Origin of the sequence: Filifactor villosus, assembly GCF_042652965.1 — a bacterium.
Lineage (GTDB): Bacteria > Bacillota > Clostridia > Peptostreptococcales > Filifactoraceae > Filifactor > Filifactor villosus.
The window spans coordinates 56,085-286,770 of sequence record NZ_JBHSHL010000014.1 but is presented as its reverse complement, the minus strand read 5'-3'; the positions used below and the strand labels follow the sequence as shown (position 1 = coordinate 286,770).

The window sequence follows — 230,686 nt, the reverse complement described above, 5'->3', positions numbered from 1 at the left end:
AGATAGGGGTATATCTTTGTAGAGAACCCATCGTTTGAGATGTATCGAGATAAGAGAATGTGATAGGAAGCGGGGATAAGATCCCGATCTTCGTTCACACATTCTTTGTATGGTTGTGATACTATTCTTCTTTTGAGTTGTGGAGATAAAGAGTCTGTGACCATAGACGATAAACCCATTTTTCGTAGGTTGAAAAACGGATATGTCCATACTTCTATTGGAAAATAGTATGAACTGTGTACTTGCATAAAAAACAGGAAAAAAACCGTCTAAATTTTTGCTTTTCTGTTTTTTATATGTTACTATGAAATAGCTACAAAGAAGACGGAATTAAGCAAAGAACGAAAATCGATATTGTTCATACTATTCTCTGTTTGAAATGCGGGATCTAAAGTATATAGGTGTCGGAAAACGATCCGGTCGCTTATATACTCCGAAAGGATTCAAACAGTACATTGAACATAGATGACAGTATCATTATATATGAGGAGGAGTAAGAACTATGGCATATGTACCGATTGTTGTAGAGCAGAGCGGTCGAGGAGAGAGAAGTTACGATATCTATTCCAGGCTGCTGAAAGACCGTATCGTGTTCCTGTCGGAAGAAGTAAATGATGTAACGGCATCTTTGGTCGTTGCACAGATGTTGTTTTTGGAAGCGGAGGATCCGGATAAGGACATTATGTTCTATATCAATTCTCCGGGGGGTTCCATCACATCGGGAATGGCAATCTACGATACCATGCAGTATATCAAATGTGATGTATCCACCATATGTATTGGGATGGCGGCATCGATGGGAGCCTTTTTGCTTGCAGCGGGAGAGAAGGGAAAGCGGTATGCACTTCCCAACTCGGAGATCATGATCCATCAACCCTTGGGAGGAGCGAAGGGTCAGGCAACGGATATTCAGATCCAGGCGGAAAGGATTTTAAAAATGAAGGAAAAGCTCAACGAGATCTTGGCAGAGAGAACGGGTCAACCGATCGAAAAAATCAAAGCGGATACAGAGAGAGATCACTTTATGAGCGCCGAAGAAGCTTTGGAGTACGGGCTTGTAGATAAGGTTATCGAAAAGAGCATATAAGTTGGAATTACAAGGAGGTATTTGGTAAATGTCCAGAAGTGATGAAAAACGACAATATAGGTGTTCCTTTTGCGGAAAAACGCAAGAGCAGGTAAAAAGGCTAATCGCCGGACCGGACATCTATATCTGCGATGAATGCGTAAAACTATGTCAAGACATCATAGATGAAGAGTTCGGACAGGTGGCTGCCAACGAAATGACGGGACTTCCAAAACCGAACGAGATAAAAGAGATTCTTGATGCCTATGTAATCGGACAGGATCGGGCAAAGAAAGCTTTGGCGGTTGCTGTTTATAACCATTACAAACGCATCAACTCCCCGGTTCAAAACCGAAAGAATGAAAGTGAAGTTGAACTCCAAAAATCAAATGTATTGATGCTTGGCCCCACCGGTTCGGGAAAAACTCTTTTGGCACAGACCTTGGCAAAGATCCTGAATGTACCCTTTGCCATAGCCGATGCTACCGCACTGACTGAGGCGGGCTATGTGGGAGAAGATGTGGAGAACATCCTTCTCAAACTGATCCAGGCGGCAAATTTTGATATTTCAAGGGCGGAAAAAGGGATTATTTATATTGACGAAATCGATAAGATCGCACGAAAATCGGACAATCCTTCGATTACGCGAGATGTTTCGGGAGAAGGAGTCCAGCAGGCCTTGCTCAAAATCATTGAAGCTACTAAGGCAAATGTACCTCCACAGGGAGGTAGAAAACATCCCCATCAGGATTTTCTCCAGATTGATACAACCAATATCCTTTTTATCTTGGGAGGAGCCTTCGACGGAATTGAAGATATCATAAAAAAACGTCAGGGAAAACAGACGATGGGCTTTGGAGCAACAAAGAAAGATAGGAATTTTGAGGACGGCAGTTCTTTTTACAGCAAGGCGGAACCTCAAGACCTTTTGAAATACGGGCTGATCCCGGAGTTTGTGAGCAGGGTCCCTCTCATCGTTTCTTTGGATAACTTGGATAAGGCTGCGTTGATCCGTATCTTGAAAGAGCCTAGGAACGCACTTCTTAAACAATATCAGAAACTCTTCCATATCGACGATGTCGAGTTGGAGATTCAGCAGGATGCTCTTGAAGCAATTGCACAAAAGGCTCTGGAACGAAAAACGGGAGCAAGGGGTCTTAGAAGTATTTTGGAAGAAGTTATGCTTGATATCATGTATGAGATCCCTTCACGCCAAGATATTGAAAAAGTAATCCTTACCAAAGAATGTATTACAGACGGGGCGGAGCCTCTTGTTGTGATACGAAAAAACAGTAAGAGAAAAAAACCCGAGGAAACGGCATAGGAGAAAAACAACATCAGAATAGAAGCAAGCATTATAAAACTTGGAGGCGCAATACCTACGTTTTGCCTTCAAGTTTTTTTGTATTCTGTTTATGTTTCTCTTTGGAAAAACGGTTCCAATACTATTCTTCTCTTGAAATTCCGGATATGCACAAATATCATTGCCAAAAAACAATTCGGAAGAAGATATGCTTCAAGATATTCAGCCTGTCAATTGCACCGGAAAATAGTGTAAAGCAAAGAATATGAAAAAATTTTAAAAAAGATTAAAAGCTATACCCTTTGAAAATTCAAGTACACGCAATGGGAGTAGACAAAAGTAATCCTTTTGGGTAATATACGAAACACCTCTTTTCTGCTAAGATAAAAATACATAATTGCGCGAAAATTTCATCAAAAGAAAACGCAATTCGTACTATTCTCCGTTTGAAATGCCGGATATACCAAGTATATCGTCGCTAAAAAACAAGTTGAAGGATGCTATGCTTCAAAGTATGTAACCGGTCACTTTTGGATTGGACATAGTACAAACAGGAACAGAAAGAGGAAGGAGGCGGTTGTACACAAGGGGTAGTCAGGCGAAATTCGTATTCGCCGAAACAAATGTAGAGAAAGGATAATAGCTATGAAAACAACAAGCAGTACAGGTTCAAGAAGGCTCCTGGCTCTGATGCTCAGCCTTCTGATGACCTTCGGTCTGTGGACGGCGGACCTCCGGGGAGCAGTCGCCCATGCGGAGGTCACACCGATCGAGACGATTAACGACTTCGAACTGAACGCGGGAGGGACGGTCAAGGCTACTTGGGACCAGACAGCTCAAACTCTTACCGTCCACGGTTCGGGCAAGATCGAAAACGGAAAGTGGAAGGAACTTGCACGAAAGTTCAGTGAAGAGAATTTTAAAGGACGTGACGCTTGGGATAACAACAGCGACTTTACCCTTCGCTTTGAAAGCAACGCCATCCTTCTGCCCGACGATACGCGTATCGAAGACGATGGAAAGTTTTTCGGATTTTTTTCGGAGTTTGACGGAGAGATCGAACTGCCTGCAGACTTTAATGTCTCCAATGTGACCAATATGTATTGTATGTTCTTTTCGGCCGACAATACGAATCCCGATGTAAGTACTTGGGATGTCTCCAAGGTGACGGATATGAGCGGTATGTTCCGCTTTACCTACAAGGCAAATCCCGACGTAAGTGCTTGGGATGTCTCCAAGGTAGAGAATATGAAAGGTATGTTCAGTTCGAGCGGCAAGGCGAATCCCGATATAAGTGCTTGGGATGTCTCGAAGGTAACGAATATGGACGAAATGTTTTATTCGGCAGAATCGTTTAAAGGGGATGTAAGCGGATGGAGACCCGAAAAGCTAGAAACGATGCAATCTATGTTTGAAGATTCTTCGATTGAGGAACTGGATCTAAGCACTTGGAATGTCAGTGATGTCGATGCTACAGAAGCATTTGATGGAATGAAGGACTTGAAATTCCTAAAGTTTAAGGGGCTGCGTAATGTCAAACTCACTTGTTTTAACGACTCCTACTCCTATACCAAGGAGGGAGGAAGTCCTTTCGATGTGGTTGATCCGAATGAGGAACAAGAGCTTGAGGACAATGCGACCTATACGGTAACTCTTCAACCGGGAGCAGGAAAGAAGAGGGTCACAGTTAAGTTTCTGAGACCGGATGGAACGGATATGGATGATAGTATACCTTTCATACTCCATGCACGTAAGGGGGAATCCTTTACCGATGAGGACCTGTTTGACGAGTTTAGCGATTCCGGATTTATGCAAACAGCTCCCAATACCCCTGATAAGGTAAATACTGTCGGAGAGGGAGATAATATCGTCTTTAAGGTCCAATTGAAACTTGTCTCATATAACGACCAAGAATTTGTTGTCAGTTTTCACGTGGGGGACGGTACGGCTTTTTATGAGTATATCCCAAAAAACACACCGGTACCAAAGCCGGAGGATCCCCAAAGACAGGGCCATATCTTCAGGGGCTGGTATAAGGAAGACACCTTCGATAATGAGTGGTCCTTCACTCAACCTGTAAATGACGATATGCTTCTCTTTGCCAAGTGGGAACGCGATACGGGTGCGGTGTTCCATACGGTCACAGTAATAGGAGGAACCTCCGATCTTGTAACGACAAGTGCGGGAGAGACAGTTACGGTAACGGCAAACCCTGCACCGAGCGGACAACGCTTTATCGGTTGGAGCAGTGATGTGGAGGTAAGGTTTCTGGATGCATCATCGGAATCCACCGACTTTACTATGCCCGACAGCGATGTAACGATCAAGGCGAACTTTGCTTCGACAGGCGACCTGCTCGTCATTTTTGATTCGCAGGGAGGAAGTGCGGTCGCACCTGCATATGTCGCACCGGGTACTCCGGCAGCACCTCCTGTACTTCCTACCAGAGAGGGCTACAGCTTTGAGGGGTGGTATACCGATACGGCTTATACGACTCCTTGGAACTTCTCCGATCCCGTAACGGCGGATATGATCCTCTATGCGAAGTGGAGTACAGGCACAAGCACCTATACGGTAAGGGTCACAGGAGGGACCTCCGACCTTGCAACGGCAGCTGCGGGAGCAAGGGTCACCGTCACGGCAGACCCTGCACCGATCGGACAACGCTTTGTCAATTGGACCAGTGATGTAGGAGTAGCTTTTGCCAATGTTACAACGCCGTCTACCACCTTTGTAATGCCGTCAAGCAATGTAGAGGTCACAGCGAACTTTGCACCGATCGGACACTTAGCTGTCAGTTTTGACTCGCAGGGAGGAAGTGCGGTCGCACCTGCATATGTCGCACCGGGGACTCCGGCAGCACCTCCTGTACCGCCTACCAGAGCGGGCTACACCTTCGATGGGTGGTATACCGATACGGCTTATACGACCCCATGGAACTTCTCCGATCCCGTAACGGCGGATATGATCCTCTATGCGAAGTGGAACAGCAGTACGAGCACGGGAACAGGCTCCGGCGGAGGCGACAAGGACAAACCGGAGAAACCGGAGATGCCGAAGGCACCGAAGGAAGACCTGATCCAAAAACCTGATATCGTCGAAGTCTTCGACGAGAGTTCGCCCAAACACGAAACCAAGGCTCCAAGTGCGATGAAGACCGCGGGAGTGCTTAAGATCGGATCTTTGGATTACCAAGCTCTGGAGAAAGGAGTTCTCGTCAAGAAGAAACTCGACACACCTCCAATCATCGAAAAAGGCAAGACCATGTTGCCGGCAAGAGCGGTCGGCGAACTTCTGGGAGTAAGCGTGAGTTACAACTCCAAGAGCAAAACGGCAGTCTTTGTCTATGAAGGAAAGAAGGTCGAATTGACCATAGGCAAAAAGACGATGAAGGTAAACGGAGTGGAGAAGGCAATGAGTGCTCCGATGATGATGAGAAACGGAAGAGTCCTGCTTCCGCTCAGAGATGTTCAGCAAGCCCTCAAGGAATTGGGCTTGGAGGCAAGTGTTAATTGGGAACACAAAACCAAGATGATCACCATCCAAGCGAAGAGATAGGACTTGAGGAACAAACTCGATATAAAAAGATATTTTGATAAATAATGATAGGCAAATATTAAAATAAGAGGAAGATTCGACCCTTTGTTGAACTTCCTCTTATTTTTTGCTTTTATACGGCTGTTCGATCGAAGAAGGACGGTCTTTCTCTTGAGGGGAAAAATATGGTATACTTATAATCAGGTTCTGTTGTGGAAAATGTGTCGAGAGCATATCGAGGCGAGCTCTGTTCGGAGATCGCAGACCGCTGTAGAGGTCGCAGTGTGTCGGTACGTTGATATTCGCAGTAAGTTCAACTATGCTATTGACCCATCCTCATTATGATGGGGAGATGATGTAGGAGGATCTATCCATCTGCGACTACAACAGAAATGTTGCGACGATCTGTCTTGAGAAAAAACCTCGGTTTTTTTATGAGAGAACAGTTGTTTTTTCTCTCGGGCACGAGTCAGGGACTTCAAAGTCGGTTTTTGAGGATCGGCTCTTGAAGTATTGTGAATGAACAAGGAGGTATGTATGCAGACAATACAAAGTTATCCGGTTATGGAAATCAACCTGAAGCATCTCAAGGAGAATGCTGAAAATATTGTGAGCAGGTGTAAGGAGTGCGACATAAAGGTTACGGGAGTCGTCAAGGCGGTGGATACCTATAAGCACGGTTACAATGAGATCGCCAAGTTGCTTTTGGACAGCGGGTGTGTTTCCATCGGGGATTCCAGGATGAACACGATTCGAAAGATGAGAGAAGATGGGTTTGAGGGCGAATTGATGTTGATACGTATCCCGATGAAGTCTGAGCTTGAGGAGGTCGTGAGATATGCGGATATCTCTTTGCAATCGGAGATGGAAGTCATCAAGCTGACGAATGAGGCGGCAGAAGAGCAGAAGGTCATGCACGGAGTCCTTCTGATGATGGATTTGGGAGATTTGAGAGAGGGTTTCTTCGATGAGGAAGAGCTGATTGAGGCGGCTCTGTATATTGAACATGAGTGTTCTTCTCTACGTCTGAAGGGAATCGGAACGAACCTGGGCTGTTATGGTGCGATTTCTCCGGATAACACAAATTTGGGACGTTTGGTCGGCATTGCTCGCAAAATCGAGGAGAAGATCGATCGCAAGCTGGACTATGTGTCCGGAGGCGCGACTTCTACCCTGCCCCTTGTGCTCAAGAAGCAGGTGCCGGAGGGGATCAATCATCTGAGGATCGGAGAAGGGATTGTAGTTTCCAGAGATCTGATCGATGATTGGAAGTGTGAAATGCCCTTTATGAACCAAGATATTTACAGGATCAAGGCGGAAGTCATCGAAGTAAAGACCAAGGCCTCTCATCCGATCGGCAAGATCTTCATTGATGCCTTCGGAAATACTCCGCAGTTTGAGGACAAGGGGATGAGAAAGAGGGCGTTGCTCGCTTTGGGAAAACGAGATGTGGGCAGCTTCGATTATCTCAAGGTAAGGTTGGAGGGTGCGGAGATTCTCGGGGGTTCCAGCGACCATCTGATCTTGGATGTCGAGGAAGTACCCGGCGGAGTAAAGGTCGGAGATATCATCGGCTTCGATTGTACTTACGGGGCGATGGTATTTGCCAACCATTCCGAGTCGGTTTCCAAGGTCTATTTGCGTTAAGAGGGATCATATCCTGCTATCGGACGGTTACGGCTCGAAGAAGGTCCTTATTTTAATGGTCCGAGGTTGTTGTTTTGGAGGAAGGAGAGGTAAGGATGGAAGGTCAGGTAAATCACAAAAAGATATTGGGAGGCAGGGTCTTGGCGGTCCTACCCGCCTTGGTCGTTCAGAGTGTATGGATTTATGTGCTTTTGACGTGGTTGTCCGCGTATTCGGCACTGATACAGATGGGGCTGTCTTTGTTGGCGTTTCTGTTTGTTCTCTACATTGTTTCGAACAGGGAAGAAAGTGCTTACAAGATGTTATGGCTTCTTGTCATTCTGGTCCTTCCGTTTTTGGGTACGGTGTTGTACCTGTTGTTCGGGAACAGAAGGACGGGGAAGAAGTTGCAACTGAGGCTGGAGGAGTCTAGGAAGGACTGGGGGAGGTATCTCGATCAGGATGAGGAGGTCATGGCTGAGCTTGCGAGAGACGACCTGAGGATTGGGCAGATTTTCGGCTATATCTCGAAGATGTCCGGGTTTCCTCTGCTCAGAAACAAGACGGCGATCTATCATTCCACCGGAGAGGCTCTGTTTGCCGATATGCTTGAGGAGATGAACAAGGCGGAGAAGTTTATCTTTGTCGAGTATTTTATCGTGGAGGACGGTTCTCTGTGGAGGAGTATGGTCGAAATCATGGAGAGGAAGGTAAGAGAAGGTCTCGATGTTCGCGTCATCTATGACGATGTGGGAAGTATCAGCACGTTTTCAGGAAGGAACGCCCGCGAACTTAGGAGCAAGGGGATTAAGATCGTTGCGTTTAATCCCCTGAAGTGGTTGAGCGGTGCTCTCAACAACAGGGATCACAGGAAAATCCTCGTTATTGACAATAGAGTTGCTTTTAGTGGAGGGATGAATCTTGCAGACGAGTATATCAATGAGATAGAGAGGTTCGGATACTGGAAGGATGTGGGGTTCAAGATCACGGGCGCGGCGGTCCAAAGCTATACTTTTATGTTCTGTGAGTTTTGGTCAGCGTTTTCAGAGGAGAAGATTGAGTTTGATATCGAGAGGAACATGCAGGCGGATGGCGAAGACGGTTACATTCTTCCCTATTATGATTCTCCGGCGAACAAGCTTCCTCACAGTTACAACCTCTATATCGAGATGCTTGAGGCGGCGACAGAGTATATATGGTTCTATACCCCTTATCTTATGCTGGGAGAGCAACTCTTTGATGTGATGATCAGGACGGCGAGGAGGGGGATTGATGTGAGGATCTATATGCCGGGGATTCCCGACAAAAAGTCCGTCTATGAGTTGTCGCGCAGTTATTACAAGCCTCTGCTTGAGGCGGGTGTCAACATCTACGAGTATACTCCGGGTTTTCTTCATGCGAAGGCGTGTATCATGGACGATGTGATGGGGACGGTCGGCACGGTCAATCTGGATTATAGAAGTTTGTTCCTGCACTTTGAGTGCAATTCCATCTTCTACAAGGCTTCTTTGTTGAAGGATCTCAAGAAGGATATGCAGGATCTTCAAAAGGAGTGTCGTCAGAGGAGACTTGAGGATATGAGATCGGGATTGTTCAAGCTTGTATGGGACGGAGTCAAGAGGTTGTTTGCACCTCTGTGTTAGAATGATATGGTGTTGTTCATACTCTTCTCCATTTGAAATGCCGGATATGAAACAGATATCCTTATCGAACAACGAATTGGAGGAGGATATCTTTCAAAGTGTTCAACCTGTCAATTCCAATAGATAAGGGTATCATACTCTTCTCCAATAGAAGTGTGGATATATCTGTTTTTCGATGACGAAAAACCATGTTGTCTTCTATGGGTCACAGATTGTTTATATCCACTATTCAAAAGAATAGTAGTATCAAAAGATAATGCGGTAGCAGTTTTGTAGATCAAAATTCTGTTTTATTCAAAAAAATAATGTTTTGTGAGAGGAACGAAAGTTTGAAACGACCTGTTTAGGATTCTAAGCGGGTCGTTTTTTTGAGGCTGGAGTTATTTTTGTTTGAACGATGATATCGAAGGCAAGTAGTATGCAGGTGTTGAAATAGGTTGTACTACTGTTCTTCGTTTGAAATGTCAGGCGATGATACCGGTATTCTTTTGAGTTATGGGACATAACCTACCAAATTTATCAGAAATAACAGCTTTTTCCATAGACAGAAAATACAAACTTTATTATAATAGAAATGGAAACAAAAATTTGAATACATCGAATACATATCCCGTGGAAAGGGGGTATCGCTTCGATGGGAGATAAAGGAGAGTGAAACAAATTATGGCAAAAAAAACACCTCTCTATGAGGAGCATCTCAAGGCAGGCGGGAAGGTGGTGGACTATGCAGGTTGGTTTCTGCCTGTGGAGTACAAGGGTCTCGTTTCAGAACACGAGGCGGTGCGAAACCGTGTCGGAATGTTCGATGTTTCACACATGGGAGAGATTACTCTTCTTGGCAAAGACGCAAGACGTTTTGCAGACTATCTGACAACGAACAACATTCTTACCTTGGGAGAAGGTCGTGTCATCTACGGCTTTTTGTGCGATGAGCAAGGCGGTGTGGTGGACGATCTGCTCACCTATAAGGCATCGGAGGAGGACATTTATTTGGTGGTCAATGCCGCGAACGTGGACAAGGACTATCAATGGATTTTGGATCACAAGGATGGATTCGATGTCGAGGTGACCAATGTTTCGGATGAGACCGGCGAGGTTGCGGTGCAGGGACCGGATGCTGAAAAAACGTTACAAAAGCTGACCGACTATGATCTGTCTTCGATTCCTTTCTTTGCATTCAGGCGAAATGTCAAGATCGCGGGAGTCGATTGTATGATCTCCAGAACGGGATATACGGGAGAGGACGGATTTGAGGTCTATTCGACTCGTGAAGGGATTGTGAAGGTTTGGACTGCAGTTTTGGAAGCGGGTAAGGAGTTTGATTTGGAGCCTTGCGGTCTCGGTTGTCGCGATACGCTTCGTTTTGAAGCGGCTCTTCCTCTTTACGGTCATGAGATCTCATCAGAGATCACGCCGTTGGAGGCAGGCTTTAAGTTTTTTGTTGACTTGGACAAGGAAGATTTTATCGGGAAGAAGGCTCTCGGCGAACAATATGCGGCGGGAGTGAAGCGTAAGTTGATCGGGCTTGAGCTTGTGGGCAAGGGAATTGCACGCGAGGGGATGAAGGTTGCAAAGGACGGACGTGAGATCGGCCATGTGACGACGGGATATTTGAGCCCCACTCTCAAAAAAGCGATTGCCAATGTGTTGGTCGAAACCGACGAAGCGGTGCTTGGCAACGAGGTCAAGGTGCTTATAAGAAACCGTGAGGTCGAAGCGAAGTTGATATCGAAGAGATTTTTGAACAAAAATACAAAAAGTAAATAACTCCGGGGAGGAAAAACAATGAAAATAGAAAAAGGCTTACTTTATACACAGGATCATGAATGGATCAAGGTGGAGGGAGATTCCGCACTGATCGGTATTACGGATTTCGCTCAGAGTCATCTGGGAGATATCGTCTATGTGGAGCTTCCCGGAGAGGGAGAAGAGTTCGGAAAGGGAGAGGCCTTTGCATCGGTAGAGTCGGTCAAGACAGCTGCAGATGTAAATATGCCGGCAGGAGGAACGGTCGAAGAGGTCAATGAGGCACTGAGCGACGATCCGGCTCTTGTCAACAGCGATTGCTATGCGAACTGGATGATCAAGATCGCCCTTTCCGATGCGGGAGATCTGGACGGTTTGATGAGCCCCGAAGCTTATGAAGAGTTTGCATCAAAGGAGGAGTAGAATGTATCCATATATACCGACGACGGAAGCGGACAAGAAGGAGATGCTTGCAAAGATCGGGCTGTCCTCAACCGATGAGCTGTTCAACGACATCCCTGCTGCATTTCGCTTAACGAAGGATTTGAATCTTCCCAAACACAAGAATGAGTTGGAAGTGGTCAAGTGGATGAAGGAGTGTGCGTCACAGAACAAAGGGGTACACGATCTGACCTGCTTCCTCGGTGGAGGAGCTTACGATCACTATATTCCTTCTATCGTAGATGCTCTAATCTCACGTTCGGAATACTATACGGCATATACGCCCTATCAGCCGGAGATCAGTCAGGGAACACTTCAATATGTGTTTGAGTTCCAGACGTTGATTACAAGGTTGACGGGGATGGATGTGGCAAATGCCTCCCTCTATGACGGGGGAACCTCTTATGCGGAGGCGGCGATTATGGCTTGCAACTATGCTCGAAGAAAAGAGATTGTGGTTTCCAAGAGCATCAATCCGCAGGCTATGGAGATTCTCAAGACCTACTGCCACGGACAGGCGATCACTTTGATCGAGGTTGATATTACAGACGGGGTGACCGACCTGAATGATCTGGAAAAGAAAATTACTGCCAATACAGCGGGGGTCATTCTTCAAAGCCCCAACTTCTTCGGATGCCTGGAAGATGTCGAGAAGGCGACCGAGATTGCTCACGGCGTGAAGAAGTGTGCGATGATCTTGGCTACGGATCCGTTTGCTCTCGGTTTGTTGAAGCCTCCGGCGGAATACGGAGTGGATGTGGTGGTCGGAGAGGCACAGGGACTCGGTCTTGCACTGAACTACGGAGGACCTTACCTCGGAATTATTGCCTCCAAGGAAGCCTATATGAGAAAGTTGCCCGGACGTCTTGTCGGACAGACCGTGGATCTGGATCAGAAGCGTGCGTTCGTGTTGACGTTGGCGGCGAGAGAACAGCATATCCGCCGTGAGAAGGCGACCTCCAATATTTGTACCAATCAAGGTCTGATGACATTGGCGGCGACGATTTATATGTGTACCATGGGTAAACGGGGAATGCGTGAAGTCGGGCTTCAGGCGACGTCCAAAGCGCATTATGCGTTTGAGAAGCTGACCGCAAGCGGAAAGTTCAACCCCCTGTTCCACCATCCGTTCTTTATGGAATTTGCTCTTACAAGCGACATTGAGCCTGCTAAGATCAACAAGGCTCTGTTGGATGCGGGGATCATGGGTGGATATCCCCTTGGAAGAAGCTTCCCGGAGTATGAAAATGCGATTCTTTATGCGGTAACGGAAAAGCGTACCAAGGAAGAAATCGACCGTCTATGTGAAGTATTGGAGGGGATCTAATGAAAAATTACGATAAATTGATTTTTGACCTTTCCGTAGAAGGTCGTAAGGCATATTCTCTGCCGGAGTTGGATGTACCGGAGACAAAGGCGATTCCGCAGGAGTTTTTGCGAGAGGAAGAGCTTGATTTTCCCGAACTGTTCGAGTTGGATATCATCCGCCACTATACGAATCTGTCGCATAAGAACTTCGGGATCGACACGGGTTTCTATCCTTTGGGTTCCTGTACGATGAAGTACAATCCCAAGATTAACGAGCAGATGGCAAGGCTGGAAGGGTTTGTGAACCTGCATCCTCTTCAGGAAGAAGAGACCGTTCAAGGAGCTCTTCGTCTGATGTATGAGTTGGATCGTTCTCTTTGTGAGATTACGGGGATGGACAAGATGACTCTTAATCCGGCAGCGGGAGCACACGGAGAGTTTACCGGTGTCAATATCATCAAGGCGTATCATGAGCATCGTGGGGATGTGAAGAGGGATAAGGTCATTGTGCCGGACAGTGCCCACGGAACCAACCCGGCTACCGCCGTTATGGCAGGTTGCAGCGTTATTGAGGTCAAGTCCGATGAGAACGGTTTGGTCGATATCGAATCTCTCAAGGCGGTGGTAGGAGAGGATACCTGTGCGTTGATGCTTACCAATCCCAACACGGTGGGGATTTTTGAGACACATATTGAAGAGATTACGGATATCATCCATCAGGCAGGAGGACTTGTGTACTACGACGGAGCGAATGCAAATGCCATCATGGGCCATGCAAGGCCCGGAGATATGGGATTTGATGTCGTCCATCTCAATATCCACAAGACTTTTACGACACCTCACGGCGGTGGAGGTCCCGGATGCGGTCCGGTGGGGGTAAAGGAGTTGCTTGTGCCCTTCCTTCCCAAGCCGACGGTGGAGAAAAAAGATGACAAGTACTATCTTGAATATGATATGCCGAACTCCATGGGACGAGTAAAAGACTTTCAAGGACATTTTGCAATGATGGTGCGTGCATACACCTATATTTTGATGATGGGTTGTGACGGACTTAAGGAAGCATCTACGATTGCCGTTCTGAATGCCAACTATATCAAGGAGAGTTTGAAGGAGGACTACAAGATCTCGTTTGACCGAGTTTGCAAGCATGAGTGTGTGTTTGCAGGACTTAAAGACAATGCGGACGGTCAGGTATCTACTCTCGATGTTGCAAAACGCTTGATGGATAAGGGCTTCCATCCCCCGACGATCTACTTCCCGTTGATTGTACACGAAGCGTTGATGGTAGAGCCGACGGAGACCGAGAGCAAAGAGACCCTCGATGCTTTTATTGCAGCGATGAAGGAGATTGCAAAAGAAGCGAAGGAAAATCCGGAGGAGCTTAAAAAAGCGCCTCACAGCACCTTGGTAAGAAGACCGGACGAGACTTTGGCGGCGCGTAACCCGATTTTGAAGTATATAAAAGAATAACGATATTCGGAGAGGGGTTGAGGCTCCTCTCCGTTTTTGGATACAGGAGGAACTAATGTCAAAAACAATTACAGTGATCGGAGGAGGTCCCGGAGGTTATGTCGCTGCGATTCGAGCAGCTCAGTTGGGAGCCGAGGTCATTTTGGTCGAGAAGGATCGACTGGGAGGAACTTGTTTAAATAGGGGATGTATTCCGACCAAGACGCTTTACAAAACGGCGGAGTTGATGCATCAGCTCAAGAAGGGCAAGGAGTTTGCCATCTTTGGTATCGGAGAAGCCGAAGTCGACGGAGAACGTTTGTACGAGAGAAGGGCAAAAATCGTCGATACCTTGGTAGGAGGGATCAATCAGCTGATCGGAAGTTATCCCAATATTCGTCTTGTTTGCGGAGAGGCGAATATCGTAAGTAAGGATCGGGTGGATATCCTGACTGCGGACGGACAGAAGGAGAGCGTTGAGACCGATGCCGTTGTCATTGCGACCGGAAGCCGTCCAGAGATGACCGAAACACAGGGAGTGGACTTGGAAGGGGTCATCACCTCCGATGAACTGCTGGCACTGAGGGAGGTACCCAAGACCCTTATCGTCGTGGGAGGCGGTGTGATAGGTCTTGAGTTTGCAAGTATTTATCAGGAGCTTGGAAGCCATGTCATCCTTCTTGCATCGAGGATCTTGAAGAATGCGGACAAGGAGATCGGAAGAAGGCTGTTTCCGCTGTTGAAAAAGCAGGGGATTGAAGCGTATAACGATATCCGTGCAAAGGAGATCAAAAAAGAAGGGGATGCTCTTCGCGTAGTCGCTCAATACAAGAGTAAGGACGAGACAGTGGAAGTCGTAGGCGACTATGTCCTGATCGCAAGCGGAAGAGGGCCGGTGTACGACGGTTTGAATCTTGAGACCTTGGGAGTGGAGCACGATGAGAAGGGGATCTTTATCAACGAGAACTTCGAGACGAATGTGGAAGGCATCTATGCAATCGGCGATGTGGTCAAGGACAATCCTCAACTTGCACATGTGGCAAGTGCACAGGGAGAGGCGGTTGCGGAGTACCTTATGGGGCATGAGCCGGATATTGATATGAAGGCGTATCCCAACTGTGTTTTCACCCTCAACGAGGTTGCTCACGTCGGTTTTACCGAAGAAGAACTCAAGGAATCGGGGATGGAGTACAAGGCATCCAAGTTCAACTTTGCGGCCAACGGTAAGGCGCTTTCTCTGGGTGAGGGCGATGGACTTGTAAAGATCTTGTCAACACCGGAGGGGAAATTGCTTGGAGCACACATCCTGGGTCCTCATGCCAATGATCTGATATCGGAATGTACTTTGGCAATTGCAAACAACATGGGAGTCAAGGATGTCTTGAGAGCCATCCATGCACATCCTACACTTTCAGAGACTGTTGCGGAAGCTACAGCAGGAATTTTTGGAAAGGCGATCCATATTGCGCCGGCAAGGAGACGAAAATAATGTTATATGTAGAATCTCATTCTTTTGATCCGGAATACAATCTTTCATTTGAAGAATATCTGTTTAAGTATCTTCCTTTGGAAGAAGAGGAGTATGTAACGCTTTGGCAGAACGGACCTGCCGTTATTATAGGAAAGAACCAGAACGCATGGGCGGAAATCAATCGGGACTACATCGAAGCCAACGAGGTCAAGGTGGTTCGCAGGATCACCGGGGGTGGCGCGGTGTATCATGATTTGGGGAATTTGAATTTCTCGTTTGTTACGAAAGACCAGGCAAAGGGGAAGATCGATTTTTCGATTTACTACAAGCCGATTGTGGCAGCTCTTCGTGCGATGGGAGTTGAGGCGGAACTATCGGGACGAAACGATATTACGGTCGACGGCAAAAAGGTGATCGGAGCCTCTCAGTCGATATGGAAGGGACGCGTCCTCTCCAACGGTTGTATTTTGTTCGATGTGAAGATGGAATCCCTCGCATCCGCCCTCAATGTTCGTCCGGAGAAGCTTGTGACCAAGGGGATCGCCTCGGTCAAAGCGCGTGTCACCAATATCAAACCCTATCTTGGAATGGAGAAGGATGTCGATGATTTCAAGGCGTTGTTGCTCAAGGAGATCTTCAGGCAATTCGGCGAGGAGCCTAGGGAGTACAAGCTGATGGAGAAAGACCGTCAGGAGATCTTAAAGATCAAGGAGAGCCGTTTCGGACGTAAGGAGTGGAACTGGGGACAGTCGCCGAAGGGAAGTTTTTCCAACGGGGCGAAGTTTCCCTTCGGTTGGGTCGAGATCTCGACGAATATCGTAGGAGGCAAGCTCAAGGATGTCGTAATCCTCGGCGACTTCTTCGGAACCGAGGATGTTGCGGAGATATCCAAGGCTCTGGAAGGTGCGGATTACGACAAAAAGTCGATCGAGGCTGTTCTTGGAGACTTTGAGCTTGTGAAGTATTTCGGGCAGACTGAAGCAAAGGATCTGGCAGAGCTGTTCTTTGAATAGGAGAATACAAAAAAGACAAGGACCGGTGTCATCGGCTCTTGTCTTTTTATCATGAGGGTTGTAATAATGGCTGTTATCTATCTTCTGTTTTTCCGCCCTATTTATCCAGTCCGAATTGTTCGGTATCGACCCATTCCATGGAAAGAATGGACCAGAAGTCCTCTGCCAGTCCGTCCAATACATAGTCATAGGGAATCCAGCCATAGCCGTCCTGTCCCCAGGATCTTCCCCAAGAGTTGCGGATCATCAGAGCGCCCTTGGTTTTTTTCTTGCAACGGGTGTTGACGATGACTTTGTTGTCGTCATAGCCCACCGCCATTACGGCATGACCCCATTCCGCCTGTTCGTTTTTGCAGGGGTAGGGGATGGAGCCGGGAGCGTCCGAGTCCTCGAAGGAAGGGAAACCGAAGAAGCCGAACATGGAGGGAATGCCCGCAGCCAAGTAGGTCTTTACGGTTTTGAGAACATCTTTTTTTGTCGTTTTTTTACCTAAAGGGTCATGACAGAAGTAGTTGACGGCGGAGTAGTGGTTGGCGAGAGAATACAGGAAGCTGTCGGGTTCACAGTCCCAATCGGGATTTACATTTTTTCCGTCAAGGGTATAAGGAAAGTATTTTTCGTCAGGAACTCCGAACAGTACGAGGGCACCCATGGTCGAGCGAAGCCATGCACCCGAGTCTCCTTCGGAGAGCATGAGTTTTCTTGTCGCCTTATATACAAAGAGTCTTGAACCTTCGATATGGATTCCGTAAGCTCTTTTTTGGAAGTATTCAACCATACCGACGGCGGCATTTGCCGTGCAGGAACCAAGAGTAAGCTGGTCTTCTACGGGGGAGCACCATTCTCTAAGGTCGACGCTGCGAGGCAGGTCCCCCTTGGTTTGGGTTCCGTCGATACCCAGCTTCATAGCGAGTTCGGAGATGACAGGGTGTTCATCCGAGTAATCTCTCATATCGGGGAGGGGAGGAAGCCAACCTGTGGAAAGAGGTTCGCCGGCCTTCTCGCCCTTTAAAAATCTTCGTTTTCTATACGTATCATACACGTTACAAGACGGATATACCTTCATAATTCAACCTTTCTTTTACAATTTGATATGTTCGGGAGCATTGATGAGCAAACCTGCTGCTTCGATGTTTGCAATGGGGTCGTGCTCGGAGAGTGTTCCGAAGTCCAAACCGGTAATTTCCTCTACACGAGCAACGGGGATTTGGTAGGTCTTGTATTCTCCGTAAGCGAATTCGAGGTTTTCGATCATATTTTTCTGGGTTTGGAGGTAGGCGGTCGCCGACAGTTCTCCGTTGTCTTTGACCATGACCGCAACCTTCCAAAATTCAGCGGGAATCTTGAATTTTCCGCGATAGACCATATCATCGCTGCGGAAGACCGGACCTGTAAAGACGGAAACCTTGAGATTGTGGTTGACTGCATTTTGCAGAAGGTAGTTTTCCAATTCAAGCCAGATCTTTTGATTCAGGTTCTTGTGTTGGGGTGAGCTGTTCGTGAAATGGAAGGTATCGTCATTTGCCTGCTTGGCCTTATCTCCCCAGACGGGATCGAGTCTTCTTACGAGGTGACCGCGATCCAAGTCGTTCTTTGCATAGAGGTCGTTTCCATACTGTACGTTCTTGGGTATCCTGGGATCGAAGTTCCAACTATCTCCTCCCCTCTTGATGTTGACGGCCTGTTTTCCGTCAATGTTTACTGCCGTGAAGTAGGCAAGGCAACGCGAACGGCACATAACGATCGAAAAGTGGGTATAGTCCAAAACATAGCTTCCATTGTCCATACGGGAGACGTCTTTTTCCATCTCGGTAGAGAGTTTTGGAAGGTCTACTTTGTATTTCGAACCCAGAAACGCGCTGTCGTATCCACTGTCACTTGAAGAAGGAGAGGGTTCGACAGGCTCGGGTTTTTCGTTGTGAACATTAAGTTTTGGGAACACCTCATCCAGAAGCCTTTTTTCTCCTTCAGAGAGGGAGTTGTACTTCTCTGCGATAAAGTTTGAGATGGCACTGATACGTATGCCTTCGTTTCCGATCCATGCGTTTTTCTTGTTGGGATCAGGTACTCCTGAGTGATGCAGAGCTACGACGATCCACTGGTCATTGAATACAGGAGAGCCTGAGGAGCCGGGTTCGGTGTCCGTGAGGTAGTGGACGAAGTCGTCAAAGATCGAACTGACTTTGTTTTCTCTTATTGTTACGGACTTGGGTCCTCCGTTGGGGTGTTGGATGATGGATACATATTCTCCCTCAAGGATCTTACCTGCTTCGGGGATCAGTTTGAGATGACCGAAGTCTTCAGGATGTTTTTCGCACGAGGGATTATCTTTGAGTGCGACCAAAGTAAAGTCGAGATGCTCATCCGTAATAAAGAGTTGATCGGGATCCAAACGATAGGTGTAGGTGGGGCAGGGCATAAAGTTTTCGTCGTCCTGATAGTTGAACTCGGCAAGGGAGTTCAGGGCGGTCTGGACGCAGTCAATGACGTGGTTGTTGGTCATCAGCACGTTTTGCGATACTAAAAATCCGGTTCCCGAACCGATCAAACTTCCTTTGAGATCACGTATTTGGATGCGACAGATGGAGTTTCCCGAGTTGGTTCCGATCTGGAGGTAGGAGATAGGAAAGAGGTCGCTTTTTCCTATGAGCCGTTCAATGGCAATGGAGTCGTAATCATTGAGGATTTTTTTTCTCAAATGCAAAGAACCGCTCTTAAGATCTTTTGTTTCGAGGGAAGAGTCTTTTTTGGAAGAGCTTTCAAGGAAACGTTTAAGAGCTTGTTCTTGAATCCGGGCCTGTTTTGCTTCCAGCTTTTCTTTTGAGACTCCCTCCTGTTCCACAATACCGCGTAACATAAGAATCACTCCTTTTTTTATAGATTTCGAACTTACAATTATTATAGTATTAAGATAATAAAATTACAAGTTTTCTGAAAATAAAATTTGATTTTTGTTTCAAGGATGTTTCTTATCGACGGTTGTGTTGATCTTCCCTTCTTACTTTGAACGAGGAAATCTTATGGTTATGGTTGTTCCTTTATTTAATACTATTCTTCCTTTGAGTTATGGATATAAACAATCTGTGACCATAGAAGATAAAGAGATTTTTCGCAGGTTGAAAAAAACGGATATATCCATACTTCTATTGGAGAATAGTATAAAAAGGGCTCCTAAGGTCACATATACGGAACCTACGATCATAGGGAAAATCCCGTAGATATCGTTGGAAGGCTTCCATTGTCTCCCTGAAAGAAAATCCGCAAGTCCAATTTTGAAGATTGCAGGCAGACCGTTTGCAAACAGGAAAATGCAGATTAACGACAGAGAAAAAATACAAGTGCAGGCACAGATCAAAAAAACGATATGCATTCGTTTTTCTTTTGAATATCTCATAAGAATCATCCTCCGAATATGAATCTTCATCATGATTACTGCAAAAACTCGCTCCATGCAGAGGATTCTCCCGTGAAGATGGATTTCACCTGTTCACGGGAAAGGGTAGTCACAGGGTTGTCATTGTTTACAATTACAACGATTCCGTCCATAGCAATGACCGTGGGGGTCACGTTCGAATCGAGTTCGGATTGCTTGAGTTCACGAGAAGACATCCCTATATCGCAGGTTCCGTCAATTGTATCTGCTATTCCGGTTGAAGAGTCGCTTTGTTGAACTTCGATGCTGACAGAGGGATTTTTTTCATATAGGCCTCTTTAAGTTTTTCCATTACAGGAGTAACCGAACTTGAACCGGATACCACGATTTTTCCTTCTGAAACCGTACCTTGATAAGGTCCGTTGTCGACAGGTGAGATATATCCGCTTTCTTCAATGACTGTTTGTCCGTCGGAACTCAAAATAAAATTGATGAAGTCTTGAGCAGGTTCGCCGACGTTTTGTCCCGTGATGATATTGAATGGTCTTTTTATAACATAGCCTCCATCTTTGATATGTTCAATCGTGGGTACAACATGGTCAATGGGCACTGCTTTTACAGTCTCGTCAAGCGAACCCATGGAAATATATCCTATGGAATACAAATCTCCTGCAACCGTAGTCATCATAACGGAAGTGGAATTGGTTACCGCTGCCGTTTCAGACATGCGATCGATGTTTTCTCCGTTTTTGTTTTTTTCTTCGACCCCGAACAGTTCGATAAAAGCTCCTCGGGTTCCCGAACCTTCTTCTTGAGTGATTACTCCAATTTCTTTCGAAGGTTCGAAGGTTTTTTCGGAATCGCTTGAGGTACAGGCGGAAAAAAATGAAAATGAAGTTGCGACAAGTAAGACAGCTGTGGCTAATTTTTTAAAACGGTTCATAGATCATTCTCCTTTTTGATGTTTTGAGGCAAGCTAGCTTTTGTCTTCATCTTAAAGGCCCGACATCAAATCCGTTACCTTAAAAATGTAAAATCCATGTAAAGTTTAATTTTTTCAAAGGAAGCTCGATGAGAGAAGCTCACATTTTTATATAAAGAAGCAACCAATATGGAGTAAACCTTCAAAGCCTTTTTTGAACGCTACGCATAGATCCTACATCAAGCGGCAGAAGAAACCAACCGAGATGAGAACAAATACTACAGCAAACAGGAGAAGAACCTGATCAAGCGTCTGGTAACCTATAAAGACAACTACTTTGGATGGGTAGCGGGCTTTCGAATCCCGTTTTTCAACAACCTCAGTGAAAGAAGTCTGAAAGGAGTCAAAAGCAAACGGAAAGTAAGCGGACAATTCACGAACATACAGAGAGCCAAAGATTATGCGAGGATTCGAAGTTGTATTCCCAGCTTTGACAGTTTTAGAAATGAAAAAACCACCAAACACATTGCAACTAAATGTATTGGTAGGTTTTGTTTTTTTGAATTTTTTCGCGTACTTTTTTCTTTGTTTTTGTGAGTGTTAAAGTTTTTTCATGTTTCTCTTTCCAACACGATTTCATAGTCAGTAGGAAACCCGAATGTTTCATGTAAGGTGTCGGTTAAATCAGATGAATATCATTTGTGCTTATTTTTTAAATAAAAACACATTACTAAAAATTACCCAATAACAAATTATAAAATTTGACAAAAAATAAAGCGTTTAGAATGCTTATAGCGATTTTTTTCCTTTTAAATTCCCGTTTCGGCAATGTTGGAAGGATCCTTTTTAAAAGAAGATCTTGACAATTCAGTCCTATTGCAATACAATGAAACAAATAACCTCTACTGATCATTCGGTGTCGGTGCTTTGATAAAAATGAACATGGAACTACAAGGGAGTAGTCTGTCCATGTGTATTTCTATCAGGGCACCGGCTTTTTTGTGCCGAAAATTTGCACCTTGAAAACTGAAACCGTAAATACTCTCTATCGATCAGCCCGGGGAAGCAGTGCCATGAAGCGCATAAGCGATGAGCGTGCCAAGGGAAGAGTTAGACTTGTTTGTAAAATTGTAATCTTAGGCTGCTATTTTCCGATCAATGCTATTTGCCAATAGAAGTATGGATATATCCGTTTTTTTGACCGCGAAAAACTGTTTTTACTATATTTAAAGTAGCTACTTGGCTACTTTGAAGTATACGATCATCCGAATTTTTTCCGGTAATAGTATATTCTATAACCTGACATTTCAAACGGAAAATAGTACTATCTTCATATGAATCACAGAACGTTTATATCCACAACTCAAAGGGATGATAGTATGAAGTGTAGTTCGAATACAAAAAAGGTTTTGTCACTCGCAGAGTAAAGGGGAATATTTTCAACAGTTTGAATGTATAATGATGCAAGAAAACAGTATTTTTATATAATGTAGAAAGCGAGGCGGATTATGTCAAACTACAATGTAAATGCAAAATATGTATTTTCGGCTTCCAATGTTGCCGCTCTAACTGTTAAGAAGCGTATATCGAGTTATGAGAGTGCTACTGAGGCAAGTCAGAGGTTTTTGAAATCATCACAGTTACTTTCCGATAATGAGATGCTTGGATACCAATTGAATATGCATAAGGAAGGGAGTACGGAACTGTTTGTTTTTTCCGGCGAAGGTACAAGGGTAACACTTGAAGATTTCAGATGGATGTTTGCGAGTTATGCGATCTTGGAAGAGGCATCACAAGGATCGGAGGATGCGTTTTTTTCTTCGGATCGTTTCCTATATGCTCTTCAGTATACAGGGTCATATTTTACAGAAAGAGTTTGTTCGTATCATCGGGATGGATATTTTAACGATTATCTTGAGAATCATACTATATCGGGAGAAAAGATAAAGAGGATCTTTGATGTTTTGAAAAATCAAGAAGCTATTATCAGAATAATCTCGGGAAATGAGTTTAACGGTAATATGATCCTCATCAGCACTCCCGGCCCAATCCCTCTTAGGCTACGGGCGATGATTTCTTTGACACTTTCAGATGCCGTGTTGGCAGAACTCGATATTTCCGATGATATGGCGAAAGAGGTTGACGGACTTGCTTTAAAATATATGTCTGATATGTTTAGAGATATTGTGGAAGTTCTTATTATGGAAGCTTGTGAAAAAGAACAGGAGATCAATGCCCGGTTTGATAAGGCGGATGTGTATAAAGGGCTTGATTTTGAGAATGAGATGGAGTCGAAGGTTTTAAAATTACCATGTACTCCCATCGAAAGGTTGGATCTTAGCCCGCGTGCCTATCACTGTTTACGTCGGGCCGGTATAAGTAGGATTGAACAATTGTTCGCTATGGATGACGAAGATTATCTGAAAGTCAGAAATCTTGGAAAAAAAAGTACAGAAGAAATAAAACAAAAGCTTATGAAAATGTTGCCGGGAAAAATATAAGAGGATGGCAAGAGGGGAAGGTTTGAGTGGAACGAAATTCATCCTCTTCGAGCCACTTGATTTCCGCTCTGCAATAGGGTATCATGTGATTAAAGTATAGAGAACTCATTGGAATACAAAGGAGTATCGAGAGATGGATGGAGAAAGAAGAACACAGGTACTGGAGATCTTGGATTATTGGAGATTGATTGAGTTTTTGGGGCAGATAGATATTCCCCGGCAAAAGAATGAGAATAAGAAGCTGCGAAAAAAACTCGAAAAAGGAGAGGCTGTTACCGAAACGAAGCTGGAAGTGTTCCACGAATTCTCGGATACCTGTATTCAGTTGGATAAAATGATCGAAGATGACGACAAGAAGTTTGCCTCCTTTGTCTCCAAGGGGAAAGAGGTCTATTTCTGTATGGGTGCAGTGGAGAGAAATGCGTTTGTGGAATACCTGTCGAAGTATTTGCCGGATGAGGAGGAAGTGCCTGAACTCGCCTATTCCAATAAGAGTTTTATCGCATGGTTTTCCTTCAAGACGGATAATGAGGGAAGGTATCTCGATTACAGTTTTCAACTCTCTCCCTTGCTCTGGGCTGCCTCTGTCTGGGAAGACAGTAGGGAGTCGGGGATCTTTTATCCTTCCAAGGGAGCATATGATTCCATCATACGAAACTTTAATGAGAGACTGGAGGGAAGGTTGGCGGAGGAGTTTCTTCCGTCCCTGTTTGAAGATATCCAAACGAACTATGTAAACAAATCCTTCCCCAACCTATCTCCACAAACAAAGGGATTCTTGGAATATAATCGCTATTCAAAGGAAGAACATAAGCAGAGGGATGAAGATCCCACAGATTATTCTGATTTAGGCAAGAGCTATTTTTTGAATGACATTAACCTTTTGTATGAGCGTGTTCAAGAAGGAAGTTTCGGAGATAAGAACGAGTATGAAAAAGGAGTGATCGATTATATCCTCTCCGCCCACAATAAGTCAAGAGGCAGTGAGGTCTTCGGAAGGATTATAATCTCTCCGAAAGAAGACCGGACCTTAATGAAGTGCTTTTTCGAGGATGTACTGGATGTCGATCGAGCTCCGATCGGCAAATGGCCGGCAAAGTTTATGCCTGCTCTGATGCAGCAGGTCGCAATAAACCTTTCCATAGATCCGAAAGGACAGACTCCTGTTTTTTCGGTAAACGGACCTCCCGGAACGGGCAAGACGACTCTTTTGAAGGAGATCGTTGCTCACAATATCGTAGAGCGTGCAAAACTCTTGGCAGAGGCAGGAGATGACCCGGATGTGATCTTCGAGCAGAGATTTTTTTCTCACGGACCTTTGGACAATCAGGCCTACTATCAGTATGCTCCTTCATACTATGCTGTCAAGAATGATAAGATCAATGACTATGCAATGTTGATCGCTTCCTGTAACAATGCTGCGGTAGAAAATATCACCGTCGATCTTCCGAAGTCGAAAGACATTCTGGAGAGTTTGAAAGATTCTGAAGAAGAACAAGATTCTATCCGCGAGGGTTTGAGGGAAGTCTATTCTCTGTTTGATCTCGAGCAGTCCGATGATATCGAAACCGTTACGACCTACGGCAAAAGCCGTCAGGAAAAAGATATCTACTTTACTCGTTATGCAAAGAAACTCCTCAGTATGGACGATTGCTGGGGACTGATCTCCGCACCCTTCGGGAAAAAAGCGAATATTCGAAGGTATTGTACGGCGGTACTCGAACCCTTTCTCGAGGAATACAAATCTCTTGAGAGCAGAAAATCACACAGGAAGAATTATTCTCTTCAGAGAGCCTTGTTTTTGGAACAGCTTGAAAAGGTAAGGGAAATGCAAAAGGAACTCTCTCTTTTATGCAAGCTGGCAAGGAAGGTCGAGGGAAAGGCGGGTGAACTCGACCGAGAAGAACTTTTGGAGAAGAGGAAAGGTTTGATGGGGGAGATCGCCGGTTTAAACAGAGAGATCAAAGAGGCGGAAAAAGAGGTGCTGGAACTTGAGGAAGGCTATCCGAAGAACTGGTTCGGAAAAAGGAAAAAATCTTCGACGCGAGATGCACTTATTCGCAAATATAAAAATAAGATTGATTCTCTTATGCTTAAAAAAGATAAGATCAATCTTGAAACGGATCAGATCAATCGCATCTTAAAGTATAAGCAACTTCTTGAAGGTTACTCGGAAGGAAGTAAGAGAATGATCCCTTTAGACCCTTCCTTCATGGAGGATTATATGAGTTTGGACGAAAGAAGATCTTCCCGTGCTCAAGTGAGCGATCCCTGGTTTACGCCGGAGTACAATAGAGAGCGTGAAAAACTCTTTCTCTATGCTTGCAAATTGCACAAAGAGTTTGTGGCCTCATCAAAGGCTCTGCGCCATAATATCATCAACCTGTTGATCGCATGGAACATGAGTGATGATTGCACTCAAAGGATGACGGAGGAAGATCGTCAGGAAGCGATGCCGGTCCTTCTTCAGAGTATTTTTTTGATGACACCGGTCATATCGACGACTTTTGCGTCAGCACAAACTTTCTTGAACGATGTGGGGCAGAGCGGAGTTTTTGGCACTCTCATCATTGATGAGGCGGGTCAAGCCCAACCTCAGATGGCGATCGGAAGTATGTTCAGGTGTCGAAAAGCCGTCATCGTGGGTGATCCCAAGCAGATCGAACCGGTGGTGACGGAGGAGACCGATATGATAAAACAATTGCTGTCCTCGGATCTACTCTCAAGTTATAAGGATAAGAAGATATCGGTCCAGGGTTTTGCCGATTATATCAATCCCTACGGGACCTTCTTGGGAGAGGAAGAAGAAAAAGAGTGGGTCGGATGTCCCTTGGTTGTTCATCGAAGGTGTATCGATCCGATGTATTCAATATCGAACATATTGTCGTATGATTTGACGATGAAGCAACAGACAACGAATCCCAAAGAGGAGCGTTGCAAGACTTTTATTGCGGATAAGAGTTATTGGATCGATGTGGAAGGAGACGAGAACTCCGGAGCAAAAGATCATTTTGTAAAAGCGCAGGGAGAGATCGTGATAAGACTTTTGGAAGAAAAATTCAAAAAAGATTCGAGTGATATCCCGAGGTTATTTATCATCACCCCTTTTACATCGGTCAAGAAGGGGATCAGGGATATGATATCGGGATCTCAGCTCTACAAAAAAGAACCTCGGGTCAAAAAATGGATGGCGGACAATAACATTGGAACAGTCCATACCTTCCAAGGGAAGGGGACGGATGAGGTCATCTTTCTTCTCGGATGTGATAAAACTTCAATATCGGCGGCAAACTGGGTCAACAAAAATATCGTAAATGTGGCTACTACCAGAGCGAAGTTTCGATTTTATATCGTTGGAGATCATAAGGTTTGGACCTGCAAACCGGTAAAGATCGCAAGAGAGTATATGGGAGGGTTCATCCGGGGATCGGACTTGGATAAGCTGTTATCAGAGGATACAAGGGTCGATGAGAATAAAAAAATTGTAGAAGAGCAAGGAACTGTAAAGTATACGAATGACAAAGATACAGTCACTACGGCGTCCTCCTGTCCCAAATGTGGTAAGGCGCTGGTGAAAAGAAAGGGAAAGTTCGGAGAGTTTATAGGATGCAGCGGTTTTCCAAAGTGCAAATTTACGAGATCCTTGGAGGATCCTACAAAGGATAAAGATGATGAGAACGAGAATGGAAGGTAGGCAGTTTCTATGATATTCATCAAATCCGTCTTCTTTAAGGATGGTATTTCTGTGGAAGGGGACTATGAATGGGAGATCCCTTCGATCAGGAATATGATAACGAAGAAGCAGGTACTCGAATTTCATACGCCCGTGACCTTTTTCACGGGAGATAACGGCACGGGTAAGTCCACACTTCTGGAGTGCATTGCCGCATCGTACGGATTTAATCCGGAAGGCGGAACAAGGAATTTTTGCTTCAGTACAAGAGAGTCCCATTCGAATATCTTTGAACACCTTGTGATCTCCAAAACGCCTAAAAGGGCAAAGGACGGTTTTTTCTACAGGGCGGAGAGTTTTTATAATGTGTCGACGGAGGTCGATCGCTTGGATAAGATAGGAAGGATACCTCTGTCGGATTCTTATGGTGGGGTCTCTTTGCATGAAAGATCCCATGGAGAAGCTCTGCTTTCCTTGATGAAGTATCGATTGGGCGGGAGAGGGCTGTATATTTTGGATGAGCCGGAGTCGGCTCTGTCTCCCATGAGTTTGATGAAACTGATCTGTATTATAGATGATCTGGTAAAGGCGGATTCACAGTTCATTATTGCAACGCACTCTCCAATCCTGATGTTCTATCCGAATTCGGAGATCTATTTGTTCGGGGAGGATGAGCTGAGATCGGTCAAGTTGGAAGATACGGATCACTTCATCTTGACCAAGGCCTTTATTGAAAAACCTCAAAAAATGATCTCGAACTTACTTGATTGATCCGACTGTGAGTGGAGGAAACTGATATCCTTATTTGATTAAAAGTGAAGAACTGTCTGTGTTACAAATCACAAAAAATTATTTTAGCACACATAAATTCAATTGTTCGATATATAGAAACAGATAGTGGTATAACTTGAGATCCGAATAGGGAAAAGAAGATGTTACTTTTGTCATTGTTGAAAAAAGGATTTCAGTTATTTTGTAAACTGTTTTCTTTACAAAACTTATAAAAAAAGTAAAATATAACTGATTAGATATGTATTTCGAGTGGTAAGTATAAGTTCGAGAAATAACGAAACAACATTTTATATAAGGACAGCTGTAAGATACGGGTTTAATAGATAACGAAGGTTGCTTGTTTTTTAGTGTGGAAAAATAAGGAAAACGCTTTAATATACTCCGGTATACAGACTAAGTAGGGGGATACAGTACCCGTGTAATAGTATGGGATGAGCATTACATTTTATTTACAACACTTGAAAAATCAAGAATATATTGATATTCTAACTTCAAATACGATTGTTTGTTAGAAAGGAAGGAATGACATGATGAGGAACTGTGGAAGGTGGATTTTTTGTACCGGATTGTTTTTTTGTCTATCAATGAATTCCGTTTTTGCGGAACCGTACACATTGAACGGGAAAAAGGTCGATTTGTCAAAAAACAATCTTTATATGAACGATAGAAAAATAACGAGCAACTATATCAGTCCGCTTAATATAGATAACAGGGTCTACATAGCTGTTCAGGATTTGGAGCAGTTAAATAACAGCGAAGTGAAATGGGACAAGAAGAATCAGACGATCAATATCAAGAAGGACGGAAAACACATCAAGATGAAAAAAGGAAACTCCTTCTATCATTTGAACGGAAAGAAGGTAAATCTTGCGAAGGGAACTAAGGTCCAGATTGTAAACAGTCGTTCTATGATCCCGTTGAGCTTTGCAATTTCCGAATTTAAGATGGAATATAGGTATGATTCCTCTTCTAAGACGCTCTATCTCAAGGATGATCGGGAATTGCCCGATTACGAGAGCAAAACGATTGTGGAAAATCCCGGAGAGGTGATTCAACCCCATGATAATTCCATCGATACGGGGAAAGAAAGCGCAGAAACTGCTACAATGCCCGAGAGTGAAGGAGAAGCGTCTTCTTCGCTTGACACAAGAGAAGTCATGCAGTCGTCGGTTGTAGAAAATTCGAGCGACAATGTTGTGTCCGCAAAAGACAATAGTATGATCGACACCAGAGAGGTTGGCAAAGAACCTACAGTCGAATTTTCTCCCATAGAAAACGTTTCCAAAACGGTTTCCGAAACTCCTCAAGCGGTAGGACAGGTGGTTCCGGTTTTGAACACAAGAGCCGTGATGGTAAAGTCGTGGAAGGATGGAACTAGAGAAACCGTGCAACTGGACCTTTCCGAGAGTTTTAGATACGAGGTTGCAATCAACCCCGATCACATCATTGTGGTTCTTCCGAAAGTGGAGACTTCTTATAACCTACAGGAACTAAGAACGATTTCTTTCTTTCAAGATATGGTTGTAAGAGATGTAGAGACTGCAAACCAAACCGTATTTACGATTTACTTGAATCCTTCTGTACCCAAGAATCTTTTGAAGGTGGACAAAAGCAACAGAACGATTTCGTTTGTCTATGAAAAGACGGCGATTACACAGTCCTCGATCTCTTACAAAAAAGATCGATCTCACAGCGTTGTAAAAATACCTTTGATGCAGAGCAGCTCGCAGGTTAGAGTGCTTGACCGCGGTAGAGGCATTGATGTTACCATCCCCAAAGAACTGGCGGTGCTAAATGAAGGCCGCGTTTCGGCAGATTCTTCCGATCGTATGTTGGAATATTATGAAGTGACCTCTTCCGACACCGGTTATCATCTGACGTTTTCATTCAAGGATAGAGTGAACTACCGGGTTTTGGATGACGGTACGGGAGGAAGTCTTGAACTACGTTTTGATAAGAAAAATCATTCTCCCGGAAAGGTCGTTATTGATCCCGGACATGGTGGAAAAGATAGCGGAGCGGTTAAAAACGGTTACAAAGAAAAGGAACTGAATATGGATATCTCAAGATATCTTATTGCCGACCTGCAAGCTTACGGTTACGAAGTCATCACCACTCGAACCGATGACAGTTATCCGACGCTCGACGACAGGGCAATTCTCGCCAACAATGTCGATGCTGATCTATTTATCAGTGTTCATAACAATTCGGCGGAGAAAAAAACCGAGATTAAGGGGATCGAGACTTACTACAGTCCGGGTGCTGAGGATAGCAAGAAATTTGCCGATCTTGTACACAGAAACTTGATTCAAAGCACGGGAGCGACCGATCGCAAGGTTAAAAGTCGAAAGTTTCTTGTTATCAGAAAGACGAATATGCCTGCCGTTCTGTTGGAACTTGGTTTTATGACAAATAAGGAGGAAGTAGCTCAGCTTGCAGACCCAAATTATCAAAAAATCTTATCACAGGCGATTGCACGTTCGGTAGATGAGTACTTTAAGAACTGAGGAGTTTCAAAAATACACTTGCGAAGGGATTAAGAAGCATGAATAAGAGCGATATTCAACTGAGAGATTTGAAAATAGAAACGAATGTGAACAAGTATGCGGAAGGGAGTGTGTTGATCTCGCTGGGGGATACGAAGGTATTTTGTACCGCTTCCGTGGAAGAGAAGGTCCCTGCTTTCTTAAAGGGAACAGGCACCGGATGGGTCAGTGCAGAGTATTCAATGTTGCCTCGAGCGACCAATTTCCGAAAGCAGAGAGATTCCTCCAAGGGAAGGATCGACGGACGATCCCAAGAGATACAAAGGCTTATAGGACGCTCTTTAAGAAGTGCAATTGATCTGACAAAACTGGGAGAGAGGACTATATGGATCGACTGTGATGTTATTCAAGCTGATGGAGGGACAAGGACTGCCTCAATCTCCGGAGCCTTCGTGGCAATGGTGCTTGCGTGTAAAAAACTGTATTGTGAGGGGGTATTGGAAGAATACCCCGTTCACAATTTTGTCGGGGCGGTCAGTGTAGGGATATTTAAGGAAAGGTACATTCTCGATCTCTGCTATGAACTCGATTCCAAGGCGGATGTGGATATGAATATCGTCTGTAACGACCGGTATCAAATCGTTGAGATCCAAGGAACTTCCGAACATGACACTTTCTCAAGAGAGGATCTGAACAAACTTTTGACATTGGCCGAAGCAGGTTGTAAGCAGATTTTTGACAAACAGAGAGAAGTTTTGGGGGAAGAAGCGGTATCTCTGATAGAAAAGGGGGTTCTTCCTCTTGCAAATGAAGTTGGAGTTAACTCTGTCAAGGAAGATCTCATCTCTTATCTCAAAACTTACTCCGAGAATGAGAAGATCGATATTGTCGTTGCTACATCGAACCTGCACAAACTTGACGAAATAAAAAAAATCCTTTGTTTTGAGAAAGTACGCTTACTCTCACTCAAGGATGTAGATTTGGAAGGAGTGGAAATTGTAGAAGACGGATCCACCTTCCAAGAAAATGCATTGATCAAAGCGAGAGAAATCTGTAGAAGAACAGGAAAACCTTCCATTGCGGACGATTCCGGACTGATGGTCGACATTCTCAAAGGAGAACCGGGAATATATTCCGCAAGATATGCGGGAAGTCCCTGTGATGACACTGCCAACAACAACTTGTTGTTGGAGAATATGAAACCTTATGCGGAAGAATTGAGATTGGCAAAGTTTGTAAGTGCTATTGCTATCGTCTTTCCCAATGGATTTGAACATACGTTTTTGGGTCTGACGAACGGAAAGATCGGCTTTGAACCGAAGGGGGACAACGGATTTGGCTATGATCCCCTGTTTATCGTACAAGGGCATGGAAAAACCTATGCGGAGATGACGGAAGAAGAAAAAAATAAGGTGAGCCATAGATATCGTGCGTTGAAGAACTTTAATAAATACTTTCACGATATGTTTCAGTCATAGGCAGAGTATCCCTTTCGTGTAGCGGAGTCTTGCAATTATGTGAACCGCATCTTCGAACGTTTGTTTTTCAAGGGGAAACAAGCTCTATATGATGGACACAAAATAAGATTTGAAGTATAATGAAGGGAATAAGATAAATTCGTTTAGATTAGTATAGGAGTTGAGCCATGAAATACAAAAGACTATTAGCGATGCTTTCTGTTATTCTTCTTTCTCCTACGGTTGCATTTGCAGATCTTCAGGCGATTGTGAATAAGGACTCCTTGATCATCAGACAGGAAATGAATGACACTTCTCCTATTGTTGCAATTGTTCCCGTAAATGCGAGGATGGACGTCGAATCAATTGATGGTAAGTGGTGTAAATGTTCGTATATGGATTATTTCGGTTATGTATACAAGGACTATGTAGATGTATATAGTGTGATGCCGGGATCAGCAGGGAGGTTAAAGAAGGATTTTTATATAAGAAACCTGCCTGTAACCTTTGCTAAAGGAGAGCAGGTTATTATCTTCGATGAGTTTAATAAGTATTATCTTGTCAAGAAGAGCAACGGTTATTTCTATATCCATTCCTCTTACTTGGAAATCGATTCCCCTGAATCGATCAAAGATCCTATTATGATCAATTCAGGAATTGAAACTCCGGAAAAATACAGCAGGGTACAAAATGAAACCTTCTATGAGGTAACGGGAGATCTTCCTACTGAGGAACATAAGTCCCTGTTCTTCCATGATGAGAACGGTTCTTTTCGAGTTGAAGAAAAAAATCATAACCTAAGTCCAAAGCCCGTTCCTCCGATTACACATCCCGTCCCTCCGACTACACAACCTCTCCCTCAAATCAAACCTCCTAATGCTCAGACACAAAAGGAAATAGAAGAACAGAAGAGGCTTGAAGAACAAAAGAGGCTCGAAGAACAAAAGAGGCTCGAAGAACAAAAGAGGCTCGAAGAACAAAAGAGGCTCGAAGAACAAAAGAGGCTCGAAGAACAAAAGAGGCTCGAAGAACAAAAGAGGCTCGAAGAACAAAAGAGGCTTGAAGAACAAAAGAGACTCGAAGAACAAAAGAGGCTTGAAGAACAAAAGAGGCTCGAAGAACAAAACCGGAAACAACAGAATAAGCCTCAGCCCAAGAGTGGAATTCAAGATGAGAAGAGTACGGAGAGGTTTGACTTGTTTGAGGGCGGAGAAAAAGATATAGAAAATGTCGTTGTTGAAGCGGACGAATCTATAAATATTACCGGCTCCGATAAGAATAAGAAGCCTGATAAGGGATCAAAGGATAAAAAAGAAGGCGGAGAAAAGAATACCGATTCGAGCAAAAACAATTCTTCTTCTAAAAACTCTTCAGGAGAGAGGGATAGTGAGAGCCTTTCAAACAGAAATTCTGACACGAGTCGTCAGCCGAAAAGGGATAACAGAGAACAGGTAAATGCTGCTAAAAACAGTGAGTACGGTCACTTGATCCGTTCCTCCCGTTTAATTTCAACGGCAATTGAAGAATATGATAAGCCGTATCTCTACGGTGCTACGGGACCGGATCGTTTTGACTGCTCGGGCTTTACTTCGCATGTATTCAGAAAAAACGGGATCAAAATACCGAGAACCTCAGCTAACCAAGCGGAACAAGGAGAGTTTATCGAAAGAAGAAACTTGAGATCCGGAGATCTTATCTTCTTCGACACAAGAGCGGAAAGTAAGGTCAAAGTCGGAACAGGAGATTCTGCCTATATTCGGCCTTCCAAGGTTACTCATGTCGGCATTTATATGGGCGAGGGTAAGTTTATCCATGCCTCTTCAGGTGCTGCAAGAGTTGTTGTTACAGACTTAAGTGTTCCATACTACTCTCAGCGTTACTATGGAGCAAGAAGATACAGTAGATAAGGATGGATCATGAACTCAATATTATTAGCAGCTTTCAATTCCAAGTATATTCATTCTTCTCTTGCGGTAAGATATCTCAAGTCTATGATAGAGCAGGATATTAAGGTGGGAGTTGTTGAATACACGATCAATGAAAATATACAGGATATCATTGAGGATATTATTTCTAGAGGCTACAGGGTTGTAGCCTTTTCGTGTTATATTTGGAATATCGAGATGATAGTCAAGGTTTCAGAAACGATCAAAAAAATTGTTCCGGAGCTCAAGGTTCTTTTTGGTGGTCCGGAAGTTTCCTATGATGCAAGAGAAGTAATGGAAAAACACCCTTGGCTTGATTTTGTTGTAAGGGGCGAAGGGGAGATTGCTTTAAAACAGTTTGCAGAGTATCTTTTGGGAAGAAGGGAGATCGAGCAGGTATGTAACCTTACCTATCGTTCACAAGATGGTATTGAGGAAAATCCTCTACATCCTTTGATCGAGGATTTTTCTCTTATTCCGGAGTTCTATATGCAGAGTGAGCAGCATGATTTTGAAAATAAAATCGTCTATTACGAGGCCTCAAGAGGTTGCACCTATCGATGTGCATATTGTTTGTCGTCGATCTCCAAGAGGGTTCGTTTCTTTCCGCTCGATAGGGTAAAAAGAGAGTTGAAACATTTGGTCGAACTGGGAGTCAAGCAGATCAAGTTTGTTGACAGGACTTTCAACTATAACAAAGAATATATGATGGAGATGTTGGAATATCTAATTTCCATCGATGATGGCAACATCAATTTCCACTTTGAAATCACAGCCTCTCTTTTGGACAAGGAAGTCTTATCAGTGTTGAAGCAAGTAAGGAAGGGCTTGTTTCAGTTTGAGATCGGAGTACAGTCGACAAACGACTTGACCTTAAAATCTGTCTATCGCCCCAATCAATTTAATAAGATAAGGGAGATCGTACAAGAGATAAAAGAAGGAGGAAACATACATCAACACTTGGATTTGATTGCAGGACTACCTTTTGAAACACTCGAGGTGTTTCGAACATCGTTTAACGATGTGTTTGATCTGCAACCCGAGATGCTTCAGTTGGGATTTTTGAAACTTTTAAAGGGGACACCCATGTGCGAACTTGTGCAGGCTCACGGGATTGTTTATACTTCTTACCCGCCCTATGAGGTCTTAAAGACCAACTATTTGTCTTATGCGGATGTTATGCTCTTAAAGCAGGTGGACCATTTGGTCGACAGATACTACAATACTCGAAAATACACGGCGATGATGTCATTTTTATACAGAAGGTTTTATCTTAACAAAGGCTTTGATTTATTCTGTGAATTTCAGAAGTTTGCGGTTTCTTCACGTCGACAGGTGGGGGCGTCAGAAGAATTTTACCTCCTGTATGAATTCCTTCGTTGGAAAACGGCAGGAGAAGAAGAGGGTTTTCTTCGAGATATTGTTTGTTTTGATGCGATCATGACAGGAAGGAAGAAAAAGCTTCCCGCTCTGATCTCTTCTTGGTTGGAGGCAAAAGAGGAAGATAAAAATTTTTTGTTTCAGTGTCTTCAAAGACGAGATATCCTAGAAGAACTGGGGTTTGATAACCCTTCTTCAAAAAACCTGTTTAAAAAGACAGGGTATATTTTTCTTCGTTATGATATAATAAAATATTTGAAAGAAGGAAAATGCGAGGAGAGATCCTGTCTGATGATAGTGAACTATGAAAAAGAACGTGATTTTTCCGGCTATTTTCCATATGTTGTAATAGATGGGAGGGAGAGAGGTGTTTAAGGAAATAGAGAAATTTCTGTTGCAAAACACCGATAAACTTGCTTTTTTAGATGTGGAGAAACGTTTTTTTGCAAAACTCTACCGTGATAGCGACCTGCTCACGATCCCGCTTTTTGTTGAGGATGTCAAGCCTGTTGTTTTGGAAAAAAAAGAAGGCATTGAGTTGATGAGGGTCTTGAAGGCGATGGTCTATATGGTGGGGCTGGATAGCAACTTTCGCTTTAATAAGGATTATATAGAGATCATACAGTCCTATCTTCACCCCTTGGATCGCTTTCTTTCCGATTATGCGGGAGGTCTTTATCATCAGGGGAGGCTAAAGGATGCCTTCATCGTCCTGTCGTGTGCCCTGCAATTTTTTCCGAGCGACAGCGACCTCCGTTATAACCGTTCCATGCTTGCAAAGGAACTGTTGGATCATGCTCTTTCGACTCCTTTGAAGAAGGAACTCTATCGTTTTTGTAAGAGGGAGCTTGAGATCATCCTTGAGAAGGATAAAGATCATTCTTTGAGTCTTTATCAATCCGCCTATTTTGATATGAATGATTCGAATTTAGGTCGGGCGCTTGAAAAATTTTCACGGGCAAAGGAGTTTCTTTTCTCGGACAGTGAGTTGAGCAAAGACATCGAAGAGCGGCTTGCGTACCTCAATGCCGCTACAAGCCTAAAAAAGGTCGAGGAACTCATTGAGGCGGATAGGGTGCAGGAGGCTCTGGAACGTCTTGAGGATACAAAGACTGATAACAAGGTGCAGGCTTATAAAAGGCACTTGTTGACAGGTTACTGTTTTAGGCTTCTTGAACGTTATGAGGAAGCCATAGAGGAGTTTGAAAAGGCCTTTCTCCTTCATAGTGAGGACAGCAGGTTGCTCTCGGAGCTGGGTCTGTGCTTTATGATGGTAGGAGATATCGATCAGTCCGAACAACTCTACTTGTCGGCTTTGGAACTGGATCCTCACTCTGTCGAGATCCTGTGTAATCTTTCTATGGTGAATCGCTACAAAGGGGATCAAAGTACAGCACGCAGGTTTGTCCTGGAGGCTTTGGCTTTGGATGACAAGGATGAGATCGCTATCTCGATATGGGAAGCTTTGAAGAAATCTGAGGAAGATCGGAGTGATGGTGTATAGTTTGAAGGCAACTTAAAATCTTTTTGAGATATATGTATTCTCAACAACATTCGTTTGCCATCATTCCTGTATCTTGAGAAATTGAGGAAAGGATATTTTGTATCTTTGTTCGACGGTTTCTTAAACAAAAGAAACAGAGCTATAAAAAAATATTTTTAAGAATGTAAAATAAGCAATATGGTCGTCGTTTTGTATCGTATTCTGTGAGCAATCAAACGCTTTAGGCGAATACATCATTTCGGTAGATGGTAGTTTGAACAGAAAGCAAGATAAACAGAAAGGAAGTTAGAGTATGAGTATTCTTATTACAGGTGGAGCAGGGTATATAGGCTCTCACCTTGCAAAAGCGATGTCTGAAAAAGGCGAAGACATCGTTATTTATGACAATCTTTCCACAGGTCATGCAGAGGTTTCACAAAAATTGAATCTTCCCTTGGTTGAGGGTGATATCAGGGATAAGAAGTTGTTGCTTGAGACCTTCCGCAAGTATAACGTGGAGGGAATCATCCACTTTGCAGCCAGTTCCCTTGTTGCGGAAAGTTGTGAAAACCCATATAAGTATTATGACAACAATCTTTATGGGACCATGATCCTATTGGATGCGATGAGGGAGGCCGGGGTGAAGTACATCGTCTTTTCGTCCACCGCTGCAACTTACGGAGAACCGGCTTCGATTCCCATTGTGGAGACCAACACAACGGTCCCGACCAACCCTTACGGAAATACGAAGCTTTCTATGGAACAGATGATGAAGTGGTTTGACGAGGCATATGGAACAAAATATGTTTCTTTGAGGTATTTCAATGCAGCAGGTGCAGATCCCGAGGGATTGATCGGAGAGGAACATGATCCGGAAACGCACTTGATACCCATTGTATTGCAGGCGGCAATTGGAAAGAGGAAATTCGTTTCGATTTTCGGAGAGGACTATGATACGAGAGATGGTTCTTGCGTAAGGGATTATATCCATGTTAACGATTTGGCACAGGCTCATATCTTGGCCTTGGAATATCTTTTCAAGGGAGGAAACAGCGATATTTTCAACCTTGGAAGCGGAAAAGGGTTCACGGTGAAAGAAATCATTGAAACTGCAAGAAAAGTCACCAAGAAGGAGATCAAGGCTGTGAGTGCTCCGAGAAGAAACGGAGATCCTGCGGTATTGATTGCATCTTCGGAAAAGATAAAGAATAAACTGGGATGGATCCCGCAGAAGGACGATGTCAGTATGATCATAGCGGATGCATGGAATTATATGACAAGGAATTCACGTTGATCGAGATAGGAGCGAAGCAATGCATATATGCTTTGAGTTGTTTTCAGTATTTTTTAAGATCGGCTCTTTTACGATAGGTGGCGGTTACGCGATGATCCCTCTTATTCAGGATGAAGTGGTTTATAGGAAGAAGTGGATGGAAGTTGAAGAGTTTGTCGATATGCTCTCTATCGCCCAGTCTTCTCCGGGGCCTATTGCAGTCAATACTTCAGTTTTCGTAGGTTATAAAATAGCAGGTTTAAGAGGTGCGATATCATCAACTCTCGGATGCATCCTCCCTTCCTTCTTCATCATACTTACAATAGGAATGGCTTTTAGAGGTATGCAGGACAACCTTATTTTGAAGCGTACAATGAAGACGCTGCGTCCCTTGGTCGCTGCACTTATCCTATCTTCCGTTATTTCGATTGCAAAAAATATGAAGATGGGTCTTCGACATCTCTGGATCCCTCTGGCGGTGGTCATATCTTCTATGTACTTTCATCTTTCTCCCATCTTGTTCATCTTACTAGGAGGGGTGGGGGGAGTTCTTTATTTTTCGGGGAAGGAGAGGATTGATCGTGCAGGCTGATCTCTTTCTCACTTTTTTTAAAATAGGCATTTTCAGCTTTGGAGGAGGCTATGCGATGCTTCCTATGATCTTCCATGAGGTGGTTGAAAAGAATATGTGGATTTCATCGGAAGCTTTTGCCGATATGCTTGCCATCTCACAGGTTACACCGGGCCCGATTGCGATCAACAGCGCAACCTATATCGGGTTTTTGAGAACGGGCTCTGTATTAGGCTCATTTTTAACTACGCTGGGAGTATCCCTACCTTCCTTTATTATTATGATTCTGCTGTCCAAGTTCGTTTCTCTTAATAAAAATAAGTATATGACTTATGCACTGAGGGGTTTGAGGTATGTAACCGTAGGCTTGATTTTGATGGCAGGGGTACAACTGCTGAACGGAGAGAACTTCTCTGATGTTTTTTCATTTGTCGTTTTCGTGTCCTCCCTCCTATTATTGATATACAAAAAGATCGATCCTATTGTTTTAATCCTACTATTTGCCGTCATCGGAAATTTTGTATACGCCATCTTTGATATCTGAGCACAAGCCGATATATCAGATTGTACTTTAGGATCGTTATTAAAATGTCAGGCGTATGGGAATAGAGATAAATCGGAATTTGTAGTAAATGAAAGTGAAAACGGAACTAATACTACGTTTTCGGAACCGAAAGCCAAGTCGTGAAACATAGCATCAGAACTCACTAACGCTCAAACAACTGATTTATATGTTTCACTCATTTGGATCGGTTTGGCAAACTTCGTAACTCACTGCGTTCGCCCTTCGGGTCTATGCGATGCTCCGCTGTCGGCTTTTTCATCTGATCGCAAGTCACGATTGCTCTTGGGAGCAGAGTTATCGTTCTTTGTTTTTCACTTTCATACCCAAGTCCCGGATTGAAAAACGCTCATACAGATAACTAATACTATTCTCCAATAGAAGTATGGATGTGTCTGTTTTTCAACCCGCGAAAAATCGGTTTATTTTCTATGGGGCACAGATTGTTTATATCCGCAACTCAAAAGGATAATAGTATAAGAAATTTAAACAGGTAATAGTATGACAGGTCGTTTATTACTCAAAGTTCAATTGGATAACTCTATAAATAGAAAATCCCTCTATGTCATAATATTGTTTACATGTAGTGACACAGGGGGATCTTTCTAATCAATTTTCAATTCAGTTGTAATAAAATACCGGGTGTATTTACTTTAAAACGGTAAGAGAAAGTTCGTGGATCTTTGATCTTATAAATTCGTCTGAAATGGAATTTTCATATCTACCGATGGCAAAGGTTTTCCACATCGACAGTATAAAGAAGACAACATCATCTTCATTTGAGAATATGGATTTCAACTCCAAGATTAACTTATCTTCAAATGTGTTGATTGCGGATATAACACGAAATCCCTTATTCTCAAGTGAAGAAATGACTTTTGTCAGTTCAAGCAGGTTGGAGTGCTTATTTTGGGGCAAGTCAAAAACAAAGGAAAACAATTCGCACAGTTTCTCTTCTTTTGAAAGGCCATTGTTGTCCTTAACCTGTTCCAATCGTTCCTCAATCTCTAAAAAGAAACAACGAACCACTTCGAAAAAAATCGCCTCTTTATTATCAAAGTATTGATAAAGAGTACTTCTTCCCATTTTCGAGGATAGAGCGATCGATTGGATCGTTGTCTTTTGGTATCCTCGCTCCAAAAAGTTTGCGAGTGCAACTTTTGCAATTTCCCTCTTTTTCTCATCTGTGTTTACAATTTTTGGCATAAAATCCCTACTTCCTTTTACAACTACATCTAATGTTTATGCTATAATCCCCGTATAACAATATTTTAATTTCATTTAGGGTTATTGTCAATTGATAATGCAAAAACTATTTATTTTTGTTGTAAATTTTGACAGCTAATAATACAATAGAGTAGAGAAATCAGATCTACGGTATCATAATTTCCATTAAGACACCGAACTATAACGATGGGAGAGTAGGAGAAAAACGTGGCCAGACAAAGCAAATTAAATAAAAGAAATGTGAAAAAAAGTGAAGTAAAGTGTACGGAAGAAATTCGTGAGGATGCTTTGGATGTATCCGAGGCATCTTCCGAAGTGTATAAGGGAGAGGATGCTGAGAGTGTTGATCAGAAGGAGTCTTTTTTTATAGGAGATACCTTCCTGGACAACAGCAGTATCAGCAAAGAGATCAAGGAGGAACTGAAGAAGCATGAGGAGAAGGCAAAAGAAGAGGTAGAAAGCGATTACCGTAGAGATGAAAGAGAAGTGAAAAAGATAGAGAAGAAGGAAGTGAAGAGCGAAGAGGAAAAAATCGCCCCGATACCTCCTGTTCATGAAGAGCTTCCTTCCTTGAATAATACTGCTTTGCAAAAAAAAGAGGTTTCGGCACAAGAAAAAACGATAAAAAGATCTCATGGAAAATCACAACCAAAAGAAAAACCTATACAACAACCAAAAGTTCCTCGACCGAGGCATATTCCTTCAGCGAGACCTACACCTTTGTTGAAAACACTTTTGTTTGTGTTACCCGTTCTGTTGATGATGGTAATAGGAGGATATTACATCCATAAGCTTTCCAACGCGCCTGCCCTGAGTGAACAGAATATTGAAACGGGTAACAATTCACAAGAGGGTCTTGTCTACCAGTATGGTCCCTTGCATCCGTTTGAGATGTGCTCGATGCGCAAGCCCGATTTGATTGCACAATTGGGTGAGCCCATGGGAGAAGGAGAAGGTGTGGATGAAGAGACCAAGTACCTTAGATACGAGTACGAGTGGTTTGGACTTCCTACGAAGTCGAAAATCTACTATGCCAGAGAACAGCGAATTTATAAGGCGGTCATCAATTTCCACAACATTGAATTTGATGAACTTCAAGCTCTGATTACCAAGGGGATCGGAGAACCTTTATCGATAGAAGAAGGGCAGGAGTACAAGGATATCATCTGGATAAAAGATTCGATGAAGTACTGGCTCACTCAAACGGATGAGGGAGTGAATCAGCTGGAGGTCAGATTGGCCTACTATCCCAATCCGAATGACTATGATATGGGGTATCGTCCTACGACCATTCAGGAAGTTAATACCGTCGATGTTACGGGAGACGGAAAGCCCGATGAAGTTTCTTTAATCGGAAGCAGAAACTCCTATACAGAAACCGCTTATGCAAAGCTGTTTATGCTTGTCACTTCCAACGGAAAAACGTACTTGGAGAAGTTTCCTGAAGACTTGGATGGAGGTCTGTATCCGCAGATGGAAATTTCGGGAACGGGTGTAGATGCGAAGATCACGGTTACTACCGATAACACCTATGTGGTCAACAAAAACGTGTTTGCCTTTGCAGATAATGAGATCAAAAATATAGAAAGTACGAATGCTCCCTTAAAAAAATAAGGTTTCTTAATGGAGAGGAGGAAGTATCGTTTGAATATTTGCATCGATATAGACGGAACAATGACAACTTGTGACTATTATATTCCGTTTTTCAATGACTTCTTCAAAAAAGACATTATATTTGAAGAAATCAAAGACTATGATCTCAAAAAGGTCTACGGGATATCGGAGGTTGAGATGAGCAGGTTTTATGATCTGGTAGGTAACAATATGCATTCTTCCGCTACAATCCAGCCACACGCTTCCGCTACAATTTTGAAATGGAACAAGCAACACAAGGTATATATTGTCACAGCAAGATTAAAAGAGAATGAGTTTATTACTTTGGAGTGGCTGAAGAAACACAATCTGGAGGACATCAGCCTCCACTCTCTGGGAAGTCCTGCGAAATTGGAGTTTTCAAAATCGATAGGTTGCGATGTTTTTATTGAAGACCATCCGCAGGAATCCGTAAGGATCGCGGAGACAGGGATCAAGGTTCTGCTTATGGATAATCCCTACAATGCGGATGTAACGCATCAAAATATTACCAGGGTTAAGAATTGGTACGAGATTGACAATCTTCTTGAAGTTTTTGCAAACGGGAGGATCTAAGATCTGATTTTTGACGATGCTGCAATTAATTGAGAGAAGAAGATTTGTAAATTTAAAATGAATATTATTGTAGAGGATAACTGAAACAGCTTTTTTCGAAGGGGAAATTTGGAGGAAAGCTGTTCAGAGCCTTTTCTTCATACAGAGAAACGGTATACAGGGACGAAGTCGTGTATGTTGCACTTACTCCTTGCGATATGAGAGGAGAAATTCTAATAAAACAACAAGTATTTAAGAGGCGAATATTTTTTTGTTGTTTAGAAGGGTGACTTCTCAGAACCAAAGAAGGAATTAAATCTTCTTAGCATACATAACACAGTGGGAATTTCCTCTTCACCTTATTATTCGTTTAATTCTTTTATATTGACGGTTTGTACTCTTTGGAAGGTCGAAGTGATTTTTGTCTTTTTTGGAGATTATATTTTTCTTCAATCAGGTTTCAGAACTGCACAATATTTTAAGAAAGCGGTTTGAAGGTCTCCTGATTTTATGCTGTTCTCCGTTTGAAATGCGGGGTATGAAACATCTATCATTGCCAAAAAAATTTAAGGATCATATGCTTCAAAGTGTTCAATCTGTCAATCTTAATCGATCATAGTATTACAGGTGTATTTTTGAAGAAGATGAAATTGATTTTTTTCGAAAGGTACTTTCCAATCAGTCTGTCAGAAAAAATAAAAGGAAGGATCGTTTGGATCAGGAATGGATGTTGCTATGAAAAAAGATTTGATAAAAAATATTTTAAAAAGCTGTATTTATTTTTATATCGTTTCTGTTCTGACTAAGGGAATGGTTTCCGGAGTCTTTATTGCCAGAGCATTTCCCGAAATGGTGTACTTATTCTGGTTTCTCTTTATCTCCTTGGGCTTTACTTTGAAGTGGACGCGGAAGCGATGGGAGAGGATTCTATCTGTAAGTGCTCCTTTTTTTATAAATCTCACACTTTTCGTATATGGTTATCTGTGCTCGGGAGGCTTCCCGAATTTGATATCCGAAGATAAGATTCACTTTTGGGATGCCTTGCACTATCTGAACCTCAACATCCTCCTAGCACCTATTATGATGCATCCTCAAACTTATTACCTGAGGTATCTTGCGATGATCTTCCTGCCCTCTACCCTCTTTTATATCGGGATGTATCTTTCGAGACAGTCGAAACTGAGGTTTGAAGATAGGATCAATGAGATGGATGTAAGTGTCAGGGGATTATTTAAGGGGGGAGATTCAAATAGAGAAAGAGATTCTTAGGATAAATAAACAAAGAGGAATGTTCTTTGATCAAAAGAGCTTGTTGAAGCTTACGCAGAAAATGCAGCGTATATCTCCGACACGGTGGATTATGTTCAGTTTCGTTTTAATCATCTTGTTGGGCACCTTGATCTTAAGTCTGCCGGTTTCTTCTGCTCAAGGGAAGTATACAGGATTTTCAAATGCACTTTTTACTGCAACTTCGGCAGTGTGTGTGACGGGTTTGTCTGTGCTCGATACCGGAATGTACTGGAGTACTTTCGGAAAACTTGTTCTTCTGTTTCTTATTCAAATTGGAGGCCTGGGTTTTCTCACTTTGACTACCTTGGCTTTGATCTTGTCGGGAAATCGTATTGATCTGAAAACAAGGATATTGATGAAAGAGTCTCTGGGGCAAAATAAGTTGCAAGGTATTCTTAAGTTTACAAAGTCGATTGCGTTGTTGACCTTTGGAATTGAAGCGGCGGGAGCTTTGGTCCTGTCCTTTGTTTTTATTCCGCAGTATGGCTTTGTCAAAGGGGTCTTCTTCTCTATCTTTCATTCGGTTTCGGCTTATTGTAATGCGGGTTTCGACTTGAACGGAAACTTCAACTCCTTTACTTCTTACATCTCCCATCCTGTTGTCAATCTTGCTCTTATGACTCTGATCCTTTTAGGAGGGATTGGATTTACTGTACCCTTCGATGTTATCAAAAATAGAAGATTTCACAGATTGAGTTTGAACAGTAAGATCATTTTGGTGACCAATGCGATCTTACTCTTTGGAGGATGGTTTTTGTTTTTTGTCTTTGAGCATGGAAACCCTCTTACGATTGGAGGATATGACACCTTTACAAAGCTGATTGCTTCCGTCTTTCAGTCCGTTACTTGCAGAACGGCGGGTTTCAACACGATGGATCTTGAGGCGATGAGCAACAGTTCCAAATTGTTGTCGATTTTTTTGATGTTCATAGGAGGCTCTCCCGCTTCTACAGCAGGGGGAGTAAAGGTAACGACGGTTGCTATTTTGTTTTTGATATCCAGATCCGTAGTTCAAAACAAAAGGGAGATCGAGGTTTTTCATAAAAGGATCTCATTTAAATCGGTAAACAAAGCGATTGCAATTTCCGTGATCATGAGCTGCATTGCTTTCTTTGGTTTGATGGTCCTGTCGACGGCGGAGAAGGGAGCGCCTTTTATGAGTGTTTGTTTCGAAGTGATCTCTGCGATTGCCACCGTCGGTTTGACCTTGAATTTAACGACGAGTTTGAGCCTTCTGTCTAAGCTTGTGCTTATCTGTATTATGTTTATAGGACGGGTCGGGATCCTGACGATCCTTCTCGCGTTTTCGGAAGCGAAGACAAAGCGGTACAAGTATCCGGAGGAAAAAATCATCATTTAAAATGAAAAGGGTGGAATTATGAAGAGAAGTTTTATTGTAGTAGGTTGCGGACGTTTCGGATATTCTGTGGCAACAAGGCTGTTTGAGATGGGTTATGATGTAATGGCCATCGATAACGATGAAGAGACGGTGCAGGATCTTTCCGATAAGGTCACCTACTCCGTTCAAGCCGATGCAACAGACGCGACAGCGCTCAGTGAGTTGGGAGTTCAAAATTTCGATGTCGCTGTGATCAGTATTGCCTCCGATGTGCAGTCATCGATATTGGCGACGATCCTGGTCAAGGAAATGGGTGTCAACTACGTTGTTTGTAAAGCAAAGGACAACTTGCAGGCAAAGGTGCTGTACAAGATCGGCGCGGACAAGGTGGTGTTTCCGGAGAAAGATATGGGAATCAAAGTTGCAAACAGCCTTATATCTAAGAATGTCGTGGATTATTTCGATATTGACTCGGACTACGCCATTGCGGAGATCAAACTCCCCTCTTCCTACTTTGATAAGAAGATCAAGGATATCCCTCTTAGACAAACCTACGATCTGAACATCGTAGGGATCAAGGACGAAGAGGGCATCCGTTTTAATCCGGATGCGAAGAAGGTCTTGAAAGAAGGAGAGGTTTTGATCGTAATAGGAACGAGGGATATGATACAGAAGTTTGAGGAAATCGAATGATGAAGGACTATGAGAAGATACGATCCAAAGAAAATTTAAAATACAAAACTGCGATGTCTTTGTTTCAACAAAAGTATAGAAAGAAAACGAAACTTTTTCCGGTAGAAGGCTTGAGGACAATCTTGCAGGCTTTGGACAATGAGGTTGAAATCGAATATCTCTTTGTTGAAGATGAGTGTATACAAAAACATTCCTCTATTTTGGCAGAAAAATCTCTTGTAGAAAAAACTCTGCTTTTAGACAAACAATTGTTTCGAAATCTCACCGATACAGTTCATTCTCAAGGGATTGTTGCAATATGTCATATCAAAGAACAAAACTTCAACGAGGCTCTACAGAAAGGGCAAAGACTTCTGGTGATCGATAGGGTACAGGACCCCGGTAATTTGGGTACTTTACTTAGGACGGCTCTTGCTTATAAGATGGATGCGGTGCTTCTTACAAAAGGGAGTGTTGACATCTATTCTCCCAAGGTAACGCGTTCGTCAATGGGAGCAAACATATCGATGAACATTATTCAAAATGCACAGACATCAGAGGTGCTTTCGCTAAAAAAAAGCGGTTATGCTCTATATGCCGCATCTTTGGACGCGCAGGCAGTGGAGTATAGAGAGGTAAGGTTTGAAAAAAAGAGTGCATTGATTCTGGGAAATGAGGCTAATGGAATAAGCAAAGAAATCTTGGAATCCTGTGACTACAAAATTATCATCCCCATCGGAAACGAGATGGAATCTTTGAATGTGGGGATCGCAGGAGCGATTCTGATGAACGAGATTTTTGCGCAGCAGAGACAAAGCCTTAGCCAATCGGGCTAATATCTTCCTTGACAATTGACACGATATCAACTGTATTGTATGATAAAGGTTAATACTTATACTATTCCCGTTTAAACTGTCATCATATATACTTATTCTATAAACGGATCAAATCGTTTGAGAAAGCCGTTTTCTGCAGGTGGCATTTTTAATAGGATAACAGTACTAATAATACTATGATCAGAGGGGGTTTTTTTATTGAATGAAAAACGATTTTATATAACGACACCGATTTATTATCCGAGTGGAAAACTGCACATCGGACACACCTATACGACGGTGGCGGCGGATGCGATCTCAAGATACAAACGCTTTGCAGGTTATGATGTGCGATTTTTGACAGGCACGGATGAGCATGGTGAAAAAATACAGAAAAAAGCGAAAGAAATGGGTTTGGAGCCCATCAAATATTTGGATGAAATGATTGAAGATATCAAAAAATTATGGTCGACTATGGAGATCTCCTACGATGATTTTATCCGAACAACCGAGAAACGCCATGAAGAGAGGGTTCAAAAGATCTTTCAAAAATTGTACGACCAGGGAGATATTTATCTGGGAGAGTATGAAGGACACTATTGTGTGGAGTGTGAGGCTTTTTGGACGGATTCTCAACTGGCAGAGGGAAAATGTCCCGATTGTCACAGGGATGTGGAAGATAAAAAAGAGCAGTCTTATTTCTTTAGATTGTCCAAGTACCAGGACCGTTTGATCCAATACTACGAAGAACACCCGGACTTCTGTTTTCCGGAGAGTAGAAAAAATGAAATGCTCAATAATTTCTTAAAGAAGGGTTTGGAAGATTTATCCGTTTCCAGAACTTCTTTCGACTGGGGAGTGAAGGTCCCCTTTGATGAAAAACACGTCATCTACGTATGGATCGATGCCTTGTGCAACTATATCACGGCCCTGGGTTATCCGGATGAGACTTTGGAGATGGAAAAGTACTGGCCCGCAAATATGCACATCGTAGGGAAGGAGATCGTGCGTTTTCACACGATCATTTGGCCGGCTCTCTTGATGGCCTTGGATCTTCCTCTGCCCGACAAGGTGTACGGACATGGCTGGATTCTGTTTTCTTCAGATAAGATGAGCAAGTCAAAGGGCAATGTCGTATATCCGGAGCCTTTGATAGAGAGATACGGCATCGATGCTTTGAAGTATTTCTTGCTTCGTGAATTCGTCTTTGGACAGGACGGAAACTATACGAATCGCGGATTCTTAACAAGAATCAACTCGGATCTGGTAAATGATTTGGGCAACCTGCTCTCGCGAACGGTTTCGATGGTCGAGAAGTACAACGATGGGATCGTTCCCGCAGCGAAGGTCTCTACAGACTTTGATAAAGATCTTCAGGATTTGATCAATAATCTTTCTGTAAGGTTTGACGATGCGATGAATCGTATGCAGTTCAATGAGGCTTTCGAAGAACTGTGGAAGTTGATCCGCAGAGCAAACAAATACATTGATGAGACTATGCCCTGGAAACTTGCTAAAGAAGAAGCATCAAAAGAACAACTCAACACGGTCCTCTATCATCTGATGGAGGTGTTGAGGGTGGTAGCCGTCTTCCTGAAGCCGATGTTGTCCGTCACCGCACATAAGATCCTTGAACAGATCAATATCCCCACAGAGGATGCGACCTTGGACAGCGTTGCTGCCTTCGGTGGTTATCCCGCGGGGAATAAGGTAAAGAGGGGAGAGAACCTCTTTGAACGTTTGGATATAGACGTGGAAATGGAAGAACTCGAGAAGATGTTCGGTGCCAAAAATGAAAAGGCGGAAGAGATCGAATGGAAGCAAAAAGAAGAGATCGGCATTGACGACTTCGCAAATATGGATCTTCGGGTGGGAAGGGTTCTTTCCTGTGAAAAACATCCTAAGGCCGATAAGCTGTTGGTGTCACAGATCAAGATTGGAAATCAAACGAGGCAGATCGTAAGCGGGATCGCCAACTTCTACAAACCGGAAGAAATGATAGGCAAAAACGTTGTGGTCGTAGTTAATTTAAAGCCGGTGAAACTAAGAGGAGTCTTATCGGAAGGCATGGTACTGTGTGCCTCGACCCCGGATGACGGCAAATTGGTCGCAGTATCGGCAGACGGTGTTCCTGACGGCTGTGAGGTGAGATAGATGAGATTGTTTGACAGCCACGTTCACTTGGACGACAAGCGTTATGACAAGGATAGGGACGAACTGATCGCTTCTTTGCCCGAGCAGGGCATCGAATTCGCTGTGAACATCGGCGCCGATATCAAATCTTCCAAGGCTTCTATTGACTTGGCGGAGAAGTACGAGTTTTTGTATGCGACGGTAGGGGTGCATCCTCATGATGTGAAGGCGATGAAGGATGCAGATATTGATATGCTCAGAGAGCTTTCGAAACATCCCAAAGTCCTGGCGATCGGAGAGATCGGCTTGGACTATTACTATGACAATTCCCCCAGGGAACTTCAGAAAAAATGGTTCATACAGCAGATAAAACTTGCGAACGAGTGTGATCTTCCGATTGTTATTCACTCAAGGGATGCGGTCCAAGACACCTACGATATGATCAAGGAGTACAACAGTGGGTCCAAGGTCTTGATCCACTGTTTTTCGCAGAGTTTGGAAATGGCGAAAAAATATGTAAAAGATGGGGCCTATCTTGCTTTGGGAGGAGCTCTTACCTTTAAAAATGCACGTTCTCTCTTAGATGTGGCAAGGCAGATCCCCTTGGAATATCTGCTGATTGAAACGGACTGCCCTTATTTGACTCCCGAGCCCTACAGAGGAAAGCGCAACGATCCGTCCAAGGTCTATTATGTGGCGCAGAAAATCGCAGAATTGAAGGGCTTGTCACTTGAAGAAGTGGTTGAAACGACAAACTTTAATGCCAGAAAGTTTTACGGCTTGAGTTAGAATGATGGAAGAGGTTTGAATAAGTATGACACTGAGTAAAATTCGCAATCACATAAGCAGAATATATGAGATGACAAATGTTCTTATGGACAAAGAGATCTTCTTTGATATCAAAGATGAGTTGATGAATTCCGTCAATGAGGTGCTTGATTGTGAAGTGCTTTCTTTAAATGTGTTTCCAAACGATGATCAAAGTGAGATATTATTGGTTTATACCAATAATATCTCCGATATCGCCGAAAGTTATCAAAAGGATTCTCTCAAGATCAACTCTCAAAGAGTGTATCGAATCCCTTCGGAAGGCTATTCCGACTTTATATGGAGTGCGCTTCATCACAAACAGTATGACTGTTCCATGGAAGGCAGCAATGCAAAGACCAAGGCTATTTTCCCTCTGGTTTCACAGGACAAAGTCCTGGGGTTTATCTATTTGATATTAAAAGAGGGGTTGATCCTGGATCAGGATGATATTTATTTTTTGAGGCAAGTCGCTCTGTTTTTGGCTCTTTCCATAGAAAAGGCGGAGATGAAGAAGATCGTTATGGAATCGAGGATGAGAGAGAGGGAGATGGCTCTTGCCTTCGATATGCAGCAAAAGATTATGAGCGAAAACAACGTACCCTTCTTCCAAGGGGGCAAGATCAGCTATTTTTATAAATACGGAGAAGCCTCCGGGTATATGCCCTACCTATCCAAGAGACTGGGGGGAGACTACTGTGAAATTACTCAGATTGATGATCAAAAAGCCCTCATTTTCGTTGCGGATGTCATGGGTCACGGGATGGCTTCAAATTATTTTGTATCGATGATGAAGGGAGTACTCAAGACCTGTGTGGACTTAAACATTACAGACCCTGACGAACTTCTGACCAAAATGAATATGATCCTGATGAAGGAACTTGATAAGTCCAATCTGTTTATAACGGCTCAGGCCATGTTTGTCGATTTTGGAGATAAAACAATTAGGATATCCAATGCGGGACATACTGAACCTATTATGCTAAGTTACAAAAATGAGGAGTTTTGGTACAGTATCATCAGCGGAGACAAGGGGATCCCTCTGGGGATTGATGAAACCTTAAAGTATGCACAGAGAAAGATCGATGTCAGCGGCTTTGACACCATCTTGTTATATACGGACGGAATTATTGAAGCTACGAATGCGAGTGGGGAAGAATTTGGAATAGACAGGATGATAGAGTTTTGTGAGAAAAAGGGAAACGCGGATACCGAGCAACTTGTACACGGACTTTATCAGGATGTGACCGAGTTTTCTATGGATGTTGATGATGTGATGACGGATGATATCTTATTGCTCGCCGTTTCTTTGGGAGCTTAAAAGAACGATAAGAAGGTGGGGCTGCTCCATCTTCTTACCGTTCTTTTTTTGTAGAAATACCTATTTGATACTACTCTCCAATAGATATGTTATCCACACTCACAAAAAATTGTTTTATACTATTCTTCGATAGAAGTATGGTTATATCTGTTTTGCAACCACGAAAATTCGTGTTCTCTTCTATGGAGTGCAAATCGTTGATATCTATTATTCAAAGGAATAATAGTATTATATCCCCATAGAATAAGGGGCTTTGAATGAATAAGAGTATAAATTATCTGATCGTAGGATACTTATTGCGTCGTTATACTGTCTATCTCGTTTCACCGGCTGTTGATATAATTGGGATTTTGCGCCAAATATTTTTCTTAGAACTTTACACCGTTTATATTATGGTCATTTCGATAGAATATGGATTTGAGAATCAATAGTCCTCATCCAAGTAGAAATGTTTTTGATCTTTTTGTTGCCAACCGATACAACAGTCGAGATTTATATTTCTTATTGACTTAAAAATACATTTTTCGACATTGGGATTTTCTCTTTTCAAACTGTCGATCAGCTCTTTGACTTCTCTTCTTTTGGTAGGAAGGTCATTTTTTGTCACGGTACAACCACAATTCATAGGAGAGATTCCAATATGGTCCATGTATTTTTTGATATGTTCCTCGTACACATAGTAGAGAGGACGAATGATCTCCATATTTTCGAAGTTTTTGGAACGAAGCTTGGGAAGCATCGTCTTGAAACATCCGGTATACAGAAGGTTCATCATCGTTGTTTCGTTGACATCATTGAAGTGATGCCCTAGAGCCAGTTTGTTGCAACCGAGCTTCTCGGCCTTGGCATACAAGGCTCCTCTGCGCATCCTTGCACACATATAGCAGGGATTGTCCGAAGCTACCTTCTCCGCTACTTCAAAAATATCCGAATCGAAGAAGTGGACGGGAATATCCATATCATGACAGTTTTGGAGAAGGGAGGTTTTGTTTTGCTCATCGAAGCCGGGGTCCATCGATATATATACGGGTTCGAAGTAGACATCGCTATGACGTTTTAACTCCTGTATCAGCTTGGCAAGAACAAGACTGTCCTTTCCTCCCGATATAGCGACAGCGACCCGATCGTTTTTTTCGATCATTCGAAAGTCGATCACCGCTTTGATAAAGGGGGACCAGAGATAACGTCGGAATTTTTTGATCAAAGCTCGGTCCATATCCGTAACCGGAAGAGGTTGTTTTTGTGTCATTTCCATAAGAATCCTTTCTTTTCTGTGAGCAAGTTTAGTGAGATCACGTTGAAAAAGCAACGAACTTATATTACACGAAATAAAATCTCATTTCAATATTGAAGACAAAGAATTTATATATTATAGTGATAGTAATGTTACTGTTTATATTATTTTCGTCTTCAATCACCCTGTTCGACAACCTCTTTTGCAAACAAATTGGAATTTTAATACTCTGCAGAGATGATGTTTTGATCGGGCAACAGTGTTGTGGCGGATATTGCCTACTTGTTGTATCAAAGAGCGATCATCAAGTGTTTGGGCCGGTTCTTTTGAGGGTGGGGAGTATGGAACGGTAACGGCAACAGGTATACCACAGAAAAAAGAAGAGAAGGGAGATCATATGCAGTTTACCTTTGCACACAACAATATCAACGTCTTAAACCTGGAAAAGAGTATGGAGTTTTATGAGAAGGCGCTCAACTTGAAGGAGGTTCGAAGAAAAGAGGCGGAGGACGGAAGTTTCATCCTCGTATACCTGGGAGACGGAAAGAGCAAGCATCAGCTCGAGCTTACCTGGCTCAGAGACAGGACCGAGCCCTATAACTTAGGGGAGAACGAGTTTCATATCGCTTTTGAGGTCGAAGATATGGAGGAAGCACACAAGCTTCATAAGGAGATGGGATGCATCTGTTATGAAAATCCCAAGATGGGCATTTATTTTATCAACGATCCCGACAACTACTGGCTGGAGATCGTACCTGTAAAATAGTCTTGAAAGTGTATCCAGCCTTTTTTATATCTTTATTCCACAGAAGACTTGTTGTATCGATTTAAAAACTGTGAAATATCGTTTTATCTCTTACGAAATAAAAACTACAGATATCGAGCAATTATAAGAAACAGTGTGCAAAAGCTTATATCGGAAGACTGTAACTTTCCATTTAAAGAAAGAGGACATAACCGCGGTCACCTAAACATAAGGTTTAAAAGTCCTTGTTTCAGGCCATCTTTGTACACTGTAAAACGACAATAAAAGCAGAGCATACCTTTGTGCCCTGTTTCTCAGGAATATATTTTAAGAAACCCTTGATTTTATACCATTTTTACAGTATTATAATTTGGTATTGTTATTACACACGATCTGCAGTTTGCAAAAGGGTGCCGAAACGGTCTTTTGCAGAGATAAGCTGGTCGGAGGAAGAAAACCAAGGAGGATATTATGAGTAATGTAGTAAGTATGAAACAGTTGTTGGAAGCTGGAGTTCACTTCGGACATCAAACGAGAAGATGGAACCCCAAAATGGCAAAGTTCATCTTTACGGAAAGAAACGGTATTTACATCATCGACCTTCAAAAGACGGTCAAGAAGATCGAAGAAGCCTATGAGTTTATCGGAGAGGTTGCCGCTGAAGGAAAGCCGATCCTTTTCGTAGGGACTAAGAAGCAAGCTCAAGATTCTATCAAAGAAGAAGCTGAGCGTTGCGGAATGTATTATGTCAATGAAAGATGGCTTGGAGGAATGTTGACAAACTACAAGACCATTCGTACAAGAATTGATCGTCTGAGAGAACTCGAGAGAATGCAGGAAGACGGAACCTTTGATCTGCTTCCGAAAAAGGAAGTAATGCAGTTGATGCATGAGAAGGCTAAGCTTGAGAAATACCTTGACGGAATCAAGGATATGCCGGAACTTCCGGGAGCGATCTTTATTGTAGACCCCAGAAAAGAGAGAATTGCCATCAAAGAAGCTCAAAACTTGGGTATTCCCATTGTGGGAATCATTGATACAAACTGTGATCCTGATGAGATTGATTATCCCATCCCGGGAAATGACGATGCGATCAGAGCGGTCAAGTTGATCACTTCCACGATCTCTCAATCCATCATCGAAGCAAAGCAGGGAGAAATGCAAGAGACAACTTCGGAAGAGATTGAAAAAGAAGAAGTAGAAGTAAGCGAAGAAGAATAATTGAGAAACTTTTGAAGGAAGCCTTTCGCGTTGACTCACCCGTTTTGTGAGGGAGGGTTTCCTTCTCTTATTATGTAAGGTTTGATCAAGGTGAGGAAGGATTATTTTTAAGGAGGAACATAGTATGGAAATTACTGCATCAATGGTAAAAGAGTTGCGTGAACAAACACAGGCAGGAATGATGGACTGCAAAAAAGCTTTAGTGGAAGCTGAAGGAGATATGGCGAAGGCTGTAGACATCCTTAGAGAAAAAGGATTGTCCAAAGCTGCTAAAAAAGCGGGTAGAATTGCAGCGGAAGGTTTGGTCGCCCTTGTTGTTTCCGATGACCACAAAGTAGGTGCCATCGTGGAAGTAAACTCCGAAACTGACTTTGTTGCAAAAAACGAAGAGTTCAAAACCTTCGTATCCGAGGTTGCAAACTTCACATTGAAGACCAAGCCTGCGGATATGGATGCATTGAAGGCAGCGGCATTTGAAGAAGATAAGAGTTTGGAGACCGTCTTGAATGAGAAGATTTCCAAAATTGGAGAGAATATGAGCATCCGCCGTTTTGCAGTAGAAGAGCAGGAGAAGGGCGCGGTGGTAGGTTACGTCCACGGTGCAGGAAAGATCGCTGTTTTGGTGAACTTGGCATCTGAAGCGTCAGCGGATCAATTGCAAGAGCTTGGAAAAGATATTGCAATGCAGGTTGCATCTATGAATCCGAAATATATCTCCAGCGATGATGTAGACGCGGATTACATTGCACACGAAAAAGAGATCCTGATGGCACAGGCGATCAACGAAAATGAAGAGGAAGCAGCAAAAGGCAAGAAGAAAAAGCCGGTAGAGATCATTGAAAAAATGGTGGTAGGTCGTCTTCAAAAAGAATTGAAAGAAGTTTGTCTGTTGGAGCAGGTCTTTGTTAAAAACTCCGATTTCACCGTAGGGCAGGTTGTGAAAAACGTTGCGAAAGAAGTAGGAAACGATATCAGTGTTGTTTCTATCGTTCGTTTCGAGGTAGGAGAAGGACTCGAGAAGAAAGAAGAAAACTTTGCGGAAGAAGTAGCAAAGCAAATGGGGAACTAAAAGAAACAAATATCTGTTGGAGAGACTTTCTTCAGCAGATATTTTTATGGAGAAAACGCTTTCTCCAACAATCTGAATGTGAGAAGGTGAACTGTTGAAGACAAAGTTTACTCGTTTTGTTCTAAAGATCGGAGGTTATACCAAGGTCTTATAGAAGGACGACGGCTTTGCCGCAATTTAAAATCTTACGAAAAATTTTTGAAGGGGTTCTATTAGGACTTATGTTTGCACCCTAAACAGTTCTATTCTCGTAATATTTTGGATATCTATATCTTTTTTATGGACATGAAGCGTTGATACAATATCAGTATTAAGAAAAGGAGGATCTTATGGAAGCCCTGTTTATCGTACTTAACAAAACAGAAAAACTCAATGACCTGATGCTTGCTTTTGCAGAACATGGCATTACCGGAGGGACCATCTTGGAATCACAGGGGATGGCGAAGTTTCTGTATTCGGAGAACCACGAACTTCCGATGTTCGGTTCGTTGTACATGCTTATGAACGACGGAAGACCTGTAAATAAAACTATTTTTATGTTATTGAAGAAAGAACGTGTGGCAGTTGCAAAAGAGGTCGTAAAAGAAGTGATCGGAGATTTGAACACCGAGAATGTAGGTATTATGTTTACTGTTCCCGTGTCTTCAGTGGAAGGATTGACAAAATAACTAGGGAGGCGCATGCAAATGCACATTTTGTATTATGTTGCAGTGGTACTCGCTGCAGGTATTTTTGTTGCAAAAATCACCGGGAAGCTGAAGCTTCCCAATGTTACAGGATATTTGATTGCGGGGCTTCTCATAGGTCCTTCGATCACAGGACTTGTTCCCCGGACGATTGTAGAACAACTGTCCTTGTTTTCTGATGTGGCCCTGGCTTTTATCGCGTATAGTATAGGAAGTCAGATCAACTTTAAACATCTGAAAAAAGTTGGGATCGGTATCGTTGTTCTCACTTTGCTCGAAGCGTTGATGGCGATGTTTCTGGTGGTTTTGGTTATGTTTTTTGTCTTTAAGACGAGTTTAGCCTTCGCCCTGCTTATCGGTTCAATTGCCTGCGCGACTGCACCTGCTGCTACGATGATGGTCATTAGACAGTATAAGGCTAAAGGAGTGGTGGTCGATACCCTTTTACCTGTTGTGGCGATGGATGACGGAGTGAGCATCATGGCCTTCGGAGTGGCTTTGACCGTCTCTAAAGCACTGATATCCGGAAAAGAAATCCAGTTTACTCAACTGGTGGTTATTCCTTCGATCGAGATTTTGGGTGCCTTGGCGCTGGGAGCGGTTATTGCGTTTTTGTTCTTGTCGATCGAACGTATAATCAAGAATGAAAGTGAACTGATGAATCTGGTAATTGTAATCATTTTTTTGGGTCATGCCTTGGCGACAAGGTTTCATTTTTCTTCCCTTCTTGCCTGTATGGCCATAGGTGCTACGATATCAAACCTGAGGGAAGGAAAGATCTCGTATTTTTCTATTGTGGATAATATCACAATGCCCATTTTTGTAGCTTTTTTTGTTATCTCGGGAGCGGATCTGGATATTTTTGCGCTCAAGGCCAGCGGGCTTATAGGTCTTGCCTATGTTTTAGTTCGTGTCGCAGGAAAGTGGTTGGGTGCATTTACCGGAGCCAAGCTCTACCATATGCCCAAGACCGTCCAAAATTATTTGGGCTATACTCTGGTTCCTCAAGCCGGAGTTGCGATCGGTCTATCTTTGGTGGCACAAAAGGCTTTGCCGGGAGACTACGGCAATGAGATCCGAACGATCATCCTTGCAGCTACGGTCATCTACGAATTTATCGGTCCTTTGATCACCAAGAAGGCCTTGATCGCAGCGGGAGAAATCACGCTACCTTCGACAAAATAAGAATACCGGTGAGGAGAAACAGATATTCAAAAAGGGGTGGATGTCGCTTCGAAGAGGTTTTTTATCGGGGCAATACCGCATAGTGTGAAGATGTAGTATAAAGTCGGCTTCTTACGGATAAAAACATTTTCAAACATATTTATCGGACAAAGGCTTTTATCTTATACCGAGAAGATAAAAGCCTTTGTATGTTTCTAGGGAGGCTCCTGTGTTTCGATAGGAGAAATGTTGGAAAAAGCCTTTGTTTTGTTCAAAGCGAATCTTCCTATTATCAAAAGAAAATATTCAAAAATGTATCCTTTCTTCTTCACACGCATTACTTGATATTTTTAAATATATGCTATAACAGAGTTTCAATTAAGTGAGGTTCTGTTTTTCTTGATAATGAAATTCATCAAATATCGAATCTTGATGTTTCAAATGAAAAAAGTTGCTTTTTTTTGAAATAAATGATAGATTTTTGAGGAACGGGGTATATATTGCTCGTAGTCAAAAAACATCCGGGGGTTCATGGATGTAAAAACGTATATTTGAGGAGGAATTTATTATGGAAAAATATGTATGTCAAGTATGTGGGTATGTGTATGATCCGGCTGAGGGAGATCCGGATGGAGGAATCGCTCCGGGAACACCTTTTGCAGACCTTCCGGAAGATTGGGAATGTCCAAGCTGTGGAGTAGGAAAAGAAGATTTTGAATTAGAATAAGATTTCAAGATAAAAAAAGAGTGTCTGACGAAGACATTCTTTTTTTGATGGAAAAACTCGGATAATCAAAAATTTCGTGTTATAGAAATGGGAAAGTACCTACTTTTTTTGTAGCTGATGTGGTATAATTATTATGATAGTGTTACAAAAGTGAAAATAAAGCGGTTCAAAGAGGAAGATTCATTGAGAGAAAAACATATAGATGAGAGATTACAGGCGATTTGCGACCTTGTTCCCGAAGGAACGGGAACTTTGTTGGATGTGGGAACGGACCATGGGTATGTTCCTATTCATTTGATAAAAAATAATATCGTTAAACATGCAATTGCTTCGGACATCAGTCCACCTTCTCTTAAAAAGGCGCAGAGAGAGATCGAGAAGAGCGGTTTGAGTAACCGTATAGAAACTAGGGTCGGAAGCGGTCTTGAAGTGATACATAGGGGCGATGAAATAGATGTGGTAGTTGTATCCGGAATGGGAGGGGTTTTGATCTCTCAACTCCTGGAAACATCGAAAGAACTGATAAGCAGATCGGGTTTTACCTTTATTTTTCAACCCGTACAGGCGCCCCAAGAGCTGAGGTCTTATCTTGCACGCAATGATTTTGTCATCTTGGATGAGGTTTTTTTAAAATCGTCAAACAAGTATTATCAAATTATAGTTGCAATGTACAAAGCAACCCCTTCTTTTGTAGAACGCTTTCCCGAGTTTGAAGATGTAAAAGAGTATTATGAGCTCAGTCCGGGGATCATCCGAAAGTCGGATGCTGTACTTTTGGAGTATGTGGAAGGAAGGTTGGAGGAGATCTCTTATATTTGTTTGCAACTCGAAACATTAAAGAAAAAGAAGGGGTTGACTTCCGTGCAAGAGGACAGGCTGAACCTTATGGTTCGAAAAAAGGAATTTTATGAGAAGGTGAGAAAGTATGCTCTTAAGAGAATTGGTTGAAAAACTTGATGCTCTAACTCGGGTAGAATCCTGCTATTCTTGGGATAACTCAGGGTTGATCATCGGAGATCTCAACAAGGACATCAACCGTATCTTGCTTTGTTTGGAGTTAACAGATGAGGTTTTGGAAGAAGCAAGAGGGCTGAATGTTCAGTTGATCATCAGTCATCACCCTGTGATCTTCAGTCCAACGAAGAGATTTGTCAGGGAGATTGAACGAGGAAACCTCGTATATGATTTGATCGCATCATCGATTGCGTCTTATACCGCTCACACCAACTTTGACATGCTCGAAGGCGGTCTCAATGACTATGTTTTGAACCTTTTGGGTGTAGGAGAGAGGCGGGAGTTGTACGATGGGGAAGACAGACCGATAGGAAGGGTGTTCTCCCTCCCTGAGCCGGTGAAGGTAAGCGAGTTTGCAAAGCGGATCAAAGAGACTTTGGACTTGCCGGAGATCAGGATTGTTGCAAAATCGGACCGATATGTAAAGAAGATCGGGATTGTTACGGGCAGCGGAATGGATGTATTGTTAAATGCGCAAGAACGGTTGTTTGAGTTGTTTTTGACGGGCGATGTGAAGTATCATCAAGCTCTGGATGCAATGAACAAAGGGTATTGTGTCATAGACGGGGGACATTACGGAACGGAGAAGCTCTTCTCTGAGGCGATGTTTACTCTTGTGGATGGATATTTGGACGGTGTGGAAATTATAAAATCGAAGGTGAATGTAAATCCGTTTCAGTATTTAGAATAGAGGTTTGAATATGAAAACATTGATTAGGATCGATAAAGGATATTCCATTCTTCAGAAAGTAAAGGAAAAATACGAAGAAGAAAAGATCTTACCTGAGTTGGAAGATATTCGAAGGAGACTAAAAGAACTTGATTCGGTCGAAGCGACTATGAGAGCGGAGATCGACTGTCTTCGCAATGAGCTTAGAGAACAGGAGAAGAATCTGGTCGAAGTGGATCGACAGATCAGAGACATTGTCAATAAGATATATCAATGTAACGACTTTAATAAGTTGGAAGAACTCAGACAACAGGAGCAGGGGCAAAAGTCCAGAAAAGTCGAACTCAATACCATGATGTTTGAAAAGTTCACGGCCATTGATGTGAAGTTGGAAGAGTTAAAGAATTTGAAGAACCGAAAAACTCTTTTATCGCTGGAGACAAAGCCTTATATCAAGATGATAGGAGCAAAAGAGCAGAAAATTTTGGAAGATATCAAAAAAATCGAGAAGAAGATCCGTATGCTTAGAAAAGGTGTCGATAACGAGGCGTTAAAAGCGTATGACAAAAAAAGGATCTCCATGGGCAAGGTTTTCTATCCTGTCTCAGAAAACAAGTGTAGTTATTGCGGAGATATTGTGGAAAGCGTTTTCGGAGAAAACGGTTCCATCTATGAATGTAAGAGTTGTGGGCGTTTGCTTTATATCGGAGAATTTTCTGTGGAAGAAAATCAATGAAGGATCCTCGCTTTCATAACGAAAGGTAGGAGGCGGACAGGGCATATACAATGATAAATAGGACTGTGATATGAGAAAGGAATAGCCGTGTTGCTCCGAACAGGAGAATACATCGGATATTCCTTATCTATTTATACCGCAGTCCTGATATGGCCAAGATGCTTGTAGCCGGAGGATTTGATTCGGAAGAGATCAAATGGAGATGGAACTTCGTCGGGAGAAGTATATTTGATTTTTTTATCAAAAAATGGAATAATATAGGATAGAAATGAAGTAAAGGAGAAGAAATGGAAGTAATCATCCACACGGACGGAGGCTCGAGAGGCAATCCCGGTCCTTCCGCCATAGGTGTATTGATAGAAGATGCTGATAGCTCCAAAGAGTATAGGCTTGGTATGAAGATCGGAGATACCACCAACAACATTGCCGAATACAGTGCCCTGTGTAAGGCCTTGGAACTTTGTACAGAAAACGTAGTTACGCGGGTCGAGGTATACTTAGACAGCGAATTGGTGGTGAAACAGATCAAGGGTCTGTATAAGGTGAAGAACGAAGGATTGAAGCCTTATTACGAAAGAGTGATGAATTTGATCCGAGGGTTTGAGGCTTTCAGCATCCACCATATTCCACGATTGGAAAATAAGGTCGCGGATTCTTTGGTAAACAGGGCCTTAGACGAGGGAACAAAGATCGAAGAGGGAGAACTGTTTTCTTCTTGTGCGAAAGAGAATACTTCATTCTTGATCCGTGATCATATCCCTATAGAGGAAGAAGGCGTTTTGGAAGGACTTATCCGTTCTTTGAGAGGGCAGGGGATTGCATTTTCGGAGCTTGAAGAGCAAGGGGACATCCTTTTTTTGAAAGCGAAGGCTGAGGATCTCTTGTCGATCGTGAAAGAACGAAAAAAAATCGTGATTTTAGTAAAGGAGGCCGGCTTCCACAAAGTGGTGCTGGATTTGGAAGACGATGCAGAATAAAAAAATGGATTGTATAGCAGTTTGCCTCTTCGGTTTGGAGGCGACCGTTTCTTATGAACTGAAAAACTTGGGGATTGAAGTGACGAGGGTAAGTGACGGACGAGTCCGCTTCAAGGCGCAAGCCTATGAGGTCGCAAAGGCGAACCTCTGTCTGAGAACTGCGGAGAGAGTACTCATCCATTTGGGCAGCTATCGTGCACAGAGCTTTGAAGAACTTTATCGAGGGATGTCGTCCTTAGATTTTGAACAATATTTGACAAAGGATTGCAAGTTTCCCGTTGCAAGGGTCCGAAGTTTGAAAAGTGCTCTTCATTCGATTCCGGATATTCAGTCGGTTGCCAAAAAAGCAATCGTAGACAGAATGAAATCGATACACAAAGATGTTCGGATTTTTTCTGAAACAGGGGTGGAATATCCGATCCACCTCTTTTTGCACAAGGACATGGTCGAAGTGACCATCGACACGACGGGAATGGCTCTGCATAAGCGAGGTTACAGAGAACTTTCGGGAGAAGCGCCCATTCGAGAGACCCTCGCTGCATTTATGGTCATGCTTACTCCTTGGAACAAGGACAGGGTCCTTCTGGATCCCATGTGCGGCTCGGGAACAATCGCCATTGAGGCGGCGATGATCGGAGCCAATATACGACCGGGTGTCAACCGAAACTTCATAGGAGAAGAATTTGCATTTCTCCCCAAAGAAGAATGGGTGAGGGCGAGGAAGGAAGCTATCGAGGGAGAAAGAAGCGATGTACAGCTTTCGATCTACGCGAGCGACATCGATCCCGAAATGATTAAGCTGGCGAAAGAAAATGCCGAACTGGCAGGTGTAAGCGATCTCATACAATTTGAAGTCAAGGACATTAAGGATGTGTCTTTGGAAGAGGAGTACGGGTTTATGATCACCAATCCTCCTTACGGTCTTAGGATCGGAGACGAGAAAAACCTCCAATCTTACTACAGAGAACTCGGCAGATTGTCAAAGCGTTTAAAGAACTGGTCCTACTATGTGATTACGACTTATTCCGATATAGAAGTTTACTTTGACAAAAAAGCGGACAAGAAACGAAATTTGTACAACGGAAAACAAAAGACAGTATACTATCAATTTTTGGGAGAGAGACCTCCGAAGGAATATGTGTTTTTCAATCAAAGCGAATAGGAGGAGATATCTATGAGTATTACAAGAGAAAAGGCTTGGGATGTTTTTTGCAAGTATAATGAGACCTTATCTTTGCGTAATCACGCTCTTGCAGTGGAAGGGGTCATGAGGTTTCTGGCAGATCAGGAGGGAGAAGACATCGAAAAATGGGGAATGGTGGGTCTTCTCCATGACATCGACTATGAGAAGTTTCCCGAACAACACTGTGTAAAAGCGGTAGAGCTTCTCAAAGCAGAAGGATTTCCCGAAGACATTATTCATGCAGTCATCAGCCACGGTTGGGACAGTTGCACGGATGTTATGCCGCAAGAAAAGATGGAGTGGATCCTCTATACCATCGATGAACTGACCGGACTGATCGGAGCGGCGGCTCTGATGCGCCCCTCCAAAAGTGTGATTGATATCGAAGTGAAGTCTGTAAAGAAAAAGTTCAAAGATAAAAAATTTGCAGCAGGTGTCGATCGAAACATCATCCTGCTCGGTTGTGAAAAACTCGGCTGGGAGCTTGATGAAGCTATAGAAAAGACGATTTCAGGAATGAGAACGGTGGCGGATGACATCGGTCTGGGGTTAGAGGTGCAGGTTTGATCAAAGAAGTGATCGTTGTAGAAGGAAAGGATGACATCGCCGCAGTAAAGAGGGCGGTGGAGGCGGAAGTAATCGCAACGAACGGATACGGATTTCCGAGGTATGTCAGGGAGAGAATCCGTGCTGCCGCGAAGACGAGGGGCATCATCGTTCTGACGGATCCGGACTATGCCGGAGAGAGGATCAGGTCCGAGGTCGTCAAGTTGGTCAAGGATTGTAAACACGCCTTTATCACACAGGAAGAGGGAAGCAAAGACGGCGATATCGGTGTGGAGAACGCCTCTGTCGAAGTAATCATAAAGGCGTTGCAGAAAGCAAGATGCCAAACTGCCGACAAGAGAGAGGAGTTTACGATCCGCGATATGATTTCCAATAACCTTATGATGGGGGATGGAGCCAAGCAACGCAGGATCTCTATAGGAGAAAATCTTGGAATCGGATATACCAATGCCAAACAATTTTTGTCCAGGTTGAATCACTATGGGATTACAAGAGAAGAGTTTGAACATGAAATAAAGAAGCTGAACGGATAGGAGAACTATGGACCAAGAGTTGATAAAACCCGGCGTGTTAAAAGAAATAACCAAACGACATGATTTTCGTTTTACGAAGTCGTTGGGGCAGAATTTTTTAATTGATGCAAACATCTTAGATAAAATCATCCGTGCTTCGGATATCGGTGAGAACGATATTGTAATAGAAGTGGGAACCGGAATCGGTACCTTGACAAAAGAACTTGCCGAAAGAGCGAAGAAGGTCTATGCTATCGAGATCGACAAAAAACTCATCCCGATTGTTGAAGAGACCACTTCGCAATATAACAACATTGTGCTGATCAACAAGGATTTTTTGGAAACGCAACTCACGGATATCGTGGAAGAGAAAAACTCTCCGGTCAAGGTCATTGCAAACATCCCTTATTACATTACCACACCTATTATTATGAAGTGTTTGGAATCGGAGATTTTTGTAGATACTTTGGTACTGATGATACAAAAAGAAGTGGCGGAGCGTCTCGGTGCGTCTGCTTCCACAAAGCAATACGGCAGCCTGTCGGTCGCGGTGCAGTATTATGCCAATGTCGAATTTGTTTCGAAGGTATCAAAAACATCGTTTTATCCGATTCCTAACGTCGATTCGGGAATCGTGAAACTGCGAAAAAAACCCGAAACCGATCTGACCTTGAAAGACAAGGAACTTTTTTTTCAGGTTACAAGAGGATCTTTTGCAAAACGCAGAAAAACAATCTTAAATTCCTTGATCGGCTATACCGATTTTTTTACAAAAGAGCTTGTAAAGAAAGCGTTGGAGCATGCAGAAATCGACCCTAAACGGAGAGGGGAATCCCTGGACATAATCGAATTTGCAAAATTGTCGAATTCCTTTTTTGAATTAAGAGACTTCAAACGATAAAACCATATTTCGTAAAGGAGAGGTTCAATGAATATTTTAATAAAAAATACAAGAGTTTTGACCATGGAAGAACCCGTTTGTATCGTGGAAGATACCAACGTCGGAATCAGTGAAGATAACATTCTTTTTGTGGGAGACATTCCGGATGGATTTTCGGCAGACGAGGTCTTGGACGGAAAAGACAAGCTGGTTATGCCCGGTCTCGTAAACGCCCATACCCATATCGGAATGTCCTTGTTTCGAAATTACGCGGAAGACCTTGCTTTTTGGCCATGGCTCACGGAAAAAATCCTGCCTCTGGAGGAACACCTGATCCCTGAACATGTTTACGCGGGAAGTCTTTTATCCCAAGTGGAAATGATTCGCTTCGGAGTGACTTCTTTTGCCGATATGTATTTTTTTATGGACGAAACTGCAAGAGCAACGGAAAAAAGCGGGATGAGAGGGCTGTTGGCTCGCTCTGTCGTCAGCGGAGATGAGCAGGACAAGAAGTTGAGGGAAATGCTCGACCTGCACAAAAACTGGCACAACAAAGCGGACGGAAGAATCAGCGTCTGTGCATCTCCACATGCAATCTATAGTTGCAATAAAGAGTATATCCGCGAAATTATCGCAGAGGCCAAGACGCGAAATATGCTGATCCATACTCATCTTTCAGAGACGACGCAAGAAGTGGATGATTGTAAGAGGGAGCACGGAATGTCTCCGGTAGAGTACCTGGAATCTCTCGGCATGTTTGAACTCAAGACCATGGGCGCTCATGGAATCTATCTTTCATCGAAAGATATGGATCTGTTGAAAACATATGATGTAAGTGTGATCAACAATCCCACGAGCAATCTGAAACTCGGTAACGGCTTTGCCCCTGTAAAGCAACTCCTGGAGAAGGGAGTGAACGTTGCTCTCGGAACCGACGGTTCGGCAAGTAACAACAACTTAAACCTTATGGAAGAGATGAATCTTGCGGGAATCCTCAATAAGGGGGTAGAAAAAGATTCTACGGTTGTTTCAAGCGTTCAGGCGGTATCAATGGCTACAATAAACGGAGCAAAGGCCATGGGTCTGGAAAAAGTGGGAAAACTGCTCCCGGGTTGGAAGGCGGATATGATTATGATCGATCTGAACCGACCTCATTACTTCCCAAGATTTGAACTGATCGCTTCTCTGGTGTATTCGGCTCAGGCCTCGGATGTGGATACTGTGATCATCGACGGGAAGATCATTATGAAAAACCGGGAGATCCTGACCGTCGATGTGGAAAAAGCCTGCTTCGAATGTGAAAGAATGGCGAAGGACCTCGTTCGTCGGGGAGGAGTGAGGTAAGCGAAGGTTTTGACAGATGTTGCTTTGGAGAAAAATTTCCACACCTACAAACATTGTTGAACCGACACCGCATAATTAGAAAATCCATGTTATGAGAAGGATGAAATGATTGAAAATTATGATATGACAAATGTTCGTACTCTATAAATTCAAAGAGAAGTCGGAAGTTTTGCTCTGCGCTGTGAGTCCTTAAGACAAGAGGCACATACCGCCATCCTTTTGAATGCTCACCTTATAGGGTTGCGTTTTGAAGCCGATTCAGCATATCACTTTTTATGGGTGATATTGTTGTCTGATAACAGGATATAGAAAGAACATGATTCGATTGTTTACAAAATGGAAAAATCGACGATTAAAACACTATAAACACGAAGCAAAGTCTCTGTTCCCCGAAATAGGGATCACAGCACCCGATTATTGGAACAGGTAGAAATGTTACAGAAAATTTTATTGATAAAAGGAGAGTTAAGTGAAGGTAAGAACGTGGACGGTCTATGAACTCAACAGTTATATCAATCGTTTGTTTAAGTCGGAGCCCATCATTCAAAATATTCTCCTGGAAGGGGAGATCTCCAACTGCAAGATCCACCGTAGCGGCCATGTGTATTTTTCATTGAAGGATGAGAGGGCAAAGGTAAATGCAGTTATGTTCCAATCGGATGTGGAGGACACCTCCGTATTTGAAGAGGGAAACCATGTGCTTTGTCGTGCAAGCGTCAACCTGTATGAAAAGGAAGGCAGTTACAACCTCATCGTTCGTTCCGTAGACTATCGTGGGAAGGGAAGTTTGTATCCGCAGTATTTGGAATTGAAAGAAAAGCTCGCCTCCGAAGGTCTGTTTGATGCAAAGCATAAGAAAAAACTGCCTCTTTTGCCCAAGAGAGTGGGTGTAGTGACCTCGAATACGGGAGCGGTGATTTCGGATATTGTAAACGTTATGAGAAACCGTTTCGCAAAGGGAGATATCCTTCTCTATCCTGCAAGAGTACAGGGAAGCGGTGCTGCTCAAGAGTTGATAGAAGGCATCGAATTCTTCAACCGAGAGGCACAGGTCGATGTTATCATTGTAGGTCGAGGCGGAGGTTCCTACGAAGAACTTTTCTGCTTCAACGACGAAAACTTGGCTCGTTCCATCTTTCATTCACAGATACCCATTGTTTCGGCAGTAGGACATGAGACGGATGTAACGATCTCGGACTTTGTTGCGGATCTTCGCGCCTCAACTCCTTCTATGGCGGCAGAATTGGTCTTCCCTTCCAAGGATGAGCTTTATTTTCGCTTAGAGCAGATTAAAACTTCGATCATTCAAGATATGAAAAATCGTCTTGACGATCGACAGAACCGATTGAATCTTCAGTTGGAGAAACTGTACTCCCTCGATCCGCTCTTCAGACTGGAGACCTACAGACAAAAAAACGATCATCTCTTTGCACAGTTGACTCAGATCTTTTACCGCAAACATAATATGAGAAGGTCCGTGTTGGAGTTGACCGGAAAGAATCTTTTGGATTTGAACCCTTTTGCGATACTTGAGAGGGGATACGGTTTAGTAAGAAGCGAAGAAAAACTGATCACTTCCATAAGTCAGGTGAAAAGGGAAGATCTCCTGAATATCATCCTCTCCGATGGAAGTATAAGGGTAAGAGTAGTCGATACCGAGGCGAAGGAAGCATTTTTTTGATGGATAAAATGAGGTGGGAGTGATAGAATAGATCGAAGCATATCTATATCCGATCAAACTGCCGCGACAGAGATCACATCATTGCTTGAAATACTCGACAGTTTTTAGAATACAGTTGCATAAACCGACAATTTAAAGAGAGAAATAGTATCAGTAGGAGATGTTATGAAAAAGACAAGCTACGAGAAAAAACTTCAGAGATTGGAGAAGATCACTGAGTTGCTTAGAAATCAACAAACGGATCTGCAGGAATCGATCGCCTTGTATGAAGAAGGCTTGAAGCTATACAAGGAATGTAAAGAAGAATTGGACGAGATGGACGAAAAACTCAAGCAGATCATAGGAGAGAGCGAGGTGGATCTGCTGATAGGAGAAGATGATGAGTAGAGATTACAAGTGGACGTATCAGGAAGATAAACAATGGTTTGAAGAAAAATTGAAAGAGGTCTTTCCCAAGTCTTTGAAAACATCACACCAAAACTACGGGATCAAGGCCATGGAATACAGCTTGCAGGCCGGAGGAAAAAGGATTCGCCCCATCGCTTTGCTTGAGACCGCAAAGGCCTTCGGGGTGGAAAAGGACAAGGTTCTTCCCTACTGTCTTGCCCTTGAGATGATTCATACCTATTCTTTGATCCACGATGACCTTCCTTCGATGGACAACGACGATTTGAGAAGAGGCTTGGCGACGAATCATAAGGTTTTTGGCGAAGCCTTTGCGATTTTGGCGGGAGATGCTCTCTTGAACTATGCGTATGAGACAATGCTGGCTGATTGTGTTCTCAACTTCAGCCAAGGAAGACTAAGGGCCTCTGAACTGATTGCAAGATCTTCAGGGATCTATGGGATGGTCGGCGGTCAGGTCCTCGATATTCAACTCGAAAACCAAAATTGTGACGAGGAGATGTTGATCTACATCCACAGTCATAAGACGGGAGCCCTTCTGAGCGCTTCCGTACTGGCAGGGGCACTGATCGGCGATGCGAGCGAGGAAGAGCTCGTCTGCTTGAGGAGCTATGCGCAGGACATTGGTCTGGCCTTCCAAATCACGGACGACCTGCTTGATGTCACAGGTGATGTCGACATGATCGGCAAAAACACGGGTGTAGATTCGGACAAAAATACCTTTCCTCATCTGTTCGGAGTGGAGAAGTCCGTCCGAAAGAGAGATGAACTGACGAATAGGGCCATTTCTCATCTCCGACGGATAGACAGGGACCTGTGGTTTATGGAAGAGTTGGCTCTAGAGATGACAAAAAGGAAGTGGTAGTACAATGAATGGTATCAGCGGTATAGTACAAAACAAGGTTTTGATGGTATCGATCCTGTGTTGGTTTGTTGCGCAGTGTTTGAAGGTGATCTTTACCATGATCCAATACAGGAGGTTTGATTTTTCAAGGTTTGTAGGTTCGGGAGGTATGCCCAGTTCTCATTCCTCCTTCGTCGTCGGCTTGGCGAATTCGATAGGATTGGTAGAAGGGTATCAAAGCACTTTTTTTGCCTTGGCCCTCGTCTTTGCCTTGGTCGTAATGTACGATGCGGCAGGAGTGAGGCAGTCTGTAGGAAAGCAGGCTACCATTTTAAATCAGATCTTTGAGATCTTAAAGAACCATGGCGGAAGTGGAAAAGAGTATGAAAAACTCAAGGAGCTTGTCGGACATACTCCGCTTGAAGTCTTTTTCGGAGCCCTTCTAGGGATCGTATTGTCCTATGTTATTATTTAGAAAAGAGAGACAAAAAGATGAAACAAAGAATAGATGTCTTATTGGTGGAGAAAGACTTTTATCCGACAAGGGAACGTGCGAAGAAAAATATTATGGCAGGCAGAGTGCTTGTCAATGAGCAGATCATCGACAAGCCGGGTACTATGGTGGATGTCAATGCACCAATACGTATTAAAGAAGATGCGATTCCCTATGTTTCCAGAGGGGGGCTCAAACTCGAAAAAGCGATGAAAACCTTTGACTTATCACTTGAGTCCAAGATCTGTATGGATATCGGTTCTTCCACGGGAGGTTTTACGGACTGTATGCTCCGCAGCGGCGCCCGAAAAGTCTATTGTGTGGATGTCGGCTATGGCCAACTCGATTGGAGTTTGAGGACCGACGAAAGGGTCGTCGTCAAGGAGAGGACCAATATCAGAAAGTTGGGAGTTGAGGAGCTGGAAGATAATCCTGATTTTTTCAGTATCGATGTTTCCTTTATCTCCTTGAAATTAGTACTTCCGAAGTTGAGAGAACTGGGAAGACCGGGGTTTTCGGCAGTAGCTCTTATCAAACCTCAGTTTGAAGTCGGGCGTGAAGACGTAGGGAAAAACGGAGTGGTTCGAGATCCGGAGAAACATAAAAAGGCTATTGTTATGTGTTTGGCTTATTTGAAGGAAAATGACCTTCGACTTCGGGGGCTGACCTGGTCTCCGATCAAAGGACCGAAGGGCAATATCGAGTACCTTATGTATATAGAAGACAGTGTAGAAAAGGATGTCCGGATTTCCATTGATGAAGTTGTCGACCTTTCTCATCTCAACACCGATATTCAGGAAGGTTGATTTACCATCACCTATTACATTGACCCCGTATTGCCTTTGCTCTATAATTATTCGAGATCTTTTCGGTAAGGATATGTTTTTTGACATTGCAATGGAAGAATGGAATCAAGAATTATATTTACACTGTTATTTATTTAAATTATTAATATCATCATCTTATGCTTCATAATAGATGAAACGAACTTTTTAGTTGCAGACATATAGAGGTGACAATAGTTCTATTGGATCATAGGATTACAGATCGATCGGAAGGTAGTAGATTTCATGCTGAAGGAAATTTATATCAAAAATTTTGCTCTTATTGATGAGTTGAGAATACAGTTGGATAAGGGGTTGACCGTGTTGACGGGAGAAACGGGTTCGGGGAAGTCGATCATTATAGATGCCCTGTCTCTTTGTTTCGGAAGAAGGGCGGATAAGGATTTTATCCGTCACGGGCAGGATAAAAGCATCGTTGAAATAGGCATCACCTCCCTCTCTTCCAAAGCGACCGAGCTTTTGGAAAAACTGGGAATCTCTTACGAGGGGAACTTGATCATCACCAGAGAACTTCATAGGGATAACAGCTCTATCGCCAGGGTAAACGGGAGGATGGTTCCGATCTCCGCTCTAAAATCTCTGGCTCTCAGCCTGCTTACCATTCATGGACAGAACGAGTTCGAGTCTTTGACTCAAAGTTCGAAACAGCTTCAGATCATCGATGACTACGGAAAGGATGAGATCGAGGAAGCAAAACGTTCTTACAGGGGAGAGTACAGAGGATATGTACATCTCTTGGGAGAGATGGAAAAGATCCAAGAACATAAGGATATTGCGGAAATAGAACGTGAAATGGATCTGCTTTCCTATCAAATCGAGGAGATCTCTCAGGCGAAACTCAGGGAAGGAGAACTTGAAGAATTGGAGGCGGAAAAGAAGCTCCAAACTAACGCTGAGAAGATCTATGAAAAAATTAGGGAGATCTACTCCCTTTTGTATGAAGGAGAGATGAACATCCTGTCGTCTTTGGATAAGGTTGTTGAATCAACTCAAGTTCTTTCCGGATTTGATGAGATCTTTGCTGATTGGAACAGGAGTTTGACGGACACCTACTACAATGTGGAAGATGTTTGTGGACAGATTCGAAGCAAAAGAGAAGACTTTGTCTTTGACGAATCAAGGTTGGAAGAGATCTTTCTCCGCTTGGATGTATTGAAAAAACTGTATAGAAAGTACGGCGGAGATTATGAAAGTACAATGTTGTATAAGGAAGAGATCGAGAAACGCCTACTCCAATATAGACAGAGGGATATTCTGTTGGAAGAATATATGAAAAAAAAGGAAGATATCCTCCAACGATTGGAAGAGAAGGCCGGGATCTTACACGATCTTAGAATAAAGGTTGCCGGTCAACTTGAAAATCTTATGATACGTGAGCTTGACAGTTTGAATCTGAAAAACACGCGTTTCAAGATCGACTTCAAGCAGAAGGACTACTCCCCTGACGGGCAGGATGAGATCCTGTTTCTGATCAGTTTCAATGCGGGAGAAGAACTTAAACCCTTTCATAAGGTCGCATCAGGAGGAGAGATCTCAAGGTTTATGCTTGCTCTTCAAAACCTGATTTCATCCACCGATGAAATCCAAACCCTGATCTTTGATGAGATCGACACCGGAGTCAGCGGAGTTGCAGCCGGAAAAATCGCTCAAAAGCTCGTAGACATCTCTTGCGAAAAACAGGTGATCTGTATCACGCACCTGCCTCAGATCGCTTCTTTCGGAGATCAACACTACCTGGTTGAAAAAGAGCAGAGAGAAGAAGAGGTACGAACGCTCCTATCTTTGATGTCAGAAGAGGAGAGGGTCTTAGAGATTGCAAAGATGACGGTAGGAGAAAATATCAGCGATATTTCACTACGAAACGCGAGAGAACTTCTGGATAAAAACAAAAGGAGAATTTGATGATGAATAAAGAAACCACAATTGATACGAAGAAAGTATATACGGGAAAGATTGTAAACCTCAGGGTAGATACTGTTGAAATCACAGGAAGAGGTTATGCACAGAGGGAACTGATCTCTCATCGCGGAGGAGTTTGCTGTGTTGCCATAACCGACGAAAATAAGATCCTCTTTGTAAAACAGTTTCGAAAGGCCGTAGAGAAAGAACTGATCGAACTTCCCGCGGGAACTCTGGAGGCGGGTGAAACTCCCGATCAGGCTGTGGTGCGTGAGGTACGGGAAGAGACCGGATATGCCATTTGTGATGTACGTCCCGTATCCGAGTTCTATCCAACTCCCGGTTACAGTGATGAGAAGGGGCATTTGTTCGTAGCTTCGGCTACAGAACGAGGAGAGATGCGTCCCGATGCGGATGAAGACATCGAAGTGCTTGAATTTACACTGGAAGAAGCAATAGAAAAAATAGAACGGGGAGAGATTGTGGATGCAAAAACGATCATGGGGATCGCCTTGTATCGTTTAATGCGTGACAAGTAGGACATGTAATCTTTTTCATAAAAAGTTGAGAGGATGGTGTAACAATGCGTGCGATCGACGTGATTTACAAAAAAAGAAATGGAGGTAGTCTCAGCGAGGAAGAGATCCGATTTTTTATTGAAGGTTTTACCAAAGGAGATATCCCGGACTATCAAGCATCCGCTTTGATGATGGCGATCTACTTCAACCATATGAACAAGGAAGAGACCCTCTCTTTAGTAAAAGCCATGGTCGACAGCGGAGATACGATGGATCTGTCCAGGATCAAGGGGATCAAGTGTGATAAACATTCGACGGGCGGAGTCGGAGATAAGACGACCGTCGTACTCGCGCCTTTGGTGGCTTATTTCGGAGTACCTGTGGCAAAGATGTCGGGAAGAGGACTCGGACACACAGGAGGCACCCTGGATAAACTGGAGGCCATTCCCGGGTTCAGTACCGGACTTTCGGAAGAGTGTTTCATTGAAAATGTAAATCGACACGGTATTGCAGTTGCAGGACAGACAGGTGAACTTGTCCCCGCAGATAAGAAACTCTACGCTCTGAGGGATGTCACCGCCACAGTGGAAAACACCTCCTTGATTGCAGCCAGCATTATGAGTAAGAAGTTGGCCTCCGGTGCGGATAAGATCGTCCTGGACGTCAAAACAGGGAAGGGGGCCTTTATGAAGACGATGGAGGATTCCCTTGAGCTTGCCGAGGCGATGGTCGAGATAGGTACGATGTACGGAAGACATACCATTGCCCTGATCACGGACATGAATGAGCCTCTGGGAAGTGCAGTAGGAAACTCTCTGGAAGTCATTGAAGCGATCGAAACCTTAAAGGGAAGAGGTCCGAAAGATCTTACCGAACTTTGCATTGAACTTGCCGTCCATATGCTCCTCCTTGCGGAGAGGTTCGAAACCTATCAGGAGGCAAAGTCTGCTATAGAGGACGCTATTTTCAATAAAAAAGCATTGGACAAATTGAAGGAATTTATCGAGGTTCAGGGAGGAGATCCTCGTGTAGCGGATGATTACAGCCTTTTCCCTCAGGGTAGCAAGCAGGAAGTCGTAGTATCGGACAAAGAAGGTTATGTCCACGATATCGATGCCGAACAAATAGGTCACTGTGCCATGCTTCTCGGAGCGGGTCGAAAGACTAAGGACGACGACATTGACCTGGGAGCGGGGCTCGTTCTGAATAAGAAAACCGGAGATTTTGTAAAACAGGGAGATGTCCTTGCGACTTTGTACTACAATGAGGGAGATCCGTCACAGATAGGGCAACTCCTACAAAAATCTTTTGCTATCTCGAAGGAAAAAGGCAAAAATAAAAAAATATTGTATTTTCTGGTCAAATCTATTGACGGAAGAATTGTACAAGAGGAGATTGTGTAATGATAAAACGAAGAAGCCTCTTTTCGGTCATGGCGTTGTTGATATTCTGTCTTTTATTGAGTGCTTGTGGAGATGGGAAGGCCTTGCTTCCTGTTGACCCCGATTCAAACGAAGCTGTTGTCTTTGAAGTTGAAAAAGGCTCGAATCTGACCAAGGTCGCAAAGCAACTGGAAGAGGAAAACCTCATAAGAAGCAACAGGGCCTTTTTGAATTATGCGAAACAACAGGATATGACCAATATCAAGGCGGGAAAGTATCATATTTCTCAAAGCATGTCCGCAGAAGAGATCCTTCGTGACCTCGTAGACGGAAATGATTATCGAGGAGAAAAGATCATCATCCCTGAGGGATTCGAACTTTCTCAAATTGCAAATCGACTTGAAGAAAACGGAGTCGTTTCGAAGGAAGAATTTTTGGAAGAAACTTCAATGGTGGAAAAGTATAGGCAACGTTATGAGTTTCTTTCGGAAGTGGAACAGCCGAATTTGGAAGGTTACCTCTATCCGGATACCTACTTCTTTGAAAAAGACTCTTCTGCCGAACTTGTCGTGTCGGAAATGCTGGATACCTTCTCCAAGATTTATGAAGAAGAACTGAAACCTTTGATCGGCTCGGATACCCTAAATATTGCAGAAGCGGTGATCTTAGGCTCTATCATTGAGAAGGAAGCTGTGTTGGAAGAAGACAGACCCTTGATCTCTTCCGTATTTCATAATCGTTTGAAGAAGAATATGAAACTTCAATCCGATGCGACCGTCCAATATGCCCTCGACGAGAGGACGAAGAGGGTTCTGTATAAGGATCTGGAAGTGGAGAGTCCTTATAACACCTACAAGGTCTATGGACTTCCGATCGGTGCCATTGCAAATCCAAGGACATCATCCATCGTAGCTGCCCTTGAGCCCGAAGAGACCGATTACCTCTTCTTCCTGACCAAGTCGGACGGCTCGGGGGAGCAGGTATATAGCAAAACCTTTGAGGAACATAAGGTGAATAAGAAGAAGTATATCCATTGAGAAAATCTCGATGTGCACAGGAGCACAGCATCCGTACAAGATAAGACGGTTTTTTGGAAAAACACTTTGAGATAGAAGTGTTTTTCTCTATGATAGAGCCCATGCAGGCTATACCTTTATCCCAACTGTCAAATCATACAGCTGTATTGCACTTCGATCAAGTGTTTTCGGTATTTGTATCGTTTCTACAGACGGCACTTCATACGATTCTTCCGTTGAATTATAGATATAAACAATTTGTGACCCATAGAAGATAAAATGATTTTTCGTGGGTTGAAAAACAGATATATCCATACTTCTATTGGAGAATAGTATCAATCGAATAACAGAATACCAAAGAAGGAGATGGAAGATGGACTGTATTACCCATCCTATGGTGGAAGCCTATATAGAAAAACTTATCGTGCAGAAAGAACCCCTCTATCGGGAGATGGAGAAGTATGCGTCGGACAACCACGTCCCCATCATTCAAAAAGCGAGCTTGCGGCTGATAGAGACCCTTTTGATAGGACATGACATCCACGACATCGTTGAGATAGGGACGGCGATAGGTTATTCTTCTCTCAATTTTTGCCGTATCTTGGAGGGGAGATGCAGGATCACGACCTTTGAGAGAAATGAAAAAAGATATAAAACGGCTCTTGATTTTATCGCGAGAAGTTCTTATAATGAAAAGATTGATGTTGTTTTTACCGATGCTGCCGAAGGCTTGGATCTGGGAGATCATACCTACGATATGGCTTTTATAGATGCGGCGAAGGGACAGTATCGATACTTTTTCGACAGGATCTTTCCTCACATAAGAAGGGGAGGTCTGATCATTTCAGACAACATCTTTTTTCGAGGTCAGGTCTGTGAAGACACGCAGCTGAACGTTACGAGAAGAAACCGTACCATCTACAGGAGGATGAATGATTACCTGTCCTATCTGATGAAGCAGGAGGACGAGTTTTATTCGACTTTGGTACCGATCGGCGACGGAATGGCAATCACATATAAAAAATAAATTTTGTTTTTAGAAAGGAAAATAAATGAACCGACAAATAGAACTTCTCTCTCCGGCGGGAGATCTGGAGAAACTCAAAACGGCGATCATCTATGGAGCGGATGCGGTCTATATAGGAGGTTCCAACTTTGGACTTAGAGCGGCATCAAAGAATTTTACGGATGAAGAGATGGTGGAAGGAATCGAATTTGCACACAGCAGAGGAAAAAAAGTCTATGTGACCTGCAACATCATTCCGCACAACGAAGACTTGAAAGGACTGGAAGAGTACTTGTTGAAACTTGAGGAGATGAAGGTCGATGCCATCATCGTCTCCGATCCCGGACTTTTTATGATCGCAAGACAGACCGTACCCGAGATGGAGATCCATATAAGTACTCAAGCCAACAATACCAACTATCAAAGCGCTCTGTTTTGGTATAATCAGGGAGCAAAGAGGATCGTTACGGCAAGGGAGCTTTCATTTGAAGAAGTAAAGGAGATCCATGACAGGATACCGGAGGATATGTCGATTGAAGCCTTTGTTCATGGAGCGATGTGTATTTCCTATTCCGGACGATGTTTGATCAGCAACTATATGACAGGCCGGGATGCAAATCGCGGAGAGTGTGCTCATCCTTGCAGGTGGAATTATGCTTTGATGGAACAAAACCGTCCCGGAGAATACTATCCCGTAGAACAGGACGAGAGAGGAACATACTTTTTCAACTCCAAAGACCTTTGTATGATCGAATTCATCCCTCAGCTGGTAGAATCCGGGATCACCAGCTTTAAGATCGAGGGTAGGGTCAAGACCGCCTACTATGTCGCCACTGTTACGAGGGCATACCGGATGGCCATCGATGCCTATTTGAAGGATCCCGAAAATTACAGGTTTGACCCCGAATGGATGGAGGAGCTGAAAAAAGCGAGCTATAGAGATTTTACCACAGGGTTTTACGAAGAAAAGCCCGACAGTGAAGCCCAAAATTACGGCAGCAGTTCCTATATTCGAAACTATGATTTCATCGGCGTAGTGCGAGGATATGACGAGGAAAAAGCGCTTTCTCTCGTGGAAGTTCGCAATCGAATTTTTGTAGGAGATGAGATCGAGATCATAGGTCCCGGAAAAGAGACCAAGTATGTGAGGGTCGCTTCGATGAAAAACAGCGATATGGAAGAGATGGAAGTGGCTCCGAGGCCGATGGAACTTCTGTGGATGGACTTGGAGACCGAGACGGGGAAAGAAGATATCCTGCGCAAACCCTCCTTCTAAGTAGATAATGTAACGATGTTTTAAAATACCTTTTGCTTTGGTAAAAACAAGGTCAAAAGGTATTTTTCATTAAAAAATTAACGAATTTTGTGCTATAATGGATAAGAACTGTAAAAAATTATTTCAAAACCTGATTTTGGTTCGGTGATGTCCTCCACTCTATGAATAGAAGACTCGCTTCAGTGTCGACGTTCATATAGGTAATTCATACTACTATTCTTTTGAATAGTGGATATAAACAATCTGTGACCCATAGAAGACAACATAGTTTTTCGTCATCGAAAAATAGATATATCCACACTTCTATTGAAAAATAGTATCAAACGGTATTGACCATTCTCCGGTGGAAGGTCGAAAACTGAAAGCGGGGAAGAAGAGAGTATCCTGTTCTTTGTTTTTTAAACAGGATTATATTCTATTCTGTTGAAATTCTATCACTATGAACTGTGTTAAAAATCGGGTAAGAGCAGGATGTGAACCGCATTGGCTGTAAGGAAGCAGAGAAGGAGATAAACCTCGATCTTCCGCTTTCCATCGCAGATCAATATATAGTGATACCTATTGACGAGGTGATTTCATTGGCAAAAAAGAAAAAAACTTTATTTAAAAAAAGAAAACCCGGCCCTAAAAAGACAGGGAAGGCCGTGAACGAAAATGCAATTGCAGTTATTATGATATTTCTGGGTCTCTTTATCTCTCTTTCCCTAAACACTCGGTCCATGGGGCTTTTGGGAAATATGATTCGCTTTGTACTCCAAGGTCTTTTAGGCAAACTTGCGATCTTGTTTGCAATATGTGTTCTAATCTTGGGTGCCGTGAAAGTCGTCTATTACAAAAAATTTTCATTCAAGCAAATCAAGATTGGACTTCCTGTTTGGACATTCTTGGAAGCAAATCTGTTTTACGGCTTTATCAGCCAGTCTTCCCTTCCTAAAGGAGAATATCAGTGGAGTGTAGTGAGCAGAGTGTTTTCGGAATCGGCGGAAGGGTTGAACATCGGAATCATCCCCTACAGCATAACCTATTTCTTCCTTCGTTTTCTTGGAAGATGGGGGCTGTTTATCCTGATTACAGCTATCTTTTTATTCATTTCCGCCTATTACTTCGACATAGGCCCTTCGAAGTTATTGAACAACTTACACGAATATACGTCGAATACCAAAGGATTTTTGTCCAAACTGAAGGATATGGTGTTGAACTTTGTAACGGAAGAAGAGGAAGAGGAATCATCCGGATTCGAAGAGGATAACGAAAAAGAGGCGGGGATCTATGCAGATATGCAGCCCTTTGATCCCAAGCATCGTCCTTCCGCGAAAGATACTGTCAAGCCATCCGCTCCCGTGAAGGAAGATTATCAACTCAAACCCTTAAAGAAGGGGATCTATGACGAAGAAGAGCGAAAGCAGGAAATGTTTCGTGTCTTTTTTGGAGAAGACAATCTCAGAAAAGATACTCCCGATCATCTTGATGATGAGGTCTCGGACATTGCGGAAGTTTATCAAGAAGAAAATGAAGTCGCGGCAAACCTCAATCAATTTGTAGGAAGGGATAGCCTGAGCAGAAGTTCCAACATCGACGGGGAACAGCCACGTGAGAAAAGACAACAAGGATATCAATATCACAACGAGAGAGAACTCGTGCAAAAAAGAAGGGATGAACACCCCACGCACGAGGGTAGGAAGGACTATATTCTTCCCCCTTACTGGCTTTTGGATGATTATAAAAAGGTCAATCGTTCTGAACATTTCACCGAAAAAAACGCGAAGCTCGTTGAGGAGACCTTAAGTATTTTTTCCGTGGATGCCAAGGTAGTCAATGTATCTATGGGACCCACAATCACCCGATATGAACTTCAACCTAAGACCGGAACAAAGGTTTCTAAAATATTAAATCTGACCGATGACCTCTGTTTGGCCTTGGCTGCGGAATCGATTCGAATCGAGGCACCTATTCCGGGGAAATCGCTCATCGGTATAGAGGTGTCCAACCGTGTTACGGAAACTGTCGGTTTTAAAAGCGTCGTTTCGGATCAAACCTTCAGAAAGTCGGATTCTAAGGTCTCCTTCGTCTTAGGTAAGGACGTTACGGGGCAGACCAGGATCTCCGATCTGGTAAAAATGCCCCATCTCCTAATTGCCGGCTCGACCGGTTCGGGAAAGAGCGTCTGTATCAATACCTTGATCTGTAGTATCTTATTTCGGGCCAAGCCTGATGAGGTAAAGTTTATTATGATTGATCCCAAGATGGTGGAGCTGTCAATCTACAACGGTATTCCTCATCTTATGATGCCGGTGGTAACGGATATGAAAAAAGCGCCCTATGCCTTATCCTGGGCTGTGGACGAAATGAATCGAAGATACAAGCTGTTTGCGGAAAACCATGTCAAGGATATCTCCGGTTACAACTCGAAGTTTCCTGAAGAAAAGATCCCGAGCATCGTGATTGTGGTGGACGAGCTTGCCGACCTCATGCTTGTCAGTCCAAGAGAAGTGGAAGATGCGATTTGTCGTCTCGCTCAAATGGCAAGGGCCTGCGGAATGCATTTGGTTATTGCAACACAGAGACCTTCCGTCGATGTTATCACAGGACTGATCAAGGCCAATATTCCTTCCAGGATCGCCTTTGCCGTTTCTTCCCAGACGGATTCGCGAACAATCTTGGACATAGGAGGAGCTGAAAAATTGCTCGGAAAGGGAGATATGTTGTACTATCCCATCGGTTTGAGCAAGCCTCTTCGAATCCAGGGGGCTTTTATTACCGAAAAAGAGGTGTCGAACATCGTCTCCTTCATCAATGAACAAAGTGCTTCAAATCTTTCTCAGAACAACGATGCGGAAGAACGCATTGAAGAGATGATCCAACAGGAAGAGGAGAAGGACGAGATCGACCCCTTATACGATGAGGTCGTCGATTTTGCGATTGACCAGGGGAAAGTATCGACCTCGTTGGTTCAAAGAAAATTCAGAATAGGATATAATCGTGCTTCCAGGATCATGGATGCTATGGAGGAAAAAGGAGTCATCGCTCCAAGTGACGGAGTTAGGCCTCGAACGGTTTTGATTGAAAAAACAAAAGATAAGGAGCAGTAATCGTGCAAAGTAGTTGTAAAAATGTATATATCTCCACCCTTGGTTGTGCGAAGAATCAGGTGGATTCAGAAATGATGCTCGCAATCATGGAGAAGGACGGGATGAGGTCGGTAGCTTATCCCGAAGAGGCCGACATCATCGTGGTAAACACCTGCGGTTTTATTGAAAGTGCAAAGGAAGAGTCCATCTTGGAGATCCTGTCGCTTTCAAAACTCAAGGTCGAAGGAAAATTAGATAGGTTGATCGTTACCGGTTGTTTGGCTCAAAGATATTCGGAGGAGTTGATGAAGGAGATCCCCGAGATAGACTTTATTCTGGGAACTACAAGTTTTCCTCAGATCGCTCAGGCGATAAGGCTCACCGGCGAAGGAGTAAGAGAAAAACTTTTGGACGACATCGACCTCCGATTTTCCGAAATGATGACACGCTCCCTTATGACCGAGGAACCCTACGCTTATCTGAAGATTGCGGAAGGCTGTGACAATCTTTGCACCTATTGCATCATACCCAAACTTCGCGGAAGGTACAGGAGCAGACGGCCGGAAGATATCGTAAGCGAAGCCCGTTCCCTGGCTTCTTCGGGCATAAGGGAGCTCATCGTCATTGCCCAGGATACCACAAAGTACGGAGTGGATCTCTACGGACGAAAGATGCTTGGAGAACTCTTGAGCGAACTTGATAAGATCGAAGACCTCAAATGGATAAGGGTGCTCTATTCCTACCCTGAGGACATCGATGCTTCCTTCATATCCGCCGTCAAAAACGGGAAGAGACTTCTTCCTTACTTCGATATGCCCATCCAACATTGCTCCGACAGTGTACTCAAAAGGATGAACCGCAAGACTTCGAAGAAACAGCTTCTCGAAAAGATCGAAACCATTCGAAAAGAGCTGCCCGAAGCCGTCCTTCGTACGACCTTGATCACGGGTTTTCCGGGAGAAACGCAAGAAGAATTTGAAGAAGTTTTGGACTTTGTAAAAAAGGTGGGCTTTGATCGACTGGGGGTCTTTTCCTATTCGAATGAAGAAGGTACGCCCGCGGCAAGGATGAAGGACCAGATCGAGGAAGAGGTCAAGGAGGAACGCCGCTCTCAAATTATGAACCTGCAACAGAGGATATCCTATGAAAAAAATCAGACCCTCTATGACAAAGAAATTGAAGTCTTGATCGAGGAGCAGGTCGAAGAGGGGATCTACACGGGCAGAAGTTGGAGAGATATGGTCGAGATCGACGGTATCATCTATGTTCATACAAATAAGGAGCTTGAAATAGGGAGCTTTGTAAAGGTCCGTATCAACGATGTTATGGAATATGACTTGATAGGAGGTCTTGTCGATGAATACACCGAATAAACTAACTCTGCTTCGGATGTTGCTCGTACCCGTATTTCTTATAGTTGCCTATATGGAAAGGGGCAGTCAGGTCTACCTGTACTCCACTCTTATTTTTTGTATTGCTTCATTTACCGATTTTTTGGACGGTTACTTGGCAAGAAAATACAATCTGATTACGGATTTCGGAAAATTTATGGATCCTCTTGCAGATAAGGTCCTTGTTGCGGCTTCGATGATATGGCTTGTCCAAATCGGAAGGCTGGAGAGTTTTTTTGTCGTTATCATCGTCGCCAGAGAGTATGCGATAAGTATTTTAAGGGCGATCGCCTCCGTCCAGGGAAAGGTTATCGCTGCGGGAAAATCCGGAAAATTTAAGACTGTGAGCCAAATGATAGGCACCATTCTGCTTCTTCTCAATTCAAGTTTGGGGATGCCGATCATGTACATCGCCCTGATCGCGACCTTGTATTCCGGCTTTGAATACATCTACAACGGTCGCGATTTGATCAAGGAGATGTAGGTTTTTCTGTAAGAACTCTCTGTTGTGCTGTCAAAGGTGACGTGCTCCTCTCACTGTTTTGTGGTATCTCTTGTTGACGATGCCGGTGTATTGGAGAGACGTATAAGACGGAAAGAGGGATGGAAGGATATATTCTTGAAAACTCTCCTCTTTTGTGAGATGATGTATATGAGAGCAATATCTTGCTTTACTGTCAGTTTGTGCAAGCGATATGGAAGTTTATACCGCTCTCTGTTTATATTCTGTTGCTGATCGGATATTTTAGCCAGCTATGCCTTTCTTTTAGGTATGGCCCTTTGATTAGGCAACGGTATTGTTTGTTTGAGAAAGGAGAAAATCATGTTCAAAAAGAAGATGACAGGTTTGATCTTGCTCTTGGCTGTTTTGTTGCTGGGAAGTTCCTGCAAGGGTGAAGATCCTCAGGAGGCAGTGGCAAGGCAGTTTCTCACAAACTTCTATACCAGCAACTTGGAGGGAAGGTACGACGGTTATTTGAAGTTTCAGGAGAGAATCAACGCAGGGGAGACCCTTTCTCCGGAGGAGATTGAACAGGAGATCCGAGGATATCACAGGTCGATCGGAGATCTAATGACGGAAGAAGGTCTGTTTAAGTTAATCAAGAACGATTTTATGGTCGTGTTGGACAAGACCATGACTCAAAAAGCTCATCACACTGTTGTAAAAGAAGTGAAGCCGGTCGATGCCGGAGAGGCAAAAACTATCGAAAACGCTAAAAATTGGACCTATGAAGTGAAGGTCGAGATCCTGGATGAAAAGGATGAAGTCGTAGGAGAAAGCATCCAGAAGGGAAGTTTGATCCTTTCGTCGGGAGAGGACCCAAAGATCCTGTCTTTTCATCAGGACAATATGGAAGATTTTTTTAAATAACGAGGAAGGAAAGCATATTGTTTGGAAGAGATTACAACAAAGCCTTGAAAAACAATTCGTTTTCTGTTATTCTATATAGTAGCATAATACATTTTGAGAAGGAGTGGGACAAGCCCACTCCTTACTATTTGTCCTCTTCTTGTCGAGGATCTCGGAGAACATACCACTTTGCTTGTTTCTTTCGGATCAACGTACCTGTTTGACCCAGAGTTGTTTGGAACGACAGTTTGTACTCTATGGAAACTGAAATATGTTTTCTGCTTGTAGAGCACTTGTTCAAACAATTTGATTAGATTCGAGCATTATATGTGACTTATGGAAAAGATAAGACGGACAAAGGGAAGTGTGACGGAGGTGTAACCATTGGCGAAAAAAAACCTACAGGAACTTGAAAAACTCATCCAACCCGCTTTGGAGGAAGAGATGGAATTGGTCGACTTGGAATATGTCAAAGAAGGACCGTTCTTTTATCTGCGCGTTTTTATTGACAAAGAGGGCGGTTTGAACATTGAGGATATCACAAATGTAACAAGAGAAATAAATATCATTTTGGACAGGGAGGATCCCATAGAAGAACAATATTTTTTGGAAGTTTCCTCTCCCGGTTTGGACAGAGCCTTGAAAAAAGACAGAGATTTTGTCCGAGAAAAGGGGAAAGAGGTCGAAGTAAGGCTCTATAAGCCCAAAGACGGGAGGAAAACCTATGAAGGACGACTGGTCGGCCTCGAGGAAGAAGGCGGCAGCATCGTTATCGAAGCGGAAGACAAGGTGGTTTCTTTCCGCAGGGAAGATGTTGCGATAGTAAAGCTCAAGATTGATTTTTAGTTAGGAGGACAAAGGTAATGAACGCTGAATTTATTTCCGCAATTCAAGAATTGGAAGATGAGAAGGGGATCAGCAAAGACATCCTTATTGAAGCGGTGGAGTTGGCGCTTGTAAAAGCATATAAGAAGAATTTTGTTGAAAAGTATTCCAATGACTTCGATATGAATTCAAAACAGAAGAAGCCGGTTGCGGAATCGGGAAATGTCGAGGTTTCGATCGACAGGGAAACGGGAGATATCAAGGTGTATTCCAAGAGGACCGTCGTCAATAAAAGGGAGATTGATCTTTTGGACGGAGAGATATCGCTCGAAGGTGCTCAAGAGATCGACACAAAGTATGAGATCGGCGATGTCGTAAAGGAAGAGGTCACTCCCGGAAACTTCGGGCGGATCGCAACACAGACGGCCAGACAGGTAGTGATCCAAAAGATCACCGAAGCGAGTCGGGATATCGTCTACAACGAATTTATGACCAAGGAATCGGAGATCATGATCGGAGAGATCATTCGAAAAAGCAAGAACAACAACTGTCATATCAACCTCAGTCTTATCTCCGAGAGAGGAAACACCATCTATACGGAGGCGACCCTCCTGAATCAGGAGCAGATCCCGGGAGAAGAATACAACGTCGGCGACAGGATTATTGTATACATCTTGGAAGTGAAAAAACACAACAACGTGCCTCAGATCATTGTTTCCAGAAGTCATCCCGGTTTGGTCAAGCGCCTGTTCGAAAGAGAGGTCCCCGAGATCAGCGAAGGTATTGTACAGATCAAATCGATCGCAAGAGAAGCCGGTTCCAGAACCAAACTCTCGGTACATTCCGTGGACGAAGCCGTCGATGCTATCGGCGCCTGCGTAGGAACAAAGGGAGTAAGGGTCGCAAACATCGTGGAGGAATTGAAGGGGGAGAAGATTGATATCGTCAACTATAGCGACGATCCCATCGTCTATATCTCCAATGCTCTAAGTCCCTCCAAGGTCGTGGAAGTGAGCGTAAATGAGGAGGAAAAGAGTACGAAGGTCATCGTTCCCGACTATCAACTCTCGCTGGCGATCGGTAAAGAGGGACAAAATGCACGACTGGCAGCCAAGCTGACAGGATGGAAGATCGATATCAAGAGTGAATCTCAAGCCTTGGAAGAGGATGATGATATTTTTGATGAGGATATCATGGAGAGCATGGAAGATGCATCGAATTGGATCATTCCCCAAGAAGGCAGTGAGTTTTAGAACTGCATAAGTGAGAGATCGAGGAGGAATTTATGTCTGAAAAAACAAAGAAGATAAAAAAAATTCCCCAAAGGAAATGTATCGCTTGCGGGGAACACAAGGATAAGAAAGATCTGGTACGGGTCGTAAAAAACAAAGAAGGCGAAATTTTTTTGGATAAGACCTTTAAGGCGAACGGAAGAGGGGCCTATCTGTGTAATGACGAAGGGTGTTTCAACAAGGCCCTCAAGGCAAAAATGTTGGACAGAGCCTTCAAGACATCGGTGGATGAAGAGGTCTATCAAAGTTTGAAAGAAGAGATGATGAGTGAAAAATAAATTAATAGCCTATCTCGGATTTGCAAAGAAGAGCGGAAAACTTTCTTCCGGAGAACAGATCGCTTTGGAGAAGATAAAGGAGTCGAAGGCCAAGATCGTATTTTTAGCTTCCGATGCTTCGCAGAATACTGCAAAAAGAATCCGAGATAAAGCGGGATATAGAGGGATACGAGTATGTGAAGAATTGAATAGACAGGAGCTGGGCAAGGCGATAGGACAAGAAGAGCGGGTCGTCGTCTGTATCAACGATAGAGGCTTTGCCGCAGCGATATGCAAGGTCTTGGAAGGAGAGCAAGATGGATAGAAAAAAGAGAGTGCATGAATTAGCCAAAGAGTTGAATGTTTCCGCAAGAGAATTGATGGATGCGGCAAAAAAGTTCGACCTTAATTTAACAAGTCATATGAATACATTGACGAACGAAGAAGAGGAAAAGATAAAGACCTCCTTTCTCGCCGAAAAACAAAAGGCACCTTCAAGAGATACGAATGATAAACAGGAAGAAAGGCAACACAAACAAGATTATAGATCTGTAGATAAAAAGACGCAGCCTCACCAAAAACAAGATCACAGAAAGGAGGAGAAAAAGACGCAGCCTCACCAAAAGCAGGATCGCAGGCAAGAAGAAAGAAAGGCCGCACCTCACCAAAAACAGGATCACAGACAGGAAGGAAAAAAAGCGGACTCCCGTCAGAAACAGGATCGCAGACAGGAAGAGAGAAAGCAGGAGCCCCCTCAAAAGCAGGATCGCAGACAGGAGGAAAAAAGGACGGAGCCTCATCAAAAACGGGATCATAAAGCTGAAACAGGCAAGACTGCATCTCACCACAAGAAAAATCACGAAAAAACCGGCGGGAGCAACGAACAGAAAAGATCTCATCAAACTCCTCGAAAAGAAGGTTCGGGGCGTAGGGAGAGCTTGAAACAAGAAGGAAAAAAACAAAAGACCCAATCTTTGGATCACGAGAAGAAAGATCACAAATTTAAATCCAAGAAAGAAAAGCACCACTCAAAACAGGAGTCGATGTCTCATGATTCCGAAGACCGTAAGAAGAGTAAGAAACATCATAAAAAAAGCGAAACCAAAGTCGCAACGGTCGAAACAGGATATCATCAAGATAAGATGATGAAGCCTTCCAAGGGAAAGAAACACAACTATACCAATAAAAAAGAAAAGGAAACGAAAGCAGAAATGAGTGACGTGATAAAACAAGAAGATGGAGTATTTGAAATCGGAGAGACCATTGTCGTAGGAGATTTGGCTCAGTTGCTCGGTATTCCGGCAACCGATGTTATCATGGGAATTATGAAGCTTGGTATCATGGCGAACATCAATCAATCCGTAAAGTTTGAAACAGCCGAAAAAATCGCTTTGGAGCACGATGTTATCCTTTTGAAAAAAGAAGAAGAAAAGGAAGTCATCGATTTTATCATTGAAGAAGACAAAGAGGAAGATTTGAAAAGCAGACCTCCCATCGTTACTGTAATGGGACACGTTGACCACGGAAAGACCACCCTGCTTGACTCGATTCGAAAAACAAAGGTCACTCAAGGAGAGGCCGGAGGAATTACCCAACATATAGGAGCTTCGGAAGTTGTGATAAACGACAAAAAGATTGTGTTCTTGGATACTCCCGGACACGAGGCTTTTACGGAGATGAGAGCCCGAGGTGCACAGGTCACCGATATCGTTATCATCGTCGTTGCGGCAGATGATGGAATCATGCCCCAAACGATAGAAGCGATCGACCATGTTCGTGCGGCGGGAGTTCCCATGATCATCGCCATCAATAAGATCGACAAGCCTACAGCCAATATAGAGCGCGTTCGTCAGGAACTCTCCGAAAAGAACATTTTGGTCGAGGCTTGGGGAGGAACCACGATCGATGTTCCCGTTTCGGCTAAAAGCGGAGAAAACATCGACGAACTTTTGGAAATGGTTCTCTTGGTTGCGGAAATGGAAGAACTTAAGGCAAATCCCAACCGAAATGCGGTAGGAACGATTGTAGAGGCTAAACTCGATAAGGGAAGGGGCTCGGTTGCCACCTTGATCGTCCAAAACGGCACCTTGAAGGAAGGGGACTCGGTCGTAGCGGGAACTGCCTATGGAAGAGTACGTGCAATGCTCAACTCCAAGGGTAAAAGGATCAAAAAAGCAGGACCCTCGACCGCAGTCGAGATCCAAGGGCTCAATTCTGTTCCTGATGCCGGAGATCAATTCTTTGTCGTTGAGAGCGATAAGGAAGCCAGGGCCTTGGGATTGGCGCGCCAAGAGCGTAAGCGTGAGGAATATATGAAGGAGACTTCAAAAATCTCCTTGGAAGACTTGTTCGAAAAGATGCAGTCCGGAGAAATGAAAGAACTCAACATCATAGTGAAGGCGGATGTTCAAGGATCGATAGATGCTATCAAGAAGTCCTTTGAAAAGATCAGCAACGAGGAAGTTGTCGTAAAAGTCATCCATGGAAGCGTAGGTGCCATCTCCGAATCCGACGTTATGCTCGCTTCCGCATCCAATGCCATCATCATCGGTTTCAACGTGAGACCTTCTACCGGTGCGACCTCATTGGCGGAGCGTGAAAAAGTCGATATGAGGACCTACAGGATCATCTACGATGCGATCGAAGATGTAGAAAAGGCGATGAAGGGTATGTTATCTCCCGACTTTGTTGAAGAAGAACTCGGTAAGGCGGAGGTCAGAATGCCCTTTAAGGTACCCAAGGTCGGTATGATCGCAGGTTCCTATGTAATTGAAGGGAAGATCCAACGTAATGCGAAGGTCCGTCTGGTCCGAGACGGGATCGTGATCTACGAAGGAGAGATCGACTCTCTACGAAGATTTAAGGATGACGTAAAAGAGGTTGCGACGGGATATGACTGCGGGATCGGACTTACCAACTACAATGACATCAAAGAGGGAGATATCATAGAGAACTATATCATCAAAGAAGTGAAAAAAGTATAAGGAGAATAGATAGACTATGGCTTATGATAGAACGAGAAGGATCTCGGAAGAAATAAAAAAGGTCGTCAGCTCCATGTTGTTGGAGGGAGAGATCAAAGATACCAAGATCCGACAATCCAAGGGATTGATCTCGGTGACAAACGTTGATGTCGTTCGGGATCTCAAATACGCTTATGTATATATCAGTGTCCTGGGCGATGATCCCGCCGAGATCATCGAAGGCCTTAAACGAGCGAGCGGCTATGTGAGAAACAGGGTGGGTCGAGTTGTGGATCTCAGATATACTCCGGAGATCATATTCCGTCCTGACGACTCCATCCAAAAAGGAGTCGAGATGTCAAAGCTCATCAACGAACTGGGTATCGATCATTCAGAAGACGAGAAGGAAGAAGAGTAGGAGGCATAGTATATGACCTTTAAAGAAATTATCGAACAAAATGATCTATTTATCATCAGCTCCCATGTGAATGCCGACGGAGACAACCTGTCCTCCTCTCTGGGGCTTAAGATCGCTTTGGAGAATATGGGAAAAGAAGCCTATTATATCTTGGATGAAGAGTTGCCGGAAAAGTTTGAGTTTCTCTATCGGGATCACCCGAACTACAGTTCTTCCAAGGCGATCTCCATCATCGATAACAGACCCTATGTCTTCATCGGTTTGGACTGCGCCATCCTCAAGCGTTTTAATATCGAAACTTCCATCTTTGAAGGAAGTTCCTATAAGATCAACATCGATCACCACTTGGGAAACGAATATTACGGAGATGTAAACCTTGTAAGTACCAACATCTCTTCCACCTGCGAGATCCTTTACGAAGCCCTGAAACAGGATTTTGAAGATTTTATCGACGCAAGGGTAGCGACCTGCCTCTACACCGGAATATTGACCGATACCGGAAACTTCATCTATGACAGGGCGGGAAGCGAGACTCTTAGGATCGCCATGGAATTGATCCAAAAGGGCGCGGATAAGGCGACAATCGCAGAACGTGTATTTCGCAGTGAGACCTTCGGTTACTACAAGTTGATGGGAGAAGTGCTAAACACCCTTGCCGTCGAAGGAGACTTCGCCTATGCTTGTTTGACCAAGGAGATGAGAGAACGATGGGGAGTTCCCTATAACAATATTGAAACCCTTGTAAATTGTACAATCAATATTGAAGGCGTGAACATGGGAATCCTCTTTAAGGAGAAGGGAGAAAACGAAGTGAGAGTATCTCTTCGTTCAAAAGGGTTGGTCGATGTCGAAAAATTCGCTTCGGAATTCGGTGGAGGAGGACATAAAAGCGCTTCAGGCTGCACCCTCTACCTTCCCTTGAAGGAGGCGGTCGCTGTGGCTGTAAAAAGAGCGAAGGAGTACCTCTCATAATGAACGGCTTTTTAAACCTTATAAAGCCTACCGGAATGACGAGCCACGATGTCGTCTCATCGGTTCGCAGGCTCTTAAAGATCAAGAAGGTAGGCCATACCGGGACGCTTGACCCCAATGCGGCGGGAGTTCTTCCCGTCTGCGTGGGAAGGGCCGCGAAGTTTAGCGACTATCTCCTGAAAGAAGAAAAACAATACTTTGCAAAAATAGGCTTCGGAGCTCTAACCGATACCTTGGACACATATGGAAGCGTTGTTTCCACAAAAGACATTCGTCCCTTCTCTTTGGAACAATTGGAGAAGGTTTTGCAGGAATTTACCGGCGACATCGAACAGTTTCCCCCGAAGTATAGTGCCATTAAGATAGGAGGAAGAAAACTCTATGAAATGGCAAGAAACAACGAGGAGTTGCCTGATATCAAGCCCAGGGCGGTATGTATATCATCAATCGACATCTGTTCCTTTTCCAGTGAATCCGTAGACTTGGATATCGTGTGTTCCGCCGGAACCTATATCAGATCCTTGGCGAGAGATATAGGAGAAAAGCTCGACAATGAGGCTTACCTTTCTCTTTTGATAAGAAAGAGGAGCGGTAATTTTTCCATTGATGAAGGTATCACCTTGGAAGAATTGGAAGAGTTTGTAAGAGAAGGTCGTTTAGATGAAGTGCTCATCCCTATTGATGGAGCCTTGTCTTCTTATCCCGAACTCTATCTTTCGACTATCGAAGACAAGCATTATAAAAACGGGTGCACTTTGGTTTTAACACAAAGAAAATGTAGGGAAGGCATCTACCGGGTCTATGATGAAGAGGGTGGTTTCTCGGGTTTGGGAAATTTGGAACTTCAGAAAGACAAGTTATATTTGAGATCCTTAAAACTTGCAAGGGTAGCAGAATAGATCATAGTGGGGGTTGACAGTGAGATTTGATGAATATATAAACGAAATTGATATAACGGAAGATACCGTTATAACCATCGGCAATTTCGACGGGGTTCATAAAGGACATAAAAAATTGCTTGATTTGACACTGAAGCTTTCAAGGGAGCATGCTCTCAAAAGCGTGGTCTTTACCTACTCCAATCATCCTCTGGAGTTCGTTATGAACAAAAGCATTTCAAAACTTACCTTAAACGAGGAAAGAGACCGTCTCTTCTATGAGATGGGAATAGATTATATACTGAGCGTTCCCTTCGATGAAACGATTATGAATCTGTCGACGCGTGCATTTATCGAGCACATTTTAATCGAAAACTTAAACGCAAAGTTTCTTGTATTGGGAGAAGATGCCAGATTTGGTAAAGGAAGAGAAGGATCGGCTGCCGGAATCAAGGCAATAGCTGAAAATCTGGGGTTGAAAGTGGAAATCGTTCCCCTCTACTTTGAAGACGGGCTTCGGATCTCCAGCACCTCTGTCAGAGAACTTATAAAGCAAGGCTCTCTAGAAACGGCGAACAATTATTTAGGAAGGATCTATTCCATCTCCGGAAAGGTTGTTCACGGAAAGAAAAACGGAAGAAAAATAGGGTTTCCAACTGCCAATGTTGACTATGACAGCAAGGTGGTGCTTCCGGGGATTGGAGTTTATTATACTATTGTGGAGCATAACAATCGTCACTATCTCGGTGCCACAAGTGTAGGTTACAATCCAACCGTGACTGAATTGGCGAAGACCGTCTACCTCGAGGTCAATCTGTTTAACTTTTCTCAAGACATCTACGGAGAAGAAATCACTGTTTATTTTTGTAAGAAAATACGAAACGAAATGAAGTTTGATTCTTTGGAAGAACTCAAAAATCAGATTCGAAAAGATAAGGAAATGATCACAAAACTCTTTTTAAGCGAAAATTTTGCCGATAAACAAAGGAAACTGTTTACTACAGACAAAGTTTGTGATATTATTATGTAGAGTTAACGACCCTTACACGGAATTTGGATTCTCCGACCCATTCTTTGTAACGGGAGAACTGAATATTTTTTAGGAGGAATAAACATGACAGCAGAAAGAAAAACACAAATTATCAAAGAGTATGCGGTACACGAGGGAGATACAGGTTCTCCGGAAGTACAAGTTGCGGTATTGACCGCAAGGATTTTAGAGTTAAACGACCACTTGAAACAACATCCGAAGGATTTTCACTCAAGACGCGGTTTGTTTAAAATGGTAGGAACGAGAAGAAACCTTCTTAAATATCTAAAATCTAAAGATTTGGAAAGATATAACTCTCTGATTAAACGATTGGGCTTAAGAAAATAAGATGGAAAAAAAGAGTAGGTTAGCCCTGCTCTTTTTTTTCAAAACAAAAGGACGAATTTTATAGAAGGTATGGAAGAAGGTCTGATACGAAAAACGACAGCGTTCTATACATCGCTCCGTTCACAAACAATAAAGGACGGCGAAGAGATCGTATTTGTGCATATCTTTTTTGTGAGGCAGAACTCCACACCTTTGGAACCATACCGATAGGATACAAAATATAAGAATTTTTGAAAGGGAGTAATTTAATGAGTAAAATCTTTCGTACAAGCTTTGGAGAACGGGAACTGAGCGTTGAAATAGGAAAAGTTGCCGAGCTTGCCAACGGTGCCTGCCTGCTCAGATGCGGAGATACCGTTGTTTTGGTAACTGCCACCAATTCAGATGCCCCAAGAGAGGGAATCGACTTCTTTCCTCTGAGTGTGGACTTTGAAGAGAGACTCTATTCGGTAGGAAAGATCCCGGGAGGATTTATAAAGAGGGAAGGAAGACCTTCGGAAAAGGCAATCTTGACATCGCGCCTGATTGACAGACCCATCCGTCCCCTTTTCCCGAAAGGATTTCGTAACGATGTCCAAGTCGTAGCTACCGTCTTGTCTGTCGAGCCGGATGTGGCTCCGGACGTACTGGCGATGATCGGTTCTTCCGTGGCCTTGTCCATTTCGTCCATTCCGTTTAACGGACCTACAGGCTCCGTTGCAGTCGGTTTGATCGACGGAAAACTGATACTGAATCCCGATGTCGAGCAACGTGCCGTATCGGATCTTCATCTTACGGTCTCGGGAACCAAGGATGCTATTATGATGGTGGAAGCCGGAGCCAATGAAGTCGATGAGGCCACTATGCTCAAGGCGATCCTGTTCGGACATGAGGAGATCAAAAAAATCGTAGCTTTTATTGAAGACATCGTCGCGGAAGTCGGAAAAGAAAAAATGGAAGTCACCCTCTTTAAGGCGGATGAAGCGATCGAGGAAGAGGTCATCTCTTTTGCAAAACAAAAGATGAAGGATGCTATTTTGACAAAGGATAAGACCGAACGTATGCTGAATATGGACAAGGTAAAGCAGGAGACCTTGGAACATTTTGCACAAATTTATCCTGAAAATATCAAGGATGTAGATGAAACGGTATATAAGATAACCAAAGAGGGAGTTCGAGAACTCATCCTCATCGACCGAATTCGTCCGGATAACCGTCAAATGGATGAGATCCGACCGATCTGGTGTGAAGTGGGGAATCTTCCTCGTACTCATGGAAGTGCCATTTTTACGAGAGGGCAAACTCAGGTAATGAGTATTACGACTCTTGGAGCACTTGGAGATATGCAGACCCTCGACGGTTTGGATGAAAACGTCGAAAAGAGATATATGCACCATTACAACTTCCCGGCCTACAGTGTGGGAGAAGCTCGACCTTCGAGAGGACCCGGACGACGTGAAATAGGTCACGGTGCTTTGGCGGAGAGAGCCATCCTTCCCATGCTTCCTTCCAAGGAAGACTTCGCTTATGCAATCCGAGTGGTATCGGAAGTTATGAGTTCCAATGGAAGTACTTCTCAGGCGAGTGTTTGTGGCAGCACCCTGTCTCTTTTGGATGCGGGGGTTCCTATGAAACGTATGGTTGCGGGGATTGCCATGGGCTTAATCAAAGAAGAGGAACACTTGGCGATATTGTCCGACATCCAAGGTATGGAAGACTTCCTCGGAGATATGGACTTTAAGGTCGCGGGTACCGAAGAAGGGATCACTGCGATCCAGATGGACATTAAGATCTCGGGGATCGATGAAGAGATCCTTACAAAAGCTCTGGAACAAGCAAGGAAAGGCAGACTTCATATCCTCGATAAAATGAAGGAAGTCATCGATCGCCCCAGAGAGGAGATCTCTCCATATGCTCCTATGGTCCTTCAAATGAAGATCGATCCTGAAAAGATAAGAGAAGTCATCGGAACCGGCGGAAAGGTGATTAACAAGATCATAGATGAGACAGGTGCTAAAATCGATATTGAGCAGGACGGAAACATCTTCATCCTTGCTGTAGAGAGAGATAAAGGTAAACTGGCTAAGGAAATGATCGAAGCGATCGTAGAAGAGCCCGAAGTCGGTAAGACCTACCGTGCCAAAGTTACTCGCTTGATGGACTTCGGAGCCTTTGCAGAATTCCTTCCCGGAAAAGAAGGCCTCATCCATATCTCCCAAGCAGATACCCAAAGGACTGCGAGCGTTGAAAGCTTATGGAAGGTCGGAGATGAAGTCGATGTTATGTTGATGGAAGTGGATCCTCAAGGAAGGATGAACCTGTCGAGACGAGCGGTGCTTCAAAAAGAAAAGGGCTTGGAGATCGACTATGTTTCGGAAAAAGATAAGAAAAACCATCGACCTAATAGAAATAACCGCTTTGATAACAATCATAATAAGAGAAGATAAATGCCTGTAGACAGAGAAAAGTTTTGATATTTGAACTTCGTTGCAGGCAGTAGCAAAAAACCGCAAAATATGGGCAGAAGAGATCGGTTTCTTCTTGGCCCATATTTTTGTATTGCTCAAGTTCTGTTGAAACACTTCAAATATCAAGAATATTGAAAGTCCGGCAGGGCATCTCAAACGGAGAATAGTATAGACAATAAAGTATAAAAAAAGTACGGCAGTTATTTGCACTGCCGTACTTTTTTATAAGATAATCAAAGAATTGTTATAAGCTTAGTTAGAAAACTTTTCTAAAGCTTTTAAAATTTCAGGGTCTTCAATGTTACAAGCGATAATGACCTCGATATCTCTATCGTTTGCCAACTCGTCGACCATTTCCACAAAATCGATGATATTGCTGTCGATCGAACCAATCATCTTATCTAAACTGTCAATGTATATTTTTTCGATGTCGTAATTTGCGCTTAACAGACCGCATAGCAGACCGTAAACAGAATTACGAGTATCTATTTGGAACTCTTCTGTAGAGATGAGTCTGATATCACGATGGAGCTGATGAAGGTGTTTGGAAGTAGGTTCTAAAAATGCAATTTCACCTTTTGCAGTTTCCACATCTTGGTTTGCCATCTCTAGTATTTGTTTTGTTTTTCCACTTCCCGCTTCGCCTAAAATTAGTTTTATCATTTGAAAAACCTCCTATATAAAAGTATAATTATATTGTACCATCAATTGTAAAAATAAGCATTATAAATTATCTAAAAACGGTTTATATGGGTCGATTTTCTTTTTCTCCTGCGGAAAAAAAGCCTTTGGATCAAAATCTTGAGCAGGATCAACATCACAATGAAGCCGATAAAACCTGCGATCAAGTAAAATTTGTACTCTTGTGCCCGCTTCAAAATATTGTTCATACTGTAGATCGATTCCAACGAGTTGTTCGCATAAAGAGGAAGACTTTGTATTAAGGTGCCGTTCTGCTTTATGAGATACTCCCCAATCAAGTCGTCTTTTTGAACGGGGGCTTGAAGTCCTTCTTTGAGGAGAACTTCAAAAACATAAGAACTGTTACTGTTAATATTCTCTACCAGAACGAAATTATCCTTCACATAAAAATCCAATTTTTTTTCAACCGTCTTTGGAAATTCTTGGCTTCCAACGATTTCATTTGCCGAGACTAAAGATTTTTTTTGAAAGTTTTCAAATCCGTAGTCCAACAGTTTTCTTGAGTTTTTGTAAACTTCAAAGGTTTCATTCTTCAAAGAGACCGCGATCACTCGGATCCCGTTTTTTTCTCCTGTGGAAACAAGACAGTTTTTTGCTTCATCCGTAAAGCCGGTCTTTACACCGTCGACAACATCGTATTTGATAGGAATCTGTGTCCCGTTGTAATCTATTTTCTGAGATGACCATAAAAAACGATTTGTATTTCGATAGTATCGGATTTCAGGTGTCTGCTCAGTAGCATGGATCTGGATGAAATCGGTCTTGATCAACTCACGAAACACTTCATGTTTCATTGCCTCTCTGGCCATAAGGGCAAGGTCGTGGGCGGTTGTCGTATGCTTAGGATCGTGTAAACCGTTCGGATTAGTGAAGTGAGTTCCGGTGCAGCCGATCTCTTCAGCACGTTTGTTCATCAATTCGGCAAATGAAGAAATATCACCGGATATCTCCAAAGCCAAAAGTACAGCCGCATCATTTGCAGATTTTATCATCAAACCCTGAAGAAGTTCTTCCACCGTAAACGTTTCCCCCGGGAGAAGATACATCGCACTTCCTTCGGCGGGGCCGAAGGTATCAGGTACAGTGATTTGTTTTTTCAGATCCAAATTTTCCAATGCGAGCAAAGCTGTCATTATCTTTGTTGTTGAGGCGGGATACATTGGTTCGTTCATATTTTTATCATATAAAACCTTTCCGGTGTCAAATTCGATCAAAACAGCAGCAGAACAGGTGAGTGAAGGTTCTTTTGCTGCAAAAGCCGAGCCGGTAAACACGAATAAAAACAGACAGATGAAACAAGTTGCACAAAGACGTATAGAACGCTTTTTACGAAAAAACATTGGTCATATCATCCTCCTTTGAAGGTGTATTTTGATTAACGGGTATAGTATAACAAAAAAAACGATAGAACAAAACAACTAATCCGTAAAAAATACGATAATTGTTCAAGATTTTTATTTCTACACGATGCGAATAAGTTTTAAAACTTTGTTACAATATGATTAATCAGAAATAAATTTGCTAGAAATTGTATCAGAGATATGTTAATCTAGTAATGTTACAGATGTTTGCGATCAAGTTTAAACTGGAGTTGATTTTTTTGTGGAATCTTAAGGATATTCTTATTAATATACAGATCAAAGATCTCTTTGATATTTTGATCGTTTCTTTTATTTTCTATAAACTTTATTTACTGATAAAAGAAACCAGGGCTGAACAGTTGATGAAAGGGATCCTCATCCTTTTATTCATCACCAAGGCTGCGGAATTTTCAAAACTCCATTCCGTGTCATGGTTGCTCAACAATACTATCAAGGCAGGAATGTTTGCTCTTGTCGTCGTGTTCCAACCCGAGTTGAGAAGAATCTTGGAACACCTCGGACAAGCCAAGTTCATATCTCCAAATATGAAAGCCTCGAGGGGTGATACGGAAAAAGTTATCGATGAATTGGTTGAAGGCTGCTCTTCTTTATCCAGACAGAAGATCGGAGCCCTCATTGTAATAGAGAGAAAAACGGGGATCAATGAAGTAATACAGACGGGAACCTTTTTGGATGCCGATATTTCAAGACAGTTGCTCATCAATATCTTTATTCCCAATACGCCGTTGCATGACGGTGCCGTTGTTATCCGAAAAAATAAAATCATTGCAGCAGGTTGTTTTTTGCCTTTGACAGAAAACAAGTTCTTGAACCAGGAGCTTGGGACAAGACATAGGGCGGCACTTGGGATCAGCGAACGCTCCGACTGTATCTCTGTGGTCGTTTCCGAGGAGACGGGAGCGATGTCCGTTGCTATAAGTGGAAAACTGCGCAAGGGACTTAAGGAAGATGAGCTTCGCAAACAACTGGTCGATTCGTTGATGGAAGAGCCTGTCAAATATTCTTTTATGGCAAAGAAGGTGAGTAAGCAAGATGAATAAAATATTTGAAAAGAATATGGGGATCAAGATGTTTTCTCTGTTATGTTCTTTTTTTCTATGGTTTTATGTAATGGCGGTGGTAGATCCTATTGATACAAAGGATATTTTGATAAACAACATTCGTTTTTCTTATGAAGGCGCACAGGAAAACGAATTTACTCCTATAGGGAGCCTTCCTTCCATTCGTCTTAGGGTGAGGGGAAAAAACAGCGATATTTCGAAAATCACCCCGGATAACTTTTCTTTGAACGGGATCATCTCCAACCCAAAGGTTGGGGCTAACAGAGCAGTGCTAAAGGCGGAACTCCCTACACGAATCACCTACGAAATCGTTCCCGGAGACATCTATATAGAGCTGGATAAACTCAAGGTTCAAAGCCGAACAGTGGAGATCGTAACGGTCAACTCCCTGCCTGAAGACAGAGAAGTAAAGGTTATTGACTCCAACGTCAAGGCAACTTACATCGAAGGTCCTCAGTCTCAATTGGATAAGGTAGACAAGGTGATAGCAAGGGTTGATCTATCGGGTCAGGAAGAAGATTTCAGCCAAAAAATCAACCTTCTTCCAATCGATGATAACGGAAAAGAGGTCGCCAATGTGACCCTAAATACGGAATATGTATTCGTCAGAGTAGTGATCAATCACAAAAAAACGGTGGATGTCTTACCCAATATTATAGATACCAATAATGAGGGAGTCCTGCTTTCGGCATACAAGGCTGTGCCGGACAAAGTAACGATAAGCGGAACAAAGAACAGGATCGATTCCATCAAAGGAATCTATACACAGTTGATCAATTCATCGGAGTTGCAGGGAAGGCTGGATGAAAAGATCAAGTTGGATGTTCCGCCCGGTATCACTACAAGTGTGAACGAAGTTATCTTGAAACGTTCTGCAGAGAACTTGATTGAAAAGACCTTTGTGTTGTCAGCTGATAAAATCGACTTGAGAAACTTCTCCCGTGATGAGGAAGAATTTCTTCGCTCAGAGATCCCCGACATCACCTACAGCGTATCGATAAGCAAAGAGTTTGAAGACGAATTGGAAGAAAGTAATGTTGTATTATCCATGGATAAAGAGAAGATGGATGAAGGAACTTTGAGGATCCCCATTGTGTTGGAGACCGATCTTCCGATCGATGAATACAATATCGAACCTCGATCTGTAACCTTCAGCTACAACTCTGATTCCGTACTGCAATAATTGAAACCTTAAGAATAGGAGAGTAGAAGAAATGAGAAAATATTTCGGAACAGATGGAGTAAGAGGAGTAGCAAATTCCGATCTATCCGCGGAATTTGCATACCGAGTCGGAGCTGCCGGAGCCTTTGTGTTGAAAAAACACCAACAGAGCTCCTCGGAGACGGTAAAAATCGTTATCGGAACGGATACCCGTATTTCTAAAGATATGCTTTCCTCGGCGATCGCTGCGGGAGTGATGAGTGTCGGTGTCGATGTTATTGATGTGGGAATCGCACCTACTCCTGCCGTTGCTTATTTGACGAGAAAATACGGTGCAGATGCGGGTGTTGTGATCTCCGCCTCCCACAACCCTGCAGAATATAACGGTATAAAGTTTTTTGATTCCAAAGGATTTAAGCTCCCTGATGAGCTCGAAGAAGAAATAGAGTACTATATGGAACATCCCCCTGAGAGAAAAGCGGAAAAAGTGGGACGAAAAGTAGAAGAGCACGAAGCAAGATCTGCGTATTCTTCCTTTGTGGCGAGTTGTATTGAAAACAATCTGTCCGGTCTCAATGTTACAATAGATTGTAGCAACGGTGCGGCCTACTCCATTGCCCCGGAAGTTTTTGAGAGTTTGGGAGCAAAGGTCCATGTAATAGGTAATAGCCCTGACGGGTACAATATCAACCTCAACTGCGGTTCCACCCATATGGAAGCCCTTAGGGAAGCCGTAATCCGAAACTCTTCAGATATCGGTATTGCCTACGATGGAGATGCAGATCGATTTTTGGCAATAGACGAAAAGGGAGAGATCGTCGATGGAGACAAACTCCTTTTGATTGCAGCAAAAAATTTCAAGAAAAAAGGTAAACTTAAAAATAACACCTTGGTTGTAACGGTAATGAGTAACCTCGGTCTGAAGATCGCCGCACAAGAACTGGGAATAGACCTTTCCATTACAGCAGTAGGAGATCGGTATGTTTTGGCCGATATGTTGGAGAAGGACTACTGCATAGGCGGAGAACAGTCGGGGCATATGATATTTAGCGATTATAATACTACGGGAGACGGTATTTTATCCTCTCTTATCATCTGTAATATCATGAAGGAGGAGGGCAAGAAACTCAATGAACTCGCCTCGATCATGGAAGTGTATCCTCAGATACTGATCAATGCAAAGGTAAAGCCTGAGAATAAGAACTCGTACTTGGATGATATCGATATTCAAAATGAAATTAAGAGGATCGAAGAAGTATTTCACGGAAAAGGAAGGGTCTTGATCCGCCCTTCGGGAACAGAGCCTTTAGTCAGGGTCATGATAGAAGGAAAAGATATACAGATAATTGAAAAAGAAGCGAAGAACCTTGTTTCTTTGATTGAATCAAAGCTGTCATAGGAGGAGACATACGCCAATTAGCACTTTTTAATTGGCGTATTTTAATCTATGTTGACAGAAAAACGCATGCTTTGTCTTTTCAAGATGTCCTTGTATTTGAAGTCAAAGAGTTTATTTTATACCATTATCCGTTTGAAGCGTTCATACCAATCAGCTTTATTCTAGGGGAGATACAACGAATCTTTGGGATGTGAGTGTTGATAACTATACTTCGATCGGAAAACAGTATTAAAATCAAAATTGGAAAAAGTAAATGTTCTTGAATGAAACAAAGAAAAACACAGGAGATAATCAATTAGGGGGATTATTAAGATTGGAACAACTATACCGAGTGTTAAGGAAGGTAGAAAAACCGGCACGTTATGTCGGAAATGAAATAAATCAGGTGATCAAAGAGCTCAAGGATGTAAAGATACGCTTTGCCTTCGCCTTTCCCGATCTGTACGAGATAGGGATGAGTCATTTGGGGATGCACATCCTATACGGAGTTTTGAACAACGAGCCCGATATCTGGTGCGAGAGAGTCTTTGCCGTGGCGGATGATATGGAAAAGCAGATGAAGGAAAATAACATTCCTCTGTTTTCTTTGGAAAGTAAAACACCCGTCAGGGACTTTGACTTTGTGGGTTTTACTCTCCAGTATGAGATGTCTTATTCGAACATTCTCAATATGTTGAGTATGGCGGGGATCCCTCTCTTATCCGAAGAAAGAGGCGAGGATGAGCCTTTGGTCATCATGGGAGGTCCTTGCAGTTATAATGCCGAGCCTTTAGCGGATATCGCCGACATTATCTCGATCGGAGAAGGAGAGGAGTCTCTTTTGGAGATCATGACTCTATACAAAGAGCACAGGTCTTCAGGAACTTACAGTAAAAAGAGATTTTTGGAAGATGTGGGAAGAAGAGTCGAAGGCTCCTACATCCCCTCTCTATACCGTGTGACCTATCATGAAGATATGACGATAAAGGAGATCTCTCCTACAGTGGAGGGCCTTCCTCAAAAAATAAAGAAACGAATCATTAGAGATATGAATAAGGTGTACTTTCCCACCAAGACCCTCGTACCCAATATCGATGTCGTTCACGAACGTGTTATGGTCGAACTGTTTCGAGGTTGTACCAGGGGATGCAGGTTTTGTCAGGCGGGGATGATCTACCGTCCCATAAGAGAACGCTCTCCGGAGAAGGTAAAGAAGCTCATTGATGAGGTACATGAAAGTACAGGCTACGAGGAGATTTCTTTGACATCGTTGAGCAGCAGCGACTATTCAAAGCTGGAACCTTTGATAGAAACCTTGGTTCAGGAGTACGTACCCAAGAACACGGGAGTGTCTCTTCCTTCTTTAAGGTTGGACAACTTTTCTTTGGAGACGGCAAACCTCGTTCAAAAGGTCAGAAAATCCGGCCTGACCTTTGCTCCGGAAGCCGGAAGCCAAAGGCTCCGAGATGTGATCAATAAGGGGATCACCAAGGAAGATCTGATTTCTACGATGAGGACCATCTTTTCAAACGGTTGGCATAGCGTGAAACTTTATTTTATGATCGGACTTCCGACGGAAACCTATGAAGATCTCGATGGTATCGCCGATCTGGCCTATACGGTTATCGACATCTACCGAGAAGTCAACAAAAACAAATTCAATAAAAAATTCAATGTGACGGTCAGCGTATCTAACTTTGTCCCCAAGCCGTTTACCCCATTCCAGTGGTTCGGTCAAAACAGTCAGGAAACCTTCAACGAAAAACATCGTTATTTAAAGGAAAAATTGAGAAACAGAAATATAAAATTCCAATATCACACAACGGACATCAGTTACTTGGAGGCCATTTTTGCAAAAGGCGACAGACGTTTGGGCAAGGTTCTGATCAAGGCTCATGAAAAGGGGTGCAAGTTCGACAGCTGGGATGAACACTTCCTCTTTGAACGTTGGATGGAAGCCTTTGCGGAGTCGGATGTGGATCCGAGTTTTTACATCAGGGACGACATTCCTTACGAAGAGATCCTGCCTTGGGATCATATCGACTGCGGAGCTTCAAAGTCGTTTTTGATTCGAGAGAATGAAAGAGCCAAAAAGGCGATCTTGACTGCGGATTGTAGAGTTTCCTGCAATGCCTGCGGAATAAACTTGGATATTGCCAGGGGGTTATGTTGATGATACTTCGTCTTAAATTTGAGAAAATGGGTGATATTGCATACGTCTCGCACAGGGATCTGATTAATGTAATGAGCCGCTCCATCCGCAGAGCCGGTATCCTCGTTAAGTACAGTGAGGGTTTCAATCCCCATGCCAAGACCTCCTTTTCGCCTGCATTGTCACTTGGAGTCGAAAGTAGGGCGGAATATATGGATATGGAGGTAGAGGACGATTCGATCTCCTGTGAAGAGGTACTTCAACGTTTAAACAACAGCGTTCCACGAGGTCTGCGCTTCTTGTCGGTCATCAGGATCGAAAGGTCGGATTCGTTATCGGCAATCATTACTCATAGCGAATACAAGATTCTTATAGACAAACAAGCGGTGGAGGAACAGATCCTATCGAAGGCGGTGGAGCTGATAAGGGATGAAGAGGCCCTCTTTATTCAAAAGAGGAATAAGCGCAAGGAATTCAAGGAGGTCGATGTTCGGGACATGATCATCAAACCGGAGTACCTCCCGTTGGAACACGACTATCTGATCTCTGTTGTTCTTCAAAACTCTTCTCAGGGAGGATTAAAACCGGATGATTTTATGGAGATCATAAGCAGGTACTCCAACACAAAGATAGAAGACTATCGTTGCTTAAAGACACGCTCGTTTTCAAATCACAGCGGAGCCATGGTCGCTCTGGATTAAAAAACAGGAGGTCTCAATGAAGAAACTCATCGTTGAAAAGAGCGACTACCTCTTGAAACTCGCCTACATGGATGCAGGCGTTCTTAAGAGAGTGGAACTTCTGAAAACACAACATTCCCTCAGAGTAGGGCAGGTCTACAAAGGTATAGTAAGAAAAAAAGTAGCGGGGCTCAATGCCTACTTTGTCGATTTGGGGAAAGAGCAGGGATTTTTGCAAAGCAGGAACAGATATAATCTTGGAGATACCGTCCTGCTTCAGGTCAAGACGGAAGCAGTCGGAGAAAAACAGGCCAAAATGACGGAAAAACTGTCGCTGTCGGGAGACTACATCGTATATCTTCCTTTTGAAAACAAGGTTTCCGTATCTAACAAGCTCCCCGAAGAGGTGGTTGGAACGATCACGGAAAAACTCCGATCCCGTTATCCTAAAGAAGGACTGATCCTGCGCACCGCAGCATTGAATACCGATTTTGAATCCATCGAAAAAGATCTGCTTAAACAAAAGGCTATATTTTACGGTATCAAAGAAAATTATGAAGCCTCTCAAAAAGGACTGTTGTATGAAAAAACCTTTATAGAGCATTTTTTCTCTTCCTTCTTTGAAGATGTTCGGGAGGTATCTTCGAACGACAAAGAGCTCTTGAAACAAATAAAGGAAATCCTGAGCAAAAGGATGGAATACCCTCGTTATGTTTTTGAAGAAGCTCCCTTGTTTCGCACCCTGGGGATCGATTTGAAAAAGCTCTCACAGAAACATTACAAATTCGGAGAGTTGAGCCTTGTGATAGAAAAAACGGAAGCCTTTACCGCTATCGATGTCAACAGCGGCTACCGCAAAGGTCATCTCTATATGGACGATACTGCTTTTGAAGTCAACTCTTCTTCTTGCAAACACATCGTGGACTTGATCATATTAAAAAACATCTCCGGAGTCATCCTCGTGGACTTTATCGATATGAAGTCTCAAGCATATAAGGAAAACCTTTTGGAAGTCTTGAAAAGAGAGTTTTTAAGAGACCATAAAAAGGTGAGCGTGTTGAACATAACGTCTTTGGGTATCGTGCAGATCATAAGAAAGAGAGACAGCTCCGATGTTATGGAGGAACTGCTCTGTGACTGCCCCTATTGCTTCGGAAGCGGAAAGATCCCGAAAAAAGAATGGTTTCTTGATTCGATACGATCGGAGATCGAACACTATTTCCTACACTATCGTGTCAAGGAAGCTCCCCTTATCATCGAAGTCCCCTACGTCATCAAACAAACCGTGGAGGCTTCCTTGGAAGTTTTGGAGACGAAATACAACTGTAAATTCTTGCTTGAGTTTAACTATAGCGGATGGGATATAAGAGTTTATCAGAGAAAAGAGGATAAATCATGATTATTGCAAATCAATGGATAGATTATGAGATTTTGGATACAAATAACGGAGAGAAATTGGAACGATGGGGAAATATCGTCTTAAGAAGACCTGACCCTCAGATCATATGGCAGAAAAAAATTGATGAAAAGCTTTGGAACAGTGCACAGGCTCGCTATTTTCGAAGCAGTAAAGGGGGAGGAGAGTGGAAGTTTTATTCGAAACTTCCTCAAGATTGGACGATAGACTACAAAACTTTGAAGTTCAAGGTCCATCCTACGGGGTTTAAGCACATGGGGCTTTTTCCGGAGCAGGCTGCAAACTGGGACTGGTTTTCCGAAAAGATATCTGTTTCCGAAAAGCCTATGAGGGTTTTAAATTTGTTTGCCTATACCGGAGGAGCAACCTGTGCCGCCTCCGCTGCGGGATCTTCTGAAGTCGTACATGTCGACGCATCCAAAGGGATGGTTCGTTGGGCGAAGGAAAACAGTATCCTCTCAGGACTAGAAAACAATAAGATACGTTTTTTGACAGACGATGTCTTTAAGTTTATCGAAAGAGAGATACGTAGAGGAAACACCTATGAGGGGATCATCATGGATCCCCCTTCTTATGGAAGAGGCCCTAAGGGCGAGGTATGGAAGATTGAAGAGAAACTCACCGATCTGATCTCTTTGGCGAGAAAGATCTTATCCAAAGATTTTTCCTTCTTCCTGATCAATTGTTATACCACCGGTTTTTCAAATATTGCCCTCGAAAATATGTTGAAAATGGAATTTTATGGGCAAAGCCGAAGGATAAGTTCAGGACAGACCCTGCTCCCCGTAAGTGAAGGAGGACTCTTTTTACCCTGCGGCATCTATTGTAGAGTGGAGTGATCCTGTTATTTAAACGAGGGATCTCTTTTTCCTTGCGATCGCGGAGATCATTTTTGTGACAGGTAAAAGAGATCGATCGTAATAAAATTTATAAAGCAGAGTACAGATAGTGAAGAAGGTATTGAAATGAAAAAATTTTTAGTGATCGATAGGGCTGTATTGCCTCAAGTATATGAAAAGGTTCTCGAAGTAAAGGAGCTCGTTCGAATGAACGAAGTCAAGAGCGTATCTTCCGCGATAAGTAAGGTGGGGATCTCCAGAAGCACCTTCTATAAATACAAGGACTTCGTATTTTCCTTGTCCGATTCCTCCGTGACACAAAAGGCTTCCATTCATCTTATGCTAAAGCACGAGAGCGGAGTTTTGGCGGAGATCTTGAAGATCCTTGCGGAGAAGAAAGCAAATGTACTTACCATTAATCAGAACATCCCGATCAACAGGACCGCCGATGTCTCCATTACCTTTGATCTTCAACATATGGATGTCGATATAGACCATCTCTTAAATCAGTTTAGGGAGTTGGAGGGAGTCTTAAATGCGGAACTTCTCGCCTTGGAGTAAAAACAAAATTTTTTTGCGAAGAAATGGTACCGAAAATAAAGGGATTGTCATAAGATCTGTAGAATAATAGATAAAGGGAATAGAAATCTTGCTTGGTTAGGAGATAACATGAACTTTGATAGTCACTTTTTACAGGAAATAAAGGAAAAAAACGATATTGTCGATGTGATCTCCGACTATGTTCAATTAAAAGGCAGCCACGGCAGATTTATCGGATTATGCCCTTTTCACAATGAAAAGACACCTTCTTTTTCCGTGAATGAGACAGGGCAATTCTATAAATGTTTCGGCTGTCAAGCAGGAGGAGATGTCATCAAATTCATTCAGGAGATCGAAAAAGTCGATTTTCCCGAAGCGGTCAAACTCTTAGCCCGCAGAGCGATGATCCCTATTCCTGAAGAGAAGGTCCTTACGCGTAAAGAGATTGAAGAAAGAGAAAAAAAACAGAGGCTGCTCGAGATCAACCTGGAAGCAGCTAAGTTCTATCGAGAAGAACTCTTCAAAAATAATCGTGCAAAAGAATATCTCTCCAAGCGAAAACTCCAGCGAGAGGTTATCCTCCGTTTCGGCCTGGGTTATGCTCCGCTTGGAAATAAACTTCTATTTTTTTTGCAAGAAAAATACAGTAGGGAACTCTTGGTGCAAAGCGGCCTTTTTGTCGTTAAAGAAGGTTCCGAACTTGCGGATAAGTTTAAGAATAGGCTGATGTTCCCCATTTTCAATGAGGGAGGAAAGGTGATCGCTTTCGGTGGGAGAGCTCTTGATGATTCTTTCGGTCCTAAGTATCTGAACTCTCCCGAAACGGTTCTTTTTTCGAAGAAACACAACCTATATGCCTATCAAATCGCAAAGAAACACTTGGAACACAACAGCATTATTTTGTCCGAAGGGTATATGGATACAATCATGTTGCATCAATTCGGCTTTTCCAATACGGTCGCTTCGCTCGGAACAGCTTTCACTGTTGAGCAGGCAGCTCTGTTAAAGAGGAGAAAGGTTCAGCATGTATTTATCGCCTATGATTCCGATAAAGCCGGAAGAAGTGCCACATATAAGGCTATGGATCTGCTTTTTAAAGAAGGGTTGGACCCTTTGGCTGTAATTTTCGCGGATTCGAAGGACCCGGATGATTATTTAAAGAAATTTGGGGTAAAAAAATTTAGAGAGTGTATGGAGAATGCACTTAACATAATCTCTTTTAAGATCTTCGTCTTAAAAGAAACATTTAATTTAGAAAACGAAGTAGATAGGCTCAACTATATAAAAGAAGCGATACAGATACTTAAATCCTATGAAGATAAGGTGCAGAACAGCCATTTGATTATAGAGAGCACTTTGATCGACTTGTCTAAAGAGACCGGATTCTCCATCAAAGCTCTCGGTCAGGAAATGTACGGGAAATATTTCAGTATGAAACAGTTTTCCGGCCTGTCCTTGGAAGCGGATAAGGTCAAAAAACAGGAAGTAAAAGAGATCGACAGAGACAGCCACATATCGAGGAGAGAAAAAAGATTGCTTCGTATCATTGCTCAGGATAGAGATCTTATAGATCGTTATAAGATAGACACCCGGGATTTTTTCGACGAAGAAAATAAAAGGACCTTTGAACTTATGTTATCCGAAAGTTTCTCGGAAAAGACGGTTGGAGAACCTTTAAAACAAAACGAGTCTGAGGAACAGATCGACGAACTTATAAGAAGTATACGTAGAGAAAATATCCGTATGCAAATACGGAAGTTAAAAAAAGAACAAGCTGAAATGTCAAATTCATCCAAGAACAGTTCAAAATATATTGAACTCAGCCTTAAGATAGTAGAGTTACAAAAGCACTTGAGATAAAAGCAATATACCATTGTTTATAGAGGGGAAGTACGAGATGACAATAAATGCGAATGAAAATACCAAGTTGAAAGAGTTGCTGGAAAAAGGCAAGATAAAGGGTAATTTGACTTACGGAGAACTGGCCGATGCATTGGGAAATCTGGAGATGGACAAGGATGATATCGAAAATGCCTACGAAACACTCAACCAGTTGGGGATCGAGCTCGTAGATGAGGTTACCGCTAAGGCGGTTAATACAGAGAATTTTGACGAGCCCGCATTTGAGAAGGACAGCGATATTGAAGATGTCAAAGTCGAAGAAGAAGATTTATCCGTTCCCAAAGGAGTATCGATTGACGATCCCGTCCGTATGTATTTAAAAGAGATCGGAAAGATCGCCCTGTTGTCAGCCGAGGAAGAGATTGAACTTGCCCAGCAGATGGATGAGGGCAGTGAAGTTGCCAAGAAGAAACTTGTGGAAGCTAATCTCAGGCTTGTCGTTTCCATTGCAAAGAGATATGTCGGACGAGGAATGTTGTTTTTGGATCTGATCCAGGAAGGAAACCTCGGTCTGATTAAGGCAGTCGAAAAATTCGATTACAAGAAAGGATTTAAGTTTTCTACCTATGCTACATGGTGGATCAGACAGGCAATCACAAGGGCCATTGCCGATCAGGCAAGGACAATAAGAATTCCTGTTCATATGGTAGAAACCATAAACAAACTCATCCGTGTTCAAAGACAGTTACTACAGGAATTGGGTCGAGATCCAAGACCGGAAGAGTTGTCGGAACATATGGAGATGTCTGTTGAAAAGATTCGAGAAATTCAAAAGATATCTCAGGAGCCGGTCTCTTTGGAAACTCCGATAGGGGAAGAAGAGGACAGCCATTTGGGCGACTTTATCCCCGATGATGACGCTCTGGCTCCGTCGGAAGCTGCTGCATATTCTTTGCTGAAAGAGCAGCTGGAAGAAGTTCTTTCGACCTTGAATGATAGAGAACAGAAGGTTCTAAAGCTTCGGTTCGGACTGGAAGATGGACGAACCAGAACTCTGGAGGAGGTTGGTAAAGAGTTCGATGTGACACGCGAGAGAATTCGCCAGATAGAAGCAAAAGCGCTTAGAAAGTTGAGACATCCGAGTCGTTCAAAAAAACTGAAAGATTATTTGGATTAAGTTTTCGAAATGGAAATACTTGACTTTTAAAGGACAGTTTGCTATATTATTTCTAGCAATAATAGTATAATCAAGGAGTACACCCTTGATTATACTATGTTTATCAAACTTATTATCAGGAGGAACAGTACAAATGAAAAGATTACTCACAGTGGGATTGGTATCGGCAATGATCCTTTCCCTGGCTGTAGGTTGCGGACCAAAAAAAGAAGCGGAAGCACCCGCGACCGAAGCGGAAACACAGACGGAAGAAGCGGCGCAACCTGCTGCGGAAGGAGCTAAAAAGGTAGAAGTGTTATTCTATCAATTTAACGATACGTATCTTTCTATGGTTCGTGAAGAGTTGAAAAAACTTGATGAGGCGGATCCGGAAATTGAATTTTCCTTCCAAGATGCTCAGGGCGATCAAGGAAAACAAAACGATGAAGTGGACGCTACTTTGAGCGGAAACGTGGATGCTTTGCTTGTAAACTTGGTTGACACCGGAGCAGCACAGGTCGTTATCGATAAAGTGAAAGAAACCGAAAAACCTTTGGTGTTCTTTAATAGAGAGCCGGACAATATCGACTCCTACAAGACTTATGACAAGGCGAGGTTTGTAGGTACTCAAATCGAAGAAGCCGGAGTGATGCAAGGAGAACTCGTAAAGGCTTATTGGGAAGCAAACAAAGAAACAGCAGACAGAAACAAAAACGGAAAATTGGATTATGTATTGTTGCACGGCGGACTTGACAATGCTGAGGCAATTGCAAGAAGTGAATACTCCGTAAAAACCGTTATGGATGCCGGAATCGAGGTAAATAAGATCGGAGAGCAGATCGCTCTTTGGGATACAGAGAAAGCAAAACAGGCCATGGATGCTTGGTTGGCAAAAGATGAGGCAAATATTGACGTGGTATTTGCGAACAATGACGGAATGGCGATCGGTGCGATCAACGCTCTGAAAGCGATCGGATACAACGATGCAGATACATCCAAGCATGTAGCGGTATTCGGTGTAGATGCTACTGAAGAGGCTAAAGCGGCGATCGCAGCAGGCTCTATGGACGGAACCGTTATGCAGGATGCTCCGGCTATGGCGAAGGCTATGTATGACCTGGCTAAGAATGCTGCAAACGGAAAAGAGTTTATCGAAGGAACAGACTATTCTTACGATGCTTCAGGAGTTGCAGTGCGTATTCCGTATGCAAAGTATGAACAATAAAAGGTAAATCCGGGACTTTATATTAAAAAGAATCGCACATAGCGTGCGATTCTTTTTGTAAATACCGCATTTTTTGTATTTATAAAGGAGTTACGTATGTCCAATCAGACTTATTTGTTAGAAATGAACGGGATATCCAAGTCGTTTCCGGGAGTCAAGGCTTTGGATAAGGTTCATTTGCATGTAAAACCCCACAGCGTACACGCGCTTATGGGCGAAAACGGTGCGGGCAAATCCACCCTGATGAAGTGTCTATTCGGAATCTACCTTGAAGATGAGGGGGAGATCATCCTCAATGGAAAAAAAGTAAAATTCGAATCTCCAAAAGAAGCCTTAGAGTGCGGAGTGGCGATGGTACATCAAGAATTGAATCAGGTTATGAAACGCTCTGTTGCTGAAAATATGATGCTCGGAAGGTTTCCGAAGAAAAACTTTCTGGTGGACCATAAAGAAATGTACCGTTTTACACAAAAGGCCTTTGATGAACTTGGAATAAAGATCGACCCGAAAAAAAAGACGGAAGATTTGTCGGTTTCGGAAAGGCAGATGCTTGAAATTGCAAAGGCAGTCAGTTATGATGCCAAGATCCTGATCTTGGATGAACCGACTTCATCCCTTACCGACCAGGAGGTCGAAGTTCTATTTCGTATCATCCGTATGTTGAGAGAACGAGGAATGGGAATCGTTTATATTTCTCATAAGATGGAAGAGATCTTACAAATCTCCGACGACATTACCATCTTCCGTGACGGAAAATGGGTCGCTACAGAAAGTTGCAAGGATATGACAACCGATAAGATCATCAATTTGATGGTCGGAAGGGAGTTGACAAACCGTTTTCCTCCAAAGGATAATAAACCGGAAGGAGTGATCCTGGAAGTCAAAAATCTAAGCGGAAAATATGAACCCTGTATCAAAGACATCAGCTTTGATTTGAGGAAGGGAGAGATTCTCGGAGTTGCAGGACTTGTCGGTGCGGGAAGAACAGAATTGCTTGAGACGATGTTCGGAGTTGCTACCAAGAGCAGCGGTAATCTTATTCTTCACGGGAAGGAGATCGATAACTCGACACCGAAGCACTCTATAAAAAACGGATTTGCTCTACTGACAGAGGAACGTCGTGCAACCGGTATCTTCCCGATGATGAATATCGCTTCAAATGCCACGATTGCCAACATTGATAAGTATAAGCAGTTCGGTCTCCTAAACAACAACAGCATCAAAAAAGACACCAAGTGGGTCATCGAATCAATGTCGGTCAAAACTCCTTCACAAAACACTTTGATCCGAACTCTTTCAGGAGGAAATCAGCAGAAGGTCATCATAGGCAGATGGCTTTTGACTGAACCGGAGATCTTATTGCTTGATGAGCCCACCAGAGGGATCGATGTAGGTGCAAAATATGAGATCTATCAGTTGATCATCGATTTGGCCAAAAAAGGTAAGGGAGTCATCATCGTTTCGTCAGAGCTTCCTGAACTGCTTGGAATCTGTGACAGGATCTTGGTCATGTCAAATTACCGATATGCCGGAATAGAAGAAAACAAAAACTTGGATCAGGAAACCATCATGCACTTGGCAACAAAATATTTGTAGGAGGATTATATTATGTCGGAAAACACAATGAGCCGAAAAAAAGTTTCAGACTTGGCTTTAAATTATGCTCTGTATGTTATTCTCGGATTGTTGATTGTATCTATTATTATTTACGATCCGTCTTTTCTATCGATTAGAAACTTTAAGAATATTCTTATGCAAGCTTCAACAAGAGCGATCATGGCTCTTGGAGTTGCAGGCTTGATCGTATTGCAAGGAACGGACCTGTCTGCCGGTAGGGTAATGGGTCTGTCCGCAGCCATCGCAGCCTCTCTCCTTCAGTCGACCGATTTTGCGGCAAGAATGTACCCCGAACTTGGAGATATTGGATTGTTTCTCCCTTTTCTCGCTGCTATAGCTGTGGGAGCAATCTTCGGTATCGTAAATGGATTGGGGGTTGCTTTTTTGAAAATACACGCCTTTATTGTGACCTTGGGTACACAGTTGATCGCCTTCGGATTGATAAACCTCTACATCAACAGTCAGCAGTTTGGAGCACAGCCCTTGGGAACTCTAAACCCGGAATATGTAAAGTTTGCAACAGGTTCCTTCCTGGGTGTTCCCAATCTTATTTTATATCTGGTGATCACCGCTATGATCATGTGGGTTATCTGGAACAAAACAACTTTAGGGAAGAATATGTTTGCGATCGGAGGAAATCCCGAAGCAGCTGCCGTATCGGGAATAAACCTTGTAAAAAACATTATGATCATCTATTTGATCTCGGGAGTTTTGTATGGTTTTTCCGGTTATTTGGAGGGGGCTCGTTTGGGTTCGGTAAATCCGAATACCGGATTCTCCTATGAGCTTGATGCCATTTCCGCCTGTGTGGTAGGAGGAGTTTCGTTTGCCGGAGGAGTAGGTACGATCCCGGGAGTATTGATAGGAGCTGTGATCCTTCAATTTATCAACTACGGATTGAACTATATCAAGGTCGATCCCAATATTCAATATCTTGTAAGAGGTCTGATCATCATTATTGCGGTAGCAATCGATGCAAGAAAATACATCTCCAAGAAGTAGGAGGATGGACTATGACCGAGAGCTTTCACTTAAATCAGGAGGCCTACATTCTCGAAAACGACAAACTTAAGGTCTGTGTTCTGAAGAATTTTGGCGCTAAGATCGCTTCCATCACACATAAAAAGACAGACTTTGAGTTTCTCTTTCAGCCCTCTTTGAAGAAGTACCGACTACCCGTGCCCAATGGAGGCTTTGCAGATTTTGACACCTCGGGCTTGGATGATACGATCCCTACAATCGATGCCTGCAGTTATCCCGGTACGACTTGGCTTCTTCCTGACCACGGAGATGTATGGTCGAGAAGATGGGAATTTTCCCTTAGAGGACCTCTATTGAAGGCAAGTATAAATCTTGCTTCTGTTCCCCTTCTATTCGAGAGGGATATGGAGCTTAGAGACAACAGATTGGTACTCTCGTACTCTCTTACAAACAACACCAACAAAGCTTATCATTATTTGTGGGCCTTGCACGGCTTAAACCGTGTGGAAGAAGATACAAAACTTCTCTTTCTGAAAAGAGAAGAAGAAATTATAAATGTAAAAGACGATAGGATCTTTGACTTTGATTGGAGGGACCTATCCGAATTTTCGGATAAGTCTTCCTATAAATTTTATATATCAAAGGAGCTATCTACCGATAAAGTAGGTCTCTATTATCCGAACAAGCAGCTTTCTTACATCATTCACTTTGATCCGTCCGAACTTCCTTATCTTGGAATATGGTTTACAAAGGGAGGATTTAAAGGAGAGTATAACTGTGCTTTGGAGCCTTGTAACGGCTTCTACGATTCTCTGGAGCGCTGTGTTGAAAATGGGAAGTCTGCATTTATTGAAGCCTTTTCTACAAAGACATGGACAGTAGAGATAGAAATAAGAGATGATATAGAAGGAGATTGTTAGTATGGCAGAACTTAGATGGAATCCCTTGTTGAAGGACTGGACAATCGTTGCGGGGCACAGACAGAACAGACCGGATATGCCCAAGGACTACTGTCCCTTTTGTCCCGGTTCGGGAAAAGTCCCTGAAGCATATGATGTTCATAAGTACGACAATGATTTTCCGGCCCTATCTCAAGATCCTCCGTTTCCTTACTCGGAAGATTCCGCACTCTATAAGACGAAAACAGCTTACGGAAAATGCGAGGTCATCCTGTATTCTCCCGAGCACCATGCCTCGATCTGTGAACTTTCGACAGAACATATCAAAAAACTGGTTGACTTATGGCAAGAGCGATATGAAGAACTTTCCAAGGATGAGAAGATCAAATATATTTTTACCTTTGAAAACAGGGGGGCCGAAGTAGGGGTAACTATGCCTCATCCCCATGGACAGATCTACGGCTACTCTTATCTTCCCTTAAAGTTACAAAAAGAACTGCAAAATAGCAAAGAATTTTATGAAGAACACAAAAAAAATCTCTTTGACGAGATGAACAAAGAAGAGAAGAGGAGCGGTAAGAGGGTGATTTTTGAAAACGAAGATTTTCTGGTATACCTTCCCTTTTTTACCGATTATCCCTATGGGGTGTATATCGTATCCAAGTCGGATCTCGGGAGCTTTTCGGACTTTTCCGAATCGCAAAAGAAAGTTTTTTCCGAAACCTTGAAGAAGGTAACGGGAATGTTTGACAGTTTGTTTGACAAAAAATTTCCGTATATGATGGGGATCTATCAGGTTCCGGTCAACTCCGAAGCCTATAAGGATGCAAAGGACTACTACCGTTTCCATATCAAATTTTATCCTCCAATGAGAGGTGAGAAGAGCATCAAATACAATGCTTCTTCCGAAACGGGAGCTTGGGCAAATGCGAACCCCAGAGTTGTAGAGGAGACCGCAGTCGAATTGCGGGAAGCCTTAAATAAATTTTTGGAAAGTGGTAAATGATGAATATACAAGACTTAGAAAAGCAATTTAAGAGGGAGTTTGACCAAGTCGACACAAAAACCTTTTTTTCTCCCAGCCGAATCAACATTATTGGAGAACATATCGATTATAACGGGGGAAGTGTTTTTCCCTGTGCAATTGAGATCGGTACCTATGCAATTGCCGCTAAAAGAGATGACAATATCATATCCCTGATATCCACGAACTTTTCTCATAGAGACTCTTTTGAAATACAGTCCGATCTCATATATTGTGAGGACAAACAATGGGTCAACTATCCCATGGGAATGGTTTGGTCCATGATGAAAAGAGGATTTAAGGTAGGGGGCTTAAACATTTTGATCTCCGGGAACATCCCGAACGGAGCAGGACTATCATCTTCCGCATCCTTGGAACTTTTGATCGGAGAGATCATCAATGTACTTTATAATGACGGAAATATTGACAAGATGGATCTCGTACTGGCAGGGAAGGAGATGGAGAATGATTTTATAGGTGTACACTCGGGCGTTATGGACCAATTTGTCATCGGGATGGGCAAAAAAGACAATGCTATTCTGCTTGATACCGAGACTCTCTCTTATGGTTACGTCCCCTTGAAACTGGACGGATATCGTTTTGTTATTATGAATACGAGAAAGAGAAGAGAATTGAAGGATTCCAAATACAATGAACGTAGGCAGGAATGTGAGAGGGCAAAAGAACTGCTTTCCTCTTTGAGACCTTTAAACCACCTTTGTGAATTGGACGAAGATGAATTTGACAGCCTTTCTTATGTATTGACAGGAACCTTGCTCAGGCGTGCAAGGCATGTTGTAACCGAGAACACAAGAGTGAAAGCGGTGATAAATGCTATCGAAAATAAAGACATGCCCGAACTGGGCAGGTTGTTGAATGCTTCACACCATTCCCTAAAGGAAGATTTCGAAGTTACGGGAATCGAGCTTGACACTCTGGTATCTCTTGCGCAAATACAACAAGGTTGTTTAGGTGCCAGAATGACCGGTGCAGGCTTTGGAGGCTGTGCCATCGCCTTAGTCAAGAACGAAGAAGTGGAAGACTTTATTTCATCTGTTTCAAAGGCCTATGCCGAAAAAATCGGGTATGAAGGTGAATTCTTCGTCTCCGGTATCGATGACGGTGTGCGTGAATTGTAGGACTCTATAAGCTCAAAAAACTCTGATTCTATCAGAGTTTTTTGTTAGAGAAATGTCGTACGAGAGTATAACGTGCTTTTATACTATTATCTTTTTGAATTTTTCTATTACAACATTTCCCCATCTGCTGTCGTCCAGGCAAAAAAAGATCTGTTGAAGGCACAAAAATTCGTCTTCAACAGATGGAAAAAAGTCTTATTTTTTGAGGTATTCGATTAGGTCATGTTCCTGTTTCAGTTCTGTAAGAAGAAGCAGATCTCGCACGATCGTGTTTCTCAAGTACTGAAATTCATCTACCTTGGTATGTTCAAAGGAGTATTGGAGAGAATCTAAGATAACAAGCAAATCATTTTTCGAGATATTTTCAATTGATATTTTATCAAAATTTTCCATCACTTCACCTCACCTTATAATGTACTCAAGCTTAATACATAGTTTTCGAATACCAAGTTCGATAAAATTGTAGAATTGATAGCACTTACCGTGCTTAGTGCAAAGTCAATATCCGTTTGAAAACCCATTTCGCGATTGTCATACTCAAAAAGCCTCTCCTCTATAAAGGGAAAAATTCCTTCCAAGGGAAGAGTTTTGGAATAAGCATCTTCATTGTCTGAAAAAGAGTAGGAGGTGTTCAAATAGCGATGCAGGTCTTTTTCATAACCGAGATGTTCAACCAAGTGAGAGGAATAGTAGTCTCTATCAAAATGGGGCCTACAAAAATAATCACAGATATAGTGATTGATAATGCCCAGCTTTTCCGAAAGTTTTGCTAAGGAAAGGAAGTTTCCGTTGCAATTGTATTCATACAAGTCTTTAATTAACGAGTAGATAAAATCATGGTTACTCTGCTTATAGTGTTTCACTGTCGGAAATACAAACGGAAAATCGGGTTCAATGTTCCCTAAAACAAAAGATTGTTTGTTCAATTGGATATTCATATTTCTTTGGATTCCATCCAAAAAATACAAAGCAAATTTCGCGTGAGATTGAATTAACACCGCTACCTCCTGATATGGCAAAAAACTATTTAACTCTCACATTGTACTATACAAAACCTTAGAATGCAATAATAAGATGGTGTGGGCTTCATTTATCATAGCAATAGAAGCTCGCTATTTACAAGATGAGATACATTACAAAGACCCTTTTCTTTTTGGAAAATATATTTTCCGCACTCCGAAACAAAAGTCTCTTTTACACTGATACCCCGTTAAACAGAAGAAATTCAATCAATGTCAATAATATTTTCCTTATCGGAAGATGCTTCCACATCAATAACGGATAAACTTAAAGAAACAAGAATTTGGCAATCACACTGTTTCCAAGGAAAGCAACGCCCTGTCGATTTCGCAACCAAGACAATTTGTTTTCTATGGAATACAAATTGCTCATATCAACAGCGTAAAGGAAAAAAGCTCTCGCACATTTTTTGAATGATACGATACTGTCCTAAAAGAATCGTTTCTCCGTCAAGATATGATCGGCCTTCATATCGTAGGGATCAAGAGGGATCTTCTCATACAATTGTTCTTCAAAGGCAAGAGCGAGGGTAGTCGCGGAAGAAGACAAAGTAGTAACAAACCGATCGTAATATCCCCCTCCATAACCCATTCGGTGTTTCTCGAGGTCGAAGGCCAAGCCCGGAACAAGGACCAAGTCGATCAACTGAGAGGAAACAATTCTATCCTTATCAAAATATGGAGATAGGATCCCGTAGCTGTCTTTTTGCAACTGCTTTTTCGGATCATCCACCTTGCAACAGAGCAGTTTTTTCTCGTCTGTCAAAGTAATGGGAGCATATACGAATTTTCCTTGCTCCAACGCATAGTCCAGGATCTTCCAAGTATTTACTTCCGAGCGAAAACTTAAATAAATAAAGAGGTTCTCTGATTTCTGAAACAACGGGAGTTTGATCAACTGTTCAAAAATCAGATTTGATTTTTCCAAGCGAAGTTTTTCATTCATGGCATCTCTGTTTTTTCGAGCCATACTTCGAAATGTCCTTTTATCCATAAAATTATCCATCCTTGCTGAACTGTTTAACCCATATTCGATCTGTTCACATAACAAATCCGATAAAGCATTTGCCTTCAGAGAATCCAAAGGTTTGATCCTTGATGATTAATATCATTTTACAACGTTTCCGACAGATTGGCAATTTAAATTTTTGAAATCTCAACACTTTTAACACATTGAAACATTCCATAATTTCATGTATAATGGTAGAAACTTTTAATACAGGGTATATTGAGGTCTATATGATTATTTTTGAAAATGTTTCAAAATCTTACTTTAAAAATGCTCCTCCCGCTTTAACCGATGTCAATTTTGAAATTGAAGAAGGAGAGTTTGTTTTTTTGATCGGGAAATCCGGAGCCGGCAAGTCTACGATCGTAAAATTACTTATGAAGGAGATTGATGCTTCCAAAGGAGAGATCATTGTTTTGGATCATTCTTTGAGAGAATTATCCCTTAGAGAAATCCCTATGTATCGCCGACATATCGGTATCGTCTTTCAGGAGTTCAGATTGTTTCAAAACAAAACCGTATATGAAAATCTGGAATTTGCTCTTGAGATCACAGGTACGCCATATCAAAAAAGAAGAGAAAGGATTTTATACGCCTTGTCTTCGGTAAATCTGAGAGGCAAAGAAAAATTTTATCCTCATCAACTTTCCGGAGGGGAGCAACAGAGGGTCGCGATAGCCAGAGCCCTCATAAACAAACCTTCAATCATCATTGCGGATGAACCCACCGGAAATCTTGATCCTGAGAGTGCAAGAGAGGTCATGCAATTGCTGTTTGATCTGAGTTTAAAGAAGATCACGGTCATCGTTGCAACACATGCACAAAAGATCGTCGACGAAATGGATCAAAGGACTATTGAGTTCAAAAATGGAAGAGTGGTAAGAGATGAACCCGGAAGGAGAGGAATTCTATGGTAAGGATATTTTTTACAAATATTCTAAAAGCATGGAAGAACATCCTTCGCAATTTCAGTATTTCTCTTGCATCCATCATCTCTATCGCCCTATCCCTGTTCATTTTTGGGATCATCTTTTGTATCATCGTAAACATAAACCATATGGCCCATCTTGTCGAAGAGAGATACGATGCCATGCAGGTGTTTATATCAACCGACTCCGCCGGTGAAGCTCAAGAGGAGATCGTCGTCTATCTCAATGAAAGTAAACGCATCAAGGGCTATTCCTTTAAGTCTTCCGAGCAGGCTATGAAGGAATTTAGGAGTAGGATGCAAGATAACGATTACTTATTTGAAGGGCTTCCCAACTTCTTGGAAGATTCTTATGTTGTCCATCTCTTGAATCCTGAAGATGCCAAGGAAGTTTCTGCGGAATTAAAGACTTTATCTGCAGTAAGTGATATCGTGTATTATCAAGAGATCTTAGATAAGTTGCTTTTAATCTCCAATGCGGTATCACGATTCGGCTTTTTTCTGACGTTATTTTTAATGACAATCTCCTTCTTCATCATCTCTTCAACGATTAAGATTGCCTTCTTTTCATATCGGGAAGAAGTCTTTATCATGAGATGCTTGGGAGCGACAAACTGGTTTATTCGCGGACCCTTTTTCACAGAAGGGATTCTCTTAGGGATATCAGGGGCCTTTCTTTCATGGATTCTCCTTATACAGGGATATGCTTTTCTACAGACTTCCCTAGTGGGAGATAATATCCTGTTGGCTTCCTACTTTATCCCCGCAAAAGATTTGGCCGTACCGATAATGAGAACATTTTTGTTGATCGGTGGCGGAGTTGGGGCAGTATCAAGCCTGTTTTCTCTAAGAAGATATTTAAAGGTGTGATTTTACAGATGAAATATTCAGTTACTCTTTTTTTCTTTATTTTTTTGATGATGACTCATCCTATCTTTGCAACTACGGATTTTGATGGCAGAAGTATTCAGGAACTTCAGAAAAATAAGAACGATATCCAAATAGAGATCGATGGAAAAAAGAAGTATCTTTACGAAATTGAAAAAGACCTGAACGAATTGGATAGGGATATCCTCGAACTCGAAACTTCTATTCGAAAAAATGAAGCTGAAATAAAAGTCTTAGATAAGAGCATCTTAAAAACTCAAGATGAGATGGATGAACTGAATCGACAAATCTCCGAAAATCAGCAGAGGCTTGGGAAACGCATGAGGGCGATGTACAAAAATTCACAGTTGGGCTATTTGGAAATCATCCTTTCTTCAAAAAATATTTCGGAGCTGATAAACAACCTTGTCATTTCAAAAAAAATCATAGATTACGACAAAAAAATTTTTCGGAGTTTAGAGACCGATAGTGCTTCACTTCTGGAAGTTCACAGAGCTCGCGAAGAAAAAGTTGTAAAAAGACATGAGAAAAAGTTGAAATTGCTCGATGAGAAGTTCGACTTGGAGCAGGAAAGAGCTTTTCAAAAAGAACTGGAATACCGGGTTGACGAGGAGCTTGCTAAATTATATGTTGAAATGGACATTTTAGAGAAGGAAGCTGATCATCTCAAAGATAAGATCCTGCTTCTTCAACAACAGGGAGATGGGGGATATAAGGGTTACTATGAGAACACAACCTTCACTCCCGCCATAAACTCAATCCGGTGGCCTCTTGAAGTCAAGGGTAGACTTACTTCCGGTTACGGATACAGGACACATCCCATTTTGAATCGGGTAATGTTTCACTCCGGGATTGATATTGCCGCTCCCGAGGGAACTTCTGTCCTTGCAGCCGGCGATGGACTTGTTCTTTTTTCCGGAATTCAAGGAAGTTATGGGAATGTGATCTTTGTCGCACATAGCGAAGAACTGGTCACCATCTATGCACATAATTCCAAAAATATGGTGTCTGCAGGTCAGTGGGTAAGTTCCGGAGAAAAGATAGCGGAACTGGGTTCGACAGGACGTTCCACAGGACCTCATTTACATTTTGAGGTCAGAGTTTTTGGGGAAACAACGGATCCGATGAGATTCTTTCAATAGATCACGAAATATAATGAGGAGAGATGATAGATGAAATTTTCTAAGATCAAGTTATTGGTTTACAGTACGACCCTCGTTTTGGTAACGAGTTTGGTAACAACGAATGTGGTATCGCAAAGGTATGAAGCCTTAATAAAAGACAGTTTGAAATATGAAAAACTTATGTATTTGGAAAAGGAGATCGAACAGAACTTCTATCAAGATGTTAACAGCGAAGATCTCTTCTTGGGCATGCAAAGAGGTCTTTTCTTAGGGTTAAACGATCCTTATTCAGAGTACTTTACAAAAGAAGAACTCGATGAACTCTCCGAACAGACCACCGGAGAACTCATTGGGATAGGGGTCATTGTAGGAATCAAAGATGAGAACATTGTAGTCATTTCACCCTTAAAAGATTCTCCCGCGGATCGAGTCGGTATCAAACCCGGAGACATTATAAGTAAGGTCAATGACCAAGCCTATAATGCAAGCCAGCTTTCTGAGGCGATAAAAGAGATCAAGGTGCCCCTTTCTCAAAAAAAATCCTCTCTATTGGGTAAACCGGACTATGGAACCGTTAAAATCGAAGTTTTGAGAGAGAAAGAGCCTATCGTTCTGGAGATCGAAAGAGAAGAGATACCCTTACACACTGTTGAGCACAAGATGATCGATGAGCTGGGTTATATTCAAATCACACAATTTGCCGAAGGGACAGCAAGAGATTTCAAGGTAGCGTTGAAAGAGTTGAGAAATCAAGAAATAAAAGGTCTGATCATCGACTTGAGAAACAATCCGGGTGGTCTTCTTGATCAGGTGCAGGAAGTTGCTGACAGCATTATGGGAGAGGCGACCATTGTCTATACCCAAGATAGGAAAGGGAAAAAAGAATATATCAAGTCAAAGGACGGAGGTCAACTGGATATTCCTTTAGTCGTGTTGATCAATGGAGGATCAGCTTCCGCTTCAGAAGTTTTGTCCGGTGCTGTTCGTGATAACGAAGTAGGCACTTTGGTCGGAGAGACCACCTTTGGAAAAGCCTTGGTACAGTCCGTGAGATTATTGAGTGACGGCTCCGGTTACAAACTCACCACCCAACAATACTTTACTCCTAAGGGCGAAAACATCAATCATAAAGGGATCAAGCCGGATATCGAAATTGCCTTGGATGAGGAAAAATTTCTCTCAAAACAAGTAGACAACCAACTAGAAAAGGCAAAAGAGATTTTACGCGGAGATAAATGATGCTGCATAGCCTTTTTCATTTAAACCTTTAAACAAAAAAGAAGGAAGAGCCGGAACAAATGTTCTTTAACTCTATACTTCTTTTTTTGTTTGTGATAAAATATAGGTCGGTAAAATTACAGTATTAATACTGTTATCGATTTGAAATGTCGGGAATACAAAATATATTATTATCGAAAAACAGTTTGAAAGATCGCAGTGCAAGGTTAATTTTAAGAGATCATTGTATAAACTTTGTAAAAAGGGATATCTATGATTTTGAAAGTTCTTTGTACAATGATGCGAGAATAAGCAACAGCATAGCGGGATCCGTTAAGGAAATATCGCATAATTCGAAAAATCATTACAAAATCAATCTTAATATGAAGAATAAAGTTCTCGAACATGCTGATATAACGGTTTTTCATTCTTTATAAAACCAAAGAAAAATCAAGGATTTGACCTTGTTCGGCATTTCCTTAATTTCCATTACTTTCTTATCATTTATCGAAGTCAAAGTCCGGAAAGAGCAAAGAAACATAGACAGGTATTATCGATCCTAACTCCTAATCAGTACTCGGAAACAATATCAAACCCGACAAACTTTTGATACCTTTGTGGGAGGGAATAGAAAACGGATAAAATAACAGGACTGAAAAATTTGAAAGATCCGATCCCATCTTCATCCTTCTACGTCTTTGGACTCGCCTATATAGAATTTGTTAAGATATAAAAAATATTTTTTAAAGAGGTGTAGAGATGAACCGATTTAAATTAAGTACGGAGTTTAGACCAACAGGAGATCAGCCTCAGGCGATCGAAGACATGGTTACATCCATAGAAAAGGATCAAAAATTTCAGACCCTATTAGGTGTAACGGGTTCGGGAAAAACGTTCACGATGGCAAACATTATCGAACGTACTCAAAAGCCGACCTTGGTCATTGCTCACAACAAAACCTTAGCGGCGCAATTATACTCCGAATTCAAAGAATTTTTTCCTGAAAACGCAGTCGAATACTTCGTCTCCTATTATGATTATTACCAACCGGAGGCCTATGTTCCCAGCTCCGACACCTATATCGAGAAGGACTCCAGCATCAACGATGAGATTGATAAGATGAGACACAGCGCTACGGCAGCAGTCATAGAACGAAGAGATGTCGTTATCATCGCTTCGGTTTCCTGTATCTACGGTTTGGGGGACCCCGATGACTACAAATATATGATGGTTTCGTTGCGTCCCGGTATGATTAGAGATAGGGATGATGTAATAAGACAGTTGGTAGAGATCCATTACGAACGCAATGACATCAATTTCGTGCGTGGAACCTTCCGTGTTCGAGGAGACATCCTGGAAATTATGCCGGCAAACACCGATATCAAAGGACTTCGAGTAGAGTTCTTCGGGGATGAGATCGATCGAATCGTGGAGGTGGATCATCTTACGGGAGAAGTATTGGGAGAATTGCGTCACGCTTCCATATTTCCGGCATCCCACTATGTTACCACCAAAGAAAAACTGGAAAAGGCGATCACTTCCATCGAAAAAGAACTCGAGGAGCAAATCTCCTATTTTAAAGAAAACGATATGCTTTTAGAAGCCCAAAGAATCGAACAAAGGACTCGTTACGACATCGAAATGCTTCGAGAAATAGGAACCTGTAAAGGAATTGAAAATTATTCCCGTCATTTGACCGGAAGAAAAGCGGGAGAAAGAGCCTTTACTCTGATGGACTTTTTTCCGGATGATTATCTTATCATCATAGACGAGTCTCATGTCACTATTCCACAGCTGAACGCAATGTATGCAGGAGATAAATCAAGGAAGGATTCTCTTATCCAATACGGATTTCGACTCCCTTCGGCAGCAGACAACAGACCCTTGAAATTTGAAGAGTTTGAAGTCGTCTCAAACCAGATTTTATTTGTATCGGCTACCCCGGGAAAATATGAAATCGCTCATTCCTCGGCCTTTGGAGAACAGATCATAAGACCCACGGGACTTTTGGATCCTATCATAGAGGTAAGACCGATAGAGGGACAAATCGATGATCTTCTCTATGAGATCAACGAACGAATACAAAAGAACGAACGTGTCCTGGTAACGACGCTTACAAAAAAGATGGCGGAGAGTTTGACCGACTACTTGAAAGAGGCTGGGGTCTTGGTGGAATATCTTCACTCCGACGTGGAGACCCTCGAAAGGATTCGTTTGGTCCGTAGCCTGCGCTTGGGAGAATTTCATGTTCTGGTAGGAATCAACCTCTTACGTGAAGGTTTGGACATCCCGGAAGTTTCGTTGGTTGCTATTCTCGATGCGGACAAAGAAGGCTTCTTACGCTCCGAGACATCTTTGATACAGACCATAGGGAGGGCCGCAAGAAATGCCGACGGAAAAGTCATTATGTATGCGGATAATATCACCCGTTCGATGGCGGTATCGATAGAGGAGACCAAGAGACGAAGAGAGATCCAACATCAGTACAACATTGAAAACTCCATCGTACCTCAAACAATTATAAAACCGATACACGATGAGATTTCGATGATGGTCGCTCAAAGCGAAGAAACGTACTCCGTAAGGGATACCATCTCGAGGGAGGAGGCAGCTGAAAAAATAGATCAGCTCAAAGAAGAAATGTTCAAAGCTTCAGATAATCTCGACTTTGAACGCGCTGCGATACTCAGGGATGCCATTATGGAGTTGGAAAAGAAATTTGGTAAAAAATAGGAGAGAAAACATTGAATAGCAAAAAAGACAAGATCATCATAAAAGGAGCAAGGGAAAACAATCTGAAAAATATCGACATCAGCCTTCCTCGAAACAAATTCATCGTATTTACAGGATTGTCCGGATCGGGAAAATCCTCTCTTGCCTTCGATACGATTTATGCGGAAGGGCAGAGAAGGTATGTGGAGAGTCTCTCTTCTTACGCAAGACAGTTTTTAGGACAGATGGATAAGCCCAATGTGGAATATATAGAAGGACTGTCCCCGGCGATCTCCATCGATCAGAAGACAACTTCTCACAATCCCCGCTCCACCGTAGGAACGGTGACGGAGATCTACGACTATCTTCGTCTTCTCTATGCCAACATAGGAATCGCTCACTGCCCGGTGTGTAAGAAGGAGATCAAAAGTATGACGATCCAGGAGATCGTGGATAAAATTATGGAGTTTCCCGAAGGAAGCAGACTTCAACTGATCTCCCCCGTCGTACGAAGCAAGAAGGGAAGACATGAGAAGGTCTTACAGGCAATAAAGAAGGAAGGGTTCGTCCGAATCCGAATTAACGGAGAGATCAAGGATATCTCCGACGAGATCGATCTGGACAAAAATAAAAAAAATTCCATCGATGTCGTTGTCGACCGTATCGTAATAAAATCAAATATCGAAAAAAGGCTTGCGGATTCGATCGAGATCGCCGTTAAAATGTCGGACGGCCTGGTGAGCGTAGATACTATGGACGGAAACGAAAAGCTGTTTTCTACAAACTTTTCCTGTCCTGACCACGAAGTTACGATAGAGGAGATCTCCCCGAGAATGTTCTCCTTCAACGCTCCCTATGGCGCCTGCGAAACTTGTAACGGACTGGGTTATATGAACAGAGTGGATGCTAAACTCGTAGTTCCCGATCCGAGCAGATCTCTCTCGGAAGGAGCTGTCGAAGCATGGAACAGCTCGGATAAGAACGGAAATGAAGGCTATTATATGATGATGATCCGGACCTTGGCGCAGAACAACAAGGTCTCTATGGATATACCCTTCGAACAGCTTCCAAAGGACTTTGTTCAAAAGCTTCTATACGGAAGCGATGAGCTTTTGACCTTCAAATTTGAAAGCCAATTTGCCGACGGGGTGCGAACCTACAATGCAAAGTTCGAAGGTGTGATCCCGAACTTGGAAAGAAGGCTTAGGGAGACTTCTTCCGACTATGTGCGCGAAAAACTCAACAAATATGTTATCGAAAGCAAATGCCCCTCTTGCAATGGCCACAGGTTGAAAAAAGAAGTCCTCTCCATTACAGTCGGAGGGAAAAACATATCCGAGATGACGGATATGTCCGTATCCAAGCTCCTGGACTTTGTAAACTCCTTGGAACTGACAGAAAAAGAAAAATTTATTTCGGAAGAGATCTTAAAGGAAGTAAGAAACAGGCTTACCTTTCTCTTGGACGTGGGATTGGAGTATCTGACTCTATCTCGAAAAGCATCCACCCTGTCCGGAGGAGAATCTCAGAGGATTCGTCTGGCGACACAGATAGGATCGGCCCTCGTAGGTGTTTTGTATGTGCTTGATGAACCGAGTATCGGTCTGCATCAGAAGGACAATGATCGACTGATAAAAACCCTGCGAAATTTGACGGACATCGGAAATACTCTCATAGTCGTAGAGCATGATGAAGATACCATGTATGCGGCTGACGAGATCGTCGACATCGGACCCGGTGCAGGGATCCACGGAGGAGAAATCATAGCTCAGGGGAGTATCAATGTGATAAAAAAATGTAAGCACTCAATCACAGGCCAGTATTTAAGCGGAAAAAAATACATTTCTCTACCGGATAAGAGAAGAACTGTCACGGAAGATCACCATCTTCATATCAGGGGAGCAAGAGAAAACAATCTCAAGGACATCGATGTGTCGATCCCCCTATCAGTGATGAATGTCGTAACCGGAGTTTCGGGGAGCGGAAAAAGCTCCTTAATCAATCAGATCCTTTACAAGGCGGTAGCAGCAAAAATCAACAGGACTAAAGAGAAACCCGGAGAATTTACTTCTATTGAAGGTATGGAACAAATCGACAAGGTCGTCAACATCGATCAATCTCCGATCGGCAGAACTCCCAGATCCAATCCCGCAACCTATACGGGCGTTTTCGACTTTATCCGAGACATCTTTGCCGAGACCTTAGAGGCGAAGGCGAGAGGATACAAAAAAGGACGATTCAGCTTCAATGTCAAAGGGGGAAGATGCGAAGCCTGCAACGGAGACGGTATCATTAAGATCGAAATGCACTTTCTTCCCGATGTCTATGTACCCTGTGAAGTATGTAAGGCAAAACGCTACAACAGGGAGACCCTTCAAATCCTATATAAGGGAAAATCCATCTCCGATGTCTTGGAGATGAACGTGGAGGAAGCTTATTCCTTCTTTGAAAATATTCCTAAAATCAAGAAAAAACTGGAAACTCTGCTGGAAGTCGGTCTGGGATATATCAAGTTGGGACAGCCCTCCACCGAATTATCCGGCGGAGAGGCTCAAAGGATCAAATTGGCGGCGGAACTCAGCAAGAAGGGAACGGGAAACACCCTCTACATCCTCGATGAGCCTACTACGGGTCTTCATATCGCTGATGTAGACAAACTGATCCACGTTCTCCAAAAACTCGTCGACAACGGAAACACCGTTGTAGTAATCGAGCACAACCTGGATGTGATCAAAATTGCCGACAACATCATCGACTTAGGGCCCGATGGAGGAGATAAAGGAGGAGAGATCATCTTCACAGGTACCCCGGAAGAAATATTAAAGTGCAAACGTTCTTATACAGGTCAGTATTTAAAAAAACATTTGAAGAGATAGGAAATGGAAATGAAGATCGATTCTATTCTTAAAAAAAGAGGGCTTTATCTGATCTCTTTCGAAGAAGGGAAGGAGCTGACCGTTTCGGAAGAGCTGTTGTTTGCCCTCGGTTGGAAGAAGGGTAGGGAAGTGGTTTTGGATGAAAGGCTCTTTGAAAAACTGGAACAGGATAAGTATCAACAGTGTTTTCATATAGCTCTTCGAAAGTTGGATTACTCCGCCCTATCTTCCAAACAATTGGAACAACGTTTAAAGAAGGAAGGTTTTTGCAGCAAGCATATCACCTATGTCATCGAAAAACTGAAGAGGATGAAACTGATAGATGATGACCTTCTTTCCAAGCACATTATCGAGTCCTGTCTATCCAAGGGTTTTTCGAAGGAGAAGATCAGGATGAAACTGTACTCCAAAGGCCTGTACAATGAGGAAGAGCAGATTCTTTCACAATATGTACCGCGAGATAGAGAAGAGGACAATGCCTATGCTGTGGCAAAGAAAAAATATAAGTCCCTTTCAACACTCCCTCCTATCGAAATAAAAAAGAAATTATATTCGACTTTAAGTTATCGAGGTTTCCGTTATGACTCGGTCAAAACCGCGGTAGAAAGGCTATTATCTGAAGAAAATTTTGATATTACCGATGAATAGTTCCCCTTGTTGTGATATAATAAGTAGGTTTTCACGGAATATGTTATAGAAAAGGGGTTATACTTTGAAAAAAGAAATTATACGCAATGTTGCAATTATAGCCCATGTAGATCATGGAAAAACGACCTTGGTCGATGCCCTGTTAAAACAGAGCGGGGTATTCAGACAAAACCAAGAGGTCGAAGATAGGGTAATGGATTCCAACGACTTGGAAAGAGAGCGGGGGATCACCATCTTATCCAAGAATACCGCAGTCCATTACAAAGATTACAAGATCAATATCATCGATACCCCGGGACATGCCGATTTCGGCGGAGAAGTAGAACGGATCTTAAAGATGGTGGACGGAGTCGTATTGGTCGTAGACGCATTTGAAGGCCCCATGCCTCAAACAAAGTTCGTTTTGAAAAAAGCTCTGGAGCTTAAACTTCCTTCCGTCATTTGTGTAAACAAGGTAGACAGACCCGAAGCGAGACTGACGGAAGTCGTGGACGAAGTCTTGGACTTATTTATCGAGTTGGATGCAAATGAAGAACAGTTGGATTCTCCCTTTATTTTTGCTTCCGCAAAAAATGGGATCTCAGGAAGACAACATGATGCCTTGGAAGAGTCCATGCAGAGTTTGTTCGAAACAATCATCCAAAACATACCTTGTCCGAGCGGAGATGAAGACGGTTACAGTAAGGTTTTGATCTCCACCATCGATTACAACGAATATGTAGGCAGAATCGGAATCGGCAAGGTAGAAAGCGGTACTATTTCGGTCGGCGATGAAATGTGGGTAACGAACTACGAGCAAAAGGACAAGTCTTATAAAGTCCGTATAGGAAAACTCTATGAATACGATGGTCTGAAACGTGTGGAAGTGTCCTCTTCAGGAACGGGAAGCATCGTAGCAATATCGGGAATAGAACAAATTGAGATCGGAGATACGATCACGACCGCTGATGACAAGACTCCTCTTCCCTTTGTCAAGATCTCCGAACCTACACTTGTCATGACTTTTTCCGTAAATAACGGACCTTTTGCAGGTCAGGAAGGAAAGTTCGTGACCTCTCGTCAGATCCGCGACAGACTGATGAAGGAGCTGAATACCAACGTATCTCTAAAGGTAGAGGATACTCAATCCGCGGATTCTTTCAGAGTTTCGGGAAGAGGAGAACTCCATCTTTCCATCTTGATGGAGCAGATGAGAAGAGAAGGCTACGAGATTATGGTCTCCAAGCCGGAAGTCCTTATGAAGGAAGATGAGAATGGCAAGGTGATGGAACCCATGGAGAGGGCTATCATCGATGTTCCGGAAGAATTTATGGGAGCTGTCATTGAAAAACTGGGAGCTCGAAAAGGTGAGATGGTCAATATGGTCCAGTCCAAGGGAGGATATACCCGGATTGAGTTTTTGATTCCTACGAGGGGAATGATAGGCTACCGCTCCGAATTTCTCACAGACACGAAGGGAAACGGTATTTTAAATACCCTTTTTGAAGGCCACGATTACCACAAGGGAGAGATTCCCAAAAGAAGCCAAGGTTCTCTTGTTTCGTTTGAAACCGGAGTTGCCGTAAGTTATGGTCTATATAATGCACAGGAGAGGGGAGTTCTCTTTGTTTCTCCCGGAGACAAAGTGTATGAAGGGATGGTTGTCGGTTCAAACGCAAAACCCATGGATATCGATGTCAACGTTTGCAAACGAAAGCAGGCTACCAATATGCGAGCTTCCGGTGCAGATGAGGCTCTTAGACTCTCTCCGCCCCGAAAAATGTCTTTGGAAGAAGCTCTGGAGTTTATTGAGCATGATGAGTTGATTGAGCTTACTCCCAAATCGATGAGGATTCGCAAGAAAATCTTGGATAAACAGCAACGAGCAAAGTCAAAAAATAAAAGTGTTTAACTCATATAAAAAGGTTGTAATTTTCTCTTAAACAGAGAAAATTACAACCTTTTTTCGACATTTATCCTTGTTGATACTATTCTCCGATAAAAATGCCATCCGCAGAAACAATGTAATCACTAAAGTACATACAAGTTTAACAGATTTCGGTTCTGTACGACCCAACAATTCAAACAGATAATAACAGCACTTGTCAAAGAACATCTCTGCGGATCAACAGCTTGATCTTTCCTAATATCGATACATTGTTGCTAATAATGGGTTCATAGGATTCATTTTCCGGTTGTAGGCGAATATGATCTTTTTCTTTATAAAAGCGTTTTACCGTCGTATATTCTCCATCGATCAATGCAACAACGATATCTCCATTTTTTGCAACTGTTGTTTTTTCTACAACGACGATATCTCCGTCATAGATACCCGCATCGTACATACTGTCGCCGGATATGTTTAAGATGAAATGGTCGTTATCGCTGATCCACTCCTTGGGGATCGGAAAATACTCATCGATATTCTCCACTGCAAGGATGGGTTGACCTGCCGTGACCTGACCGACGAGAGGGATATCGACCGTCTTCTTTTTCTCAAAGCCCATGCGCTCTACAGAATTTATCACTTCAATCGCTCTGGGCTTTGACGGATCTTTTCGAATGTATCCCTTATCCTGCAAACTCTTTAAACACGAATATGCAGTTGAAGTAGATCGGAACCCTATTTCAGAACATATTTCTCTTATGGAAGGAGGATATCCCTTCTCATCTACATTCTCAGATATATATTGTAAGGTCAGTCGTTCTTTTTCACTTAAATCGATAAACATACAAAAACCTCCTGATTCAATAATTTACTACATTATAGCAGACAAAGGAAAAAAAATCAAACAAATGTTCTTAATCTTATTGACACAGAACATTTGTTCTGATATTCTATAAATAGAACAAATGTTCTATTAAGACTTTGAAAGGAGAATTGCTATGACAAAGTATGAAACTAATCCTAAGATAAGAGTGAGGAATTATAGAAGAAAAAGAGAGGATTTAAAGAATAGACGTAGGATTTATATCGCGAGGATCATCCTGATCACTGTCGTCTGCTCGCTGTTATCGATGTCTATTGTATATGCCTTTAGCAACACACATAACAGTTCTGCTGATTCGAGAGAACCTATCGAGTTTTTGGTCCAACATGGAGACACTTTATGGAACATCTCTTTAAACTACAAGCCTGAAGGCATGGATACCAGAGAGTATATTCGCCAAATTATGTATGCAAATTCCATGAAGGATTCTCTCATCAAAGTAGGAGAAACGATCTATCTTCCACGTTAAGTCATTTTGCCGAACCGATTTTATGTTTTTTCTCAATTTATACTATGGCGATACCGCATAATTAGAAAAATCAGCATAAAACCACTTTTATAAGAAGAGTGAAATTCTTAAAGGTGTTGATTTAACAAACATTAGTATTTGATAAAACGGGAATTAAAATCAGACATTTGCCCCTGTACGGTATTTCCCCTATTGTTTATTGCGCTGTTGAGATCAACGATTTATATTTTATAGGAAAAGAAAGAGATTTGCATAGTCGCATAAAAAGATAAGATATCCTTTCTGTTGGAGAATAGTATTATATCGTGTTGTCTTATGCAACAAATGTTGTGGTTTATTGCCACCATAAGAATGCCTGTCTGAAACGTTTCAGAAGGCGTTCTTATGTTTTATACTATTATTGTGAATACGAACATCCAAAGGCGATCATCGAGAAACCTTTCTTCCTTGAATGGTCTTGATCGATTTCGCTACAGAAGATGTGATGATCAAACCAATAGCAATCGCTCCCGATATAAAGAAGGTCTCCACCCCTTTTTCAAGTCCCTTCTGATAGTCTTTCTGAACGAGCAGCAACATCGTTAAATAGAGGCCGGAACCGGGAACCAAGGGGATGATGCTAGGGATGATAAAGGCAGTGACAGGTTTTTTCATGATCCTCGAGAGAATTTCCGCTACTACACCTACACAGATTGATGACAGAAAAATGGAAAAGACAACTCCATTCCCGTTTTCATTCAAAAAAAGATAGACGATCCATCCGAAGGCACCTGAAAGTCCACAAAAGAACAATGTGTTTTTAGGAACATTAAAAAAAACGGCAAAACCTATGGTTCCCAAAAAAGAAAGAACAAAAGACAAGAATGCATTATCCATCTACAGAACCCCTCCAAACTTCATCCACATCAACAGACCACTACCCACACCGGTTGCAATGGCAATCGCCGTCATCATAGCCTCAAATCCCTTGGATACTCCGGATACGAGATCTCCGGAAATAAAATCTCGAATACTGTTGGTCAAGGATACTCCCGGCAGAAGAGGATAGATAGCTCCCACGATTACCAAATCAAAGTGTTCAGAAAGATTAAGCTTCATCAAAACAATCGAAATCACAGTGATCAAAAAGGCTGCAACTCCGTTTCCAAGAAAGGATACGGAAGAAACATCTTCGATTTTTTCAGAGATAATCAAGGCTATCATCGATGTAAGAGTTGCACAAATAAAATCCGACAATCCGCCCTTAAATAGAAAGGTAAAAACTCCTGATGAAATAGCTGCAGCCAATATCTTGGAAAAAGAGGGATAGCCCGGGTCGTCGTCGATCTCCTCCAAGCTTCGGATCGTTTCTTCATAATCGTTGTAGGCTGTATCCACAAACTTCCTGGATATATCGTTTATCTTACATATCTTATCTATATTGATACCTCGTTTTCGAATATGTTTTACAAAGGTAAAACCGTCAAATTTATTGTCTCCCAGAAGGATGAAGGTGGGAGTTGCATAGGTGTTGATCCCTTTTAAATCTTTACTTTCACAGATCCTGCATATCGTATCTTCCACCCTGTATATTTCAGCTCCGTTTTTGATCAGGATTTCTCCTGCCAAAAGAGCAATCCTCAAAATCGTTTTCTTTTCGTCTATACTTCTTACTGTCTGCAAATTTTAACCTCTTTTCCATAAATTCCTTTTAAAAAATATGCTATAATGAATTATAACATATTTTTTGACACAGATACGTTTAAGGAGAAAAAAGTGAAGTTTAAAGAATTTAATTTAAGAAAAGAACATATATCCGCACTCAAGGATATGTATATTAGTTCGCCGACCGAAATACAGAGCAAGGTGATCCCGTTGATGAGAAGGGGAAGAGATCTTCTGGTCCAAGCACAGACCGGAACGGGAAAGACACTTTCTTTTTTAATTCCAATATTAGAAAACTTTTCCCCTGAAGAAAAAGAGAGTTGTGCTTTGATCATTGTTCCTACCCGCGAACTTTCAAACCAAATTTCTTCAGTTTTGGAATATTTTCAAAAACACAGGGAGCTTCATGTGGTAAACGCCTGTGGAGGGCACAGTATCCATTCTCAACAAAAAGCTTTGGAAAGAGCATCCAACATCATCGTAGGAACTCCCGGAAGACTTCTGGATCTATTGAGACGCGGAAGTATCAATTTCAAACACCTCAGTACAGTTGTTATCGACGAGGCGGATCAGATCATCGCCTTTGGTTTTTTAGATGATTTGAATATTTTGATGGGAAAACTCCCAGAAAAAAAACAGGTATGTATGTTTTCAGCGACCATATCCAACGAAGTACGAAAGATTTCGACCTCCTTTTTGAAGAACTCTCTCAAAATTCATACCTCAGTTGAGGAAGTCGTTTTGGATAATATCAAACAAATTGTTATAAAAACCACGGATTCGAGAAGGCTGTCCTCGCTCTTTCATGCACTCGATACGACAAACCCCTTTATGTGTATGATCTTTTGTAACTCGAAAAAAAGTGCGGAAGAACTCTACCGACACTTTATCGAGAAAAAATACAGCAGGTTTGACCTCTTACACGGAGATATGTCTCAGACCAAGAGGGAGAAGGTCATAAAAGATTTTAAAGAGCTTAAGACCCAGTATCTTATTACCACCGACCTTTCTGCAAGAGGGATCGATATCGAAGGGATTACTCATGTGTTTAACTATCAGCTCCCTCGCGATATCGAGTACTATATTCACAGGATAGGAAGGACCGGAAGGATGAACAGGGAAGGTTATGCGGTCTCCTTTGTGTCTCCCAAGGATGAAGCGATGTTGACAAAGATAGAAAAAAGGCTGTCTTCTTCCTTTACTATCCTCTACGACACAAAGGATCGAGAAAGAGAACTTATAAAATACTCTTTTTAATAAATAATTTTGCAAATACACAGGTGGTGCATTAAAAATATGAAAAAGATGCACAACTCTCTGCGATATTGCCTATATGTTCCGTCGATGTTCTGATACGTTATTTGTACTAAGGAAACACCGCAAAAATGTGAAATCTTGATTTTCCTATGGGTTTGCAAAAAGTGAAGTTTTGTCAAATCCATACTTTCAAGAAATTTATCATTCATATACAGTGATTTTTTGGATTATGTGGTTTTTCCCTAACTCCAAACATGATATCGACCCGTCTGTATTATGCCGGAGATATAGAATAATGGCAACTATCCATATGCCATTACACCGATCATCTTCGATATGGAGGGATATTTTGAAAAAAGGTTTCGTTTTTATCTATATGTGCTTATTACTGATCTCATTATCCGCCTGTACGAGATTGATGACTCCGGAGGAGTTGATCAAGCCTCCTGAGCTCAATGTGGAAAACAAGTTGATCAAAGATGCTCTGAACAATGCTATTCCTCAGGGGTCTGTCTTGTATAACCTACCCTATATCTTACACAAAAAACAGGAACCCGGCCATAAAGAACAGGCTTTTTCGTTGGAGGATTTTGACGGGGACGGACAACAAGATGTAATCGCACTCTATCGGAATAACAGTCTTCAGATGACAGGTCTGCTCGTTTTGAAAAAAAACGAAGACGGATGGTCAAAATCGAATGACTTGCAGATAGATGCGGCAGAGGTTTTCGACTATGAATTAAAAGATATTGATGGCGACGGTCGTTTTGAAGTGATTTTCGGTTATATGGATAAGGCGGAAGCAAAATTGATTTCCATTTATAGACAGGAAAATTCTTCTCTGATCAATATTTTTGAAGAAAATTATTACTCTTATGTATTTTCGACTCTCGAATACCCCGACAGAAGCTTTCTCGTGCTCTCCAACTTTACACCGGAGCCGCTTTCGAACACTTTGAAACTGTTTGAATACAACGAGGGAGGCTTTAACTTGGTCGATCAGGTATTTTACTCAAAAGGGATATCACCTTATAACGTTCAAGTCGGAAATATAGATCGTGATAATATCGGCATCTTCACGGATCTGTATGTAAACAACGCTTATGGTCAAAGCGATATCCTGGTTTTTCGAAATGGGAAGTTAAAAACCATTATGCCGAAGATGGAAGCCTCATTTACGCAAAGGGAACCCATTCCCTGCGCGGACATTGACTCGGACGGTATTATAGAAGTGGTCAGAACCAAAGATGTGAATTCTGAATATTTCCCGGGTAGCGGACAGCCTCTGTTTGTAAAAGACTACTATAAGATTTTAGGTCTATCCTCTTCCGAGATGATCCGGGAGATCTATGAAGATTCTACAGATATGTATATCAAGATTATTTTTCCTGTAGAATTTTGGGATAAATACTTCTTGACCAAGGACGAAAGTTCTCAAAAGCTGATGATCTACTATTGCCCTGACAACGAAAAAGGATACCCCTACTTTCCTTTAATGGAAATTCGATATTTAAGCGGTTCTTACAAAGCAAATTATAAGGATTATTATATCTTGGAGGAGACGGACTCGCATATCACTGTGTGTAAGTCGATCGATTCCACAGAAGCGGTTCCTTTAGAATATAGGGACGAATTCAAAAAGTTGTTACAGCTGTCTTATTCTCCCGAGAAGTTTATTAAGGTGCTGGAACAAGAACGGAGGAGCAGATGAAGATATTAGTATTGGAAGACGAAGTGGCGATTCGAAGCTTTGTTACCCTGAACTTCAAGAGGGAGGGGTTTGATGTGTTTGAAGCGGAAAACGGGCTTACGGCAATTAAGCTCTTTGACGAAAATTCGGATATTGAGATTGCCGTGCTCGATGTCATGCTTCCTGATATAGACGGGTTCGAGGTCTTAAAATATATCCGAAACAAAAGTAAGAGTGTAGGAATTATTATGTTGACCGCCAGAACTCACGAACAGGACAAGGTTATGGGGCTGGAATACGGGGCCGATGATTATATCGTAAAACCGTTCAGTCCTGCAGAGTTGATTGCTCGAGTAAGGTCTTTGGCACGAAGGCTCTCTGCAAGGGAGGAAAGTCCTAATATCATCACCGGAGGAAATTTCTACATCAATATTTCCGACAGAAAGTTTTTCAAAGATAATGCAGAGATCGAATTGACTCCTAAGGAATTTGAAATCTTAGAACTGTTTCTAAAAAACAAGCATAAATCTTTATCGAGAGACTTCATTCTAAATAAGATCTGGGGTGAAAACTACTTTGGGGACTTAAAGGTCGTAGATGTCAATATAAGACGTATCCGCAAAAAAATCGAAGAAGATGCCGCTAACCCGACTTATCTCAAGACAGTGTGGGGTTTTGGCTACAGGTGGGAAGATGAGTAGGGGAGGATATTTGTTTAAGGTCTTCGGACACAGCAATCTTTCGATACGAGCCAGGATCATTCTGAGCTTTGAAACAGTTGCCTTGATCGCGGTCATTTTGATGGAGATCGCTCTTTCCTTTGTAATCAAGTCTTACTATTATTCAGGTGCCGAGCAAATTCTGTACGATAGGGTTCAGTTAAGTTCAAGTTTCGTCAACACCTATGTTACAACTTCAGATATTCGCGAAAAAGCTCGGTTTCTGTTCGATAACTTTATGAAGGAGGATAACGATAAGTATCTGATCCAAGTGATCGATACCAACTACAATGTTGTTATGGATTCTTATGATTTCTCTTACATTCAAACTGTTCATTCCAAGGATGTCGAGTCGGCATTAAGAGGAAAAACATCCATCAACATTGAAAAAAATGAACAGACCCACGAGAAAATCATGGCAATATCTACTCCTCTAAAACAGTATAGCGAAGTTCATGGAGTGATCCGTTATATTATATCAATGGAGGAGATTGACAGAGCGATCAAACTCTACATCTCTCAAAGTCTTGTTTTTGCAATGCTCGTGCTTCTTATATTTTTGGTAATCTCTTTAGTTATCTCCAAGACGATTGTGACACCGATCCAAAAATTGAAGATAGCTGCCGATCAGATGGCAAGCGGAGACTTTGATGTACGGGCCGAAAAACTCTACGATGACGAGATCGGCCAGTTGGCCGATACCCTAAATTACATGGCGAGTGAAATTACAAAGTCGGACAAATTAAAAAAAGACTTTATCTCCTCGATATCCCACGAACTTCGAACACCCCTGACTTCCATCAAGGGATGGGGAGAGACTCTGTTATCCGATGTGGAAAAAGAAGACAGCGACCTTGGAATGGGCCTTCAAATTATTTGCAGTGAATCGGAACGTCTTGGGAATATCGTGGAGGAACTTTTGGACTTTTCGAGATTGGAAGCCAATACTATGAGGGTTTATAAAACCGTGATCGATCCCAAGCAAGTCTTGGTAAATGTGTATAACCAATTCCTTCCTCGAAAAGGGACTTTGCAATTTCAATGCGAACTTAAGGGTATCGATGCAAGTATTTATGCAGACCGAAACAGATTGAAGCAGGTGTTTATCAACCTGATCGCTAATGCCTTTAAGTTTACCCCGGAGAACGGAACAGTAAAGGTAAGCGCACAGGGATTTGAAGACAAGGTGATCATTACCGTCAAAGATAGCGGAATAGGAATTTCCGATGAAGATATTTTGAAAGTAAGAGAACAGTTTTTCAAGGCGAATGTCAATGCCCCCGGAAGCGGTATGGGGCTATCCATCGTCGAAGAAATCTTAAAATTGCATGACGCATCGATGGAGATCTACTCGGAACTTGGTAAAGGAACCGAAGTGAAGGTTATTTTCCCATCTGCTCAGGAAAGGGGGAACAACATTGAATAACAGAAACGAAGGCCATGCATTGATCTTGGAAGGTGGAGGGACGCGAGGTATCTACACTTCGGGAGTCCTGGACTTCTTTTTAAAGAGGAAACTCGAATTTGATTATATCATCGGAGTTTCTGCAGGAGCCTGCAATGCTACGGGCTATATTTCCAAACAACTCTACCGAAACGCTCGGGTTGTTTATCACTATTCAGGGAACGATGACTATATGAGTTTCTATAATTTGTTCAAGACAGGTTCCTTTTTTGGGATGGATATGATGTTCAATAAGATCCCTAACTATTATCTTCCTTTTGACTACGAGGGATTTAAAGAGAATATAGGAGTATTTAAGGTCGTTGTGACCAATTGCGTTACAGGAAAGGCGGAATACATCAATATACATCAACTGGATTCGGAAGGCATGAATGCCCTCAAGGCAACAATTTCTCTTCCCTATATTACAAACATGGTGCAACTTGGGTCAAACCTTTACCTCGACGGAGGGATCACCGATTCCATCCCGATCAGAAAATCGATTCGAGACGGGAACAGAAAACACGTTGTAGTTTTGACCAGAGATAAAGAGTATAGAAAGAAGGAAAATCCGGCTTTCAGGATTGCAAACCGAAATTTTTACAGGGAATATCCCTTGCTTCGCAAGGCAATCGAAGAACGTTATATTCATTATAATCGTACTCTCGAACTGCTTTCTTACTTGGAAGAGAGAGGGGAATGTTTTGTGATTCGACCGAAGAAAGAAATTGAATTCGGTCGTCTCGAAAAAAAGAAAGAAAAGCTTCTTGAGGTCTACGAAATGGGATACCGAGATGCGATGGAACACTTTCGCGACCTGTGCGATTACCTTGGAAAATAAAGGAATGGAAATGAACAGAAAATTTACTCACCTTCACCTTCATACCCCTTACAGCCTGCTCGACGGCTTTGCCAAGATGGAAGATCTCGTCTTAAAGGCCAAAGAAGATGGGATGGATGCTGTTGCCATCACCGATCATGGGGTTATGTTCGGTGTGGTCGACTTTTATAGAATAGCAAAAAAACATGGGGTCAAGCCGATTATCGGTTGTGAAGTCTATGTTGCAGCCAGGACCAGACATGATAAGGAGCCCATGGATAAGAGTTCCTACCACTTAGTCCTTCTCGCAGAAAATGATTCGGGCTATCAAAACCTTATCCGTCTGGTCTCTCTGTCCTTTACAGAAGGCTATTATTATAAGCCCCGTGTGGATATCCAGGCCTTGCAAGAACATTGCGAAGGTCTTATTGCGTTGTCCGCCTGTCTGGGAGGAGAAGTGCAACAAAAACTCTTAAAGGACCGATATGAAGAGGCTATGGAATCGGCTAAAAAATATAGAGATATCTTTGGAGAAGGAAACTTTTTCTTAGAACTTCAAGACCATGGGATCCCGGAACAGTCGATAGTAAACAACCGTTTAAGACAGCTTTCTAAAGAAAGCGGGATCCCACTGGTCGCAACGAACGATGTACACTATGTCAATAGAGAAGACGCAAAGACCCATGAGATCCTCCTGTGTATTCAAATGGGAAAAACGCTGAAGGACGAGGGCAGGATGGAATTTGAGACGAACGAGTTTTATTTCAAGACTACAGATGAGATGTACAAACTCTTTCCCGAGGATCAAGAAGCCTTATACAACACCCATTTAATCTCTGAACGCTGCGATGTAACGTTTAACTTCGATGTCATCCATCTGCCTCAATATATATCGGAATATGACTGCTCCAACAAAGAGCTCTTCGATAAAATCTGCATGGAAGGACTTAAAAAACGCTATCCGAATATCACGGAGGAGATTCGCTCACGCTTTGAATACGAAAAATCGGTAATTGAAACCATGGGCTATGTAGAGTATTTCCTTATTGTATGGGACTTTATCCGCTATGCAAAGAAAAACAGGATCATTGTAGGCCCGGGAAGAGGGTCGGCGGCAGGTTCGATCATCTCTTACTGCCTTGATATCACCGATGTGGATCCCATAGCATATAACCTCCTGTTTGAACGTTTCTTAAATCCGGAAAGGGTGTCCATGCCGGATATCGATATCGACTTTTGTTATGAACGCAGGGAAGAAGTCATCGATTATGTAAAGAAAAAGTACGGAGAAGACCATGTAGCACAGATCATCACCTTCGGTACCTTAGGTGCGCGCGCTGCTATCAGAGATGTAGGCAGGGTACTGGGAATGAGTTATGCCGATGTCGATAAGGTCGCCAAGGAAGTTCCTTTTTCGCTGGGAATGACGATCGACACTGCACTCAAGATGAATCCTTCTCTAAAAAAAATGTATGAGAATGATCCCCGAATAAGAGAACTGATCGATTTTTCCAAGGGTATAGAAGGTCTTCCTCGCCACGCTTCAACACATGCGGCGGGAATCGTGATCTCCAAAGATAAACTCGATGAACACGTACCTCTCTATATGCATCAAAACTCTGTTGCCACTCAGTTTCCCATGTCTACTCTGGAGAGTCTGGGACTTTTGAAAATGGACTTTCTCGGCCTTCGAACCCTTACCGTGATCCAAAAAACTCTTAGAACGATCGAAAAAGTCTATCATACAAAACTGGATTTTTCTAAAATTCCTATGAACGATCCAAAGGTCTACGAGCTTTTATCGAGCGGAAACACCTTGGGCATCTTCCAGTTAGAGAGCAGCGGAATGAGGAGCTTCTTAAAAGAATTTCGACCTGAGAGCTTTGAAGACATCGTAGCAGGAATCTCTCTCTACCGTCCGGGTCCTATGGAATCGATACCCGCCTATATAAAAAATAAGAACGGAGCTAAAATCAACTACCTCCACCCCAAATTAGAGCCTATCCTGAGGGTCACAAACGGAATTATGATATATCAGGAACAGGTCATGCAGATCGTCCGTGAGCTTGGAGGTTATTCCTACGCGAGAGCGGATCTCGTTCGTAAGGCGATGAGCAAAAAACAGATGGACATCATGGAGGAGGAAAGAGAATACTTTGTAAACGGGAAGATCGACGAAAACGGAGAGATTCTTATTTCCGGCTGTATAAGGAAGGGGATTGACTCCTCTACAGCAAATAAGATCTATGATGAAATGATCGACTTTGCGAAATATGCCTTCAACAAAAGTCACGCGGCGTGTTACGGAGTTCTTGCATATCAGACCGCTTACTTGAAAACCTTCTATCCTGTCGCCTTCATGGCTTCTCTTATGACCAGTGTCATGGGAAGGACGGAGAAGGTTGTTGAATATATTCGCGAATGTCATACATTGAAGATTGAGGTGCTTAACCCCGATATCAATCGAAGCAAGAATTATTTTTCCGTCGAAGAAGATAAGATACGTTTTGCCCTTTCCTCATTAAAAAACATAGGAGAGAATGTGGTTTTGTGTATTGTCAAAGAAATCGAAGAGAACGGTCACTTTGTTTCTCTGCACGATTTTATAAGAAGACTGCCCCAGCCTGTCGCTTCCAAACGTGTGATCGAAACTCTGATCAAATCAGGATCTTTTGATAGCTTGCACAGCAACCGAGCACAACTCTTGGCCAACTATGAGGAGATCTCAGACCGCGTGCACTCAAGATCGAAGCAGACGATAGCCGGTCAAGTTTCGCTGTTTGAAACGGAAGGAGACCAAAGTTCTTCTTTTCAAGATGACTTTGATTTTAAAGTCTCCGACTTTTCGATCAAAGAAAAACTCTCGATGGAAAAAGACGTCATAGGACTCTACATCAGCGGTCATCCCTTGGAAGAATACAAAGAAGTAATAGAAAAATACTCCAAAACAACGATATTGGATCTGCTCCATCTGCGAGACGAAAAATTGCAAACGGGAGATTTTTCCGAGTTTAAAACCATTTTATCGGGTATCATACAAAGCAAAAGCATCAAATATACGAGGAATAATCGATTAATGGCTTTTCTTTCTTTGGAAGACCTGACTTCTTCACTTGAAGTTGTCGTATTTCCCAATATTGTTGAGCGATATCTCGATCTTCTCAACGAAGATGAACCCGTCATCGTCTACGGAACAGTACAGTTCAAAGAAGATGAAGATCCTAAAATCTTAGCGGATAAGATTGAATCTTTGAAGGAGAAGAGGTTTAAAAAGCTCTATATACAGATCTGTGAAGACTCGAATTTGAAGGAAATCAAGTATCTTATCAAAAAATATCCGGGAAAGGATACGGTCATCTTCTTCGACAAACTAAAACAACGGGCATTTGAGTTGGAAAGTTATAAACACATCTCTGCTGATCCTCTTGTGCTTAAGAGACTGGCAGAAGTTGCAGGAAAGGATAATATTAAGATAAAGGAGCCATCATGAAAAGGATTGCAGTATTAACCAGTGGAGGAGACGCTCCGGGAATGAATGCCGCCGTTCGTGCAGTAGTTCGAACGGCTATCTACAACAACATCGATGTCTATGGAGTCCGTAGGGGATTCAAGGGATTGATCGAGGGAGATTTAAAGAAAATGAACCTATCCTCTGTAGGTGACATTATTCACAAGGGAGGAACCATACTTCGTTCGGCGCGCTGTCCCGAATTCAAAGAAAATCCATCTTGTCGGGAACTGGCGATCCAGCTGTTAAATGTATTTAAGATAGAGGGTCTTGTTGTGATTGGCGGAGACGGAAGCTTCATGGGAATGAAGTCTCTATCGGACTTCGGTTTCCCCGGTATCGGAATCCCCGGAACCATCGATAACGATTTGGCATATACAGACTTTACAATTGGTTTTGATACCGCGGTCAATACCGCCTTGGAAGCCATCACAAACCTAAGGGATACAACTTCTTCCCATGAGAGGGTGACCATCGTCGAGGTTATGGGAAGAAATTGTGGCGATATCGCCTTAGATGCAGGACTTGCAGGGGGAGCTGAAGCGATTTTGGTTCCAGAAATAGGATATAATCTCAAGGAGATCTCCCAAAAACTCATAAACAGTAACAAGCGTGGCAAAAAACAAAGCATCATCGTCGTTGCGGAAGGAGTGGGGAACTTAAACGAAATCGCCAACCAGATCAAGGAACTCACGGATATGGATGTCAGAACAACCATCTTAGGGCATGTGCAACGAGGAGGGAATCCATCGGCAAAAGATCGAATACTGGCGAGTGAAATGGGTTATCATGCAGTAGAGCTCTTAATGGAAGGAAAGATCTCGCGAGTAGTGGGAGTCCGAGAAAATAAAATCATTGATATGAATATCAATGAGGCCCTTGCTATGCAGAACAAGTTTAATGAAAGAAGGTTTGAGATCTCAAAGGTCCTTTCCATCTAGACAAACTGCGTAATCGGAAGTTGCAGAGCTCTCGATCTTCGCTTATTTTTACACTAGGACCTAATTGAAATACCGGAATACAGAGTATATAGCCATAAACTATAGATGATTTTCAATTTAATCAGATTCGCAAATGAAACTTATAACAAAGGAGTTATCTCTATCCATATTTTGAGCCGAGAAAGTTTTTGAATTGTCATTAGACGACAGTGATATCGGTTTTAAATTTAGAAGATTTTATAAGCAATAGAACCAAGAGAAGAGGAAGTTTAATAATGTTAAAGAAAAAGACAAAGATTGTTTGTACCATAGGACCATCAAGTGAAAACGAGGCTGTCCTAAAAGAATTGATAGCAAACGGACTTAATGTGTGCAGGTTGAACTTTTCCCACGGAAGTCACCCTGAACATCAAGCGAAGATAGATTTGATCAAAAAGGTCAGGAAAGAGACGGATCAGCCGATCGCTATCTTACTGGACACCAAGGGACCCGAGATCCGAACGGGAAAATTCGATGCCGAAGAGATCCTGCTTGAAGAAGGTCAAACCTTCACTTTGACAACAGAGGATATCATCGGAAACAAAGAAATATCATCCATTTCCTATAAGGGGCTCGTCCATGACGTAAAACCCGGAAACACGATTTTGATCGATGACGGACTTATCTCCATGGAAGTTCAAAAAGTTACCGATAAAGATATCGTCTGCCTTGTAAAAAACAGCGGGATCATTAAAAATAACAAGGGGATTAATGTTCCCAATGTGAAAATAAATCTTCCCGCCATCACCCAAAAAGATAAAGAAGATATTATCTTCGGTATCGAAAACAACATAGACTTTATTGCAGCCTCCTTCGTAAGAAAGGCTTCCGATGTCCTTGCCATCAGAGAGATTCTGGAAGAGTACGATGCCGAACACATACAGATTATCTCGAAGATCGAAAACCAGGAAGGTGTAGATAATATCGATGATATTCTCCAAGTGACGGATGCCATTATGATCGCAAGGGGAGATTTGGGAGTTGAAATTCCTACGGAGGACATTCCCATTGTTCAAAAAATGATCATAAAAAAATGTAATCTTTTATCCAAGCCTGTTATTACAGCAACTCAGATGTTGGATTCAATGATCCGCAACCCCAGACCCACTCGGGCAGAGGTCACTGACGTTGCCAATGCCATCTATGACGGAACAGATGCTATTATGCTATCCGGAGAAACCGCTTCGGGAAAATATCCGGTAGAAGCTCTCAAGACAATGAGCCGGATCGCATCCAAGACGGAAACCACCCTGGATTATAGCAAAATGACCTCCGAGCGTGCAAAAAATCGTTCTGTGAATATTACAAATGCGATTAGCCACGCGACCTGCACAACAGCTGATGATATCGGTGCATCCGCTATCATCACAGCAACCGAGTCGGGATATACCGCCAGAATGGTTTCCAGTTACAGACCCAGCCAACAGATCATAGGAGTGGTAAACGATGAGGTAGTGCTTCGACAGATGGGGATCGTCTGGGGGATCGTTCCCTTAAACATTGAAAGAAGGGTAGACTCTACCGACGAACTCTTTGATGTTTCTATTGATTCCGCCACTAAGGAAGAATTGATTAAATCGGGAGATGTAGTAGTAATAACAGCAGGAGTGCCCTTAAGACAAACGGGATCCACCAACCTTATAAAAGTACACGTTGTTACTGAAATTTTAGCAAAGGGAATTGGAATAGGAAATCATGCTCTGATGGGGTGTGCCAGAAAAGACCTTTCCAACTTTATCGATGGAGATATCCTTATTGCCAAGTTCACGGATAGAGAGACAGTACCCTATATGGAAAGAGCTTCCGCCATCATCGTGGAAGAGGGCGGTTTGACAAACCACGCAGCAGTAGTGGGATTGAGTTTAGGAAAACCTGTTATCGTAGGTGCAAAAAATATTCTTGAGACGATAAGAGACGGGGAAGATATCACAATCGAGCCCAATAAAGGTTATGTCTATCGTGGCAAAGTTTCTGTTTTATAAACTGTTATTTATGTTTTATGCTATGTTTTGATAAATAAATAATTTCCTTTCGATGTACAGTCTTGATACATCGAAAGGAGGTATTTGTTTTTATATATCTTAATCATTTAGCAATCTATATACAGTAAAGTTAAATTAAACCAAACCAAGTACAATGCTCAGAGCTTCTCAAACAGAGATTATTTCCTTCGACTGTCGATTTTTCAGATCCTCAAAAGGAGAGTTTTTGCAAAGCAACTGAGAAGAAACCCTTATTTTTCGGCAATGATATATTTTATACACTCGGTATTTCAAACAGAGAATAATGCCGGATCATTTTAACTTTGGCAAGAATCTTTGACTATATGGAATTGGATGGTTCTCAATACAACAAACGTTCAAACATATCGATGAGAATATGAACCTTCATCAGGAGTCTTAATCTCAATCTGCTTACAATTTCGATGATACCTTGACGGTTTTTTTAGATCTTTTACATAAAAAACTTCGATATAAATAAAAAAATCCCTCGATGGGGCGGAAATTCTTGACAGGAAGTCCGATATGACCTATACTCTTCCTAAGAAACAACTATTCCTTAAATGTATATTTTGGGAAGAGTTGCTTGAGAAAATTTATTTTATCCCATGGAGGTTCTTCAAGTATGAAATTTAATACAAAATCCGGCAAACCCAAAAATATCCTTGTCAAAGAACATCAGTTGGAACTTGACTGCAAAGAGTTGGAAAAAAAGATGCCCCCTTTTATGTTCGACTACTTTATCTTTCTGATCGGTTCGGTGTCCGTAGCTACACGCTATGCCTACTTACGAGATATCTATTTTTTCTTTGAATTTCTGATCGAGAAGAATTATGTAAAATGCGATACCGTCTCCGAGATCACAATAGATATGATGAAAAAAATACGTTCAAGAGATGTCAATTATTTTATCGGAGAGCATTGCCGAAGATATGTAAAGGTGCAAGATGGTATTGAGACCACCTACGAAAACGATACACGCGCTCTGTCTCGAAAAAAATCTTCCTTAATCTCCCTATTCAAGTTTTTGTATCGAAACAATCAACTCTCTGAGAATATTACAGACGGCTTCAACCCTATCAAGCTCCCTAAATTAAATCCGGATGCCATCAAACGTCTATCGATCGAAGAGACCAATCAGCTGATACGAGTTGTAAATATGGGAATCGGTTTGACAAAAAAGGAATATGAGTTTTGGCAAAAGACCCGCTATCGTGATAAGGCGATCATTATGATCTTTGTCGTCTTGGGCCTTAGACTCTCGGAACTGGAACATTTGAACATCTCTTCTTTCAACATGAAGAGAAAGGAGTTTATAGCCTTCCGCAAACGAGGCAAGGAAGTCATCATGCCCTATAACACACAAGTGGAAAAGGCTGTTTTGGAGTATATCAACCAAGAACGAAATCAGATCGCGCTTCAGGACGAAGGAGATCCATTGTTCCTCTCTCTACAAGGAAAGAGGCTGACCGGCAGGCAAATCCGCGAAATCATCAAAAAATATACATCTATCGTCTTGGGGACATCACACGAAAAAGGCTTTTCTCCCCATAAACTACGAGCTACACTTGCAAGTTCTCTCATCGAGAGCGGCCATTCGATCTACGATGTCAAGAACTTATTGGATCACGACAATGTTACCACCACGCAAATCTATGCGGCTCATAGAAAAAATGCAAAGAAAAATCTGATCGAAAGTATGGATTATCTGGAAGATGAATAGATAACAAAGGACAGAGAAGTGCTCTTCTCTGTCCTTTGTTATACACTCCCTTGATTCAAGAAGCTCCGGTGGCGATCATCCAATGTAAGAAGTCCTCTCTTTGTCTGCAAGATCAATTCATGTCCCTGCCTCTTGAGCAACCTTGCTTCTCCAAGCAGAGAAGAACTGCTGCTCTGCCCTTCCTGAAGAGAGAGAATGTGTTCAATCGAAAAGTCACTTCGATAAGAAGGAGGCTTGACCCTACCGTTGATAAATTTTTCAAAATACTCAACCATTCTATCTTCCGTTTCACGTTCCACCTCATCAAAGAGACGGGTAAGGATGAGCTCGGCCGATGACAGATCTTTTTCTCCTATACACTGTAGAAGAAACTGCTCTAGCTTGTCATAGTTCATGATCATCTCGATCTTTATCTTCTCGTTTTCCAGAAGATCAAGCTTGTTTTTCGAGGAGAGCTTGTACTCATAGATGTCTTCTTTTCCGATCATCCCCTTATGAAGATAGATCGAAAGAAAGTGCAGCCCTGCACGTTCCCTTACCGAAAGAGATTTTTTGATCCATCCGAAAAAAGCTGCAGCTTCACGGAAGGCAACTTTTACATCGAGATTAGCCAAAATAAGAGGAATAAGAGAGCATAAAATGCTCCCTATTCCTTTGTTTGTATAGTACTTATATAATTTTAACTCATCGATATACCTGTTGCGGTTCACCGTGATCGAGGTTTCATCCGAAGAGTAAGTCAAAGACCTCGTCATCATATAAATCAACTCCGGATTTCCATATTTGACCGCATTGAGGTATTTTTTTCTCATCATAATCTTACTCCGATTCCGTTACATTTTCTCCGGAGCTTCCATTCCTAAGATCCACAGAGCATTTTTGATCACAATTTTTGTACATTTTACCAAAGCCAAGTAAGCACGCTTTTCTTCTTCCTTTGCGGAAAGAATGGGATTATCATGATAAAATTTGTTGAAGGCTTGGCAGACATCCAATACGAACCTTGTCAAATGATGCGGTTCATACTTATTGGCGGAACGCATGAGCACCTCGTTAAAGGTATCGATCCTTTTGATGACATTGATTGCATCCATATTTTTTGCCAAGATGCTATAATCAATCTCTTCGCTAAGATCTGCTTTTCCCCTTTCCAAAAGAGAGCAACAACGTGCATGTGTATACTGTGTATAAGGCCCGGTTTCTCCTTCAAAGGTCAAGGCTCTATCCCAAGAGAAGGTGTAGTCTTTGATCCTGCTGTTGGATAATTCTTGGAACACGATAGCTCCTACACCGACCTGCTCCGCCACCTTGTCCAGATTCTCGAGATTCGGATTTTTCTGTTGGATAATCTCCTTTGTCTTTTCAATAGACTTTCTAAGCACATCCTCAAGAACTACCACCCTTCCCTTTCTTGTAGAAAGAACACCGTCTTCCAGGGAGATCGTACCGAAGGCAACATGAATACAATCATTTGCCCAGTCGTATCCGCTCAATTCATGCACTTTCTTCCACTGTTTAAAGTGCAACTCTTGAGGCGAACCTACAACATAGATGTTTTTGAAGAAGTCATAATGATCCTTTCGATATTTTGAGGCTGCCAAGTCACGTGTGATATAGAGGGTAGAACCGTCTTTTTTCTTGATGAGAGCAGGAGGCATATTGAACTCTTCCAAATCCACGATCTGTGCACCTTGGGACTCTTTGAGAAGATCCATCTTTTCCAAATGCTCGACAATCGCAGGCATCTTATCGGAATAAAAACTCTCCCCCGCCCAGGAGTCATACTCGATCCCCAAGAGTTTGTAGACACGATTAAACTCCGCCATGGATACATCACGAATCCACTGCCAGAAGTCTACAACATCCTGATCGGTTTTTTCCTCCAGTTGATGAAACACTTCCCTCGCCTCATCTTCCAAAGAAGGATCTTCTTCCGCTTCATCATGAAAACGTGTATAGAGCTTTAAGAGCTCATTTATAGGATTTTTGGCTATTTCCTCCCGATCTCCCCATCTTCTGATCGCAACAATCAGTTTTCCGAACTGAGTTCCATAATCTCCCAAATGGTTGACGGAGATCGTATTGAATCCGATAAATTCATAGATACGATCAATTGCGTGGCCTATTGCCGTAGATCGAATATGGCCGATGTGAAAAGGCTTGGCAATATTTGGTGAAGAGTATTCGACAACAACGTTTCTATTCTGTCCGTAATTACATTTGCCGTAATTGTCTCCTTCCCTCAAAACATTGCTTATCACCTTCGTAGCCAAGAGCAGTTTGTTTACGACAAAATTGATATATCCGCCCATATTACTCACAGATTCGATGGAATCCGTAACGGATATTTGCTTCGCCAAATCCTCCGCGATCTGATTAGGAGATTTTCTATATAACTTAGCAAGCTTAAAGCAAGGAAAAGAATAATCTCCCATCTCGGGATTCGGAGGAACTTCAATAAGCTGTTCTATCTCCGACTCGCTCATATCGGGAATCACTTGTTTCAAATGTTCTGTTACCACCTGTTTAAAATCCATATATCTTCCTCCTAATTAATAGTTCAGACTCTATTCTTCTCTTTACACTTCTCACAGACCCCTGTTACATTCACTTCTATCGTATCGATATTGCACTTCGAGACCCCGGAAAGAAGACCCTCCTGCAGATTGATATCGATATCGCTGATACTTTTACAGCATTTACAAAAAAAATGCCCATGTGTCTCAAGACGGGTATCATACCTCGCTTCCGTATCGGAAATCATAAGGACGTTAACCAGTGAATGCTCTTTCATCAGATTCAGTGTATTGTATACAGTCGTCTTGGAAAGAGAAGGGATCTCCCCGATTAAAGCATCGTAGATTTCATTGACGGTCGGATGCAAATAATGGTTCTGAAGAAACTCCATAATCTTCACCCGTTGGAACGAGGGTTTTATTCCGTTTTCTTTGAGCAAGGCGCTACAATTTTTTAAAGAATGTTCACTCACTGTTTCCAATCCTTTCTATACAGTCAATTTCCCTATATTATAACACAAAAAAGCTCTCCGTGGCTATATTATGGAAAATATGTCTCCTCTAAGACAGTCCATCCAAAGTTTTTCTAAAGATATCAAAGGGGTGGATGTAAGGACGCGACGAAAAGAACAGTTCTTGATGCAAGGTCGGATGATCAAAGCCTATCTTATAGGACCACAGCCCGATATAACCTTTCAACGGAAAGGAAGAGCCGTACTTTTTGTCCCCGGTCAAAGCGAAACCCCTCGAAGAAAACTGCACACGGATCTGATGAGATCGTCCCGTTTGAAGTCGGATCAAGACAAGGGATATGCCGTCCTTTTCTGCCAACACCTCATACTCCAAGCAGGCATATTTCGCATCCCTTTTCTCCTTGGAGCAGACGGTTACGATGTTGAGCTTTTTGTTCTTATGCAAAAAATCTTCCCAAACTCCTGCCTTGGAAGGCAGGTAACCCTCCACCACCGCAAGGTAGTATTTCTTCATCCTTTGGGAGCGAATCTCTTCGGAAAGACGACTCGCCGCCTTGGATGTCTTTGCAAACACCATTACTCCGCCCGTTACCCTGTCAAGCCTGTGCACCAGACCCAGGTAGACGTTTCCCGGCTTGTTATAAGTATGTTTGATATAGTCCTTCGTCATAGTCAGAAGATCTCTGTCGCCCGTAAGATCTTCCTGCGAAGGTACTCCAAAAGGTTTTTCGACCACAATGATGTGGTTATCTTCAAAAATGACAGTTACATTCATAGAATCGTTCTATCCTTCCGTTGAGTTATTTCCTCCACCTTCCGGCTCAGGATAAAGAGTTTTTCCACCGGAAGATTTCACTGTAAGTTTTCCGTTGCTGTCATAGGTCGCAACAAAAGGTCCTCCATACTCCTTGCTCTTACCTTCCAGCTTTCCGGAGAGGTACTTTTGAATTCCGGGATCATCGGATTTGATCTCCGTCTTTTTGGCAGCGGCCGGATCGTGGATCCTCAGCATCTCAACCGCTTCTACAAAGGTACCGACGGCGGCAAGGTCCAGCTGTTGTTTGGAGGCCTCCTGAACTTCTGCATACTTGAATAGGCCATAGCTTGCAATCAACACAAGCAAAGCAATTGAAATAATAATTTCAATCAAAGTAAAACCGTTTCTCTTCTTCATAACAATTCCTCCTTATATCATTAAAATAAATGTGTATAAACAAAACATATGAGATGGCTGTGTTTCTCATATGTTATCGTCTAAAAGTTGGAAATTATTACTTTTTGATACTTTGGTATCTTTCCCTCTCCAGTTGCAATATCTTAGTAAAGTAATCGGGAAGATCACTTGTAAATTCAATATAATCCTCTGTTACAGGATGTACAAACCCGAGTTTTTTTGCATATAGGGTCTGGCCCTGTAAACAGTAGTTCGTTTTTTGTTTCGTATAGAGTTCATCTCCCAACAAAGGATGTCCCATATAACTGCTGTGCACGCGGATCTGATGAGTTCTGCCCGTCTCAAGAGTCGCCCTCATATAAGTCTTATCGTAAAAACGCTCCAAGATCTCAAAATGAGTCACGGCGGGCTTACCTTCTTTTACAACCGCCATCTGCAGTCGATTCTTGGGATTTCTCCCGAGAGGTTTATCTATCGTGATTCGATCTTCTTTTATTCGTCCGAAGCAGATCATCTCATATTCTCTGGTTATAGAATGCTTCTTGAATTGCTCGGATAGGTGAAGATGAGCTTTGTTCGTCTTTGCCACTACGAGAAGGCCTGAGGTATCCTTATCGATCCGATGAACAATCCCCGGACGAAGAATTCCATTTATTTCCGAAAGTTTTCCTTTGCAATGAAACAACAGCGCATTGACCAAGGTACCTTCATAGTTTCCCGCTGCAGGATGTACCACCATCCCCTTGCCCTTATTTATGACAAGGATGCTGTCATCTTCATAGAGAATATCCAAGGGAATGTCCTGAGGATGAACATCCAAAGTTTTTGGCTCGGGAAAATCGATTCGGACCACATCACCTTCCTTTAAAAGAAAACTTTTCTTTTCGTGTTTCGCATTCACAAATACGCATTTCTCTTCGATAAGTTTCTGGATATGGGAGCGTGAGGAATCGACAAGTTTCTTTGCCAAGTAAGCATCCAACCTATCCACATCCGAAGAAGTCACGATGTATGTTTTTTGTAAAGAGGACATACTATTCGTCTTTTTTGGAGATGGCTCCCTTGGTCATCTCGATATGTTCCGTATGAACTTCATAGATGAGATTACCTACGATCCACTCGATGTTTGTCGGTGTAATGACGGAGAAAACCGGTCTGGGAATGGAATTATCCTTCATATAATCAATAACGGAAAAAATCTCCTTTCTATCAAAGCCTGCAAAGTAAACGAACTCTACTTCAGAGATATCTTTTTTAAAGACATTGTCAGGTTCATACAAGAACCCATTGCTCTCAAGCAAATACCCTACCCTTTGGTTGAGTTCTTCCTCCTCCAAAAATTTACAGTATGACAAAACACCCAAACTCTCCATCACTTTTTTTATCTCTTCCAATCTATTTGAATGAAACCCATACAACAATATTCTTCTCATTTGGCATCCTCCTTTATTTCTATAATACATTATACCACTTTATTTGGGAAGATAGAAATAAATTTAAATTTTCAAGTCGATAAAGAACAGAGTTTTTAAGTTGATGAAGATGGAGTTTAATCCCATCCTCTCTCAGATTTATCCCCGGTATTACTAATGAAGAAAATCATTGACACAGACAGACCGACTCGATACTTTAAGGAGAACTGCAGATGTCAAACTATTCTTCTAATGTCAGGTGATATTTACCGAAGACGTTTTATGTGATCATAGAGTTTAAACTTCACAACCTCTTAGTTTTATATACATAATAGTATTTTATACTATTATTCCTTTGAATAATGGATATCAACGATTTACACTCCATAGAAGAGAAGACGAATTTTCGTGGTTGCAAAACAGATATAAACATACTTCTATCGAAGAATAGTATTAGGAAGTAGTACAAGAAAAAATAGTGATACAAAGGAGGATGATCCTATCGATTTGTACTCTAACCCCCAAAAATAAAAATAAGGAAGCCGTCGAAAATTGACAGCTTCCTTTTCATTGACAATTACATTTACTTGGTAACTAATTGAAGTTCGACAGGGATACTTGCTTCAACGCTCTCTCCGGCAAGAATCTTGCTTGCCGTCTCCACTCCATAAGCACCGATCATCTTCGGCTGTTGAGCAACTGTAGCTGCAAGTTCTCCGTTCTGAACCGATTGAACTGCATCATCGGTTGCGTCAAATCCTACAATCATGATCTCTCTTCCTGATGCTTTTACAGCTTCCAAAGCGCCCAACGCCATCTCATCATTGTGAGCAAAGATGGCATTTACTTCACTTTGTGCCTGCAAAATATTCTCAGCGACGGACAATCCCTCGGTTCTATCAAAGTTTGCAGGTTGTTTTGCTACAACTTCCAATTCACTTCCTTGAAGAGCTTCATTAAAACCTTGTCCTCTGTCTCTTGCAGCAGAAGTTCCCGGAATCCCTTCAAGTTCTACTACCTTTCCTTTTCCGCCAAGTTTTTCAACGATGAACTCTCCCGCCATTTTTCCTCCGGCGACATTATCGGAGGCGATGTGCGATACGACCTCTCCCGCATTTGCACCTCTGTCTAAAGTAACAACGGGGATTCCAGCTTCGTTAGCAGCAGTTACGGCTGCTCCTACCGCATCGGAATCTGTCGGGTTAATTAAAAGCACCTTAACTTCTTTCGTGATAAGATCTTCCACATTGGAAAGTTCTTTTGCAGGATCGTTTTGAGAATCCAAAACAATCAGTTCCATACCCATCTCTCCTGCTTTTTCTTCTGCACCTGTCTTGAGATCAACGAAGAAAGGATTGTCCAAGGTCGATACTACCAAACCGACTTTTCCTCCGGAAAGTTCCGTTGCAGCTCCTTCTGTAGCAGGCTCCGTGGTTTCTGTAGCAGGAGTTTCTCCCGCCTTGCTACCGCAAGCAACAAGCCCCGTAGCCAATAACACAGTTGTCAATAATAAAGCAATACGTTTTTTCATAAAATCTACCTCCTCAGTTTATTTTTGTTTTCTATCTAACAATACTGCAATGAGTATTACGATAGCCTTAACAATCATTTGATAGTAAGATGATACATCTAATAGGTTAAGAGCATTATTCAAAACTCCGATGATCAAAGCTCCCAATATCGTAGCCAGTACCGAACCTTGACCTCCCGCCAGCGACGTTCCTCCCAATACTACAGCTGCAATCGCATCAAGCTCGTAACTGTCTCCCGCTGTGGGTTGAGCCGAAAGAAGCCTTGAGGCGACAATCAGACCTGCCAATGAAGCTAAAAGAGCATTGATAATATAAGCGAAAGACTTTATCTTGTCAACATTAAGACCAGATAACTTTGTAGCCTCTTCGTTCCCTCCTATCGCATAAATATAGCGGCCGATAGGGGTGTTATTCAAAATGTGCCAAGAGATCAGAAAAACGAGCAACATAATGAAGATCGGTGTGGGGATTTGCAAAAGAGGCAGTTTCCCTCCCCCAATCCATCGAAAGAAGGTCAAACTTTGGAAGTTGGAAGCTTCTTTAACGATTTTAAGGGTGATGGGTCTTCCGCCCATAAAGACAAAGGTTGCACCTCTCAACAAGGTCATGGTAGCCAAGGTTGCTATAAAGGGTTGTACCTTTCCCTTCGTGATTACAATCGAGTTGAACAAGCCTGCGAGCGCTCCGATAAAGAGACATGCGAAAAGGCTTAAAAAGATATTTTGGCCGGATTGAAGCATCCACACGGCAACTGCACTTGAGAAAGCGAGAATAGAACCTACGGAAAGATCAATGCCACCCGTTAAGATAACAAAGGTCATTCCGGCAGCGATGACTGCGTTGATCGAGGTTTGCCTGAGTACATTGAACAGGTTGGATACTGTCATAAAGTTAGGTCTTAAGATACTGATCAGTACGGAGAAGATCAGCAGACCCAAGGCCGGTTTGAGCTTTCCTAACAATACTTTCTTGTGTTCCATAGTTACTCTCCTTTAAGATAAAATACAATGCATGATTTTTTCTTGGGAAAATTCTGCTCTTAACAATTCTCCTTTTTTTCTGCCTTCATGCATGACCAGAATCCTATCACTGATACCAAGCAATTCAGGCATTTCCGAGGAAATTACGATGATACCTTTCTTTTCTTTCTTTAACTCGTTGATCAACTGGTAGATCTCGTGTTTAGCACCTACATCGACACCTCGGGTAGGCTCATCGAGGATAAGGATCTCGGGTTTTGTCATAAGAGCTCGCGAAATAGATACCTTCTGTTGGTTTCCGCCTGAAAGATTTTTGATCTTTTGTTCCAAACTCGGTGTTCGAATATTCATCTTATCCTTATAGAAGTTCGCGACTTCTTCTTCTTGTCTTCGGTTGACTCCAATAGGGCTGCTGATCTGATCCAAAGAAGAGAGGGAAATATTTTCACGAACATTCATACTTAAAACCAGACCGTCTTTTTTCCTGTCTTCAGAAACATAAGCAACTTTTTTCTTTAACTCGGCACTGTCCTTTTTGCTCTCAAAACTCTCTGAATGGATCAGGATCCGTCCCTTAGAGAAGCTGTGTGTTCCATAGAGGGTCTTGGCAAGTTCGGTCCTTGAAGCTCCCACAAGACCTGCAATCCCTAAAATCTCTCCCTTGCAAAGCCTAAAAGAAATATCTTCCACAAACTCATTGCTCAGGTTATGCACTTCCATGATCGTCTCATCCGACTGAGGAGGAATATAGGGAAACTGTTCGTTCAAACTCCTTCCTACCATCATCTCTATCATAAGGTTTTCATCGAGTTCTTCGATCGCTTTCTCAGCGATAAACTTCCCATCGCGCAGAATCGTGACCTTTTCACAAATCTCAAAGATTTCCGGCAGACGATGGGAAATGTATACGATGGACTTCTTCTGTTGCTTAAGTCTCTTTATTACTTTGAATAAAGTATCCACTTCCTTGTCGGTCAAGGCATCCGTCGGCTCATCCATAATGATGATCTTGGCATCGTAGGAAAGAGCCTTTGCAATCTCAACCATCTGTTGAGATGCGATCGACAAGGAAGAAACTTTCGTTTTTGGCGAAATAGAAATCCCTAATTCATCCAGGCACTCCTTTGCCTTCCTATTCATCAGTTCCTTATCGATCATCCCGAGAAACTTCTTTTCTTCCCTTCCTATAAAAATATTCTCGGCAACACTTAGGTTGGGGATTAGATTCAGTTCCTGATGAATGACCGAAATATTATAGTGTTGAGAATCGTGGATGCTATTTATTTCAATATTTTCACCGTTGTAGAGAATTTCTCCGGAGTCTTTTTTGTATATCCCGGCCAACACTTTTATCAAGGTGGATTTACCGGCGCCGTTTTCTCCCAACAATGCCATAGCCTCGCCTTCATACAGATTCAGATTCACTTCGTCGAGTGCTTTTACTCCCGGAAACTCTTTTGAGATCCTCCTTAGGGATAATAGGCTCACTTGAAATACCCCCTTTCTAAAACTTTACTCCCGATTGCAAAATAATATTTGCATATGGACTTGCTTCTCCGGTTCGAATCACACAACTCGCCTTCCTTGTCAATTCTTTAAACTCCGTATGAGATACCTCTCCGGCTTCTACACCTGCCAAAGCTTCTCGAACAAAAGCCAACGTTTTAGGATTTTCATCCTCCATCTCACTTGCTACAGTATACTCCTCCACGCACATCTCGGATAGAATAGCTTCCAATACATCCTTGAAAGAAGGAATCCCGCGAATCAGAGCCAGATCAATCCGTTTGACATTCTCCGGAATGGGAAGACCGCAATCTGCAACCACAATGGTCTGTGTATGACCCAGTTTCGAGATCTCATATGACAGTTCGCTGTTCAATAAGGTGTTTTTTTTCATAGGTTCCATCCTCTTTTCACTTTATTTCTTTTCTGTAGGGAATCGAAGGCTGGGCTCCGTATCGAGTGACTGATATTGAAGCGGCCTTCATTGCAAAATCAATAGCTGTATCGATATTCTTTGTCCTTGTATATTCACTGCAAAAACCTCCAACAAAAGTATCTCCTGCCGCGGTCGTATCTACCGCAGCGACCGTGTATGCGCAATAACGTTTGCGAACTTCCCCGCAAGCAAAGATACAGCCTTCTTCTCCCAAAGTGATAATAATATGTTTGACTCCCTTGGAGATATAGTGATCAATATACTCATCGTAACTCTCAATATCTGTAGGAAAGTTTGAAGAAAGCAAACGAATTTCATGTTCATTGGGAATTAAAAAATCGATGTATCTCAGATACTCTTCTTCAATAGGCATTGCCGGAGCGGGATTCCACACAATGGGAATCTCCCTGTTTCCATACTCCTTCAAGATATAAGAATTGATCTGTGAGGGGACTTCATTTTGCAAAACAATCATCTCCGCACTTGAGAGCAAAGAATCCAAACCCACTATCTCATCAAGAGTGATATCATTGTTTGCACCGGGTGCAACAATGATGCTGTTTTTTCCATTGCCATCCACACTGATTCCTGCAACCCCGGTTCTCTGTGTATTGCTTACAAGCAGATAAGAAGTATCAACTCCGCTCTCTTCAAGAGACGACACAAGCGTTTTTGCAAACTCATCCCGCCCTACTTTACCTATCATTTTAACATCAGAACCGAGCCTCGCCAAAGCAACCGCTTGATTCGCTCCCTTACCCCCGGGAATCATATCGAAGTCGTTTCCTATTACCGTTTCTCCAACTTTAGGGATCCTGTCACATCGCAAGACCAAATCCATATTCAAGCTTCCAACTACAATTATCATGCCTTCCTCCTGACTCATATTCGAGATGTAACAGATTTTTAATCTATCTCGTACTCTCTCGCTCTATCAACCTCGTATCAAAGCAAACGACCGGGGTTTCACTCTTGGTCTTGTTTGAAAGATAGTCTATCAAGATCCGTGATGCCGTACTTCCCATTTCAAAGACCGGCTGATGGATTGTTGTCAACGTGGGTGTTACCAAAGCACTTAGATAAATATCGTCAAAGCCGATCACCTTTATATCCTCCGGGATCCTATATCCGCAGCTCTTTAAAGCCTGCATGGCTCCGACAGCGATCATATCATTAGAGGCATAGATCCCGTCAAAAGAACATTTCTTGTCTAAAAGGGAAAGCACTGCATTGTAACCGAACTCGGAATGAAAAGAGCCGAATTCAACCAAGGTTTCATCAAACTTAAGACCGTGATCTTCCAAGGCGGATTTATAACCCAAGTATCTCTGATAAGAAGAAAATGTCTGAATATCTCCCGCCAAAAAAACAATTTTTTTACATCCTTTTTCAATCAGATGGGATGTAGCAAGGGATCCTCCCTTCTTGTTGTCAATCTCCACTCTTCCAACCAAAGATCTGTGTTCCACCACCCTGTCGACAAGCACGGTGGGTATGTTTATATCATCAAGAATCTCTCCGATAGAACTGTTTTGAGAAGAAATCAAAATAAGACCATCCACCATTTTTTTCTTCATCAGTTCCAACTGCACCAACAATTTTTCATCGTCATCATCCGTATTCGTAATGATGAGATCATACCCCTTCTTGTTCGCATCTTCTTCTACCCCACGAATCAATTGAGAAAAAAAGGGGTTACAGATGTCGGGAACGATCATCCCCAAACTATAGCTCTGTTTGGTAACGAGGGTCCTTGCGACGGAATTTGGAATATAGTTCTCTTCTTCTATGATTCTTTTGATCTTCTCCCTTGTCTTTTTGCTTATGGAGCTGTCTTTTCCGTTAATCACCTTGGAGACTGTCGCAATGGAAACATTTGCAAGTTCTGCAATATCTTTAATTGTTGTTCTCATCTTTATCTTCACTCTCACTTCTTATGTATAATAACAAAAAACAAGGCAAACGCTTCGCGAAAACGTTTACCTTAACCATAACACAAAAAAATATATTTCTCAAGAAAAAAATAAAATTTTCTCTGCACAAAAGCTGATCGTTTCAAGTTATAATGCAAAAAATTCTTCTTTTTCCATCGTTTATTTCCGGAGGCGTATATCGCACTGTAAAGATGAACTTCTCTTCATTTCATTGAAACTGAAATGCCTGTCAAATCGATATATAGGCAACAAAATTCCGCATCAACGGATGAGGATGCACAACGGAACGGTTTGAACAGGTAAATAATATTAAAGCAACCGTCTGCTTCAAAAAGGAGACTCTGTCACTTTTGAACTTTGGGTTTAGCACGTAAGCTTGCTTTTAAGAGAAAAAATATACTCAACAAAGTCGCCACTCCAAGCAAAACAATGGTTCCACCCGGACGAGTATTGAACTTGTAGGCAAGAGTCAATCCCGCAATATTAAAAAATAAGGCGAAAAGCACGGAGAGAATAACGGTATGTTTAAAGCTCTTTGAAAACTGCATTGCACAAGCTCCGGGAATTACAATCATGGAAGAAACGATTAGGGCTCCCACAGTTCTTGCAGCAATTGCCACCGTCAATCCTGTCAAAATGGTAAACAAAGCAGTAATAGTCGATACGGGAACTCCGGACAACAAGGCCCCCTCTTCATCAAAGGCAATATATTGCAGTTCTTTGTATAGGAATATGAATACGATACATACAAAAACCGTGATTCCGATGATAAAGTAAAGTTCAAAGTCACTGATGGCAACAATACTTCCAAATAAGAAACTGTGAAAATTTGCAGAGGTTTTTATAAATCCCGACAGTACGGCTGCCAGACCGATTCCTGTGGACATGATGATTGCGATGGAAAGCTCCGCATACTTGGGTATGTTTCGTCTCACAAATTCGATCCCCAAGGCAGAGAGGACCGTAACACAGATAGCTCCTACAATAGGGTTGATCCCCATAAGAAGACCTGCTGTCACTCCTGCCAATGAGGTATGGGAGAGAGCGTCTCCTATCATGGACAAGCGACGAAGGATGACAATGATCCCTATACAGGGCATTGCAAGCGAGAGTAAGATCCCTACCAAAAACGCTCTTTGCATAAAAGCGTATTGAAGCATAAACATCACCTTTCCATAAGTTGTATTGCTTGACCGTTTTTCAGTTCAAATAACGTCTTTACTTTTTCCTTTAAAGCGGGAACATCATGACTGATCAAAATAATTGTGATACCGTGAACTCTGTTAAGATGTTCCAAAAGCCTCATTAATTGTTCCGTCGATTTTGAATCTACACCCGTGGTAGGTTCATCCAACAATAACATCTCCGGATTCGAGACCAGAGCCTTTGCAATCATAACACGCTGTTTTTGCCCTCCGGAGAGTTTGTAAATCAAACGATCCTTATAATCCTGCATATTGACAACAGTCAATGCATCCAAAGCCTTCTGCTTATGTTCTTTTTTCACAAACCTCATAAAACCGATTTCTTTATACAGACCCATCAAAACAACTTCCATAGCAGTAGCAGGAAAGTTCTGACCTTGAGATGAAGCGATTTGAGGAACATAACCTATACCGCCTTGCTTGATATTTTGCAAGGGAGACATTCCGTTTATTTTCAAAATGCCCTGCCAAGCGGAGAGTTGACCCAAGATAAGTTTTATCATTGTACTCTTACCCACACCGTTTGCACCGATGATTCCGACAAAATCTCCCTTGCAAACTTTTAAGCTGAAGTCTTTTAAGATAGGTTCCTTATCATATCCGAAGGTTAAGTTCTCTATAAAAATTTGTTCCTGACTCAAATCGCCACATCCCTACTTTTCCGTATTATGCCGTTTCATGTTCAAACTGTTTATAGCAACGATTTGAACTTCATAAATGATACAATGTTTTTTCTAAGAAAGCCCTCGCATGTCGTTTTGCAAAATTAACAGTTCCTCCCAATCGAACACCTTCGGAAATATGTTTATCGGGGAAAAACAAATTTCGTCCACTTTTTGCGACGTTCGCAAACCTTCATTGCTCTCAGGAGCAGAGTTGTCTTTTTTATATCCACAGTCGGATTCGACACAAAAAAATATATGAAAGAATTGCGCTTAATCGTTTTACAAAATTTTGCTTCACATACTTCAAGGAGTTTTCAGACACATTCTAACTAAAGCAGATATTTCTACTCTATCCGTCAGATAATGGTGTTTCAGCAGGATCGACCTTATCAAAACAAGGACCTTCACTTTTTGGACCTACCGTTCCTTTCTTATTAAAAGTTCCACCTCTATTGTATCCTATTTTAGAGCTTTTTCAATAGCGATCAAGTTCTTTTCTTGGATTTTTAAATAATCCATTCCTTCATCGAGTTGTTCTTGGCTCAGTCCTTCAATCGGATTGAGCATATCTGTTACTGCTCCGGTTTCTTTTGCGATTGTTTCAGCAACCTTAGGGCTTACAAGTTCTTCAAAGAAAATAGTCTTTATATTATGTTCTTTTACAAAGTCCACAACAGCTGCCATTCTCGTAGGATTCGGCTCGGATTCCGGAGAAAGGCCTTCGATCCCCATCTGATTTAAGCCGTAGTCCTTACACAAGTATCCGAAGGCTTCATGAGAAACGACGATGTTTTTGTTGGGGAGAGCAGAGATCTTCTCTTCGAATGTTTTATCCAACTCATCAAACTGCTTGGCATACATCCGGTAGTTTTCTTCATAAAAGGTCGCATTTTCAGGATCTCTTGCCACAAGAGCTTCCTTGATTGTCTCCATCTCTTTTTTAGCATTTTTAATACTCGTCCAGACATGAGGATCATAGTGCCCGTGGTTATGGTCATCGTGATTGTGAGCAGCTTCCCCCTCATGATTATGGTCATCGTGATCGTGGTCCGCTTCTCCCTCATGATTATGGTCATCGTGATCGTGGTCCGCTTCCCCCTCATGATTATGGTCATCGTGATCGTGGTGATGCCCTTCCATCAGCTCAATCCCCTTTGAAGCTTCTACCAGAACTAAGTCTTTGTTGGAAAGAGCACCTACGACATCTTCCACCCAATGTTCCATACCTGCACCGTTATATATCAACATATCGGCATGTTCGAGATTCTCAATGTCCTTTGTAGTAGGTTCCCAATCATGAGGTTCCATCCCCGCGGGAACCAAGTTGGTAACCTCGATCTTGTCTCCCCCGACCTTCTTTGCAAAATCATACATGGGATAGAAGCTGGTGTAGACCTTCAGCTTGTTTTCAGGAACGCTTGAAGTCGCAGCCTCTTCTTTAACAGGCTTATCACATCCGGTCATCCACAGAGAGACCAACAGCAACATAACAATAGACACAGATTTTTTAAATGATGTTTTCATATACGTTCTCCTATCTTCTAAATTAAATAGAAATGATTTCCATTATTATTATAGTAGCCTTGTTTTTGCTTGTCAATAAAACATTTTTCAAAATTCATCTCTTATCGATTATAGAAACGTTTTTATATCCTCTTTGCAACTACACAAATCCACATCATTACGGAGTACAAATCTCTGAGATCCGTAATTTAAATCGACAATAGTTATGAAATTGCGATCCATCCAATCCGTATCATCAAAGAAATTTTGATCGTCAACTCACTTTCAATCTTTACAGCGTAAATATTTTAGGGTATAATATAGACAGTGTAAATATTTTTGTTCGGGAGGAAAGTTATGAACGAATCCCACAAGCAATATCATCATGGAAACTTAAGAACCTCACTTATCGAAAAGGGAATTGAACTGGTAAGCGAGTACGGCGTTCGATCTTTTTCGTTACGCAAACTGGCTTTTGCCTGTAACGTAAGTCATGCTGCTCCCTACAATCATTTCAAAAATAAAGAAGAACTGTTACACTCTATGCAACTTCACATTACAGAGCAGTTCTACGACTCTCTACAAAGATCGGTTGAGGGATGCAAAGAATCCTATGACATTTTAGAAAAAGCAGGGATTGCCTACTCTTCCTTTTTCATTGAACATCCCGCTTATTTTGATTTTCTCTATTCTCGATCCGACATAAAAATCGATCTCAGTCTTTTAGCAAAAGATGAGGAGAACTACAAACCTTATGTCTTCTACAAAAATGCAGTTCTTTTGTTTCTTGAGGAAGTAAATTGTCCGAAACAAAGACGAAACGACGTTCTGATAACTCTGTGGTCTTTCATCCACGGTCTTACTTCCTTGGCTACAATGAAGCATGTTCAATACGATGAAAACTGGGAGAAAAAAATCGTGGATTTTATGAAAGTGTTTCGACTTTCTTTTTTATAACGAAATGAGGTGAAGAATATGATCGGTATCTATTTTAGCGGAACGGGAAACACGAAATACTGCATAGAAGAATTTGCTCATGCATATGATGATAAGATTGAGCTTTTCCCTTTGGATACCTCGGTTGATGTAGAGAAGATCCGTTTACACCGAGATATCATCTTTGCCTACCCCATCTACTACAGTAATCTACCCAAGATCGTCAGTGACTTTATAAAGCAACATCCTTTTTTATGGAAAGACAAACATATCTTCATTATCGCTACAATGGGTTTGTTCAGTGGAGACGGGGCCGGAGTTGGCGCAAGACTTTTGAGAAAGCACGGTGCTCATATTACAGGAGGACTTCACCTGAAAATGCCGGATTGTATATGTGACATAAACCTCCTCAAGCGCTCTTATGAACAAAATCGGAAGATCATCTACGAGGCAAGGAGGAAGATCCGGTCGGCGGCAACGGATTTTAAAAAACAAACACCTCCGAAAGAGGGCTTGAATATCTTGTACTACATTGCCGGTCTCTTGGGTCAAAGACTTTGGTCTTGGACAAAAACTCTGGACTACTATGACCGTGTATCCATCGATACCTCCGCCTGCACAGGATGCGGATCCTGTATTTATGCCTGTCCGATGAAAAATTTGTATCTATCGAAGGGTAAGGCTAAAGCGAGTACACATTGCACCCTATGCTATCGATGTGCCAATCAATGTCCTCGGAAAGCAATCACAATTTTAGGAAGGCGAGTCGTCTCACAATACCGTATACACGACCTGATTTAAGCTCTACACTCGTTCTGAAACTCTATTGTGTCGGTATGTTTTTTTTCCAATGGATCAGCTCATAAAAACTTCGTAACCAACTGTGTTTATCCTGCAGATCTATGTCACCTCTTTTTTGACTGATTACAAGGCTTAGTTTGACTCGGAAGCAGAGTTATCGTTTTTTGTTTTTCATTTCACAGTCAAATTTGATATAAATACAGTACAGAATAAAATTTGTGTTTGCTTACCTTTATTCGCTTATACAGCTTGAAATTTGAAAGAAAACGGAATACAATAGAGATAAGCAACTCATATTGTTCAATAAAAAAACTGTAAAGGGAATCGGCACAGTAGAAAGGATTCGCCCATGAAAAACACAGATCCTCGTTTATCAAACTTAAACCTCAAAGGTACTAGGAGCCGACAAATGGTCCTATCGTTTTTGGATCATGCTTCCTCTCCCGCTACCCCTGAGGAAATCTTCTTTTGGATCAAAAGAACCTCACGTTGCAGTCTATCGACCGTATACCGTATATTAAATCTTTTTTGTGAACATGGACTTGCACTTCGAAATACCAGTTCGGACGGAAAAAGCTACTACCAAATAAACTCTCACTCCCACAGTCACAATCTGATATGTAAGGAATGTCACAAGACCCTTCATGTCCCCAACTGCCCTATGCATAAGATCGAAGATGAATTGAGCAGACTGACGAACTACAAGATTTTAAGCCACAGCCTTGAATTTATAGGGATCTGTCCCGAATGTCAGAAGAAGCATCCGTAAGGCAGAATCTCTTACATCTCAAAAGAAACACTGCACAAGAACAGATATTCTTAGGCAGTGTTTCTTTGTCTTGCAAAGGTGGAACAAAACTGACGAAAACAGGTACTTATACTATCCTTCGATCAAGAAGTGAATATATATGTTTTATAACTCACAAAAAATATTCCAAACCCTTAACATAACAGTTGTTGATATAAACTGTTCAGATGGATAACGGTATCATCGTAAGTTTACTTTAACTGTAGAAGTATGAACCTACAGCAACACCGAACAATTCTAAGAATCGAAGTACACTGTATTTTTTTGTAGGTACATATATTTTTTCAAAATATTCGTTTGACAGGGCTCTACACTTTGTAAGACAGCGAAAAGATTTGTTGCCGTTATGCGGTGTCACCCTGTAGTTGTTACATTTCAACTACGACATCTTCCTCACACGACAAAACACAGTATAAGCACAGCTTTCCTTTCAGCTTCTAAGAAAAGCCTGAATCTCACGTTAAAGTTCCCTGATCTTGATCCTAAGGATATTTTATTTACCGGAGTTTCTCCTTGCGTGCTACCTTATGGATCTCTGCCGTCGACCTCTTCTTTTTCAAACTATCCTGAAGACGCTCTATCATACTGTTTTCTCTCTTGGTCGCATTGGATTCTCCCATAACTACAACATCTATTTTATGTTTGATAACAAACTCCTGAAGCGTGTCAAGCACATTTTTAGACTTCAATACATTTAGGCCCGCACCGTTTTCGCTCGCCTGTGCATAAAGATACTGCAAGGCCTCTATGGAATCAGTAAAACTCTTGTTTTCTTCCGCTGAAACATGGACTAAATAGAGTTCATCGCGCTTCTCTTTTTGTAAAGTTAGAGCGTAACGAATCAATCTTGCACATTCCATCTGTCCGGTAACACAAATCATAATGTTAGCCATGGTCTATCTCCTTATATCTGTCAAAATAAAGATGCCGGGAAGCAATACACTTCTTAACGCTCCCGATCTCATCGATGGAGTCAAGAGGTTTAAAGTCCGAAATCTCTTCTATAGAAGAGGTTTTTTATTGTGCAATGCTTTCGTTGATCTCTCTGTCTTCCTCTACTATATATATCCTATGTCGCTCCGATAAAACATATAAAGCAAAAGAGGATTCGAAAGAACATATTTTCTTTGTTCAACCTCCTATCTTCCCTATGTTTTCAAACGAATATCTCCCCCTTCATCAAAACTTAAGAAACACCGTACAAAGGCAAAATTCTGAGTTCCCTTCGATTTCATAAAATATGAAAGTTTGTTATATCAAAATTTTCAACACTTTCATACTTCATATAACATTGGTCTCGTACCGTTTTTTTGAATTATGCGGTATCTCCTTAAGTACGTAATTTTATGAAAAAATAGTTTTTTTTATATGAATGTGATATCATAGATGTAAGGAATATATCCATCCTTGTAACCATATTATATTCTTTAGAACGGAGGAGATTATGATGAAATTCTCAAATCGTATCACGAATATGCAGTCTTCACCTATCAGAAGATTGGTTCCCTATGCGGACAAGGCCCGTGCAGCCGGAAAAAAAGTCTACCCTCTCAACATCGGTCAACCCGATATTAAGACTCCCAAGGAGTTTTTTTCCGCATTGACCAGTTTTGACAAGGAAGTATTAGCCTATGATGTTTCCCAAGGAAACGCCGACCTCATCAAAGCCATTCGGGAATATTACAAGACCTACGATATGAATTTTGAACAGGATGAAATATTGATCACAAACGGAGGCAGTGAAGCTCTGCTGTTCTCTATTATTGCAACCTGTGACCCCGGAGATGAAGTTCTTGTCCCGGAACCCTTCTATACAAATTACAACGGATTTTCATCCGCTGTCAACGTTTCCGTGGACGGAATAACGACAAAGGCGGAAGAAGGTTTCCACCTGCCTCCGAAAGAGGAATTACTTAAAAAAATCAAACCGAATACCAAGGCCGTTATTCTTTCGAACCCGGGCAACCCGACAGGAGTCGTTTATTCTCCGGAAGAACTTAAAATGCTTGTCGATGTATGCGTAGAAAACGAGCTCTACATCATTGCCGATGAAGTCTATCGTGAATTTGTCTATGACGGCTTGAAGTACAAGTCCCTGGGCCAATTTAAGGAAGCGGAACAAAATGTTATCATCGTCGATAGTGTATCCAAGCGTTACAGTGCTTGTGGCGCAAGAATCGGCTCCATTGCATCCAAGAACAAGGAACTGATCGCTCATGTGCTCAAACTTTGCCAAGGAAGACTCTGTGTACCGACCATCGAACAACTTGGAGCGATCGAACTTTACAAGACCCCGGTTTCTTATTTTAAAGAAGTAAACGACGAATACAAAAAACGTAGAGATATCGTGTATCAGGCACTTCAAAAAATGGATGGTGTCATCTGTAAAGAACCCAAGGGAGCTTTCTATGTTGCTGTAAAATTCCCCGTTGACGATGCGGAAAAATTCATCATCTGGTGTTTGGAACACTTCGACTACAACGGAGAAACATTGATGATGGCACCTCTGGAAGGCTTCTATTCCACAAAGGGGATCGGAAAAGACGAGGCTCGTATCGCCTACGTTTTGAAGTGTGAAGAGTTGGAAAAAGCTATGAAGGTTTTGGAAGAAGCTCTCAAGGCTTATCCCGGAAGAAAATAAGTGAATATCGTTGTTTATTCCAGTGCCACAGGAAACCCTCTCCTGTGGTACTTTTTTTCAAGGAAGTTTATAGAATAATTTCTCCTGATACTATTTTCCGATAGAAGTGTGATCATAGCCATGCCTGCAAATACAAAAACTCGTTTCCCCCTTTGATAGAATAAAAGAGATTGATATCCACAGTTTGAACGGATAGCAGCATAAAATCAGTTTTTTCGGACAAACACATCCTCAAAAGTATTCATTTGACCGGCTGTCTATATTTCACGAATAAAGAAAGAGCGTTTTACCCTTGTGTAACGTTTCCATGATCCAAGAAATAATTGAATTTACGGAAGTGTGAACTATATAAATTCCAGAGGTATTTAGAATTTGAATCGAATCGGGTCATTTAGCGATATCAGAACTCGAAATAATACTATTATTCTTTTAAGTTATAGATATAAACATTCTGTGAACAATAGAAAATAGAACAATTTTTTATATCTAAAAAAGAGATATATCCATACTTCTAGTGGAGAATAGTATAATTCATTGTTGTTCAAGATCATTGCATAATCAAGGCAAACTTGGTATAGTAATACTATTGATTCTATAAAGAGGAAGGGAAGATACTATGAACTATCAGGAAGCACTGCAGAGATACGACCAACTTTCAAAACTTGGGATCCAACTCGGACTTGAACGTATCAAACACTTGTTGAAGCAACTGGGAGATCCTCAAAAAGACTTAAGATTCATCCATGTTGCCGGGACAAACGGCAAGGGTTCAACCTCAAGTATGATCGCAAACGCTTTGATCTACTCGGGTTATAAGACAGGTATGTTTATAAGCCCTTATGTATTGGACTTCAGAGAGAGCATCCAATGTAACGGAAGGATGATCTCTGAAGAGGAGTTTTCATCTCTGTTTGAAAAAGTTTCGTCGATAGCTTCACAAACTGCTCTTCACAATGATCCGCCTACACAATTTGAGGTACTGACCGCGATCGCACTCGAGTTCTATAAACAAAATTCCTGTAATGCCGTAGTAATGGAAGTCGGATTAGGCGGAAGGCTGGATTCTACAAATGTCATAGATACCCCTATGGTGCAGGTCCTCACCTCCATCAGTATGGATCACACTAGTATCTTGGGCGATACCATAGAAAAGATCGCATATGAGAAGGCTGGAATCATAAAGGGTTCCGTTACCGTCATCTACCCTAACATGGATCCTCAAGCGGAAAAAGTGATCACTCAACAATGCCAAAAAGTGGGGAGCAAGCTTGTAAAACCCTCTTTGGATACTTTGGAGGTCTTGGAAGAAGGTTTGGATGCCTGCACATTCAACTATCGTGGAGAACAGTACGAAAAACGCCTGACCGGCTTGTATCAAGTTTATAATGCCATAACGGCGATATCCGTATGCGAAGAGCTGAAAACATACGGCTTTGATATCCCCCAAGACCGGATCAAACGCTCAATCAAGGAAACCTTCCTGCCAGCAAGGGTGGAAAAGCTGTCTCAAGAACCTCTGGTCCTACTTGACGGATCTCATAACCCCGAGGGGATCAAAGCTCTATCCGAGATCTTAAGCACTCTTTCGGACAAAGATATGACCATCGTCATGGGAGTTTTGGCAGATAAGAACTACGAACAAATCTTACAGATCCTCTCCTCTTATGGGAAGTGTTTTATCGCCGTGCCTGTACAAAACCCCAGAGCTCTTCCTCCTCAAGAATTGAAAAAGGTCGCCCAAACTTACTTCAACAATGTTTCAGCCTTTGAAGACCTTTCAGAAGCATTGGGCGAAGTGGTCAGAACCTGCAATAAGAAGAGTGTCATTGTGGTTTGCGGTTCTCTCTATCTTGCAAATGTCGCTCGCCCCTTGTTGATGGAAAGAATTGATAAGACCTTTGGCACAAAATAAGAGCAAAAGAGGGTCGCTGTATATAGAATAGACAATCTTATATAGCGACCCTCTTTATCGCCTTCATACTGATACCGACACACTTTGAAACCCGAACCATAACGATTTCGTTGCATTGCCCGATTATCTGTATGAGCGTTTTTTATACTGTTATCTATTAAAACTGAGAGGTTAAACGCTTTGAAGCATATCATCCTCCAAATTGTTTTTCGATAATTGATATATGTTCCATACCCGGAATTTCAAACGGAGAATAGTATTAACACAGGACTCGGGTATGAAAGTGAAAATGAAGAACGATAATTCTGCTACGGAGAGCAGGTGTGACTTGCGATTAGCTAAAAAAAGAGTCTGACAAGCAAGCATCGTATAGGCTCAAAGGGCAAGTGCAGTGAGTTACAAAGTTTGCTAAGCCGTTCCAAACGAGTGAAACATCGATATAAAGCAGTTGTTTGAGCGTCAAAAAGTTCTAACGCTATGTGTCACAACTCGGCTTTCCATGGAGATACAAATCTCTTCCATTATCAGCGTACAGGAATAACGGCTATTCAAACTCTCTGATCAGTCTTAGATCTGCCAGTCAATCCCAAATCCATATACTTTTTGCAAAAACTCGTTGGTTTTTTTGAAGTGACCGTTTCCCCGGAAACCGCGATGTGCAGAGAGAGGGCTCGGGTGTGCCGAAGTGAGGACAAGGTGCTTATTCTCATCGATCATTGATTTTTTCGCTATGGCATTGGAACCCCACAGGAGAAAAGCTGCCGGCTCCTTTCTCTCATCGACCAGTTGGATGACCCTGTCGGTAAACATCTCCCAACCTTGGCCTTTATGGGAATTTGCCTGTCCTTCCCGAACGGTAAGGACCGTGTTGAGCAAAAGAACTCCCTGTCTTGCCCACTTCATAAGATAGCCATGATCGGGAAAAGAAGTCCCAAGCTCTGATGAGATCTCCTTATAGATATTGACCAAGGAGGGAGGGATCCGAACCCCTTTTTGCACAGAGAAGGCCATTCCGTGTGCCTGTCCCTCTCCGTGATAAGGGTCCTGTCCCAAAATAACCACCTTGACATCATGGTAATCCACTATTTTTAATGCTTCAAAGATATGGTACATATCAGGATAGATCGTCCTTGTGCGATATTCACTCTTCAGAAATTCTCTCAATTTCAAATAATAGGGCTTTTGAAACTCCTCTTCCAAAAGCTCATCCCATGTATTTTCAAAGCTTACCATTTCGCCCCTCCTTAAACAAATCTGAAAACAGGATAAAACGACAACATCCCTACATTCGTTTTGCAGATACCCGTTTTCCTTTTATCAAAATATGGTTGCATTTTTTTTGAATGTTTTTTGCCGCCTCTTCCTTTACATCAAAGTAGGTGATATCCCTCATAATATCGATGGCGCCGATTTGGCGACCCGAGATATTGCAACGTCCGGCGATCGTAGCAACGATATCCGCAGGCAAGACTCTATCCATCCTCCCGATGTTGAGTTGAAAACGAACCATCCCTTTTTCCTTGGAGTGCCTCTTGGATTTTTTTTCATTGCGCTCTCTCGAGTTTGTTCGGTGCTTTTCTCTTTCATAAGAACGATAATCGATCCTCTCCTGTTTTTGGAAGTTTAAATTCTTCTTCAGAACATTGGCCAGGAAGAGCTCAAGGTTTACTCCGCTCTCCTTCATATCTTCAATAAGATTGAGATAGTATCCGAGGTCGGAATCGGATTGCTCAGAGTTGATTCCGGAAATATACTGTTTTACAACCTTTTCTTTGACACGTTCGTAGCGAGGAATGGTCTCCTCCTTTATCTTACACTTCGCATAGTTCTCAATCCTTCGAAGCCTTTCAACATCTCGACCATACGCAAAACTGTAAGATTTTCCGCTTGCACCGGCGCGACCTGTACGTCCTATCCTATGGACATACTGTTCCTCTTCAATGGGAAGGTCATAATTCACAACAAGATCGACATCTCGAATATCTAAGCCTCGAGCAGCGACATCGGTTGCAATAAGCATACTGATCCCTCCGGTTCGAAACCTTTCAATCACCATATCACGCTTCTGCTGCTTCAGATCTCCGTGAAGACCCTCCACCGAATATCCCCGGTTTTGCATATCGACAACGAGTTCGTCGACCATCTTCTTCGTGTTGCAAAAAACAATCGATTTTCCGGACTCTTCAAGCTCCACGATCCTGCTGAGAACCTCTGCCTTATCCGAGTTCTTAACCTTGATGTAGATCTGCTCTATCTGATCCACGGTCATCGTCTTGTTTTTCACCTTGATCTTTTCAGGATCGTTCAGGTATTTTTGAGAAAGTTCTATGATCTCTGCGGGCATCGTTGCCGAAAAGAGCATGGTCTGTCTCTCCTCGGGAACCTCGTTCAGAATCGCTTCTATATCCTCTACAAACCCCATATCAAGCATCTCATCCGCTTCATCCAGAACCACAAATTGGACCGAATCCAATTTCAAGGTTTTTCGTTTGATATGGTCCATCATCCTTCCGGGAGTACCTATTACAATATTCACATTCTTTTTCAGGGATTTGATCTGTTTTTCGATATATTCTCCTCCATAGACTGGCAGAGACTTGATCTTTGTGAACTTACAGAGTTTGTCGATCTCACCGGACACCTGAACTGCCAACTCCCTCGTAGGACAAATAACCAGGGCCTGCACTTTTTTGGTGTTGTTTTGCAGGATGTGTTCCAGGATAGGGATGCCGAAGGCAAAGGTTTTTCCCGTCCCTGTTTGAGACTGACCTATAATATCCCTGCCTTCCAGAGCAATCGGGATCGCCAATTCCTGAATAAGGGTCGAATTTTCAAATCCCAAGGTTTCCAAGGCTGTGATGATCTCCTCGGAAAGATTCATTTCATTAAATTTTTTCATATACTTCCTTTCCTCTTTCTATGATAAAAAAATCTTCTAAATGTCAAAGCAATTAGAAGATCTATATCCATAAACATTTAAGATTGCACGAACTCCATTTCCAATAAAAAATGGAGGTAAACCGATAAGCCGAGTTCTGTCGTGGACAGTCATCTATCTGGATTTATCGTCACCGATAAACTCTAGCGACCTACCTGCGAGACGAAGACGGGCAACCTTCACAAAAGTCTCTACTTGGTCTTGCTCCGAATGGGGTTTACATGGTCGATATGTTGCCATATCGCCGGTGAGCTCTTACCTCGCCTTTCCACCCTTACCAATCTTCATTGGCGGTATCTCTCTGTTGCACTATCCTTGGAGTTGCCTCCACCAGACGTTATCTGGCATTCGTGCCCTGTGGAGCTCGGACTTTCCTCATGCGGGGTCAAAAACACTTCAGCCCTGCACGCGACTGTCTGGTTTACCTGCTTACTAGAATAGCACAGATCGAACGATTAAGCAATCGAATACGCGGATTTATTTTTTGTTGTAAAGTGAAAAACTTATCTCCACTTCCGTTTTTATATTTCAATACAATACAGATATTACCGTTTTTTTAATCGAAAATTGCCCTCCATCCCCTTTGTTTGGACCTTCCCACATAAAAAAATTTCCTTGAGAAGAGGCTCTCAAGGAAATCTGAGGATTGTTATTTTCTGTACTTTAACATATTTTTGATTTCAGCCAAATTATCGTTGATATTGAAGAGAATAATTGCAAGTTCCGCCCATATCCGTACAACAAAGGGTCCTATCAAAATAACCAGAATTCCGGAGAGGATCTGTCTGTTCCCCCACATATCTCGGGTAAAAATCATTCCAATCCCTGTGATAATAACTCCGATCAACATCAGAAAATAGAGGACTTTTATGATTTTCCCGGCAATCATATTGTCGAAACTCAAAAGTTTGGAAAGAAAAGGTCCCCCTTGATTCCTTGCATTGTTTCCAAGCTGCTCAAATCTTTCGCTTGCCTCTTTTTTAAAGTTTTCTGCAGCTCCCTTAAATTCTTCGTAATTTTTGTTGTTTTGATCGTTCATGATATTACCTCACTTTTCTTACAATAGTGTTCTACCTTCTTAAATTATAATACAAAATAAAAGAAAAAGAAAACCTATTTTACACGATATTTACAATCTCCTGTTATTCCACTACCCGTTTCATTGTCAACTGTCTATACAATTCCTTTTCTTTGGAAGAAACGAAGGTATGTAGAATTCCTTCCACTTGTGCTGTTATTCATCAGAATGTACGGTTGTATCCGTCCATTCTATGCGCTTTATCATTATCCGGTTTTAGGAGTGTCTATAAATGAACATGGATTCGACTTCCTTTTCTACAAGAAGAGAGTCTTTGCTCAAACAGTCTCACAAGAAGAAACCATTGCTTCCTTTTCTTTCTTTGAAAGTTTTTTGATTTCGAACTCTCTCTTCATCGCCTTCTGCCTGCTCGAACATTCTTCGGTATAAACGATCCGAACAGGCCGCCTTGCCCTCGTGTACTTCCCTCCCAAACCTTCATTGTGCTTTTTTACCCTTGTTTCGACGCTGTTGACCGTATATCCGGTATACAAGCTGTTGTCGGAGCAACGTACCATATAGACAAAATATTTCTTCACTTGTTCCCCCATAGTTTCTTCTCCGTGATTAACCCAAATCTTTAAAGTAATGCTCCTCACATTTCAAGATCAAAGCTGCGCCGAGTTGCCAAAACAGCATACATCCTCTAAGCCGTTCGAATTCATATGATTCAAAATTCGATCTTCTTTTGCACAGGTATGCCGATCCCATTCACACTTTCCTTTATCGAACACCGCTAAATCATTTCTATTGTAAGGCAAAAAAATATTTTTTTCCATACTTATATTTACTCCTATGATAGAAAGATGGTATGATAATAGTTAATTGTATTTGTCCAAATTAATATAAGGAGGTCAAACTCATTGATAGAACTGATCAACGTTTCCAAAACATTTGATACAAAAACAGGCACAATCCACGCTCTGAAAGATATCAACCTTTCGATCGACAAAGGAGACATCTACGGGATCATAGGGTTCAGCGGTGCGGGAAAAAGCACCTTGGTAAGATGTATCAACTTCTTAGAAGTGCCTACAAAAGGAGTTGTAAAAATAGACTCTACGGAGCTGCATACCCTCACTCCTGTACAATTGAGAGAAAAGCGAAAAAACATCGGGATGATCTTCCAACACTTCAACCTTATGTACAACATCGATGTCTTCGATAACATCGCTGCACCCCTGAGAAGACAAGGCTATTCAAAGGATGAGATCGACAAAAAAGTACATTCCCTGCTAAAACTTGTAGGACTCGAAGATAAGATACACTCCTATCCCCGACAGCTGAGCGGAGGACAAAAACAACGGGTCGCAATCGCAAGAGCTCTCAGTAACGATCCGCAGATCCTTCTCTGTGATGAAGCTACTTCCGCCCTCGATCCGAATACAACCAAGTCTATTCTTCAGCTTTTAAGAGAGATCCATCGAACAACGGGGATTACCGTTGTCATCATCACCCATCAGATGGAAGTAGTCAAGCAGATCTGCACTAAGGTTGCAGTCATGGAAAACGGAGTTATCGTAGAGAAAGGGTCTTTGTTTGAGATTTTCTCCTCGCCGAAGAGTACGATTGCACAGGACTTTGTATCTCAAACCATGCACACGCAAGAATTTCTGGACAAGATGAAGGATGAGAACAGGACCTTGTACAAGATCTCCTTCCTCGGAGAGACAACCCATCATCCCCTGATTGCTGAAGTGATCAAAAATTACGATGTTTTGATCAATATTTTGTTCGGAAATATCGAAAAAATATCGGATTCTTTTATCGGAAGTCTGTATGTCGAGATCCTCGGAGAAGACAAAAAAATAAAAGAAGCAATCGACTTTATGCAAAGTAAGGGCACAAGAATCGAGGTGGTTTCACATGCTTAGTCAATACTTCCCCAATATGGTGGAATTATATCCGGAACTTTTAAAATCTCTTTGGGAGACCTTCTTTATGATAGGAATATCGGGCTTTTTCTCCACCCTCATCGGCATCCCTTTGGGTGTTGTGATGTTGATAACTTCAAAAGGACATATTCTGGAAAATACCTTTGTATACTCTACTCTTTCAAAAATCGTCAATGCCGTCCGTTCAGTGCCTGCGATCATTTTATTCGCAGCATTGACAGGGATTACGAGAATGGTCATGGGTACAAGTATAGGGCTCAAAGGCTCTTTGTTTCCTCTTACGATCGCCTGTATCCCCTTTTTGGCAAAGCAGGTAGAGCTTGCTCTCTACAGTGTCGACTTGGGTGTGATCGAAGCCTATACCGCAATGGGTTTCTCTCCTTTTCAGATCGTTATCAAGGTGATCTTAAGAGAAGGCCTCGGGGGAATCATCAACGCAATTACAGTATCTCTTATCAGCCTGTTAAGCTTTTCAGCCATCGCAGGTTCGATAGGAAGCGGAGGACTCGGTTATTTTGCGATAAGGTACGGCTACCAAGGCTTTAAACAGGATGCGATGATCGTAACCGTTGTTGTTATCTTACTCATCGTCTATCTCTTGCAGGGGATCGGAGACTTCCTTGCCCGAAAAGTCACGCACTAAAAAAATACGGCACAATTCTAAAAACAGAGTAAAGCCGTTTTCACACAAAGAGAAGAATTCTTCAAAGTATTTATTTCACAAGCTTTTTGTTCTGAATAAAACAATAGAACAACCAAAATTTCCGTTTTATGAGCTGTTTCCTCTAAGACCATAGAGGTTACTATTATCAAATAAAAGCATGGATATATCTGTTTTTTGACAATGAGAAGCTGTTTTTCTTCTATGGGTCATAGATTGTTTATATCCATAATTTGGTATAAGCAATAGCAGAAATACCTGTTCAGGACTTCGTTTTATACTATTCTTCAATAGAAGTATGGTTATATCTACTTTATGATTACGAACATCCGTGTTATCTTCTGTGGAGTACAGGTTTCGGATATCCATAGCTCAAATGAATACTAGTATTAGAGCTGATAAAATATAAATCATCGATATAAAAATAGCACTATGAATCCTTGACACAAAAAAGACCCTTGTTGTACCAAACTGTGAAGATCGATCCGATCTTCACAGTTTGGTCCTCTATAGCAAAGGGTCTTTTCTTATGAAATATTTTTTTGAGCGGATATCATCTTGAACTCAAGATCACTACCGACTTCTGTATTGCCAAGTCGTTCAGACCGACGCTTTTATCCGCTCGAACTCTTGTTATTGATATTCTCCACTCTATGAGCGACAAAATAGATTTTTATATTTGAACTTTCGGATAGGTTCAATATATGACTACTGAAAATGACTTGAAGGATTATAGTTCAACACATTCAACCTGTCAATTTTATAGATAATACTATAAATAGGAGATAAGAGCATTTAGAGCGTTTTTTACGATATACCTGTCTTCTCCGACTTTAAGAAGGAATAATAACCCGCTACAAACAGGAAGATAAGCGAAAAAATTGCATAGTGCTGATTCCCTGTAACCTGAGATACGACCGAGACGATGAAGGTACCTATGACGGAAGCTCCCTTTCCAAAGATATCATAGATCCCGAAATACTCTCCCGATTTTTCAGGAGGAATGATCTTTGCATAATAAGAGCGGGACAGCGCTTGAATGCTTCCCTGAAACATCCCTACCCCTACAGCCAGTATCCAGAATTCAAACAACCGATCCAAGGTGACTCCGTAAAGAGCGATCAAGGCATAGGCAATGATACAGAGTTTAAGCAAAGTCTCCGTCTTTATACGCTTAGAAAGATATCCGAAAAGGAGCGCAAAGGGAAAGGCAACCACCTGAGTCAACAGGAGGGCCATTATCATCCCATTACTCGACAATCCCAAGGACGAGCCGTAGGCCGTTGCCATATTGATAATAGTGTAGACTCCATCGATGTAAAAGAAGAAGGATGCCAAAAACCAAAACACCTTCGGATTCTCTTTGATCTCCATCGCGGTTTCAGCAAGCTGATCAAACACCTGCTTCGGTCCCTTCAATCGATCCATATAGGTCTTTTGTCGATAAGAGAACATAAGAGGAAGGGTAAAAAGGATCCACCAAACGGCTATAATCAAAAAGACCAAGTTCATCACCGAAGAGAGATCCATGGAAAAAACCTCTTTTTTCGTTATGAGAAAAATACAAAAAACAAAAGGAATACATGAACCGATATAGCCCCAAGCATAGCCTCTGGAAGAAACAAAGTCCATTCTTTCCTCCGTCGTAATATCGCCCAGCATACTGTCATAAAAAATCAGAGAACCGTTGAAACCCGTTTTGGCCAAAACATAGACGATCAAAAACACAAGGTAGTTGGATACACGAGGTTGAAAAAAACAACCGGCCACTCCCAACAGAACAAAGAAAAAAAACATACGCTTTTTCCCGAAAGATGTATCCGATATCGCTCCCAACACCGGACCGCACAAGGCTGTGATTAAGGTCGATATCGTAACCGCATAACCCCAATAGGCCAAAGAAACATCCTCGCTCACTCCTCCTTGAGTTGCAAGCCGGGTGAACATGATCGGTATCATTGTAGTTGCGATCAGGATATAGGCCGAGTTACCTATGTCGTACAAAATCCAGTTTCGTTCATTTCTTCTCTGTTCCACTATGCTTTCCTCCCATTGAAATTATAGAAAAACTCCTCCGGATAATCGCTCCCCCCACGAGAAGCGTTCAAGACTTCTCTTATATATTCAGGCGCTCTCACCTTGGTCGTCTCAATCAATTCTCTTAGGATGCGATTGGTTTTCAAGGCCTGAGACATCGGTCTCTGTTTCGTGATGATGGGAATATATTTGTGAAACTTCATCTTTTTCATAATGGCAAACAGTGCTTTTTCGGTAAAAACGTTCGGACTGTGCAGAACCCTCTTTACCCTCCGAAAGTCCCGAATACTTTCTTTTACCATATCGTAGTTGCAAGAAGGATAGGCCGAATAGGCCTTTAAGATGACATCGGCATCCAAACTCTTCGCAATAAGTTCCCATTGCTTGAACTTGGTCGCCTTATATCCGTCTTTCTCCATATAGTAACGATCGAGTTCCGTTTCAATATCGATATGTCCATACCCCTCTTCGATCGACGCATCTACCGTGGGGTGGATGGTAACATCCACCAAAAAATGAAGGGAACACCCTATGAGATAAGCTGCCAAAGGGTCCTTTTCCAAACTGTATTTCTCGACCGGTTTCCAAAAGTCTATAAAGGGTTTGTTATGGATCCTCTCTCCGAGATTTCCCCCTTTTTTTACCGAGGACATTTGGAAAAAGAACAAGTCCGGCCCCTGTGCTCCGAATTGATAATACTCCCTGTGCTCCCCTATGAGCTCCTTTGCTTCTTCGGGAAGGAAGGGGTAGACGGAAGCATTGAGATGGTGGTGTGTATAAATACTTGCCATAATTGTTTGTACCTCATTTCTTAGTTTAAAAAGATCTCCCTCTTGTTATACTACTTTAACAGACCATTGTTCGGCATCGAGAACCTCATCTACGAAGTCTCTATAGAAGTCGGGATCGTGTGAAACGAGCAAGACGGTACCCTTGAATTCTTTTAAAGCTCTCTTCAACTCATCCTTGGCCTCCACATCCAAGTGATTGGTAGGCTCATCCAAGACCAGTACATTGATCTGAGAAAGCATGACCTTACAAAGCCTTACCTTTGCATTTTCTCCTCCGGATAAAACCATCATTTGAGAAGTAATATGCTCGTTAGTCAAACCACACTTCGCCAACTCCGAACGAATCTCGTGATTTGTCATCGAGGGATAAGAATTCCAGATTTCTTCAATCGCCGTGTTGGAATTTTTCTTGTTATCCTCCTGTTCGAAATATCCGATCTCGACATGCTGACCGAGATGAACCGCCCCTTCGATCGCCGCTTGTTTTCCAAGCAGAGTTTTGAGTAGGGTGGATTTTCCGATGCCGTTTACTCCTCGGATCGCTATCTTTTTATTGCGTTCGATTTCCAAGTCAAAGGCTTTGGTCAAGGCTTCGTCGTAACCTATCACAAGCCCCTTGGCTTCAATAACGACTTTGGAAGGTGTTCGAGCTTCTTTGAACTGAAAAACGGGTTTGATCTTCTCCTTGGGACGTTCTATCATCTCCATCCTGTCAAGTTGCTTCATTCGGCTCTTTGCACGACCGGTAGTGGAGATCCTGGCTTTGTTTCTGGCAATAAAATCTTCCAAACGTTCTACTTCCTTCTGTTGACGTTCATAGGCCTTTTCATGTTGGAGTTTTTTGAGCTCGTATAGACGCAAAAACTCGTCATAGTTTCCTACATATCTCGTCAATTCGCAATTTTCAACATGATAGATAATATTGGTGACCGCATTGATAAAAGGAATGTCATGAGATATCAGGATAAAGGCATTCTCATAAGAGTTCAAAAAACGCTTAAGCCATTCGATATGCTCAAAATCGAGGTAATTTGTCGGCTCGTCCAGTAGAAGGATGGTCGGATTTTGCAGCAGAAGTTTCGTAAGCAAAACTTTGGAACGCTGGCCCCCGCTCAGATCGTTTACTGCTCTGTCCAAACCGATATCTTTGAGTCCAAGTCCTCCTGCCACCTCTTCAATCTTGGAGTCGATGACATAAAATCCGCTGTCCTCAAGAATGGTTTGGATCTCTGCGGAATCCTCCATCAACTTTGTCAACTCCTCGTCCGATGCACTCCCCATCCTGTCATAAATAGAGTTCAGCTCCTCTTCAAGTTCATACATATGTGAAAAGGCAAGTCGCAGATTTTCACGAATACTCGTCCCTTCTTTTAAGGAACTGTGTTGATCGAGGTAGCCGACCTCCACCCTGTTTGACCAGATCACATCTCCGGAATCCGGCATCAGATTGCCGGTAATAATATTCATAAAGGTCGATTTTCCTTCCCCGTTGGCACCGATCAAGGCCACATGTTCTCCCTTTAAAAGACGAAAGGACACATCCTCCAATATACTTCTTCCACCGAAACCGTGGGTAATATTCTTCACTGTAAGCAAACTCATAACGTCTCCTTTGATTATCCTGACACTTTTATCAGGTTTTATACTATTATGCTTTTAAACCGTTGATATCCGTATTTGTGCGTCCACAAGAGCTAAACGGATTTTTGCAGTGACAACATCGATATGACCACTTTTTATGGGACAATAGTATTACTTTAAGAGATACAAAAGATATCTCAAATAACTCGATGTATATTTAAAGATACCAAGAAATCTCCCCTGTGTCAAAGAAAATATAACGACCAGCTGAGGTTCCTGCACAAGCAAAGGAGATATAAGATTTTTAGTCCTATACCTCCCGACTTCTACAAAATGTTTACTGTAACAAAAGATCCTCCGTCTTGTTATCATCACAGATAAACAGGGGATACTGATTTCAGAACAAGCACTTTTATACTACTATTCCTTTAAATAATGGATATCAACGATTTGCACTCCTATAGAAGAGAACACGAATTTTCGTGGTTGCAAAACAGATATAACCATACTTCTATCGAAGAACAGTATTAGATGCACTTCCACAAAAAAACGGGGCAACACCGCTGTAGCGGCATATTGACAGTTCCCTTATTTTTTGCATCCTTTGTTATAACGAAGAAAGGCTGATGGCACATTGAGGCTTACATAAACTTAAATGAAACAATACACTACACAATCCGAAAAATCAACGCTCGATCAACGTTGTACTGATAATAAAATGCTTAAAAATATTGATATAGTAAGTTTTTGTGTTTTATAGACTCAAAAGAATCAGTGATTGCCTTTGTACGGTGTTTTCCCTAAGCGAAATTAATTGCAACTGCCGCAAACACAAAGATAGACGCTACCAAAAACAGTACAGCCTGCATTTTTATTTGAAATTTCACCCATTTTCCCCAGTCCAATCTGGCAGCACCCAAGACCGCCATCAATAATCCCGATGTCGGAACGATTAAGTTTGTCAATCCGTCTCCTAATTGGAAGGCAAGGACCGCAACCTGTCTGGTCACTCCCGCAAGGTCTGCCAAGGGAGCCATCAAAGGCATGGTAAGAGCAGCCTGACCAGACCCCGATACAACGAAGAAGTTGAATACGGACTGGAAGATATACATAATCCAAGCCGAGATCGACGGGGAGAGGTTTGCGATACTATTCGCTGCCGAATTTAATATCGTATTTAAGACTGTTCCGTTGGTCGGATCGGTCCCACCGAGAACAAAAATGATTCCTTGGGACATTCCAACGACCATGGCCGGAGCAAGAAGATCCTTAGCCCCATTGACGAACGACTTTGCTATGCCGTTGACATCTGTATCGTTAAGCCTAAATACAACTGCAATGATTCCCGCAACAAGACCCATTGTAAAGAACTGTGTAGCAATCTCGGGAATATAATACCCTTGCTTTGTAACACCCCAGATAACCCAAACCATCGTTAAAACTAAATCCAATATAATGAGTTTATGACCCAAACCGAAATCCATATTTTGATTCTTGGTTTTTTCGAAATCTTCCCTAAAGAAAGCATCGGATTCATAGGACACAGAGGCCTGAGGATTTTTCTTTATCTTGGATGCATAGAACATAATAAAAACAATAGTAATAACATTGAAAACAAGCCACATAAAAATCCTGAAATTAGCACCGCTCATCACCGGAATCCCTGATACCCCCTGAGCGATCGCAACGGAAAAGGGGTTCATCCAAGAGGTCGCAAAACCTATCTGAGTTGCCACATAAGTAATCGTAATACCAACAACCGCATCATAACCCATAGCAATTACCATGGGAACAACGATCATAACGAAGGGAATGGATTCTTCCCCCATTCCAAAGACGGCTCCTCCCAAAGAAAAAAGAATGAAGAGCACGGGAATCAAGATAAACTCTTTCCCATTGAACCTTGAGATCATCTTCATGATCCCACCTTCGATCGCGCCGGTTGAAAGTACAATACCGAAGGCTCCTCCTATAACCAAAATAAAAGCTATAACACCAATGGCACTCCCGTACTTATCTCCGGTCACAAAACCTTCAAACATATAGTTTAGAAAACCCGGTTTGCCATCCGCATCGGAAGCAAAAAGTTTGACCCCTTCCTTCAGAGGCATTCCGTTTTCATCCTGCACATATTGGAAAGTCCCGTTTTTAATTACAGTCCTGGTTTTTTCAGCTCCATCGACCGTATATGTAATCTGCTCCGTTTCAAAGTGTCCCTTAGGTACCATGTAGGTCAATAAAGATGCGATCACAACCACAAAAAAGATGATAACAAAAGTGTCGGGAACCTTAATCCCTTTGTTTTTTCCTGTCTTAAAACCCATTTTAATCTCCTCCTAATATAATATCTCCTTTATAGTATCCGATATCAACTTTTTTTGCAAGTAGGAGATTTGTAATTAGAGAAACACCGCACATAACTCAGAGGTTTTTATCTGTAGTAGCTGACCAAGAAAAAACATCTAAAATCAAGGGTTTTTGATCTCGATTTTTTCTTCGGGAAACTCCCCTCCACTGCTTTCCTTGTGTTATCATCATGAGGTGTTTCTCTAATTTTTTCATCTCTTTGCATACCTGTGATATCCCTTGACTTCATAACCTTTACTCTTCAGGAGATATAAATACTAAGAAGATTTGAGAATCTAGGAAGTTTTACTTCTCAACTTCACATCATTGAGCATCTTCATAAAACTCCGTTTCTATCGGAAGATTTTTCCGTTCCAGTTTCTTTTCTACACGTTCCTTAACCAAGGTGTAAATCACAGACATCACCGGAACAGCAATGACAATAGCGGAGATCCCTCCGATAGCACCGCCGAGGAAGATGGCAAGCAAAACCCAAAAACCCGACAATCCTGTAGAATCACCCACTATCTTCGGGGCTATAATGTTTCCGTCTATCTGCTGCAATACCGTAACCAAAATAACAAACCAGATCGCCTTGATCGGATCGACCATTAATATAAGAAAGAAGCTCGGTATACCTCCCAAAAAAGGTCCTATCATAGGGACTATGTTCGTGATCATAATCAAAACTCCTATGATAAAGGCCAAAGGGATACGTAGGATCAACATCATCACAAAGGTAATCAAACCTACGATGAGCGCGTCAAGCAGCTGACCGGCAATATAGTTGCGGAAAGTCTCATTGACCATATAAGAAATTCGAAAGATTTCTTTGACCGTATTTTCGTGAAAACAAGCATAGAGGACCTTCTTTATTTGAGATTGGAATCTCTCCTTTCCACTTAAGAAGTAAATGGAGATGATGACTCCCATTCCCACGTTCATCAGGCTGTTTGTAAATCCGGTCGAGAAGCTGATCACCTTGGGAAGCAGAGATTGTAAGACCTTAAGTATCCTTTGACTTATATCTCCGATATCAAACATATTTTCGATGTCTTCCCCCAAGACGGGACGGATCATACTCGAGAGTGCAAATTCATCCTCCCAGCGTGTAAGCATTTTTTCAAAACGCGTTATATACTCGGGCATCATTTCAATCAACTGGTTTAGATTGTAAATCAATTGAGGAAAAAAGATGGATGAGATCAAAAACAAAACCAAGAGAACGATCAAAAAGGTCAAGCCTATTGCAATTCCTCTACATAATCCTGAACGATCCTTTCTCCTACACAAGATTTTTTTCAGTGAATCATCTATTTTTTGCATCGGTTTGAGCATAAGAAATGAAATGATGAACCCGTAGATAAACGGCGTCATCATCTTAAAAAAATGATTGATAAATCTGATCCCCAACGGAAAGTTTTTGATAAGAAAGTAGAACAATACAGCTACACAAAGAGAAGCGCTGTACACTTGTATCTTTTTCATCATCTCTTTCTTTTCGGAAGCTTCCATACATCCTTCCCCCTTTTTGACAAGCGGGAATAGCCTTTTATCACAAGGCTACTCCCTGATATTCTGATGGAAACACATAAAATCCAAAAAAGCTCTCAACAGTATTCATTTCACAAGTTTCTTGTAAAGTGCATAGAAAGTGCCAGTCATGTCTTTGGGCAGTATTTTTCCATGCAAATGAAAACCTATTCGGACATATGATAAAATGTCCAAATCGAAACTTCTGAAAGGGTCGGATGAGGAACCATAGCCTCTCGTATCGCCCTGTGGTCTTGAGGATCCAGATATCTCTTTGCCTTTTCTTCTCTAAGTTTAAAGGTTAGAGGACTTCCTATATGCTCATTGATGGGGACAAGGTCCTGTTCTCCCGCATTCATAAGATTTAAGAAAGGCTGGATCAGAATGGATGCTTGTGTACCTACAACATGGATACCCAACATCTTGTTTGTATCCTTGTCTACGATCAGCTTTGCAAAAGCTCCCAATTCATCACCCTTTTCATGTCCGAGGGCATACCCCTTCGCCGTTTCATAATAGTGATTATATCCTACTTTGACCTGATATCCTTGTTCAACAGCTTCTTTTTGAGTCAGACCGACATGGGCTACCTGAGGATAACAGAAGGTAACTGCCGGAACCAGATCGTAACTTGTCCAACGAAATTCTTCCGGCTTCTTATTCATAAAGAGGTTGTGCGCTAAAATATCCGCCTCATAGTTCGCCTTGTGTCTAAACTGCTGTTTTCCGTTGATGTCTCCAAGAGCATATACCCCTTCCACCGAGGTTTCCAAAAATTCATTGGTCAGAATCCATCCTTTAGAATCCGTTTCAATATCTGTGTTCTCAAGTGATAGCAGATTCGAGTTCGCCCTTACTCCCGAGGCAAATAAAACCTCCTCTGCCGAAACCTCTCTCTCTTCTCCGGTCGTACGTTCTTTTATTACCAAAAACTTCGATCCTGCTTCTTCTCTTATTGATACCGTATCCTGATTTAAGATGACCTCGACTCCGAAGTGTCTCATATACTTTAAGATCTCTGCAGACACTTCCTCTTCTTCACGAGGCAATAACCTCACATTGTGTTGGACCAGAGTTACCTTTGTTCCCAAGGCGGAAAACACATGGGCAAACTCACAACCGATCGGACCACCTCCTAGAATAACAATGCTCTTATAAGGTTTTTGAGGGAATCTGTGCCCGAAAAAGGTCTCGCTCGTCAAATAATCTACACCATCCAAACCTTCGAAAGAATTGATTTTGGTTCTTGCTCCCACGTTGATAAAGATCTTATCGGCACTGAGCTTTTCCTTAGAACCATCTTCCTTGTTTGTAACTTCGATCACCTTATTCTCCAGAAATCTTGCTGTTCCTTCGTAGACATCCAAGTTGTCCGCAGCTTCAAAAAATTCTTTTAACTCTATACTCTCATCGATCTTTGTCCACACTCTTTTAGATAAGAGATCAAAGTCTACGACGGGTTTTTCAACTCGAATACCAATCTTGGAATAGCTTTGCATCTCACGGATCGCATCGGCGACGCTTACCATCACCTTTGTAGGGATACAACCTCTTGTGAGGCAAGTACCTCCAAACTTGTCCTTTTCGATCAAAGCACACTTGGAGCCATTCTTCAATGCTTCTTCGATAATAATATTGCCTGCACCCGTACCTATTACAATAACATCATACTTCTTCATAATCTGTCTCTCCTCCTCTTAACTATTCCAATTCATACCCTGATACACACTGTTTAAATCCGGGACCTGTGCCGAGAGATTTTCGTTTTATAGAAACATAAGAGGGGTGCTACACAATTTACAGAAACGTATAAAACTGTTTTCACTCATACAAATTTTTTGAACACATTTATTTCAGAGCTTTGTTGTACCCATATCAAAAACAAGATATCGCTTTATACTCTTCTCCAACAGGAGTACCGATATATCTATTTTTCGATCGCGAAAAACTATGTTGTCTTCTATGGGTCACAGATCGTTTATATCCACTACTCAAAAGAATAGTAGTATTAGGTGTTTCGCGACCTCACGGCAGAGCGTCCTCCTTCCAAAAAAACAAAGGGATACATCTGTCCTGCTGTTTCGAAACGGAAAACGCAAAACAAATGCATCCTGATATATGCACGATCACTCATGCAAAAAACGGTATTTTTCTTCCAAAGGTCTTCCCTTTGTGATAATAGCACTTCCCAAACAGATTTCCCCGTCGTAAAACACGGCTACCTGCCCCGGGGTTATGGACTTGACCTTCTCGTCATACACTACACGGATAGATCCGTTTTTCGTCTCATAAAGGGTGACAGGAATGTCCTTCTGACGATATCGGAACTTGGCTGCAGCCTTGAACGGAAAAACCGGTTTCTCCGTAATCCAAGTCGCCTGCTCTCCAAGCAACTCCGTCGTAAACAAAGCGGGATGATCGGTGCCTTGAGCGACATACAAGATATTCTTTTTCAAGTTCTTCCCGACGACAAACCAAGGTTCTCCGCTGCCGACTCCCCCTATCCCGATCCCTTTTCTCTGACCGATCGTATAATGAATCAAACCGGAATGCTCTCCTATTACCTTACCATCTACCGTAAGGATCCTTCCCTTTGTCGATAGGAGATACTTGTCCAAAAAGGCATCGAAGTTTCTTTCACCGATAAAACAGATTCCTGTGGAATCCTTCTTCGCAGCAGTATAGAGCTTATGCCGCTCAGCGATGGATCGAACTTCCATCTTGGTGAGTTCTCCGATCGGAAACAGGGTCTTGGAAAGTGCTTTTTCCGTGATGCGGGACAGGAAATAACTCTGATCCTTGTTCTCGTCCCTTCCTCTTGCCAGATAAAACCTTCCATCCTTTTCCAGAACTCTCGCATAGTGCCCCATAGCAATGTAATCAGCTTCCAATTTTAGAGCATAATCTAAAAAGGCATTGAATTTGATCTCCTGATTGCACATAACATCAGGGTTGGGAGTTCTTCCGTTCTTCAACTCATCCAAAAAGTAAGAAAATACCCTGTCCCAGTATTCCTTCTCAAAATTCACAGTATAAAAAGGGATGTCTAAGGCTCCTGCAACCCTCATAACATCCTCATAATCCTGCGTAGCGCTACAAACTCCGCCCTCATCTTTTTCATCCCAATTCTTCATAAACAGACCTATGACCTCATAACCCTGCTGTTTTAACAAGACAGCTGCAACGGATGAATCAACACCGCCGCTCATACCTAAAATAACTCGCTTCATTCCTCTTCCTCATTACTCATTTTTTAAAACCGTTATATTTTACTTTTAGTACAAAAATTTATTCAAAAAAACAAACAAAGCAACATCGGATTTAAGAATACCCGTTCAAGCAATTCATTCTCTTACATCCTGTAAGTTTCAGCCATTTTATAGCTTATCCCATAGACTTTTCGATGGGATTTCAGCTAACACTGCAAAGCTGTTTCCAACTCCATCGATGGCCTCAAACTTTGTAAACTTATTTCTTTTTTAGAAGATCCAAATCGTCATACAAGCCTGCTTTGATGGCTCTCAAGAACAACTCGGCGGATTGCAAATTCGTTGCCAAAGGAATCATATGAACATCACAGATCCTAAGCAAAGCCTGTACATCCGGTTCGTGAGGCTGACTGGTTAGAGGATCTCTTAAAAAAATCACGAGATCCATATCTCGGTTGGAAACCATCGCGCCGATTTGCTGATCTCCGCCCAAAGGACCCGAATTCAGTCGAATGACGTTCAAACCTGTTCCTTCCATGATACTCTTACCTGTAGTTCCCGTTCCGTACAGAACATGTTCGGATAAGATCTTCTTGTATGCCAAACAGAAGTTGACCATCAACTCTTTTTTGTTATCATGAGCTATTAATGCTATATTCATCTCTTCCCCTTTTTATACTATTTTCATTTTAAGTCATCATATCAGAGAACTTTCAGAGCCCTTCTACCATAAAAACGTGCATTTCCATCGGATATAGTATTAAAACTGTTTTCTGTTTTTGGAAACATTTAATACCAAAGAAACCGTCATCATCGCGGAGATCATTGAACTTCCTCCGTAACTTACGAAAGGGAGGGTAAGACCCGTGACCGGAATGATACCGATCGTCATACCGATGTTTTGAACAACCTGGTAGAAAAACATAGAAAAACTTCCAATACAGATCAAGGTCCCATAAAAGTCCTTGGATAAGACGGCTATTCTCAATATCCTTATCAAGAAGATAAAAAACAAAAGAAGAATGATTGACATTCCGATAAATCCAAATTCCTCTCCCGCCACGGAAAAGAGAAAATCACTGGACGCAACCGGGATAAAACCGTATTGGCTATAGGTCCCCTTCATCCATCCCTTACCGAACACCCCGCCCGACCCTATTGCCGTTATGGACTGGATTACCTGTAAATTTTCCGTATACAGGGTGGATAAGTCTGAAGGATTGAGAAGAATGTTGACATAGTCGTTAAGCCTCTTTACCTGGTGCGGTTTTAGAGCAAACTTATAGATCAGAGGAAACGAGAGTATAAAACTTGTAAAGCCGAGAAGGATCAATTTTATATCCAGTCCGGCAACAAAAAGCATGCCGAACATAATACACAAAAACACGATCGTTCCTCCTAAATCAGGCTGTATAAAAATCAAAAGAAGAATGGGAACAGGAAACAACAAGGCCTTTACCAGATCTCCCATCTCACTGATCCTTCCCTTTTTATCTTCCAGGTAAGCCGCATACAACAGAATAAACAGGGGTTTTACAATCTCCGATGTTTGGAGGTTGAATACACCAAACATACTTACCCACGAATAAGCTCCGAACTGAGGCCTTCTGATCCCCGGTATCCAAACCAAAAGCAACAAAAAGATACACAGACCGTAGATATACCGGTGGTACTTTTTTATCCTCATATAATCAAACAGAGATGTGGCGGCCAAAAAGCCGAAGCCTATGAGAAACGTTGCAAATTGAATGATGATCCTCTTGAGATCATTTAAGTGTGTCGCGCTCATAAGCAGCACGATCCCCAGCAAGAACAATCCGATCACGGTAAAAAATATCGTAAATTCAAAGTTTTTTAACTTGTCTGTCGCACCTGTTTTTGATTTCATTTTTAAAAACTCCTACACTTTTGCCTACCGATCCTGTGAAACTACTTCATCCGCTTGATAGGCACATTCGCAACCAAAGCTGTCTCCGTTTCGTTCTGTTCATTCTTCTTCATTTTAATCATCTTTATTTCAACCTGTTCTTCATCCACTTCCAAATATTTGGTGATCACGGCAAGCATTTCGATCTTCAGTTTTTCCAAAACCTGAGTGGAATAACCTCCACCTTTATCATGGACGAGGATAAGTTTTAGACGATTTTTGGCGATCGTCTTGGATTTTTGCTCCCCTCTTAAAAAGCTAAACAAGTCCATACGCTTCTCCTTTCTATTTTTTGAACAAACCAAACACTTTTGATAAAAAGGATTCGTTGGCGCTAAGATCCATAATTTCAACTTCTTCTCCCATGACTCTGCATGCGATGTTACAATAAGCCTTTCCCGCCATCGATGTGGGATCATTTGCTGCAGGTTCCCCCGTATTTGTAGAGACCACGATTTTCTCATCTTCGGGGACCACCCCGATCAAGTCAACAGCCAAAATCTCCAAAATATCATCTATATCCATCATATCGCCTCTTTGGACCATATTGGGTTTAAAGCGGTTGATGATCAATCTATGGTCATTAATGGAATGAGCATCCAAAAGTCCGATGATGCGATCGGCATCTCTTACTGCAGACACTTCAGGCGTGGTGACGATCAAAGCTCTGTCCGCGCCTGCGATCGCATTCTTAAATCCGTTTTCTATTCCCGCAGGACAGTCGATCAAAATATAGTCGAAGTCTTTTTTTAATTCTTCACATAGGGCCTTCATCTGATCCGGATTGACAGCATCCTTATCTCTGGTCTGTGCTGCAGGAACCAAGTACAGATTTTCAAATCTTTTGTCCTTGATCAAAGCTTGTCTCAATTTGCATCTTCCTTCTACAACATCGACCAAATCATATACGATCCTATTTTCAAGTCCCATCACCACATCCAAGTTTCTAAGCCCGATATCGGCATCGACGATAACGACCCTCCTATCTTTCAAACTCAATGCAGTTCCAAGATTCGCAGTGGTCGTAGTTTTTCCTACCCCACCTTTTCCTGAAGTAATCACAATTACTTCCGACATATAAACTTCCTCCTTTTACTATCTTCTTGTCAAACACGATTCTATCACAATATTATCATCTTTTATGCTTGCTATCAAAGGCTCTTCTACTGACTTGTCTTTTTCAGACAGGATGGCAATGGAGTTCGATATTCTCAATTGAATAGGTAATAGCCTTTCGGCAAAGACAAAAGTCTCCTTATTTCCGTTCGCTCCTGCATGAACAGTTCCTCTTAGATTTCCAAGGATGATAACATTCCCCGTCGCCTGCACTCTTGCACCCGGATTTACATCTCCTATCACTACAACATGACCGTCAAAGTCCACCAGAGTTCCTGAACGAAGCGTTTCAAAGACAAACTTTGTCTGTTGAGATCCTTTTTCGGAGAAGTGAGAGGGCGATTCTTCTTTAAAAATCTCTTTTTTTCTGCCAACCCCATCTTCAATCTTAGTATCTTGGGTCTGTTTAGGCAACTCAATATCGTGATGCTCCTTCAAAAAACGGGCGATGATATCTTTATCGTTCTCACTTAGATTTTTCGCTTTGATCTCTTTAAAGACCGTATCCTTGAAGAAGTCTTTATTGGAAGACAACTTTTCTTCCAATAACGTGATCGCTTTATAGAGAGTGACTTGATCATCAAAAAAAATGATAAACTCTCCTTTTAAACCTTTGATCTCTATTTCAGGCTTTTGCAACTCAATAATCTCCTTTTATATAGTCTTTATTTTCCGGAATTATCACCTTTAACCAATACCGATTACCATCCGATTTTTATATCCAAAGAAGCGGATACGATGTTTTATTGCCTTATCCACTCAAATTGTTGATATCAGTGCTCTACATTATCATCATTCAAATATTTTTTTATATTTGTAGAGGAGGGTATATCCACTCTTCAACCGTAGAAACGTATGAGGAAACCTACAAACGTGAACTCTTAACCTCCTATGGATTCACAAAATACAGAGGTGCGACAAATCAACCCTTTCAAGAATTTCATCAACTGTCTAAAGTCAATTTTATGCTGATTTTTCTAGCCGTACGGTACTGTCTTAACTGCATCTTCAACAAAAATCTCCCGTCCATTCTATCACTTATTTGCTATGAAATCAACGTTCAGCCCATGAAAAGCGTTTAATTGATCTCATCCGAATAGTTGATCTTTTTTTGAACAGGTACTTCGATAGAAGGCTGAGCATCTTTGTTATTCTTATCCTGTTTTTGAGGTTCGTTCAAACGAAAATATTTTGTATAGATATCCCTTGCCATAGGAGCACCGTAACCTCCGTGACCCCCTTGAACAATTACTGACACAATCGCAATCTCAGGGTTCTCTGCGGGTGCAAACGAAACAAACCATGCAAACTCGTCATATTCATCCTTATAAATATCCAGATCTCTCTTTGATGAAAGGTTTTTGTTAAGTTTCAAAATCGCCTGAACAATGTATTGGTGTTCGGGAAGTTTAAGTTTCGAGTTTTCCTCAAGTTCCTTTGCAAGTTTCAGCACTTCATCTCGTTTTACACCATAAGATCTCAAATGGGAGAGATAATAGTTCTTCTCATCTTTGGTTGGAATATAACCGGGCCTTTGAGCCGTTCCGGTTTTAGATGCGACACTGACCGGAAAATTTTTAAATACATTCTTGGATGTTCCTTCGTCCGAAACATTGATCATCCCCTGAACCAAGTATTTCAAATTATCTTTGTTTTTTAATTCTATCGGAGTTTTCTCAGTTGAATTGACCAGAGCATTTCTCTTTTCCGAATCTACTGTGCGGTTAACCACAGTTACTTCATTCATCACCCCATCATTAGCTAAGGCAGCGATATATCTCGCCAACTGTATCGGTGTGTAAGAGTGAGCCCCTTGACCGATCGCCAAGTTAAAGGCATCTCCTTCCTTCCACCCACTCATCGTATTGAAATAGTCATACTTGATCCTATCGGCAACCGTATTGATGTGCTCTTTTTTTACTGAAAGTTTGGACAAGCGTCTGATCAACTCACCTCTTCCCGGGTTTTCTGTCGACCATGATGTTATTGTTTCGATTTTTTTCGTATATTCTGCGCTTCCCGAACTCACATCTTCAAACTTGTCCTCCATAAACTTGTTTAAAAAAGAACTCAGAGATTTTAAGGTCTTTTCTTTTTCGATTCCGACATTGGGAACCTGCCCCTTCGTCTCTTCTATCTCTATTCCCGTCTTCTCGTCCAAACCGAATCTTTTTGCATAGTCCAATATCTTTTCGGAGTTCATCTCGACATTCATCTTCACATCTTTTGAATAGTCATAACCTACGCTCAGGCAGTACATATAGTAGTTACACGAGTCTCTGATCGCATCGATCAGATTTTCTTTTCCATGAGTCCTTCCCCCATTGCTGCTGTTCCATATCCAACATCCGAATTTATGCTGGCCGATCTCGATAAAACCCTTATCCTGAATCCTGTAATAGGGATCAAGTCCGTTCTCAAGTCCTGCCAAGCCTGTGATCATTTTGAAGGTAGATCCCGGCTGGACCGACATCATTGTGGAAATGTTATATAAAGGTTTAGGAGCCATGGAATCATTGATGTTTTCAGGCATAAGCTTTTCGTATTCCTCCTGGCTGATTCCCAGAACGAACTTATTCGGGTCATAATCGGGATAACTTGCCATGGCAAGCACTTCACCGCTTTTGACATCGAGGACTACCGTTGCTCCCGACTTTGCCTTGTTAAAGACCTTGTTGGTATCCCTCATCTTAATATCTCCCCAATTGCTCGTGTAGGAAGAACCTGTTTGGATGGAGTTGAGAGTCTTTTTGAGAGAATCTTCTACGACCTGCTGCAACTCGTTGTCCGTAGTGATGTATACGGTCTCTCCCGGAATAGGCGCCTGGAAACCCAGACTCTGAACCATCCTGTTTTTTACATCGACTTGGACGATCCGATATCCCGACCTCCCTCTCAGTTTCTCCTCAAAAGCCTTTTCCAATCCCGTCTTTCCGATAATCTCATTGGGGTCATACCCTTTTTCTTTCACATAATAGTCCGTCTCATTCTCACCGATCTTTCCTAAGTAACCCAAGATATGAGAGGTGAACTCTCCATAAGGATAGTATCTTACCGGCTCGACCACGATGCTGACCATGGGAAGATTTAAGGTCTCCTCTTCCAATTGAATAACGGTTTTTTCGCCTATATCGAAGGAGATGTTTATAGGCTGATATTGAAACTGTCTTCTCGAACGCAAAAGATCGTTGAGAATCATAACATCCCTTGCCGATTTTTCATCAAGTCCGTCAGATATCTCATACACCTCCCTTGCAAGTTTGAAGATCTCTTGTGCAGACTTATCCAAATGATCCTTATAGCCTCTTCCGAATGTTCTCTCCATCCATTCTTCTTTTTTGATATCCTGAATGAATCTAAGCTCACTTTTTACGGAAATGGGAGGATAGTAACCGATCTCTATCATCTTCTGTTGGATATCTTTTGCGGTATCTTCCGGATTTATTCGGATCACTCCCTGCTCCGAAAGCAGGTTTGCAAGGATAGAGAAACTCTCTTCCGCAGTTGCATCAGGTTTCAGATTGTTCTTTTCCTTCCATTTTCTTAGTTCTTCATCGTAGATAAAATAATAATACCCTTGATATACCTTGATGGGAAATTCGTCGACCAGCATTTCTTCGTTGGTTCTCAAGATCTTCGACAAGCGGTAGAACATCTTATTTTGATCCTCTTGAGAAACCGATGTATCTTTTGTTACCTGAACATTGAAACTGGGACGATTTCCCGCAAGCAGACGACCGTTTCGATCTCTAATTTCTCCACGAGGAGCCTTTATTTCAATTTTTTTATAGATAAAACTCGCTTCTCTCTTACTGAATACGTCCTCGGAAAATATTGTTAAATACATAATTTTAGCGATCATTACAAAAAAGACCAGCGACAGGACCACATAGAAGATAACAAAGCGACGTTGTATATTATATTTCATAATATTCACCATCTATCCTGAATTTGATAAATCATTTTTTTTATGGGCAGAAACAACAAAGTTCCAAGTACAGTTTCGACAAACACAAAGATCGGAATGTTTGTTGCAACATAGGAGAACATAAAAGCTCTACCGAGATACAACTTATATAATGCAATATAAACCATACTGTACAAAAAAGATGAAAGAAGAAGAAACAAAAATGGCGTCATCGGCTTGTCTTTATAGATCACTTCCTTCAACCTTCTTATAACAAGGGCTATCACAATAAAAATCAGAGCATTTACTCCCACAATCCTTTCCACCGTAAAGTCCTTGGCAAGTCCCATCAATAGAGCCAAAAAAAGTGCTTTATCGATTTCAGAAAAAAGTGCGATGCATACCATGTAGATCAACAGCAGGTTGATATTCACGGAAATGATATGGAGATCGTTTAAGAAGAACAATTCAACCAAAATGACCGCCAGTCCTATGATAAAAAAAATCAGGTTCCTCATGGTTTCTCCTTCTTACTGCATATCTCTCGGATTGATTACAAGGATCTTGTTGATCGTCTTGAAGTTGATATACGGCTTGATCTTCACATACTTCAAAATATTTGCCTTATCTTGGATAACCTCTTCCACTTCACCGATCTGTATACCTCCCGGATAAAGACCTAAACCGGAAGTCACCAAAATGTCACCCGGATAAAGGTGCTGTTCTTTATCAAAGAGATAGCCTTTTAGATATCCGTTGAAATCATCCTGAGTATTGATGGCGATGTTCTGACTTGCCACCCCTGTGATCTCTTTATTTCTAAGCACCTCAAAACTCATTGACATATTTGAATCCAGAATGGATATCCCCTTGGAATAGTTTTTGTTGACTTCAAAGATAACCCCTAACAAACCGTTTTGACCTATAACGATGCTGTCTTTTTTTACGCCGCTTTTCTCCCCCGCATCTATAACAAAGGAGGTGAAATAATTCCCGTCATTCTTGTAGATGATGGAGGTGGAAATATACTGATCCACTGAGTGATTCGACACATAGTTCAGCGTTGATTTCAACTCTCTGAGTTCTTCCAGATCGGTCTGTGTTACTGCATTTTGAAAAAGGTTTTTCTTCAATTCTTCATTTTCGCTTCTGAGCTTCTCGATCACCACATCCTTTGAATCTTCATTTTCAGGAAATAATTTTGTGGAAAGCGTCGTTTTTACCTGCTCCGATACCTTCACTGTCTGGGCAAAAAAAGATAAGAAGGGGTTGCTGAAACTGAAGTTGTTTTTAAATGAATTTAAGAGCAGAATAAAAAGCAGAAGAGCTCCTATGATATAGTATGTCTTTTTGTCCTTGATTATTTTCTTCATTTTGCACCTTGCCCATTTATCTATGTTTACAGATAACCGTATTCTTTGAGACTAGTGTAATTCCCGTCTCCGATAATAATATGATCCAACACTTCAACTCCCAAGAGTTTTCCGGCTTCTACAAGTCTCTTGGTGATCGAGATATCTTCGCTGCTGGGAGAAGAATCCCCTGAAGGATGGTTATGTATCAAAAAAATCTTGTTCGCACTCTGTCTCACCGCTTCCTTGAACACCTCTCTAGGATGCACTATGGAAGCGTTCAAAGAACCGATGGAAATACACCGATCGCAGATGATACGATTTTTCGTATCCAAAAACAACACCTTAAAATACTCCTTTTGCTCATAACGAAGTTCTTCCATAAATAATGCCGCTACGGAAGATGCACTCTTAATTTGAAACCTCTCCTTATTTGTTTCTTTTGAAATACGTCGAAACAATTCGATTGCAGAGAGTATCCTACAAGCTTTAGCACTTCCCACCCCTTTTATTCCAAGCAATTCTGACATCGAAAAATCTACAAGTCCTCTTATTCCTCCGCACCTCTTTAAAATCTCTTCCGATAAAAATAACACCGATCTCTCAGAAGAGCCCGTCCCCAGCAAAATAGCCAGTAATTCGGCATTAGATAACATCTCTACTCCATGTACCGTCATCTTCTCTCGAGGTTTTTCAGCTTCTGCAATATCTTTCATCTTTATATCCGCCATCGGAAACCCCCTCTTTCTCAATCCATACAGACTTCGACCGATAGTGGTTTAAATTTTGTCCAGATAAGTGAGTATACTGTCGATCGGTAAGCCCACAATATTGTTAAAATCACCCTTTACTCTCTCAACAAAATCAAAGGCTCCACTTTGAATTCCGTAACTTCCTGCCTTGTCTCTATAGTCTCCCGTTTGAATATAGGCTTCTATTCTTTCTCTCGAAAGCTCTTTGAATACGATCTCACTTTTACAATAATCGACGATCTTTATGTTTTTTTTCAAACGAATAAGAGAAAAGCCTGTAAGCACAAGTTGCGTTTGACCGCTTAAAAAAGAAAGCATTTCAAAAGCTTCCTCTTCATCCTTTGGCTTTCCTAAGATCACGTTGTTGCACGAAACGATGGTATCGGCAGACAACACCGTTCTATCAGGATGATCTCGAGCTACGAGGATCCCCTTTTGAAAGGCCAGTGACATACAAGTCGATGCAGGCGAAAAAGTACAGTAGATGTCCTCATCCAAAGGCTTCGTAATAATATCAAAGTCGATTTTATACTCCTCCAGCAGAGACTTTCTCCTGGGCGAGTTCGATGCTAGAATAATCTTTTTTTCAAGAGCGGTCCTCATGAGTCCATCCTTTCCCAAACTGTTGTAATACCGTTTATTATAACATAATTTAAAGTTTAAAAATATAAGAAATATGAAAGAAAATAAAACAAAAGATGTGCTCTTTTGTTTTAAAAGTACACATCTTTTGTTTGATCATCTCCTATAAGAGTCTCTTTCTTTTTATCTGCAACAGATCCTTTCGTCTATACTCCCTGTTGAGCCTCAGGAGCTTCCGGCGCCTTCGGTGCCGGTGCAGCCTTGGGTGCAGCCGCTTCCTTCGGTTTAGGCTCTCTATACAAGTGTTTCGATATCGCCTTTGTTGGACACTTTTGAACACAGATCTTGCAGAGTTTACACTTGTCATAATCGACCCTTGCAATATTACCTTCCACGTGAATCGCGTCGAAGGGACAGTTCTTTTCACAAATCCCGCATCCGATACAACCTACCTGACAGACATCCTTGACTGCCTTTCCCTTATCCCGGTTACTACAGTCCACAACGACGGTTTTCTTCTCCGGAACCATAGTGATCAGCAATCTGGGGCAGGCATCGATACATTTCCCGCAAGCAACGCACTTTTCTCTGTCGACCAGAGCGACTCCATCTTCCGTTACATGGATCGCATCAAAAGCACACACGGAAACGCAGCTTCCATATCCCAGACAACCGACGGAACACTCCTTATCCCCGTTATTCACCATAGAAGCGGCTCTACAATTTAAAATCCCCTGATAGTTCGATTTTATTTTGGCTCTTGCTGTCCCTCCATTACATTGAACGTGAGCAACCTTCTTGTCCCCCGCATCGGCGGATACTCCCATAATAACGGCAACCTGTGCCGCTACCGCAGCTCCTCCGACGGGGCATGCATTGACCGGAGCCTTTCCGCTTGCAATGGCGGAAGCCAACCCTCCACAACCCGGGTATCCGCAACCCCCGCAGTTTGCTCCCGGCAAAGCCTCCAGAACCGCTTTTTCCTTCGGATCCACCTGAACTTCAAATTTTTTGGAGGCATAAGCTAGGCCTGAGCCGAATACAAGTCCCATTGCGGATAAACTTGCTAACGCATTAATAATTGTACTCATGATATCTCCTCCCCTACTTGATCAATCCGGTAAATCCCAAAAATGCTATTGCCATCAACCCTGCCGATATCAAGGCAATAGGAAATCCCTTGAACGGTGTGGGAATCTCCGACAACTCCATTCTCTCCCGAATACCGGCAAAGAGGACGATGGCAAGAGTGAATCCCAAAGCGGCTGTAAATCCGTTCACAGTGGATTCCAAAAAGTTATAGTTATTGTCGATATTAAGTATGGTTACCCCAAGCACGGCACAGTTCGTCGTGATCAAAGGAAGATATACTCCTAAAGCCTGATACAAGGTTGGTGAAGACTTTTGAATCACCATCTCAACAAACTGTACCAAAGCTGCAATGACGAGAATAAACGCGATTGTCTGCATATATGCAATTCCCAACTTATTCAAGATCAAGATTTGAATTGCCCATGTAACAATGGATGCCAAGGTCATAACGAAGGTAACCGCTAATCCCATTCCTAAAGCGGTCTCCACCTTCTTGGAAACTCCCAAAAATGGACAGATCCCCAAAAATCTCGACATTAAAAAGTTGCTTACAAACAGGTTTCCTATCAATATAATAATCAAACTTTGTATTAGTTCCATCTTGTACCCCCTTATTGTTTCGCAGATTTTAACTTGTTAAATCCGGCCAGTAGCAGACCCAGTGTCAAAAATGCTCCCGGGGGCAGTATCATAATGATCGCCGGTGTATACAGACCGCCGAACAAGCTGTATCCAAAAATAGAACCCGCTCCCAGTATCTCACGAATAGAGCCTAAGATCGTCAAAGCCATCGTAAATCCAAGACCCATTCCGATCCCGTCTCCCGCCGATGCAACAGGGCCGTTCTTATTAGCAAAACTCTCCGCTCTCGCAAGGATGATACAGTTTACAACGATGAGCGGAAGAAAGAGTCCGAGTGCGTCGTACAAGGGTGTAACAAAGGCCTCCAACAACATGGAAATAATCGTTACAAAGGCTGCGATAACAACGATATAACCCGGTATCCTTATCTTATTCGGAATAAAATTCCTCAATATCGAAATAACAACGTTTGAACCAACCAATACAGCTGTAGCCGCCAAACCCATACCCAGACCGTTCATTGCGGAAGTGGTTACAGCAAGCGTGGGACACATTCCCAGAACTTGGACAAAGGTTGGATTTTCATCAATAATCCCATTTTTTAATGCCTTAAAAAATCCCATCTTAAAAATCCCCCTTTACTTTAATTTGGTATTGAAAACATCAATCGCCGTATTGATCCCTAAAGTCACGGCGTTAGACGTGATCGTTGCACCCGAGATCGCCAAAACATCGCTCTCCCCCGGAGTTCCCGACTTAATCACAGAAAGAACTCCTGCAGGCTTTCCTGCAAACTGGTTCTGAAAAGCAGGTTCCTTTGACTTTGCTCCAAGGCCGGGTGTCTCAGCCATATTTCCTATCGTGATGGCTTCGATCGCTCCGTCTTGTCCTATTCCCACAATCACTTCTATCGTACCGCCATATCCTTTGGGAAGTGTTTTTATTACATAACCTACCGTCCCGCTTCCATTTGTTCCTTCGTAGACCTCATCTACCGGAATATCGGGATACATTTCCGATGTAAAGGTACCCTCGACCTGTTTAAAGTCTTGCGCATCCTTCAACACAAGTCTTCTCGACTCGTTCGCCGCTTCTACCTTCTTTTGTGCGATAATCGGCGATGTGATATCATTTACAACTCCAAGAAGTCCTCCTGCTACCGCTGTGATGACAAAAAGAATCAAACCCAAACGGAGAATTTCATTTTTAATTTTAGGTTCTTTATTTGACATTTTTCGATACCTCCCCAAATACTCTAGGTTTCATCATTTTGTCCATCAAAGGTGCTGCAACGTTCATCAAAAGAATAGAGTAGGAAACTCCTTCCGGATAGCCTCCGTAATAGCGAATAATCGATGTCAAAAGACCGCAACCGAAAGCATATACCAATTGAGCCTTCTCATTGACAGGAGAACTCGAGTAGTCTGTCGCCATAAAAAACGCTCCCAACATCAATCCTCCTCCAAACAGATTGTAAGGGATCATCATGGGGTCAAATCCCGAAAAAATAAAGGTAAGTACAGCTACCGTCCCTATATAAACCAGCGGAATTCTAGGAGAGATTACCTTTCTGTAAATCAGATAACATCCGCCCAAGATCAAAAGGATGGCAGACGTTTCTCCAAGAGTTCCCGGAACGTTTCCGACAAACATATCAAAGAGAGATGCCGCCTCAACCGCCTCTCCCCCCTTGATAACTGCAAGAGGTGTGGCTGCCGACAGACCGTCTACATTTGCAGATGTATTTAAGGCCGTATTTACCCATCCCGTCATTTGAGACGGATAAGCGGCGAGCAAAGCTGCACGTGCAACCAATGCCGGATTCATAAAGTTATGACCCAATCCCCCAAAGACCTGTTTTGCCATAATGATGGCAAAAGCACTTCCTACCAACGTGATCCACCAAGGCAGAGAAGCGGGTACGTTCATTGCCAAAAGCAAGCCTGTCACCGCTGCGGAAAAGTCGTTGACGGTGACCTTTCTCTTCATAACTTTTTGACAGAGAAACTCGGCTCCCACAGCCCCTAAAACACCAACTAAAATATTAACAATTGCACCTGCACGAAAGAAATAGATACTTGCTAAAGTCGCCGGCAGAAGCGCAATCAGTACGTCTTTCATAATTTGCGCTACATCTTCACTGCTTCTGATATGAGGAGAAGATGATACGATCAATTGATTTGTTTCCAATGTAAGATCCCCCTTTTACTTTGAACTTCTTCTGCGTTTTGCCAAAATTTCCTGTTTCGCTACACGAATCGACTGCAGCAGCGGTCTTTTGGCAGGGCATATGAAAGAGCAACAGCCACACTCAATACAATCCAACGCATGAAATTCTTCCGACCTGTCATACTCTCCCTGTAGGGAATAACCGCTTATATACAATGGCTGAAGAAAAGCAGGACAGACCTGTGTACACTTGCCACATCGAATACAGTTGGAATACTCGGGTACTTGAGCCTCTTTCTTGCTGATGCACAAGATTCCGGAACTTCCCTTTGTAGCAGGAACCTCAAGTTTTGACTGGGCCAATCCCATCATCGGTCCCCCGCTTATGACCTTACCCGGCTCTTCCTTAAAACCGCCACACTGTTCGATCAGCTCGGAGTACAAAGTTCCTATCTTGATCCTCATATTCTTAGGTTCCCTGATTACAGAACCCGTCACGGTACAGTTACGATCGATCAAAGGTAGTCCCGTCTTTAAACTTCGAGCAATTTGAGCTGCTGTTCCGACGTTAGAAACCACAGCGCCCGCATCCGCAGGAAGGCCTCCCGAAGGCACCTCTCGACCCGTACACGCATTGATCAACTGTTTTTCCGCTCCTTGTGGATATTTTGTCGCAAGGGCTACTACCTCTATATTGGCAAACTCCTTCGCTGCTTCCCTGATCTTCTCCAAACAGTCGGGCTTATTGTTCTCGATGCCGATATAGCCTTTCTCTACTCCGAGGACCTTCATAACAGCTCTCAGACCGTAGACAACATTCTCAGGCTCTTCCAACATCAGTCTGTGGTCACAGGTCAAATACGGCTCACATTCCGCACCGTTTAAGATCGCAACATCGACATTCTTCTCCGGAGGAGGCGAAAGTTTTACATGGGTAGGAAAGGTCGCACCTCCCATACCTACGATGCCACTGTTCTTTATAACTTCCAAAATTTCTGAAGGACTCATATCTTCTATGTAAGGATATGGTTTGATCTGTGGAGATACTTCCTCACTAAAGTCGTTTTCGATCACTACACAGTTTACCTTCTGTCCTCCCGCCACAGGCATCATCTGAAAACCCTTTACGGTCCCCGAAACCGAAGAGTGGACCGGAGCAGAAACAAAACCCCCCGCTTCTCCCAAAAGCTGTCCTACCTTCACACTGTCTCCCACTTGAACTACAGGCTTGGCCGGTGCACCGATGTGCTGAGACAACGGGATGTACACCGTCTTGGGATCCTGTGCCTTCACGATCGGCTTATCCGCCGTGAATTTCTTGCTGTAATCCGGATGGATACCCCCGCGAAAACTCAATAAATTCATATTTTAACCCCCTTTTGATATACGAAATATGATTCATTGTTCCTGCCAATATGGCAAATATATTATTGCGACTATACAACTATGCTATGTTTAGAGTTTTCATATCAGATTATTTCATCTTGAAATCCTCATTTTTATGAACAAAGTGCGAAGACTTGTTCAAATCCCTATCTTTATGAACATAAAACATAGTAAATCACTAGAGTTTAGTTGAAAACTCTCTACTTTCATTGTAAAACAAATTTAAAATATCTTCAAGATAAAAATAAAAAACCGTACCCCACAAAGAAGTTTTCGGGGTACGGACATCTGCGATCATCCATAACCAAAGGCGTAGGTGTAGCAGAAGAAAGAGAGATTTTCAAAGTATACTCACTTTCAAGTATTCTCTTTATAAGTTGTGAAAATAAAATCAAGAACTTCTGAAGGTATTTACAATCTTATCTACTACCTCTTCCCCTTCCTCAGAAAGGTTTGTGATCTCGATCCAACTTGCTTGAGGATACCGTTTAAACCAAGTGAGTTGCCTCTTCGCATATCGCCTCGACTGCTTTTGGACCTCCTCGATCATCTCTTCCTCCGTCATTTCGTTTTCGAGATACGATATGACCTGACGATATCCGATGCCCATCATCGACTGTGATTCTCGCGTCAGCGGAAAACGAGAGATCAAAGCGCTCACCTCGTCTACAAGACCCTCATCGAGCATCCTCAATACCCTCTCGTTGATTCTCTCATAAAGCAGAGTCCTGGGCGAAGTCAATACAAAGAGGAAGAAACGATAGCCTTCACGCAAGGGGCAGTCGGAGGAAAAATCACGGTTCTTATCTTTGTAAGTTGCAATTTCGATCGCCCGGATCACTCTTTTTATATTTTTTCTATCTATTTTCTCGGCCTTTTTAGGGTCCAGCTGTCTAAGTTTTAAAAAGAGCGCTTCTTCCCCTTCCTTGTCATACAGCTCCCATAGTGAACTTCGAAGCTCCTCATCCGATACTCCGCTTTGAAAGTCCATATCATAAAGGAGGGAGTTGATGTAAAGGCCTGTCCCTCCTACCACGATCGGGACTCTTCCCCTTGCAAAAATATCATCTATACAAGAAAGTGCCTTTGTTTGGTACTGAGCAGCCGTAAAAGATTCATCCGCGTCCACAATGTCGATCAGGTGGTGAGTCACCCCCTGTTTTTCATCTTCTCGGATCTTGGCAGTTCCGATATCCATATTCCGATAGATCTGCATGGAATCCGCCGAAATGATCTCCGCATCCAAACGTTTGGCCGCTTCAACTGAAACAAAGGTCTTGCCCACTGCCGTAGGCCCCACTATCATAATAACCTTCTTCAATTCCTCCTCCTAAGCATTGATTCGTTTAAACATCTTTTCCAGGTCGTACTTTTTCACTTCGATAAAGATCGGTCTTCCGTGAGGGCAGGTATATTTGTTATTGCATGAGTTTAAAGATTTCATCAAGGCCGCCGCCTCCGGATCGGTCATCCTGTCATTGGCCTTGATCGCCGCCCGGCAAGCTTTGGTCGCGACCCTATGCAAAAACTCCTCATGTTCCGTGATTCCTCTACCCTCTCGGAACAATTCAATGACTTCGCTGAAAAAGTGTTCTGTCTGATTCCTGTTGAACATGACGGGAACTCCTCTAATAGCAAAGACCCTTTCTCCAAAAGAGCTGATATCAAATCCCAGTTTTCTGATCAACTCGCTGTTGTCGAGTACAATCTGAGAATCTTCCCAGTCCAAATGTAGATGAATATGTTCCAGAAGCTGTTGAGATGACACCTTATCTTTCTCCACCATATCCAGATATCGTTCAAAGAGAACCCTTTCGTGAGCAGCGTGCTGATCCACCAGATACATCTTTTCCTCCCTGGTCATGATCAAATAAGTCGAAAAAACCTGTCCCACATAGTGTAAGCTCTCATAGTCCAGGATACCTTCATCCTTGTCGACAGCGCCCTCGTCCTCCGATGTCCTCTCCTCCTGAAGATAAAGCGTCTCTTCTTCCAAAACCGTATCGATCCCTTTTTTGGATAAGGGTTCAAGAGGAGTACTTGCCGCCTTTTCAGTGAAACTCATCTGTCTGATTTTTTCGTCTTTCTCTGCCTGCTTGTATTTTTCGATTTCAGAGGACTCCTGCTGGGTTTCAGGTCGATAAAAAGTCCTTTCATCCTCAACCTTCGGGGAAGAATGAAGCACTTCTCCTGTTTCCATTTTTTTAAGAAAACTGCTAATGGGATTCGTCGGTTCATACTCGACCCTTTTGGTCGTGGACTCGATATCGACGAAGGGTCTTATCTTTTCCTTCGATTCTACAGCAGACATCTTCTGCGTAAAAAACTCTCCTTCGGGTATCAAATTTGAACTCTTGGACAAAAGCGAGTTTCGGACCAGACGATAGATCCTATCTTCAAGGTTCAAAGCACTGTCGTACTTGATGTTCAATTTATTCGGATGGATATTAAAATCGACCCTTGAAGGATGGACCTCGACAAAGAAGACGAAGGCGGGGAACTTTCCTATAGGGATCAGAGCCTTATAGGCGTTTTCTACCGTTCTCGAGATCGAAAAATCCTCAACATAACGCCCGTTTACAAGAAGGGTCTGCATCCTCCTGTTCGCCTGATAGAGGGAAGTCTTGGAAAAATACCCGTAAAGTTTGATCACATCTCGCGGATCCTCTGTCTCTTGGTATTCTTCCACAAAAAACATCTTATCCGAAACATCCTTTCCGTAAACCGTCCGAATCGCATGTTCCAACCTTCCGTCGCCGATTGTCGAAAGCATTACCTTATAGTTATTGATGAGCTTAAACTTGATCTCGGGATGACCGACGGCATAGCGTGTTACCAGCTGGTTGATCGCCATAGCCTCCGCCTGCGGAGACTTCATGAACTTCTCTCTTGCGGGAACATTGAAAAAAAGATTCTCCACAATCAAAGTCGTACCCGCCTGCGAGCCGCTCACCTCCGACAAGATACGTTTGCCTCCCTCGATAATTCTCTTGCTTGCGTATTCCTGCGAACCCGTTCGTGTAATCAAAGTGGTCTTCGAAACAGCTGCTACGGAAGAAAGGGCCTCTCCGCGAAAACCGCAGGTATATAAGGTCTCTAAATCCTCGATCTTTCTCAGCTTGCTTGTTGAATGACGCAAGAAAACCTTGTCCAGCTGATCGCTTGGGATGCCTATTCCGTCATCGGTGACTCTGATATACGTTTTTCCTCCATCTCGGATCTCAATAATGATCTGCTTCGATTTTGCATCCAAGGAGTTTTCAATCAATTCTTTTATCACTGCAAGAGGTCGCTCGACAACTTCTCCCGCAGCGATCTTTCCTATCGTCGCTTCATCCAATAAAACAATCTCGTGCTCCATTTCAATACCTCCCTTCCAATATCTCGGTGTCTTTACTCCGTCATTTTCTTGAGTTCCATCAACAGTACCATCGCTTCCAGGGGCGTGGTGGTTTCGATATCTACTTCTGCAAGCTTGTCGATGATCTTGTCCCTCGCTCCGCTCTCTCGAGGAGATTCGAAGTAAGAAGGGAGAGGTTGCGATCCGAGTCCCTTCTTCTGAGAATGTGAGGCTTGAAGTTCATCCAACTTAAAGCGGGCATTTTGAATAACCTCCTCGGGGAGTTTCGCCAAACGTGCCACATGGATCCCGTAGCTCTTATCCGCCTTTCCTCTGACCACCTTACGCAAGAACACGACAGTGTCCTCACGTTCATCGACAGCTACACAATAGTTGACAACAGAGGAATAGAGTTTTTCTATCTCTGTGATCTCGTGATAGTGCGTGGAAAACAAGCTGAAAGCTCCCACTTTTTCGCAGAGGTGGGCAATGATGGACCAGGCCAAACTCATCCCGTCATAAGTGCTGGTCCCCCGTCCCACCTCGTCTAAAATAACCAAACTGTTCTTGGAAGCGTGCTCTAAAATATAAGATACCTCATTCATCTCCACCATGAAGGTGCTCTGTCCCCTGGAAAGATCGTCGGAGGCTCCGACCCTTGTGAAGATGGCATCGAGTATGGGAATGTTTGCAAATGCCGCCGGGACGAAGGAACCCATATGTGCCATCAGACAGATCAAAGCTACCTGTCTCATATAGGTGGACTTTCCACCCATATTCGGCCCTGTAATGATCATAAAACTCCTCTCATCTTTTAAATCTATATCATTGGGTACAAAGATCCCGTCTTCGGTCAGCTTTTCAATCACCGGATGACGTCCTTCTCTGATATGCATGGTGCGTCTTTCATTGAAAGAAGGTCTGTTGTAATTGTTATCTGCCGCCACTGAAGAAAGAGAGAGCACTGCATCAAGTTCGGCAAGGTAGGATGCAGTTTTTTGCATCCGATGGATACAAGAAGATACCTCTCTTTTTACCGCCGCATACAACTCACTTTGCAACTGCGTTGCCTTCTGCTTGGAAGAGAGGATCTTCGTCTCCAACTCTTTCAATTCTTCATTGATGTATCTTTCCGCATTTGCAAGAGTTTGCTTGCGGATATATTCCAAAGGCAGTTCCACGTTTTTGTGTGCCGCTTTGGTTACCTCTATATAGTAACCGAAGACCTTATTATAACCTATTTTCAAAGTTTTGATCCCTGTTCGATCTCTTTCTCGCAATTCCAGATTCGAAAGAATCCTCGCTGCATCCGTTTCGAGCATTCTCAACTCGTCAAGCTGCTCATTATAGCCCTCGCGAATAATCACCCCGTCCTTGATCGTCCCGGTCGGATGGTCCGCGATCGCCTCTTCCAATATCGCATATACATCTCCCAAAGGATCAATATCTCCAAACGCATCGATCAAACTCTCCTGCCTGCTTCTTCTTATCGTCTCTTTAAGCGCAGGAAGATGGTAAAGAGATTCCTTAAGGTTGATCATATCCCTTACGGTTACAGTGTCATAGCTCAACTTTGCGCAAATTCGTTCAATATCGTACACACTATCAAGCAGACCGATCAGATCTTCTCTCAGGGAGTATTCCCTCAAACCTTCTTCGACAAGATCCAGTCTCCTATCTATATCTTTTCTGGACTTCAAAGGCCTTTCGATCCAACTGCGAAGCAAGCGCGAACCCATCGCTGTCTTAGTTCGATTGAGTATTCCGTACAAAGAATACCGCCTTTCTTTATCCAAGCTGCTTTGCAAAAGCTCCAAGTTTTTGATCGAGTTGTAATCGAGTTTCAGATAGTTATCGTAATGAACCCACTTGATTTTCGAGATATTTAAGGCTGCCACTTTCTGCGTATATTCGATGTAGGACAGAAGATTTCGAAACGAAAAAAGCACCTGCTCATACTCTTCTTGATACAGATTGTTCGCTTCCAGATAAGAGCGATCGAAAAAGTGTTCTTCCATACTTCCCTCAACACTGTTTGCAGGATTTACACAAATATTCTTCGATTCGACAAACATCCTTATCTTTACAGCCTGCTTTTCCTTGCTCTTAAGAAGGGTTAAAAACCTTCCATCGGCAATCAATTCAATCGGAGAGATCTTATAGAATATATCCGCAAAGTCAAACTCATTCACGAGTGACAGGTTCAGCTCTCCTGTGGATACGTCGAGATGGCAAAGGGAAAAAAAACCTTTTTTATCTTCGTAGCAAACAGAAAGGATATAGTTGTTTTCCGAAACATTCGGCGTATCCTCTTGAATATAGGTCCCGGGTGTAACGATGCGAACGACCTCTCTTTTTACGATACCCTTGACCTCCTTGGGATCTTCGACCTGTTCACAGATGGCGACTTTTTTTCCCGCTTCAATCAGCTTCTTCAGATAACCTTCGTAACTGTGGTAGGGGATACCACACATGGGAGCCCTTTCCTCAAGGCCGCAGGACTTCCCCGTCAAGGCGATCTCTAAGATCTTTGAGGCTTCCAATGCGTCTTCAAAAAACATTTCATAAAAATCTCCCAGACGAAAAAACAAAATACAATCCGTATACTTCTCTTTTATATTCAAGTATTGTTGCATCATCGGAGTAAGTTTTTCCAATGGATCCTCTCCTTTCATCCGTGTTTTTGCTCATTTTATCCAAGGCCGGTGCCGATATAGAGGAGACCTGTAGATCGATTCTCATTGCCATCTTGCTATTTCATACAAACAATGGGAGGCAGATTTTATTTTTGGTTTTGACAATCTTTCTTCAAGGTCCTTACCCCTTCGCTACTCCTCCAACATAACTCCGTTTAGCGAAAAGGACTTGGGATCCGTGATCCTTACCTTCACCAGTTTGCCGATAAAGTCCCCTTCTTTTTTTTCAAAGTTTACCAACTTATTTTCCCTGGTTCTTCCTGTCAGCTTCGTACTATCTTTCTTGCTTACCGACTCCACAAGAACCTCCACGATCTTATCCTTATAGGAATGATTCCTCTGCGCAGCTATGCGGTTGACCGATTGCAACAAACGCTGAAACCTTTCCTTTTTTATCTCTTCGGGAATCTGATCTTCCATCTTCTCAGCCGGAGTTCCCTTGCGAATGGAATAGAGGAAGGTAAAGGCTGAATCGTACTGTACCTTTTCCACCACCTCCATCGTCTCCAGGAAATCATCCTCCGTCTCTCCGGGAAACCCTACCATAATATCAGTCGTAAAGCCTATATTGGGGATCTTCTCCCTCAGTTTATCGACCAAGAGATAATAATCTTCTTTGGAATAATGACGATTCATCTTCTTCAACAAGGACGTGCTTCCCGATTGGATTGGAAGATGAAGGCTCTCGCATACCTTCGGTAGCGTTGCCATCGCGTCGATCAATTGATCGGATAAATCTTTCGGATGAGAAGTCATAAAACGAATCCTCTCGATCCCTTCGATCTCATTGACATCTTTCAACAGATCTGCAAAGGAATACTCCTCATCCAAGGTCTTTCCGTAAGAATTTACATTTTGTCCGAGCAAGGTGATCTCTTTGATTCCCTCCTTCGCTAAAAAGCGGATCTCATCAAGGATGTCCTTGGGTTCTCTGCTCCTCTCCCTACCCCTTGTGTAGGGAACAATGCAATAGGTGCAAAAGTTGTTGCATCCGTACATAATATTCACAAAAGATTTTACATCGAATTTTCTTATGGTCGGCAGACCCTCCACGATCCTCCCGTCAATATCCCATACATCGATAATCTGCCCTTCCTCTCCCTGATAGTGATGATAGAGCATCTGAGGAAATTGGTAGAGATTGTGCGTACCGAAAACAATATCTACGTGAGAATACTTCTTCTTGATCTCTTCGACGACGTGAGGCTGCTGCATCATACATCCGCAAACTACAATGGTCATATCCTCACTCTGCTCTTTAATCGGCTTTAGAAGGCTCAGATTTCCATACACCTTCAACTCCGCATTCTCACGCACGGCACAGGTATTGTAGACGATGACATTCGCCTCAGCCTCTTCCTCCGTTCTTTCAAACCCCATATATTCAAACATTCCGGAGAGGTTCTCACTGTCGTGCTCATTCATTTGACAACCCCAAGTGACCGTAATATACTTCGGTGCCTGACCCGCATTTTTTTGATTCACTCTTTGTTTAATCATATCTGCATAATACTGCTGTTTTTCGATATCCTGTTGAGGAACCGTCTCTATCAAACCTCTATGTGACATTCTTTTTCTCCGTTTCTTTCCAGTTAAAAATTATCGCAGTGCGACTTTTGTAATTATATCATAAAATACGTTTGCTTACAAAAATTAAACCGCTATTCATGTCGGCCTCTTTGATCCTTTAAACTTCCAAACAACTCCCCGATCGCCTTTTTGCATCTTTCAAAACCGATAAAGTACGGACTTGTTGCAACTGTTATCAAGCCCGCCTTTTCAACCAGACCTCTTACAAAACCAATCCGTTCATCCCAAGAAATGTAATCCATATCCTCGGAAAAAAAGTCCAGGTCCAAGTCCAGAACGAAATCTCCCAACGAGCTCTCCTCGACCTCTCTCATCATGTAAGAAGAATCTACGCAATAGTAATTTTCAAACTTCAAAACCTCGAGCAAAGGGGGAATAAAGTTTCCCACATTAAGTACATAGTTGGTATATACCCATGAGAGATAATCCCGCAGTTCTTCCTCCTTCTTGGGAAGATTGATGTTTTCTATCGTTTCACCATCCCGATCGAAAAAACCGAATCCCTCACATGCCGATGCTGTAGAAAGGATCTCTTCCAGTTTCCCGAGAGAGAAAACCTCACCCTCTTCCTTATTTTTTAAATTCAAATCCAATATTTGATCATCAAATCTCCCGCCTGCTTTCAAACGCAAAAAAAGATCTTTCGCCAAAGAAATAAACTCCTCCAAAGAAAGAAGAGGCTCTCTGGCATCCTTGTGCTGATCTACATGGATCAAGGTTCTATAATTCTTGTTTCTTCTACACTCACGAACGATAAAATAAAAGCTGTGGTTATGGTTATCAAAGAGATAGAGGTTTCTCTTCTTATCGTGGATCATAGACTCTACACCTGAACAACACTCCTCCTTTCCCATTACGATGTCATATTCACAAAATACATAGTTGCTCCCTTGCCTTAAAGAGTTCACATCCCCCTGAATCAGGGATGGGACCCACAGCGCCTTATTTTTTCTACGCTCAAAAGAAAAGGCGTTGTTTCCCGTATTAATCTCAAGATAAAATCCCTGTTTGTACGCTTTCACAAAGATCTCCCTTTCTATACCGTCCCCCGCTCAAATTTTCCCGGTTATGCGTTTTGAAAAACCTTCAATCACGCATTTTTTATGGAAACATCTTTTTTTCTCATTTGTTATTCTGCAGTCCTTGGATTTGGGTCCGGAATCCTACACACCCAAGATACCTCTCAACACAAAATAAGCCGACTTCCTCCATGATATACTGAATGATCATAAAAGAAACCGACTTATGTATTGTTACAAAACAACTATCTCATAATTCTTCTTGCCGTATTGTATTTTGAAGAATAGTAACCGCTATCCAAATCTGAAATCGTCACCCTTCTCACCTTACCGGAAGAAGCATGAATAAACTTGCCGTCTCCGATATAAATACCCACATGAGTGATTCTTTTTCCTCCTGCAGTATTAAAGAAAACCAGGTCTCCTTTTACAAGCTCCGATTTTTTTACCGGCATACCCACCTTACTCATAGAACGTGAATCTCGAGGTAACTTAATCCCCAAAGATTTCTCATAGCTGTATCCGACAAAACCGGAACAATCAAACCGCTTAGGACCTCTTGAACCGTAAGAATATGGCGAACCAAGCAATCCTTTCGCATAATCGATTAATCGATCGTGCTTTGTATCATCGCTGTCATCTCTTAGAAGCATCCCCCTGGAAGCAGTATCTTCAATGGTAGCTACCGTTTCTTCTTCAGACAAAGCCTCTGTTGCAATATAGCCGGAAAGTCCATTTTCCAAAAGGATCTTGGAATACTCTTCTCCCCTCTCTTCGAGAATAAAAGGCTCTCCCTTGGAAACAACGGATACTACATGTTCCGATCCTCCGGAGTAATATACTTCCACATCATCCGCCTTTACGTAATATGGTCCTTCTTTTCCTGTTGCACTTACATATATCGTCGATGTCATCAACATAGCACTTGCACATACCGCAATACTCAAACGTCTTAATATACCGATTTGTCTACTCATAGTATCCTCCTGATGATTACAAAGGGTCTTGTTCTTTTTTTGTAAACATTGTTACTTTTTTGTAATCTTTTTAAAGGATACTACACAAGTACAATTTGTTCAAGAGGAAAATTATAATTATTACATTTTTTTTACAAACTATAATGATTACAAATTGCCATCGTTTTAAGACGGTTCGGTTTGTATTGCGCAAGCATCGATTTTAGGAAGTTTGGTCATCATAATCCCTAAACTCCTGCTCCACCGATTCAAAATGATCTAAGATCTTATATACATGATAGTTGTAGATGACCTTCATCTCCTCTTCAAAGTACTCCTCATAGATCTTCTGATAAGTTGAGTTATCGAAGGAAGAAAGTCTGCTTAAAGTCTCTTCGGATAAGTTTCCTCTTAGGTTCAGATCTTCCATAATAACCAAGTGATGATAGATCTCCGACAAAGAGTGGAGGATAGACTGTAACAACTCTTCCTTTCTTATAAGTCCTTCTTCATTATAGGGGACCCACTTACTGTCATGATGATACTTTTTCAGAGTCTCACGAGCAGCATCCAAGGATTTTGACAATAGACTTAAATCTATTTCCTCATTATGACTTAGTTTTTTGATAAAAATCGATTTTTCTTCCGAAAGGATCTGCTTGAGCAGATCAGCAAATTTTTTTGCATGATCCGGAGGTGCGACAAAGGCATTGATAACAAGAGCGATTATTATGCCTACCATCGTGTCTATCATCCTCAGAAAAGCATAAAACACCGCTCCCTGCTTGATATCGTTGATACATATTGACAAAAAGACGATCAAAGAGATCGAGATCGCCTTGGTTGCTTTCATTTTGATCAAAATCAAGATAATGAAAAGAGTAATGACACCTATCATTATTCTATCCAAAATCCAGTAGTCGGAAGCGATGAAACCGATATACAAGATCCCCGCCAAACCTCCCAGTGCCGTTCCGAGGATCCTGTTTATCCCCATCTGATAAGTTTCATTGATCGTATTTTGCATAACAACAATAATTGCTATAACAGTAAAAAAGGGATATTGTAACTTAAAGATATCCGACACTATTAGTGCAACAAAAATAGCTAAAGAGGTTTTTAACGTCCTCATTCCAACCATTATAATTCGACCTCCGCTTCTGTTTCATCTTAATTTATTTATACTGTTCTCCCACTGAAATATCAAGTTTATAGAAAATATAGTTACCAAAAACAAATTGTCACCATAAATTTCGATCTACACGACCGAGAAATTTTATGCTCTGTTTGTAGGAACATAGGTATCTCGCCGTCTCTGCTCTATATTGTACCCTTACTCATCTTACTTTTAACCATTCTTAGAATATTGCGTTTTTTGCAATGTGGAAGCGTCTTGTATGTCATAAAAAACTATATCGGTATAGTTTATATAGAAATTTCTTGTTTTTTTATATCCGAATAGGCTTTGAGACAATACTTCGGAGCACATTTTTAAAATAATATATTTCATAACATTTATAGTTGACAATGATATTTTATCGTGCTATTATCAAGTAGTGTCACACTTTATCACACGATAAAGTTATAATTCTTATTATACATATTTAGATTTTTTTAAATTCTTTTGTTGGTTAATAGGGATTGACAAAGTAATAATTTATTGGAGGATTTAGCAATGAAACAAGGCAAAGTAAAATGGTTTAATGCAGAAAAGGGATTCGGATTTATCTCTGTAGAAGGAGAAAATGATGTGTTTGTACACTTCTCCGCTATCCAAACAGATGGTTTCAAGACTCTTGAAGAAGGTCAAGATGTTGAATTTGAGATCGTAGACGGGGCAAGAGGCCCTCAAGCTGCCAACGTTGTGAAACTGTAAACTTTACAGTCATCAGTTTTAACCCGATTTGATCATGTTGTTGTAAAATAAGAGTGGTGTTTAAACACCACTCTTATTTTATCTCTTTGAAAACATCGACTTGCACAAAGAGAGCGTTCTACATACTTCTTTCTTTAATAAGCTCTGCAAGCACTTCGTTTATGAAGTTCGGAACATCTAATCATTTCTGTGTTCCTGTATCCCTTCTTGTTCGTCTTTTTCGATATCATATTCACCCATAGGCACTTCGAAGCGGTTTTTTATCTCTAAGTTTTCGATCCCGTTATAGATATCATATACATTGGGTTTCATTTCTCCGTAAATTCGCCTGTTTTTTACAATGTAGTTATCGAGGGTAGTAAATCCGCAATAAAAGCCTTCATCAACAAAACTTTTCTGAAATTCTTTATATTTTTGTATAAAAACCTGTTCATCCTCTTCTACCAAAAGAGAAGAGAACTTCTTCGCAAGGGGCAAAGGGTCATAGAAAAAAATATTTCCCTTGTTGAAAATTTTCATTATATTGGGCTTTAAGGGCATCTTGTATCCAATCAGTGCCAGATCATAGTTTCCCTCTTTAAGTTTTTTCTTCGCATCTTGTGCACTTACTCCGACTACATCAATATGGATACCTGATTTTTTCAGCTCTTTACGAATCAGATTTGCAGAAGCAAATCTGATCGGATTACTCGAATCTACGACCAGTTGATAGTTTTTTACCTTGTCCGGCTCCCACTCTTTATGGAATGCTCCTGTATCCTTCGGAAGAAGGATCTCCTCTCTAAGAACGGATCTCTGTGAAATAAAGACCCCGTTGTACTTTTTATCTACACGATAACCTTCTTTTGATATCAACTCCTTATCCAAGGCATTAATGAGAGCCCTTCTGTTTTTCATCTTTTTGAAGGGAGGTCTTGAACTGTTGAAAATTAGCATCTCATATTGGAGATTCGGATAAGGTCTGCTTTCAAAGACATCGTAGTCATAAAGTACCACTTCCTCCCTCGTCGTTTCGATAACATCAGAATCCGTTGCCAAAAAAAGGTTGCTTCTTATCTGTTCATCTCGAACCAATCGAACTTTTATATTGGGGATCTTAGGCACCTGTGCGTAATGATCCTTATTTGCAGACAGACGGATCATATCCACCGCCTCATAACCGTCAAAGCGATACTTTCCGGTGCCATCAAGTTGAAACGGATCGTTGGCGCCCGCACCTTTTTTGACGATTGGAAACAATAAGTCATATTGAGCAAGAGGATCGGAGTTTACCAAATAAACAGTGCAGGAATTTGTATCCAACACTGACACTTTGCTTATATTTTGAACCATATAGTGGTAAGGACTCTCCGGATGTGCCTTGAGATACTCCACAGTATATTTTACATCCTCTGATGTGACATTTCTGCCACTATGCCATTTTGCGTTACTTTTCAATTTGATTTTCAATATCCTGTTCGCATTGGAAAAAACAGCGGAATCTGCCAACTTTGGAACCAAATTGTAGTTCTCATCCAGACCGTACAGGCCTTCATAGAGAAGTTTCAATGTATAGTCCACAGATACTTCCTGTACTGTCAGAGGGTTGATATCCTTAGTTTTTACCATTGTTAAAAACAAGGTATCCTCTTCCTTGTTGACTTCTACCGTCTTAAGTATCTTCTCCTCTTTGACCTCGCTCTTTCTATCACACCCGTTTAATAAAAACAGGCTTAAAAAAATACATAGGAATAGAAGAAGGCAATATTTATTTTTTGTAGTAGCGATTATAGTTTTCATAGTTATTCTTTACCTTGACTATATAGTTTTTTGTCTCCGGATATGGAATATCCCAAGGGGTGCTCCTATCAAGGCTTATTCGCCCTTCTCGAATCCATTCCTGTGTCTTTGAAGGACCTGCATTATAAGCAATAATGACCAGATCCGTGTCGCCAAAGCGCTCACTCAGGTTCGACAGGTACCACGTCCCCAACCGTATATTCGTTTCCACATCATAGAGGTTATCGGAGTCGACATCGATTTTCGTCTTGATCCATTCCAACGTAGGTTCGGTAATCTGCATCAATCCCCTCGCCTTTTTTGAAGATGTAGCATAGGGAAAAAAACCGCTTTCCGCCTTTATAACGGCATAGATCAAATTTTCATCCACCCTATAAAGTTGGGAATACCTTTGAACATATGTGGAATATTTTCTGGGATATAGAAGGTACTTCTGAGGAGAAAACATCCATATCAAGAAAAATATCGCCAAAAAAAGCATGATCGTACCTAAAACTCTTTTCACTTCAACTCTTCCTTTTTCTCTTTTATCCGCTTCAAAAAACGATCCAACTCCGGCAACATTTCATCGATCTTGAGGAACAACTGCTCCAAACTCGAATCGTTTCGGATTACAAAATCCGCTTTTTTTATCTTTTCTTCTTGAGAGAGCTGGCGGTCAAATATTTTGTCAACCTCCCAACGAGAGCGCTTATCACGGAGCTGCACCCGTTTTTTTGAAAGTTCTTCCTCGCTTACAACGACGATGATCGCATCCATGTAAAGATCCATCTTTGTTTCAAACAAAAGCGGAACATCATAGATTACTTTGTCCCGACCGCAAGAACTCGCCTCTTCGAAAAGTCGGCGAATGACCAAAGGGTGGACAAGACGATTCAAACGTTTTCTCATTGCCTCGTCTTCAAAGACTCCCTTGGACAATTCTCTTCTGTCAATAAGACCTTCTTCATCCAAAAACTCTCTTCCAAACTCCTTCTCAAACATTTTCAGAAACGAGTCTTGTTCATATAAGTCGTGCACGGTCTGATCGGCATCGAGGACGATGTACCCGCATTTTTTCAAATAAGAGGATACGGTTGATTTCCCCGCACCTATGGAACCCGTCAATCCGATATGAAACATCTTTCTTCCTACTTTCCTTCGTACCACGAATGAGCTGAATTTGCATCTACTTTAAGAGGTACATTAAGTTCCAAAGCGTTCTCCATCAATTCGACAACTTTGTCCTTCACCTTCTCCGCTTCTTCCTTCTTTACCTCGATCAACAGTTCATCGTGGACCTGCAAAATAAGTTTTGCATCGACATTTTCCCTCTCGAGATACTCACGGACCTTATTCATAGCGATCTTTATGATGTCTGCGGCGGAACCTTGGATTGGAGTGTTCATTGCAAGACGTCTTCCAAGGTTTTTGATCACGAAGTTCTTCGACATCAGTTCAGGAATATATCTTCTTCTACCCACAAGAGTCGTACTGTAACCCTTTTCTTCGACCTCTTTTACGACTTCATCCATATATTTTTTGATCCCGGGATATCTCCTGAAATATAATTCTATATATTCCTTCGCTTTCTTCATAGGGATATTGAGGTTATTGGATAAACCAAAATCACTGATTCCATATACGATCCCGAAGTTAACGGCCTTTGCCGCTCCTCTAAGTTCGGGAGTAACCTCATCGATCGGAACGGAAAAAACCTCCGAAGCTGTCTTCCTGTGAATATCGCTTCCCTCCTTAAAACCTTCTATCATTTTTTCCTCTGCAGCAATATGAGCCAAGACCCTCAATTCGATTTGAGAATAGTCGGCGTCTATCAGAACGCAACCGGGTTTTGCGACAAAAACCTTTCTCAATTCCCTCCCTTCTTGCGTTCTTATCGGTATATTCTGTAAGTTTGGATCCAGAGATGAAATTCTGCCTGTGCTTGTCAAAGTTTGATTGAAGGTGGAATGGATCCTTCCTGTCACGGGATTGATCAATTGGAGCAGACCTTCCACATAAGTGGACTGAAGTTTTGCTATCTGTCTGTAGGCCAGAATACTCTCAATGATCGGATGTTCATCATAAAGTTTTTCCAAAACTTCAGCGTTGGTCGAATAACCCGTTTTTGTTTTTTTTAAGGGGGGCAACCCCAACTTTTCAAACAGGATCACTCCAAGTTGCTTCGGAGAATTGATATTAAAGGTTTCTCCCGCATATTTATACACCTCTGCCTCATAGGTATCAATAAGACTTTGATAATGCTCCTTCAGAGTATGAAGAACTTCAACATCGGCTCGGATCCCTTCAAACTCCATCTCCCCCAGAGTTTTTATCAAAGGAAGTTCGACCTCTTGAAACAGTTTGTTCATGCCCTCTTTCTCTATACTTTCCAGCATTTTGGGCTTGATCTTTCCTACGATTTGTAAAACATCATAAAAATACTGATCCGTCTTGAAAGGATCTGCAATTTGATAGGAGATTTTTTTCTTGCCCTTCCCAAGAAACTCCTCCGGATCGTACTTCGGCTTTCCTATTGCATATTCGAGTGCCAAAGCCTCTATCTTCTCTCCGCTTTTTGAAGGATCTAGGACATAGCGAGCTACATCTGCATCGAAATTCAGGTGATCCAAGGTGATCCCATAGGCCTTGAGTGCCACATAGACCTCCTTGAGACAATAACCTCCCACTTCGATCCCGGGATCTTGAAGATACTGTGCCAATAAAGCGATCTGCTCTTCTTTGATACAGTATGTCTTATCATAATCACAGAGATAGAGTTTATGAATCCTTCGTGACTGGACATGTCCCTCCTCGATAGCACAAGCGATCAAAATTTCCTTAGGAGCCTTCTCAAGAAGTCCGGATACATCCGTATCGAATACGGCCTCCTGTAAGGAGACAATCCCTGCGTCCTTCTTGGGATCAAGTTTATTTAACAAAGACACAAAACCGTACTCTACAAACAGAGGTCTGAGCTTCTCCTGATCATCCGGATTATATTTAAGATCTTCAAAATCGAAATCCAAAGGAATGTTGCGAACAATGGTCGCCAACCTCTTACTGATCAGAGCTGTTTCGTATTCCTCTTCCAACTTCTTTTTAACCGAACCCTTAAGCTCATCCGTATGTTCCAAAAGATTTTCCAAGGTTCGATATTCTTTTAAAAGTTTAATCCCTGTTTTTTCTCCTATACCTGAAACTCCCGGGATATTGTCGGATTTATCCCCCATCAAGCCCTTAAGATCGATAAATTGTTGAGGTGTCAACTCGTACTTCTCCATCACGTTGTCTTCGTCATAGATCTCGACTTCACTAATCCCCTTTTTAGTGAATAAAACTTTAGTCCTCTTTGAAGCCAATTGCAAGGCATCCCTATCCCCCGTCAGGATCAGGACCTCAAATCCCTCATCTTCGGCAAATTTGGATAGAGTCCCCAAAATATCATCAGCTTCATAGCCTTCAAGTTCTGCACGATGGACCCCCATTGCATCCAGGATCTCTTTTAAAGGTTCTACCTGCATCGCCAATTCATCGGGCATTCCTTTTCTCGTACCCTTGTAGCCTTCGTATTCTTTGTGTCGAAATGTCTTAGCCCTCAAATCAAACTCAACGCTGATATGAGTCGGTCCATACTCCTCGATCGCCTTGTACAGCATCGTCAAAAAACCGTAAATGGCATTGGTTACCAAGCCATCCTTATTCATGAGAGGAGGAAGAGCATAGAACGCTCTATTCATTAGAGAATTTCCGTCTATCAACAACAATTTCTTCATCTTCTTTTTAACTCCTTATCCAAATATCCTTCCTTCATATCCTTTCCATCCAAGGACTACGAAAATATGCTCTGTGTCTTTTTGTCAGGGATCTGTGCAATCAAAATGGCAATAAACATAACCACACAGCCTATCAGCTCCTTGGTCGAAAGCACTTCATTAAGAAGGAAGTACCCTCCCAAAGCTCCAAACACCGCTTCCAAACTCAAAATCAAAGAGGCTATGGTGGGATCCGTATTCTTCTGTGCAATCATCTGAAGAGTATAGCCGACTCCGGCTGAAAACACTCCCGCATAAAAAATAGATACTCTCGCGTCCCAGATCCCGCTCCATTCCGGTTTTTCCCACAAAAACATCGCAATGGAAGATAAGATCATGGCTACAAAAAACTGCAGGAACGACATATACAGCGGCTCAACCTTATTGCTGTAATAGTCGATTACAAGAATGTGAACCGCCCAAATAAATGAAGCCATAAGAACAATAAAATCCCCATATTCCATACTCAAGCCTTCCTTCATGGTCAGGAGATATAGCCCTACAGTTGCCAAAACGACGCCAAGCCATGTAAGAGGACCTACTCTTTTTTTGAAAAATATCCCCAATATAGGTACGATGATAATATAAAGTGCAGTAATAAACCCGACTTTTCCGGCACTGCTATAAACCAACCCTGTCTGTTGCATGGAAGAAGCAACAAAGAGAATACTCCCTGTAACAAGACCGCTCACAATTGTGGTTGTCTTATCATGCTTAGGTCTGGATAAGCTCATCGCGTACTTTTTTTTGTTCATATAAAAATATAAATAGGCCACAATTCCGATGGAAATAACAGCCAACATATACCTTGTCGCCATAAAAGTAAGCGGACCTATATGCTCCATTCCCGCCCTCTGAGCAACAAACGCCGTCCCCCAAATAAAGGCGGTTGTCATCAACATGATATCTCCCATCAATCTTCCCTTTTGTTTCACTTTTGTATCCCCCACTCCACATTGATATTTTGATCCATCTCTTCACAAAAAATCTTCGCCACACTACAAACATCTTTCTTTGACACAATAAAAGCAAGATCCCCTAAAGAACAAGAGTAAGCATTAGCAAGAAAAAAGTAGTGTAGGACCGAAGGGCAAACATGATACCGGTTTTTTTGCACCCTCGGTTAATACCCGTATGTTTTCGAATATGCTCCGGCAACATACGAACTTCCATTTAACCGTTCCCCGCCTTGTTTTTAGAAGAAACACCAAACAAAAGCAAACTTGCGATTTTGCTGCGAATATGAAATATATAAGGACCTGTAAGCACAACACGCTCAACAATTTCATCCTTCATACATAATAAACCGGATATTATTCCGATTTTTCAAATTATGTGATATTACCTTTATGATTACACTTCTACAATCTCCGGATACAAGGCCGCCATGTTCCGCTTACGTTCATCTTCTTCTTGAAAATGTCTATAAGCAAGTACATAACAAGTTCGATAATAAGGTTCCACGAAGACATACAACACTTGAATAAAGGCTCCGGCCAAGAGATAATACGGGATAAACGACAAACTTAATACAAACAGATCCATCTTCCTCCCCTCTGTCATTATCGCACTCTTGTTAAACAGAACCTTCATCGAATCCTCTTCGTATTCAACCAAAAGATAAGGTATCATTGAATATTCATATGACTTGATAATACCCGGAATAAGAACTAAAAGAGACCAGAGAACAATCTTCAATTTCATCACACACATCACACACATGCAACGTATATATCTGCCTTTTTTAAATCCCCAAAACAAGTCCGACAACCTCACGGGTTCTCCCTTGCTCACATCGAGAAGGATCTTATGTGCTCCAACTTCCAGAACCGAAAAAATAAGAACAGTTAATATAAGAGCGACTGTCGTCGCAACGAAAAAAGCCCGGTAAGACATAATCACATACAAAGTCTTCTGCTGCCAATAAAGGATAAAACTGCTCAAAAAATCGGGGATCATATATAAGTGTGTGCTGTTACCCAATCGCAGTAAGGGTGGATTCGGATACTCTCCCACAAACCTTGCACTTTCAAAGTGATTTCGGACAAAAAAATTCTCTATAAATATGCAGGCAAAAAACAGATGTAGATAGTACCTCTTCATCAGCTCTCTTGCCTCTTTTTTCAAAAGTCTCCTATCCATGACAGTCCTCCTCTCAACATGTAGCCGATACCTTCTAAAAGATCACTGTACATCTATCCTCGTTTTACAAACTCCGAAAAGCATAAAAACATATATGGAGCAGACGATTTCAAACGTTTATCCTTGATGTACAACGAATGTTACCCTGCGGCAACACCACATCACACCAAAAAACGAGTGCCATTTTTGTGCAAACAACATTCTTGAAATCATTCATTTTACATGTTTCCGGCATTTCATAAAACAACATAAAGGCCCTTATACCGCTCTGTGCGGTATTTTCTTCTTTAGGCAATACGACATCGCCATAAATAATTATAGCTTATAAATATGTTTTTTTATACCTTTTTGATGAAATTCCATAGATTTCCGCTTATTCTTAAACGTCCGCTGTCTGTCACCCGAACGAACTCTCCCCGTTTTTCATCAAAGATCTCTCCATGTCTTTTACAAATTACATAAATATTTCACCGCATTTCGGGTATATATTAACATAATAGATTATTTGAGGAGAAGGATGTGTTTGATCTTCTCCGGCACTTTGATACTGCACCGCACGGAAGGTTAAACCTGTTTTTGTCGATGGATTGTTTCTATCATCATGTCATGTTGTTAAAAACTTCCCTGTATGTATGATGTCGAGACTCAAACCATGTGATTGGATTTATGAGACCGGCTATACAATCATTCAAGGAAGCAGTAAACAGTGCTCTCAATATTGTATTTGAACTTAAGGAGTTGTTTTATTTGAAAAAGATATTAGGAGTAATTTTCATTCTTTTAGGGATTGCGGGCGGCTTCCTGCCTTTTATGCCCGGCTTTGTTTTTGTTGTCCTGGGCCTATCCATGCTGTCCCCTTCGATCGCTTTAAAGATAAAAAAGCTTCGACGCAGATACAAATGTCATGGTAGCTTAAAACGACTGTTGAAAGAATCGATCGATCTGACACAGGCTTCCATCAAAGAGAAAATGAATCGTATGTCCTGTTAAACACAATCTGATACTATTGCCCTGCCCTTTGACTTATGGATCATGCCGATTTACACTCCATAAAAGATGAAACGAATGTTTGTAATCACACAACGGATATAACGGAGCTTCTATTGGAGAATCGTACGAGTACAAACAAACGACAGAGGAATTTTGCACATTACATCCGTTGCTCCTTTAAACCGTAGTTGGATGTCGCTATAGTTTACAACCGATGTGTAACACATGGATGCTTTATTGATTTCGATACTGTGCTTGAGACAACAAGAAACAAAGACATATCTTGCTTCTTGTCGTTGTGTACAAGATAGAGGTATCCTGAGATCAATACTTCCAAGCGTTCTGTTTTTCGAGATTTTACAGTTTCTCCTTGACTCCTGTGAATTATAGCGGAGATGTATAAAATAAGATTATATATCCCTCTGCCGCTACACCGATTCGTTCAGGCTCTTATATCGGTTGCACACATCACGGTTTGATTTAATTATAGAGCGGACACGGGTCTGCACTTACTTCTTTAACATTTGCTGTCACAGTCATTGACAGCAAATTTTCTTGTAGCTTTACCGGCATTTCTAAAGATGACAAAAAACTCATGCTATCTCGATTACAATTGACAGGTTGAACACGTTAAGGTATATTCTCCTCCAACTTGTTTTTCATGAATGATGTATTCTGTATACGGGGCATTTCTATCGGAGAATAGTGTTAGAGTTCAACGGTTGCATTTCATATAACTCAAATTTGAACCGACGATCCGGTTTTTCTTCAAGAAACACCGGTCGATGACGAGCTTAACCACAGGTTAAAAAAAATAAACATTGAAGAAAGGATGCTTTAACTATGGTAAAACGAAAACTGATACCCATTCTGTTGCTTTTTTCTCTTCTTTTATCCTTTGTTGCCGGTTGCACAAAGCAAACAGCTTCCTCATCGGAGCAGGGTGTTGTATCCGTATCAAATGAAGAAACCAAATCGGAAGCGGAGGACAATGAAGGCGATGCACTAACCTCAGCCACTTCGCAGTCCGAGAAGGAAGCCGACGAAGATGTAGAGGATTCTTTAGAAGAGAATGAACCTCAAGCAAATCAAGAAAATACCTTGAAGGAGGGAGAAGCGTATTCTTCAAAAGAGGAAGTGGCACTTTATCTTTTCCATTTCAAAACATTGCCATCGAATTTCATTACCAAAAAAGAGGCAAAGCGATTAGGATGGATTGCAAAGGAAGGCAACCTCTGGGAAGTTACGAATCATATGAGCATTGGAGGGGATGTGTTTGGAAATCGAGAGGGTAAACTTCCTGACAAAAAAGGAAGGACTTGGTATGAATGTGATATCGACTATCAAGGAGGAACCAGAGGCCCCAAGAGAATCGTCTATTCCAATGACGGATGGATATACTATACGGGCGATCACTACTCCACCTTTGAACTCTTATACGAAGGAGATTAGATTATGCGAGAAATACATCTAGACGGAAAAAAAATGAAAACAGCTGAAAAGACCCATCTTTACCTTCGGGTAAAACTGGATCTGCCTTATTATTATGGAGATAATTTGGATGCTCTTTGGGACTGTCTGAGCGAAATATCCGATATTTCTATTATTACACTCGAAAACAGTACGGTACTTAAAAAGCATCTCGGTACCTATGCAGATTCTCTGATCCGCATCTTTGAAGATTATACACATGAAAATCCGGATTTCAAGTTTGAGATCCTTTCATAAGAGGAGGCCCTTATGTATTTCAATGATACTCTACTCATAGGTAAAGGAAATCATCATGCTAACTTACTTCCCAAAATGGCAAACCGCCATGGCTTGATTGCAGGTGCAACCGGAACGGGAAAAACCGTTACATTGAAAGTTCTTGCGGAATCTTTCAGCGATGCCGGTGTCCCGGTCTTTCTCGCCGATGTCAAAGGAGATCTCAGCGGAATGATAGAGCCGGGAACTTCCAACCCTAAAATCAATGAACGTTTGACCGAACTTGAGATCGAAGAATTCTCCTTTCGATCTTATCCGACCGTATTTTGGGACATCTTCGGAGAAAACGGCCTTCCCGTTCGAACGACGATTTCGGAAATGGGTCCTCTACTCCTGTCCCGCCTTCTCGATTTGAATGAAACACAGACATCAATTTTGACCGTCATATTTCGAATCGCCGACGACAGACAGCTCCTGCTTCTCGATTACAAAGATCTGAAAGAAATGGTACAGTATGTATCAAGCAACACCACCTCCTTGAAGGACGATTACGGAAATCTTCCCGGCTCGTCACTGAGTGCAATTTTTCGTAAAATCATCGCTTTTGAAGAAGAAGGTGCCGACCTCTTCTTCGGAGAAGAAGCCTTGGATATCCGTGATTTTATGAAAATCGATGTAAACTCAAGAGGTTATATCAACGTCTTGGATGCACGAAAACTTTACCACAGCCCCAAAATGTACTCCACCTTTCTTCTTTGGATGATTTCCGAATTATTTGAAGAACTACCGGAAGTCGGAGACTTGGACAAGCCCAAATTGGTCTTCTTCTTTGACGAAGCCCATCTCCTCTTTGACAATGCTCCCAAGGTTCTTTTGGACAAGATCGAGCAAGTCGTTCGATTGATTCGTTCTAAAGGAGTAGGTATCTACTTTATTTCTCAAAATCCTGATGACATTGCAGAAGATGTCCTCGGCCAACTCGGAAATAAAGTTCAACATGCACTTCGTGCCTTTACCCCCAAAGACCAAAAAGCAATCAAAGCCGCAGCGCAGTCCTTCCGCAATGACGGAAACATTGATATCGTTGCTCAAATTACCTCCCTAAAGGTAGGCCAGGCCCTTGTTTCCTTCTTGGACGAAAATGGTTCCCCCGGTGAAGTCGATGTAGTTACCATCCTTCCTCCGTCGAGTAAGATGGGACCGGCCGACCCTTCCCTGATCGCTTCCAACCTGAGTACAGAACCTCTCGCTTCCAAGTATAAGAATCCGATCGACAGGGAATCGGCCTACGAGGTGCTAAAACAAAGAGCCTTGAAAGAAGAGGAGGACAAGGTACGCCGCAAACAGCAGGAAGAGTGGGAAAAACAAAGAGCCAAAGAAGAAGCAGCCTTCCAAAAAGAAAAAGAGAAATGGGAAAGAGAAATGTATAAAAAGACAGCCAAGCCCTCAAAGCCGAGATCCGTGGACAATATTATTGAAACAAGTATGAAGCAGATGACGCGAAGCATCTCCGGAACGATAGGAAGACAGATCGGCAAAGAACTCATCCGAGGAATCTTCGGCTCTCTTAAAAGATAAAAAGAATCGAAAGCATGTTTTGCAAGCTGCTTTTCCATAACTATGGCGACACCGTATATTTTGAAAAATCATCCTAAAACTCATGTTATACTACTATTCCTTTGAATGATGGATATAACTAATCTTGTGATCCATAGAAGATAAAACAATGTTTCATGGTTTGAAAAATAGATATATCCATACTTCTATTGAAAAATAGTATTATACAAAGGATAAAGTCATTGAAAATGTGGATATGAAAAACTTTCGTATTTTATAAACTCAAAACAAAAATAAGAAACGTACCTTTGTACTGACAACGGGGGCCCATGCCCATCATACCCAAAAAGGCGGACAACCATAGGTTATTCGCCTTTTTGAGTATGATTTTATATTGTTTTTCAAGTTATGAACTTATTTCCGCTAAGCCCTCTTATCCTTCGGAATAACTTTCAAATATTCTTCATCCGAAGTACAAATACGACCCGGATGGGACATAAAGTCTTTTACCAAAAGAATGACGACTCCCTGTAACATGAAGACTGCAACTAAGTTGGGGATCGCCATCAAACCGTTAAGTGTATCCGAAATCGCCCATACTTCTTGAAGTTTTCCGATACTTCCGATGATGATAAAAGGAACGTAGAGAAGTCGATACACCATCACGGACTTGGATCCGAACAAAAAATCCATACATCGTTCTCCATAGTAGGCCCAGCCCAAAATCGTAGAAAATGCAAATAGAGTTAAGCCGATGGCAACAATAAAGCCACCACCTTTAAATCCGGTATCAAATGCCGCCGATGTCAATGCAGCCCCTTGAAGGCCGCTATCCCACTGATTGGTAACCAAAATAACAAGAGCGGTCATCGTACAGATAACAATCGTATCTACAAAAACCTCGAACACTCCCCACATCCCTTGGCGCACAGGGTGATCGGTCTTTGCAGCCGCGTGAGCAATCGGCGCGGAACCCAACCCCGCCTCATTGGTAAATACTCCACGTGCAATACCCATCTTCATGACCTGTTTTAAGGTTGCTCCTGCAAAACCTCCTACTGCAGCTTTTGCACTGAAGGCGCTCCCGAAAATCAGACCTAAAGCACCGGGGATACGTCCTATATTCATCAGGATAATGGCAATGGATCCCAAAATATAGAATGCCGCCATAAAAGGAACAAGTTTTTCGGTAACACTTGCGATCCTCTTGATTCCGCCGAGGATAACAATACCTGCAAGTACCGCTAAAACAATTCCCGTCCATAAAGGATTGATCCCGAACTTAGTTTCGAGAGCCTGTGCGATCGAGTTCGACTGCGTCATATTTCCGATCCCAAAAGATGCCAAAGCTCCAAACAATGCAAATACACTTGCCAACCAAGGAAGTTTTGTTCCGTGTTTAATATAATACATCGGCCCTCCGGAAAAGGATCCGTTTGCTTCTTTTTCACGATAGGTAATTGCGAGCACAACTTCCGAAAACTTCGTAGCCATTCCAAAAAATGCCGACATCCACATCCAAAATACCGCTCCGGGTCCTCCGGTTGCAATCGCCATGGCAACTCCGGCTATATTACCGGTTCCTACCGTAGCCGCAAGAGCGGTAGACACCGCTTGAAATGCAGTAACCTCACCTTCTCCGTCTTTATCCGTAGACTTTGCAAATATTTTGAACAACGTATTCTTCATGATGTAACCGAATTTTGATACCTGAATAAACTTGAGCCTGAATGTTAACGCAATACCTGTTCCCACAAGCAAAATAAGCATTGGCCAACCCCAAACGATTCCCCCGATAAAATCGTTAACCTTAAGTATTGATTGCATACATTCTTCCTCCCTTTCCTTAGACAGAACCCATCTTGTTCATCAGACCTGTCATAAAACGGATTGTGAAACTATGTACCCGATATCTAAAACACCTGTGAACAAAAGATCCTTTGCCTTAAAACAAAAATACTATCCCCTGTGATTCTACAAACTCATTATACTTCTAATTGTTAGAAAAATCAATTAATAATTTTTCAAAAATATTACAATGTATATCCATCTGTATGTCAAAATCTTACTGTACTACCTCATCTTGTTTTTCGATTGAAGAAATAAGCATATCTATCTTTACAAATACAAAAAACATTTTAGCTCCTATAGGATATGAGACGCGGACCAACAGTTCAAATAGTATATAAGAGCACAAACTGTATTTTCAGAAGATTGAATCCGCTTTATTATTCAGTATCCAATTATTTTTCATTTAAGGAAACAAAAAGAACTCCATAAAAATATGGAGCTCTTTCTATAAATACTACTTACTTAAGGACAGGTAACAGTTTTTTTCCTAATGCCGTTACGACAAAACATTTTACAACGTCTCCGGGAAGGGTCATAAGCACGAAGTTGACCAGCAATACCTTTGCACCTAGAGGCTGTCCTAAAAGGAAGGTGGATAGTACATAATAATATCCTACTCCGATCACATAGATCGATGCCATTCCTGCCGCATTGGCCAATAAAATAGATTTAAAATCGTTCTTGGAAGCTCTTTCTCTAAGTTTTCCCGTGATCCATGCTCCGAGAATAAATCCCAGAAGATAGCCGAACGATGGCTTCAATACATAGCCTATCCCTCCACCCTGTGTAAAGATAGGCAGTCCAATCAGTCCCAGAATTACATAGAGAGCAACCGCAACCGAACCCAAGTAACTACCAAGCAATAAACCCGACAAGGTCGTAAACAGGTTCTGCATTGAAAAAGGGATCATCGGTAAAGGGATACGAATAAACGCTCCTACTGCCGATAATGCAGTAAATAATGCAACTAAGATAAGTTCTTTTGTTTTAAAAGCGGATGTTGAATACGTTCTTTCCATTTTTTCTTGTCTCCATTTCTATTATGATCTGAATATGAGTATAGTACGAAATCTCTTTATTGTCAACAATATAAACTAAAAAGTTTACAAATAAGTCTTTATTATACCATACAATTTAAAAAACAGAAAAAAAAACGGGTTTCGTACAAAAAACAAAACTTCTGTAGCTTGCTAACACCCGTTGCATCGAACAATTTCTAAAGAGATTTTTTGTTGTTGTGAAGCATTTTTATACTATTCTCTATTAGAATTGACAGGTTGAACACTTTGAAGCATATCATCTTCAAAGTGTTTTTTGGCAATGATAGATGTTTGATACTCGGCATTTCAAACGGAGAAGGACATTAGATTCGCATATACAAAAGATCGCTTTTGTGCGGCACTTCCTGGTTTTCGTATCAGAACCGTCGAGATAAAAAATACCGATGAGAATCTGACGTGAACTCTCATCGGCTGAAATTATTTTTATTCTATACTACTCCCGTTTGAAACGTCACCTCCCATCCTCGGTATGGTCAGATCGGGTCTGTATAAACGTTTTTTCGATATAGAAATAATTAAAACGTGAAGAGTGATAACTCCACTCCCTGCACGGAGTATCTCTCTAAAAATAATGTGAACATCTCAAGTCTCGCACCAAAGAGTCCATCGTCTTTCTCAGCGAACGCCCAAAGCTCGAGTACTCCTCGTCCGAAAGATTGATCATAGACAACCTGATCGACCAATGTTTTACCTCCGGAAGTTCTCCACCAAAAAATACCTCTTGTTTTTTATCCGACAAAAAGTAAATGATATCGGACAACTCATAGTTCTCACAGATCAAGTTTTTGATATCGGATCCGTACATATATTCTATCCACTCCGAAACATCTATTTTTGCAGAATAGGAAGAAGGTTCTCTTTTGGTTTCCTTCACTCCCAAACCCTTCAAAAACAACTTCTTCCTCCTGATACACAGATGATTCAACTCTCTTTGATACTTCTGATTTTCATCAAGCAACGTCTTCATAGCAAAAAGAAACATCTGCGCCTGTTGAGGTGTCGATATTCCTGAAAGATGGATATCCGACAAAAGACGGCTTTCTATGATCAGTCGTTCCATAAACGAAAGTTCTTGAGAACTATCCTGTTTGGTTTGATAGCGTTTGTTCAAAATCGCTTTTTTCTCAGGAGGAGATCCTTCTATGATCCTGTCTATAACATTATCTTTGGACATCATAATCATTCCGAGTTTCCAACCCGGCGCCCCGAAATATTTTGAAAATGAATACAGAACGATCGTATTTTTCGGATAGGAAAGATATAAGGACTTATAATTTTTTAAAAACGGAGCATACATCTCATCCGGAACAAGAATAAGATTCGGATTGGTTTCTCGGAGCAGTTCATCGATCTTATCATTAAGGACCTGATTTTGTTCCAGAACAAATCTTGAAGATCTTCCAACCATAAATAGAACTTTGATTTTTGTATCTTCCAAAACTTGCAGTTCCTGTTCTATTCGTTCAGGCTCTCCCTCTTCAAACACATCATAGTTTACAAAGATGCAATCGATCTCCAGTTTGTAAAACAATGTTTTGATCTTCTCTTGGCTATACTTGGGCACAAAAAACGCCACCTTATCCCCCCGTTCCAAAACTCCATTCATCAGCAGGGAATGAATAAGGTAATGAACGCTGATGTTGGAGCCTTCTGTGGGGAAAAGATCCGCTTCGCCATGTATATCTCCAAGATTTAACACAGTTCCCAGATAGAGGTTGAGCATCTTCTCCATACAGGGAGAGAACTTTCCGCTTTTCGGATGTGTCATTGCCAAAACAGCTTCGACCAACTCGTACAAGAGTTCCTCGGGAGCGATTTCATCTGTAACAGCGGCATATTCAAGCGTATCGAATATAAACCGCAATCCCTTGTCAAGGGGATACTCATCCATATAGAACTTGAAGCGACTGTGGATCCCGTTTTTTTCGATCTTTCCACCTAAAAAATCCGAAACGGAATTACGCTCGGATTCCCTGATGGCAAACTTCCCCAAAGAAAAAAATGCTTCTCTCGCATCATTCTCCGTCCAATTCGGAAAGTGTCTTTGAATGTTGATATCTTCATCCGTGTTTTTTCTAGTTCTCACTTTGAACTTGAAGGTGTCTGCAGTTTGTTTCATCATCTGCGTTCCTTTTATTTCGGCATAACCTGTATATATTCGATCCATCTTTCTCCCTCTAAGCTTTCTCTTAATACTTAAGTTATTACCCAT

General features: G+C 42.1%; 193 protein-coding genes, 1 other RNA gene and 1 pseudogene. 119 read left to right on the top strand and 76 right to left on the bottom strand.

Annotated elements, in window-relative coordinates; genetic code table 11:
• The first annotated feature begins 502 nt into the window (after window positions 1-502).
• The 11 genes from clpP to ACFO4R_RS05000 all read left to right on the top strand — a co-directional run bounded on the left by clpP (window position 503) and on the right by ACFO4R_RS05000 (window position 16,603).
• Window positions 503-1,087 carry an ATP-dependent Clp endopeptidase proteolytic subunit ClpP gene (gene clpP / locus ACFO4R_RS05050; protein ID WP_379787950.1) on the top strand — a complete coding sequence of 195 codons (585 nt, stop codon included), beginning with the start codon at window positions 503-505 and terminating at the stop codon, window positions 1,085-1,087.
• 28 nt (window positions 1,088-1,115) lie between these two features.
• On the top strand, window positions 1,116-2,390 hold the full coding sequence (clpX, locus tag ACFO4R_RS05045; RefSeq protein WP_379787949.1) for an ATP-dependent Clp protease ATP-binding subunit ClpX: 1,275 nt from the start codon (window positions 1,116-1,118) through the stop codon (window positions 2,388-2,390).
• Window positions 2,391-3,014: 624 nt separating this feature from the next.
• Window positions 3,015-5,927 (top strand): InlB B-repeat-containing protein, encoded by a 2,913-nt coding sequence (locus ACFO4R_RS05040; RefSeq protein ID WP_379787948.1) that lies wholly within the window; start codon window positions 3,015-3,017, stop codon window positions 5,925-5,927.
• Window positions 5,928-6,443: 516 nt separating this feature from the next.
• Complete coding sequence (locus tag ACFO4R_RS05035; RefSeq protein ID WP_379787947.1) at window positions 6,444-7,553, top strand: alanine racemase; 1,110 nt, start codon at window positions 6,444-6,446, stop codon at window positions 7,551-7,553.
• Between the two features lie 95 nt (window positions 7,554-7,648).
• Complete coding sequence (cls, locus tag ACFO4R_RS05030; protein ID WP_379787946.1) at window positions 7,649-9,175, top strand: cardiolipin synthase; 1,527 nt, start codon at window positions 7,649-7,651, stop codon at window positions 9,173-9,175.
• A 663-nt stretch (window positions 9,176-9,838) separates the two neighbouring features.
• On the top strand, window positions 9,839-10,942 hold the full coding sequence (gene gcvT / locus ACFO4R_RS05025; protein ID WP_379787945.1) for a glycine cleavage system aminomethyltransferase GcvT: 1,104 nt from the start codon (window positions 9,839-9,841) through the stop codon (window positions 10,940-10,942).
• A gap of 18 nt (window positions 10,943-10,960) precedes the next feature.
• Window positions 10,961-11,344: a glycine cleavage system protein GcvH gene (gcvH, locus tag ACFO4R_RS05020; RefSeq protein ID WP_379787944.1), complete on the top strand. Its 384-nt coding sequence runs from the start codon at window positions 10,961-10,963 to the stop codon at window positions 11,342-11,344.
• Window position 11,345: 1 nt separating this feature from the next.
• On the top strand, window positions 11,346-12,689 hold the full coding sequence (gcvPA, locus tag ACFO4R_RS05015; protein WP_379787943.1) for an aminomethyl-transferring glycine dehydrogenase subunit GcvPA: 1,344 nt from the start codon (window positions 11,346-11,348) through the stop codon (window positions 12,687-12,689).
• Window positions 12,689-14,140, top strand: coding sequence for an aminomethyl-transferring glycine dehydrogenase subunit GcvPB (gcvPB, locus tag ACFO4R_RS05010; RefSeq protein WP_379787942.1), 1,452 nt, complete (start codon window positions 12,689-12,691; stop codon window positions 14,138-14,140). The genes gcvPA and gcvPB overlap by 1 nt, the downstream gene beginning before the upstream one ends.
• Window positions 14,141-14,195: 55 nt before the next feature.
• A complete protein-coding gene (gene lpdA, locus ACFO4R_RS05005) occupies window positions 14,196-15,608 on the top strand; it encodes a dihydrolipoyl dehydrogenase (RefSeq protein ID WP_379787941.1) in 1,413 nt (470 codons plus the stop codon).
• Window positions 15,608-16,603 (top strand): lipoate--protein ligase, encoded by a 996-nt coding sequence (locus ACFO4R_RS05000; RefSeq protein ID WP_379787940.1) that lies wholly within the window; start codon window positions 15,608-15,610, stop codon window positions 16,601-16,603. Before lpdA ends, ACFO4R_RS05000 begins: the two co-directional genes overlap by 1 nt.
• Before the next feature lie 97 nt (window positions 16,604-16,700).
• On the opposite strand, the gene ACFO4R_RS04995 is transcribed toward ACFO4R_RS05000, so the two are convergent.
• The 4 genes from ACFO4R_RS04995 to ACFO4R_RS04980 form a co-directional block, all read right to left on the bottom strand.
• The gene (locus tag ACFO4R_RS04995; protein WP_379787939.1) at window positions 16,701-17,669 is read right to left on the bottom strand and encodes a C1 family peptidase; all 969 of its coding nucleotides are present in this window, start codon (window positions 17,667-17,669) and stop codon (window positions 16,701-16,703) included.
• Between the two features lie 15 nt (window positions 17,670-17,684).
• Window positions 17,685-19,460 (bottom strand): DNA/RNA non-specific endonuclease, encoded by a 1,776-nt coding sequence (locus tag ACFO4R_RS04990; RefSeq protein WP_379787938.1) that lies wholly within the window; start codon window positions 19,458-19,460, stop codon window positions 17,685-17,687.
• Window positions 19,461-20,032: 572 nt separating this feature from the next.
• Complete coding sequence (locus tag ACFO4R_RS04985; RefSeq protein ID WP_379787964.1) at window positions 20,033-20,248, bottom strand: substrate-binding domain-containing protein; 216 nt, start codon at window positions 20,246-20,248, stop codon at window positions 20,033-20,035.
• On the bottom strand, window positions 20,245-20,919 hold the full coding sequence (locus ACFO4R_RS04980) for a type 2 periplasmic-binding domain-containing protein (protein WP_379787937.1): 675 nt from the start codon (window positions 20,917-20,919) through the stop codon (window positions 20,245-20,247). Before ACFO4R_RS04980 ends, ACFO4R_RS04985 begins: the two co-directional genes overlap by 4 nt.
• 1,487 nt (window positions 20,920-22,406) lie before the next feature.
• Here ACFO4R_RS04980 and ACFO4R_RS04975 point away from each other — a divergent pair.
• The 11 genes from ACFO4R_RS04975 to ACFO4R_RS04925 all read left to right on the top strand — a co-directional run bounded on the left by ACFO4R_RS04975 (window position 22,407) and on the right by ACFO4R_RS04925 (window position 38,983).
• Window positions 22,407-23,399 carry a DNA-directed RNA polymerase subunit alpha C-terminal domain-containing protein gene (locus ACFO4R_RS04975; RefSeq protein WP_379787936.1) on the top strand — a complete coding sequence of 331 codons (993 nt, stop codon included), beginning with the start codon at window positions 22,407-22,409 and terminating at the stop codon, window positions 23,397-23,399.
• Between the two features lie 133 nt (window positions 23,400-23,532).
• Window positions 23,533-27,093 (top strand): AAA domain-containing protein, encoded by a 3,561-nt coding sequence (locus ACFO4R_RS04970; protein ID WP_379787935.1) that lies wholly within the window; start codon window positions 23,533-23,535, stop codon window positions 27,091-27,093.
• A gap of 9 nt (window positions 27,094-27,102) precedes the next feature.
• Window positions 27,103-27,843, top strand: coding sequence for an AAA family ATPase (locus tag ACFO4R_RS04965; protein ID WP_379787934.1), 741 nt, complete (start codon window positions 27,103-27,105; stop codon window positions 27,841-27,843).
• A 656-nt stretch (window positions 27,844-28,499) separates the two neighbouring features.
• A complete protein-coding gene (locus ACFO4R_RS04960) occupies window positions 28,500-30,371 on the top strand; it encodes an N-acetylmuramoyl-L-alanine amidase (RefSeq protein ID WP_379787933.1) in 1,872 nt (623 codons plus the stop codon).
• 38 nt (window positions 30,372-30,409) lie between these two features.
• Window positions 30,410-31,828, top strand: coding sequence for a ribonuclease PH (rph, locus tag ACFO4R_RS04955; protein WP_379787932.1), 1,419 nt, complete (start codon window positions 30,410-30,412; stop codon window positions 31,826-31,828).
• A gap of 167 nt (window positions 31,829-31,995) precedes the next feature.
• Window positions 31,996-33,714, top strand: coding sequence for a C40 family peptidase (locus tag ACFO4R_RS04950; protein WP_379787931.1), 1,719 nt, complete (start codon window positions 31,996-31,998; stop codon window positions 33,712-33,714).
• A gap of 9 nt (window positions 33,715-33,723) precedes the next feature.
• The gene (locus ACFO4R_RS04945; protein WP_379787930.1) at window positions 33,724-35,487 is read left to right on the top strand and encodes a B12-binding domain-containing radical SAM protein; all 1,764 of its coding nucleotides are present in this window, start codon (window positions 33,724-33,726) and stop codon (window positions 35,485-35,487) included.
• Window positions 35,480-36,616 carry a tetratricopeptide repeat protein gene (locus ACFO4R_RS04940; RefSeq protein ID WP_379787929.1) on the top strand — a complete coding sequence of 379 codons (1,137 nt, stop codon included), beginning with the start codon at window positions 35,480-35,482 and terminating at the stop codon, window positions 36,614-36,616. The genes ACFO4R_RS04945 and ACFO4R_RS04940 overlap by 8 nt, the downstream gene beginning before the upstream one ends.
• A gap of 292 nt (window positions 36,617-36,908) precedes the next feature.
• Window positions 36,909-37,889 (top strand): UDP-glucose 4-epimerase GalE, encoded by a 981-nt coding sequence (gene galE / locus ACFO4R_RS04935; protein WP_379787928.1) that lies wholly within the window; start codon window positions 36,909-36,911, stop codon window positions 37,887-37,889.
• Between the two features lie 19 nt (window positions 37,890-37,908).
• The gene (locus ACFO4R_RS04930; protein ID WP_379787927.1) at window positions 37,909-38,460 is read left to right on the top strand and encodes a chromate transporter; all 552 of its coding nucleotides are present in this window, start codon (window positions 37,909-37,911) and stop codon (window positions 38,458-38,460) included.
• Window positions 38,450-38,983 (top strand): chromate transporter, encoded by a 534-nt coding sequence (locus tag ACFO4R_RS04925; protein WP_379787926.1) that lies wholly within the window; start codon window positions 38,450-38,452, stop codon window positions 38,981-38,983. The genes ACFO4R_RS04930 and ACFO4R_RS04925 overlap by 11 nt, the downstream gene beginning before the upstream one ends.
• Before the next feature lie 666 nt (window positions 38,984-39,649).
• On the opposite strand, the gene ACFO4R_RS04920 is transcribed toward ACFO4R_RS04925, so the two are convergent.
• Complete coding sequence (locus tag ACFO4R_RS04920) at window positions 39,650-40,207, bottom strand: TetR/AcrR family transcriptional regulator (protein ID WP_379787925.1); 558 nt, start codon at window positions 40,205-40,207, stop codon at window positions 39,650-39,652.
• 228 nt (window positions 40,208-40,435) lie between these two features.
• Here ACFO4R_RS04920 and ACFO4R_RS04915 point away from each other — a divergent pair, with 228 nt between their 5' ends.
• The 9 genes from ACFO4R_RS04915 to ACFO4R_RS04875 all read left to right on the top strand — a co-directional run bounded on the left by ACFO4R_RS04915 (window position 40,436) and on the right by ACFO4R_RS04875 (window position 50,792).
• Window positions 40,436-41,842 carry a hypothetical protein gene (locus ACFO4R_RS04915; protein ID WP_379787924.1) on the top strand — a complete coding sequence of 469 codons (1,407 nt, stop codon included), beginning with the start codon at window positions 40,436-40,438 and terminating at the stop codon, window positions 41,840-41,842.
• 30 nt (window positions 41,843-41,872) lie between these two features.
• On the top strand, window positions 41,873-42,436 hold the full coding sequence (locus ACFO4R_RS04910; protein WP_379787923.1) for a hypothetical protein: 564 nt from the start codon (window positions 41,873-41,875) through the stop codon (window positions 42,434-42,436).
• Between the two features lie 714 nt (window positions 42,437-43,150).
• Window positions 43,151-43,684 carry a hypothetical protein gene (locus tag ACFO4R_RS04905; RefSeq protein ID WP_379787922.1) on the top strand — a complete coding sequence of 178 codons (534 nt, stop codon included), beginning with the start codon at window positions 43,151-43,153 and terminating at the stop codon, window positions 43,682-43,684.
• Between the two features lie 91 nt (window positions 43,685-43,775).
• A complete protein-coding gene (locus ACFO4R_RS04900; protein ID WP_379787921.1) occupies window positions 43,776-45,065 on the top strand; it encodes a TrkH family potassium uptake protein in 1,290 nt (429 codons plus the stop codon).
• Between the two features lie 18 nt (window positions 45,066-45,083).
• The gene (locus ACFO4R_RS04895; protein WP_379787920.1) at window positions 45,084-45,737 is read left to right on the top strand and encodes a potassium channel family protein; all 654 of its coding nucleotides are present in this window, start codon (window positions 45,084-45,086) and stop codon (window positions 45,735-45,737) included.
• Window positions 45,737-46,552, top strand: a complete 816-nt coding sequence (locus ACFO4R_RS04890) for a TrmH family RNA methyltransferase (RefSeq protein WP_379787919.1) — start codon at window positions 45,737-45,739, stop codon at window positions 46,550-46,552. Before ACFO4R_RS04895 ends, ACFO4R_RS04890 begins: the two co-directional genes overlap by 1 nt.
• A gap of 198 nt (window positions 46,553-46,750) precedes the next feature.
• On the top strand, window positions 46,751-48,685 hold the full coding sequence (gene metG, locus ACFO4R_RS04885) for a methionine--tRNA ligase (RefSeq protein WP_379787918.1): 1,935 nt from the start codon (window positions 46,751-46,753) through the stop codon (window positions 48,683-48,685).
• Entirely contained in the window at window positions 48,686-49,453 is a 768-nt protein-coding gene (locus ACFO4R_RS04880; RefSeq protein WP_379787917.1) for a TatD family hydrolase, read from the top strand.
• Window positions 49,454-49,478: 25 nt separating this feature from the next.
• Window positions 49,479-50,792, top strand: a complete 1,314-nt coding sequence (locus ACFO4R_RS04875; RefSeq protein ID WP_379787916.1) for a GAF domain-containing SpoIIE family protein phosphatase — start codon at window positions 49,479-49,481, stop codon at window positions 50,790-50,792.
• A 424-nt stretch (window positions 50,793-51,216) separates the two neighbouring features.
• On the opposite strand, the gene ACFO4R_RS04870 is transcribed toward ACFO4R_RS04875, so the two are convergent.
• Complete coding sequence (locus ACFO4R_RS04870) at window positions 51,217-52,047, bottom strand: tRNA 2-thiocytidine biosynthesis TtcA family protein (protein ID WP_379787915.1); 831 nt, start codon at window positions 52,045-52,047, stop codon at window positions 51,217-51,219.
• Window positions 52,048-52,423: 376 nt separating this feature from the next.
• Between ACFO4R_RS04870 and ACFO4R_RS04865 the strand changes: the two genes are divergently transcribed.
• The 42 genes and pseudogenes from ACFO4R_RS04865 (at window position 52,424) to ACFO4R_RS04660 (ending at window position 94,105) form a co-directional block, all read left to right on the top strand.
• Window positions 52,424-52,792, top strand: a complete 369-nt coding sequence (locus ACFO4R_RS04865; RefSeq protein WP_379787914.1) for a VOC family protein — start codon at window positions 52,424-52,426, stop codon at window positions 52,790-52,792.
• A 450-nt stretch (window positions 52,793-53,242) separates the two neighbouring features.
• On the top strand, window positions 53,243-53,992 hold the full coding sequence (rpsB, locus tag ACFO4R_RS04860) for a 30S ribosomal protein S2 (RefSeq protein WP_379787913.1): 750 nt from the start codon (window positions 53,243-53,245) through the stop codon (window positions 53,990-53,992).
• A gap of 124 nt (window positions 53,993-54,116) precedes the next feature.
• A complete protein-coding gene (gene tsf / locus ACFO4R_RS04855; RefSeq protein WP_379787912.1) occupies window positions 54,117-55,061 on the top strand; it encodes a translation elongation factor Ts in 945 nt (314 codons plus the stop codon).
• Window positions 55,062-55,390: 329 nt separating this feature from the next.
• Window positions 55,391-55,729: a hypothetical protein gene (locus ACFO4R_RS04850; RefSeq protein ID WP_379787911.1), complete on the top strand. Its 339-nt coding sequence runs from the start codon at window positions 55,391-55,393 to the stop codon at window positions 55,727-55,729.
• A gap of 18 nt (window positions 55,730-55,747) precedes the next feature.
• Window positions 55,748-56,932: a cation:proton antiporter gene (locus tag ACFO4R_RS04845; RefSeq protein WP_379787910.1), complete on the top strand. Its 1,185-nt coding sequence runs from the start codon at window positions 55,748-55,750 to the stop codon at window positions 56,930-56,932.
• A gap of 547 nt (window positions 56,933-57,479) precedes the next feature.
• The gene (gene rd / locus ACFO4R_RS04840) at window positions 57,480-57,638 is read left to right on the top strand and encodes a rubredoxin (protein WP_379787909.1); all 159 of its coding nucleotides are present in this window, start codon (window positions 57,480-57,482) and stop codon (window positions 57,636-57,638) included.
• A gap of 183 nt (window positions 57,639-57,821) precedes the next feature.
• Window positions 57,822-58,586 (top strand): tRNA (adenine(22)-N(1))-methyltransferase, encoded by a 765-nt coding sequence (locus ACFO4R_RS04835; RefSeq protein WP_379787908.1) that lies wholly within the window; start codon window positions 57,822-57,824, stop codon window positions 58,584-58,586.
• Entirely contained in the window at window positions 58,564-59,343 is a 780-nt protein-coding gene (locus ACFO4R_RS04830) for a Nif3-like dinuclear metal center hexameric protein (RefSeq protein WP_379787907.1), read from the top strand. The genes ACFO4R_RS04835 and ACFO4R_RS04830 overlap by 23 nt, the downstream gene beginning before the upstream one ends.
• Window positions 59,344-59,353: 10 nt before the next feature.
• Window positions 59,354-60,058 carry a hypothetical protein gene (locus tag ACFO4R_RS04825; protein ID WP_379787906.1) on the top strand — a complete coding sequence of 235 codons (705 nt, stop codon included), beginning with the start codon at window positions 59,354-59,356 and terminating at the stop codon, window positions 60,056-60,058.
• A 287-nt stretch (window positions 60,059-60,345) separates the two neighbouring features.
• Window positions 60,346-61,035, top strand: coding sequence for a ribonuclease HI family protein (locus ACFO4R_RS04820; protein WP_379787905.1), 690 nt, complete (start codon window positions 60,346-60,348; stop codon window positions 61,033-61,035).
• Window positions 61,025-62,197, top strand: coding sequence for a THUMP domain-containing class I SAM-dependent RNA methyltransferase (locus ACFO4R_RS04815; protein WP_379787904.1), 1,173 nt, complete (start codon window positions 61,025-61,027; stop codon window positions 62,195-62,197). Before ACFO4R_RS04820 ends, ACFO4R_RS04815 begins: the two co-directional genes overlap by 11 nt.
• Before the next feature lie 12 nt (window positions 62,198-62,209).
• Window positions 62,210-62,785 (top strand): HD domain-containing protein, encoded by a 576-nt coding sequence (locus ACFO4R_RS04810; RefSeq protein ID WP_379787903.1) that lies wholly within the window; start codon window positions 62,210-62,212, stop codon window positions 62,783-62,785.
• On the top strand, window positions 62,782-63,318 hold the full coding sequence (rnmV, locus tag ACFO4R_RS04805) for a ribonuclease M5 (protein ID WP_379787902.1): 537 nt from the start codon (window positions 62,782-62,784) through the stop codon (window positions 63,316-63,318). Before ACFO4R_RS04810 ends, rnmV begins: the two co-directional genes overlap by 4 nt.
• A gap of 7 nt (window positions 63,319-63,325) precedes the next feature.
• Window positions 63,326-64,198, top strand: coding sequence for a 16S rRNA (adenine(1518)-N(6)/adenine(1519)-N(6))-dimethyltransferase RsmA (gene rsmA, locus ACFO4R_RS04800; protein ID WP_379787901.1), 873 nt, complete (start codon window positions 63,326-63,328; stop codon window positions 64,196-64,198).
• Window positions 64,199-64,225: 27 nt separating this feature from the next.
• On the top strand, window positions 64,226-65,521 hold the full coding sequence (locus ACFO4R_RS04795) for an amidohydrolase family protein (protein ID WP_379787900.1): 1,296 nt from the start codon (window positions 64,226-64,228) through the stop codon (window positions 65,519-65,521).
• A gap of 469 nt (window positions 65,522-65,990) precedes the next feature.
• A complete protein-coding gene (gene xseA / locus ACFO4R_RS04790; protein WP_379787899.1) occupies window positions 65,991-67,202 on the top strand; it encodes an exodeoxyribonuclease VII large subunit in 1,212 nt (403 codons plus the stop codon).
• 165 nt (window positions 67,203-67,367) lie between these two features.
• Window positions 67,368-67,589: an exodeoxyribonuclease VII small subunit gene (gene xseB, locus ACFO4R_RS04785; protein WP_379787898.1), complete on the top strand. Its 222-nt coding sequence runs from the start codon at window positions 67,368-67,370 to the stop codon at window positions 67,587-67,589.
• On the top strand, window positions 67,582-68,472 hold the full coding sequence (locus tag ACFO4R_RS04780; RefSeq protein ID WP_379787897.1) for a polyprenyl synthetase family protein: 891 nt from the start codon (window positions 67,582-67,584) through the stop codon (window positions 68,470-68,472). Before xseB ends, ACFO4R_RS04780 begins: the two co-directional genes overlap by 8 nt.
• A 4-nt stretch (window positions 68,473-68,476) precedes the next feature.
• Window positions 68,477-68,926, top strand: a complete 450-nt coding sequence (locus ACFO4R_RS04775; protein WP_379787896.1) for a divergent PAP2 family protein — start codon at window positions 68,477-68,479, stop codon at window positions 68,924-68,926.
• Between the two features lie 17 nt (window positions 68,927-68,943).
• On the top strand, window positions 68,944-69,750 hold the full coding sequence (locus ACFO4R_RS04770; protein ID WP_379787895.1) for a TlyA family RNA methyltransferase: 807 nt from the start codon (window positions 68,944-68,946) through the stop codon (window positions 69,748-69,750).
• Between the two features lie 264 nt (window positions 69,751-70,014).
• Entirely contained in the window at window positions 70,015-71,691 is a 1,677-nt protein-coding gene (recN, locus tag ACFO4R_RS04765; protein WP_379787894.1) for a DNA repair protein RecN, read from the top strand.
• Window positions 71,691-72,227, top strand: coding sequence for an NUDIX hydrolase (locus tag ACFO4R_RS04760; RefSeq protein ID WP_379787893.1), 537 nt, complete (start codon window positions 71,691-71,693; stop codon window positions 72,225-72,227). Before recN ends, ACFO4R_RS04760 begins: the two co-directional genes overlap by 1 nt.
• Before the next feature lie 44 nt (window positions 72,228-72,271).
• Window positions 72,272-73,609, top strand: a complete 1,338-nt coding sequence (locus tag ACFO4R_RS04755; protein WP_379787892.1) for a pyrimidine-nucleoside phosphorylase — start codon at window positions 72,272-72,274, stop codon at window positions 73,607-73,609.
• Entirely contained in the window at window positions 73,609-74,625 is a 1,017-nt protein-coding gene (gene mltG, locus ACFO4R_RS04750) for an endolytic transglycosylase MltG (RefSeq protein WP_379787891.1), read from the top strand. The genes ACFO4R_RS04755 and mltG overlap by 1 nt, the downstream gene beginning before the upstream one ends.
• A 352-nt stretch (window positions 74,626-74,977) precedes the next feature.
• Window positions 74,978-75,631: an O-methyltransferase gene (locus tag ACFO4R_RS04745; RefSeq protein ID WP_379787890.1), complete on the top strand. Its 654-nt coding sequence runs from the start codon at window positions 74,978-74,980 to the stop codon at window positions 75,629-75,631.
• A 25-nt stretch (window positions 75,632-75,656) separates the two neighbouring features.
• Window positions 75,657-76,886: a peptidase U32 family protein gene (locus tag ACFO4R_RS04740; RefSeq protein ID WP_379787889.1), complete on the top strand. Its 1,230-nt coding sequence runs from the start codon at window positions 75,657-75,659 to the stop codon at window positions 76,884-76,886.
• Between the two features lie 578 nt (window positions 76,887-77,464).
• Window positions 77,465-79,975, top strand: a complete 2,511-nt coding sequence (locus ACFO4R_RS04735; protein ID WP_379787888.1) for a DNA translocase FtsK — start codon at window positions 77,465-77,467, stop codon at window positions 79,973-79,975.
• Between the two features lie 2 nt (window positions 79,976-79,977).
• A complete protein-coding gene (rimO, locus tag ACFO4R_RS04730) occupies window positions 79,978-81,327 on the top strand; it encodes a 30S ribosomal protein S12 methylthiotransferase RimO (protein WP_379787887.1) in 1,350 nt (449 codons plus the stop codon).
• Window positions 81,311-81,829 (top strand): CDP-diacylglycerol--glycerol-3-phosphate 3-phosphatidyltransferase, encoded by a 519-nt coding sequence (pgsA, locus tag ACFO4R_RS04725; RefSeq protein WP_379787886.1) that lies wholly within the window; start codon window positions 81,311-81,313, stop codon window positions 81,827-81,829. Before rimO ends, pgsA begins: the two co-directional genes overlap by 17 nt.
• Window positions 81,830-82,168: 339 nt before the next feature.
• Entirely contained in the window at window positions 82,169-82,717 is a 549-nt protein-coding gene (locus tag ACFO4R_RS04720; protein WP_379787885.1) for a hypothetical protein, read from the top strand.
• Between the two features lie 363 nt (window positions 82,718-83,080).
• Window positions 83,081-83,542 carry a ribosome maturation factor RimP gene (locus tag ACFO4R_RS04715; protein WP_379787884.1) on the top strand — a complete coding sequence of 154 codons (462 nt, stop codon included), beginning with the start codon at window positions 83,081-83,083 and terminating at the stop codon, window positions 83,540-83,542.
• A gap of 17 nt (window positions 83,543-83,559) precedes the next feature.
• A complete protein-coding gene (gene nusA / locus ACFO4R_RS04710; protein WP_379787883.1) occupies window positions 83,560-84,774 on the top strand; it encodes a transcription termination factor NusA in 1,215 nt (404 codons plus the stop codon).
• A 32-nt stretch (window positions 84,775-84,806) separates the two neighbouring features.
• Complete coding sequence (rnpM, locus tag ACFO4R_RS04705) at window positions 84,807-85,091, top strand: RNase P modulator RnpM (RefSeq protein WP_379787882.1); 285 nt, start codon at window positions 84,807-84,809, stop codon at window positions 85,089-85,091.
• Entirely contained in the window at window positions 85,081-85,395 is a 315-nt protein-coding gene (locus ACFO4R_RS04700; RefSeq protein ID WP_379787881.1) for a L7Ae/L30e/S12e/Gadd45 family ribosomal protein, read from the top strand. The genes rnpM and ACFO4R_RS04700 overlap by 11 nt, the downstream gene beginning before the upstream one ends.
• Window positions 85,388-85,528: pseudogene (locus tag ACFO4R_RS04695) on the top strand (translation initiation factor IF-2 N-terminal domain-containing protein); the annotation flags it as partial. The gene ACFO4R_RS04700 and the pseudogene ACFO4R_RS04695, both read left to right, overlap by 8 nt.
• Before the next feature lie 585 nt (window positions 85,529-86,113).
• Window positions 86,114-88,054 (top strand): translation initiation factor IF-2, encoded by a 1,941-nt coding sequence (infB, locus tag ACFO4R_RS04690; protein WP_379787963.1) that lies wholly within the window; start codon window positions 86,114-86,116, stop codon window positions 88,052-88,054.
• A 16-nt stretch (window positions 88,055-88,070) separates the two neighbouring features.
• A complete protein-coding gene (gene rbfA, locus ACFO4R_RS04685) occupies window positions 88,071-88,451 on the top strand; it encodes a 30S ribosome-binding factor RbfA (RefSeq protein ID WP_379787880.1) in 381 nt (126 codons plus the stop codon).
• Window positions 88,452-88,463: 12 nt separating this feature from the next.
• The gene (locus ACFO4R_RS04680; protein ID WP_379787879.1) at window positions 88,464-89,423 is read left to right on the top strand and encodes a DHH family phosphoesterase; all 960 of its coding nucleotides are present in this window, start codon (window positions 88,464-88,466) and stop codon (window positions 89,421-89,423) included.
• On the top strand, window positions 89,423-90,322 hold the full coding sequence (truB, locus tag ACFO4R_RS04675; RefSeq protein WP_379787878.1) for a tRNA pseudouridine(55) synthase TruB: 900 nt from the start codon (window positions 89,423-89,425) through the stop codon (window positions 90,320-90,322). Before ACFO4R_RS04680 ends, truB begins: the two co-directional genes overlap by 1 nt.
• Before the next feature lie 19 nt (window positions 90,323-90,341).
• Window positions 90,342-91,331: a bifunctional riboflavin kinase/FAD synthetase gene (locus ACFO4R_RS04670; protein WP_379787877.1), complete on the top strand. Its 990-nt coding sequence runs from the start codon at window positions 90,342-90,344 to the stop codon at window positions 91,329-91,331.
• A gap of 84 nt (window positions 91,332-91,415) precedes the next feature.
• Window positions 91,416-91,679: a 30S ribosomal protein S15 gene (rpsO, locus tag ACFO4R_RS04665; protein ID WP_379787876.1), complete on the top strand. Its 264-nt coding sequence runs from the start codon at window positions 91,416-91,418 to the stop codon at window positions 91,677-91,679.
• 248 nt (window positions 91,680-91,927) lie between these two features.
• On the top strand, window positions 91,928-94,105 hold the full coding sequence (locus ACFO4R_RS04660; protein WP_379787875.1) for a polyribonucleotide nucleotidyltransferase: 2,178 nt from the start codon (window positions 91,928-91,930) through the stop codon (window positions 94,103-94,105).
• A 273-nt stretch (window positions 94,106-94,378) separates the two neighbouring features.
• Here the strand turns inward: ACFO4R_RS04660 and ACFO4R_RS04655 are convergent, their stop codons facing one another.
• Window positions 94,379-94,789, bottom strand: coding sequence for a hypothetical protein (locus tag ACFO4R_RS04655; protein ID WP_379787874.1), 411 nt, complete (start codon window positions 94,787-94,789; stop codon window positions 94,379-94,381).
• Window positions 94,790-94,860: 71 nt separating this feature from the next.
• The gene (locus tag ACFO4R_RS04650) at window positions 94,861-96,168 is read right to left on the bottom strand and encodes a D-alanyl-D-alanine carboxypeptidase family protein (protein WP_379787873.1); all 1,308 of its coding nucleotides are present in this window, start codon (window positions 96,166-96,168) and stop codon (window positions 94,861-94,863) included.
• A gap of 224 nt (window positions 96,169-96,392) precedes the next feature.
• On the opposite strand from ACFO4R_RS04650, the gene cdaA reads away from it, so the two are divergent.
• The 16 genes from cdaA to ACFO4R_RS04570 all read left to right on the top strand — a co-directional run bounded on the left by cdaA (window position 96,393) and on the right by ACFO4R_RS04570 (window position 115,322).
• Window positions 96,393-97,250, top strand: coding sequence for a diadenylate cyclase CdaA (cdaA, locus tag ACFO4R_RS04645; RefSeq protein WP_379787872.1), 858 nt, complete (start codon window positions 96,393-96,395; stop codon window positions 97,248-97,250).
• Window positions 97,243-98,454 carry a CdaR family protein gene (locus ACFO4R_RS04640; RefSeq protein WP_379787871.1) on the top strand — a complete coding sequence of 404 codons (1,212 nt, stop codon included), beginning with the start codon at window positions 97,243-97,245 and terminating at the stop codon, window positions 98,452-98,454. The genes cdaA and ACFO4R_RS04640 overlap by 8 nt, the downstream gene beginning before the upstream one ends.
• 31 nt (window positions 98,455-98,485) lie before the next feature.
• Entirely contained in the window at window positions 98,486-99,832 is a 1,347-nt protein-coding gene (glmM, locus tag ACFO4R_RS04635; protein ID WP_379787870.1) for a phosphoglucosamine mutase, read from the top strand.
• A 253-nt stretch (window positions 99,833-100,085) separates the two neighbouring features.
• Window positions 100,086-101,984 carry a TIGR03960 family B12-binding radical SAM protein gene (locus ACFO4R_RS04630; RefSeq protein WP_379787869.1) on the top strand — a complete coding sequence of 633 codons (1,899 nt, stop codon included), beginning with the start codon at window positions 100,086-100,088 and terminating at the stop codon, window positions 101,982-101,984.
• Window positions 101,984-102,664 (top strand): TIGR03936 family radical SAM-associated protein, encoded by a 681-nt coding sequence (locus tag ACFO4R_RS04625; protein ID WP_379787868.1) that lies wholly within the window; start codon window positions 101,984-101,986, stop codon window positions 102,662-102,664. Before ACFO4R_RS04630 ends, ACFO4R_RS04625 begins: the two co-directional genes overlap by 1 nt.
• Window positions 102,665-102,680: 16 nt before the next feature.
• Complete coding sequence (locus tag ACFO4R_RS04620; protein ID WP_379787867.1) at window positions 102,681-104,042, top strand: ribonuclease E/G; 1,362 nt, start codon at window positions 102,681-102,683, stop codon at window positions 104,040-104,042.
• A complete protein-coding gene (locus ACFO4R_RS04615) occupies window positions 104,036-104,899 on the top strand; it encodes a class I SAM-dependent methyltransferase (RefSeq protein WP_379787962.1) in 864 nt (287 codons plus the stop codon). Before ACFO4R_RS04620 ends, ACFO4R_RS04615 begins: the two co-directional genes overlap by 7 nt.
• A gap of 126 nt (window positions 104,900-105,025) precedes the next feature.
• The gene (locus ACFO4R_RS04610) at window positions 105,026-105,460 is read left to right on the top strand and encodes an ACT domain-containing protein (RefSeq protein WP_379787866.1); all 435 of its coding nucleotides are present in this window, start codon (window positions 105,026-105,028) and stop codon (window positions 105,458-105,460) included.
• A gap of 108 nt (window positions 105,461-105,568) precedes the next feature.
• Window positions 105,569-107,299 carry a DNA primase gene (dnaG, locus tag ACFO4R_RS04605; RefSeq protein WP_379787865.1) on the top strand — a complete coding sequence of 577 codons (1,731 nt, stop codon included), beginning with the start codon at window positions 105,569-105,571 and terminating at the stop codon, window positions 107,297-107,299.
• Between the two features lie 37 nt (window positions 107,300-107,336).
• Window positions 107,337-108,458 carry an RNA polymerase sigma factor RpoD gene (gene rpoD / locus ACFO4R_RS04600; RefSeq protein WP_379787864.1) on the top strand — a complete coding sequence of 374 codons (1,122 nt, stop codon included), beginning with the start codon at window positions 107,337-107,339 and terminating at the stop codon, window positions 108,456-108,458.
• 133 nt (window positions 108,459-108,591) lie between these two features.
• Window positions 108,592-109,662, top strand: a complete 1,071-nt coding sequence (locus tag ACFO4R_RS04595) for a galactose ABC transporter substrate-binding protein (RefSeq protein ID WP_379787863.1) — start codon at window positions 108,592-108,594, stop codon at window positions 109,660-109,662.
• A 96-nt stretch (window positions 109,663-109,758) separates the two neighbouring features.
• Entirely contained in the window at window positions 109,759-111,258 is a 1,500-nt protein-coding gene (locus ACFO4R_RS04590; protein ID WP_379787862.1) for a sugar ABC transporter ATP-binding protein, read from the top strand.
• Window positions 111,259-111,270: 12 nt separating this feature from the next.
• On the top strand, window positions 111,271-112,281 hold the full coding sequence (mglC, locus tag ACFO4R_RS04585) for a galactose/methyl galactoside ABC transporter permease MglC (RefSeq protein WP_379787861.1): 1,011 nt from the start codon (window positions 111,271-111,273) through the stop codon (window positions 112,279-112,281).
• Between the two features lie 11 nt (window positions 112,282-112,292).
• Window positions 112,293-113,180, top strand: a complete 888-nt coding sequence (locus tag ACFO4R_RS04580) for a DUF5107 domain-containing protein (protein WP_379787860.1) — start codon at window positions 112,293-112,295, stop codon at window positions 113,178-113,180.
• 1 nt (window position 113,181) lies between these two features.
• Entirely contained in the window at window positions 113,182-114,165 is a 984-nt protein-coding gene (galT, locus tag ACFO4R_RS04575; protein ID WP_379787859.1) for a galactose-1-phosphate uridylyltransferase, read from the top strand.
• Window positions 114,162-115,322, top strand: coding sequence for a galactokinase (locus ACFO4R_RS04570; RefSeq protein WP_379787858.1), 1,161 nt, complete (start codon window positions 114,162-114,164; stop codon window positions 115,320-115,322). The genes galT and ACFO4R_RS04570 overlap by 4 nt, the downstream gene beginning before the upstream one ends.
• Window positions 115,323-115,517: 195 nt before the next feature.
• Here ACFO4R_RS04570 and ACFO4R_RS04565 read toward each other — a convergent pair whose 3' ends face one another.
• The 3 genes from ACFO4R_RS04565 to ACFO4R_RS04555 form a co-directional block, all read right to left on the bottom strand.
• Window positions 115,518-115,715: a hypothetical protein gene (locus tag ACFO4R_RS04565; RefSeq protein ID WP_379787857.1), complete on the bottom strand. Its 198-nt coding sequence runs from the start codon at window positions 115,713-115,715 to the stop codon at window positions 115,518-115,520.
• A 14-nt stretch (window positions 115,716-115,729) separates the two neighbouring features.
• Window positions 115,730-116,320: a zinc dependent phospholipase C family protein gene (locus ACFO4R_RS04560; RefSeq protein ID WP_379787856.1), complete on the bottom strand. Its 591-nt coding sequence runs from the start codon at window positions 116,318-116,320 to the stop codon at window positions 115,730-115,732.
• A 451-nt stretch (window positions 116,321-116,771) separates the two neighbouring features.
• Window positions 116,772-117,335 carry a 5-formyltetrahydrofolate cyclo-ligase gene (locus tag ACFO4R_RS04555; protein WP_379787855.1) on the bottom strand — a complete coding sequence of 188 codons (564 nt, stop codon included), beginning with the start codon at window positions 117,333-117,335 and terminating at the stop codon, window positions 116,772-116,774.
• A 245-nt stretch (window positions 117,336-117,580) separates the two neighbouring features.
• Between ACFO4R_RS04555 and ACFO4R_RS04550 the strand changes: the two genes are divergently transcribed.
• From ACFO4R_RS04550 to typA, 8 genes are all read left to right on the top strand, one after another.
• On the top strand, window positions 117,581-118,267 hold the full coding sequence (locus ACFO4R_RS04550) for a cell division ATP-binding protein FtsE (RefSeq protein WP_379787854.1): 687 nt from the start codon (window positions 117,581-117,583) through the stop codon (window positions 118,265-118,267).
• The gene (gene ftsX, locus ACFO4R_RS04545; RefSeq protein WP_379787853.1) at window positions 118,261-119,148 is read left to right on the top strand and encodes a permease-like cell division protein FtsX; all 888 of its coding nucleotides are present in this window, start codon (window positions 118,261-118,263) and stop codon (window positions 119,146-119,148) included. The genes ACFO4R_RS04550 and ftsX overlap by 7 nt, the downstream gene beginning before the upstream one ends.
• A gap of 8 nt (window positions 119,149-119,156) precedes the next feature.
• Window positions 119,157-120,308: a murein hydrolase activator EnvC family protein gene (locus ACFO4R_RS04540; protein ID WP_379787852.1), complete on the top strand. Its 1,152-nt coding sequence runs from the start codon at window positions 119,157-119,159 to the stop codon at window positions 120,306-120,308.
• Window positions 120,309-120,338: 30 nt separating this feature from the next.
• Window positions 120,339-121,529 (top strand): S41 family peptidase, encoded by a 1,191-nt coding sequence (locus tag ACFO4R_RS04535; protein ID WP_379787850.1) that lies wholly within the window; start codon window positions 120,339-120,341, stop codon window positions 121,527-121,529.
• A 738-nt stretch (window positions 121,530-122,267) separates the two neighbouring features.
• Complete coding sequence (uvrB, locus tag ACFO4R_RS04530) at window positions 122,268-124,241, top strand: excinuclease ABC subunit UvrB (protein WP_379787849.1); 1,974 nt, start codon at window positions 122,268-122,270, stop codon at window positions 124,239-124,241.
• Window positions 124,242-124,252: 11 nt separating this feature from the next.
• The gene (gene uvrA / locus ACFO4R_RS04525) at window positions 124,253-127,096 is read left to right on the top strand and encodes an excinuclease ABC subunit UvrA (RefSeq protein WP_379787848.1); all 2,844 of its coding nucleotides are present in this window, start codon (window positions 124,253-124,255) and stop codon (window positions 127,094-127,096) included.
• A gap of 9 nt (window positions 127,097-127,105) precedes the next feature.
• The gene (locus ACFO4R_RS04520) at window positions 127,106-127,744 is read left to right on the top strand and encodes a regulatory protein RecX (RefSeq protein WP_379787847.1); all 639 of its coding nucleotides are present in this window, start codon (window positions 127,106-127,108) and stop codon (window positions 127,742-127,744) included.
• Between the two features lie 64 nt (window positions 127,745-127,808).
• Window positions 127,809-129,635, top strand: coding sequence for a translational GTPase TypA (gene typA / locus ACFO4R_RS04515; protein ID WP_379787846.1), 1,827 nt, complete (start codon window positions 127,809-127,811; stop codon window positions 129,633-129,635).
• Window positions 129,636-129,828: 193 nt separating this feature from the next.
• Here the strand turns inward: typA and lexA are convergent, their stop codons facing one another.
• Window positions 129,829-130,455, bottom strand: coding sequence for a transcriptional repressor LexA (lexA, locus tag ACFO4R_RS04510; RefSeq protein ID WP_379787845.1), 627 nt, complete (start codon window positions 130,453-130,455; stop codon window positions 129,829-129,831).
• Between the two features lie 154 nt (window positions 130,456-130,609).
• Here lexA and ACFO4R_RS04505 point away from each other — a divergent pair, with 154 nt between their 5' ends.
• Window positions 130,610-130,963, top strand: coding sequence for a LysM peptidoglycan-binding domain-containing protein (locus ACFO4R_RS04505; RefSeq protein ID WP_379787844.1), 354 nt, complete (start codon window positions 130,610-130,612; stop codon window positions 130,961-130,963).
• Between the two features lie 426 nt (window positions 130,964-131,389).
• Here ACFO4R_RS04505 and ACFO4R_RS04500 read toward each other — a convergent pair whose 3' ends face one another.
• Together ACFO4R_RS04500 and ACFO4R_RS04495 are read right to left on the bottom strand one after the other, a co-directional pair.
• Window positions 131,390-131,839, bottom strand: a complete 450-nt coding sequence (locus tag ACFO4R_RS04500) for a threonine/serine exporter family protein (protein WP_379787843.1) — start codon at window positions 131,837-131,839, stop codon at window positions 131,390-131,392.
• Window positions 131,840-132,625, bottom strand: a complete 786-nt coding sequence (locus tag ACFO4R_RS04495; RefSeq protein ID WP_379787842.1) for a threonine/serine exporter family protein — start codon at window positions 132,623-132,625, stop codon at window positions 131,840-131,842. It abuts the gene before it with no gap.
• Window positions 132,626-132,718: 93 nt separating this feature from the next.
• Between ACFO4R_RS04495 and ACFO4R_RS04490 the strand changes: the two genes are divergently transcribed.
• From ACFO4R_RS04490 to ACFO4R_RS04450, 9 genes are all read left to right on the top strand, one after another.
• Entirely contained in the window at window positions 132,719-133,864 is a 1,146-nt protein-coding gene (locus ACFO4R_RS04490; RefSeq protein ID WP_379787841.1) for a DEAD/DEAH box helicase, read from the top strand.
• Between the two features lie 349 nt (window positions 133,865-134,213).
• On the top strand, window positions 134,214-135,575 hold the full coding sequence (locus ACFO4R_RS04485) for an FG-GAP repeat domain-containing protein (RefSeq protein WP_379787840.1): 1,362 nt from the start codon (window positions 134,214-134,216) through the stop codon (window positions 135,573-135,575).
• Complete coding sequence (locus ACFO4R_RS04480) at window positions 135,572-136,255, top strand: response regulator transcription factor (protein ID WP_379787839.1); 684 nt, start codon at window positions 135,572-135,574, stop codon at window positions 136,253-136,255. The genes ACFO4R_RS04485 and ACFO4R_RS04480 overlap by 4 nt, the downstream gene beginning before the upstream one ends.
• On the top strand, window positions 136,248-137,699 hold the full coding sequence (locus tag ACFO4R_RS04475; RefSeq protein ID WP_379787838.1) for a sensor histidine kinase: 1,452 nt from the start codon (window positions 136,248-136,250) through the stop codon (window positions 137,697-137,699). Before ACFO4R_RS04480 ends, ACFO4R_RS04475 begins: the two co-directional genes overlap by 8 nt.
• Entirely contained in the window at window positions 137,692-138,558 is an 867-nt protein-coding gene (locus ACFO4R_RS04470) for a patatin-like phospholipase family protein (protein ID WP_379787837.1), read from the top strand. The genes ACFO4R_RS04475 and ACFO4R_RS04470 overlap by 8 nt, the downstream gene beginning before the upstream one ends.
• Window positions 138,559-138,568: 10 nt before the next feature.
• The gene (locus tag ACFO4R_RS04465) at window positions 138,569-142,027 is read left to right on the top strand and encodes a DNA polymerase III subunit alpha (protein WP_379787836.1); all 3,459 of its coding nucleotides are present in this window, start codon (window positions 138,569-138,571) and stop codon (window positions 142,025-142,027) included.
• Window positions 142,024-142,986, top strand: a complete 963-nt coding sequence (gene pfkA, locus ACFO4R_RS04460; protein ID WP_379787835.1) for a 6-phosphofructokinase — start codon at window positions 142,024-142,026, stop codon at window positions 142,984-142,986. The genes ACFO4R_RS04465 and pfkA overlap by 4 nt, the downstream gene beginning before the upstream one ends.
• A 275-nt stretch (window positions 142,987-143,261) precedes the next feature.
• Complete coding sequence (pyk, locus tag ACFO4R_RS04455) at window positions 143,262-145,007, top strand: pyruvate kinase (protein ID WP_379787834.1); 1,746 nt, start codon at window positions 143,262-143,264, stop codon at window positions 145,005-145,007.
• A gap of 643 nt (window positions 145,008-145,650) precedes the next feature.
• Window positions 145,651-146,748 carry a tyrosine-type recombinase/integrase gene (locus ACFO4R_RS04450; RefSeq protein ID WP_379787832.1) on the top strand — a complete coding sequence of 366 codons (1,098 nt, stop codon included), beginning with the start codon at window positions 145,651-145,653 and terminating at the stop codon, window positions 146,746-146,748.
• A 38-nt stretch (window positions 146,749-146,786) separates the two neighbouring features.
• Here the strand turns inward: ACFO4R_RS04450 and ACFO4R_RS04445 are convergent, their stop codons facing one another.
• The 16 genes from ACFO4R_RS04445 to ACFO4R_RS04370 all read right to left on the bottom strand — a co-directional run bounded on the left by ACFO4R_RS04445 (window position 146,787) and on the right by ACFO4R_RS04370 (window position 162,105).
• Window positions 146,787-147,563 carry a hypothetical protein gene (locus ACFO4R_RS04445; protein ID WP_379787831.1) on the bottom strand — a complete coding sequence of 259 codons (777 nt, stop codon included), beginning with the start codon at window positions 147,561-147,563 and terminating at the stop codon, window positions 146,787-146,789.
• A gap of 18 nt (window positions 147,564-147,581) precedes the next feature.
• A complete protein-coding gene (gene argS, locus ACFO4R_RS04440; RefSeq protein ID WP_379787830.1) occupies window positions 147,582-149,285 on the bottom strand; it encodes an arginine--tRNA ligase in 1,704 nt (567 codons plus the stop codon).
• Between the two features lie 23 nt (window positions 149,286-149,308).
• A complete protein-coding gene (locus ACFO4R_RS04435) occupies window positions 149,309-149,737 on the bottom strand; it encodes a Fur family transcriptional regulator (RefSeq protein ID WP_379787829.1) in 429 nt (142 codons plus the stop codon).
• 88 nt (window positions 149,738-149,825) lie between these two features.
• Complete coding sequence (locus tag ACFO4R_RS04430; RefSeq protein WP_379787828.1) at window positions 149,826-150,512, bottom strand: RluA family pseudouridine synthase; 687 nt, start codon at window positions 150,510-150,512, stop codon at window positions 149,826-149,828.
• Window positions 150,513-150,521: 9 nt separating this feature from the next.
• On the bottom strand, window positions 150,522-150,911 hold the full coding sequence (locus ACFO4R_RS04425; protein ID WP_379787827.1) for a type II secretion system protein: 390 nt from the start codon (window positions 150,909-150,911) through the stop codon (window positions 150,522-150,524).
• 97 nt (window positions 150,912-151,008) lie between these two features.
• A complete protein-coding gene (locus ACFO4R_RS04420) occupies window positions 151,009-151,944 on the bottom strand; it encodes an RluA family pseudouridine synthase (protein ID WP_379787826.1) in 936 nt (311 codons plus the stop codon).
• 1 nt (window position 151,945) lies between these two features.
• Window positions 151,946-152,344, bottom strand: coding sequence for a DUF3783 domain-containing protein (locus ACFO4R_RS04415; protein ID WP_379787825.1), 399 nt, complete (start codon window positions 152,342-152,344; stop codon window positions 151,946-151,948).
• A 562-nt stretch (window positions 152,345-152,906) separates the two neighbouring features.
• A complete protein-coding gene (gene rbsB, locus ACFO4R_RS04410; RefSeq protein WP_379787824.1) occupies window positions 152,907-153,854 on the bottom strand; it encodes a ribose ABC transporter substrate-binding protein RbsB in 948 nt (315 codons plus the stop codon).
• A gap of 18 nt (window positions 153,855-153,872) precedes the next feature.
• A complete protein-coding gene (gene rbsC, locus ACFO4R_RS04405; RefSeq protein ID WP_379787823.1) occupies window positions 153,873-154,835 on the bottom strand; it encodes a ribose ABC transporter permease in 963 nt (320 codons plus the stop codon).
• A gap of 12 nt (window positions 154,836-154,847) precedes the next feature.
• Window positions 154,848-156,323 (bottom strand): sugar ABC transporter ATP-binding protein, encoded by a 1,476-nt coding sequence (locus ACFO4R_RS04400; RefSeq protein WP_379787822.1) that lies wholly within the window; start codon window positions 156,321-156,323, stop codon window positions 154,848-154,850.
• Window positions 156,324-156,339: 16 nt separating this feature from the next.
• Window positions 156,340-156,735 (bottom strand): D-ribose pyranase, encoded by a 396-nt coding sequence (rbsD, locus tag ACFO4R_RS04395; protein WP_379787821.1) that lies wholly within the window; start codon window positions 156,733-156,735, stop codon window positions 156,340-156,342.
• Between the two features lie 16 nt (window positions 156,736-156,751).
• Window positions 156,752-157,645, bottom strand: coding sequence for a ribokinase (rbsK, locus tag ACFO4R_RS04390; protein ID WP_379787820.1), 894 nt, complete (start codon window positions 157,643-157,645; stop codon window positions 156,752-156,754).
• Window positions 157,646-157,688: 43 nt separating this feature from the next.
• Complete coding sequence (locus ACFO4R_RS04385) at window positions 157,689-158,690, bottom strand: LacI family DNA-binding transcriptional regulator (RefSeq protein WP_379787819.1); 1,002 nt, start codon at window positions 158,688-158,690, stop codon at window positions 157,689-157,691.
• 365 nt (window positions 158,691-159,055) lie between these two features.
• The gene (locus ACFO4R_RS04380; RefSeq protein WP_379787818.1) at window positions 159,056-159,871 is read right to left on the bottom strand and encodes a metal ABC transporter permease; all 816 of its coding nucleotides are present in this window, start codon (window positions 159,869-159,871) and stop codon (window positions 159,056-159,058) included.
• 5 nt (window positions 159,872-159,876) lie between these two features.
• Entirely contained in the window at window positions 159,877-160,557 is a 681-nt protein-coding gene (locus ACFO4R_RS04375) for a metal ABC transporter ATP-binding protein (protein WP_379787817.1), read from the bottom strand.
• Between the two features lie 483 nt (window positions 160,558-161,040).
• Complete coding sequence (locus tag ACFO4R_RS04370; RefSeq protein ID WP_379787816.1) at window positions 161,041-162,105, bottom strand: metal ABC transporter substrate-binding protein; 1,065 nt, start codon at window positions 162,103-162,105, stop codon at window positions 161,041-161,043.
• A gap of 336 nt (window positions 162,106-162,441) precedes the next feature.
• On the opposite strand from ACFO4R_RS04370, the gene ACFO4R_RS04365 reads away from it, so the two are divergent.
• From ACFO4R_RS04365 to ACFO4R_RS04355, 3 genes are all read left to right on the top strand, one after another.
• Window positions 162,442-163,041, top strand: coding sequence for a TetR/AcrR family transcriptional regulator (locus tag ACFO4R_RS04365; protein WP_379787815.1), 600 nt, complete (start codon window positions 162,442-162,444; stop codon window positions 163,039-163,041).
• Window positions 163,042-163,059: 18 nt separating this feature from the next.
• Window positions 163,060-163,821 (top strand): EFR1 family ferrodoxin, encoded by a 762-nt coding sequence (locus ACFO4R_RS04360; protein WP_379787814.1) that lies wholly within the window; start codon window positions 163,060-163,062, stop codon window positions 163,819-163,821.
• Window positions 163,822-164,170: 349 nt separating this feature from the next.
• A complete protein-coding gene (locus ACFO4R_RS04355) occupies window positions 164,171-164,590 on the top strand; it encodes a Fur family transcriptional regulator (protein WP_379787813.1) in 420 nt (139 codons plus the stop codon).
• Window positions 164,591-165,126: 536 nt separating this feature from the next.
• On the opposite strand, the gene ACFO4R_RS04350 is transcribed toward ACFO4R_RS04355, so the two are convergent.
• Complete coding sequence (locus ACFO4R_RS04350; protein ID WP_379787812.1) at window positions 165,127-165,522, bottom strand: adenine nucleotide alpha hydrolase family protein; 396 nt, start codon at window positions 165,520-165,522, stop codon at window positions 165,127-165,129.
• A gap of 554 nt (window positions 165,523-166,076) precedes the next feature.
• On the opposite strand from ACFO4R_RS04350, the gene ACFO4R_RS04345 reads away from it, so the two are divergent.
• Together ACFO4R_RS04345 and ACFO4R_RS04340 are read left to right on the top strand one after the other, a co-directional pair.
• Window positions 166,077-167,270, top strand: a complete 1,194-nt coding sequence (locus tag ACFO4R_RS04345; protein ID WP_379787961.1) for a pyridoxal phosphate-dependent aminotransferase — start codon at window positions 166,077-166,079, stop codon at window positions 167,268-167,270.
• A 616-nt stretch (window positions 167,271-167,886) separates the two neighbouring features.
• Window positions 167,887-169,182: a bifunctional folylpolyglutamate synthase/dihydrofolate synthase gene (locus ACFO4R_RS04340; protein ID WP_379787811.1), complete on the top strand. Its 1,296-nt coding sequence runs from the start codon at window positions 167,887-167,889 to the stop codon at window positions 169,180-169,182.
• A 567-nt stretch (window positions 169,183-169,749) separates the two neighbouring features.
• Here ACFO4R_RS04340 and ACFO4R_RS04335 read toward each other — a convergent pair.
• The 5 genes from ACFO4R_RS04335 to ACFO4R_RS04315 all read right to left on the bottom strand — a co-directional run bounded on the left by ACFO4R_RS04335 (window position 169,750) and on the right by ACFO4R_RS04315 (window position 173,749).
• Window positions 169,750-170,415 carry a uracil-DNA glycosylase gene (locus tag ACFO4R_RS04335; RefSeq protein ID WP_379787810.1) on the bottom strand — a complete coding sequence of 222 codons (666 nt, stop codon included), beginning with the start codon at window positions 170,413-170,415 and terminating at the stop codon, window positions 169,750-169,752.
• A 49-nt stretch (window positions 170,416-170,464) separates the two neighbouring features.
• Window positions 170,465-172,081, bottom strand: coding sequence for a DEAD/DEAH box helicase (locus ACFO4R_RS04330; protein ID WP_379787809.1), 1,617 nt, complete (start codon window positions 172,079-172,081; stop codon window positions 170,465-170,467).
• A 109-nt stretch (window positions 172,082-172,190) separates the two neighbouring features.
• Window positions 172,191-172,548: RNase P RNA component class A (gene rnpB, locus ACFO4R_RS04325), an RNA gene on the bottom strand.
• Window positions 172,549-172,769: 221 nt separating this feature from the next.
• Window positions 172,770-173,159 carry a DUF4282 domain-containing protein gene (locus tag ACFO4R_RS04320; protein ID WP_379787808.1) on the bottom strand — a complete coding sequence of 130 codons (390 nt, stop codon included), beginning with the start codon at window positions 173,157-173,159 and terminating at the stop codon, window positions 172,770-172,772.
• A gap of 317 nt (window positions 173,160-173,476) precedes the next feature.
• Window positions 173,477-173,749 (bottom strand): GIY-YIG nuclease family protein, encoded by a 273-nt coding sequence (locus ACFO4R_RS04315; RefSeq protein WP_379787807.1) that lies wholly within the window; start codon window positions 173,747-173,749, stop codon window positions 173,477-173,479.
• A gap of 312 nt (window positions 173,750-174,061) precedes the next feature.
• Between ACFO4R_RS04315 and ACFO4R_RS04310 the strand changes: the two genes are divergently transcribed.
• Complete coding sequence (locus ACFO4R_RS04310; protein ID WP_379787806.1) at window positions 174,062-175,072, top strand: methionine ABC transporter ATP-binding protein; 1,011 nt, start codon at window positions 174,062-174,064, stop codon at window positions 175,070-175,072.
• Window positions 175,065-175,736: a methionine ABC transporter permease gene (locus ACFO4R_RS04305; protein ID WP_379787805.1), complete on the top strand. Its 672-nt coding sequence runs from the start codon at window positions 175,065-175,067 to the stop codon at window positions 175,734-175,736. The genes ACFO4R_RS04310 and ACFO4R_RS04305 overlap by 8 nt, the downstream gene beginning before the upstream one ends.
• A gap of 825 nt (window positions 175,737-176,561) precedes the next feature.
• On the opposite strand, the gene ACFO4R_RS04300 is transcribed toward ACFO4R_RS04305, so the two are convergent.
• The 31 genes from ACFO4R_RS04300 to ACFO4R_RS04150 all read right to left on the bottom strand — a co-directional run bounded on the left by ACFO4R_RS04300 (window position 176,562) and on the right by ACFO4R_RS04150 (window position 212,849).
• On the bottom strand, window positions 176,562-177,791 hold the full coding sequence (locus ACFO4R_RS04300) for an MFS transporter (protein ID WP_379787804.1): 1,230 nt from the start codon (window positions 177,789-177,791) through the stop codon (window positions 176,562-176,564).
• Window positions 177,791-178,582, bottom strand: a complete 792-nt coding sequence (locus tag ACFO4R_RS04295; protein WP_379787803.1) for a zinc dependent phospholipase C family protein — start codon at window positions 178,580-178,582, stop codon at window positions 177,791-177,793. Before ACFO4R_RS04295 ends, ACFO4R_RS04300 begins: the two co-directional genes overlap by 1 nt.
• 45 nt (window positions 178,583-178,627) lie before the next feature.
• Window positions 178,628-180,184, bottom strand: a complete 1,557-nt coding sequence (locus tag ACFO4R_RS04290; protein ID WP_379787802.1) for an ABC-F family ATP-binding cassette domain-containing protein — start codon at window positions 180,182-180,184, stop codon at window positions 178,628-178,630.
• Window positions 180,185-180,963: 779 nt separating this feature from the next.
• Window positions 180,964-182,487 (bottom strand): putative basic amino acid antiporter YfcC, encoded by a 1,524-nt coding sequence (yfcC, locus tag ACFO4R_RS04285; protein ID WP_379787800.1) that lies wholly within the window; start codon window positions 182,485-182,487, stop codon window positions 180,964-180,966.
• Between the two features lie 107 nt (window positions 182,488-182,594).
• Window positions 182,595-182,759, bottom strand: coding sequence for a hypothetical protein (locus tag ACFO4R_RS04280; RefSeq protein ID WP_379787799.1), 165 nt, complete (start codon window positions 182,757-182,759; stop codon window positions 182,595-182,597).
• Window positions 182,760-182,833: 74 nt separating this feature from the next.
• On the bottom strand, window positions 182,834-184,024 hold the full coding sequence (locus ACFO4R_RS04275; protein WP_379787798.1) for an AI-2E family transporter: 1,191 nt from the start codon (window positions 184,022-184,024) through the stop codon (window positions 182,834-182,836).
• A gap of 185 nt (window positions 184,025-184,209) precedes the next feature.
• Window positions 184,210-185,721 carry a dihydrolipoyl dehydrogenase family protein gene (locus ACFO4R_RS04270; protein ID WP_379787797.1) on the bottom strand — a complete coding sequence of 504 codons (1,512 nt, stop codon included), beginning with the start codon at window positions 185,719-185,721 and terminating at the stop codon, window positions 184,210-184,212.
• A gap of 447 nt (window positions 185,722-186,168) precedes the next feature.
• Window positions 186,169-187,272 (bottom strand): tRNA 2-thiouridine(34) synthase MnmA, encoded by a 1,104-nt coding sequence (gene mnmA / locus ACFO4R_RS04265; protein WP_379787796.1) that lies wholly within the window; start codon window positions 187,270-187,272, stop codon window positions 186,169-186,171.
• Between the two features lie 238 nt (window positions 187,273-187,510).
• Window positions 187,511-187,912: a methylglyoxal synthase gene (gene mgsA / locus ACFO4R_RS04260; RefSeq protein ID WP_379787795.1), complete on the bottom strand. Its 402-nt coding sequence runs from the start codon at window positions 187,910-187,912 to the stop codon at window positions 187,511-187,513.
• 99 nt (window positions 187,913-188,011) lie between these two features.
• Entirely contained in the window at window positions 188,012-189,139 is a 1,128-nt protein-coding gene (locus tag ACFO4R_RS04255) for an FtsW/RodA/SpoVE family cell cycle protein (protein ID WP_379787794.1), read from the bottom strand.
• 41 nt (window positions 189,140-189,180) lie between these two features.
• Window positions 189,181-189,450, bottom strand: coding sequence for a cell division topological specificity factor MinE (minE, locus tag ACFO4R_RS04250; RefSeq protein ID WP_379787793.1), 270 nt, complete (start codon window positions 189,448-189,450; stop codon window positions 189,181-189,183).
• Window positions 189,451-189,463: 13 nt separating this feature from the next.
• Window positions 189,464-190,255 carry a septum site-determining protein MinD gene (gene minD / locus ACFO4R_RS04245; RefSeq protein WP_379787792.1) on the bottom strand — a complete coding sequence of 264 codons (792 nt, stop codon included), beginning with the start codon at window positions 190,253-190,255 and terminating at the stop codon, window positions 189,464-189,466.
• A gap of 18 nt (window positions 190,256-190,273) precedes the next feature.
• Complete coding sequence (gene minC / locus ACFO4R_RS04240; RefSeq protein WP_379787791.1) at window positions 190,274-190,933, bottom strand: septum site-determining protein MinC; 660 nt, start codon at window positions 190,931-190,933, stop codon at window positions 190,274-190,276.
• A gap of 439 nt (window positions 190,934-191,372) precedes the next feature.
• Window positions 191,373-194,222 (bottom strand): penicillin-binding transpeptidase domain-containing protein, encoded by a 2,850-nt coding sequence (locus ACFO4R_RS04235; RefSeq protein ID WP_379787790.1) that lies wholly within the window; start codon window positions 194,220-194,222, stop codon window positions 191,373-191,375.
• A 5-nt stretch (window positions 194,223-194,227) separates the two neighbouring features.
• A complete protein-coding gene (gene mreD, locus ACFO4R_RS04230; protein ID WP_379787789.1) occupies window positions 194,228-194,719 on the bottom strand; it encodes a rod shape-determining protein MreD in 492 nt (163 codons plus the stop codon).
• Window positions 194,720-194,731: 12 nt separating this feature from the next.
• Complete coding sequence (mreC, locus tag ACFO4R_RS04225; RefSeq protein WP_379787788.1) at window positions 194,732-195,574, bottom strand: rod shape-determining protein MreC; 843 nt, start codon at window positions 195,572-195,574, stop codon at window positions 194,732-194,734.
• Window positions 195,575-195,600: 26 nt separating this feature from the next.
• Window positions 195,601-196,284 (bottom strand): RadC family protein, encoded by a 684-nt coding sequence (gene radC, locus ACFO4R_RS04220; protein WP_379787787.1) that lies wholly within the window; start codon window positions 196,282-196,284, stop codon window positions 195,601-195,603.
• Between the two features lie 48 nt (window positions 196,285-196,332).
• Window positions 196,333-196,908, bottom strand: coding sequence for a Maf family protein (locus ACFO4R_RS04215; RefSeq protein ID WP_379787786.1), 576 nt, complete (start codon window positions 196,906-196,908; stop codon window positions 196,333-196,335).
• Window positions 196,909-197,093: 185 nt separating this feature from the next.
• Complete coding sequence (locus ACFO4R_RS04210) at window positions 197,094-197,978, bottom strand: RnfABCDGE type electron transport complex subunit B (protein WP_379787785.1); 885 nt, start codon at window positions 197,976-197,978, stop codon at window positions 197,094-197,096.
• Window positions 197,979-197,991: 13 nt separating this feature from the next.
• Complete coding sequence (gene rsxA, locus ACFO4R_RS04205) at window positions 197,992-198,579, bottom strand: electron transport complex subunit RsxA (protein WP_379787784.1); 588 nt, start codon at window positions 198,577-198,579, stop codon at window positions 197,992-197,994.
• Between the two features lie 11 nt (window positions 198,580-198,590).
• Entirely contained in the window at window positions 198,591-199,184 is a 594-nt protein-coding gene (rsxE, locus tag ACFO4R_RS04200; protein WP_379787783.1) for an electron transport complex subunit RsxE, read from the bottom strand.
• 15 nt (window positions 199,185-199,199) lie between these two features.
• On the bottom strand, window positions 199,200-199,793 hold the full coding sequence (locus ACFO4R_RS04195; RefSeq protein ID WP_379787782.1) for an RnfABCDGE type electron transport complex subunit G: 594 nt from the start codon (window positions 199,791-199,793) through the stop codon (window positions 199,200-199,202).
• Entirely contained in the window at window positions 199,783-200,751 is a 969-nt protein-coding gene (locus ACFO4R_RS04190; protein ID WP_379787780.1) for an RnfABCDGE type electron transport complex subunit D, read from the bottom strand. Before ACFO4R_RS04190 ends, ACFO4R_RS04195 begins: the two co-directional genes overlap by 11 nt.
• A 15-nt stretch (window positions 200,752-200,766) precedes the next feature.
• A complete protein-coding gene (gene rsxC / locus ACFO4R_RS04185; RefSeq protein WP_379787779.1) occupies window positions 200,767-202,095 on the bottom strand; it encodes an electron transport complex subunit RsxC in 1,329 nt (442 codons plus the stop codon).
• Between the two features lie 412 nt (window positions 202,096-202,507).
• Window positions 202,508-203,437 (bottom strand): tRNA (adenosine(37)-N6)-dimethylallyltransferase MiaA, encoded by a 930-nt coding sequence (gene miaA / locus ACFO4R_RS04180; RefSeq protein WP_379787778.1) that lies wholly within the window; start codon window positions 203,435-203,437, stop codon window positions 202,508-202,510.
• Between the two features lie 9 nt (window positions 203,438-203,446).
• Complete coding sequence (gene mutL / locus ACFO4R_RS04175; RefSeq protein WP_379787776.1) at window positions 203,447-205,477, bottom strand: DNA mismatch repair endonuclease MutL; 2,031 nt, start codon at window positions 205,475-205,477, stop codon at window positions 203,447-203,449.
• Window positions 205,478-205,509: 32 nt separating this feature from the next.
• On the bottom strand, window positions 205,510-208,113 hold the full coding sequence (mutS, locus tag ACFO4R_RS04170) for a DNA mismatch repair protein MutS (RefSeq protein ID WP_379787775.1): 2,604 nt from the start codon (window positions 208,111-208,113) through the stop codon (window positions 205,510-205,512).
• 171 nt (window positions 208,114-208,284) lie between these two features.
• A complete protein-coding gene (miaB, locus tag ACFO4R_RS04165; RefSeq protein ID WP_379787774.1) occupies window positions 208,285-209,721 on the bottom strand; it encodes a tRNA (N6-isopentenyl adenosine(37)-C2)-methylthiotransferase MiaB in 1,437 nt (478 codons plus the stop codon).
• 92 nt (window positions 209,722-209,813) lie between these two features.
• Window positions 209,814-210,764 carry a hypothetical protein gene (locus ACFO4R_RS04160; RefSeq protein ID WP_379787773.1) on the bottom strand — a complete coding sequence of 317 codons (951 nt, stop codon included), beginning with the start codon at window positions 210,762-210,764 and terminating at the stop codon, window positions 209,814-209,816.
• Window positions 210,765-211,006: 242 nt separating this feature from the next.
• On the bottom strand, window positions 211,007-211,738 hold the full coding sequence (locus tag ACFO4R_RS04155; protein ID WP_379787771.1) for a C40 family peptidase: 732 nt from the start codon (window positions 211,736-211,738) through the stop codon (window positions 211,007-211,009).
• A gap of 202 nt (window positions 211,739-211,940) precedes the next feature.
• The gene (locus tag ACFO4R_RS04150; RefSeq protein ID WP_379787960.1) at window positions 211,941-212,849 is read right to left on the bottom strand and encodes an FUSC family protein; all 909 of its coding nucleotides are present in this window, start codon (window positions 212,847-212,849) and stop codon (window positions 211,941-211,943) included.
• A 543-nt stretch (window positions 212,850-213,392) separates the two neighbouring features.
• On the opposite strand from ACFO4R_RS04150, the gene ACFO4R_RS04145 reads away from it, so the two are divergent.
• The gene (locus tag ACFO4R_RS04145) at window positions 213,393-213,593 is read left to right on the top strand and encodes a cold-shock protein (protein ID WP_379787770.1); all 201 of its coding nucleotides are present in this window, start codon (window positions 213,393-213,395) and stop codon (window positions 213,591-213,593) included.
• 177 nt (window positions 213,594-213,770) lie between these two features.
• Here ACFO4R_RS04145 and ACFO4R_RS04140 read toward each other — a convergent pair whose 3' ends face one another.
• From ACFO4R_RS04140 to ACFO4R_RS04115, 6 genes are all read right to left on the bottom strand, one after another.
• The gene (locus ACFO4R_RS04140) at window positions 213,771-215,372 is read right to left on the bottom strand and encodes an ABC transporter substrate-binding protein (protein WP_379787769.1); all 1,602 of its coding nucleotides are present in this window, start codon (window positions 215,370-215,372) and stop codon (window positions 213,771-213,773) included.
• Entirely contained in the window at window positions 215,341-215,877 is a 537-nt protein-coding gene (locus ACFO4R_RS04135; RefSeq protein ID WP_379787768.1) for a lytic transglycosylase domain-containing protein, read from the bottom strand. The genes ACFO4R_RS04140 and ACFO4R_RS04135 overlap by 32 nt, the downstream gene beginning before the upstream one ends.
• A complete protein-coding gene (gene coaE, locus ACFO4R_RS04130; RefSeq protein WP_379787766.1) occupies window positions 215,874-216,494 on the bottom strand; it encodes a dephospho-CoA kinase in 621 nt (206 codons plus the stop codon). Before coaE ends, ACFO4R_RS04135 begins: the two co-directional genes overlap by 4 nt.
• Before the next feature lie 8 nt (window positions 216,495-216,502).
• Entirely contained in the window at window positions 216,503-219,127 is a 2,625-nt protein-coding gene (gene polA / locus ACFO4R_RS04125) for a DNA polymerase I (protein ID WP_379787765.1), read from the bottom strand.
• A gap of 56 nt (window positions 219,128-219,183) precedes the next feature.
• Window positions 219,184-220,101: a DMT family transporter gene (locus tag ACFO4R_RS04120; RefSeq protein WP_379787763.1), complete on the bottom strand. Its 918-nt coding sequence runs from the start codon at window positions 220,099-220,101 to the stop codon at window positions 219,184-219,186.
• Window positions 220,102-220,519: 418 nt separating this feature from the next.
• On the bottom strand, window positions 220,520-221,308 hold the full coding sequence (locus ACFO4R_RS04115) for a DUF975 family protein (RefSeq protein WP_379787762.1): 789 nt from the start codon (window positions 221,306-221,308) through the stop codon (window positions 220,520-220,522).
• 747 nt (window positions 221,309-222,055) lie between these two features.
• Here ACFO4R_RS04115 and ACFO4R_RS04110 point away from each other — a divergent pair.
• The 4 genes from ACFO4R_RS04110 to ACFO4R_RS04095 all read left to right on the top strand — a co-directional run bounded on the left by ACFO4R_RS04110 (window position 222,056) and on the right by ACFO4R_RS04095 (window position 225,583).
• On the top strand, window positions 222,056-222,298 hold the full coding sequence (locus tag ACFO4R_RS04110; protein WP_379787761.1) for a YbaN family protein: 243 nt from the start codon (window positions 222,056-222,058) through the stop codon (window positions 222,296-222,298).
• Between the two features lie 843 nt (window positions 222,299-223,141).
• Window positions 223,142-223,750 carry a ribonuclease domain-containing protein gene (locus tag ACFO4R_RS04105; RefSeq protein WP_379787760.1) on the top strand — a complete coding sequence of 203 codons (609 nt, stop codon included), beginning with the start codon at window positions 223,142-223,144 and terminating at the stop codon, window positions 223,748-223,750.
• 3 nt (window positions 223,751-223,753) lie between these two features.
• Complete coding sequence (locus ACFO4R_RS04100; RefSeq protein ID WP_379787759.1) at window positions 223,754-224,026, top strand: barstar family protein; 273 nt, start codon at window positions 223,754-223,756, stop codon at window positions 224,024-224,026.
• A 12-nt stretch (window positions 224,027-224,038) separates the two neighbouring features.
• The gene (locus tag ACFO4R_RS04095; protein ID WP_379787758.1) at window positions 224,039-225,583 is read left to right on the top strand and encodes a helicase HerA-like domain-containing protein; all 1,545 of its coding nucleotides are present in this window, start codon (window positions 224,039-224,041) and stop codon (window positions 225,581-225,583) included.
• Between the two features lie 402 nt (window positions 225,584-225,985).
• Here the strand turns inward: ACFO4R_RS04095 and ACFO4R_RS04090 are convergent, their stop codons facing one another.
• The 3 genes from ACFO4R_RS04090 to ACFO4R_RS04080 form a co-directional block, all read right to left on the bottom strand.
• Complete coding sequence (locus ACFO4R_RS04090; RefSeq protein ID WP_379787756.1) at window positions 225,986-227,389, bottom strand: alanine/glycine:cation symporter family protein; 1,404 nt, start codon at window positions 227,387-227,389, stop codon at window positions 225,986-225,988.
• Between the two features lie 482 nt (window positions 227,390-227,871).
• On the bottom strand, window positions 227,872-228,432 hold the full coding sequence (locus tag ACFO4R_RS04085) for a biotin transporter BioY (protein WP_379787755.1): 561 nt from the start codon (window positions 228,430-228,432) through the stop codon (window positions 227,872-227,874).
• A gap of 604 nt (window positions 228,433-229,036) precedes the next feature.
• Window positions 229,037-230,641 (bottom strand): bifunctional aspartate transaminase/aspartate 4-decarboxylase, encoded by a 1,605-nt coding sequence (locus tag ACFO4R_RS04080; protein ID WP_379787754.1) that lies wholly within the window; start codon window positions 230,639-230,641, stop codon window positions 229,037-229,039.
• Window positions 230,642-230,686: the final 45 nt, after the last annotated feature.

What these genes read in the sequence shown, in the direction of transcription:
- rbsK (WP_379787820.1), bottom strand. Translation starts at nt 157,645, where the DNA reads ATGATAATTGTAGTTGGAAGCTTGAATATGGATTTGGTCTTGCGATGT.
- ACFO4R_RS04810 (WP_379787903.1), top strand. Translation starts at nt 62,210, where the DNA reads ATGAGTATTACAAGAGAAAAGGCTTGGGATGTTTTTTGCAAGTATAAT.
- ACFO4R_RS04090 (WP_379787756.1), bottom strand. Translation starts at nt 227,389, where the DNA reads ATGCAATCAATACTTAAGGTTAACGATTTTATCGGGGGAATCGTTTGG.
- ACFO4R_RS04770 (WP_379787895.1), top strand. Translation starts at nt 68,944, where the DNA reads ATGAAACAAAGAATAGATGTCTTATTGGTGGAGAAAGACTTTTATCCG.
- ACFO4R_RS04210 (WP_379787785.1), bottom strand. Translation starts at nt 197,978, where the DNA reads ATGAGTACAATTATTAATGCGTTAGCAAGTTTATCCGCAATGGGACTT.
- ACFO4R_RS04505 (WP_379787844.1), top strand. Translation starts at nt 130,610, where the DNA reads ATGACAAAGTATGAAACTAATCCTAAGATAAGAGTGAGGAATTATAGA.
- mreD (WP_379787789.1), bottom strand. Translation starts at nt 194,719, where the DNA reads ATGAGGAACCTGATTTTTTTTATCATAGGACTGGCGGTCATTTTGGTT.
- ACFO4R_RS04550 (WP_379787854.1), top strand. Translation starts at nt 117,581, where the DNA reads ATGATTATTTTTGAAAATGTTTCAAAATCTTACTTTAAAAATGCTCCT.
- yfcC (WP_379787800.1), bottom strand. Translation starts at nt 182,487, where the DNA reads ATGGGTTTTAAGACAGGAAAAAACAAAGGGATTAAGGTTCCCGACACT.
- ACFO4R_RS04540 (WP_379787852.1), top strand. Translation starts at nt 119,157, where the DNA reads ATGAAATATTCAGTTACTCTTTTTTTCTTTATTTTTTTGATGATGACT.
- pyk (WP_379787834.1), top strand. Translation starts at nt 143,262, where the DNA reads ATGTTAAAGAAAAAGACAAAGATTGTTTGTACCATAGGACCATCAAGT.
- ACFO4R_RS04275 (WP_379787798.1), bottom strand. Translation starts at nt 184,024, where the DNA reads ATGGAAGCTTCCGAAAAGAAAGAGATGATGAAAAAGATACAAGTGTAC.
- recN (WP_379787894.1), top strand. Translation starts at nt 70,015, where the DNA reads ATGCTGAAGGAAATTTATATCAAAAATTTTGCTCTTATTGATGAGTTG.
- ACFO4R_RS04595 (WP_379787863.1), top strand. Translation starts at nt 108,592, where the DNA reads ATGAAAAGATTACTCACAGTGGGATTGGTATCGGCAATGATCCTTTCC.
- ACFO4R_RS04655 (WP_379787874.1), bottom strand. Translation starts at nt 94,789, where the DNA reads ATGATAAAACTAATTTTAGGCGAAGCGGGAAGTGGAAAAACAAAACAA.
- ACFO4R_RS04660 (WP_379787875.1), top strand. Translation starts at nt 91,928, where the DNA reads ATGAGTAAAATCTTTCGTACAAGCTTTGGAGAACGGGAACTGAGCGTT.
- ACFO4R_RS04620 (WP_379787867.1), top strand. Translation starts at nt 102,681, where the DNA reads ATGAAGAAACTCATCGTTGAAAAGAGCGACTACCTCTTGAAACTCGCC.
- rsxC (WP_379787779.1), bottom strand. Translation starts at nt 202,095, where the DNA reads ATGAATTTATTGAGTTTTCGCGGGGGTATCCATCCGGATTACAGCAAG.
- ACFO4R_RS04630 (WP_379787869.1), top strand. Translation starts at nt 100,086, where the DNA reads ATGTTCTTGAATGAAACAAAGAAAAACACAGGAGATAATCAATTAGGG.
- ACFO4R_RS04450 (WP_379787832.1), top strand. Translation starts at nt 145,651, where the DNA reads ATGAAATTTAATACAAAATCCGGCAAACCCAAAAATATCCTTGTCAAA.
- ACFO4R_RS04640 (WP_379787871.1), top strand. Translation starts at nt 97,243, where the DNA reads ATGAATAAAATATTTGAAAAGAATATGGGGATCAAGATGTTTTCTCTG.
- ACFO4R_RS04535 (WP_379787850.1), top strand. Translation starts at nt 120,339, where the DNA reads ATGAAATTTTCTAAGATCAAGTTATTGGTTTACAGTACGACCCTCGTT.
- ACFO4R_RS04740 (WP_379787889.1), top strand. Translation starts at nt 75,657, where the DNA reads ATGAACCGACAAATAGAACTTCTCTCTCCGGCGGGAGATCTGGAGAAA.
- mglC (WP_379787861.1), top strand. Translation starts at nt 111,271, where the DNA reads ATGTCGGAAAACACAATGAGCCGAAAAAAAGTTTCAGACTTGGCTTTA.
- clpX (WP_379787949.1), top strand. Translation starts at nt 1,116, where the DNA reads ATGTCCAGAAGTGATGAAAAACGACAATATAGGTGTTCCTTTTGCGGA.
- ACFO4R_RS04095 (WP_379787758.1), top strand. Translation starts at nt 224,039, where the DNA reads ATGTATTTCAATGATACTCTACTCATAGGTAAAGGAAATCATCATGCT.
- cls (WP_379787946.1), top strand. Translation starts at nt 7,649, where the DNA reads ATGGAAGGTCAGGTAAATCACAAAAAGATATTGGGAGGCAGGGTCTTG.
- ACFO4R_RS04570 (WP_379787858.1), top strand. Translation starts at nt 114,162, where the DNA reads ATGATGAATATACAAGACTTAGAAAAGCAATTTAAGAGGGAGTTTGAC.
- ACFO4R_RS04720 (WP_379787885.1), top strand. Translation starts at nt 82,169, where the DNA reads ATGTTCAAAAAGAAGATGACAGGTTTGATCTTGCTCTTGGCTGTTTTG.
- mreC (WP_379787788.1), bottom strand. Translation starts at nt 195,574, where the DNA reads ATGAAGAAAATAATCAAGGACAAAAAGACATACTATATCATAGGAGCT.
- xseB (WP_379787898.1), top strand. Translation starts at nt 67,368, where the DNA reads ATGAAAAAGACAAGCTACGAGAAAAAACTTCAGAGATTGGAGAAGATC.
- radC (WP_379787787.1), bottom strand. Translation starts at nt 196,284, where the DNA reads ATGGCGGATATAAAGATGAAAGATATTGCAGAAGCTGAAAAACCTCGA.
- ACFO4R_RS04555 (WP_379787855.1), bottom strand. Translation starts at nt 117,335, where the DNA reads ATGGATAAAAGGACATTTCGAAGTATGGCTCGAAAAAACAGAGATGCC.
- rsxE (WP_379787783.1), bottom strand. Translation starts at nt 199,184, where the DNA reads ATGGGATTTTTTAAGGCATTAAAAAATGGGATTATTGATGAAAATCCA.
- ACFO4R_RS04775 (WP_379787896.1), top strand. Translation starts at nt 68,477, where the DNA reads ATGAATGGTATCAGCGGTATAGTACAAAACAAGGTTTTGATGGTATCG.
- rbfA (WP_379787880.1), top strand. Translation starts at nt 88,071, where the DNA reads ATGGCTTATGATAGAACGAGAAGGATCTCGGAAGAAATAAAAAAGGTC.
- rbsB (WP_379787824.1), bottom strand. Translation starts at nt 153,854, where the DNA reads ATGAAAAAACGTATTGCTTTATTATTGACAACTGTGTTATTGGCTACG.
- ACFO4R_RS04430 (WP_379787828.1), bottom strand. Translation starts at nt 150,512, where the DNA reads ATGAATGTAACTGTCATTTTTGAAGATAACCACATCATTGTGGTCGAA.
- ACFO4R_RS04085 (WP_379787755.1), bottom strand. Translation starts at nt 228,432, where the DNA reads ATGGAAAGAACGTATTCAACATCCGCTTTTAAAACAAAAGAACTTATC.
- ACFO4R_RS04780 (WP_379787897.1), top strand. Translation starts at nt 67,582, where the DNA reads ATGAGTAGAGATTACAAGTGGACGTATCAGGAAGATAAACAATGGTTT.
- uvrB (WP_379787849.1), top strand. Translation starts at nt 122,268, where the DNA reads ATGAACCGATTTAAATTAAGTACGGAGTTTAGACCAACAGGAGATCAG.
- ACFO4R_RS04340 (WP_379787811.1), top strand. Translation starts at nt 167,887, where the DNA reads ATGAACTATCAGGAAGCACTGCAGAGATACGACCAACTTTCAAAACTT.
- ACFO4R_RS04880 (WP_379787917.1), top strand. Translation starts at nt 48,686, where the DNA reads ATGAGATTGTTTGACAGCCACGTTCACTTGGACGACAAGCGTTATGAC.
- ACFO4R_RS04610 (WP_379787866.1), top strand. Translation starts at nt 105,026, where the DNA reads ATGAAAAAATTTTTAGTGATCGATAGGGCTGTATTGCCTCAAGTATAT.
- ACFO4R_RS05035 (WP_379787947.1), top strand. Translation starts at nt 6,444, where the DNA reads ATGCAGACAATACAAAGTTATCCGGTTATGGAAATCAACCTGAAGCAT.
- ACFO4R_RS04900 (WP_379787921.1), top strand. Translation starts at nt 43,776, where the DNA reads ATGTTCAGTTTCGTTTTAATCATCTTGTTGGGCACCTTGATCTTAAGT.
- pfkA (WP_379787835.1), top strand. Translation starts at nt 142,024, where the DNA reads ATGAAAAGGATTGCAGTATTAACCAGTGGAGGAGACGCTCCGGGAATG.
- ftsX (WP_379787853.1), top strand. Translation starts at nt 118,261, where the DNA reads ATGGTAAGGATATTTTTTACAAATATTCTAAAAGCATGGAAGAACATC.
- ACFO4R_RS04920 (WP_379787925.1), bottom strand. Translation starts at nt 40,207, where the DNA reads ATGCCAAAAATTGTAAACACAGATGAGAAAAAGAGGGAAATTGCAAAA.
- ACFO4R_RS04970 (WP_379787935.1), top strand. Translation starts at nt 23,533, where the DNA reads ATGGATGGAGAAAGAAGAACACAGGTACTGGAGATCTTGGATTATTGG.
- rsxA (WP_379787784.1), bottom strand. Translation starts at nt 198,579, where the DNA reads ATGGAACTAATACAAAGTTTGATTATTATATTGATAGGAAACCTGTTT.
- galT (WP_379787859.1), top strand. Translation starts at nt 113,182, where the DNA reads ATGGCAGAACTTAGATGGAATCCCTTGTTGAAGGACTGGACAATCGTT.
- argS (WP_379787830.1), bottom strand. Translation starts at nt 149,285, where the DNA reads ATGGATTTTAAACAGGTGGTAACAGAACATTTGAAACAAGTGATTCCC.
- dnaG (WP_379787865.1), top strand. Translation starts at nt 105,569, where the DNA reads ATGAACTTTGATAGTCACTTTTTACAGGAAATAAAGGAAAAAAACGAT.
- ACFO4R_RS04155 (WP_379787771.1), bottom strand. Translation starts at nt 211,738, where the DNA reads ATGAGTAGACAAATCGGTATATTAAGACGTTTGAGTATTGCGGTATGT.
- ACFO4R_RS04080 (WP_379787754.1), bottom strand. Translation starts at nt 230,641, where the DNA reads ATGGATCGAATATATACAGGTTATGCCGAAATAAAAGGAACGCAGATG.
- ACFO4R_RS04870 (WP_379787915.1), bottom strand. Translation starts at nt 52,047, where the DNA reads ATGGAAATGACACAAAAACAACCTCTTCCGGTTACGGATATGGACCGA.
- ACFO4R_RS04335 (WP_379787810.1), bottom strand. Translation starts at nt 170,415, where the DNA reads ATGGTAAGCTTTGAAAATACATGGGATGAGCTTTTGGAAGAGGAGTTT.
- ACFO4R_RS04115 (WP_379787762.1), bottom strand. Translation starts at nt 221,308, where the DNA reads ATGGATAGGAGACTTTTGAAAAAAGAGGCAAGAGAGCTGATGAAGAGG.
- ACFO4R_RS04825 (WP_379787906.1), top strand. Translation starts at nt 59,354, where the DNA reads ATGAAAACATTGATTAGGATCGATAAAGGATATTCCATTCTTCAGAAA.
- rpsB (WP_379787913.1), top strand. Translation starts at nt 53,243, where the DNA reads ATGAGTAATGTAGTAAGTATGAAACAGTTGTTGGAAGCTGGAGTTCAC.
- clpP (WP_379787950.1), top strand. Translation starts at nt 503, where the DNA reads ATGGCATATGTACCGATTGTTGTAGAGCAGAGCGGTCGAGGAGAGAGA.
- ACFO4R_RS04820 (WP_379787905.1), top strand. Translation starts at nt 60,346, where the DNA reads ATGGAAGTAATCATCCACACGGACGGAGGCTCGAGAGGCAATCCCGGT.
- ACFO4R_RS04350 (WP_379787812.1), bottom strand. Translation starts at nt 165,522, where the DNA reads ATGGCTAACATTATGATTTGTGTTACCGGACAGATGGAATGTGCAAGA.
- pgsA (WP_379787886.1), top strand. Translation starts at nt 81,311, where the DNA reads ATGAATACACCGAATAAACTAACTCTGCTTCGGATGTTGCTCGTACCC.
- rph (WP_379787932.1), top strand. Translation starts at nt 30,410, where the DNA reads ATGAATAAGAGCGATATTCAACTGAGAGATTTGAAAATAGAAACGAAT.
- ACFO4R_RS04845 (WP_379787910.1), top strand. Translation starts at nt 55,748, where the DNA reads ATGCACATTTTGTATTATGTTGCAGTGGTACTCGCTGCAGGTATTTTT.
- rsmA (WP_379787901.1), top strand. Translation starts at nt 63,326, where the DNA reads ATGGACCAAGAGTTGATAAAACCCGGCGTGTTAAAAGAAATAACCAAA.
- rd (WP_379787909.1), top strand. Translation starts at nt 57,480, where the DNA reads ATGGAAAAATATGTATGTCAAGTATGTGGGTATGTGTATGATCCGGCT.
- ACFO4R_RS04965 (WP_379787934.1), top strand. Translation starts at nt 27,103, where the DNA reads ATGATATTCATCAAATCCGTCTTCTTTAAGGATGGTATTTCTGTGGAA.
- ACFO4R_RS04760 (WP_379787893.1), top strand. Translation starts at nt 71,691, where the DNA reads ATGATGAATAAAGAAACCACAATTGATACGAAGAAAGTATATACGGGA.
- ACFO4R_RS04565 (WP_379787857.1), bottom strand. Translation starts at nt 115,715, where the DNA reads ATGGAAAATTTTGATAAAATATCAATTGAAAATATCTCGAAAAATGAT.
- ACFO4R_RS04305 (WP_379787805.1), top strand. Translation starts at nt 175,065, where the DNA reads ATGCTTAGTCAATACTTCCCCAATATGGTGGAATTATATCCGGAACTT.
- ACFO4R_RS04905 (WP_379787922.1), top strand. Translation starts at nt 43,151, where the DNA reads ATGAAAAAAGATTTGATAAAAAATATTTTAAAAAGCTGTATTTATTTT.
- ACFO4R_RS04500 (WP_379787843.1), bottom strand. Translation starts at nt 131,839, where the DNA reads ATGGATAATGCATTCTTGTCTTTTGTTCTTTCTTTTTTGGGAACCATA.
- ACFO4R_RS04365 (WP_379787815.1), top strand. Translation starts at nt 162,442, where the DNA reads ATGAACGAATCCCACAAGCAATATCATCATGGAAACTTAAGAACCTCA.
- mgsA (WP_379787795.1), bottom strand. Translation starts at nt 187,912, where the DNA reads ATGAATATAGCATTAATAGCTCATGATAACAAAAAAGAGTTGATGGTC.
- ACFO4R_RS04950 (WP_379787931.1), top strand. Translation starts at nt 31,996, where the DNA reads ATGAAATACAAAAGACTATTAGCGATGCTTTCTGTTATTCTTCTTTCT.
- minD (WP_379787792.1), bottom strand. Translation starts at nt 190,255, where the DNA reads ATGTCGGAAGTAATTGTGATTACTTCAGGAAAAGGTGGGGTAGGAAAA.
- ACFO4R_RS04330 (WP_379787809.1), bottom strand. Translation starts at nt 172,081, where the DNA reads ATGAAAAAATTTAATGAAATGAATCTTTCCGAGGAGATCATCACAGCC.
- ACFO4R_RS04590 (WP_379787862.1), top strand. Translation starts at nt 109,759, where the DNA reads ATGTCCAATCAGACTTATTTGTTAGAAATGAACGGGATATCCAAGTCG.
- tsf (WP_379787912.1), top strand. Translation starts at nt 54,117, where the DNA reads ATGGAAATTACTGCATCAATGGTAAAAGAGTTGCGTGAACAAACACAG.
- ACFO4R_RS04235 (WP_379787790.1), bottom strand. Translation starts at nt 194,222, where the DNA reads ATGAAATATAATATACAACGTCGCTTTGTTATCTTCTATGTGGTCCTG.
- ACFO4R_RS04830 (WP_379787907.1), top strand. Translation starts at nt 58,564, where the DNA reads ATGCTCTTAAGAGAATTGGTTGAAAAACTTGATGCTCTAACTCGGGTA.
- ACFO4R_RS04480 (WP_379787839.1), top strand. Translation starts at nt 135,572, where the DNA reads ATGAAGATATTAGTATTGGAAGACGAAGTGGCGATTCGAAGCTTTGTT.
- ACFO4R_RS04930 (WP_379787927.1), top strand. Translation starts at nt 37,909, where the DNA reads ATGCATATATGCTTTGAGTTGTTTTCAGTATTTTTTAAGATCGGCTCT.
- miaB (WP_379787774.1), bottom strand. Translation starts at nt 209,721, where the DNA reads ATGTCACATAGAGGTTTGATAGAGACGGTTCCTCAACAGGATATCGAA.
- ACFO4R_RS04425 (WP_379787827.1), bottom strand. Translation starts at nt 150,911, where the DNA reads ATGAAGAAGAGAAACGGTTTTACTTTGATTGAAATTATTATTTCAATT.
- rbsD (WP_379787821.1), bottom strand. Translation starts at nt 156,735, where the DNA reads ATGAAAAAAAACACCTTATTGAACAGCGAACTGTCATATGAGATCTCG.
- ACFO4R_RS04270 (WP_379787797.1), bottom strand. Translation starts at nt 185,721, where the DNA reads ATGAAGAAGTATGATGTTATTGTAATAGGTACGGGTGCAGGCAATATT.
- ACFO4R_RS04360 (WP_379787814.1), top strand. Translation starts at nt 163,060, where the DNA reads ATGATCGGTATCTATTTTAGCGGAACGGGAAACACGAAATACTGCATA.
- nusA (WP_379787883.1), top strand. Translation starts at nt 83,560, where the DNA reads ATGAACGCTGAATTTATTTCCGCAATTCAAGAATTGGAAGATGAGAAG.
- ACFO4R_RS04680 (WP_379787879.1), top strand. Translation starts at nt 88,464, where the DNA reads ATGACCTTTAAAGAAATTATCGAACAAAATGATCTATTTATCATCAGC.
- ACFO4R_RS05040 (WP_379787948.1), top strand. Translation starts at nt 3,015, where the DNA reads ATGAAAACAACAAGCAGTACAGGTTCAAGAAGGCTCCTGGCTCTGATG.
- ACFO4R_RS04815 (WP_379787904.1), top strand. Translation starts at nt 61,025, where the DNA reads ATGCAGAATAAAAAAATGGATTGTATAGCAGTTTGCCTCTTCGGTTTG.
- ACFO4R_RS04890 (WP_379787919.1), top strand. Translation starts at nt 45,737, where the DNA reads ATGAAGGACTATGAGAAGATACGATCCAAAGAAAATTTAAAATACAAA.
- ACFO4R_RS04255 (WP_379787794.1), bottom strand. Translation starts at nt 189,139, where the DNA reads ATGAAATCAAAAACAGGTGCGACAGACAAGTTAAAAAACTTTGAATTT.
- ACFO4R_RS04465 (WP_379787836.1), top strand. Translation starts at nt 138,569, where the DNA reads ATGAACAGAAAATTTACTCACCTTCACCTTCATACCCCTTACAGCCTG.
- truB (WP_379787878.1), top strand. Translation starts at nt 89,423, where the DNA reads ATGAACGGCTTTTTAAACCTTATAAAGCCTACCGGAATGACGAGCCAC.
- glmM (WP_379787870.1), top strand. Translation starts at nt 98,486, where the DNA reads ATGAGAAAATATTTCGGAACAGATGGAGTAAGAGGAGTAGCAAATTCC.
- ACFO4R_RS04895 (WP_379787920.1), top strand. Translation starts at nt 45,084, where the DNA reads ATGAAGAGAAGTTTTATTGTAGTAGGTTGCGGACGTTTCGGATATTCT.
- ACFO4R_RS04445 (WP_379787831.1), bottom strand. Translation starts at nt 147,563, where the DNA reads ATGATGAGAAAAAAATACCTCAATGCGGTCAAATATGGAAATCCGGAG.
- ACFO4R_RS04315 (WP_379787807.1), bottom strand. Translation starts at nt 173,749, where the DNA reads ATGGGGGAACAAGTGAAGAAATATTTTGTCTATATGGTACGTTGCTCC.
- ACFO4R_RS04850 (WP_379787911.1), top strand. Translation starts at nt 55,391, where the DNA reads ATGGAAGCCCTGTTTATCGTACTTAACAAAACAGAAAAACTCAATGAC.
- ACFO4R_RS04385 (WP_379787819.1), bottom strand. Translation starts at nt 158,690, where the DNA reads ATGAGAACAACAATTAAAGATATTGCAGAACTTGCAAATGTTTCCATT.
- ACFO4R_RS04995 (WP_379787939.1), bottom strand. Translation starts at nt 17,669, where the DNA reads ATGAAGGTATATCCGTCTTGTAACGTGTATGATACGTATAGAAAACGA.
- lexA (WP_379787845.1), bottom strand. Translation starts at nt 130,455, where the DNA reads ATGTTTATCGATTTAAGTGAAAAAGAACGACTGACCTTACAATATATA.
- ACFO4R_RS04295 (WP_379787803.1), bottom strand. Translation starts at nt 178,582, where the DNA reads ATGGCAAGTATTTATACACACCACCATCTCAATGCTTCCGTCTACCCC.
- galE (WP_379787928.1), top strand. Translation starts at nt 36,909, where the DNA reads ATGAGTATTCTTATTACAGGTGGAGCAGGGTATATAGGCTCTCACCTT.
- rnpM (WP_379787882.1), top strand. Translation starts at nt 84,807, where the DNA reads ATGTCTGAAAAAACAAAGAAGATAAAAAAAATTCCCCAAAGGAAATGT.
- ACFO4R_RS04280 (WP_379787799.1), bottom strand. Translation starts at nt 182,759, where the DNA reads ATGAAGTCAAGGGATATCACAGGTATGCAAAGAGATGAAAAAATTAGA.
- ACFO4R_RS04650 (WP_379787873.1), bottom strand. Translation starts at nt 96,168, where the DNA reads ATGTTTTTTCGTAAAAAGCGTTCTATACGTCTTTGTGCAACTTGTTTC.
- ACFO4R_RS04100 (WP_379787759.1), top strand. Translation starts at nt 223,754, where the DNA reads ATGCGAGAAATACATCTAGACGGAAAAAAAATGAAAACAGCTGAAAAG.
- rpsO (WP_379787876.1), top strand. Translation starts at nt 91,416, where the DNA reads ATGACAGCAGAAAGAAAAACACAAATTATCAAAGAGTATGCGGTACAC.
- polA (WP_379787765.1), bottom strand. Translation starts at nt 219,127, where the DNA reads ATGAAGAAATTGTTGTTGATAGACGGAAATTCTCTAATGAATAGAGCG.
- minE (WP_379787793.1), bottom strand. Translation starts at nt 189,450, where the DNA reads ATGGACTTGTTTAGCTTTTTAAGAGGGGAGCAAAAATCCAAGACGATC.
- gcvPB (WP_379787942.1), top strand. Translation starts at nt 12,689, where the DNA reads ATGAAAAATTACGATAAATTGATTTTTGACCTTTCCGTAGAAGGTCGT.
- ACFO4R_RS04745 (WP_379787890.1), top strand. Translation starts at nt 74,978, where the DNA reads ATGGACTGTATTACCCATCCTATGGTGGAAGCCTATATAGAAAAACTT.
- gcvPA (WP_379787943.1), top strand. Translation starts at nt 11,346, where the DNA reads ATGTATCCATATATACCGACGACGGAAGCGGACAAGAAGGAGATGCTT.
- ACFO4R_RS04875 (WP_379787916.1), top strand. Translation starts at nt 49,479, where the DNA reads ATGACACTGAGTAAAATTCGCAATCACATAAGCAGAATATATGAGATG.
- ACFO4R_RS04150 (WP_379787960.1), bottom strand. Translation starts at nt 212,849, where the DNA reads ATGAGGACGTTAAAAACCTCTTTAGCTATTTTTGTTGCACTAATAGTG.
- ACFO4R_RS04990 (WP_379787938.1), bottom strand. Translation starts at nt 19,460, where the DNA reads ATGTTACGCGGTATTGTGGAACAGGAGGGAGTCTCAAAAGAAAAGCTG.
- rpoD (WP_379787864.1), top strand. Translation starts at nt 107,337, where the DNA reads ATGACAATAAATGCGAATGAAAATACCAAGTTGAAAGAGTTGCTGGAA.
- ACFO4R_RS04320 (WP_379787808.1), bottom strand. Translation starts at nt 173,159, where the DNA reads ATGAACGATCAAAACAACAAAAATTACGAAGAATTTAAGGGAGCTGCA.
- rbsC (WP_379787823.1), bottom strand. Translation starts at nt 154,835, where the DNA reads ATGGAACACAAGAAAGTATTGTTAGGAAAGCTCAAACCGGCCTTGGGT.
- mnmA (WP_379787796.1), bottom strand. Translation starts at nt 187,272, where the DNA reads ATGAAGCGAGTTATTTTAGGTATGAGCGGCGGTGTTGATTCATCCGTT.
- ACFO4R_RS04140 (WP_379787769.1), bottom strand. Translation starts at nt 215,372, where the DNA reads ATGAAAACTATAATCGCTACTACAAAAAATAAATATTGCCTTCTTCTA.
- infB (WP_379787963.1), top strand. Translation starts at nt 86,114, where the DNA reads ATGTCTCATGATTCCGAAGACCGTAAGAAGAGTAAGAAACATCATAAA.
- ACFO4R_RS04215 (WP_379787786.1), bottom strand. Translation starts at nt 196,908, where the DNA reads ATGAGGACCGCTCTTGAAAAAAAGATTATTCTAGCATCGAACTCGCCC.
- gcvT (WP_379787945.1), top strand. Translation starts at nt 9,839, where the DNA reads ATGGCAAAAAAAACACCTCTCTATGAGGAGCATCTCAAGGCAGGCGGG.
- mutL (WP_379787776.1), bottom strand. Translation starts at nt 205,477, where the DNA reads ATGGAGCACGAGATTGTTTTATTGGATGAAGCGACGATAGGAAAGATC.
- ACFO4R_RS04580 (WP_379787860.1), top strand. Translation starts at nt 112,293, where the DNA reads ATGACCGAGAGCTTTCACTTAAATCAGGAGGCCTACATTCTCGAAAAC.
- ACFO4R_RS04755 (WP_379787892.1), top strand. Translation starts at nt 72,272, where the DNA reads ATGCGTGCGATCGACGTGATTTACAAAAAAAGAAATGGAGGTAGTCTC.
- ACFO4R_RS04420 (WP_379787826.1), bottom strand. Translation starts at nt 151,944, where the DNA reads ATGTCCTCTTTACAAAAAACATACATCGTGACTTCTTCGGATGTGGAT.
- ACFO4R_RS05000 (WP_379787940.1), top strand. Translation starts at nt 15,608, where the DNA reads ATGTTATATGTAGAATCTCATTCTTTTGATCCGGAATACAATCTTTCA.
- lpdA (WP_379787941.1), top strand. Translation starts at nt 14,196, where the DNA reads ATGTCAAAAACAATTACAGTGATCGGAGGAGGTCCCGGAGGTTATGTC.
- ACFO4R_RS04195 (WP_379787782.1), bottom strand. Translation starts at nt 199,793, where the DNA reads ATGTCAAATAAAGAACCTAAAATTAAAAATGAAATTCTCCGTTTGGGT.
- ACFO4R_RS04945 (WP_379787930.1), top strand. Translation starts at nt 33,724, where the DNA reads ATGAACTCAATATTATTAGCAGCTTTCAATTCCAAGTATATTCATTCT.
- ACFO4R_RS04625 (WP_379787868.1), top strand. Translation starts at nt 101,984, where the DNA reads ATGATACTTCGTCTTAAATTTGAGAAAATGGGTGATATTGCATACGTC.
- ACFO4R_RS04415 (WP_379787825.1), bottom strand. Translation starts at nt 152,344, where the DNA reads ATGAGAAGAATATTGTTGTATGGGTTTCATTCAAATAGATTGGAAGAG.
- ACFO4R_RS04520 (WP_379787847.1), top strand. Translation starts at nt 127,106, where the DNA reads ATGAAGATCGATTCTATTCTTAAAAAAAGAGGGCTTTATCTGATCTCT.
- ACFO4R_RS04380 (WP_379787818.1), bottom strand. Translation starts at nt 159,871, where the DNA reads ATGCTTCAATACGCTTTTATGCAAAGAGCGTTTTTGGTAGGGATCTTA.
- ACFO4R_RS04290 (WP_379787802.1), bottom strand. Translation starts at nt 180,184, where the DNA reads ATGAGTTTGCTTACAGTGAAGAATATTACCCACGGTTTCGGTGGAAGA.
- ACFO4R_RS04370 (WP_379787816.1), bottom strand. Translation starts at nt 162,105, where the DNA reads ATGAAAACATCATTTAAAAAATCTGTGTCTATTGTTATGTTGCTGTTG.
- ACFO4R_RS04475 (WP_379787838.1), top strand. Translation starts at nt 136,248, where the DNA reads ATGAGTAGGGGAGGATATTTGTTTAAGGTCTTCGGACACAGCAATCTT.
- ACFO4R_RS04105 (WP_379787760.1), top strand. Translation starts at nt 223,142, where the DNA reads ATGGTAAAACGAAAACTGATACCCATTCTGTTGCTTTTTTCTCTTCTT.
- ACFO4R_RS04975 (WP_379787936.1), top strand. Translation starts at nt 22,407, where the DNA reads ATGTCAAACTACAATGTAAATGCAAAATATGTATTTTCGGCTTCCAAT.
- ACFO4R_RS04865 (WP_379787914.1), top strand. Translation starts at nt 52,424, where the DNA reads ATGCAGTTTACCTTTGCACACAACAATATCAACGTCTTAAACCTGGAA.
- ACFO4R_RS04980 (WP_379787937.1), bottom strand. Translation starts at nt 20,919, where the DNA reads ATGAACCGTTTTAAAAAATTAGCCACAGCTGTCTTACTTGTCGCAACT.
- ACFO4R_RS04345 (WP_379787961.1), top strand. Translation starts at nt 166,077, where the DNA reads ATGAAATTCTCAAATCGTATCACGAATATGCAGTCTTCACCTATCAGA.
- ACFO4R_RS04795 (WP_379787900.1), top strand. Translation starts at nt 64,226, where the DNA reads ATGAATATTTTAATAAAAAATACAAGAGTTTTGACCATGGAAGAACCC.
- ACFO4R_RS04145 (WP_379787770.1), top strand. Translation starts at nt 213,393, where the DNA reads ATGAAACAAGGCAAAGTAAAATGGTTTAATGCAGAAAAGGGATTCGGA.
- ACFO4R_RS04355 (WP_379787813.1), top strand. Translation starts at nt 164,171, where the DNA reads ATGAAAAACACAGATCCTCGTTTATCAAACTTAAACCTCAAAGGTACT.
- cdaA (WP_379787872.1), top strand. Translation starts at nt 96,393, where the DNA reads ATGTTTGCGATCAAGTTTAAACTGGAGTTGATTTTTTTGTGGAATCTT.
- gcvH (WP_379787944.1), top strand. Translation starts at nt 10,961, where the DNA reads ATGAAAATAGAAAAAGGCTTACTTTATACACAGGATCATGAATGGATC.
- mltG (WP_379787891.1), top strand. Translation starts at nt 73,609, where the DNA reads ATGATAAAACGAAGAAGCCTCTTTTCGGTCATGGCGTTGTTGATATTC.
- coaE (WP_379787766.1), bottom strand. Translation starts at nt 216,494, where the DNA reads ATGTTTCATATCGGATTGACGGGTTCCATAGGTGCGGGGAAATCAACC.